The following is a 211,728-nucleotide window of genomic DNA, read 5'->3' as shown; positions in this document are numbered from 1 at the left end:
TGAGCTCTGTAGCAGTTACAGACAAACCATACAATACGTTGAACTTACAAAATAGTTATGCTTCAAATTATACATTTGATCGAAATGGTAACTTACAAACATTAAATCGCTATGTTCCTGAAGATGGAGTATTAAAAGTAATGGACAATTTTAGTTACAAGTACATTACTGAAAATAACACACCTACCAATAAACTAGCGATTGTAAGTGACGTTATAGAAGGGAATCAATACGAAACAAACGCGGATATTGACGATCAAATAGCAACCTTAGCAAGTGTAGGGTATGATTATAATGTTGATCCTAACAATATAGATAATCATAACTATATCTATGATGATATAGGGCAACTTATAGAAGATAAAATAGAAGGACTCAAAATATTTTGGAGAGTGGACGGAAAAGTCAAGGAAGTTCATAAACTGCCATTTCAGGGTAGAGGAATTCCTGATGTTATTGCATTTGAATATGACGGACTAGGTAACCGAATTGGAAAGTCTAAATACAAACTTGGAAATAGTAATGACAAAACCACTACATACTATGCACGTGATGCACAAGGAAATGTATTAGGTGTATACGAAAGTGAATTTTCTAAGAATGCATCTGAGTTCGACTTAACAATGACGTTAAAAGAAAATCATGTATATGGAAGTTCTAGATTAGGTATTGAAAATAGAAACAAAACCATCATAGATGAGAATTTTCAAACGGCTCCTATTTCAATTACGAATGATGGATCGGGAATACCAATCATAATAGGGAGTTTTAATAAAAGTGGTGTTCGTACAACAGCTGACTCATATTTCCATTGGAATCATCCTGCTGTAAATTCTAGTGAATCTAGCGAATTTAGTGGTCTTAAATTACAAACACAATTCAAAATTGTAACTGACGACACTTATAGTTCAATTGCCATACTAAGACAAAGTAACTTAAAAGGTGCGTTTCAACAGTATTATGAACCTGCTTTACAAGTGATTAAAAATGTCACCACAAACAAATATTGTTTGCAGTTTTCTATTCGTGAAGAACGAGAAAGTGAGAAAAATGATGGAACGGGTTATTATACCAAAAAATACTACAGAACTACATATGACTTTAGTGAAGAACAATTAGCTACAGTAGGACTTAAAGTAGATCTTAACTTCTTTGGAGATAATATAAATATAACGGTTAACGGAGTAACCTACAATCCAGATAATCCAACAAACAGGATTACAATATTAAATCCAACTGCTGGCGATATTACAAGTATCAATACTAAAAATGAAGGTTTTATATATAAAAGTCAAAATTTAGAAACACTAGATGTAGCGTATCTAAACTATAGTTTTGATATTTCAGAGAGTGATGTACAAGCAATCAGTTTTCCTATACTGGATACTGATTTGTTAAAGAATAATTTAGATGAAGAAATGAGTTTAATCACTACTGTTCCTTTAACAACTGATGATTATATCATTCCTAATATATTCTATACGGATAGTGATGCGGATGGTGTAGATGACTATTTGGAAGATATCAACGCTGATGGAAACTTAGATAATGATGATTCCGATGGAGATGGAACGCCTGATTATTTAGATACTGATGATGACAATGATAACATTCCTACAATTAGGGAAGTACTAATAGGAGATACCGACAACGATGGCATTCCAAACTATTTGGATGATGACGATGACAATGATGGATGGCTTACTGCTGCAGAAGGACAAGCTGATGATGATAATGATGGAATTCCAAATCACTTAGACAATACACATTATGAAAACGCTGTAAATGGTCCGTTGACGCACCAAGATTATGAAAACTATATTGGTGACAAGGCGTATGAATTATCCAATCATTTAGGAAATGTACTGAGTGTTATATCTGATAAAAAAATCCTCGCTTTTGGAACTCAAATAGTGCAAATACATGATGGTGTTGATAACTCTGAAGAAGATGGAGCTAATGTGAGTTTAGCATTAGTTGACAATGGAAATACGTTACAATGTGCAACGATACATAACAATACAGGTACATTCTTTAAGCAATCATTACAAGCAAATACGGAATACATTATTAGTACTAACATTGAAAAAGAAAACTATGATGCAGATATAAAAGTATCTATTGAAGATCCGCAAGGAAATAGTCTGTACAATGCAACAATCACAGAGTCAGGTTTTTTCTACTTTACATTCATTGCTCCAGAAACAGCAAACTATCACATCCGTTTCTTAAAGCAACATCAAAATGTCGGAGATCAAACAGAGCAAGCATTTTATATTAAAAATTTCTTTATATTTACGCTAGAAGAAACTGAAACAGTAGAAGGTTTCCTCGCAGACGTTCTTTCATATAATGATTACTATCCGTATGGAATGTTACTCCCGAACAGGCACGAATCTGACGAAAGTTACAGATATGGTTTCCAAGGTCAAGAAAAAGACGATGAACTTAAAGGCGAAGGGAATTCTTTGAATTACCGATTTAGAATGCACGACTCGAGAATTGGTAGGTTTTTTGCTACTGATCCCTTAGAACCTAAATATCCACATAATTCTCCATATGCATTTTCTGAAAATATGGTTATTCATGCTATTGAATTAGAAGGTGCAGAAAGTAAAGTCATAATTAAACACCCTAATCAAAAAGATGATATATGGATGACTTCTGACATATATTCAAAACGTTTCAAGAGTACTGAAATGCTTGAAGGTCTATTAAGAGGCATCGAAAGTAAACATAATATTGATGACAATTATCCTCTAACTATAACATCAAAACATATTACTTATGAAACAGTTAAATGGAAGTTAATCACTACTACAACTAGTTATTTACATTATGAAGTTCATTTTGTAGCAAATGATAATAATGAAGGTCCACATGATGTTTATTTTAACTTCGAATTACCTGTTCATAAGTTGAATCATCTAGGTATTATTGAAGTAATAGAGATTATAGTATCAGAATTGGTTTTTGCGAAAATTTTAAGAAAATTTCCAGTAAAAGCTAAAAAAACGAACATAGATGTTGTAGCGAATAAAACCAATGTAAAAGCTAAAAATATGGTTTTTACTGCAGCAGAAAAAGCTGCTCTGAAAACGGCTACTGGATATAGTCGCACGAGAATAGTCGATGGAGTTGGAATAATTGATAGATTTGGTTTTTATAGCAAAACGTCACACACTCAACTTAAGTTAATAATGGAAGGCTTCAAAAGAAATGGAGCTACATCAATTAAAGTTTACACTAATGGAGCAAATGACGCGATGAAGAAGTTATTGAATAGTAGAATAAAGTCAGGTAAGAAACTTTTTGGAAAATTTACTGTCGAAAAGAGAATAGGACCAGGTTATATACTAAAAGGCACACTATAATGAAATTAAATATATTAGAAGCTAAGGTAAAAAGGAATAATTTATTAAAGCATGCTGGAAAATTCTATGTAGATAAAACTTCCGAAATAATAAAAGAATTGAATTCACAAGGAAAAAGTGCTTTACTAGGAATTCAAAATAAAAAAGGAGTTTACACTATCATTGGAAAACAGTATATGTATTATCGGACTTCCTCAGGGAAGATTGGAGAAATATTACTTAAAGAATTTATTGATGAACTGCATGAAAATGGTTGTCGTATAGGGACTGGATATTTAAAATTCAAATTTTTATATAAGAATATTATTCTGAACAACAATGATAAAGTTTGGTTACATAATTCCTATACGATGTTTTCTCTTTGGAATACGATTTTATATATAATAGACAGTCAAGGTAATGGTGCAGGGTAATGGTGTAAATTAGGCTGCAATCTCTACGACTATTTTAAAATAACGTGTCCCATTTATGGAGGGCAGAGCGTTAAGAAAATGTTTCATAAAACATTTTTAGCGAATGAGCCAGCTGGCCCCGCTCCCGCTAGTTTAAACTAGTGGCGTACCGAGTAAACACATAACATAATAACATATAAAAACTTCCAAGCTGTTATAGTTTGGGAGTTTTTTTTATATAAAGTCATATAAGTTAATTTCTTTATATTTACCCTTGAAGAAACTGAAACAGTAGAAGGTTTCCTCGCAGACGTTCTTTCATATAATGATTACTATCCGTATGGGATGTTACTGCCTAAACGACATGCAAGTGACGAGAGTTATAGATACGGCTTCCAAGGACAAGAAAAAGATGATGAATTGAAAGGAGAAGGGAACTCGGTTAACTTCAAATTTAGAATGCACGATCCTAGAGTTGGGAGGTTCTTTGCTATTGATCCGCTTTATGCCGAATATCCATATAACTCTCCTTACGCTTTTTCTGAAAATGCTGTTATAAATGCTGTTGAACTTGAAGGTTTAGAAAAAGATTTAAGCTATTATAATGATCCTAGTCTCAGGTCATGGAGAAATACCAGAACTATTGCTCAACAAAAACAAGATGTGAAGCATATGGAAGAAGGTAAAACAAAAGGGTTAATTACTGGAGTTGTCATGTTAGCTGTTGCCGCAGATGTTGTTTTCACTGGAGGTCAAGTATCAAGAGTTTTAGGCTTTGTGTTTAGTTCTGCTGCCGTTGGAGATGGATATGAAATGATGATGAATACAGAGCAAGCTAGAGAGGCTGAAAGAAATGGAGATTTTCAAAGAGCTGCTAGCTTAAGAAATGAAAATCGGCAATTATCAGCTGCAGTTTTTGGAGAATTGTTTGGCGGTGCAGTTGGATGGAGTGTTGGACAAATTTTTAAAGTAGGAAAAGCAATTAAATTTAGTGGACGAGTTTACAGATATGAGAATGCTGAAAGAGTTGCAACGACATGGAAATCTGGAAAATATAATGTATCTGCAAATCATAGGTATACTGGTCCAGGAGAAGGAGGTGTATATGCAGGAACTAGTAAAAAAACTGCTTATGATGAAATTGCCTATTATGGTGCGCAAGATGGTAGAGTTCCTGTTAGTAAATATATTACACTTAATAATGTATTAGATTTAACAAATAAAAGTGTTAGAAAAGATCTAGGAGTTACTCTAACCCAAATTACTGATGATAGTTATGATGTTACACAAGCTTTAGGTAAATATGCTAAAGATAATGGCTATGATGGTATCCTAGCTCCTTCAGCTAGAAGTGAAGGAAACAATATTATTATTTTAAAAGGAATTGAATAAAAATTAATTATGATTAAAAGAAATGATTTAAATAAACATTGGAATCATTATGTTAATTTATCTAGAGAAGAATGGGGGGATTTTGACTTTAAACTTAAATTAGTTAGTGAGTTAAATGGTGATTTAGAATTAGCACAAGTTATTTATAGTATTTTCGGAGTTCAAAGTTTACTATGGATTAAAAAGAAAGTTCCAGCTTTAGGTCAAAAAACAGCTAAAGAATGTATACAAAATAATGAATTAGATGAATTAAAAAAAGTTTTGTTACGAATGCCTAAATAAGATAAATGGTACACCACGCTCCCGCTAGCTTATAGCTAGTGGCGACAACAGTAAGAAACTTATGTTACTTAATAGTAGCATCAACAATAAGTACATAAAAAGCTATACTAAGAAATTAGTGTAGCTTTTTATGTATCAAATCTGCTATGTAGGTAGCAAAATTGCTCGAAATTCTATTAAAAGTTTTTTATATTTACCGTAGTAGAAAACCAAGAAGTAACTGGCTTTTTACCAGACGTTCTTTCATATAATGATTACTATCCGTATGGAATGCTCCTACCTAAAAGACACGCTTCCGATGAATCTTACCGTTATGGCTTTAACGGTAAAGAGAAGGATGATGACTTAAAAGGAGAAGGAAATAACTATGATTTTGGAAGTAGGATGTATGACTCTAGAGTGGGAAGGTTTTTATCATTAGACCCATATTCGATATCATACCCTCAATATTCTCCATATTCTTTTGCAGCAAATAACCCACTTCATAACATTGATAAAGATGGAGAATTTATTTTACCATTTTTAATGAGGCTATTAGGGCTGGATTCTAAAGATGGAGCAATAAAATCATTAGATAAACTTGGAATTGAGGATAAGAATACAAGAAATACTTTATTATTCATAGCAGGAATAACCAACGGTTCAGATACTGTGGAATTAGTAAAAGGTATAGGGCAAGGCTTGTACGATTATAATGCAATTAACCTTGTTTATAAAGCAGTTAAATCACTAGACAAATATAGAAACGGGGAATTAGGTGATGGAGAATTACTTGAAGCTTTAGTTCCCCACGCTCCCGCTAGCTTATAGCTAGTGGCGACAACAGTAAGAAACTTATGTTACTTAATAGTAGCATCAACAATAAGTACATAAAAAGCTATACTAAGAAATTAGTGTAGCTTTTTATGTATCAAATCTGCTATGTAGGTAGCAAAATTGCTCGAAATTCTATTAAAAGTTTTTTATATTTACCGTAGTAGAAAACCAAGAAGTAACTGGCTTTTTACCAGACGTTCTTTCATATAATGATTACTATCCGTACGGGATGCTGCTACCTAAAAGGCATGCAAGTGATGAAAGTTACCCCCGCTCCCGCTAGTTTAAACTAGTGGCGTACCGAGTAAACACATAACATAATAACATATAAAAACTTCCAAGCTGTTATAGTTTGGGAGTTTTTTTTATATAAAGTCATATAAGTTAATTTCTTTATATTTACGCTAGAAGAAACTGAAACAGTAGAAGGTTTCTTCGCAGACGTTCTTTCATATAGTGATTACTATCCGTATGGAATGCTCCTACCTAAAAGACACGCTTCCGATGAATCTTACCGTTATGGCTTTAATGGAATGGAGAAGGATGATGAACTTAAAGGTGAAGGAAATAGTTATACTACACATTTTAGGCAATACGATCCAAGAATTGCTAGATGGTTAAGCTTAGACCCAAAAGCTTTGAGTTTCCCTCATCAAAGTCCTTATTCCGCTTTTAATAATAATCCTATATTTTTCACAGATCCATTAGGAGATGATCCACCAGAAGATGATGGAACAGCTAGTTCAGGGGATGTTTATCTTGATCCTGATAACCCTACTTTATATTATGTTTACAATTGTGATGCGAACAATTCTGAAAGGGACGGTTGGGTCAAGTATTCAAAAAATCTACCTAATGTAAATATGAATAGGTTAGAAAGAAAAATGTCAACGTTTTTAGATAAATATCCAGGAAAACTAGAACATTTAGGAAATGGTACCATAAGTGGGTTAGTTTTCATTGGTTATAAAGATGGTCAATTACCGCCTAACGTTAAAAGTAAAGGACTATATCGGAGAATAAAAGGATACGGACCAGGAGGAACTCCTATTTTCGGAAAAGTAATTGGTCATTATGTAGAAACTCTTGATTTAAATGACTATAAAGATGTCGGCATTAAAGAATCTATGATTCCTTTATGGGGTAATGGAAAAGCCGCAGTAAATAGTTTTAGAGATGGAGACTATTTAGGTGGTAGTTTTCATCTAGCATTGACAGTCCTAGATGGGTTATCAATAGGAACTATAACAGAACTAAAAGCTAGCGCAAAAAGTATCACTTTAAGTAGAGCCAAATGGTATGGTGGTGAAAGTATTGAAAATGCTGCAAAAAGCATTAATAGTTTTAGAGAATGGCCTATGTTTGGATTAGATAAAGGCTTTCAAGATTTCGTGATGCATGGAAATGTATTTAAAAAATTATCTGCAAAACAAATATCTAATCTTATGGACGAAAAAGCTATAACAGGAAATGTAAGGCTATGGGTATGCGGTGCTGCTAAAGATTTAGACAAGTTAAGCTTATTATCAAAAATGAGAGGAGGAATATCATTCCAAGCTACAAATCACAAAATAACTGTAGAAGCGTTTGAATTCTATTTTGAATCTGAGATGGGTAAGCGTCTTAAAACCACAAGTTTTAATACATATAAATTTTAAAATAATGAGAATTTTATTAAATCTAACTCAAGAAACACCAGTTCTTTACGAGATAACTGATAATTATATTTTAGATAATGTAAAAAGAAAAGTCAATCAAAGGCGAATTGTTAATTATCTAAAAAAATCAGAGTATGTTAGAGTAATTTTAGATCAAGATTGCTGCCCTATTTGTTCTGAATACATAGATAGTCCTAAAACATTAATATCTGATGGAAACTGGGTTTGGAGTGCTGATTTAGTTCATTATGTAAAAAATCATGATATGTTATTGCCACATTTTTTCAATGAGTATTTAACTACAAGAAAAATACCTTTTAAAAAATTAGATATAGAGAAACAGAAAAAGATTTTTATGTTTTTCAAAACAAACTCAAATGATTATGGTTTAGATAAAAAAAAATTAAACTATATGGTATTGTAGGGTAATGGGCTGCAACCTCCACGACTGTTTTAAAATAACGTGTCCCATTTATGGGAAATAACTCCCTTCGCTCCCGCTAGTTTGTAACTAGTGGCGTACCGAGTAAAACACAAACATTAACAAAAGCTATACTAAGAAATTAGTGTAGCTTTTTGTATTTTAGAGTCATGAGCAGAAACTATAAATTCCATAACAAAAGGGTCTTTACGCTATTGCAGAAAGAGTAAAAAATACTCATGAGGTCAAAGCAAGTACAAATTAATCACATGAAAAATATTAATAAATTTAAAATACTGTTATCAACTTACTTAAAAAACATTCATGAAAGCCTTAAATATTTAGAGAAATTTTCAAATGATAATGGTTTCTATCAAGAAAAAAGAGAAGGTTTTTTAGATAGAAAAAAAGAGATTTTTTTTCAGTTTCATGGTACTGGATGCTACATGGAATTTAATAGAGTTAAGATTAATTATAATTTACCTGATATGATCAGAAGAAAAATAACTATTGATCCTTTTTTTATTATTGAATTTTGGAAAAGTAATGATAATGTTATCGATTTTGAAACAGAACAAGAAATTTTAAATGTATTTAATTTTTTAATAAATGAAAAGAAATATAATGTTTGTCAGTTTTACAAAGAACATATTGAAATAGATTTCCCGTACATTTATGATCTTTTTGGTAATGAGTAAAAATAGTAATGATGTAAATTAGGGCATAGCTTTAATTTTATTCATAAGTAATTGAAAGGTGCTAGCACTCCTTTTGTTAGTTCAGCGCACGAGTTACAAACTCGCGCTAGCTCGGGGTTAGATCAGGAGAGTATTTTTTTAAACATAATACATAATGGAATATATAGAAGATACAATCAAAAGATACATTAATTATCTAAATGAAGTCGAAGTATATATAAAAAAAGAAAAGATCCATGGTGAACCAATAAATATTGATATTTTAAAATATAATAAAAATAGTATTTATTTTGATCAGATATCTGATTTGTCAGGTATGGCATACTTATATAAAAATAACTTACTAGGAAGAAAAATGAAAGAGGACTTTAAAGAAAAACTGAAGAGCTTAAATTCAAACCTTAATGAAAATGAATTAGTAATATTATTACTTACAGTTAGTAATTATTCCTAGTTAACGCTAAAGAGTTAAATACAAAACAATAAATATAAAAACTCCCAAACTGTTTCAGTTTGGGAGTTTTTGTGTTTTATAATCTGATAGCATAATGTCCAAAATAACTAAAAAAACAAAAAAAGTAACGCTTATTAACTACCTAGTACGCTTATACATTTTTTAAGGATATTATTTATAATTAGTATTATTTTTAAAAAATAAAATTTAATATATAACCAATGAAGAAAAACATTTTAAAAGCACTTTTAGTGTGTTTTGTAGCAGTATTTGCCAGTTGTAGTAGTGATGATGATAATAATAATGATTCCATTTCAGACTCAATAGTTCGAGTTGAAGTAAACGGTGTTTTGTATGAATCAAGTACAGTAGTAGCCGCTATGGGTAATGGTAATAGGTATTTTGAATTTGATAGTGTAAATGATAATTCTGAAGCTATTCAGTTGCGTTTAGGGGATTTTAATGATACTACAGCAGCTGTATTAGAAACTGGATTTGTTTACACCTATTCAAATGGAGACACAAGTGATACATCGATATTCTATCAAGATCAATCAGCCAATACTATAGTAGGAGGATCAACAACTGGAACACAAATTACGATTACCAATTTAGATTTAGATACTAAAACTATATCCGGGACTTTTTCAGGAGTATTTCCTGATCAAGTAGGTTCTGTAAGTTTGACTAATGGTGTTTTTACCAATATTACTTATACTGAGTAAATTATCCCGCTCTCACTAATTTGTAACTAGTGCTGAGCAGAGTAAAACATAAACACAAAAACTCCCAAACTGAAACAGTTTGGGAGTTTTTGTGTTTTATAATCTGATAGCATAATGTTAAAAATAGATTATAAATAACAAAAAAGCAACGCTTATTAACTATGTAGTACGCTTATACATTTTTAAGAGATATTGCTCATAATTAGTATTATTTTTAAAAATAAAATTTAATATATAACCAATGAAGAAAAACATTTTAAAAGCACTTTTAGTGTGCTTTGTAGTAGTATTTGCCAGTTGTAGTAGTGATGATGACACAATGGTAACAGAAGATGCCTCCTCAATAACCAACAAATGGTATTACGATAGTAATGATTTTACAGCCGATATCTATTTTGATGCTAATGGCACATATCAGCAACGTCAAGAAGCCTTAGGAATGATTTTCGAGTCTACTGGCGATTGGTCTTGGCTAGATGAATCTACAGGAATGATGAAAATAGATAATGTAACAGGGCAAGCACAATTAGCTTCCGAACTATGGTTTCGTTTTACCAACATTACAGAAACTACTTTTACCTTAGAGCAATCAACTAATGGAGAAGACTATTTTTCTGGGATTAACTATCAAGATACCGATCCTAACTGATAAAAAAATTTATTTCTGATTAGTTACAGAAATATTAAAATACCTTCTCATAATAAAACAAGCGAAAAATATAAGAGATATTCTATCTCATAGGAGCTATTAAAGTAAATTCAATATTTGATTCAATGCGCTTGTTATCAATAACTTTCAGAGAAAATATAAAAACATTCTAAAATGAAAAAGCAAGCTATTATAATAGCTTGCTTTTTCATTTATTTGTGACCTCGGCAGGATTCAAACCTGCAACCTCTTGAGCCGTAATCAAGTGCACTATTCAGTTATGCTACGAGGCCTATTGCTTATTGCGGGTGCAAATATATTTCTTTTTGTTACAAATACAAAGATTAAAAAGAAAAATAAATGAGTTTTTTATCTTTTTTATGAAATGGTTTTGATACTACTTTGAATTCAAGGCATTTGTAGTTACAAAATAACGCCAACCTATAATAGCTAATTGTAATTTTGAAGCATTTGATAAATCGAGCCTTCGTTTTGAAAATGAAGGAAGTAGCACTTTATTCAATTTTGCTAGCAACTTGAAAATTTGTTTTTTCATGATAAAATCATCTAATTGAAAGTGAAGATACTAAAAAAATGACTTTTCATAAAAAGAAAAGGCAAGTCGATAAAACTTGCCTTCTGTATATTGAATCTTGTATCGTGAAAACTATTTCTTCGTTTTAATAATAACAACACCGTTTTTTCCTTTATCTCCGTATTTTTCAATTGCCGAATCTCCTTTCAATACAGTGACACTCTCAATTTTATTTGGATCTAATTTCTTCATCTTCTTTTGTTTAACAATCTTTCCATCAATAACAAATAATGGTTTTTTATTACTAGAGTTTCTAAAAACAATTTTTGAATCTTGCTCTTCAATAACCTCTATCTCAGTATCTTTATCATTATGACTTCCAACAAAAATAAACTTATTATCGCCATCTTCTTTTATTTCAATTTCTTCTTCTATAATTTCGTCAGGAGATAACTCTTTTCCATTAACAATAACTACTTTTTTTCCATTTACTTTTTTAATATCTACTGTTTTTACTCCATCTTTATGAATCCAAGTACTTGATGTTCCACCTTTTTTACCTGAATGCTTTGATGTTATAACATACTTGCGTTTAGAATCTTTTCCATCATGATCATGATCATCGTCATTATCATGGTCATCATCATTATCATGATCTTCATGTATTTCGTATGTAAAAGAATTACTATGACTTATATGTTTAGAAGAACTTACGATAAGCGTACCATTCTTTTTCCCTAATTTAATTGTTGGAATTGGCTTGTCTTCATTTGATTCAAATGTAGCGCTAGATTGTGCTCCTGCTTTATCTTTCAATTCAAGATTGATAGCAGTAATTTCATTTTTACTATTAAACTTTTTAACATCATAATTTAAAGTAATATCAAAGCTTTTAAACATTTTTTTAATAGCTTTCAATTCCTTAACAGTCGTATTTTTGTTAATGGTAATTAATACATCGCCATACGTAGCTTTAACAAGTGTACTTTCAATTGTTGGAATTGTTTCCGTTGTAGTTGTGTTTACTTCTTTTGCGATTACTTTTGTATTAAACAGCATAACAAAAGCAATTAATAATGGTAAAATAAGGAGCTGTTTCCACCTGTTTAAATGTGTAGATTGATTTTTTTGTAACATAACGATTCGTTTTTTGATTAATGAATTATAAAAATTATTAGTAAGCGCAGGACAATATGCATTTCCTGATACTTTTAATAATGTAAGTTGATATTCCTTTTTGGAAGGTGTTTGTTTAATGGCTGCACTATCAGCTAAAAACTCTAAATTTTGAGAAATATATTTTTGATGAAGCCATGCAAGCGGATTAAACCACATGAAAATACAGTACAATTTTGAAATAAATACATCGATAGAGTGCAATTGCCTACTGTGTGCTTGTTCATGCGTTAAAATAGCTTCTAACTCCGATTCTGAATACAAAGCTGGATTGTATACAATGTAGTTGAAAAACGAAAATGGAGTAAATGAAGTTGAAGTTTCAATATATACAAACTGTTCATCACGTTTTGTCACAGTTGATGTCCATAATAATTTACATAACGAAGTCAACTCAACTAGAAACTTAGCCAGAAAAAATAAAACACCTGCAACATAAGTATATAATAAAACATCTATCCAGGAAAAAAGTGTAGTAGCTATTTCATTATTAGTTTCTGTATACACAAACATGCCAGTTGTCGCTTCTTCAACAAAAGGAATTTCTATATATCTTGTAATTACCAATAAAGGTAAAACTAAAGATATAACCATTCCTGCTAACAGGAAAAAACGATTTCCGTGAAAAAAAGTATCTTTTCGTAACCACAAAAAATACAAACTAAAAAAGAGTAGGAGCACACCTGAACTCTTAACAAAATACATGAATAATTCGTCCATTACTTTTCTTTTTCAATAAGGTTAATAATCTCTTTTAAATCATCTACACTAATCTTTTCTTCCTTTGCAAAGAAGGAAACGACATTCTTATAAGAATCATTAAAATAATTCTGAATTGCAGATGCCATAAACTTTTCGCGATACGCTTCTTTAGTCACAACAGGATAATATTGATGTGTATTTCCATATGCATTATGTGAAACATATCCTTTTTCTTCTAAGTTCCGAACAATGGTAGATAATGTATTATAATGAGGTTTCTTCGTTGTAATTTCACTCATAATATCCTTTACAAACGCTTTATTAAGCTGCCAGATAATATGCATTACTTCTTCTTCCTTATTTGTTAATTTTTGCATGATTTAATATAGATTAAATAAACTTCGAATTAATTTCAATACAAATATAAACTAAAAAACCAGTTATGCAACTATAAAAATAGTTAAGCAACGAAAATTATAGTTTATTTAACAAAACAAATAGAGCAAATAGTAGTATTGTCATAAAAGTAAACCATAGACATACTGCATGATAGCTTACTATTGATTTGTTAGAAAGATTAAAAATCATTAGATAATTTATAAAACATTCCTAAATTGTAAATTGAAATAAGGAGTTTACTTTTTTATCAAAAGTTTATATTAATTTGTAATTGCTTAAATTTTCTGTGTAAAAATAGACACTGCCTTTATTTAAAAATGATAGTAATCAACTATGAAAAAATTTCAGATACTCTTTTTTTTAGCGCTCTGTTTTAACTATGTCAATGGACAGCATAATGACACTATTGTTATTGGGAAAATAGACAGTATACATTCTGAAATATTAAATGAAACAAGAAAAATATGGATTCATGTTCCAGATGGTGATTATGATGGCATTTTTAAAAGAGAAAAATACCCAGTTCTTTATCTATTAGATGGAAATTCTCATTTTCAATCTGTAGTAGGAATGATAAACCAATTAAGTCCTGCAAAAGGAAATACAATTTGTCCAGAAATGATCATAGTTGGAATCTCAAATACTAATCGAACAAGAGATTTAACGCCTACAAAATCTCCATATTTGAGTAAACATAAAGTTGAAAATTCGGGTGGAGGAGAAGCATTTATTTCATTTATAGAAAAAGAGTTAATTCCTTATATAGATTCAAAATACGCAACAGAATCGTATCGTATGTTTATTGGTCATTCACTTGGAGGCTTAACAGTTATGAATACACTAATACACAAACCCGAAATATTCAATGCGTATGTTGCCATTGATCCTTCAATGTGGTGGAATAATAAAAACCTATTGCGTACAATTAAGAGTACTAAGTTCGATAAAAGATATAGTAATAAATCACTTTTTTTGGCGACTGCAAATACTATGAGCAAAGAAATGGATACTATAAAAGTGAAAAAAGACACAACGTATACAACCAGACATATTAGAGCTAATTTAGAACTACATTCGATACTGAATAAAGATCCCTTGAATAATTTATCCTATAAAAGAAAATACTATAAAAATGATACGCATGGCTCTGTTCCGCTAATTGCGGAGTATGATGCTTTGCGTTATATTTTTGATTTCTATCGAATACATATTACGAAGCAAGAGTTAATGAATCCGGAAAACGATATTTTAGGTAAAGTAAAAAAGTATTACTTAAAACTATCAAAAGAATTCGGAAGAGAAATTAAACCAAAACGATACTACATTGAAGATATCGCTAATCGACTTATGGATATGCAACAATTCAAAAAAGCTGAAGAATTTTTTAAACTCAATGTCACGAATTACCCTAACGATTCCTACGTTTACAGTACACTAGGAGATTTTTATGTAACGTTTGGGAATACAGAAAAGGCGATTGAAAATTTTAAAAAATCAAATGCTATCTACAAAAGTATCTATGCAACAAATCAATTAAATAAATTACAAAAAAAATAAAACGAAGCACAAAAACGTATTCGAAAGTATGATATTCTTTTGATTCGTTTTTCTTCTGTTTCACAATTACTATTTCAGATGTAAAAGGAAATAGTATCTTCGCAAAAAAAATACATTCATGGAAAATATTGGATATGTAGTTTTAGGATTAATACTACTCGTTGCAGGAGGAGAATTTCTAGTGCGCGCTTCAGTAGGATTGTCTTTTAAACTGAACATTTCTAAAATGGTTATTGGACTTACGGTAGTTTCATTTGCAACATCTGCACCTGAATTACTCGTAAGTATCAACGCGGCATTAAATGATTCGCCAGCAATTGCCATCAACAATGTTATTGGTTCTAACATTGCCAACATAGGATTAGTTTTGGGAATTACAGCGATCATTGGACCTATTGCGGTTAATAACACGTTTTACAAACTTACATGGCCAGTATTGGCGGTATTTTCGTTGTTGATTTATTATTTTTTATGGAATGATAATGTATTAACACGATTAGAAGGAATTATTTTATTAGCTGGTTTAGTAACATTTTTGGTTGTATTAATTCGTTCTGCAAGAAAAAATAAAGAAGAAGTAGATGTTGAAGAAGTAGATGATGCAGTAGCAACAGTATCGTATAGTAAAATATTTATTTGGTTAGCAATTGGTGGAGTAGGATTATACTTTGGTTCAGAATTTTTAGTCGATGGCGCCAAAAATATAGCTAGAGAAATGGAAATTAAAGAAAGTGTAATAGCTATTACGATGATTGCTATCGGAACAAGCGTACCAGAATTAGCAGCTTCTGTTATCGCAGCTATCAAAAAGGAAAAGGCAATCTCATTAGGAAACTTAATAGGTTCTAATATATTTAACATCGCTTCAGTATTAGGAATTACATCAATTATTACGAATATTCCTGTAGTAGAAAATTTAATCCTTTCCAGAGATATTTTCTGGATGCTAGGTTTCGCATTTATATTATATCCAATGGCGTTTGTGCCTAAGAAATTTGGAATAGAACGCTATGAAGGTGTATTACTATTTTTAGCATATATCTTATTTATATACCTTGCTTTTTAAAGATAAAAAGAAACAACAAGTCATAAAAAAAGAGCTTACATTTTGTAAGCTCTTTTTTTTATCTATATTAAAATCGAAACTAGCTAATGTTAGCCGATTTTACAGTCTTAATAATTCTTCCAGCAATCTTATAAGGATCACCATTTGAAGCTGGTCTTCTATCTTCTAACCAACCTTTCCATCCTTTCTCAACAGTAATAATTGGAATACGAATAGAAGCTCCTCTATCAGAAACTCCATAACTAAAGTCATTAATAGAAGCTGTTTCATGATCTCCTGTTAAACGTTGATCATTAAACTCACCGTATACAGCAATATGCTCTTTTACAACTGGTCTAAACGCTTCACAAATTTTCTCATACGTTTCTTTAGAACCACAAGTTCTTAATACTGTATTGGAGAAGTTTGCGTGCATTCCTGAACCATTCCAATCACCTTTTACTGGTTTTGGGTGATACTCAATATAGTAACCATACTTTTCAGTTAAACGATCTAATAAATAACGAGCAATCCAAATTTCATCTCCAGCTTTTCTAGCGCCTTGTGCAAATAATTGAAATTCCCATTGTCCAGAAGCAACCTCTTGGTTAATTCCTTCAAAATTCAATCCTGCATCAATACATAAATCTGCATGTTCTTCAACGAAATCTCTACCATGTGTATTTCTTCCACCAACAGAACAATAGTACATTCCTTGAGGTCCAGGATATCCACCAATTGGGAAACCTAATGGCAACTGAGTTTCTTTATCCATAATAAAGTACTCTTGTTCAAAACCAAACCAGAAATCATTATCTTCATCTTCAATAGCTGCTCTTCCATTAGATTCGTGTGGCGTACCATCAGCATTTAAAACTTCAGTCATTACTAAATAACCATCTCTTCTTGCAGGATCTGGATAAATAGCAACTGGCTTTAATAAACAATCAGATGCTCCTCCAGAAGCTTGCTGAGTAGATGAACCATCAAAAGACCAATTGTCAAGTTCCTCTACAGTTCCTTGAAAATTTTCATGTTCTTCAACCTTTGTTTTACTTCGTAAGTTTTGAGTTGGCTTATAACCATCTAACCAAATGTATTCAAGTTTAATTTTACTCATGATAATTGCTATTCATATTAATAATTATGTCTGCAAATATAAATTAATTTTAAATCCACCTATAGAAAATCAAGGTTAAATTTATGTAAATTATCAAATACATATTATTTACCCCTATTTTTTTAGGGGTAAGTAAAATTTTAGTCGAAAAATAAGTCAAAATTGATATATTTGTAAAAAATAAGAGATTATGTCCATACTTAGATTTAATGCATTAAAAGAAACATTAAACAGGAAACCTGTTGAAATTGAGGAAAATGGACGTCGGTCAGAAATTTTTGCTGCAAATGTATTCAATGAACATGCAATGCTACAGCACCTTACAAAAGATGCTTATAAAAGTGTCATGAATGCTATAGAATTTGGAACAAAGATCGATAGAAAGATTGCAGATCATATTTCTACAGGAATGAAAGAATGGGCAATCGGTAAAGGAGCTACACATTATACACATTGGTTTCAACCATTAACAGGCGCAACTGCTGAAAAACACGATGCGTTTTTTGAAACCATAGGAAACGGACGTGCTATGGAAAAATTTGATGGCGGACAATTGGTGCAACAAGAACCAGATGCGTCAAGTTTTCCAAATGGAGGAATCCGAAATACATTTGAAGCAAGAGGTTACACCGCTTGGGATCCAACATCGCCAGCATTTATATATGGAACTACCTTATGTATTCCAACTATTTTTGTAGCCTATACAGGAGAAGCACTAGACAACAAAGCACCATTATTAAGAGCTTTGCAAGCTGTAGACACTGCTGCAACAGCTGTATGTAAATACTTTGATAAGAATGTTAGTAAAGTAAACGCATCTTTAGGATGGGAACAAGAATACTTCTTAATCGATTCTGCGTTAGCTGCTGCAAGACCAGATATAACCTTAACGGGAAGAACCTTATTGGGACATTCTCCTGCTAAAGGACAACAATTAGACGATCATTATTTTGGATCAATTCCTAGTAGAGTAATGAGTTACATGCGTGATTTAGAACAAGAATGTATGTTGTTAGGAATTCCTGTAAAAACGCGTCATAATGAAGTGGCACCAAATCAATTTGAATTAGCACCAATATTTGAAGAAGCAAATTTGGCAGTAGATCACAATTCCTTACTAATGGACGTAATGGAAAAAGTAGCACAACGTCATCAATTTAAAGTATTATTTCATGAAAAACCGTTTGCCGGAATCAACGGTTCTGGAAAGCATAACAATTGGTCGTTAGCTACAAATACAGGCGTTAACTTATTAAGCCCTGGAAAAACACCGATGAAGAATTTGCAGTTCCTAACCTTCTTCGTAAATACAATCAAAGCAGTTCATGACAATGAAGAATTAATCAGAGCAGCCATAGCAAGCGCAAGTAATGATCATCGTTTAGGAGCAAACGAAGCGCCACCAGCAATCATTTCTGTATTTATTGGATCGCAATTATCGGCAGTTTTAGATGAATTGGAAAACGTAACCAAAGGAAAATTATCACCACAAGAAAAAACTGATTTAAAATTAAATATTGTTGGGAAGATTCCAGAAATCTTATTAGACAATACAGATAGAAATAGAACATCACCTTTTGCCTTTACAGGAAACAAGTTTGAATTACGTGCCGTAGGTTCTTGGTCAAATTGCGCTGGACCAATGACGATTTTAAATACAATTATAGCCAAACAATTAAAAGATTTTAAAGTTGAGGTTGATGCGTTAGTTGCAGAAAAAGACTTGAAAAAAGATGAAGCAGTTTTTAATATCTTACGTGAATATATAAAGGACTCAAAAAAGATTCGTTTTGAAGGGAATGGTTATGGAGAAGCTTGGGAAAAAGAAGCGAAAAAACGTGGATTAAGTAATAACAAAACAACACCAGAAGCTTTAAAAGCACAGATTACGAAGAAAGCATTTGACTTGTATGAAGAAATGAACGTGATGAGTACAATAGAAGTAGAAGCACGTCATGAAATTCAATTAGAAGAATACATTTTGCGCATTCAAATAGAAGGTCGTGTGTTAGGAGATATTGCCCGCAATCATGTGATTCCAACTGCAATAAACTATCAAAATACATTAATTGAAAATGTAAGCGGATTAAAAGAAATTTTCGGAAAAGATTTCAAAAAACTAGCAAACGAACAAATTGATCTAATCGAACGTATCTCTGAACACATTGCAGGAATCAATTCAAAAGTGAATGCAATGACAGCCGAACGTAAAAAGGCAAACAAGTTAGAAGGACAAAAAGCAGCGGAAGCGTATTGTAACAAAGTAAAACCATACTTTGACGAAATTCGTTACCATTGTGATAAACTAGAACTATTGGTTGATGACAACATTTGGCCATTAGTAAAATACAGAGAATTATTATTTACTAGATAACAATTACAACTAAAAAAATCCTGCTTTCGAGCGGGATTTTTTATTTCTACTCAATACGAGATACTTGCTGCCAAAAAGAGTAAATAGAAAAATCAATTTCTACATTTTTCTATTTAATACTATTGTATAAAATACTACGATTTATTGGTGAATTTGACTCATAATAACTAGTATTTTTTATCGTATCTTAGGTACAAACAAAATTTCAAATAATACACCACGTATTATTTGCAAAAAACAATAACCAACCATATGAAGAACCAAAAAAAACCATCCGTTTTAGACGATAGAGTTTCAGAAATATACCATTTAGCCCAGCCAGGCTTAATGTATATGCCTGCCAATGGAATTTTCTTAACTATTCAATTGAATAGAGAAGGAAAAAATGCGAACGAAGAAATATTACATGCCATTCGTGAACTAACAGAAGTAGCAGGAAGTATGAAAACTGTATCTCGTATTGTTGCAGGATTTTCAGCAACTATTTGGCGAAAATGGACAGGAAAAACACCTCCAGGAGGACCAAAACGAAATACGGTTCTTAAAGAAACCGATTATTTTAGAGAAACGAAAGGTGATCTGTTTCTATATTTAAAATCTGAAGACTTTAAAAACTGTAAAAAGCTTAAAGAAATAACAATAGAATTGCTAGGAGGTTTTATTAAAGAATTATCTGAAACGCATGGAAAAATGCGTAAAGATCGAAAAATATTAGACCATCATTTTTATGATGGAATTACAAGTCCTTCAGATCCTGCGCAAGTGGTAGGATCAATTATTCGAGATGAAAAAACTCCATATGCAGGAAGTAGTTGGGCATTTACACAACGTTTTAATGTAAAATGGGATTTCTTTTCACGTTTAAATACAGATCAAAAATCGGATGTAATTGGACGTAATTCTGAAGGCGTTATTTTGCCCGACGATGATAAACGAAGCCATATTCAAAGAGCAAGAGTATATAACAATCAACGAGAAAATTTAAAACTAGTTCGCCAGGCACTTCCTTTCGGACATTCAGATTCTGGTGCAGGAAGAGAGCAAGGTATTTACTTTGTTGCGTATGCAAATGAGACTGATTCTATGGAGAAAATTATGCGCAGTATGGCTGGACGTGGTCATGGAGCAGCTCCAGATAATCTTTTAAACAATGTACAAGGTATTGCTGGAGGTTATTTTTATCTACCTAATATTATAGAACTTGGTTTAGATAAAGGTTTAAAGAAAAAAGACTTTCACGTAGATCCACATTGGAATATCAGAAGCAAAAATGATTGGATGTTTTACAATTCCAACGATTACCTCACTGTAATGGGAACAGATCGTTATCCAGATCCGCCATCACAACGTATTTTACATCTCATAGGAAACATTTTTAGCCTCTGGAGAACACATTGGTATCAAGTTCGCAACATTCCTCATGTACCACATTTAAGAAATTTTCTAGAGCCAGGTAAAGAAGATTGGGTCATGGATGCTCCAATTCCAATTCGAAAAGGAATGGCTATCAAAAAAAGTTTAAGTCTTGTAAATACAAATCCACATTATCCGCAAACTGAAAAAATGTATGCATGGCAAGCAGATCAATTTCGAATAGATCCAATGGACATTCTATTCGGAATTATGCCCGAACTATCTCTCGGAAGAGGTAAAGAAGTAATGCCGTATTTACGTGATAATGAAAAACAATATGCGTTTTCTTTAATGTTAGATGAATCTTCTGCAATGGGACACGTAGTACCAAACCATAAGAAAATGCTAGCGATAGGATTGGGACAAATGATTAAAGAAGTAACAACTCATGAAGAAAAAGCAAAAGGAGATAAACTAACATTCTACACCTCTTCTCGTTTAGCTTTGGAAGGTGTTCAAGGATGGTTGAGTAATTATGCAAATATGGCTACACAAATGGCCAAGGAAAAGAAGCATAATCCTGAAGAGCGTAAAAACTTAAAAGAAATTGCTGCAAGGGCTAAAAAATTAATGACCCAAAAACCAGATAGTTTCATTGAAGCTATGCAGCTCATTTTTACAATGCATGCTTGTTTTCATTTAACTGGAAACCCTGTAGCAGTAGGACGATTAGATCAATTATTAATTGGTTTCTATGAGAAAGATAATATTTCAGAAGAAGCCGCTCAAGAAATCATTGAAGCCTTTTGGATTAAACTAGGAGAAAAAGCATTGCACAACCGTCATTATGCTACTGATCATGTGAGTTATGGAACAACAGCTGTTTCTTATATTGGAGGAAACTTTCCACAAGGTGGTGGAATTAACCAATGGGTACAACAAGTTACCGTAGGCGGATATTTGCCAACCAAAGGTAAAAAAGGAGAACCAGGCGCCAATCCAATTACGATGATGGCATTAAAAGCTTCTAGAAGACTTCCGTTAAATGCACCTTGTTTGTCATTAAGGATTTATGAAGGAATGGATAATGAACTTTTAACTGAAGCAAGTAAAGCATTATTAAGTGGTGGCGCACATCCAATTTTATTTCAAGAAGATAGAATGATAAAAGGGTTGAATAAATTTACTGGATTTCCAATTGAAGATGCTAGAGATTTTGCCTGTGATGGTTGTTACGAACCTATGATTGCTGGACAAACCGAATTTTGTTTTAGTAATATTACACCTTTTGATGCATTTGAATGTACGATGAATCAAGGAACAAAGTACAGTATGGCTGGACCAATTTATCTCACAGGTTGGAAAACATCTTGGAGATCTCCACATGCAGCCGATATCAAAACATTTAAAGAATTTAAAAGGATTTTCTTATCACATTTAGAATGGTTTACGGTGCAATTCTTCAACAATACATTAATGAATTATGGTAATCTATGGAAAATTTGCCCAAGTCCTATGCTTTCTACTATGATTGAAGGTTGTGTAGAAGTTGGAAGAGATTTAACCAATGGAGGCGCAAAATACCATACAATAGCGCCAATGTTTGTTGGATTAGCTACAACTATAGATTCGTTATATGCAATAAAGAAAATGGTGTATGATGAAAGTGCCGTTTGTACACTTCCAGAAATGCTTAATTGTTTAAGAAACGATTGGGGCTATGATATGCAAGAACCTTCACAAAGTACACTAGAAGGTCAAACAAGAATAGATGTCACTGCAAAACAATACAAGCAATGGCGAGAAGTTGCATTAAACTTACCAAAATTTGGAAATGGACATCCAGAAGTTGATGAAATAGGAACTTGGTTATCTGGAAAGATGTGCGACAAAGCTATGGATACACTAAACAATCCACCAAGTCCATTGAAAGAAACGTTAGAAACCTTAGAGAAAAATTATTCTACACCAACTAGAAAATGGAAATTACACCTTTGTCCTGGAGTAGGAACATTTGAAGGATATGTAGGAGATGGAGCTGGCAGTGGAGCTTCTGCTGACGGACGAAGAAATGGCCAACCATATCCATCTGATTTTAGTCCAGCACCAGTACCACAAGATTTAGATGCGATTCCTCAACATGAAGATTCAGCACAACCAATTCCAGGTACATATAGAGAAATTTATAAGGCTATGAATAGTTGGGATAGTAAAGAAATTTATCATAAAATATCGAATGCTTCTCCTGTAGATTTAAACGTGAAAGAAGATTTTCCACTAAAAGACATGGTGAAGTTTATTACGGACTATTCAAAAGGAAAAGTAGGTTCAAACTTAATTACCGTAACTGTTGCAGATCCTGATACATACGCAATGGCAGCAAAAGAGCCTGAGCGTTTTGAATTGGTAAGAGTACGAATGGGAGGCTGGACAGAATACTTTGCAGCAATGTTTCCAGAACATCAAAAGCAGCATGAAAGAAGACCTTTCTTTACTCCCAAAAAGAAGTAATTAGTAATTTTTTAAAGTAAACAACATTAATTTGATTGTTGATAGTTTACTGCGAAAAAGGACAATTATATTATGGATTTAATTGCAAGGTTTTCATTATATTTATGTGAAAACCTTGCAATACATACTTGATAAATCATCAAATCTTAAAAAGAATTAAAGTGACTTCCTAGGAACTAGTAAGTGTTATAAATTATGAAAACACATATCAAAAAAACAACTCCATCTGATAAAGATTTTATCAATCTTGTAAAGGAATTGGATGCTTTTCTAACGATTGTAAATGGAGAAAGCGATGACTTCTTTAGGCAATTCAATAGTTTGGACGATTTGCGTTGTGTGATTGTGATGTATTTGGATGAAAAACCAATTGGTTGTGGCGCACTCAAACAATACAATGCTGATACTGTTGAGGTAAAACGCATGTATGTACGTGAGCAATACCAAGGGCAACACTTAGGACTTACTGTTTTAACTGCGTTGGAAACATGGGCAGCCGAACTTGGAAATACACGTTGCATCTTAGAAACTGGAACCATGTTACCTGAAGCGATTCGTTTCTACGAAAAAAATAATTATCAACGCATTCCTAATTACGATCAATATATTGGTGTGGATGAAAGTGTATGTTTTGAGAAACGATTAGAAGATGATTAAAATACTAAAACATAAAATTGACCTAGGATTGTGGCTCGAGAAAGAAAACCTTCTTATTCCGTGGGAAACGCCTAAAGCTGAACTTTATAATATTGGTAATCCAGAAATGTCAAGTGGTATATCATTTCAATGGAAAGATCAAATTGTTTTTGGAATAAAAGAAATCAATGTTAATATCACGTTTGACCAATCTGAAAATGAGGACTCAGTTAAATTTTTCAGATTTAATCAAGTGAATGGAAATGTCAACGATTCTTATAATATGATAAAAGCTCATCTTTTAACAGAATTTGGAGAACCTGCATCTGATGAAAAAGATGTTTATGATTACCCAAATACAATCTGGCAACTTGATAAATTTGAGATTATTTTAGGAATAGCTGAAAGATTTATAGATTACCTTGTATTTGTATTGAGAATAAAAAATGTATTAGAATAATCTAAAAACAACCCCTAATTTCCTTGCTTCCTTACATGTTTCTGATACGCATCAGATAGCTTCTGCGCTCTAGCTTTTAAATCAGCTTGTACTGCTTGTGGTAACATTTTAAGGTCAATCAAACTGATGTCCATCTTAAATAAAGTATTATATGCCAACTTCGGATTCATGATGTAAACACTGTGAAAATAATCCGTTGTTTTTCTAATTAACGCATCACCAGATAAAGTTTTTCGTTCTTCAACGTACAAACTTGTAATATATCTTGAGATACATTCTGTATTTTCTTTACAAGCTAAAACCTTATTCTTCTGAGCTTCGGAAAAAGAAGTCTTAACTGTTGTGTTTGTTGTTGATGTAGAACTAGAATTTGAACTCGAAGTTGAGGTTGAAGAAGTTTGAAATTGTAGCGAACCATTTACCCAATTTCCAGCCTTATAATTATCTTTTGAATAATATTGAACACCTTGTCCATGAGCTTTTCCATTTTGATAAACCCCCATGTAATAATCATACTCTGATATTGTGTAGGTTCCTAATCCGTGATAACTATTATTATAAAATTCGCCAATATAACTTTCACCACTTTTAAAAAACAAATACCCAAAACCGTCTCTTTTACCATTTTTAAATGTTCCCATGTAGGTAGAATTGCTATATTCATAAATCCCGACACCATTACTGCAATTTCCAACAACACACGTAGTAGAGTTGTTGTATTGAAGCTCCTTTTTAGAAATTACTTCTCCGTTGCTGTAATTCAGTTTGTAGGTTTTCTTCGTTTTGTAATCGTTGTAAAAACCGATATTTTTAGACTTGTCATAAAAAATCATCAAGTTATCACCATTATACTCATATACAAATCCTTCACGATCTTGAAATGAGCCTTTATACACTGAAAAAAAGCTGCCTTTCGTTTTTTTATCAGCAGTATGAACAGGTCCATATGGTTTTCCACCTTTAAAAAAGCCACTGGCCGTATTACCGTCTCTGAATTCTTCTTCTCCATAACCATCTTCACAATCACCTGTTATACATTCGCCTGTATAATACTCAGAATATTCATCCAAACTCTTTGCTAATTTTTTAGCGCTATCGGTCATATTACTAGAGGAACCATCTTTATAATTACGATGCAACATTACAGGATATGGAGTATATATTTTTACATTTTTATAATCTTTTAAAACAACTTTTTCAGGTTCGTTCTCACCTTGATAAATAGCATCGATATTATTTGTCGCAAATTCATATACAGCAACTTTTTGAATATAACTCCCATCTTTTCTGAACACATGTACGCCACCTTTTTGTGTTTTAAACCAAAAACCATTTTTTAGATCAATTGAAACTTCTTTTACAGGAAAATCTTTTTCAGCTGGTTTGTCTTCAAAATCTTCAAGGATATACAATTTGTTAGTTGGTTTATGAAAAACCAATAAACTTCTTCCCATAAAAACAGAAGTTGTGTTTTTAGCTTCTTGCTGACTATTTATTTTAAACAAATAACTTTCATTTGCGGTTTTTCTGAACGTTATATTTGGTACAACCAAACGATCATACAATTCACTTCGCAATTTTATAATGTAGTTTTTTGTGACACTATCATCTGGGTCAATACTTCCGGTTACAGTTCCATTACTATATTTTATTTGTCGAATGTAATATGAAAATTGTGAACCGTATAACTTTTTATTACTGGTTGATAATTGATACGCAATAATCCAGTTTCCATACGTATCATACACATATTTAAAGGTTTGCGTGTATGTTTTGTTTACTTCTTTCGCAATCTGGTTTTTATCGTTTAACGTGTAAGCAGCTTGATACGAACCTCTATCTTGATCAATCAAAAAGCCGTTAGAATTATATTTGTAGTTATAAATGTAATTCTTATTGGCACTTTTATTAAATGTTTTTTCTTGAGTAATTAGTTTATTCTGAAGTTCAAAACCTTTCGTTCCATTCTCAAAATTGTATGAAATGGTATTTCCTTTATAAACAAACTTTCGCGTTTTATCATACTTTTTTCCATCATCAAATGTTCCAGTTTCTTTTACTTGTTTAATTTTATTATTTGAATACGTATAAAAGGTTTCATCAGTATATGTACTTGTAGTAGATGTACTTGTTCTTTTGGAAAGATTTCCGCTGGAATCATATGCATATAAAAACTTAAAACCTTGTGGCTTCATAAAGTTTCCGTAATTATAATCAGTCGTACTTTGAACCAGCTTTTTATTCTTAAAAGTGTATTTCCCTAAACTAAAATCACCTTTCATGTATTGAAACTTATGTCCAACAAAAGAAAAGCCAATATCTTTATACGTAGCCTTTGAAACTTCAACAGGAACAATGTTTCCGCTTCCAATCTTTAAATTGAAATCATTTACCAAATCTGTATTTGGAAGTTCTAAGATTTCTTTTTGCGTTCTTACTTCTTGAGCGAAAGAATAAATTGTAAAAAAGCAAAAAAATATGAGGAGATGAGGTTTCATGTTGTTGTTTTTCAGTATGTAACAAATTAATCAAATAATAAAGAATTTACAAATACGACAAATGCCCTATTTTTATTCGATGATAAATTCTTGTGTTTAAGCGAAAAAATTATCTTTGCAGCACAACAACACAACTATGAGTCAAGAAGTATCAAAACGGTATGCAATGCGTGGCGTTTCTGCATCAAAAGAAGATGTACACAATGCCATCAAAAACATTGATAAGGGTCTATTTCCACAAGCATTTTGTAAAATTGTTCCTGATTATTTAACGAACGATGAAGACTATTGCTTAATCATGCATGCAGATGGTGCTGGAACAAAATCTTCGTTAGCATATATGTACTGGAAAGAAACTGGAGATCTTTCTGTTTGGAAAGGTATTGCACAAGATGCATTAATCATGAATATTGACGACTTATTATGTGTTGGCGCAACGGACAACATTATGTTATCTTCTACAATTGGAAGAAATAAAAATGCAATTCCGGGTAAAGTCATTTCAGCAATTATCAACGGAAGTGAAGAGCTCATCAAAGAATTAAACGATTTTGGCGTAACAATTCATTCTACAGGTGGCGAAACTGCTGATGTTGGTGATTTAGTCAGAACAATTATTGTTGATTCTACGGTAACGGCTCGCATGAAGCGAAAAGATGTCATTGATAATGCAAATATAAAAGCAGGAGATGTCATTGTTGGTTTGGCTTCTTTTGGTCAGGCAACCTATGAGAAATCGTATAATGGTGGAATGGGAAGTAATGGATTAACATCTGCACGTCATGATGTTTTTGATAAATACTTAGCGGAGAAATACCCTGAAAGTTTTGACAATGCTGTACCAAGTGATTTGGTATATTCAGGAAAAACAAAATTGACAGATGCTGTTGAAAATTCACCAATTGATGCTGGACAACTAGTATTATCACCAACGCGAACGTACGCACCAATCATCAAAAGTATCTTAGATAAATATACTTCAGAGGAAATTCATGGAATGGTACATTGTAGTGGTGGCGCACAAACCAAAATATTACACTTCGTAGAAAATTTACATATTATAAAAGATAATATGTTTGAAATTCCACCGCTTTTCAAACTTATCCAAGAACAATCAAATACCGATTGGAAAGAAATGTATCAAGTATTCAACTGCGGACATCGTATGGAAATATACGTTTCTCCAGAAGTTGCCGAAGATATCATTGCGATCTCAAAGTCATACAATGTAGACGCACAAATTGTTGGTAAAGTAGAAGCTGCTGATAGTAAAAAGCTGACGATTTCTAGTACGTACGGAACATTTGAGTATAACTAATATATCTGTCATTCCTGCGCAGGCAGGAATCTAATTGTTTAGTCATAACGAGGAGGAAACAACGAAGTACTCCATTCAAAACGTCACTTCGAGTGGCAAATCTATGATTTGCTGTATCGAGAAGTACTTTGAAATTATAAATATGAGTATCTAAGAGCATTTCTCGATACAATTTTCTATCTATTTCGACTGCGCTCAATATGACAAAAAACCACTCGAAATGACATCTTGAAGTTTCCAACAATCCAACAAATCTAAGTCAATAACAACTTCAATTCCGGATTCAAACACTAACAATTTGTGACATTATCAACAGAAGGTTAAAACTGCACTTGAGTAAAATATTTTTTACTCAAGAACGGAAAACGAGAGCTCTTGAGTAGAAAATCTGCGCTCTTGATTAAAAATCATGTGTTCGTAAACCCAGTAATAATATGGGTTTTGAAGGTGTACTTTTTATTCATTACGTCTTTGCGAGGTGAACCGAAGCAATCTGTTTCAAAGAAAGCTCAAACTTCACTCAAAACTGATTATTATATCGTAAACCCTACTTTGTTTAAAGAAATATGAACTTATTCGTAAATACTAAAGTATTTTTCACTACTCTAATTCTATTTTTGAAAAATAATTATCGAAAGCCTCAGTGTCTACGAACGTCATGCCGATGAGTAAGCGACGAAGTACTTATACTTAACCTAGTCGAAGTAACCTACTTCTGGAGAAACGGATAGCTTCATTTCGATTAAACTCAATATAAAACATTTCATCCACCATGATGTAAGTTATTCAAATCAAAAAAATAAACTATTGCTTGTAATTGATAATTTATACCAACTTTTTTAATTCTAATTCGATTATCGTACATTGTTTGTATAAATACTTACAAAATATGTCGGCAATTCTAAAAGCCTTTTTAGTAGATGATGAAAAGAAAAGCTTGCGTAACTTAGAAAACCTCATTCATCAATATTGTCCTAAAATCAATGTTATTGGAAGTACACAATCTTCTGTAGAAGCTGTACATTTGATAAAAGAATCTTCTCCAAATGTTCTTTTTTTAGATATAGAAATGCCAGAGATTAACGGTTTTGAACTTTTAAAATTACTAGGCGATACTTCAAAGTACAGAGTCATATTTGTCACTGCATATGATCAGTTTGCAATAAAAGCGATTAAAGAAAATGCATTGGATTATTTGTTGAAACCAATTTCAATAAAAGAATTGATACAGGTACAAGAAAGGTTATTCAATGTTTTTCAACCGTCTTCAGCCAAAGAGGAGATTGTGAAAAATAAGATAGTAATAAGTATTCATGAAGGGTATGTGGTAGAAGCATTAGAAAACATCTTATATTTTGAATCAGAAAGTAATTATACTACAATTATTAGAAAAGAAGGCAAGGATCTTATTGTTTCAAAAACACTAAAACATTTTGAAAACGAATTGCTAGCACATCAATTTATCAGAATACATAATTCATTTTTGATAAATAGCATACATATTGAAAAAGTGGTAAAACACGAAAGTTATCTCGTTATAAAAGGTGGTAAAAAAATCACAATCTCAAGACGACGAATGACAAGCGTATTAGAGTTGTTAAAACACAATTTTAAATCTTTGTAATACTACTTAATATGACTTGTGTGAAAAAAGTAATCTTCTATTTAAGTATGTTTTTCGCACTAACTCTTTGTGCGCAATCTCAAGAAAATAATTGGGAATATGCACTTCAAAAATACACAACAGCACACGGTTTACCTTCATTAGAAGTCTATCAAGTACATGAAGATATATTTGGTTACTTATGGTTTTGTACTGATCATGGATTGGTTCGGTATGATAGTTATCAATTTAAAGTATTTACACAAAAAGACGGACTTTCAGATAACACTGTATTTCGATTATATGAAGATCGTAAAGGAAACATGTGGATTGTTTGTAAAGACTCAAAAACAATATTTTACGATCGAGAAAAGTTTCACTCTTTTTATCCTAAACACATCCTAAAAGATGTGAAAAAAAATCGCCAATACTTTAATTTAATAAATGACACTTTAGTATTCTCAAGAAAGGAAGATTCTTTTGTGTATAAAGCAGTATTTCCAAATTATATAGAAAAAGTTCAAGTCCAAGAATACAACATCTTTAATACGGAAAAAAAGAGTGTTTCCAAAAATGGACACGATTCAATTAAAAGTAAGCGAACTAAAAACATATGGAGAACAACATCCAGAAAGTACAATGATTCTATACAAATAGATGCAAGTACGACGCTCTTTTTAAGTTTTGCAAACGCACATTTGGTCTTAAGACGTAACAATACAATTATATATAATAAATCGTTAGATAACAGTAAAATAGGCTTTCATATTACTACAGTTTTTAACTTTAAAGATGGAAAAGTTGCTATAGGAACAAATCGTGGAGTTTACATATTCAATGTCCATAAAGGAAAGACAGAAAAACTTTTTTTTGAAAACGAATTCATCACATCTTCAATGATTGATAAAGAAGGGAATTATTGGTTTTCTTCCCGAGATGATGGAGTTTGGATGATGCCTTCTTATGAAGTTCGAACAATAAACCCGAACAAAATTAAAGGCAAGAATAAATTTACCCGAATCAAAATAGTCAATGGAAAACTATATGCAGCTGATGTTTCAGGTCAGATATATCTACTCAATAAAAATTATAGTTTATCTAAACAAATAAATGAAAACCGTTTAAATGAATTAAAATCAAAAGAATCTTTTGACTTTCTAATAGACACATCAGGTAATTTTTATGTAGGCGTAATGCCTTATAAATATGAAATAGCTACAAATTCTTTTAAAGAAAAAAAAGGAAGAGGTTTGCATGTAAAATCAATGCTTCAAATTCATAAGGATACAATTTTATTAGGATTGAAATATGGAGTTAGTTTGTTTAATGTAAACAACTTTGAAACTAAGTATGATGAAAGAAAAGAACACAAAGTAACATGGTGTACAGCATTATTAAAAGATAGCAAAGGAACTATTTGGGTTGGCGCGTCAGAAGGATTATTTCAACTAAAGAATAATGCACTTGTACCTTTTAAACAGCATCAACATAAGTTGCTTAAAAAGCGAATATTAGCATTGAGTGAATATAAAGATAATCACTTGTTGATAGGAACCAAAGGAGAAGGACTTGTTATTGTAAATAAGGAACAAGTTTTTAATATCACTGAAGTAGATGGTTTAATCGGGAATATGGTGCAATGTATTTATGTGGACAAAAATAATGTAATATGGGTTGGAACAAATAAAGGTGTAAGCAAAATAGAACATCTTCTTGGAAAAGATTTTGAAATCACAAGTTTCACAACACACAAAGGATTGCCGTCAAATATGATTAATGATATTAAAACATATGATGGTAAAATATGGTTAGCAACGAGTAAAGGACTTTCATATTTGGACGAAACTAAGTTTCAAAAAAACACAAAACCATTGCGGACATATATTAAGAATATAAACGTAGATGGAAAAATAATTACACATTCAGCAGAACATCTCAATTTAAAATACAATCAAAATAATATTCGATTTAATTTTTTGGCGATCTGTACACGTTGCAATCAAAAAACAATATACAAATACCGACTCATAGGATTCAATGATCGTTGGTTTTCTACTCAAAATCAAAATGTACAATATACTTCACTCTTGCCTGGCGATTATATATTTCAACTAATGGCAGCTAATGAAGATGGTGTTTGGAATACTACTTCTGTAGAAAAGTATTTTACAATTCACCCGCATTTTTCAGACACACTTTGGTTCAAAATAGTATGTACACTAGTAATTTTAGTAATTGCATTTGTAATCTTATACCTGTTAGGTAGGAGGCAAAAACGAAAAATACAATTGCAATTAAAGCTTGCGAAACTCGAAGAACAAGCTTTGAGAGCCTCTATGAATCCTCATTTTGTATTCAATGCGTTAAGTTCCATACAAGACTTTATAAATAGAAATAATGCTTTGGAAGCGAATGAGTATTTGGTGAAATTTTCGAGATTAATCCGTGCTAACTTAGAAGTTACAAAAGCAAACGAAGTATTGTTAAGTGAAGAATTAGAGCGACTAGAACTTTATCTAAATATAGAAAAACTTCGCTTTGAAGAAAAATTAAATTATACAATTGATATAGACAAAAAATTGGCAATCGGGAAAATTAAAATTCCTGTAATGATTTTACAGCCTTTTGTTGAAAATGCGATTATACATGGAATCTTACCAAAAGATAAAGGCGGAAACATTACGATAGAATGTAAAAAAACAACGAACAATCAATTTCAAGTTTCCATTATTGATGATGGAGTTGGTATTAAAAATACTGCACGTAAAATTGTAAAAAAACATACGTCTCTAAGCACTGATTTTACAAAAAACAGATTAGAATTACTCTCCAAAAGCACTGCTAAAAAGTATAGTTTTAAAATTATGAATCGGAATGAAATAAGCCAACAAAATGGCACAATTGTACAATTTACATTACCGATAATCACGGATTAATAACCAAAATAAATATTCAGTTAAAATGATATAGTTTATCAGATAATCATAATTCAATAAAACTTCTGAATTTCTCTTTTTCCGCATACGCTGAAAAATCACGTAACAATAATTTCAATTTCGGATTAATATACTGTTCACAAAAAGGCTTATTTGGATTCGAATAATAATAATTTGTAAAATCATCTTGAGAAGGTTTAAAATTTACAAAAGGTAACACTTGCGTGATGATTTTTTCCTCAAAGCCATGTTGTAGCTCACTAAGAATAGTTACAATAACTTCTTCATGTTTTTCTTCAAAATAATAAACTGCTGAACGATATTTCTTCCGCATAGAATGTTGCACAGTAGATTTGTGTGTACGTAAATGAATCTCTGTGAGAACTTTTAATGGAATCAAACTTGCATCAAAAGTTACAATAACGGCTTCCGAAAATGTATCATTCACATCCGTAGATTGTACCCAACCTTGTGCAACATTATGAACTCCAATTAGCGATTGAAAAACGGCTTCTGTGCACCAATGACAACCACCTCCAAATCCAATGCGAGTAAGTTTTTTCATATATTTATAAAAATTAAATTTGATTTGGTTTAAATTCGTGGTAATACAATAATAAGAAAAAATACAATGTAAAATAGAACTATATTCCAGTTTGAAAATCTATTTAAAAATACGTTCAATCGTTAAAATGAAATGATCTTATGAAAAATGTAATTCATGTTGAAAATATTTAAATGCCTATAAATAAAGGCGTCAGAACTCCTTTTTAAGGCTTGTTTTTCCGTTTCACAAGAATTATTTTGTATTAAGAAGGAATTTGATGTTTATTTACTACATATTATTTTACTGAAAATCTTGAGACAAATCATAATGGTACAATAAATGTTTAGTACAAGTAATAAAGTAGATATTTCATTTTAAATTATCAAAACAAACAACCCTCATAAACTAAAGAAAAATAAATAACAAATGACCAAAAATTACACGTATCGCAAACTCGTTTTATTCTCCTTTTTAGTAATGGTGATGTTCATGTATAACTGTACAACAAACACCATTGATGAAGGTGATATTACCGATTTGCCTCCAATAGAAGAAACGGTTACCTATGATGCTGATGTGTCCCCAATTATTACAAACAACTGTATTGGTTGTCATAGTGGACTTCCTTTCTTAAAATTTGAAGATCGATTGAGTTATGCAACACAATTACTGATCTCAAGAAGATTCAACAACAATTTCTCTTTGGAATTGGCACCATCATATGTACGTCAAAACCTAACGTTAGAATCCTCTCAAAAACATGATCAATTTGCGATGGGCGCAGGTGGACGTTTAAAAGTGAGCAAACGTATGTCGATCAACTTAGATTATGTGTATAATTTCAGCAGAGCAGATGATTCAGCATTCAAAAACCCATTAACAATTGGAGTGGATATTGAAACTGGTGGACACGTATTTCAATTGTTATTCTCAAACGCACAATCAACCAATGAGCCAGGCTTCATAAGTAATGGAGAAGGCGATTGGGGAGATGGAGATATCTTCTTCGGATTCAACATTGTACGTGTATTCTAAAAATATATAAGCAAGAACGTGACCTACTGAAAAAGGCTTTCAAAATAATATTGAAAGCCTTTTTTTAATATTATAAACCGTTAATTTCTAGTAGCACTGAATTCCTGGAGGACAAATAGAATCGGAATTACAACCAATATTAGTTCCTCCACAATAATCAGTTACTCTTGGGCAATTATTTCTAGTAACACAATTCTGTGTTTGTGGTACGCATCCAACATCTGTTGGTCCTCCACAATCAAATTCAGAGAGGCAAGGTTCTGCTGTTCCTGTCCATGACTGGAATCCACCTGTAAATCCACTAGTTCCACCTGTTAAATTTCCTTTTTCTAAAGATGCTACTCTAGACTTGTTTAATGCTAATTGTCTTAAATTTACCTTCTTTTTTTTCATGATTATATAGGTTTTGGTTAAGTTATAAAAATAATGAAATAACAGATCGTAGATATGAGTGAAAACCGTATAAAGAGTACGTTACTTAAAAGGAGTAACAGAAAAAAGGCTTTCAAATAGTTTGAAAGCCTTCTCTTTTTTTAATATTATAAACTGCTTGTTCTTAGTAACAATATACTCCTGGAGGGCATACTGAATGTGAATTACATAAAAGTGTTGCAGGCGGGCAACCATTTGTAGGGCAGTTTCCTGTTTGTGGTGGGCAACCATTAGTTACACATCCATTCGTAGGACAGTTTTGAGTAGCTGGTCCACAGAAAAAGTCTGTAAAGCAAGGCTCAGCAGTTCCTGTCCATGACTGGAATCCACCAGTAACACTTTCAGACTCTAATGAAGCTACTTTAGATTTCTTTAAACTTAATTTCCCTAGGTTTAACTTTTGTTTTTTCATGATTATAGGTTTTAGTTAAGGAATAAAATTAGTCAAAACTGACTTTAAACAAATAGGGCTTCACCATAGTATTGGTAATGTTTGTATAAGCAAACTGCCTCATTTTCATAAAATTGAGGCAGTTAAAAGATAAATGTATGTAGCCTTTAAAAACTACTTTTCTTGCGTATCTTCACAAAGGCAAAGTGTTTCTCTACATTCCCCATTACCGAATGAAGAACAGTCACTTTCGTCAACAGGTCTGTGCAGTCCACCTTTTACGATTTCTTTTAATGATGAAATTCTTCTTTTGTTTAATTTTAATGAGTTGATTCCTCTTTTTTTCATGTGTGAAAGTTTTATTTGGTTAATTAATAGTACTAAAAATACAATTTAATGTAAGATAAATCGAATAATAGCTTAAGAAAACGATTTTATTGCAAGAAGTGTTTTTAGTTGTATCGTATAAAATCTGAAACAATCAATAAAAATTGTAAATTTGCAAACCTGAAAAGAAGAAAGTTACATGTTAGATAAACTACAAATAGTAAAACAACGTTTCGATGAAGTAAATGATTTAATCATTCAGCCTGATATAATTTCGGATCGAAAACGCTATGTTGAACTCAACAAGGAATATAAAGATTTAAAAACACTTGTTGAAAAACGAGACATATATAAAGAATTGCTTGATAATATTTCTGAAGCTGAAGAAATTATTTCTGATGGAAGTGACGCAGAAATGGTAGAAATGGCAAAAATGCAATTAGAAGAAGCAAAAGATGAACTTCCAAAACTGGAAGAGGAAATTAAGCTTCTATTAATTCCAAAAGATCCAGAGGATAGTAAAAATGTCGTTGTAGAATTACGTGCAGGAACTGGTGGAGATGAAGCAAGTATTTTTGCAGGTGATTTACATCGAATGTATACAAAATACTGTGAAGGAAGAGGTTGGAATGTAAGTGTTGTAGATTACAGTGAAGGAACTTCTGGAGGATTTAAAGAAATGATATTTGAAGTTTCGGGTGATGATGTATATGGAACTATGAAGTTTGAAGCTGGAGTGCATCGTGTACAACGTGTGCCACAAACAGAAACACAAGGACGTGTACATACAAGTGCAGCAACTGTAATGGTATTGCCTGAAGCAGAAGAATTTGATGTAGAATTAGATATGAATGATGTTCGTATTGAACGAACAACATCTACAGGTCCTGGAGGACAATCAGTAAATACAACATATTCGGCAATTCGTTTACATCACGGACCATCTGGGTTAGTGGTAAGTTGCCAAGATCAAAAATCGTCACACAAAAACTTAGAAAAAGCATTAAAGGTATTACGTTCGCGTTTATATGATAAAGAGCTAGAGAAAAAACTAGCAGCAGATTCTGCTCGACGTAAAAGTATGGTTTCTTCTGGTGATAGAAGTGCTAAGATTAGAACGTACAATTATCCACAAGGTCGTGTAACGGATCATAGAATTGGATTAACATTGTATGACTTATCAAATATTATCAATGGAGACATTCAAAAAATACTCGACGAATTAATGCTCGTTGAAAATACTGAAAAGTTAAAAGAAGCTAGCGAAATAATGTAAAACATACGAGCCTCAATTTTTGAGGCTTTTTTTTAGATATTTATTCCAAACAAGCAACAATACAATTACCCAAAAAAAATGACAACACAACAACTGATTGCACAAATACACAAAAAGAAATCTTTTCTCTGTATTGGACTCGATGTTGATTTACAAAAGATTCCAACGCATTTACTTGAAACGGAAGATCCAATATTTGAGTTTAATAAAGCAATTATTGATGCTACACATCATTTAGCAGTTGCCTACAAGCCCAATACAGCTTTTTACGAAGCATACGGAATCAAAGGTTGGCAAGCATTGGAAAAAACGATTCAATACCTAAATACGAACCATCCGGAAATATTTACCATTGCCGATGCAAAACGTGGTGATATCGGAAATACATCTACAATGTATGCAAAAGCTTTCTTTGAAGATTTAGCATTCGATTCTGTAACGGTTGCTCCATATATGGGAAAAGACTCTGTAGAACCTTTTTTAGCGTTTGAAGGAAAACATACAATCTTATTAGCATTAACGTCAAATGAAGGTGCGTTTGATTTTCAAACAAAAACTATTGATAACAAAGAAGTCTATAAACATGTACTAGAAACTTCAAAAAATTGGAAAAATAGTAAAAATTTGATGTATGTTGTTGGTGCAACAAAAGCTTCTTTTTTAGGTGAAATAAGAGAAATTATTCCAGAGAGTTTTCTATTAGTTCCAGGAGTTGGTGCGCAAGGTGGAAATTTACAAGATGTTTGTAAATATGGAATGACCAACGATATTGGACTTTTAATTAACTCTTCTCGTGGAATTATATATGCTTCTCAGCAAGAAGATTTTGCTTCGGCTGCAGCCAAAAAAGCCAAAGACTTACAAACACAAATGGCGGAAATTTTAGCGCAATAACTCGTTTTCTACTTTATATGGAATTCACAGATCAAATGAAACGAACATTTACGTTGGTACATACACCAAAACGTATTATTTCGTTAGTTCCTTCACAAACAGAATTATTATATGATTTAGGTTTGGAAGATGCTATTGTCGGAATTACAAAATTCTGTGTGCATCCATATCATTTAAAAAGTACGAAAACAATTGTTGGTGGAACTAAAAATATCAAGCTTGAAAAAATAAAGGAATTACAGCCTGATATTATTCTGTGTAACAAAGAAGAAAACACAAAAGAGATTGTTGAAGAATTAGAAAAGTTATTTCCTATTCATGTGTCTGATGTAAAGAATATTGAGGAATCGTTGGAAATGATTACACAATATGGGAAAATATTTAGATGCAATACGGAAGCTTCTAAAATCAATGATAAAATTCGTTTTCACTTAAAAGACTTTCAAGAATTTGTAAAAGACATTCCTGTGCAAAAAGTAGCATATTTTATCTGGCGAAAGCCTTGGATGGCAGCTGGAAAAGATACATTTATCAACTACTTGTTGAATTTATGCAAATTTGAAAACATCTACGAATCGCACGGAAGATATCCAGAAGTAGAAATTAAGAAGATACGTTTAGAAGGCGATCCAGATGTGGTAATGTTGTCTTCAGAACCGTATCCGTTTAAGTCAGCACACGCGTTTGAATTAGGACGATGTACACATCATGCAAAAACTGTTTTTGTAGATGGAGAATACTTTAGTTGGTATGGTTCGCGACTTGCCAAAGCTTTTGCCTATTTCAAACAACTTCATAAAAGTCTATAAAAAAAGAAAAATCGGGCAATGAGACCCGATTTGATTTCTTTAACTAACCCAAAATTGTTGTACTTAGCTTATTACAACAGTGCAAATATATGTTGAAATCTATGTTTAGTATGTTAAGAAAATATTAGAAATAGATTAAACAATGTTAAGAATTGTGAAAGTTTAATGATTGATATTCAGATGAAAAGTATTTTTGATTTAGGTTTAAGCTAGTGTTTAACAGTTGATTAACGATTTTGAAATTGGTTTTGTAGTATCTTGTTACTCTTAACAAAACCCTAAAAGATGAAAAAGTTACTTCCAATTTGTATTGTTTTATTATCTATAACTGCAATGGCGCAACAAAAACCATGCGCGTGTTGTACTGAAAATCATCAAGCATTTGATTTTTGGGTAGGAACTTGGAATGTAACCAATACAGATGGAACGTCTGCTGGAAAAAATATCATTACAAAAATAGAAGATGAATGTGTATTACGTGAAAACTGGACAAGTGCCAAAGCAAATTATACAGGAACTAGTTATAATTTTTATAACGCTCAAAAGAAACAATGGGAGCAAATTTGGGTTGACAATCAAGGTGGAAATCTACACTTAAAAGGAAATAGAGTAGGCAACCAAATGATTTTACAAAGTGGCGAGGTTACTTCTCCCAAAGGACAAAAATATGTGAATAGAGTCACTTGGACATTAAATGAAGATGGCTCGGTTCGTCAACATTGGGAAACATCTCCAGATAAAAAAACATGGAAAACTGTGTTTGATGGTTTGTACGTGAAGGAGAAATAAAAGCAAAGACATAACTCTTTACATTAAGAGTTATGCCATTTCAATTGTTCAACTATTTTTATTCTTCTAGAGAGTAGTTTTTGTAGCATTTTCAATAAGCAATGGATTAACCATAGTATTATAATTTTTAAATTTTTTCCACAATAAAATAAATACAATTGCAAGTATATTTAATAGTAAAAAGAGTATGCTACCTTCAGGGCCAAATTTTCCGCCAGTAAATATATTCTCAGGAGTTTCTATGCTAATTATTGATGCTTTTGCGACGTATCCACTAATGGGAAAACCAAAAAATGCACCTTGAACCAAGTTCCATGAAAAATGAAATCCGATTGACATTCCTAAACGAGTAGTTATTAAAAATGGCAAACATATCATCATTCCATATAAGCTAAGATTTATAGTAGAAAGAACAGTAGCTCCTTCATTGTCAAAATGACCAATCCCAAACAATGCAGATGTAATAATAAGTACTAAAAAAGCTCTCTTTACAAAATCCTTTTGAATTGTACGAAAAGCTTCATATAGTGCATAAAATAGAAAAGCTCTAAAAAATATTTCTTCCACACTTGTGCCTACGATTAAACCGAATGATTCCGAAAGAAACCCTTCAACAAATGAATACTCAGAAGATTTGGTTGTAAAGTAATCTACAACCTTTAAATTCCCAGTTAGATACATTGCTAAAAAAAACAGTGAGAGTAAAGCTAAAGAGAATATAAAACCTAAGGCGAACTCTTGTAACCAAATTTTATTAATCTTTAGTCCATACTTTTTAAAAGATGATTTATCAATAAATTTTATCTGAATAAATAAACTAAATAACACACAAACAAAATATATAAAACCAGATATATAACCTCTTAAAAGGCTTTGATCTAAAATTTTCTGTAAACCTATTTGTAATGGAATATTTATTGCAAAAATGACAACTATGAAAAGCAAAATTCTCCATATAGGTCGAATATTTTGATTTGAATTAAAAATGATTTTGCGCATACTTGATTAGAATAATTTAACTATTAATATTGATTGTAATTAGATCGCAATTTAAGTTTGTTATTCTTCGAAAAATAGAATGAAATTAGTCAGGAGAAAAAAATTAAAATTTCCGAATGCTTTTTGGATTGAATCCTACATAAATTTTAAAAATTCGAATCATGTGACTATGATCTGAAAAACCACACGCAAAAGCAATTTCTGTAATTGACATTTTAGTGTGGAATAAAAAATATAAGGCTTTTTGAACTTTAATTTTTCTCATATAATCTCCCAAAGTGCCTTTGTAATATTTTTTAAAATACTTAGAAATTGTAACAGGATGTACATTTAGGAGAAGTGCCAATTCATCTAATGATATAAATTCATCCCAACGATCTTCAATAATTTCTCTGAGTTGTTTTAACCAAAAAGGTATAAAAGAAGATGTGTTGTTGTCTGTAAATAAGGACTTTAGTGTAAAGTTGATAGTGTCAGTAGTATAAAGATCATTAATATGTAACTCTCTGTAAATTTTTATAAGATTTAAATAGGTGTCAATACTTTGGGTTTCGGTTGTATTAAAACTATCAAAAGTCAAATCATTTTGAATGAAAAATTCTTTTTTCAACTCAAGATTAAGGTTTTTTGATGGAAATGCAGTAAATCGATTTCGATGCGGTTCATTTTCACGATAAACAATAATTTTTCCAGGAGAAACTTGAGTGTCGTCTTTTTTGCGTGATTCTAAATTTCCTCCTTGTAAAATTAAAGATAAGTGCATATCATCATGAGAATGCCATTCTTCAGAAACTGGTTTGGTATAATTTACTATTGAAATAGAGCAAAAATCTAAATGAAATTTCTCGAAAGTTGTTCCTAAAAAGACAGAATGTTGAAGTTTCATTGTTATTAAAAGATTAGCGTTTTATGCTGTAGTAGTGCATGATTGTTTTCCTTGAAGACGAAGTACTCAAAGAAATGTTACTCTTGAATAAGGAAAAGAATTAGAAATACATCAGTGTAAATTCATATTTATAATCGGTTTATATTTTTGACATTAGCCCAAGTTCCTGTTTCTTTTGATTCTTCGGAAGCTAAACCAATTAAATGTAAATTAGCTACGACATTCGCATTAGCGAAACTTGGAATGTTACTTTCAACCGCGTCTAAAAAAGAAGAAATTGATTCGTGCATGCCTGGCCAATCTGCATAAGGTTGAATTGCAGATAAAGACATAGTTTTCCATTGTTTTGCTGTCTTAGTTCTTGTTTTCAATTCTCCTGTTAAAACATCAATCATAATATCTCCGAAATCTCCAACAACTTCTATATTAATTGTTAAATCTTCTACGCTGTCAATATTTACTTTAAGTTCTCCCCAAATTCCATTATAATCAAAATAACCTGTACTTTGACTTTGTCTACGACCTTCAGTACCATAACCATCCATTATAAGAACGCGTTCTGGCGTTGCATCTAGCAGTACATTTAAAACATGAATATACCAAACAGATAATCGAGCTATATTGTTTACATCTTGGTGTGGATCTGGTCCCCAATTTGATTGTAATCGAATGCTTGCAGTTTGAATATTTCCAATAAGTTGTTTTTTTATCAACTCTGAAGCTTTCATAACTGCTGGAACAAGCGCAAGTTCCAAATCTGCATGTGTAATTTGTGGAGCGGCGAGTAGTTCTTTAATTATTTTTGGAATTAACGCTCTCGTATGTGCAATTGGAGGTTCATAAAATACAGCTTTGCCTGATGCTAATGCGGCTGAAATTGCTTCTGCATGAACGGAATCAGGAACAGCAATCATTACTGCTTCAATCTCTGTTACAGCGAGTAAATCTTTGTATCCTTTATAAACATTAATACTATTTCCAAAATCTTTTTTAATTGCCTTTATAGTAGCTTCGCTTCTGGCGGAAATACCTATGATTTCTACTCTTTCATCTCTTTTTAAGGCAGGGATATATGCATCTTTAACCCAAGAACCATAACCAATAATACCTATTTTAATCTTTGTCATTTTATTTGAATTCTTATTTATAGAAGACAAAAGTAGCAGGCGTAAAAATTAATAAATTGTATATTTTAAACAGATTAGAATAATTTGAAATTGTAATTAATCATCTTGTTTGTATCATTTTCTTGATGAATAAATGATTGATAATTTGAAGGTGTATGATTTAAGAACTTTTTGAACTCACGAATAAAATGTGCTTGATCAAAATACCCAGAATTTATAGCTATTGAAGTTAGGCTATCATCAGTGCCAATTAAGCTACATAATGATTTACGAAACTTTATAAGTCGCTCAAATTTCTTAGGAGAAACTCCAACTATTTTAGTGAAATTACGATTAAGAGTAACGTAATTTGTATGTATTGTTTTGCAGTATTCTTCTATAGAACATATATCATCGTTCCATCTAAATTGATTGTAAAAATCTCTAATCTTCAGAATGTTATCATAAGATGTTTTGGAAAACAAACTAGATAATAACGTATACGTTTTATGTATTAAAACTGCATTCGAATCTGTGTTTGAATATGCAATGATTCCTTCCAAATTTGGTAACTCAAATGATGTATTGAATACTTTTTTTCCTTGAATTTGAAAAAACGGAAACATGCCAAATGCAAAAAACCGAATCCCGATTAATTTAGTGCCAATTGGATATTTTAAAACAGTATTGGTAGAAGAAATTCCTTCGATATGCGGAGTCGTACACCAAACTTGATTTCGCTTATATTTAGAGTTGTTTAAAGGAATAATTAAATTAACATATTGATTCGGAGGTATAATTACTTCTACTTCTTTTTCAATATTTTCTGCAATCCATATTCGTTCAATCAAATCAGAAAACAGTTCAGATTTATGTTCAATTATATCTAGCAATTCTTCTAAATTAATTCATGTTACACTTTCTATAAAAATGTAATTTATGACTTTTTTAGCTTGAGTAGAAATCTAATTAATTAAACTTCCCTAACTGTACTGCTTTTTGCATAGCTTCATATCTTTTTTTCCATGCAGCTCTATCTTTATTTAAATGATCATCAATATGAACAGGATCTTTGGTGTTGAAATTTCCGCCCCAACGCAATTTAGGATCATCAATAATTAATTTTAAAAACTGTGCTACAGGAGCTGGAACATTTGGATATTTAGTAAGCATTTTAGAGTTTGCTAATAAACCATTTCCATACTGTAAATTCATATCAATTCCATGACCTGCTAAATGATTTGAGAACGTTGCTGGTTTTACAATAGCGCCTTGTACGTTTGTTGTGGTTCTAAATGAACTTGTAACATATACAAAAACGTTTGCTTGTGCTGCATACTGATTAATTTTTTCAAGTGCAGGAACAAATTGAACATCTGCTCTACATGGATTTCCTGAAAATCGTGATGCTTCAAATAATACAAGTGGTGATTTCTTATTTGGTAAATTTTTCAATGCAAGATCACTCCATTTGCTACCGTAAAATTTATTAATATCTTTTAAAAACAAATTGATCAATGGTCGTGTCAAAGAATCTCCATCAGACTCAATATTATTGTCTTTTGCATACGAAATTACAGCATTGCGTGTGCTTTTTCCATACAATCCGTCAGCACCAAACTTTAAAAAATTGAGTTCTTTTCCATAACCAATTGTATTAAGAAAAACTTGAACAGCGCTAATACTCATGCGAGTTCCTTTCGAAATATGTTTTTTAGTTCTAAGATCAGACGTATGAATTGCCCATAAAACATACATTTGAGGCAAAAAGTCGTGTCGTTGTATAATTAGCTTTGCTAGCGAATTTGGTACAGATGTTCCATCGCTTGGATGTCCATTTTTATTTGCGAAAGCGGCAACAGCTTTTGTAGTAGCATTTCCGTAATCGCCATCAGCTTGGTAATCATCCCATCTTAGCTCTTTTCGAAAACCTAATTCAAACAGTGTTCGCTGTAAATCTGTGATCAATTCTTTATGAGAAGATCCTTTAAATAATTGTTGACTAATATCACCCTTTTTAAGCGCTGATTCAATAAGATTTGAACATTCCATGGAGTTTACTTTTTTGTGTGTAACAAATTATAAAAAAAATACATGGATACAAAGGGTGAAAACACTTGGTTTAAACTGCATTGTATTTTTGTAATTCAATAGCAATAATTTTGTACTGAAATAAAATGAAGAAATCGACTAGAAAGTTAATTCCAGACGATTTCTCAATACGATGATTTTAGATATTACACCAAATTGGATTCTACGATACTAATCACCGTAAAAGTTTACGATCATAAAAGATATACTGTTTTATGATATTTTTTTATTAGTTAACAACTAATGTAGCAAGAGAAAATAGCTCTTGTTGCTGTTGGATTACAACCAATAGTGCAGTTGTTACTTCCACAATCGTTGGTGTTGCAATTTTCGGTAATATCACATCCATCAACCACTCCAGTAAAGATGCATTGTGGATTTGTAGATTCTCCACCGCCTTTAGCATGCAGCGTGTTTAATTCTGCAACTCTTGACTTTGTAAGGTTCAATTTATTTAACTCTAATTTTTGTTTTTTCATGATTCTATTTTTTAATTATTAAAATACAATTGTAGTAATAAAAAGCCGCTTGGATAACTACTTCCAAGCGGCACTAAACATGATATATAACTACTAAACTATATACCAAACTTTTTAAAGAGTTACAGTGTCGCCGCTAGGATCTGGGCAAGCTATGCACGAGTTTGTATAAACACTTGGGCATGGGATTGAACATGTTTCTGACTCTACACAATTATTTTGCGAAGCTTTATCTTTTCCGCCTCTATTGTCTCCTCCAAAGATGTTTCCAGCTTGTAATGCTGCGATGCTACCTTTGTTTAATTTTAATGTTCCGTGTTGTAATTTGTTTTTTTTCATAATGTATGTTTTGATTAAACTTGAAGTAAAACTATACAAACACGTAACGTCAAAAAAACAGTTACTTTGTCAGTTGATATAATGACAGTTGCTGTTTTATGATTGAATAATCTAGATGAAATGAAATTTAATTTTCATAATATAATTTTGATTTACAATTAGTTATGATTGTTTTTTTTGTAAAGCTTAAAACATCAATGATCAAATTTAAAAAGTAATTTTCACAATGTAAAATGGTGTGTGTGACAATTGATCTATTGTCATTTTTTGAGGTTAAAAACAGTAAAATATGTATTTATTTTTCAAGAGAAGCGTTTAAGTTTTTGATAAAATAGGAAGGATTCAAATTTGTTTTTCGCTGAAAAGCTCTTGAAAATGTTCGTGTATTACTAAAGCCCGATTCTTCTGCAATGGCATCAATGGTGTATTTCCTGAATGTGGCATCGTCTTGCAATCGTTTTATGGTGTAATCAACACGTAAATCATTCATAAATGTGTTGAAACTTTTTCCTTCGTATACATTTACAATTTTTGATAAATATGTATGATTTGTCTTTAAGCGTTTTGCCAAATTTTGCAAAGTTATATTTGATGATAAAAATTCGTTTTTTTCTTTAAAAAGAGCCAAATTATTCAACACACTTGCAACAATATCTTCGGGAATATTGAGTTCACTTTTTGTGCGATCTGAAACATCAATAATAGTATACTGCTTCTTTTCTTCTTGATCTTTTAAAAGTTCTTCAAAACGTTTTTTATAAATATTTCGCTGTATATATTGATATATTAAAAACCCACCAATTATGAGAATAGCTAGAATAGCACTAAGAATACTGTAGAAATATGTTTTTTCATTTTTTAATAATGATGTAATCACTTCTTGTTTGTTAGCTAATAATCTTGGCGTGTTATAATCTTCTGAAATTCGTTTACTTAAATATAGTTCTTTATCATGTATAATACTATCCAAACGTAATAAGCGCTCAATATAGGTAAGCTGTTTTTCAAGATCTTTTTTCTTTTTATAATGATCAATAAGTATTTCGTACGTTGGTCTTGTTTCCGGAAATAGATAATTCACTTTTAAAAAGATAGAATCTACTTTTTTGAAATAATCAATGGCAGTTTCAGTATTTTGTTGTGCTAAATATGTTTTGCCTAGATAGAAATAAGCATATGTTAAGTTAGAATCATTATCCTTTTTTTCAAAATATGGAACAGTTTTCGTTATGTTATCTATAGCTTCTGTATAATTTTGTTGTGCATACAAACTCATACCTTGTTTTAATATAAATACATTATATAAATGTTTGTATTTGGGGCGATTATATGTTTGTTTGATTGCTTCTGTCGCATACTTTTTTACAGAATCGTACTTGCCTAATTGCCGATAAGAAGTAACCATACTTGATATTATTCTTAAACGCCTCCATTGATCTTCAAACCCTAATTTTTCAGAATTTGCTAGGGATTTTTTAAGTGTTTTTAGTGCATTTTCATAATCTCCAATTAAATTATAAGTAATTCCAATATTGTAGTTAATGTTAAAAAGGGCATTATTGTTTTTACTTTCTTTGGCATATTGCTCTGCTTTTACATATAAGTTTAATGCTTCTTTATAAGATTGAGCTTGAAAAAGATCTCCAGCTTTTATAACCAACGCATTTTCCATCAAATAGTGATCTGTACGTTTAGCTGATAGTTGAGTAAGGCTATCAATATATATCATTTTTAAAGAATCAGAATTAAGTAAACCTTTATAATAATAACCATCAATGATTTTTTTTGAATCTTGAAGTTGCTTTGCCTTTTTTAAATAAGCATCTGCATACAAGCTAGCTTCTGCATCAGAATCTGTGTCATAAAACTGCGTTCGTAATTCTTTAAAACTTTTTTGCAACAGCGAATCAATTTGTAGTGTGTTTTGTTCTTGACTCCATAATGAGAAATGAATAAAAAGGAAACATACAATACTGAAATAGTGTTTTAATGACATAAGAATAATCTAGGAATACTAAAATACATTTTCTTTTCTTTTTGTCGAGGAACAGTAAGACATAAATAGTATATAAAGTTGTGACAATAGATCAATTGTCTATATATAATGTAGGTTTACAGTACTAAGTGGCTATAAATAATTGTAGCTTTGAGATACACTAATTCAAATACAAAACATAATATTTATGAAAAGAAAAAGTTTATTCCTCAGCCTAAAAAAGTATACAATTGCATCTGTTCGTGGAAATTATAATATTATCGGAGCAGGTTTAACAACTGGTCCTGAGTGTGGCACTTCAGTTGATCCAGCAATTTGTAGGTCAGCAGATCCAGTTACATGCCAATCACAAGATACTGGTACATGTACAACAAAACATCCATCTTGTGGAAGTTCTACAGACGATCCATTAAGTAATGCACGAAAAGGATGTGCTTCTCACATTGGTGGTGGAGATTAATAGTTCAAAAAAAGTAATACATAACTAAAAAAAGCTAGGCAATTTGCCTAGCTTTTATAATTCTATTCTAATATATCTTTGTTTACAGCATAAACTATAGACTTCATCATTGTAATATATAATTTGGACGAAAGGATATGGTACATCTCTTCAGTAGCTTCATTTTGAAACGACATATCGTTCCAAGAACCCATTCCTCCAAATACAAATGAATGACATGCAGCCATTAACAATTGTTTATTTTGTAAATCGTAATTATTCCAGATAATTAAATCAAAATGATGAAAATTTAATTCTGGTTTGTCACTATTGAGTGTATATATTGCTTGCTGAATTTTTTTTGCCCAATATTCATCAGTTTCTTTGTAAGCAAAATCAATAATTTTTTCAAGACAGATTTTTAATGCTTCTTTAGTTTTTTCAATAGTGTATTGTTGATTTATAATTGGCTGGTTACTAAGGTCTTTTCCATAGGTAACTTGCCAAGGTTTTTTGATTGAATTTTTATCATATTTCCATATGCTAAACCAAAAATCTGAATAATTTTCAAATACTGTTTCAATAAGCCAAGTGCCGCCACCGCCAATAAAACTTGCAGTTTTATGATCGTCTTTCTTTTCACTTTGATAATAAAGACGCAGTTTTTTACACTTTTTTGACTTTAAAAAAACATACCAATCTATAGGGTTTTTAGCAACTATGAACTCTTTTTGATTGCTAAAAAAGTACTTTTTTTTCAGTTCTCTAAAATCAACAAAATTGCAATGCTGAAAAGTTGAGTTTTTAGGATAGTAATTTTGCAATATTTCTTTTTCTAGATACTCATTTCCATAAGATACTATTGATATAAGTTGAGCTAAAGTTCCAGTCATTTTTGCTTTATAAAAATTTAATCTACATATTGATGAATAGAAGTTTTTGAGGTATTCTTTCTCAATCTCAAAAAACAATGCACATAAAAAATAATAACCATTAATATAAATGGAATTACAGTCCTAGCTACTGGTGTTTGATGCCTTCCTAAAGTAGAAAGAAAATATATAAAAGGAATTAAAACGAATAAAGGAGAACTAAGGAACAACCATAACTTATAATTTTTTACGCTACGCCATCCTAACAGAAACAGAAGTTGTCCAGTTAGGATTGATAGTACTGGTATAAAAGTTATGAGATCACTGCGTTGTAAAATTTCTGGAATATTAAATATCATAAAAATTTCAAATAATACCCAAGGTCCACCAATATGCCGACCAATAACTTGTATAAAGAAAAAAGATAGAATGACGCCGAAGAAAATCCAGCGATTTATTTTTAATTCCATTAATGTTATTATTTCAAACTAGCTAATGCTTCAATGGCTTTTTCTGCATCTGCTTCTTCCACATGGAATTCAATACTTCCACCAAGGATTCCTGCATAAGCTGTGTCCATTTTATTGATTTCGTGATAGTTAATTTCAGCTTCGGCTAAAAGTTTTCGTGCACTCATTACTTGAATCTGCGAATCGCTTGAATATATTTTTTGTTTATCCATAGGTTTAATTTTTTATTTAATATGTGCATCAATTTTTTCGATTGTATCTTCATATATGGAAATCAGCTTATATTGCGAACCGAAATAATCTTGCATAATATCCCACATTAAATCATGTACATCTTTATAAGTAGTCTCTGAATCTATGTAAACATAACGTTGATTGAATGTTTTTCGGAGATCTTCAATATTATATTGTAAATTATATGCTTTTGTAATCTGCTTTAGCAAATCGATATCTAAATTGGATAGCATATTACTAAACTTCGTTGCTTGAAACATAGCATCTTCAAATTTTGCTTTTCCAAGTCCTGGCCAGTTAGGAATCCTGTTCAAAAAACGATCGGCTTTAAATGCTTCATCTAAAATTTCAGAATTTTTATCTAAAACTTTACTAATGCTATCAAGCGAATTGAAAAAAGGTTTAATATCTTTTTCTTTTCTTTCTTTAAGATACAACAAATTATCATGTAACTCACTTTTTAATGCAGTTAGAAGACTGTTTCGATCATTATCAAGGATTCTATCATCGTTCCAATTAGAAGCCATCATTCCTATAAATACACCTAAAATGACCATAACGAGTTGTAAAAAATAGTCAATACGTTTTTCCTTATTCATGAAATCCTTTTTAAATTAAAAAACTAGAGATACAAAATACAAGGATTTTATGAGGTTTTGAATGTGATATCTGTAAATTTTTCCATCAACTATCTATGCTGGTAGCAATAACGACCGTTTTTTACGTTTCGTTTACAGCGTTTCCCAGATTTAGTTTTTCCATGACATTGTGAAGAAGATGAAGGTGTTTTAGTGCGTTTTGAAGCTTTGATAGAACTACTATTTTGTTTGGTATGTTGAAAACAATAGCCGTTAGCTAATTTAGTTTTATGTTTACAACGTGTTCCTTTTTGAGTATATCCTTTACAACGAACAGAAGTAGCAGTACCAACTGCTTTGTTATCAGAAGTCAGTTGTTTCTTTAATTGACTTTTTGGCGGTGGATTGCAAATTTTACAAGGTGTAAGTTTTGAATCTCTAATATTTTTCAATCCAACTAACTTACTCGAAACATTTTCCACCATACGACACGAACTCAAATGATATCGCTTTCCTGAAGGTGTTTTGTAAACATCTTGTGAATAACATTGAAATGAAATCACATGAAAAATGAATACAAAAATAAAATATCTCATAGGCGTAGAAATAATTTTAAAATTACTAGAAAATCTTTATAAAGAATTACGGTTTTCCACAAAAAAATAGCGGTAAAAACTTGGTGTAACATTTTTTTAGTAACTTTCAATCTGAATGAAACATTGCAGTAGTATACTATCTTTCTTCTTCCTATTTGTTGTGCACATAACTATGGCGCAACAATCGTATGAATTTGGTTCTCCAAAAACACATAACATCTCAGCAGCCAAATATGGTGGAGAAGAACAAAATTTCAATTTTATACAAGACGATAAAGGTGTATTATTTGTAGCTAATACAATTGGGTTTTTAGAATTCAATGGTGTGAGCTGGCGACATTTTAAACCAGAAAATGATGGTGTTCCACTTTCTTTTGCAAAAGATGAAAATGGCAGAATTTATAGTGGTGGAACAGGATTCATTGGATATTTAGATCAAGATGAAAATGGTCAAACAAAATTCAATCAATTAAACCATTTATTACCGAAAGATTTTATGTTACAATATGTTTGGAATACAATTTCAAAAGATGGAAACATATACTTTCAAAACTTAAAGAACGTCATTGTATATACTGGTGAGAAGATTCATATTATTGATAGCCAATATTATATAAGTAATATGTATCACATAAACAATACCATATTTGTTGATACAGTTCATGGAATCTATACCATAGAAAATAATGCATTAGTACTTATAGAAGGAACTGAGTTTTTTGGAAGTTCAGATGTAAGAGGAATGCTGGGCGTTGATAAGAATGACTTTACTGCATTTACAAATGAACATGGAGTAAGTCATTTTAAAAATGGAGAAATAGAAACTGCGAATACTGAAGTTTCTGATTTCATTAAAAAAAATAAAATATACAGTAGTAAAAAATTAAATGATGGAACCATTGCCTTAAATACAGTAAACAGAGGAACATTACTTATTAATAAAGAATTTGAACCTGTATATAGTATTCAAGAAAGTGGCGGATTGATATACAATCTTGTTCGTGGTGTGTATCAAGATTATAATAATGATCTTTGGTTTGCTACTGATGAAGGAATTTCTAAAGTAAATTATCCAATAGCAAGCACGTTTTATAAACATTATAAGGAAGGTATAGGAACAGTTCAAAAAATAATACGATACAAAGAGAAATTATATATAGCTTCTACAAACGGTACGTATGAATTGATCCCAACGACAAAAGAAAAACTGACTACGGATGCTCCATATGCAACTTATAAAATGGTTGGAAGCACTAACAGAAATAGTTTTGCAATCACAAGTTTTCAGAATAAACTTATTTATGGAGAATTAGGTGCTACCATAAGTTATGATGGAAACACAGGCATAGAGATTAATAAAAATAATGCACGTAAATTTTACGCTTCAAAAGCACATAAGAATACGCTTTTTATGGGATGTATAGGTGGCTGTGAAATACTGCATTATGAAAATGGAAAACTAAGCAAGCAAACAAAAATTAAGGGAATAGATGTCGAAATACGCGGTATTGTTGAAGATTCACTAAACAACCTTTGGCTGACAACAATGACTGAAGGAATATACAAAGTCCAATTAAATGATACGCTTGGCGTAAAAAATATTCAACACTACGATGAAGAAGATGGATTGCCTTCAATGCGTGATAATTTAGCCTATGAAATAGACAATAATGATATCATTTTTACAACACACAAAGGGTTTTATAAATATGATATAACTACGGATAAATTTATACCTAGCGATCGTTTTGGAAAAGCCTATGCAGGAACAGACGAATTTGTGTATGCATTTTACTATGTAAATCCTGAAAAAGCATGGATTCACTCATATCGAAAACGAGAAACTTCATTATATACAGTGAACAAATCAAAACGAGATACACTTTTGTATGACGACTATAAAGAATTTGGACATGTACCTGTATATTATATTTATGATGATGCAGAAACGCCAATAACTTGGCTTGGAGGAACAGATTTGGTACGGCATGATGAATCAATTAATACGAAGAAAGAAAATGTAAAATATCATGCAGTTATTTCAAAAGCAATTGTTGGAACAGATTCCTTATTGATATCAGGTCATCATTTTGATTCAGAAAAAACACTAGAACTAACGCCTGATTACAAAGATATTCGATTTGAAGTTGGTGCTACAGATTATCAAGATTTTACAAAAAATGAATTCCAATACTTTTTGGAAGGATATGATGAAAAATGGAGTGATTGGAATCAAGAGGCATTCAAAATATTTACAAACCTAAGTAGCGGAAATTACACGTTTAAAGTACGTGCGAAAAATGTAAAAAATCAACTTTCTGAAACGACAGTGTTCAACTTTAAAATTTTGCCAAAATGGTATGAACAATTATGGTTCATATTATTGCTATTGCTTGCAGGAATTATAGGAGTTGTATATCTGACTAATTTCTTTTCTAAGCGTAAATTTGTGAAAAAAGTACATGAACTAGAATTGAAACAACAATTTGAATCAGAAAAAAATCAAGCAGTAATTCAAGAACAAGAACGCGGTATCAAAGCAATGATTCAAGCGCAAGAAAATGAACGTGGACGTATTGCAAGAGATTTACATGATGGTGTTGTACAACAAATAGGAAGCGTAATTTTAAAAGCACGAAGCTTTATTGAAAAGACAGGAACGAAAGATCAAAAAGAAGCAGAAACATTCTTAAATGAATTAGAAACATCAAATCAAGACTTGCGAAACATATCACATCAAATGATGCCGAGAGCATTAAGCGACCTTGGAATTATTCCAGCATTAGAAGACATGCTAGAAAATAGTTTAGCATATGCCAACATCAAATATCAATTTGAACACTTCAATATCAATGAACGATTACCCGAAAAAATTGAAGTCTCTATCTACAGAATTACACAAGAATTAATCAACAATATCATAAAACATAGCAATGCCAATAATGTTAATGTGCAACTCTTCAAATCAGATGAAAGTATTATTCTCATTGTAGAAGATGATGGTGTTGGAATGAATACTTCCAAATCAGGAAAAGGTATCGGATTGTTAAACATTTCGAGTCGTGTAGACATGATTCATGGAACGGTAAATTTTGAACCGAGCCCGAATAGTGGTACATTAGTAACGGTAAAAATTCCATTATCAAATGTCAATTAAACTCCTTATTGCAGACGATCATCCGCTAATGGCGCAAGGTATTGCAAACACATTCAATACAACCGAAGCTATTGTTGTAAAAAAGATAGTACATGATGGCGAAGCAGTAATTCATGCGTTAGAGTCAGCTCTTTTTGATGTTGTACTCTTAGATATTGAAATGCCAAAGCGCAACGGAATAGAATGTGCAAAAATCATCGTAAAAAAGTTTCCAGAAGTAAAAATTGCAATGTTATCAATGCATCAAGAAAGTTCAGTTATCAAACATCTTATGGAAATTGGCGTGCAAGGGTACATGCTAAAAACAATTCCGAGCGACGAATTGATATTTGCTATAAAAACAATTCATGCTGGAAAAGAATACTTCAATGCTTCCATAACGAAAGCATTACTAAATCCAGAAACGAAAACTTCATCAATAAAAGTCTTAGAAAAATCGCCTGTAGTAGAAGAATTGACATCTCGTGAAATAGAAGTAATTAAATTAATCTCTAAAGGATTGACTAACATTCAAATTGGCGAAAAAATATTCATTAGCCCACGAACGGTTGATACACATCGTACCAACATCATGAAAAAAATTGGTGTTAATAATGTTGCTGGTTTGGTTCGTTTTGCCTTCCAGAATGACTTGGCGTAATGAACAAATCATTTTTCTTTTGTTTAGCATTGTCATATCGAACGCAGTCGAGATACTCATATGCTAGTAAATACATTTGAAAACTCATAAATTCCTTAATTTAAATCATACAACTCTTCAAAATACGGTAAATCCCGTAGCTGTTTAAGTAAATAACTCTATTTACTACAATCGACCTGTCTACTACTTTTGAATCATCATTTAATATCACCCTTTTCCAAAGTTTAGATAAGAGCATCTATTCGAATATTTCCACAGGGTGATGTAGTTGGAATATCGGATGGATGCTCTTTTTTCAATAAAATAATAACGAACGATTATGAAAAATTTAAAAAAACAATTCAATGTTTTCTGTATTGCATTTCTAGCACTAACAATGATTGCATGTAGCAATGATGATGATTCTGGTAACTCTGATGATCCTGCAAATACTGCAGCAGAATTTTTAACAGCGAAAGTGGATGGTGTAGACTTTAGCGCTATGGAAGTTTCAGTAACAGCAACGACCTCAAACAGTGTATTATCACTTGTTGGTGGCGATAGTACTGGAAATACGTTTCAAATAGCAATACAAAACTATAATGGTGTTGGAACATACGTTACAGGTGATGTTGTAACAAACTCAAATGCTATGTCGTACATAACAATCACTCCAGTTGCTTTATGGACTTCGACTTTTGATACAGGAACTGGAATGTTAGAAGTAACATCTGATGATGGAAGCATCATAGAAGGAACATTTGAATTTCTTGGTTACAAAGATCCGTCAAATCGAATTCTCTTTAGTGACGGTGCTTTTAAAGCAAACATAGAATAATAATTACTGAATTATAAAAAACAACCGAACGATGAAAATTAGAATAGTATTAATAGGATTACTGAGTCAAATGGCTTTTGGGCAATTGGAAACGGTAAAAGACATACATGCTGCAACAGGAGATGATGTGTACTCTAATAGTTTTATGTATAGAGGAAACACTAATGGAGTCATAGCTGCAAGTGATGGAAATACTGGTAGTGAAATCTATATGTTAAATCCAACATTAAACAACATGACATTGATCAAAGATATTGCGCCAGGATGTGATGGAAGTGCTCCAAATCAATTAAGAGTTTTACCGAATGGAAATGTCGTTTTCACAGCAAATGATGGAGTTCATGGTGTCGAAATTTGGGTAACCGATGGAACAGAAGCTGGAACAATGCTTTTAAATGACATTCGCCCAGGAACAAGCAGTAGTAGTCCATTTCAGTTAACACTTCTTGGAAATGCGGTATACTTTACAGCAAATGATGGCGGAACTTTTGGTTCTGAAATATGGAAAACGGATGGTACAGTAGCAGGAACAACTGTTCTAAAAGACATAAATACAAGTGGAAACTCTTTTCCTTCTAACTATACAATAGTAAACAATGAGTTGTATTTCTCTGCAAATGATGGAGTAGTAGGAACCGAATTATGGAAAACTGACGGAACAGAAGCAGGAACAGTTTTAGTAAAAGATATTCGAAGTGGTTCGCAAAGTAGCAGTACACAACGATTTATAGCAAGTGGAAATACACTCTATTTTACAGCTAATGATGGAAATACAGGAACGGAACTATGGAAGTCAGATGGAACAGAATCAGGAACTACAATCGTAAGAAACATTACTCCTGGAAGCGGATTTACAAACTTTAACTCCTTTCTAGATGTAAATGGTACATTATACTTTGGAAGCAAAGGAGATCTGTGGAAATCTGATGGAACTTCAGGCGGAACAGTCTTAATAAAAGATGTAAATAATTCAACTAATTTTGCGAACCTTTCGGCATTATTTCATCATAATGGAACAATTTATTTTAGAGGAAACAATGGTATAAATGGTGATGAACTTTGGACAAGTGACGGAACAACTTCAGGAACAAACCTGTTACTCGATATCAATCCAGGAACTGCACATAGTGAATTAGGTGGTTTTTTTATCATGAATAACACAATCTTCTTTACAGCTGATGATGGTGTACATGGAAATGAATTATGGACAACAGATGGAACGGCAGTCAATACACAATTATTCAATGACTACAATGTAGGTTCTGCGCGTAGTAGATCACAATTTGTCTTTGAATATCAAGGAAGTAACATTCTAATGATTGACAATGGAATCAATGGATATTCTTTCTATAAGTCAGATGGAACTTTAGTAGGAACAGAACTTATTTATGACTTAAATACGATTACAAAAAGTGCAAATCCGCAAATCATAGGTATTCGTAAAGGTGAAATATATCTTGCTGCTGTTGATGGTGCATTTCATGATGAACTCTGGAAAAGTGATGGAACAGAAGCTGGAACGATACGATTAGTCGGATTAGATAATGAATATGGAGATCGATATATAACCAGTGCAGAAGAAGTAAATGGAAATGTAGTTTTTGTAGCAAGAGATTTAGCAGCAAATTCAGAATTGTGGATTACTGATGGAACTCCAACAGGAACTCAACTTCTTCTAGATTTATATCCTGGAACTGCAGCAGGAACATTCGGACCTTTATATCCTTATAATGGAGAAATTTATTTCTCAGGATGGCAACCTGCTACAGGGCAAGAACTCTGGAAAACTGACGGAACAGTTACTGGAACAGTTTTAGTAAAAGACATTCAAGCTGGAGGAGGTTTCTCAGGACCAATTAGTTTTGTAGAATTCGGAGGAAAATTATATTTCAGAGCTGACGATGGTACAAACGGACGCGAACTATGGGTAACCGATGGAACCGAAGCCGGAACACAATTAGTAAAAGACATCCATCCTACAGGTTCATCAAATGCAGCGCCGCAACTAGTTTTTAACAATAAATTATATCTAATAGCAAACACTCCAACAAGCGGATTTGAACTTTGGTCTACTGATGGAACAGACGCAGGAACGACTTTAGTAAAAGATATTAATACTTCAGGAAATGGTTTTCCAAAAGATTTTATAGAATACAACAATGAACTCTATTTTAGAGCTACTGACGGAACTAATGGAACAGAACTCTGGAAAACAGACGGAACGGAAGCAGGAACTGTATTAGTAAAAGACATAAACACAGCAGGAAATGCATTCATAGGATTTGCGCAACAAACAATATACAATGGCGAATTGTACTTTGTAGCTCGCGATAATACGACTGCAGATGAACTCTGGAAAACTGATGGAACTTCCGCAGGAACAGTAGTCGTTTCAAACATAAATCCAACAACAGGTTCAGGAATTACGGAACTTACGGTATTTGATAACAAACTAATTTTCGCAGCTACTGATGGAATCATAGGAAGAGAACTATACATAAGTGATGGAACGACCACAGAACTGTTATTAGACATCTATCCAGGAGAAAAAAGTAGTAGTCCATCAGATTTAATAGTCTACAACAACGAATTATACTTTGTGGCTTTAGACAATATATACGGAAATGAATTACGGAAAATAAACACTACAACACTAAGTGTGGAAACTGTTGAGAATTTTCAGAATACTGAAAAATTAGCAGTATATCCAAATCCTACAACATCGTATTTCTCAATCAATACGAGTTCACAAACGGATATAACAAAAGTAGAAATATATGATCGTACAGGTAAATTTATTCAAGAACTCAAAAAATCTGAAAACGGATATAATGTGCAAAACCTAACATCAGGATTGTACTTTGTAAAAATGTATACTTCCCAAACCTCAAAAACTAAGAAGTTAATCGTTCGGTAAACAAAAGTACTTGTTAGTTAAAAAGCCTCTTTCCTTACTTGGGAAGAGGCTTTTATAATATTAAGTTAATAGGTTACATCATTCTGAACTTGATTCAGAATCACATAATATATGCAAACAAACAATTTAATAACTGCGTTAAGGAATAACCAAACAAAAACACCATCATAAAATTTTAAATTCTATAATGGCGTTTTATATGTTAACTGAAAACTGTCAACCGACAGCTGACAACCGAGATCTAGTCCTGCAATGCAAATACTTTTTGTAACAAAGCAGTTGTTCTTGATCCAACTTTCGTACGAATTTGAGCTTCTTCTACAGCAATCATTTTATAAACACCTTTCAAAGCCTCATTTGTAACGTAATCTGTTAAATCTGGATTCACTTTATTCACAAAAGGAATCTTATTATAATTGTTTATCATTTCAGCCCAAATACGATCCGCACCAACTTTCGCAAACGAATTCTGAATTACAGGTTGAAATTTCCCATACAAAGCTGTATTTGTTTTTCCTTGTAAATATTGAGTTGCAGCATCGTTATTTCCTAATAAAATATTCTTAGCATCCGCAAACGTAATATCTTTTACAGCACTAACGAAAATTGGAGTTGCTTGTTTTACAGCATCTTCAGCAGCTCTGTTTAATAATTTAATTCCATCATCAGCCAAACTTCCCAAACCAACATCACGTAAGGCTTTATCAACTTTTCTTAATTCCTCAGGCATTAAAATTTTCACAAGACTATTTCCGTAAAAACCATCTTTTAAAGTCAATTTTTGTACTTGCTTATCAATTCCGAAATCTAATGCTTGACGCAATCCTGCTGCAATATCAGCATTTCCAAGTGTTCCGCCTTGTGGAAGTTGATTGACAACTTGTTGCAATTCTGCGCAAGAATTCAACATCAATAACCCAACAAAAGCAATAATGATCTTTTTCATGTAAAATGTATTTAAGTTTTTTAGACGATATATTATATAAATGGTTTAATCATTTACAAAAGGTATACCACAAAAATACATGAATTATTAAAACAAGACATTTGTTTCAAGTGAAATTTAATTGAGATGAATGGTAAGGAAAAATAATTATAGTATCTTTTGAATTCAAAAAATAACTATGAAAAAACTCATATTCTATGCATTACTAAGCTTTTCTTTTGGAAGTTTTGCACAAGAATCAATTCCAGATAAAGTCGAAATGTGTAAAATACTATCGGAAATGTTTGAAAATGATCAAATGTATAGAAATGGAAAAATTTTAAAAGATGGAAAGTTTGGAAGTAAAAGCACATATCCAAAAAAAGTAAAAGATTCAGTTTGGAAACTACAATGGAAACTCGATAATGAAAATACAGAACAACTCATAAAATTGACTAAAAAATACGGTTGGCTCAGCGATGAACGAGTTAATTGTCCCAAACTTAACATTTGGGTGATATTTAGACATTCTCAAAAAAAATATTACAAAGAAATTTCAGAAGTAATCGAAAAAGAACACAACGCAAAACGATTAAATGATTTCTACTACAATTTAATGAATGATCACGTAACTGGGAAATATTAAAAAGGTTGTGTATATTTCAATCCATAAATGAACATCCCAAAACACATTCTTCCAACAATTGTAATCTCACAATTTTTCTGTACCTCATTATGGTTTGCAGGAAATGGAATTATGGATGAATTAACTTCCAATTTCGAACTTGGACAAAGTGCTTTAGGTAGTTTAACAGCATCAGTGCAATTTGGCTTCATCATAGGAACATTAATCTTTGCAATTTTATCAATCGCTGATCGGTTTTCGCCATCTAAGGTTTTCTTTGTGTGTGCTATACTTGGTGCTGTATTCAATCTGAGTATTACATGGAAAGGAAACATGTATGAAAGTATTCTTGTCTTTCGTTTTTTTACAGGTTTTTTCCTTGCGGGAATTTACCCTGTAGGAATGAAAATAGCTGCTGATTATTATGATAAAAAACTAGGAAAATCATTAGGCTTTTTGGTTGGAGCTCTTGTACTTGGTACTGCGCTTCCTCATCTATTAAAAGATGTCAAAGGGCAACTTCCGTGGGAACTTGTGTTATATGTCACTTCTTCTATTGCTGCATTAGGAGGTATTTTGATGATCAGCTTAGTACCAGATGGACCTCATAAAAAAACAAGTCCCAAATTAAATTTTTTAGCAATTCCTAGAATCTTTAAAGAACAACATTTCCGTGCCGCAGCTTTTGGATATTTTGGACATATGTGGGAACTATATGCTTTTTGGGCATTTGTTCCGGTGCTATTACATCGCTATTCAGAAATGCACACTGACACATCATTTAATATTCCGTTGCTATCATTCATAATAATTGGAATTGGGAGTTTGGCTTGTATATTAGGAGGTTATTTAGCACAGAAAATCGCAATCAAAAAAGTTGCGTTCAGTTCCTTATTACTATCATGTGTATGCTGTATGATAGCTCCATGTATGTTTTTTGTAACGTCACAAGAAATATTTATTGCCTTTATGCTCTTTTGGGGAATGGTCGTAATAGCGGATTCACCACTTTTTTCCACGTTAGTAGCGCAACATGCACCTTCAGAACTAAAAGGAACAGCTTTAACAATCGTAAACTGTATTGGTTTTGCACTAACAATAATTAGTATTCAACTCATCAATGAATTAAAAGAACTGACAAATTCTCCATTCATATTAATAATGTTGGCTTTAGGACCAATATTCGGGTTAATTGCATTAAGTAAAAAGAAACATAACATAACAAAACCCTAACTGTATTAATCATATCTTATAAAAAATTACACAGATGAAAAAAGTTTGGTTATTACTTCTTCTAATACTCTTCATAAATTGTTCGGAAGATGTATCTAAAAGATCACAGAAAAATACAATTGAAAGCAAACAATACATCACAGTACTAGGAACTGCACAAGATGCAGGGTATCCGCAAATCAATTGTAATAAAGCATGCTGTCAACCATATCATGAAGGGAAAGTAGAAAAAAAACTGATTTCTTGTTTGGGTTTACTAGATCTTGAAGCAAAGAAAAAGTGGCTATTTGATGCCACACCAGACATTACACAACAAATTAAAAACCTTTCCAATCATCTTGAAGCGACAAACGTAATTGATGGCGTTTTTCTCACGCATGCACATATCGGACATTATACTGGACTCATGTATTTTGGTCGTGAAGCCATGGGAGCAAAGAAAGTTCCTGTGTATACAATGCCAAAAATGAAAAATTATTTAGAAACGAATGGACCTTGGAGTCAATTGGTTTCTTTAGAAAATATTAATCTGAAAGAATTGCAGGATAACACTACTGTAGATTTGACAAACGGATTAAAAGTGACACCTTTCTTAGTACCACATCGTGATGAATTCTCAGAAACGGTTGGTTATAAAATTGAGGGAAAAAACAAATCAGCATTGTTTATTCCAGATATCAACAAATGGCATCTTTGGGAGCAAGATATTGTAGCAGAAGTAAAAAAAGTAGATTATGCTTTCTTGGATGCAACATTCTTCAAAAATGGCGAAATTCCAAGACCAATGAGCGAAGTGCCACATCCATTCATAGTAGAAACTGCAAAACTGTTTGAAAATGAAAATCAAGCAACAAAAAACAAAGTTATTTTCATTCACTTCAATCATTCCAATCCAGCATTACAAGATTCAAACAGATTAAAAGGTAGTCTGCAAAATGAAGGTTTCCAATTTGCAAAAGAAGGAATGAAGGTTGGACTGTAAAGTTTTATACGATTTGTTTAAACTAAAAACCTAAGTTAGGTATAAAACTTAAAAGTCGCTTTTTTCTTTTGTTTCTTTTCTTTGTGCGAGCAAAGAAAACGAAATTAGAAATCTAATTTTTAGTGTTTTAAAACTTATCTAATAAGCGTTTACTAAATTTTATTTGAATGAAACTTACGTCGAACTCATGTTAAAAATTGAATGATAATGCGTTCATAATAAATTACAATTGAATCTTTGCTCTATATTCTTTCAACGTAGTGGTCTTGAATCTTATGTCTGACAATTTTCATTTCTTATATATTTCTTAAAAAATGTTCGATTTTTTTGAATATTCCGTAAATTGCACCCCTAAAATAGATACTTCATTACAGATGGAACAAGCGCAACCTTACAAGCCAACATATAAAGTACGAATCGTTACTGCAGCATCATTATTCGATGGACACGATGCAGCAATCAATATCATGCGACGAATCATTCAGTCAACTGGTGTTGAAGTAATCCATTTAGGACACGATAGAAGTGTGGAAGAAGTAGTAAATACTGCAATTCAAGAAGATGCAAATGCAATTGCAATGACTTCGTATCAAGGTGGACACAATGAGTACTTTAAATACATGTATGATTTATTAAAGGAAAGAGGCGCTGGACATATCAAAATATTTGGCGGCGGCGGCGGTGTAATTCTTCCAGAAGAAATCAAAGATTTAATGGACTATGGAATTACACGTATCTACTCACCAGATGATGGTCGTGCAATGGGATTGCAAGGAATGATCAATGATTTAGTAAAACAATCGGACTTTGCTATTGGCGATTCGTTAAATGGAGAAGTAAATATATTACACGAGAAAAACTCAAAAGCAATAGCACGTGTGATCTCTTCAGCAGAAAACTTTCCAGAAGTAGCGAAAGATGCATTAGAGATCATTCACGAAAAAAATAAAAACTCTACAACACCAGTATTAGGAATTACTGGAACTGGTGGTTCAGGGAAATCTAGTTTGGTTGATGAACTAGTTCGTCGTTTCTTAATTGACTTTCCAGAAAAAACAATTGGGTTAATCTCAGTTGATCCATCAAAACGTAAAACTGGTGGAGCATTATTAGGAGATCGTATTCGTATGAACGCGATCAACTCACCAAGAGTATACATGCGTAGTTTGGCAACACGTCAATCAAACTTAGCACTTTCAAAATATGTAAACGAAGCAGTACAAGTATTAAAAGCTGCGGAATATGATATCATCATTCTTGAAACATCAGGAATTGGACAATCGGATACAGAAATTATGGAGCACAGTGATGTGGCTTTATATGTAATGACACCAGAATTTGGAGCAGCAACGCAATTAGAAAAAATTGACATGCTTGATTTTGCTGATTTAGTTGCGATTAACAAATTTGACAAAAGAGGTTCGTTAGATGCTTTGCGCGATGTAAAAAAACAATACATGCGTAACAACAACCTTTGGGACATTCCACAAGATCAATTACCAGTATACGGAACCATTGCTTCTCAGTTCAACGATCCAGGAATGAATACGTTGTACAAAGCAGTGATGGATAAATTGGTAGAAAAAACAGAAGCAGATTTAAAATCGACTTCTAAGATTTCTAGCGAAATGAGTGAGAAGATTTTTGTCATTCCACCATCAAGAACACGATACTTATCTGAAATTGCAGAAAGCAATAGAGGATATGATAAAAAAGCAGACGTACAAGTTGAGGTTGCTCAAAAATTATACGGAATCTATAAAACGATTGGTTCAATAACAAATGTCAAATCGAGTGCAGTTGAGATGAAATTCATGTCAAAAACTGGTTTAGATGAAAACATTATTCTTGAACGATTAGACAACGAAGCTGACATTGATTTAGTAAAACTATTACTAAAAGAGTTTGATCGTGTGAAGCTAAACCTTGATCCTTATAACTGGGAAATCATCAACGGTTGGAACGACAAAGTAAACAAATACAAAAATCCGATCTATACGTTTAAAGTACGTGATCGTGAAATTAAAATAGAAACACACACAGAATCTTTATCACATGTACAAATACCAAAAGTAGCGCTGCCAAAGTATCAAGCTTGGGGCGATATTTTAAAATGGTGTTTGCAAGAAAACGTACCAGGAGAATTTCCATACACATCAGGATTATATCCTTTCAAGCGTACTGGAGAAGATCCAGCGCGAATGTTTGCCGGAGAAGGTGGACCAGAACGTACCAACAAACGTTTTCACTACGTAAGTGCAGGAATGCCAGCAAAACGTTTATCAACAGCGTTTGATAGTGTAACATTATACGGAAACGATCCAGATTTACGACCAGATATTTATGGTAAAATTGGAAATGCAGGAGTTTCTATCTGTTGTTTAGATGATGCCAAAAAACTCTATTCTGGTTTCAACTTAGCAGATGTAATGACTTCGGTAAGTATGACGATTAATGGTCCTGCGCCAATGTTATTAGGTTTCTTCATGAATGCAGCAATTGATCAGCAATGTGAAATCTACATCAAGGAAAATAACTTAGAAGCAGAAGTTGAAGCTAAAATCAAGAAATTATACAAAGGAAAAGAACGTCCACAGTACAATGGCGATTTACCAGAAAGTAACAACGGTTTAGGTTTAATGTTACTTGGAGTTACTGGAGATCAAGTATTGCCAGCAGAGGTTTACGACGATATCAAAGTAAAAACAATTGCACAAGTACGTGGAACGGTTCAAGCAGATATCTTAAAAGAAGATCAAGCACAAAACACGTGTATATTCTCAACAGAATTTGCATTGCGCCTCATGGGAGATGTTCAAGAATACTTCATTGAAAACAATGTGCGTAACTTCTATTCGGTTTCTATCTCTGGATATCATATTGCGGAAGCAGGAGCAAACCCAATTACACAGTTAGCATTAACGTTATCAAACGGATTCACGTATGTAGAATACTATCTAAGTAGAGGAATGGACATCAATAAATTTGGTCCAAACTTATCGTTCTTCTTCTCAAACGGAATTGATCCTGAATATGCAGTCATTGGTCGTGTAGCACGTAAAATCTGGGCGAAAGCCTTAAAACATAAATACGGCGCAAACTCAAGAGCGCAAATGTTGAAATATCACATTCAAACTTCTGGACGTAGTTTACACGCACAAGAAATTGATTTCAATGATATTCGTACAACGTTACAAGCGTTATACGCAATTTATGATAACTGTAACTCGTTACACACAAATGCATACGATGAAGCGATTACAACACCAACGGAAGAATCGGTTCGTAGAGCAATGGCAATTCAGTTAATCATCAACAAAGAATTAGGATTAGCGAAAAACGAAAATCCAATTCAAGGTTCATTCATTATTGAAGAATTGACAGACTTAGTTGAAGAAGCAGTTTTACTAGAATTTGATAGAATCACGGAACGTGGAGGCGTTTTAGGAGCCATGGAAACGATGTACCAACGTTCTAAAATTCAAGAAGAAAGTTTATACTACGAAACGTTAAAACACAATGGACAATTTCCAATCATTGGTGTAAACACATTTTTAAGTAGTAAAGGTTCGCCAACGGTTGTACCAAAAGAGGTAATTCGTGCAACGGAAGAAGAAAAACAATATCAAATTAAGATATTAGAAAACCTTCACAAAGCGCATGATACTGACGAGTTGTTACTCGAATTACAGAAGAAAGCAGTCAATAACGAGAACATATTTGAAGCTTTAATGGATGTGTGTAAAGTATGTTCATTAGGAGAAATAACAGCTTCACTATTTGAAGTTGGTGGACAATATCGAAGAAACATGTAGTTTATCTAACTAGAAAATAAATCATACCAAAAATGTATAAATCGTGTCGGTTTATACATTTTTTTTATGTGCTTATATAAAAGGAAGTACTTTCATGCTTGTAAAACTAAACAAGGGCAAACTACATGAGAGCAAAATTATTTCTCTTAATACTATTCACTACGTTTTATACTTATGCACAAGTACCAGCAAACAACAATTGTGCTGATGCAGAGTTTATTACAGTAATTACAACAGGGACAACACTTGTCAATTTCAACAACGGAATGGCAACACAAAGTTTGCTAAGTAGTTGTGATACGTCTGCAACAACATATCCAGATGTTTGGTTTGAATTTACAATGCCAGTTGCAGGAAATATACGAATATCAGGTGTTAACTTTGCGGATGGATTTTCACTATACAGTACATGTGGCGGCGCAGAACTCAGTTGTCTTTACGATGATGGATTCTTTTATAACCTTCCGATAGGAACATATAAATTAAGAGCTGTAAGTCAGCTCAGTCAAGCTGGAGTTGATAGTTTTTCGATTCAAGCGTTTGAAACGGCAATGAATGACGAATGTGCGACTGCTGAAATTATTACTGATAATATTACCACAGCAAGAACAATCACGTTTAACAATGCACAAGCAACTGAAAGTCTAAAAAGTAGTTGCGATGCAAGCACAACGGTAGACTATTTAGATCTATGGTATGAATTCACAATGCCAGTTACAGGTAACTTACGAATCACTGGTGTTAACTTTGCCGATGGTTTTACACTTTATGACAATTGCGGAACTGTTCCCACAGAGATAGATTGTTTCTATGACGATCATTTTGTCTACAATCTAGCCGCAGGAACATACACATTACGCGTAGTAAGTATAGATAACAATGCTGGAAGTGACAGTTTTATCATTCAAGCATTTGAAACAGGAGCTAATGATGAATGTGCAACTGCTGAAGTCATCACAGAAGACATTACAACAGCAACTACCATTAATTTCAACAATGCACAAGCTACCGAAAGTTTACAAAGTAGTTGTGATGCAAATGCAACGGCAGACTATTTAGATTTATGGTACGAATTCACGATGCCCGTAAACGGAAATTTGCGAATTACAGGTGTAAATTTTGCTGATGGTTTTACACTCTATGACAATTGCGGAACTGTTCCCACAGAAATTGATTGTTTCTACGACGATAATTTCACCTTCGGTTTAACAACAGGAACTTACATACTTCGTGTTACAAGTTTAGATGTCAATGCAGGAAATGATAGTTTTGTAATGCAGGCATTTGAAACTGTGGCTAATGACGAATGTGCTACTGCAGAAGTGATCATGGATGATATTACAGTAGCAACTACGATTAATTTTAACAATGCCAATGCAACCGAAAGTTTACAAAGTAGTTGCGACACAAGTACAACAGAAGATTATTTAGATATTTGGTACCAATTTACCATGCCAGTTACTGGAAACTTACGCATCTCAGGCGTAAATTTCGCTGACGGTTTTACATTATATGATAATTGTGGAACGGTTCCAACGGAAATAGATTGTTTTTATGGAGACAATTTCACTTATAATCTAGCCGCAGGAACCTATACGTTACGTGTTGTAAGTACCGCTTCTTTTGCTGGTGCAGATAGTTTTGTTATTCAAGCGTTTGAAACTGCGATAAATGACGAATGTGCCAACGCCATTGTAATTATGGACGATATTACCACACCAACAACAATCAGCTTTAACAATGCAGGAGCAACAGAAAGTTTACAAAGCAGTTGCGATACAAACACAACTACTGATTATCTCGATTTATGGTATGAATTCACAATGCCAGTTAATGGAAACTTGACAATTACAGGCGTAAATTTTGCTGATGGTTTTACACTATATGATAGTTGTGGAGACGTTCCAACAGCGATTGATTGTTTTTACAGTGGAAAAATAATTACGGGATTAACCATAGGAACCTATACACTTCGTGTGGTAAGCATTCCTGGTTTTGCGAATGCTGATAGTTTTGTGATGACGGCATATGAAACAATTTCAAATGATACGTGTGCTTCCGCAGAAATGATTCAGGTAGCAGCAATTGGCGAATGTAGCACACAAAACGTAACAACTGAGTTGCGTGGCTCTAGCTTGACATCTACAGTAGGAAGTTGCCAGAACAATACACAAAACTGGTTAGACAGTTGGTACTCGTTTGAAGCTACACTAACAGGAAACATATCATTAACCAGTAGCTCATCATTTAACAACTTTGCAGTCTATGACGCTTGTGGCGGAACAGAAGTAGCTTGTTTCACAAACGATGGCTCTATTCCAGTAATATTTGGAAATACTTATTACATACAAGTTTCCAGACTAGAAACGAATCTTGCAATGGCTACATTTTGTTTGGAAGGCGCACCAGTTGTTGCTTCAGGTACAACAGGGATTTGTGAAAATATACCAACAATAGAAATATCAACAGCACAAGGGAACACAAACGAATGGGTTCCAATTTTAGATGCTTCAAACAATATAGTAGCGGCAATTGACGCTAACGGAAACGATTTAGGAACCATTACAACAACTTTATTCATTGACAATGCTGATACACGAGACTTCTCAGGGCAACCGTATTCGCGGAGAGAAGTCTCTATCAGTCCTCAAAATTCACCTTCAAGTAATGTAAATGTGCGTTTATATATGTTAGGAGATGAGGTTGATGATTTAATGTTGGCAGATGCAAATATGTTGTCGATTTACGATTTAGAAATCATGAAAGTGAATGGAAATACTTGTACTTCAGGATATGTTTCAGGTGGTGATTTTATAAATGCGAGTGGCAATTGGTATCAAGATGATTACTACATTCAATTTGCGACAAATTCATTCTCCGTATTCTACCCAACATCAACAAATTTAGACGGAACATTAAGTATTCCATCAAACGAAACTAATACATTAGGAATTACAATTGCACCAACCGTAACTAGTGGAATTGTAAATATCAAAACAAATTCAACTGTAACAAATGTAACTGTCAACATCTTTGATATTACTGGAAGAGTGGTTTATCAAACTACATTTAATCAAATAAATAACGACAATCAAGCAATTGATATAGGAAACTATCAAGCTGGAATTTACTTCATGAAAGTTTCACATAACAATACACAATTCACAAAACGAATTGTTCTAAAATAATGTTATGAATATAGTTTCTATTAAAAAGAATACCTAGAAGTCTACTCAGTATTACATGCTGAACGAATCTTGCTTTCTAACTTCAAACACCTTTATTAAAGAGTTTACAGTATCTACGAATTTATAAATACGGTTATATGCTTGTTGCAAAGACAAATTTTTTGAGATTAATTTACATCATCAAATCAAAATTAAAACAATCTTTAAAACTCATAATCATGAAAAAACAAACATTAAAAAAACTGTCATTAAAGAAAGCTCAAATTTCTAAATTAGAAAATATCAAAGGAGGAATACAAGATGCTGATCACGATGCGTTAAGATGGCCACAAACATGTTTAGGTGACGCTTGTCCTTTTACAATGTTCTTTATTTGCCCATCTGCAGCTGCAGAATAATAAGCATATAAATCATAAAAAGCCGTTGACTTTATAATCAACGGCTTTTTTATATTTTGAGAAATAATTACTTTTTAGAACTTGTTGTTTTCTTCGGAGTAAGTTCCTTAATTATTTTTTCAAAATCAGTAAGACTTGATATAATATTATTGTTTTTAACAGTATCGCTCATAATTTTTAAAGCTTCTTCTGGGTTTGTTTCCAGCATTGCTTTTACGGCAACTGTTGTAGCAGTATTTTGTAATATATATAATTGTTGTTGCTGATTTACCATATTCAACATTGCTAATGAAGCAGCTTGTACCAGCACTTGATTGCCAATTACCTCTAAACTGTCATTGTCCGCATCTTTTAAAAGCGCATTAATAGATTTAATTGCGTCTACGATTTGATTATTTATAGTTGAACTATTTACTGTGCTCATTTTATTTTCGATTTTAAAGATTGGATAGACATTGTAACTGCTGCTTGATACGTAACATTTGCTTGTTGTTGTGCATATACTGAATTCTCGAATGCTAATCCTAAAGAATGTGCGGCACTCTGATATATATTCCCGACTGCCATTGCTGGTGCTTCCGCAACTACTTTGACATTGGCTTGTGTAACAGCATCGGTTATTTGTTGTGATACATTTTTTGGTTTTGCCATGATAATAAGTTGATTATTTATTTGTACTTGATTTACTGCTTTCTTCTACATTGTTTCCTTGCGTGCTGTTGTCTGATAATAAGTATTCAGCACAGCTAGAAGTCACTGCTGCAGTTAAAACATTGACTTGTTGTTGATTATACGTAGCGTTTTCCATCGCCAAAGAGAGTGAATGCGACAAGGACTGAAAAGAACTGGCTTGTGCTAAAGCTGGAGCTGATGCTAATATCGTAATATTAGATTGTGTAACGGAATCTACAATTTCGTTACTAGCATTAGTTTGTGTTGGCATATATTTAATTTTTAAATTATGAATTTAAATATATGTAATAAGTGAGTATTCACGTAATGATTATGAATGTTTCATTGTAAACACTATAAAATTACGTAATACTACCTAACTCTTTAAGAAGAAGACTCTAGATAAATAGGAATGTTTTTACTTCAAACGTTTAAAAATTGAACTCACTTTTTCTGCTCCCCAAACATGTTCGTTAGTAGTGTCAAAACCACGAATCGTACTTTTATAAGCTGGAGTTTTTTTTAATATTTTCAAAATTTAAGTATGTTATACTTTAGAAAATAGAAAATGTTAAAAATAGTAATCCTTTCTATTAATTCTGTAACTTTAAAACATGCGGGTAATTCTATTCATCATTTGTTGTTGTTTTATTTCTGTTGGATTTGGTCAAACTGATCAATTTACCAAAGGAAAGATTCTTGATGGACTTACTGTTGATGAAAAAAAAACAGAAACGTATGCATTATATATTCCAACTTCGTATGATGCGTCCAAAGCCAATGCTATCGTTTTTATTTTTGATCCTAGCGGAAGTGGGAAAAACGGTATTCGTCCTTTTACAGCTGCGGCTGAAAAATTCAATTACGTGTTAGTGTGTTCCAATGTTGCTAAAAACGGTATTCCATATCCTGTAAACTTTGGTGCGGCAAGTCGATTGATGAAAACAATTTTCGCAAAACTTTCTATTGATAATACACAGTTATATACTGCAGGATTCTCAGGCGGGTCACGTTTGGCAAGTGCTATTGCTGCCGTTACTGGAAAGGTACAAGGAGTTATTGCCTGTGGCGCAGGTTTGCCTGTAAATAAAACATTTACGCCAAGTGCAGCATTATTTACATATGTAGCTTTGGTTGGAGATGAAGATATGAATTATCAAGAAATGATAAATACCAAAAATGAATTGGATGAGCATGCAGTTCCAAACGAATTATTGATTTATGAAGATTCACATAGATGGCCGCCAAAAATGCAAATTGTACGTGCGTTTGGTTGGTTAGAGCTACAAGCTTATGAAAAAAAGTTGAGAACTGTTGATACTGAGTTTGTAAAAACATATTATGAATCTCAATATAAAATAGCAGATTCTTTAGCACATCATCAGCACGAATTTAGAGCTGTACGCGAATACAAAAGCCTTCTTCGAAATTTTGCTAACTATTACACTTTGGATAGTATTCAAACTAAGATAACTCATCTTGAAAATACAGATGTTTACAAACAAGAAGTAGTTATTCGTGCAAACAATATTAAAGAAGAAAACACTCGGTATGAAAAATTCTCTACTAAATTTACGCATGAACTTTTGCGTGCTGCATCTGATGATAATTACAGATGGTGGCAAACAGAAATAGGAAAACTTAGTGATGAAATTGCAAAAGAGACAAATACTCGAAAAATAAAAATGCTCAAGCGATTAAAATATACTGTGTATGCAGGTATATATGAATCGTCAATGATGTTTATTGGAAATGAAAAATATAAACATGCATTATATTGTGATCAAGTATTAGTGCATTTTAATCCTGAGCAAGCATACTGGCATTACAGATTGGCAGAAAGTTATGCACGGAATGACAATTTTAATGGTACCATTAAGCAATTAAAAAAAGCAAAAGAACTTGGCTTAAAAGGTTTTCAAAGAGTTGAAAATGCACCTGTATTTGCAAAATTTAAAAACAAACGAAAGTTCAAAAAACTCTTTGAAAGTCAATCACAATAATATCACGAAAAATTTTTCTCAATATATCGTGAAGGCGTATCATTCATAATCATTTTAAACGATTTATTAAATGTAGATTTTGAATTAAAGCCAGCATCCATAGCAATTCCTAGTATCGTTTGTTTTTTATGTTCTCCGTCTTTTACTTTCGCTAAAAACTGTTTGACTCTAAATTCATTGATGTATTCATAGAATGTTTTTCCATATACAGAATTCAATAACCACGAGAGATTGTTTGCAGAAGTGCCTGCTTTTTTGGCTAGTATTTTTAGACTTAAATCCGAATGCATAAAAATTTGCTCTTCATAAATCAACTGTTGAAGTTTATCTGTAATAATATCAATTTCCTTTCGATTCAATCGATCTTTCTTAAATGTTGTTTTTTCAATGGGCAATCGTACAATTTCTGGCTGTACAAAGCTAAAATATCCAACAATGAAAAGAAAAACTGCAATGCTAATCCAAACAAGTCGATAACTAATATAGGAATCCTGGCTATGTATCACGTAGGTTTTGAAAACTCCAAACGTCCAAAAAATAATAATCATTAAAAGACCCAATAAAATAAACTGAATATAACGTGAAATTATATGCTTGTATTTAGATGTTTTTTCTTCTGAATTTTTAATATATTTCACAATCTTGTAAGACAATAAAGAATAGGTAATTAATGAAACAATACCTGTAAGTTCCATAACTAAATACGTAATGAACATTCCTGTTGAATACGTCATTTTAAAATACTCTTCTGTGGTAAAAGCCAATGTCCAACAAAAGAATCCAAACATTAAGAATGAAGGTATGTAATGCAAAAAGGATACTGTATTTTTTTTATGATTTTTAAAAACCAATGCTCTAAAGTACATGTACAGTAATGGACCAAATAAGTAAATGGTAGCATCTGTTAACAAAGATGGACGCCAAATCCAATGAGCTTTAATTTGAAAAAGCGCCATTTTACCAGCAAAAATAAAAGTGGCGAGCCCGATAATAATTGTAAGTATTTTATTGGCATCTCGATTTTTTCGAGAGATAAATTGCAGAGAGAAAATAAGGAATATTCCTTGAACAACTCCAGCGAATAACACTAGGTCTAAGAAAGAAAATGACATCAATTTTTTTACAGATAAAGATACTTAGAATTTAATTTCAAACGTGTTTTTGGGTACATTAACACTAAAAGAGACGTAGAATGAGTGATTTTATCGTGATATATAAATATTTTGTAAGTAATATCTTCATAATTTGAATATGAACAAAAATAATTCATGACTGCTAGTAGTTGTTTATGTCACTAATTATAATGTGCTCCTGCATACAAAAGCGTATTTGTACTTAGAAAGACAGCTTCACAAAATTCATTTTTTACATTCGTTTCATTATAAATTTAAAAACGATATTATTATGAAAAAGAAAAAAATCAAAAGCTTACTATTAAGTAAAAAAACAGTTTCAAAACTAGACAATCATGCTTCCATAAAAGGAGGCGGACACACAGACGGATGTTTTTTTACTGACGATGACAGATGTCAAACACAACAAGCATGTATTTCTAGAGATCCAGGTTGTTTAATACCAACAGGAATAAGTGCATGTTTGGCGTGTTTTGAAATTTATACAGAAGGTTGTGGTCAAAGTTATTTAGGACAATGCCCAACAAATGGGAATGATTGTAATACAAACGTTACTGCTTGTCAATAAATAATTTTATAAATGCTGCATATTAAGTGACTATCATAACTACTTGCGATGCCTATTATAAGTGTTTTTGTATGTTAAAGTTCTGTAAAAACTAAGTTTTTTTTCTTTCTTTTTTTATAATTTAATACTGAAAAAAAAGATAATATTATGAAAAAGCAAAAAATTAAAAGCTTAGTATTAAGCAAAAAAACAGTTTCAACATTAACACCAGTACATTCAATTAAAGGTGGCGGACCAACAGATCACAATTGCGGAGGAACTGCTATTGGTTGTGTAACGCATCATCCTACATGCCTGGAACCTACAGGAATTAGTTTATGCATTCGCTGTATGGAAGAATTTACAGAAGGTTGTAACACAGATATGTGTAGTATATAAGTATATACGATCGCTTAAATACTGATTGACAAAGGAAGAAGGAATATCGATAGATATTCCTTCTTATTTATGCGCAACATAAACATTTTAATGTAATGAAATCTAACAAATAAGAAATGGTTTCTTTCTTATTTTGTATCTTGATATTGAAAAAAAGATAACATCATGAAAAAACAAAAAATCAAAAGTTTAGGATTATGCAAAAAGACAATTTCTTCATTTAACTATGTTGATAGTATAAAAGGTGGAAATAGATCAAATACAAGTTGCTTATGTGGTCCAAGTCAGTGTGAATGTATTATGACAGCAGATCCTGATGGATTGTAGTAATGAGTAATTTAAAATAAACACTTAGCGTCAATTATTTGAATGCTTTTCGGGTGCGCTTTTTAAGTTTTTCAATTCTATCTTTATAATACAATTTCAATTCATCAACAAACGTATATGGATTATCATAAGTCATTAAAACTTTATAAGTTGATTTATCTTTGATTTGGTGTAATTGTTCTCTAGTGGTTTCAATTTCGGATAAAAGATGGGCTTGTGAATCAGCCTGAAGCTGAACGTTTGCATTTCCTGCTAAAGAAGTCAAAGAAGCATCACTAAAAATATGTGCATGATAGGCTTGTAACGCTTTCAAATCACCTTCTTTATAAACTTGAATCAATTTAGTGGTAACTTCTGTAGCTAGTTCTGTTTCTGTTGTATCTAATGAAAATTTATCTGGATGCACATGAAACATTGCTTCTCTATATAAACGCTTTTTCTCTTGCGAATCATCATTTGTAATCGTTTTTGGTGTAGTTTCTTCAACTACTTTTAAACCTGTTGGTGACGTATAGTTCTTTCCGCGTTGTTTTTGTAATTGTCGTTTCTGCTTTTTAGCACGTTTAAGTTCCTTATACAAAATTGTCAACTCTTGCACTTCCACAACCTGATCACCTAAATGTCGATACAAAAGTGTTTCAAATTCAGTAACTTTCTGTGTAACAGTACTCAACTCTTTCTGTAATTGTTCCAATTGAATCTTTAAATCAATGGTATCAAGATTGGTTGTTATGGGAAGTTTTTCTTCAGGCATCGTACAAAAATACAATACAAATTTTAAAATGAATTCAAGGGCTTATACTTATATAAGATTTGACTAATAGTAGTTTACTATAATAGGTTTATTGTAATTCTTTTTTTCGGAAGTATAGTAAGTGTTTTTCGTTAAAAATTTTTGAAGCCTTGGAAAAAATTTAGAAAAACACTTGCGATTTTAGCTTTTTCAGCTAAAAATACCTCTGGAGAAATTCCCTTTCTTTTGTTTCTTTTCTTTGGGAAAGCAAAGAAAACGAAAAATAAAATTTTAAAAGTCAGTTTTTTTGACCTAAAAATTCATTCTTAAAATAGTTATATATAACTCACATTATTTTGAGTACCTTTAAAACATCAATCAATTAAAAACTACATGTACGCACATATAGAATCTACAGTTACGGCAATTGTTTGTTTGGTAACTGCATTTGTGATTCAGCGCATCTATGACAAGGAACGAAAGCAGCAAAACATGAATACCATTAGTGGTATCAAATGGTTTGGTTTGGCAATATTTGCTTGGGGAATTGGTGCGTTTATAACGTTAGTATCTTCAAACTTCTTTGAATTTTCAGTACGATCAAAATGGTTGATTTATTGGAGTGTATTCATCTCATTAATCAATTCGTTATTTATTTTACTATCATTACCATCTATAGAACATCAAAAAGAACGAAACATGATTGTACGTATGGTACAACGATTTTCTGTCAAAGAATTCATCATGTTATTCTGTGGAATTTTTAGTATGATTGCCTTTGTTTTCATTGCAACTTCATTTAACAATCAAGACATTAACAACAGTTTTATTTGGTTGATAGATATTCCAATTTCACTAGTTGTAGCACTTGCTTTACTGTATGAACTGAACAAAGCATTTACGAGTAGAAACATGAAATTCATGTACTTACCATGTTTTTTATTATTTGTATTGATTGTCATTGCGGTTTCTCACAGAATTATTCCGCATGAAATGGTACAAGAATATATAAGTTTGTCAAACTGGAGTTTAATCGGAATTATAACGGCACTTTCGTTCAAATTCATCTTCATATTACTATTTTCAATTCTTTTATACAGTTGGAAATTCCTTTCGGAAAAAGAACAACAACAATCAGAATTCGTTGTACTTGAAACAGAACGTAATGCATTACATACTGAAAATAAAAAGCTGAAAATCGCGAATGAAAGTCATATTGATACCATTCAATCCTTAACAAAAAAACTCAATCGTAAAAAGAAAAAAGTAGCCAAACTGCAAGAAGCTTCTAAAACTGAATTATCAGATCGACAAAAAGAAGTATTGGCAAACTTAGGAATTTGTGGAACAAAAAAATCATACACCGAAATTGCCGAAGCAATGCACATCAGTGTTGATGGTTTTCAGGCACATATATATCAAATTAAGAAAATCCTTAAAATAAGTGGTTCAGCTGGAAAAGAACAACTAATTTCGTACGCTACAGAAAATGACTTGTTGAAGTTTGCTACGATTGAATGTGAGTAAATCAGCAATTATTCTCTTTAAAAAATATACTACAGCAATGTTCGGGTTAGGAAATTTATTATTTGGAAAAAAAGTAAAAGTAAATACACAATTAGGCACATTTAAAGCACGTGTCAAAAAGAATAGTTCAAAAGAAATTGTTTGGACAGGAGATTTTGATTCTAGTACAACAAATAAAGAATTGTTTCTTTTACTATTAGGAAATGGAAAAGGTCCGTATGAAAATCAAATAGAAATGGTTGAATTCATACTAAATAATCCAGACGAAATTAAAAATCAAATTGCTACTATAATAACAAATGATAATGCTTTGCAAACTAAATTTAGAGGTCAAAAAATAGCAGATTTTCATTTAGTTTATGTGGGTGTTTTACGCGAAAATAAAATCAATTATGAACTTTCATTTGAAACAAAAGATAATGAAGGATATATTGGTGCAATTTTTAAAGATCAAAAAATTACTGAAGTAAGCTTTTAAAAAACGTTTGTATTTGTTGCTATAAATAGTGTACTTAAGTACTTGCTTAACCATTCTGAAACCATAGAAACAGTAGTGCGTAACCTTTTCTGAAACACTTATAAATTTCATCTTCGTACCAATCAAATAAACGAACAGATGAAATCAGTACGATTGTTTTACCTAAGTTTTTTACTTCCTTTTTTAGCGAATGCGCAAGACGAATTACCATCGTTGGATGCACGTATTAATGAAAATTTTAAAAATGCTACAAGTTGGTTTACCGATGCCATTTTTGCAGAAATACCAATTACAAGTGAAGTAGGAATTCCGTGGGTTCTAATCGTGCTGATTATTGGTGCAAGTTACTTTACTGGCTACTTTAAATTTATCAACATTCGTGGTTTTTTTACAGCAATTAATGTTGTCAAAGGAAACTATGATGATTTAGAAGAAAATCATAAAATTGAAGTTTCAGAAGCTGTTTCTACAACGGAAAACAACGATCAGCCAGATACAATTAGAGTGGAAGGAAGTGAAGGTGAAGTTTCACACTTTCAAGCGCTTACCGCTGCGTTGTCGGCAACTGTCGGACTTGGAAATATTGCAGGAGTTGCAATTGCATTATCCATTGGTGGACCAGGTGCAACCTTTTGGATGATACTTGTTGGGTTTTTAGGAATGGCATCCAAATTTGTAGAATGTACACTTGGTGTAAAATACCGTGAAGTAGACGAAAATGGCGTAGTATATGGTGGGCCAATGTATTACTTGCGTAAAGGTTTACAAGAAAAAGGCTTGCAACGTTTGGGTAAATTTTTAGCTGTTGTATTCGCAATTATGTGTATTGGCGGATCATTTGGTGGCGGAAACATGTTTCAGGTTAATCAGGCATTTCAATTATTTCAATACGTAACTGGTGGCGAAGAAAGTATCCTATATGGAAGAGGTTGGTTGTTCGGAATCATTATGGCAATTTTTGTTGGAATTGTAATTATTGGCGGCATTAAAAAAATTGCAAAAGTTACCGATAAAGTTGTTCCAATTATGGTAGCAGTGTATGTACTTGCGATTCTTGTCATACTTGGAATCAACTACCAAAGCATTCCAGCTGCTTTTGGCGAAATATTTAATGGAGCATTCAGTTATGAAGGTGTTGCTGGTGGTTTTATTGGCGTTATGATTCAAGGATTCAAGCGTGCAGCTTTTTCTAACGAAGCGGGAATTGGTTCATCTTCTATTGCGCATTCAGCAGTAAAAACGAAATACGCAGCAAGCGAAGGTTTGGTAGCTTTGCTAGAACCATTTATAGATACGGTTGTTGTATGTACCATGACTGCGTTAGTTTTGATCATTACTGGACAAATTACTGCAGGAAATGAAGTTTCCTATGAACAAGGCGCTATATTAACTTCCAATGCATTGGAAAGTGGAATTTCATGGTTTCCATATCTACTTACTGTTGCTGTTATATTATTTGCGTTTTCATCGATGATTTCATGGTCATATTACGGACACCAAGCATGGTCATATTTATTTGGAAGAAGTAAAAAAGCAGAATACATATACAAAACTATTTTCTGCATTTTTGTTGTCATTGGAGCTGCCGCAAGTTTACAAGCCGTTGTAGATTTTGCAGATGCAATGGTTTTTGCAATGTTGGTTCCGAATATGATCGGATTGTTCATTTTAGCTCCAAAAGTAAAAGAAGAATTAAAACGATATAAAAAAGCAATTCAAAATAAAAAAGTGACTACTGAATAGATATTGGTATTTGTGTGTTGATTTACAGTTAAATACGTGATTAAGAGTAATTAATTCGTAATTTTATAAAAAAGGATGCATCTTTTTGAAGCGTTTTGCGTCTACTGGATGAACTTTAAAATAATACGATTATGGAAAATAATAAAAACTGTACATGTAACTGTGTATCTTGTAAAAATGGACAATGCAATCAATGTACTTGCGAAAACTGTACATGTGTAAATTGTAATTGTTAAATAATATGGAAATGCCTAAATAGTTTTCTATTTGGGCATTTTTAAAAAAGTATACATATGACAACAACTGAAGTTTGGGAAACTTATGCAATTGACGTAAAACGTTTGATTATGAGTAAAGTGAAAGATGCTCAAATCACAGACGATTTGGTACAAGAAGTGTTCATAAAAGTACATACAAAACTTGAAACAATTCATGATGAAAGCAAAGTGAAATCGTGGTTGTTAAGTGTAAGTAGAAATACAGTATTAGATTATTTCCGAAAAGTAAACAAAGAAATTCCTTTAGAAAAGGAAGAAACAATTGTTAGTAAAGAAGAATACAAACATTCTGAAAAAGATTGTTTACCAGGGATTATTAAAAATCTTCCAAAAAAATATAGAAATCCACTATTACTTTCAGACATCAAAGGTATAAAGCAAGCGGAAATTGCTACTCAGTTAAACTTACCATTAGCAACTGTAAAATCACAAATACAGCGCGGTCGAAAACTCATTGTACAAGGCTATATGGACTGTTGCGATTATAAATTGAACGACAAAGGATTCCTAACGGGAGAAGTCAAAGACAAAAAGCAATGTAAAGTATGTAATTGATTAGTATTGAGAAGTTAGTATTGAGGAATTTTAAATACTAAACTTTGAATTTTACAGTAAAAAAATAGTTTTAACTCATAACTCACAGCTATTTTTCAATAATCGTATGTGGATAACCATTCAATGTCCAATCGATTACCAATCCGCCAGCAAGGCTTTTTGCAATTTCTTTTCCATATAAATGTTCACACAAGTACAACGCGGCTTCAAAGCTTTTTGCACCACCAGCCGAAGTAATAAACTTTCCATCATGTACAAACAAGGTGTTATCTCTAATATCTAACTTTGGAAACATTTCACGCATCTTAGGAATGTCACTCGGAAATGTTGTAGAAGCTACATTATTTAGCAATCCGGCTTTTGCTAATACAAAAGCACCATCACAATGCGACGTTACAAACTCAGCATTTTTAGCAACTTTTTGTACAAATGCAATCATTTTTTTATCATCTAAATCTGTATCTAAATGATGTTCGGCACTTGGCACAACCAAAATGTCAATCTTAGGTAAACTATCGTTTAAATAATTATAATCTGGAAGAATACGCATGCCTTCAAAAGTTGTTACGGCTTCATCTGTATTGGCAACGGTAAACACATTCATAGCTTTAATATTCTCACGAAAAATAGTATGTTGAAAAATATCAAAAGGCGCTGTCAACTCTGTATTAAAAACACCATCCATAATCAAAAAACCTACATTATAACGATTCGGTTCAAGTGTTGGAAATTGTTTTTCTTTTACATCAGATGAAGTCAAAGAACCTTCAACAACAATCGAAGTATCAGTTTCTGTAGTTTTTGTAGAATTTTGACAACTAACAATAAATAGTGTAAACGTTAAAAGTGTGAGTATTTTTCTCATTGCAATATGATAGCGATTAATATTTTGTAAATTTAGACATTCAAAATTAACCAATTACAATGATAAAATCCTTTTTTAGACTGACCTTATTACTAACACTTTTAGTAACGGCTTGTAAAGATCAAGATACAGCTAAGGCAGAAGCAACTGAAGTTAAAAGCACATATGTAAAAGATAACTATGATAAACAGGAAGTTACAATAGAAATGCGTGACGGAATAAAGTTGCATACAACTATTTATTCTCCAAAAGATAAAAGTCAAAAATATCCAATGCTAATGATGCGTACGCCATATAGTTGTAAACCATATGGGAAAGGTGAATTTAAGACTAAAATTGGTCCAAATGTGCATTTAATGAAAGAAGGAAACATCATTGTATATCAAGATGTTCGTGGACGTTGGATGAGTGAAGGTATATATGATAACATGCGTGCGTACATTCCAAATAAAACAGACAATACACAAATTGATGAATCTTCAGATACATATGATACGATAGATTGGTTGGTGAAAAATGTTGAAAATAACAATGGTAAAGTAGGAACTTGGGGAATTTCGTATCCAGGTTTTTATGCTACATATTCTACAATTGACGCGCATCCGGCATTAAAAGCGGCTTCACCACAAGCATGTATAGGTGATTTCTTCTTTGATGATTTTCATCATAATGGCGCTTTTTTACTAAGTTATTTTAGAGCGGTTTCTTTATTTGGAACAATGAAAGATGTACCAAAAGATTCAGCTTGGTATAAATTGCCAGATTTAGGAACGAAAGATCAATATCAATTCTTTCTAGACGCAGGTCCAGTAAGTAACTTGAATAGTTATTTTGAATATGAAAAATTGGATAATGTAATTACGTCTAAATCAGATCAAGTTGATGATGTATTTTGGAAGGAAATCATAGATCACCCAAACTATGATAGTGTATGGAAACCAAAAGGATTAATTCAAAACTTAAAGCATTCAAAGCCTTCAGTTGCAACTATGATTGTTGGAGGTTTGTTTGATGCAGAAGATTTATACGGACCTTTTGAAACCTATAAAGCTATTGAGGAAAATAACCCAAATGCATACAATACAATGGTTTTTGGACCTTGGGATCATGGAAGATGGGCGAGAAGTGATGTGAAAAACTATGTTGGAAATTACTATTTCGGAGATTCTATTTCGTTAAACTTTCAACGTGATGTAGAAACGAAATTCTTTAATCATTTCTTAAAAGGTGATGGAAGTAAAAACTCTGGTTTGCCTGAAGCATATGTGTTTGATAGTGGTAAGAAAGAATGGAGTAGTTTTGAAAGTTGGCCACCAAAAAATATTGTCAAGCAAGACATGTATTTAAATGCAAGTCAAGAATTATCAACAAACAAAAAAGGTGATTCAAAAGAAGTATTTGTCAGTGATTTAAAACATCCTGTTCCGTACTCGGAAGATATTAAAACCGTTTTTACGCCACGTAAATACATGACAGACGATCAACGTTTTGCGGCACGTCGTCCAGATGTAGTCATTTTTGAAACAGAAGTATTAACCGAAGATTTCACCTTGGCAGGAGATATTATGGCGAAACTAAAAGTTGCCACTACAGGAACTGATGCCGATTGGATTGTGAAAATAATTGATGTACATCCACATGATACTGAAGAACAAGAAGAAGGCATGCAAGATCATTTGGCAATGAGTAACTATCATTTAATGGTACGTAGTGAAGTAATGCGTGGACGATTCCGTAACAGTTTCGAGAATCCAGAACCGTTTGTGCCAAACCAAAAAACGGCGGTAAACATCAAATTACAAGATGTGCATCACACGTTTAAAAAAGGGCATAAATTACAAATTCAAGTGCAAAGCACATGGTTTCCTTTAATTGATTTGAATCCGCAAACATTTGTACCAAACATATACAAAGCCAAAGAAGAAGATTTTAAAAATCAAACACATACGATTTTCAATGATTCTTCAATAGAATTTTCAGTGTTGAAATGATTTAGATATTAGACCGCTTTGCTGTTAGAATTGAGATATTAGATTTTTTTGATTACAACAGGTTATTTATCATTTTACATTTATAATTTCAAATCCGCCACGGCGGATTTTTTCTATCCTGACCAGCTTTAAATAGAATCAATTTATTACCATCTAAATCATTCAAATGTGCTTCGCGCCATTTCCAAGATTTGTCTTCAGGTAGGCTTGTAAATTCAATTCCTTTTGTTTGTAATGTAGCAACAGTTGCATCTAAGTCATCATTTTCAAAATACAAGGTAACATTGTTACTTTCAGACATTTTTTCCACGTGATGGATAGAAAAAGTAGCCTCTCCATCTGGGCATTCAAACCGAACATATCTAGGAAGTGCGTCTACAATGAGACGCAATCCTAGTTTTGTGTAAAATTCTGTTGCTTTGGCAACATCTATAGACGAAATTGTAACTTGATTTAAATTCATAAGCTCAAAAAATTAGTTTTTAAATAAAAGATATTATAATCCTTTTTGCGTTCTTTTATGCAGCCAAATGGCTAAAAACATAGCAACAATACCATAGAAACCAGTAACTAACCAATTGACTTGATAACCATATATACCTACAATCTCTAACCCAATTTTAGGACTAAAAATGTGTGCCACAGAAAAAGCCATTGCATACAATGCCATGTAACTTCCTTCATAACCTTCTTTTGCTCTATCAAGAGCAAATCTGTTCGTGTAAGGAAAACCTAACATTTCACTTAAAGTCATAAGTATAATATTTATAATTAAAATCCCAAACCAGAAGTTTTGATACAATACCAAAAAACTCACTGTAAGTAAAATACAAGATATTATGATATACTTAGTAATGGGAATCCTTTGCTTTTCTAAATAATTAAGAAGAGGCATTTCGAAAACTACAATTATTGCTACATTGAGAAATAAAATAATTCCAATTTTAAATTCGTCAAGATGAAATATTTCATCATAATATAATGGTATAGTCGTGAATAACTGAAAAAATGCCATTCCAAAAAGAAAACAAATAAAAGAGTGAATCCAGAAAGAAAAATCTTTGTATACAGCATTTTTATCTATGTTTTCTTGCTTACTACGTATTTCAGATGGTTTTATTTTTGGGTCTTTTACTAAAAAACTAAATAGAAATATAGCTAAAATACAAGTTAAGCCATCAATCCAAAATAATAACCCATAACCTTTCATTACTATAAGTAGTCCAGCTAAAGTTGGACCAATTCCCATACCAGCATTTATAGCTAATCGAATTAAGCCAACAGATCTTGTTTGATTATCGGGTTTACTATAGGCTTTTATAGCTACAAAAATTGCGGGTCTAAATGTATCCGCGATAGACATAGTCACTAAAATACCTATACAAAATCCCCAAAATGAATGGATATGTTGTAATGAGATAAAGCACAATCCTGTTAAGAAAAGGCTACCAACCATTATTTTGTAAAATCCGAAGATGTCTGTTAATTTTCCTCCTAGCCATGATCCAATCACTGAACCAATACCGAAAAAGGCAAAGATAGATCCGATATCAGTTTCAGAAAGCCCCATGTCCTTTTTAAGATACAATGACAAAAACGGAATGACCATCGTTCCCGCTCTGTTTACTAATGAAATGAGCGCTAGAAACCATATTTCTTTTGATAATCCTTTGAATGAATCAATGTAATTTGAGTACATTTTTTTCATGATTCGTGTTTTTTGGTGGTTGTTTTTTTAATTTGAAATACTCTTAAAAATAAAAAAGTCCGACGGTGAAGTCGGACTTTTTAAATTGTTATATGTGATAGTTATATCAACACAATATATAAGTGCCCGAGCTCCTTATCCAAGAAGATCTTTGTACATACTTATTTACCGTGTTAATTCTCATTTTTGTCGTATTTGAATTCAAAACTACATAAAAAATGTACACAAAAAATAAAAATCTTCAATTATTTGATGACAAATCGTATTTTTGAACTTATTCTATTTTTAAAATTGTCTAATTAAATTGAATTGTAAGTGATGAAAAATATCTGTCTGATTTTGTGTTTTTTAATACTGAATGTAAGCTGTGCACAAGAAAAAAGTGAGTTAACTGGTGAAACTGAATTTCAACGTGAATTGAATGCTGATTATAAAGATGCATCTAAATCACCTTTGACGAAAAAAGATTTGAAAACATTCAAAGCATTAGAGTTTTTCCCTGTAAATAATCAATTCAAAGTAACTGCAAGTTTCAGGCTAACAAAAAGTTCAAAACCTTTTAAAATGGCAACTTCTACAACACGAACACCTATATACAGATGTTATGGTATTGCTACATTTACAATAAATGAGAAAAAATATTCTTTAGAAGTATATCAAAATCAAGACCCAAATAGAGATCCTAAATACAAAGATGATTTATTTCTTCCATTTACAGATGAAACTAACGGATTTGCTAGTTATGGTGGCGGAAGATATATTGATTTAAAAATTCCAACGGGAAATACTATCGAAATTGACTTCAATCGCGCTTATAATCCATACTGTGCGTATAGTGATCGATATTCATGTCCAATTCCACCAAGAGTTAACTTCTTAAAGACAGAAATAAATGCAGGTGTAAAAGCGTATAAAAAGCATTAAATGATATTCCTGCGAAGACAGAGGAATCTAATCAAAAATATTTTACAACATACATTCCTAAAAATACAGCGGCAAAGCCTATCACAAAACTTGCTATTGTATAGAGAGCGAATGTCATAAAATCACCTGATTTTAAAAAGACATGATTTTCATAAGCAAATGTAGAGAAGGTTGTGAAACCACCACAAAAACCTGTAGCAAGTAATAAGGTATGTTGTTGACTAATAGCTTCGTTTTTGGCGGCCATTCCTAAAATGATTCCAATTAATAAGCTTCCTAAAATATTAGCTGCAAACGTACCAAATGGAATTCCAGAAGCAGAACTATTAAAGTATTTACCTAACAGAAAGCGCAAAACACTTCCAAATCCGCCACCAAGGAAAACCAATAAAACTTGTTTCATTTGTTTATTATTAAAAATAAGAAGATTGTCTAAAAGTAAGCATTACGTACAGTTTAGACAATCTTCAAGTATAATTATAAATGTTTTTATTTCACAGGATAATAAATATCGGTTTGTACATCTTCAGGTTTTACACTACCAGGATCATTTACATACAATTCCCAGATAGGACCGTTTTGAGTTAAATTTTTACTAGCCATATATCTATTAATAGCTGTATGTGCTTCATAATCTCCAATTCCATACATACCATATTTTGAAATCATTACAGAATTCCCTGATGGTAAATCAACAGCTGTCATACCTTCTCCAGGAGTAATATTCTTTTTTAACATTACACCAATATAAAATTCTGCTTCTTTGGTTTCTTCGTCCCATTTTGTATATACTGCACCTGGAATAATATCTGCAGGCGTTAGTTTTTGAGACATTGCATATTCAAATGCTTTTGGCAGAAACTCTCCAAACAGTTTTGTCATATTTGCCATTGCAGCATCAGTAGTTGTTTCTTGGTAATATCCAATAAATTTTTGCGCAGGTAAGTCATTTGTATGTATATCACCTAATCGGAATTTTTGTGGAGGATTTTTTTCTAATTCAGCTAATACTTCACGTTCAATACTAACAAGTCCTTTTTCTTCCATATCGCCCAACATTTTATCCATTCCACCACCTAATGCAGCAAAAAACTTAAAAATAAAAGCAGTTTTGTCACTTTTCATTCCCCAACTTACTTTGGTTCCTTCTGCAACTTCTTCAAACGTCCAATACACATCTGTTGGTTCATAATCACCAAATTGCATCTGTTGTTCTATAGATTTATTTTGTGTTAAACTCACAGTTTTCATCTTTCCAGGACCATCTTTACTTGTCCATGAATAATTTGCACCAACTCCAGAAGTTTGCTCATTATACGTGACTACAATTGTAGAATCTTCCTCCATCCATGGTCCCCAAGCTTCCCAATTTCTATAATCATTTATATTATTAAAAACAGTTTCTATAGGAGCCTTAATAACTTTGCTTCTGACTACATCATAATCATTGGGTCTGGTTGCTACATAAATAGCGCCAGCAACGAGTACTACGAGTAGTAGTAAAAGTAAATACTTTAAGATTTTCATATTGTTTGGGTTGTTTAGTTAGTAATGCTAATGTACAAATTTTTAATGTTTTATTGAATTGATTACATTTGTGGCTAAAGAATAGCGATTTTACATAAAATAGTCGCTTTATTTTTATATTTTCCAAAACCAAATAAAGAACAGATGAAATTAAAATCAATTGCAGGAATAGCACTAGCCGCAGGAATGCTATTTTCTTGTGGAGAAAAAGAGGCTGAAGTAAAGGTAGATCCGTATGAAGCTCAATTTATTGAAGTAGCTGAAAACGGAAAAATGGATTTCCAAGTAGAGCAATTTTCTGATATAAAAGTATTGCGATATGAAATTCCTGGATTTGATGAGTTGACGTTGAAAGAAAAAAAGTTAGTGTACTACATGACGCAAGCTGGACTTTCTGGTAGAGATATCATGTGGGATCAAAACTATCGTCATAACTTAACGATAAGAGAAGCATTAGAAAGTATTTATGCTAATTATGAAGGAGATAAAGCATCTGACGATTGGAAAGCTTTTGAAACATACATGAAGCGTGTTTGGTTTTCAAACGGAATTCATCATCACTATTCAAATGATAAGCTAAAGCCAGAATTTTCAAAAGCATATCTTGAAAGTTTATTAGCTGATACAAAAACTGAATTAACAGGAGAAGCTTTGGAAGTAATCTTTAATGATGCTGACAACAAAAAAGTAAACAAAAAAGATGGTGTAGATAATGTATTAGTATCTGCAGTAAACTTTTATGGACCAGACATTACAAGTGCTGATGTAGAAGAGTTTTATAAAACAGCATACAAAGGACCAGAAGGACAGCCAGTTGAAGCGGGATTAAACTCTAAGTTAGTTCGTGAAGATGGAAAACTTGTTGAAAAAGTATGGAAGTCTGGCGGAATGTATGGAGCTGCAATTGATAAAATTATCTATTGGTTAGAAAAAGCACAAGGTGTTGCTGAGAACGAAAAGCAAGGAAAGACGTTAGGTTTATTAATTGAATATTACAAAACAGGAAGTTTAGACACGTGGGATCAATACTGTATTTCTTGGGCAACTTCTACGGAAGGAAATATTGATTGGATCAATGGATTTATTGAAGTATATAATGATCCAAAAGGATACAGAGGTTCATACGAAACAATTGTACAAATTAAAGATTTTGATATGTCTAAAAAAATGGCAGTACTATCTGAAAATGCACAATGGTTTGAAGATAACTCTCCACTAACTGACAGTCACAAAAAGAAAGATGTAGTTGGAGTTTCATACAAAACAGTAAATGTTGCAGGAGAAGCTGGAGATGCTTCACCAAGTACGCCAATTGGTGTAAACTTACCAAACAACAACTGGATTCGTCAAGAGCATGGTTCAAAATCAGTTTCTTTAGGGAATGTCATCAACGCCTATGCACAAGCTGGTGGATCAGGAAGATTAAAAGAATTTGTTCATGATGATGAAGAATATCAATTAGAAGAAAAATACGGAAAATTAGCTGATAAATTACACACTGCTTTACACGAAGTAATCGGTCATGCTTCTGGTCAAATCAATAAAGGAATTGGGCAACCAAAAGAAACGCTGAAAAACTATGCTTCTACAATGGAAGAAGGAAGAGCTGATTTAGTTGGATTGTACTATTTAATGGATCCAAAATTAAAAGAACTTGGATTAGTTGATAATACAGAAGGTGTTGGGAAAGCAGCATATGATGGTTATATCAGAAATGGATTGATGACACAATTAATTCGCTTAAAATTAGGTGATGATGTAGAAGAAGATCACATGGTAAACAGACAATGGGTTTCTGCTTGGGTTTTTGAAAAAGGCGCAAAAGACAACGTAATTGAAAAAGTAACACGTGATGGAAAATCATATTATAACATTAATGATTATGTGAAACTTCGCGAACTATTCGGACAATTATTACGTGAAACACAACGTATCAAGTCTGAAGGAGATTTTGAAGCTGCAAGAGCATTAGTAGAAGGTTATGGAGTAAAAGTTGATCAAGCAATGCATGCGGAAGTATTAAAGCGTAATGAAGCGTTTAAATCGGCTCCTTATAGTGGATTTGCAAATCCTGTATTAACTCCAGAAACAAATGAAGAAGGAGAAATTACAACAATCAAAATTCAGCAACCAGCTGCATTTGATAACCAAATGTTATACTATGCAAAGAATTATAGTTTCTTGACGGACAAGAAATAAAATTTAGAAGTATATTTACACAAAATATAAAAGGGTGCATTCGTGCATCCTTTTTTATACCATAAAAACTCATGATCAAACAAGGAAACATCGTAGATATCTTCAATAAGAAAATCTACAAAGGAGAAGTTCACGTTCAAGATGGAAAAATCACAAATATTGTGGCAAAAGATCATAATGTGGAGACATATATCGTTCCCGGATTTGTAGATGCACATATTCACATTGAAAGTTCGATGTTGGTTCCTTCTGAGTTTGCACGTTTGGCAGTTTTGCATGGAACTGTTGCAACCGTTTCTGATCCGCATGAAATTGCAAATGTATTAGGAAAAGCGGGTGTTGAATTTATGATTGAAAACGGAAAAAAAGTGCCGTTTAAGTTCAACTTTGGAGCGCCTTCATGTGTGCCAGCAACAAGTTTTGAATCTGCTGGAGCAATCATTGATTCGGATGACATTAAAGAGTTATTGGCAAAGCCAGAAATAAAGTATTTGGCGGAAATGATGAACTATCCAGGTGTATTATTTGATGATGCTGAAGTAATGAAAAAAATTGCTTGGGCAAAACACTTTAACAAACCAGTAGATGGACATGCGCCAGGATTACGCGGAGATGATGTTTCAAAATATATTGCTGCCGGAATTTCTACAGATCATGAATGTTTTACCTATGATGAAGCACTAGAAAAGTTGCAAAAAGGTATGAAAGTCATTATCAGAGAAGGAAGTGCTGCCAAAAATTTTGAAGCGTTAATTCCATTATTAGATGAACATTATAAGCAAATGATGTTTTGTTCGGATGACAAACATCCTGATGATTTAATAGTTGGCCATATCAATGAATTGTGCGCACGCGCAGTAGCAAAAGGAGTAGATATATTTAAAGTATTGCAAACGGCTTGTGTGAACCCTGTGAAACATTATAACTTAGATGTTGGACAATTGCAAGTGAATGATGTTGCTGACTTTGTAATGTTGGAAGATTTAAAAGATTTTAAAGTACTAGAAACATATATTGACGGAGTTTGTGTTGCCTCAAACGGAACTTCATATATAGAAAGTGTTCCATTTGAAATTCTGAATAATTTTAATACATCAAAAAAGAATATTGCTGATTTTCAAGTGAAAGCTACAAAAAGTCAAATTCGTGTTATTGAAGCGTTAGATGGAGAATTGGTTACAAACGAATTAATTCTTGATAACTTAATCAAAGATGGAAACCTAGTTTCAAACGTAGCAAAAGATATTTTAAAAATGACTGTTGTGAATCGTTACAATGACGATTCGCCAGCCATGGCATTTATCAAAAATTTCGGATTAAAAGAAGGCGCTATTGCTTCTTCTGTCGGACACGATTCACATAATATTATTGCAGTTGGAGTTTCTGACGAAGCTATTTGCAAAGCAGTAAATCTTTTGGTTGAAAACAAAGGTGGTATTTGTGCCGTTTCAGACACATCATCAACAGTAGTTTCTTTACCTGTAGCAGGAATTATGAGTGCAAAAACAGGTTGGGAAATAGGTGAGGAGTATGCTGAGTTAGATAAGTTAGCAAAGCAAATGGGAAGTACATTACGTGCACCATACATGACCTTGTCGTTTATGGCATTATTAGTAATCCCGTCGTTAAAACTTAGTGATAAAGGATTGTTCAACGGGACTACTTTTGAGTTTACTTCGTTAGAAGTTTAACCAATTTCATAAAAAGTTTTTGACTTTTCCGAGTATTTTTTCCTTTTTCCGAAGTATAGCAATTATTTTTCGTTAAAAACTTTTGAAGCCTTGGAAGAAATTTAGAAAAATAATTTGCGGTTTTAGTTTTCGATAGAAAAACTAAAAATACCTCTGGGGAAATTCCCTTTCTTTTGTTTCTTTTCTTTGGGAATGCAAAGAAAATGAAAAATTGAAAATCAATTATGTTTAATAATGTGTTTGTGTTTTTCTGTCTTAAAATTGATAAATTACTTTGCTTTTACAGCGCCAACACCAAGTGTGAATCGATAACCAACTTGCAATTGGAAAAAGGAATCACTTCCAGAACTGATATCTCTAATACTTTTCATTCGAAGAAAAATGGATTGCGATTTGTCTAATCCAGGATAATAGAAGACTTCAGCTTTGACCGCTTGTGTTTTTAATCGACTTGGATCTACTAATGAGAATTCTGAATAATCACCAATATAACTGTAGAGTTTTACTTCATATCCTAAATTTAAACCGAAATTATTAAATCGTTTTAGTTCAACGAGTAAACCAGCTCCATAGCCCAATGTTTTAAAATTGATTTTGTCTAATGTTGGATCTGCTTGCACATTTGTTACATTATAGCTAAACGGAAGATATATTGATGTCCAAAATGGAGATTCTTTAAACGTTCTGAAATTTAATAGATTAATATCTAGTCCCATTTCTAAGTTTGATCGTTCTAAAAGGCCTAACTTATTTGAGTCAAATTCATATATGTTTGTACTAGTGTTTAAAGTAGATTCAATGAAGTTTTTATCTTCATCAAATCGGGAATAGCGAACATACGGTGACATTTTTTTAATTACATATATAGCAGTTCTTGGAAAGTTAAACGGGCGGATAAAGAAATCTGCTTTTCCTTCTATTTGAAATAATCCATTTGCTTCATCGCCAAATAATCCTAAAAAGTCAGTATACGTACGAATATCTAAAACATGTTGTAAATTGTTATTATTAATAATTTGATAGCTTCTACGTCCAGTGTTATTCAATTCTTGAGTACTTCCAGAAGGAAATTTATATGATACATCATCCGGAACATAATTGCTTCCAACACTTGGATGATAATCTAAAACATCTGTATATTTTACCAACAATTGTTTCATTGCAGCTTCATTATAAATAGCTTGTCCATCTTTGCTTACATAATGTGAAAATTCAAGATAAGCTCTATAGGAAGCTTTGCGTGTATAATCTAAAATACTCACAGGCTTTGTACCTTCAAAATAAAAATGTGTATTTCCATCTTCCGATTTTAAAACTAATCGTGTATCAACAATACCGCCTTCACGCAATTCAACTTGAACAGATTCGAATAATGCGCCGTCAGGAATTTGTTTAATTAATGAATCTTTAATCGGTTTTACTGTGATTGAATCTTTATCCTTATTTTCTATTTTTTTAATTTCAATAGCACGAATTTGTTTTAAAGTCAACGCATAGCTGCTATTGTCAGAATCACTATTGGCATCTTTCAATAAATCTTTGAACTTGTCAATATCTTTACTTGATTTGTGTCTTTCAGAGTAATAAAAATTGATATTTGCTCCATTACCTGGAACTTCAAACGTGCCTAAATTCGTTTTACTGTCAATACTAAAAACATCAGCTAATACTTGCGTTGCAGCACTATTGCTAAACAAACTGTCCACAGGAACAGGATTGTTATTCCCTATAATGATAAAATCATTTGGATTGCGTTCAGGTGTTTCTGGAATGTATAATTTACACTCGCGTGTTTTGTACTTATCTAGCGTAGAATCGGGAACATTTTCATACTCTTTCAAATATGTTCTATACGTTGTAAAATCTGTACATTGCTTATAAATACTATCATTCCACTTTTTTGAAGTCGCTTTTTTTGTATTAACTTCTTCTGTTTTTACTTTAATAATAGAATCATTAATAGTATTGCTTATTTCATCTTTTAATTTGTCGATTTCAAGATCGACAGCATCTTTTTCATCAATTAGTTTATAGATAGCTTTTTGTTTTGCTTCTAGTTTTGGAATAAATAAGCTATCTGGAATTGTTTGTGCAGAAAGTATTGAAACACAGAAAAGGCTTAAAAAAGAAAGTAAAAATGATTTCATAAATAATGTCGGTTGTCGTTAGTTTGTATAAAAATAGTGTTTTTTCTGTAATAGAAACAATACTTATGTATGAGGATTTTTAAGTTAGTTAAGAGGAACATCAATCAAAATAGTAGTTCCTTTTTTCAAAGTGCTATCTATTGTTAATTTTCCATCTAAATGTTTGATACGTTTTTTGATATTTTCTAAACCAATTCCAGCATCTTTCAAATGATCAGTCTCAAACCCTTTTCCGTTATCTTCTACGATAATATTTAAATTTTGAGAATGTTGCGTGAGTTGAATCGTAGCGTTTGAAGCTTCGGCATGTTTAATGATATTTGCAATCAATTCCTGAATCATTCGAAATAATGATAACTCTAATGAATTCTCCAATCTGTCTTCCAATCCAAAAGAAACGACTTCAATGTCAAGTGTATTGGAACTACTAATCTTTGAGGCCATATTGGTCACGGCAACCAACAATCCTTGATTTGCAATGACACCAGCGTTTTTTGCATGCGCAATGGTTCGTATTTTATCATATGCTTCATCGAGTAACGAACTTGTTTTTTTGACAGCATCTTCGTTTTGTGCCGTTTCAATATTGTCAAAATGTAATTTTACGGTTGCCATCAACGCACCCAAATCATCATGCAAATCTTCAGCGATGCGTTTTCGTTCTTTCTCCTGACCTTCAATCATGGCGTCAATACTAGAGAGTTCCTGTTCTTTCAATAACGTTGAAACTTTCTGCTCTTCTAAATCTTTTGCTTGTTCGGCAAGCAATTGTTTCTTACGAGTATTTTTTTGGATGAGGTATGCGGAGATGATGACTAGGGCTAGGATTGCTAGGGAGATTGTAAGGAATGTGTTTGTTGTGGCATTTTTAGTACGTAATTCAGCATTTTCATAACGTTCTTTAGATTCTGCAATTACCTCATTCTGTTCTTTGTTATTTATACTGACTCCTAACTTAATAAGTTTTCTAAGGTAAATCGATTCATTCTTATAATCTTTAAGACTATCATAAACATCTGCCATATTTCTGTAAAAAATGACTTTAGTTTTTGCTACATTTTCTTTTAGAGGAATTGAATCTGCCTTTTTTAAATATTTAATTGCCTCGTCAAAAAGTCCTATATATTGATAAGATCTAGCTTGATTGTTATAATTTGAAGCAATTGTATTAAAAACTTCTGCTTTTTTCAATCTCACAAGAATAGGTATGGCCTTTTTTGTGTAATAAAGCGCAGAATCTTGATCTTTTATGTCTGTTTCTGTAAAGACTGCTCCTAAATTCATATATGAATATGCAATATGTAAACTATCTTTTACATCTGTAGCCTTTTTTAATATTTTATTGTAATAGAAGTAAGCTTCTTTTCCTTTATCTTGATCAAGAAACTTTTCTGCTATTTTATAATCTACGGATCTTAAAGATTCATAATCATTATTTGACTGTCCATATTTGACCAACTCTTCAAGTATTTTATCTGTATTTATACTTAAGTCGTTTTGATGATATAGTATCGCGAGTAATAATATGTTACAATCCATTTCGTCATCAACTTGTCCCAAACGATTGAATTCCTTTTTAGCTTTCAAGGTATATTTATAAGCAATATCATGCCTATCAATTATTGATTGATTATCAGCATAAAAATAATACCACGTAGCTTTATCATAAGAAGAAAGTTTAGTAGTATCAATAGATTTTAATTGCTCCAAAGCAATATCAAAATCCTTATTTTCTAACGAAGTCATTATACCTTCAAAATTAAAATCTTGGGAAAAGCAAAATCCAGTAATAAAAAATATTACTGGAAATATAATTGATTTACTTGTTTGAATAAGCTTGAGAATCATCCTCCCACGACTATTGTTCCTCTTCTAGTTTTGGGAGTATCGCCATCAAATTCACATATATAATTATCTCTACAATCTCTAGAAGAAGAATTAAAAGAGAAAATATATTTAGATCCTTTTTTAAATGGGATTTTATCAATATCATTAAATAATATCGATGATCTACTATACATATCTGTTGTCTTAGTAGATAATTGAATCAATATTTGTTCATCATTTGGGTGCTCTATTCTAGCACACTTATGAACTTTACATATTTTATACATTCTATCTATATTATCTAAATTTTTTAAAGTAAAATCTATTCCTATAATGTTTTCTCCTTGCCATTTAAAATTAGCAATTAAGATTATTTCTTTTTCATCATTATCTTGAAAAATGATAAATGGATGAGTAGTTCCTATTTTTAATATATGAGTTTCTCTTTGCATAATATTATATATAAATTTTAAATTAGTAGTATTTTTTTTATCCTAAATTCATCCGTAAGGCTAGTTACTATTGATTGTGTTTTTTTATAAAATATTTCCTGCTTATGCTTAAATTTGTGATTGAAAATATAATTAATATTGTTAGCTACAGTTAAATCTCGTTCATCAACTTGTCCTAAGATTACTTTTCTATTAAATGTCCTTCCAAAATTTAGCCCTATCACTTTATTATCTTCATTTAATACTGTTGAGCCTGAATCTCCATAGTCTGTATTTCTTGTAATAAGGATTTGTTTTTTATGTATTCTCCAACCTTCATTATCATCATAATCATAAATACGAACAGTTGCATTCGATGATATGACCTTAATGTCTATTTCATTCTGAGACATCCTACCTGATGTAATACCATTATGAGTAACTTTCATTCCGATTTGCGGATCTGAAAGTAGTTTATACTTTGAACTAGAATCCGAACTCACATTTTTATTATTTGGATAATCATTAAGTTTTACTATAGCAGCGTCTCTGTAAAAATCATTTGACATCCAATGTAATAGACCTATCTCTTTACCCATATTATCAAAGACTTTATCTCCTAATTTTGCTTGTGGGTACGAAAAGATATGCTGATTAGTAATTCCAAATAATTTATTTTTAAATCCCCTTAGCTCAAAAAAACCTCCTAGCGTTGCTGCATCTCCACCTCTTGAAACAATTTCATTATTCTTTATGTATTTAACATCACCTTTCTTAATTGAATTAATTACTGCTTTTTCATGCTCAATTAATTCTTTAGATGTAGGTTGGACTACTTTAATATGTGAAGAGATTGAATTAGATATCCTTGGAGGAAAAGAACTCACAGCTGATTCCACTTTATTTCTATTTGAATCGGAAATATCTAATTCTGAATCTTCAAGAAAAGTTTTAAAGTGATTCTTAATGATAGATTCTAAATCTGATGGTACAGGAAAATGTGTCGGTATAATATTATCTTTGAACATACCAAAGTAAATTTCTAAATCAGATAAGCTATCATTATCTAAGCATACAAAATTATCATTTTGACTACTATTATTATGATTACATGCTTGAATATCGTATCCTGCATAACGTACTCCAATTTCTAAAGCATACCCTTTATTGTCATGCTTTTTTACCTCAACAACAGCTATGTACACGACATGCTCACATCTTAATAAAAAGCTCTCATAATGTTCTAAAACTTGACTAGCTACCTTAAATGAATAATAAAAATTTTCCATATACTTGATTAATTACACTACAAACCTCCCAAAATTCTCTCAATCAAACCATACCCAACCATAGGTATTCTGTAAAATCTACCATCCTAAAAAGCATATTTCTGCTCTATAGCATAACCCAATAATTCATTAGCGCCTTTTAAACTGAGCTTTTGAATCATGTTTTTTCGGTGTGTATCAATCGTAGATTTTGCAATAAACAAAGTATCTGCGATTTCTTGAGAAGTTTTTCGTTGGGCAATTAAAGCCAGAATTTCCTTTTCACGACGAGATAAGATGGACTTAGAACTATTCTTAGAAAGTTGCTCAATATTCAGTTTGGCGTCATAATACGTTTTATTATCTGCAAGTGTTCTGATGGCTTCCAAAACGATTTTTAAAGGAGAATTTTTCAAAATATAACCTGTCGCACCAGCTGCTAACATTTGTTGCACAGCTTTGTCTTGGTCGTACATGGTAAATGCCAATACTTTAATATGTGGAAATTCTTTTTTGATGTGCGTAGTTGCGATAATTCCGTCCATTTTTGGCATTCGGATATCACAAATCACAATCTTTGGCTGTTTGAGTCGGACAATCTTTAACAACGATTCACCATCATTAGCATGTCCTACAATACTAATATCTTCTTCGTATTCCAAATACGATATTATTCCATCAATAAGTGCTTGATGATCTTCTGCAATAGCGACTGTAATCATATGTTCGGGTTCTAAAAATTACAAACAAACTATAATGCTCCGAATATAAACTAGAACGATTTGGGAATCCTATTACTGTAAAACTGTAATAAACGTATCTATATTTTGGTAGTGATTAGTTAGTTTTCCTACAATTTACAAAAAAATATGGAATAGAAAAATGAAGTATAACTAGGAAACGATGAATTTCTTAATAATGACTATGGTAATAATGAAGAGAATAAAAACAGCTAAAATGCGTAAACTTCCTTTATAGTAACGTTTGTGAAGTTGTAAATCTTTTCGATATGCATAAATCATAATTGCAGTAAAAACAATTACAAAAAAAGCGGCGAAAATCAACTGACCAGAAGTAAACATAAATTGTGGTATTTTTGACAAAATTACAAATTTCACGCATCTTTTTATGAGTAAAAAAGCAATAGTTTTTGGAGCAACTTCTGGAATAGGAAAAGAACTAGCTAAAATGTTAGTAAAAGATGGATTTCAAGTTGTGATAACTGGTAGAAGGATAGCGCTTCTAGAGGAAATTAAGGTAGAGAATCCAGCACAATATATCATTCAGCAACACGATGTTCAAGAACTAGAAACAACAGAAGTCATTTTTGAAAAGATAGTAAAACAATTAGGAGAAATTGATTTGATTATTCACTCTTCAGGTATTGGTTATGAAAACCCTGAATTGGAATGGGAAAAAGAAGTTGAAACGCTACAAACGAATGTAATTGGCGCTACCAAAATCTATAATCTTGCATTTAAACTATTCAAAAAACAAGGTTTTGGACAGCTAGCATGCATAACTTCTATAGCTTCCTTAAGGGGAAATAGACATGCGCCAGCTTATTTTGCTTCAAAAGCATATCAAGTAAATTACTTAGAGTCTTTATATTTTAAAACGAAAGAAATAAAAGGTGGAAACGTTTACGTCACAGATATTCGTCCAGGTTTTGTAGATACAAAAATGGCCTTAGGTGATGGGATTTTCTGGATGGCTCCGTTAACAAAAGCTTCAAAACAAATTTACAGTGCCATAAAAAAGAAAAAAAGAAAAGTGTATATTTCGAAACGCTGGAATTTAATGGCTTGGATTTTAAAAATAGTACCATCTTGGGCAATTAAGAAAGCAATGTAAAATTTGAAATAAGCATATACAAAATATAAATACAATTAGATGAAAAGAAGAATAGAAGCCGTTACAGAATTTCATACAGCATTTGGTTTAGGAATGAAAAATACGCCAACTGCCGATATAGGAGAAGCAAGAAATATGTTGCGTTTTAACCTAATGAAAGAAGAAAATGAAGAATATCTTGAAGCAGCTCAAAACAATGATTTAGTAGAAGTTGCTGATGCGTTAGGTGATATGTTATACATTTTATGCGGAACGATTATCGAACACGGAATGCAAGAAAAAATTGTAGAGGTTTTTGAAGAAATTCAACGAAGTAACATGAGTAAACTTGGCGCTGATGGAAAACCAATCTATCGTGAAGATGGAAAAGTACTAAAAGGTCCAAATTACTTCAAACCAAATATTGCTGAAATACTAAAAGATAAATAATATATACGTTATGCGAAACTTGATTTAACAGTTCATAAAATAATGCGTGACCTTGAATCAAGTGTAGTTTTTGTTTTTCCGTAGTATAGTAAGTGTTTTTCGTTAAAAATTTTCGAAGCCTTGGAGAAAATTTAGAAAAATAATTACGGTTTTAGTTTTCGAAAGAAAAACTAAAAATACCTCTGGAAAAATTCCCTTTCTTTTGTTTCTTTTCTTTGGGAAAGCAAAGAAAACGAAAATAAAAACTATAAAATTATTACAAGAGTATAAAATTAAAGACAAACAAAAAGGTGACTCAATTGAGTCACCTTTTTAATTTATATCATAAGCTAACAACCAAAAATCAGTAGTTAGCAACTAAATTTATACTTTAAATCTCCAACCATGTGGATCTTCAGAAACATTATACTGAATATCCATTAATTTTTCCTTAAAGAAAGATGCGTACGAATCTTCAAGTTTTGGCAACTCAAATTCATCTCCTGCATGTTCAAACCCTGAAATTGGGTTAATAACAGCCGCAGTTCCTGCACCAAAAATTTCTTTCAATTCCCCATTTCTTGCAGCTTCTTTAATTTCGGCAACCGTAACACGACGAATATCTACGTTAATATTATTATCTTCTGCTAATTGAATCAAACTCTTACGCGTAATTCCATCTAAAATACGATCATTAGTAGGCGCTGTCAATAATGTATCTCCAACTCTAAAGAAAATATTCATTGTTCCAGCCTCTTCTAAATAATCATGTGTGCTTGCATCTGTCCAAATAATTTGTTGGTAGCCTTTTGCATGTGCTAAACTTGTTGGGTAAAACTGTGCTCCGTAATTTCCGGCAGCTTTTGCAAATCCAACACCACCATCAGCAGCTCTACTAAATTTCTCAGCAAACAATACCTTTACTTCGCCAGCATAATATGATTGTGCAGGTGAACAAATAATCATAAACTTATAAGCATTTGCTGGAGAAGCAGAAATTGCAGCTTCTGTAGCAATTACAAATGGTCTTATATATAAAGAATTTCCTTTTCCTTTTTTGATCCAATCTTTTTCTAAATGTAATAACTGTGTCAAACCTTCAAAGAAAAAATCTTTTGGAAACTCAGGAATTGCCATACGATGCGAAGATTTATTAATACGAGAATGATTGTCTTCAGGACGAAACATCCAAATTTCATCTTGGGCATCTTTAAAAGCTTTCATTCCTTCAAAAACAGCTTGTCCATAATGAAAAACACGTGCAGAAGGATCAATAGTCAGTGGCTGATATGGCATAATTTCTGGCGTTTGCCAAACACCATCTTTATAATCACATACAAACATATGATCAGTGAATATTTTCCCAAATTCTAGATTATCAAAATCTACATTTTTGATTTTACTCTCAGAAACTTTGGAAATTTTTATATCAATAGAAAGGTCACTCATCATATAATTCTTAATTTTGTGCAAAGTTACGAATAATTAGCTTTAAAAGAATCTTAGTTTTCAACAAAAATTCGACTATAAAATTAAAGATTCATAATAAAACAGTAATAATTTTAAGAAATATTTAATAAAAATGAAGAAAATTGTATTTTTAGGATTGGTCTTATTAGCATTTGTAGCCTGTAAAGACGCAAAAAATAACGGAAAAACGACAGAAGGAACGAAAGAAGTAAAAAGTCAAGATATGGCATATTCTTCTTTTGGAGATAAAATTGATGCTGAAAACGTATTAACTTCTGCACAAATCAATGACAAGTATAGCAACTTAAAAGTTGGTGATACGCTAAATGTGAAGTTCACATCAAACATTAATTCTGTATGTTCTAAAAAAGGATGTTGGATGCGTTTAGACGTAGGTGAAGAAAAAGAAGTAATGGTGAAATTTAAAGATTACGGATTCTTTATGCCGCTTGACGCGAAAGGTGAAGTAATCGTAAATGGAAAAGCATTTGTTCAAGAAACTTCTGTAGATGAATTAAAACACTATGCAGAAGATGCTGGAAAATCAGCAGACGAAATTGCTGAAATCACAGAACCAAAAAAGACACTTTCATTTCTTGCTGATGGTGTTTTACTGAAAAACTAAGCTTGAAACGAAAAATTATCACCACAAAAGATGGATCAACTACGATTCATCTTGAAGAATGGAATGAACAATACCATTCTACACATGGTGCTATACAAGAAGCCAAGCATGTTTACTTACAAACTGGCTTACATCATTTACAAAACACGTTCAATCCTGATCAAATCTCTATTCTCGAAATAGGATTTGGTACAGGATTGAATGCTTTTATAACCTATTTAGATGCACAGAAAAGAAAGCTAGATATTACTTATCATGGTGTCGAAGCGTATCCTGTCGCTTCCGCAGAAATAACACAGCTCAATTACATATCGGAACTCAATGCTGAAGATGAGAAAGAAGTTTTTGAAAAAATGCATGTGTGCGAATGGGGAAAAGAAACAATGCTTTCTGAAAACTTCAAACTATTGAAACGACAACAATTCTTTGATCAAATAGAAGACAAAGAAAAGTTCAACCTAATCTATTTTGATGCATTTGGTGCACATGTGCAACCTGAACTATGGACAGTTTCAATCTTTCAAAAAATGTATACTGCATTACAAAATAAAAGTGTTTTAGTAACCTATTCCGCTAAAGGAAGTGTACGGAGAGCTATGCAAGAAGTAGGCTTCAAAGTAGAGCGACTTCCGGGTCCACCAGGCAAACGGGAAATGCTTCGTGCTACAAAAATTAACTAATATTTAGGATTCTAAACAGAATGCAACTCTTTAATTGTATTCTTTTTAGCGTATTTTTACAGTGATAAAGAAAAAATCCCATGCAAATACTTATCTGTGGTGCAACAGGATTAATTGGTTCGGCATTAACAGAGCTATGTATTCAGCAAAACCATACAATCCATTACCTAACAACTCGCAAAAGTAAAATTGAACAATCAGATCAAAAAAAAGGATTCTATTGGAATCCCGCTGAAGGCGAAATTGACAAAGCTTGTTTTGAAGGCGTAGATGCAATTATAAACCTTTCTGGTGCTAGTATAGCCAAACGTTGGACACAAGTTTACAAAGAAGAAATTATGAGCAGTCGTGTGAATACGGCGAATATCTTGTTCAAATCATTACGAAACATGGAGAATCATACAATAAAACACTATGTTTCTGCTTCTGGAATAGCAATTTATCCATGTTCACTTACTGAATATTACAAAGAAGATACTAAAAAAGAAGCTACAGACTTTTTAGGAGATGTTGTAAAACAGTGGGAATTACACGCAAATCAATTCAAATCATTAGAAATTCCTGTAACAATTTTGCGTACAGGATTGGTGTTCTCAAAAAATGGCGGCGCTTTAGTAGAAATGGTTAAACCTGTAAAATATGGAGTTGGCGCAGCAATAGGTTCGGGAAAACAATGGCAATCATGGATTCATATTGATGACATTGCAAGCATGTATTTGCATGTAATAACAGAAAATTGTACTGGAGTTTACAATGGAGTTGGCCCAAATCCGACAACAAACAAACTACTCACAAAAGAAATCGCAACGGTCTTAAAAAAACCTTTCTTTTTGCCAAATGTACCAAAGTTTATGATGAAATTGATCTTGGGTGAAATGAGCACATTACTATTTTCAAGTCAACAAGTAAGCGCTGAAAAAATTGAAGCAACTGGGTTTAAATTCAAGTACAGTGAACTCAATCCTGCATTGATGAGTATACTCAAAAAATAAACCGACACGAAGTCGGCTTATATTTCAATATGTCTTAATACTTATAATTACTTTTTTGTAGCCGTAAGATTTACAGACAATTCAACATCATTACTAATAATTCTGTCTTTTGCAATATCAGCAATTGAAGAAGAACCATATTTCATTCCAAAATCTATTCTATTAATTGTAAAAACTTCACTCTTAATCATTGCAGTATCGCCATCAACAGAAACTGTAGCAGGAAACGAAATATTCTTCTTTACACCTTTCAATGTCAAATTCCCTTCAACCATAGTTTTTCCATCTTGTTCTTTGATACCTGTTACTGAAAAAGCGGCGTTTCCATGTGCATCAGCATCAAAAAAGTCTTTGGATAATAAATGTCCTTTCAAATCAGCATTTCCTTTATCATCAGCAGGAATATCTAAAACTTTCAAAGATTTAATATCAATGATGAAGTTTCCACTTTCTAATTTTCCATCTTTTACGGCAAATGTTCCCGATGCAACATCCATCGTTCCATCATGACTTCCGCCAATAGCTTTAGATCCTTTCCATGTAACAACAGCTTTTGAAGCATCAACACTATATTTTACTGCTTCTGCTGTTATTGCTTTCTCTGTTTTAGCTGATTCGGCATCTGTTTCATTTTTCTTTTCTCCTTTACAGGAAACAACAAATAAGGTAATTGCTACTAGAGCAATCATGCTTAAAAAATTATTCTTCATTTACATTGTTTTTTATTAGTTAATAATTGAACAACAAAACTACTAAATGTTTAGAATTTATACAGATTCACTGAATAAAAATATTTTTGGTGACATTTTGACATTTTTCCATAATTGGCAGTACTTTTGCAAACCATTAAGAGAAAATAATAAAAAATTTTTTGGACATATATCATGAGCAAAAAAAAGGATACTAAAGTAGAGAAAGAACAAGAAGTTGTACAACCAGAAGCTACAAAAGCAGAAGAGACAACAGTTGAAGAGACTACAGAAGCAACAGAAATATCTGTTGAAGAACAATTAAAAGAAGATTTAGCAAAAGAAAAAGACAAGTTTTTACGTCTATTCGCTGAATTTGAAAACTATAAAAAAAGAACAAGTAAAGAGCGTGTTGAGCTTTTCAAGACAGCAAGTAAGGATGTTGTTGTTGCCATGTTGCCAGTTTTAGACGATTTTGACAGAGCTTTGGCAGAAATTGCTAAAACAGATGCAGAAGACGTGAAAAAAGGTGTGGAGCTAATCAGCAACAAACTACGTGAAGCACTAAAAGCAAAAGGCTTAGGTGAAGTTGTAGTAAAAGCTGGAGATAAGTTTGATGCTGAAGATCATGAAGCCGTAACACAAATTCCTGCTCCAACGGATGACATGAAAGGTAAAATCATTGATGTTCTTGAAAAAGGATATACTTTGGGCGAAAAAATAATTAGATACCCTAAAGTAGTAGTTGGACAATAATTTTTATAAAAGACCACAAGTTGTTCATCACAACAAAAATCTTTTGAAATAAGTACAGTAAAATGAAACAAGATTATTACGAAATATTAGGCATAAGCAAAGGAGCTTCCGCTGCAGAAATAAAAAAAGCATATCGTAAAAAAGCGATTCAATATCATCCAGATAAAAATCCTGATGATAAAGGAGCTGAAGAAATGTTTAAAAAAGCAGCAGAGGCGTATGAAGTCTTGAGTGATGATAACAAAAAAGCTCGTTATGATCAATATGGACATGCAGCTTTTGAAGGCGGCGGCGGTTTCGGCGGTGGCGGCTTTGGTGGCGGCATGAATATGGATGACATCTTTAGTCAGTTTGGTGATATCTTTGGCGGCTTTGGCGGCGGTGGCGGATTCAGTGGCTTTGGTGGCAGCGGCGGAGGAAGACAACGACGTGTAAAAGGAAGCAATCTAAGAATTCGTGTAAAACTTTCGTTAGAAGAAATTGCAAATGGTGTTGAAAAGAAAGTAAAAGTTCGCAGAAAAGTACAAGCACCAGGCGTAAGCTATAAAACATGTAGTACGTGTAATGGTTCTGGTCAAATGACACGTATTACAAACACAATACTTGGTAGAATGCAAACGTCTACAACATGTACTACGTGTGGTGGAGCTGGACAATCAATTGATAAAAAACCTGCAGATGCAGATGGACATGGATTAAAAGTTTCGGAAGAAACAGTAGTCATCAAAATTCCAGCTGGAGTTGAAGAAGGAATGCAACTAAAAGTTTCAGGAAAAGGAAACGAAGCACCTGGAAATGGAATCGCTGGAGATTTATTAGTTGCCATTGAAGAAAAAGAGCACGAAGCACTAAAACGTGAAGGTGATAATTTACACTACGATTTATACATTAGTTACTCAGAAGCTGCCTTAGGAAGCTCAAAAGAGATCGATACCGTAACTGGGAAAGTTAGAATTAAAGTAGAATCGGGAGTACAGTCAGGAAAAATATTACGCTTGCGCGGAAAAGGAATTCCAAGCATAAATGGATACGGAAAAGGAGACCTCTTAGTTCATATCAACGTGTGGACACCGAAAACATTGACAAAAGAGCAAAGAAGCTTCTTTGAAAAAATGGCGGAAGAGGAGAATTTTGTGCCAAGTCCAGAAAAAAGTGATAAATCATTTTTTGAAAAAGTGAAAGACATGTTTTCGTAATTCTTTTGGTATTACGAAAAAAAAACTATCTTTGATAAGTTGCTGACCGTAACTGGTCGGTAACTTTTTCTTTTTCATAGCAATTTTTTCCCATCCTTGATACCTATTAAGGGTGGGTTTTGTTTTATATTCATATTTCTTGTAACAAAATACACTAGCTCGTTACTTATATAAAAAACCGTTCATGAGTTCAATTCTACAAGCAAAAGAAGTCGTAAAAAAATATGGCGACTATACTGCCTTAAATAAAGTTTCAATTGATGTGCCTAAAGGAAGTATTTTTGGACTGCTAGGTCCAAATGGTGCTGGAAAAACATCACTCATCCGAATCATCAATCAAATTACTGCGCCAGATGCTGGTAAAGTTTTGCTAGATGGAGCTGAATTACAACAATTTCATATTAAAGATATTGGATACATGCCGGAAGAACGCGGTTTGTATAAATCGATGAAAGTTGGTGAACAAGCATTGTATTTAGCACAATTAAAAGGATTGAGTAAATCTGAAGCAAAAATGCGTTTACAGTATTGGTTTGAAAAATTTGAAATTTCAGATTGGTGGAACAAAAAAATACAAGAGCTTTCCAAAGGAATGGCGCAAAAAATACAATTTGTAGTAACGGTTTTACACAAACCTAAGTTATTAATCTTTGATGAGCCATTTAGTGGTTTTGATCCAATCAATGCAAACAGAATCAAAGATGAAATTCTACAATTAAGAGATGAAGGTGCAACCGTAATTTTTTCGACACATCGAATGGAATCTGTAGAAGAAATGTGCGATCATATTGCATTGATTCACAAATCAAATAAAGTATTAGACGGAAAATTGATTGATGTAAAACGTCAATATAAAAGCAATACGTATCAAGTTGGTGTGAATGCAGTAGACAATCAACAACTAAAAAATGTATTAAACGAAAAGTTTGAATTGACAGATGCAACTTTCAAGTCAATCGATGATGATTTAAAAGTAAACATCAAACTTAAAAACGGTGATACTTCTAACGATTTACTTTCGTACCTAACTTCAAAAGGGCAAGTGAATCATTTTGTAGAAGTAATTCCGAGTGTAAATGATATTTTTATTCAAACTGTAGAAAACAATAATTAGGCTATGAATCACTTACCACTAATTATCAAAAGAGAATATTTAACGAAAGTTAGAAACAAGTCGTTTATTGTTATGACGTTTTTGAGTCCATTAATTATGATTGGATTGGGAACGTTAATTTTTTATCTAACACAAGTAAACGGCAATAAAGAACGAACGGTTTCTGTTTTAGATGAAACTGGAAAAATTTCGGAGATATTTACACAAAATGTAGATGAAGATTCTAATATTACGTATAATATTCTAACAGAAGAAACACTAGAAGAAGCAAAAAAACTAGTAGAAGCTAAGGAAGAATATGGTTTGTTACATATTGAAAACAAGGGATCTATTGAAGACATTTCTACGCATATAAAATTTTACTCAGAAGATTCACCTTCGTTAAAATTCATATCGCGTTTAGAGCGAAAACTAAGTAAAAAGCTAACAGATGAAGCCTTTATAACCAATGGTGTAGATGTTTCTTTAGTAAAGAAATCTAAAATGGACGTTGCCATTGTTCAGGAAAGTTTTACAGGAGAACGTACGTCAAAATTTGTTAACTATTCCAAATTAGGTTTTGGTTTGGCAGCAGGATATCTACTCTTCATGTTTATCATTATCTACGGAAATATGATTATGCGTAGTGTAATAGAAGAAAAAACAAATCGAATTATAGAAGTGATTATTTCTTCGGTAAAACCCGTACAATTATTAATGGGGAAAATTATAGGAACTTCCTTAGCTGGCGTTACACAATTTGTAATGTGGTTAATTTTGGGAGGTATAATGATGTTAGTTTTCTCGGCTGTATTTGGTGTAGATTTAGTAGGTGCACAAATGGCACAACAACAGGAAGTATTAGAACAGGTTGACATGAACTTTCAAATGCAAGTTGCCGAAGTATTCCAAAGCTTACCATTAGGAAATTTGGTAGTTGCCTTTTTTGTGTTCTTTATTGGAGGATATTTATTATACAGTTCGTTATATGCCGCAATTGGTGCAGCTGTTGACAATGAAACTGATACGCAACAATTTATGATGCCAATCATAATGCCATTAATATTAGCTGTATATGTTGGAGGTTTCACTGTATTAGAAGATCCACATGGAACCGTTGCAACAGTATTTTCATACATTCCATTTACGTCTCCAGTAGTAATGTTAATGCGAATTCCATTTGGTGTTCCAATTTGGCAACAATTAATTTCAGTTGTTATATTATATATTACCTTTACAGGAACTGTTTGGTTTGCATCTAAAATTTACCGTGTTGGAATATTAATGTACGGTAAGAAGCCTAGTTACAAAGAAATATTCAAGTGGTTGAAATACTAATTTTATGCAAGGATCAGATACATCAATCTTTACGAAAGACTTTTTAGATTTTTTAGATAAACCAATACCTTTTCTAAGTCATGATGATATAGAAGTTACTATTGGATCTGTTCTAACATTAATTTTTGTGCTTTTTATAACGCAATTAATATTGCGATACGCAAGAATTTTAGTTACTAGAAGCTTAGATGAAGAAGGTAAATCGCGTTTCAAAACAATCTTCACCTTTGTAAAATACTTTATATTTTCCATTGTCATCATCATGTCTTTAGATGCAACTGGTGTCAAAATTACAGCGCTTTTAGCAGCTTCAACGGCATTATTTGTTGGTATTGGATTGGGAATGCAAAAACTATTTCAGGATATCATTTCTGGGATATTTATATTGGTAGATAAAACTGTGACTATAAATGATGTTATAGAAATTGATAAAAAAGTAGGGAAAATTACGCAGGTAGGATTACGAACAACAAAAGCAATTACACAAGATGACAAGATTCTTGTGATTCCAAATCATAAGTTTTTAAACGAAATATTATTCAATTGGACGCAAAATGATGTCATGACGAGAGAATCAATTGACATTGGAGTCGCTTATGGTACGGATGTTGATCTAGTAAAAGCATTATTGCTAGGAATTGTAATGCAAGAACCTGCAATTTTAAACGAACCCAAACCAACTGTATTTTTTACAGACTTTGGTGATAGCGCTTTAAAATTTAAATTACACTTTTACATAGGTGATAGTTTTCACTTACCAGAAGTACAAAGTAAATTACGTTATAAAGTATATAAAACATTTAATGAAAACAATATAAGCATTCCATTTCCCCAACGTGACGTGCATGTTTATAATTCAAAAATAGAATAGTATGCCTAAAATATTAGTAATAGAAGATGAATCGGCAATTCGTAGAGTATTGGTTAAAATCTTATCTGAAGAAAATGATACCTATGAAGTATCGCAAGCTGAAGATGGATTGGCTGGTATGGAACTTGTCAAAAAAGAAGATTATGATTTGGTATTATGTGATATAAAAATGCCAAAGATGGATGGAGTAGAAGTATTGGAAGCTGCTAAAAAGATAAAACCTGAAACTCCTTTTGTGATGATTTCTGGTCATGGAGATTTAGATACAGCCGTAAATACAATGCGTTTAGGAGCTTTTGACTATATTTCAAAACCACCAGATTTAAACAGACTATTAAATACAGTACGAAACGCACTTGATAAAAAAGAGTTGGTTGTTGAAAACAAACGACTTAAAAGAAAAGTAAGTAAAAATTATGAAATGATTGGTGAATCAGATGCGATTCAACAAATCAAAGACATGATTGAAAAAGTAGCTGCAACGGATGCACGTGTATTAATTACAGGTCCAAACGGAACAGGAAAAGAATTAGTTTCACATTGGTTACACCAAAAAAGTGAACGTAGTAAAGGCCCGATGATTGAAGTAAACTGTGCGGCAATTCCAAGTGAATTGATCGAAAGTGAACTATTTGGTCACGTAAAAGGTGCGTTTACAAGTGCAAACAAAGACAGAGCAGGAAAATTTGAAGCAGCAAATGGCGGAACAATTTTCTTAGATGAAATTGGAGACATGAGCCTTTCAGCGCAAGCGAAAGTATTACGTGCATTACAAGAAAGTAAAGTGCAACGTGTTGGAAGTGACAAAGACATAAAAGTAAATGTTCGAATTGTTGCAGCAACCAATAAAGACTTAAAAAAAGAAATTGCAGACGGTAAATTTCGTGAAGATTTATATCATAGATTAGCAGTTATCTTAATAAAAGTTCCTGCATTAAATGATAGAAGAGAAGACATTCCTTTACTAATCAATTACTTTACAGGAAAAATAGCAACTGCACAAGGAACAGTTGCAAAGAAATTTTCAGACAAAGCTGTTAAACTATTGCAAGAATACGATTGGACAGGAAACATTAGAGAATTACGAAATGTTATAGAACGACTCATTATTCTTGGAGGACAAGAAGTCACAGAAGAAGATGTGAAATTATTCGCTTCTAAATAAAACAAAAAAAATCAGCTCTTGTAGCTGATTTTTTTTGCGTCAAACTGAACTTGATTCAGTTTCTCATCATGAGTGAGTTAGGTTATGTGATGTCGAGTTAAGCTTGGTATGATGAAAAAATAGTATTTCTCGATATGAAATCTAAAAGCGAAGCGATCTAACATCTAACAGCGAAAGCGGTCTAAAAATCTAAATCCCAAACTTTACACTAATTCCAGTTTGTAGATCAGGATTATTATTTACAGTAAAATCTTGTTGGATATAAATTGAAGTTGAAACTTTTCGTGTAAACGTATACATCAACGTCCAATAATTATTGTTTTTATACAAATGACGCGTTCCATGTCCCCAAGAATTAAAAGCTTCATCATCTCGGATATATATATTATATTCATCTTCGTCTTTTTTATGTAAACTTGTTTGAACATAAAAGCTCAGACCAAATGAATGATAGGTTTTTCCTTTAGATAAAAATGTGTATTCAACATTCGTTTCCAAACTTCCGATAAAATCATTCGTTCCAAAATCGAGATTGTCATTTTGTAAATCAACCGCATTTTTGCGAAATACATTTGTCCCTAAACCAAATAATATAAAATTACGATCATTCAAATCGAATTGTTTTACACCAGCGGCAGACAAACCAACGTCCATAGACATATTATATTTTGAAAGATTTGTTCCTAGATGCGCACCAAAATTCAAGTAAATCTTCTTATCATTTAAAAATTCAGGATAATAATAATAATGTGTTTCAATTCCGGCAGTTAAAAAATCACCATTTCCAGCGCTCAATCTTCTTCCGTTTCTATCTGTATACTGAATACTTGCTTTATCCAAACCAAACACTTTTCGGTCAAACGGATCTTTTCCACCAGCAATATTATCATGAAAAAACTCAATAAATTTATCGTTTGTAAATATTGAAAAAGGAAACTTTCCATTTGTCAATATAAAAGCTCGTAAACCAACAACTAATTCTTGATTTTTTTTGATAGGAATCGTCAAATCAACACGCAAGCCTTTAATAACTCCGTCAGTTTCTATTTCAAATGTATCTGCATCAATCAACTCTTGATTTACAAAAGATTGGCGACTATACCAAGGAATTCCTCGCATTTGCTCTCGAAGCGCTTCATCATTTGGAATGTACGTTTTTACATTCGGTCCCCAAACATTTCCACTTTCCAAATTAACACTCAGTTCATTACGTTTGGAAGCCCTTAATTTAAAATTATGGTTCAAACGAGAAATGAAAATTCCGAATGGATTTGTAGATACAATACTTGGTTTAGAAATTCCATTTTTGGTAAATGCAGGAATTGAATCTTGATCGCTTTGCGCGAATGCAATCGAATTCAAACACAAAAACAATACGAAAACTAATTTTTGATACTTCATAATGCAATACTCATAATTTGAAGCGGCTAAACTACAAAAAAAGTGAGGGACAATCCGTATATTTAGCATTCAAAGAAAAATAGTAACGCATGAAGCATTTCGATACAAACACTTTTAAAGTAACTGATACTATAAAACTGAGTGAAACCAGTACCAAATTTGATCTTGGAGAATCTAAAAAAGAAATCAAAAAAGAACTAGAAGATGTTCGAGAAGATTTAGGAAAACTACAAGATACGTTATATGCACATGGAAAATATAGTGTATTGGTTTGTTTACAAGGAATGGATACAGCAGGAAAAGACAGTTTGATTCGTGAAGTTTTTAAAGATTTCAATACACGTGGAATTGTTGTGCATAGTTTTAAAGTGCCAACGGAATTAGAATTAAAGCACGATTATTTATGGAGACATTACATTGCGTTACCAGCAAGAGGGAAATTTTCTATTTTTAACAGAACACATTATGAAAATGTATTGGTGACTCGTGTGCATCCTTACTACATTATGGGCGAAAATATTCCAGGAGTTGAAAGCGTTGATGATATAAATGATGAATTTTGGGCGAAACGTTTTGAGCAAATCAATAATTTTGAAAAGCACATTGCTGATAATGGAACGATCATCTTCAAGTTTTTTCTGAATATTTCGAAAGATGAACAAAAAAATAGGCTTTTACGTCGTTTAGATCTCAAAGAAAAAAACTGGAAATTCTCTCCTGGCGATTTAAAAGAGCGCAAACTCTGGGACAAATACCAAGAATGTTACGAAGAAGTTTTGAATAAATCTAGCAAACCACATGCACCTTGGTATGCAATTCCTGCAGATGATAAACCAACAGCGCGCTATATTGTTGCAAAAACAATATATGATACGTTAAAAGAATACACAGATATTGACGAACCAGAATTGGATGATGATATCAAGGCAAATCTTGACGAATACAAAAAACAATTAGAATCAGAATAAGTACCAAATACTACCCAAATGAAAAAACTTTCAATATTATTATTCTTAGCAACTGCTATTGGTTTTGCCCAAAGCGCAGATGAAAAGCAACTAAAAAGTGTATACTCAACTTCCTTAGTTAACGGGCAAAGTTATGCTTGGTTAGATCATTTATCCAATAAAATTGGCGGACGACTTTCAGGATCAAGCAATGCAGCAAAAGCAGTTCAGTATACAAAGTCAGAATTAGAAGCATTAGGCTTGGATAAAGTTTGGTTGCAAGAAGTAATGGTTCCGAAATGGGAACGTGGAAAAGCGGAAGAAGGATATATAGTAACAGCTTCTGGAAAAACACAAGTTCCAATATGTGCTTTAGGTGGATCTGTAGCGACTAAAAATGGTGGTGTTGAAGCAGAAATCGTTGAAGTAAAAGGTATAGATGATTTAAAAAAACTTGGAAAAGCTAAGATTAAGGGAAAAATAGTATTCTACAATCGTCCGATGCAAGCAGACTTAATTAGTACGTTTGAAGCCTATGGAGGTTGTGTAGATCAGCGGTATGCTGGTGCAAAAGAAGCTTTAAAGTATGGAGCTGTTGGTGTTGTAGTTCGTTCAATGAATTTACGTATGGACGATTATCCACATACAGGAAGTATGGGATATGAAGATGTTGCAGTAGAAGACAGAATTCCTGCGGCGGCAATTAGTACAAACGGAGCAGAATTACTAAGCAAACAATTGCAAAAAGACGCAAAAACAAAATTTGCGTTTACCATGCATTGTAAACAATACGATGATGTAAAATCGCATAATGTAATTGGTCAAATTACTGGAAGTGAATTTCCAAATGAAATCATTATTGTTGGTGGACATTTAGATTCTTGGGATTTGGGAGATGGTTCACACGATGATGGTGCTGGCGTTGTACAAAGTATGGAAGTACTGCGTTTGATGAAAGAAACAGGATACAAACCAAAACGTACGATACGAGTTGTGTTATTCATGAATGAAGAAAATGGATTACGTGGTGGAAAAAAGTATGCAGAAGTTGCTAAAAATAAAGGTGAAAAACATGTCTTTGCCTTAGAAAGTGATGCTGGTGGATTTACACCAAGAGGATTTTCATTTGATTGCTCACCTGAGAATTTCGCGCAAGTAGAAAGTTGGAAAGCATTATTTAAACCATATTTAATTCATTATTTTGAAAAAGGTGGAAGTGGCGCAGATATTGGCCCGTTAAAAGACAATCAAATTGTATTAGCTGGCTTACGCCCAGATTCACAACGTTATTTTGATCATCATCATGCAGCGAACGATACTTTTGATGCGGTAAACAAGCGTGAATTAGAATTAGGAGCAGCAACCATGACGTCTTTAGTATATTTATTTGACAAATATGGAACAGTAAAAAAGAAGAAAATAAAAGGGTAATACCTGATTAACATATTTAATTACATAAAAATCCTGCTTCTTGAAGCGGGATTTTTTATATTTAGAAAAAGGACAATTTGCGTCAAACTGAACTTGATTCAGTTTCCCACAACAAACTTAAGATAAACAGTGTGAGATTCTGAAATAAATTCAGAATGACGGTTATACAAATTTTAAACAAATTTATAGTTAAGAAAGCACACATTTACATGAACAGATTAGTAATTCTCGGAAACGGATTTGATTTAGCACATGGTTTACCAACGCGTTATGAAGACTTTATGTTGTGGTATTTGAAAGAAGTTTTTAAGGAAAAGTATGATGGATCTGGATTAATGAAAGTAGAGAAGAACATTCATTATAGAGAAAACTGGGATGAAGAGATTGACGCATTTAACAATGTAAAAGAATTATTAGCATACGTACGATCAAGGAATAAAGTCGTTATATTTAGTTATGAAGGTCACTTATTAAAAGAATTATTAAATAGATTTGATCGTAATAACTGGGTTGATATTGAAGCAGCATATTATGGATTGTTGAAAAAAAGTCTCCTAGATCCAAAGTATTTTGACATTAAAGAAATAAACAAAGACTTTGAAACGCTTAAAAATCTTTTAGGGAAATACTTGTTAGAAGAAGTAGAACAGAAATATGAATTTATACCAGGTAAAGGATTTTTAGACATTTTTATAACTAAGAATAAAGATTTTAAAGAAGGTTTTTTTACTAAAGCAACCATATACCCTGAGAAAACAATTTTTTTAAACTTCAACTATACAACTTTAATAGAAGATTATTTAATTGAACGTGAAATAATACACAATTTAGGAGACCCAGAAGTGAATTATATTCATGGAGAGCTGGAAAATTTTGAAAATCCAATCATATTTGGTTTTGGAGATGAAAAGGATACGAGTTACCAAGAGATAGAAGAGTTAAACAACAACGCATATTTTGAACATATAAAATCTTTTCAGTATTTAAAAACGTCTAATTATCAAGATTTGATTCGTTTTTTAGATGGAAGTACAGAAGGTTATGAAATCTATATCATTGGACATTCCTGTGGACTTTCTGACAGAACGTTACTAAATCATGTTTTTGAACACGATAACTGCAAATCAATCAAAATATTCTATTACAATGGCATTAAAGGATATACAAATACGGTTTATGAAATATCGCGTCACTTTGAAAATAAAGCAAGTATGCGAACCAAAATTGTTCCTTTTGATAAGTCAATTCCAACACCAAAAATACAATTGAATATCAAAAGTGATTAATTTCTAATAACAGTCTTAATTATTGTCTTATTATTTCAGTTTGCTTTAGGGGAAATCATACTTATAAATGGTAATTACTTGTCAGTTATGTGGTTATAATTGTAATTAACATAATAATAACAGGAAAAAGCTTCATAATTTATTGCATAATTCATCGTAAAAAAGGTAAAACTTTATCGGGAGACACCAATAGAGCTTATTTTATACGAATAAAATTGTATATTTAGGTAAACCGTATTGCTATGAAAGGACTAATTCAAATAACACGTTTGATGGTATTTGTTCTTATTTTTTTCAACCCTAGAATAAGTGTCTTCGGACACAACCAAAATAACCCTGATAACCATCAAACGGAGTTACAAAAAACTACGTCGGAGAAATTCTCCTATTTCTATGATGTAGAAAATTTAAAATTAACACCTAGTTCTGTGGATAGTATTCCTATCTACAAAGAACTGGCGTATAAGTACGCGCAAAATAACGAAGTAGAAAAAGCGTCTTTTTATGCTAATAAGTATATTAAGATGAGTTACGAACTCAACTTTATTCATACTAGTGAATTTGTCGCGGTAAAAAATACTGCGCCATTTCAAAAACTAGTTAAGAAGTATAGAATAAATTTTACATGGTACAATCTATTCTACTTATTCTCTGCATTAATAGGATTCTTTATTGCCGTTATTATGAATTTTAAACGGAATAAAAATAAAAGCGCGATTATATTTATAAGTATCTTCATATTTGTACGCTCACTTTTTATACTTCACTTATTTCTGTACGATTCAAATTTGAAATATAGATTTCCGCATGCGTTATTTATGTCAACTTTATTAGTATTTGTAGATGGACCATTGCTTTATTTTTATTTTAAAAGTATTACCAAAAAGTATGTGTTTCAAAAACTACATTTATTACACCTTATACCTACAGTTATAATTATAACGATATTACTTCCATTATTAGTACTTCCAGAAGAAGAGAAGTTAAAGATAATGTTATACACAAGCGCCATTAATTATACATCATTTTTACCGCCAATGGTTTTTACAAAGTTTATTTTACTTTATGGATATGGTTATTTTGTATTAAAAATATACAATAGAGACATTCGAAAGAATCCTAAAATTAGTGAACGTGTACAAAAATGGCAACGAAATTTAGTTGTGCTAATATTTCTCTATATAATGAGCTTTACGGTGTATTGTTTGGTTGTAATTCGTATCATTCCTAGAAGTGATTTTTTATATCATTTTCAAATATGTATTATGACTTCGATGGTGTTGTATATTGGTTTTATGGCGTACATTCAACCTAAAGTTATTACGAATAGTTACATAACTAGGATTAAAGATAAATATAGAAATTCAGGATTGACAGCTAGTTTATCGAGAGAACTAAAAGAACAATTGTTGTATTTACTGAATAATCAAAAAATATATAAAAAGAATGACATCAATTTGGAGAAGCTTTCCATCATGTTGAATACAACACGACATAATACGTCTCAAGTGATAAATGAACACTTTCAATTAAATTTCTTTGAATTGATCAATCAATATCGAATCAATGAAGCTTCTGAAATACTAAAACATGATATTCACAATAACTTAAACATTATTGATATAGCGTATGAAGTTGGGTTTAACAACAAGGTAACGTTCAATAAATCGTTTAAAAAGCACTTTGCACAAACACCTTCTCAATTTTTGAAAGCTGCACGTGTGGCGTAGTGCTTATTCTGTAATAATATTATTTAAAACAAATTTTGCAAGCTCTATATTTCCAAAAGTAGAATTTGAATCGAAAATTAGGTTAGTTAAAATTTCAATAGACTGTTCCTTATTTCCTTCATCTTGAATTATTAATGCCATATTAATTAATAGTATTCCTTTTGTTTCCACATCTGGATTAAGTGCTAACCCTTTTTCTATGGCTTTTTTTCTTTCTTCTCCTTCCAAGAGAGATGAATAATCTTTCCATCCTGGAGCAAATGTTGGAAATTTCGAAATTAATAATTTGGTCATTTCTAACTTTTCTTTAGGATCATTAATCCATTCAAGTGAAGAATACATTTTATAAAGCCCTTGTTGAAATTCTCCTTTTTTCTCTTTCTCTAATGTATATAGCGCTACTTTAGAAGTAAAAAAACCTTTGGGAGCTAAGCTATCTGTTAATCGATAATATTTGAGCGCATTATCAAAATCGTTTTTTAATAAATATGTATATGCTAAATCATATGCAGGATAAGCCCAATTTGGAGCTTTTTCTAGTGCTAGGTTTAAAGTTACGATAGCTTTTCCATAATCACCATTTTGACCATGTTTCCTTGCTGTATTGTGTAATAATTTGGCAGATTGAGAAATTTTTTCAATCCCATGTACGGCATAATTATAAGTTCCATTTGATTTAGCCAATTCTTCTTTTGATATTTTATTTCCTAAAGAATCAGTAAATGTAATTTTAGAAGTACTCATTTGAGATGAATTTGATTTTTGACTGTTGTTTTTGCAAGAGCTTACTATTAATAATCCAATTAAAATTCTAGTTACTATTTTCATTATTTTCTTGTTATCTCTTTTACATCTATACTTAGACATATGATATAAGTATTAAAATTATATCAATCTTACTTTATATCAAAATCATCTATAGTATTTCTATCTGTAATACTTCCACAACATTTACAACAAATCAAACATTCACGAGTAAACGAAAGGTAAACATTCTTCGGAGGCGGTAACATCTATAGGGATTCCCTAAAAAAAATGAAATTCATAGTTCTTTTATGGTAGTAAAAAAAGCAGTAGTGAATTCTTTATACAATCTCTAAAACTGTATTCCCGCACATATTAAAAAATTGCATGAGTAGGTATAAATTTCATCAACACTTTTTTAGCATTTAAAACGAGTACAAACTAAAAAAGTTATTTCTATGAAAAAGAAACACATTAAAATGCTATTACTATTGCTGTTTAATATCAGTATAGTATTGGCACAAGAAAAAAATGTTACAGGTAACATTGTAGATGACAAAGGAACACCATTATTAGGAGTTACCATTGTTGTGAAAGGAACACAAACAGGAACACTGTCAGATTTTGATGGAAACTATACCATCAGTTGTAAAAAAGGAGATGTACTAGTGTTTTCGTACGTAGGATTTAAAAATCAAGAAACAACAGTAGCCGATGCGCTGATTATAAATATTACCATGAAAGAGGATGCTACTTTACTAAACGAAGTATTAATTGTTGGATACGGGAAATCAAGTAAAGTAGATAATACCGGAGCTATTACCAAGATAAAGTCAGATGAACTGGACAATGTACCAGTTGCTTCAATACAAGAAGCGTTATCTGGTAAGGCTTCCGGTGTTTTTATTGAAAGTCAAAGTGGAAAAATTGATGGCGCTATCAAAGTCAGAATTCGAGGAACAAACTCTATTGGCGGAAACAATGAACCATTATATGTAGTTGATGGTTTAGTGATTGCTGGCGGAACGAGAGACATTAACTTTAATAATGTTGAATCGTTAGAAGTATTGAAAGATGCTGCAGCGACGGCAATTTATGGTTCAAGAGGTGCAAACGGAGTGGTTTTAATCACCACTAAAAAAGGAAAAGAAGGAAAAACGAGGTTTCAAGTTGACTTTCAAAACGGTTCTAGCGAACCTACAAACCTTAGAGAATATATGAATGCGGCTCAATATAGAGACTTTTTTAGAGTAGCTGCAGTCAATAGGTTTGGAGATGATACTGGAAATGTCTTTGCAGATATAATTTTGGACGATTTATCACAAGGTCAAGATGTAGATACTGATTGGCAAGACTTAGCCTTTCGTAATGCGAAGTTGGTACAATTTAGTGTTGGCGCATCTGGCGGAAGCAAAAAAAGCAAATTCTATACAAATCTATCTTATGATCATCAAGAAGGTATTTTGATTGGAAATGATTTAAAGAAACTCAACGGTATTTTAAATTACGAACACAACGTAAATGATCGTATAAGTTTAGGACTGAGTGCAACGATCAGCAGATTGGAAACCAATAGTGTTGCTGGAGATAATGCGTTTGCAACACCAATTCAGTTGGTTGCACAAGCGCCAATATCACCAATTAGAGATGAAAATGGGGACTTAATTAGCTATGATGGAGTAGGAAGTATAATAAGCGGATATTATAGTGCATTAATAGAAGATGCAAATTCGACAAGAAATACAACTTCAGATAGAATTTTAGCCAACATATATGCTGATTATAAACTTACAGATTGGTTTAATATTAGAGGAGAACTCGGTTTAGATAGAGGATCAAGAAAAGCATTTGTATTTAGAAATTCCAATACACAAGGAAATGGAGTTACAGGAGGATTTGGTTCAACAACGATCACAAAGTTTCAGACATTCTCCCCAAAAGTGTATGCTACCATAGATAAAAAATTCAATGACATTCACGATATCAATCTAGTGATTGGAACAGAAGCACAAAAAACAAGAACAGAAATTGCCGGCGGAACAGCGACGGGGTTTATTTCAGGGTTAGATCAAACGGGGACTGGAGCTGTTCCTACTGGCGTTTTTGGTTCTACAGCAAACAATGGCTTCTATTCGTACTTTGGTAGATTAACCTATAAACTCAATAACAAATATATAATGAGTTTTACAGGACGATATGATGAAAGTACAGCGTTTGATGGCGGTGTATTCTTTCCAGCAGTTTCAGGAGCTTGGAAAATTTCAGAAGAAGAATTTTTAAAAGATTCAAAAGTAATCAGCTTTATGAAATTGAGAACTAGTTATGGAATCAACGGAAACAACTTTAATGGTTTTCCTAGCTTGGCTTTATTCTCACCAGTTGCCTACAATAAATTAGCAGGATTGTCTCCAACGCAATTGGCAAACAATGATTTGTCATGGGAAACAACAGCGACGTTTGATGTTGGATTGGAATTAGGTTTTCTTGACAATAGAATAAATCTTGAATTGAATTACTATGCGAAACAAACAAAAGATTTAATCCAACGAAGACCAATTGATGCAACTTCAGGTTTTACAGGATTCTCTGCAAATGTTGGAAACATAGAAAACAAAGGTTTTGAGCTTACTTTAAATACTGTAAACGTAGATAGTGAAGATTTCAAATGGGAAACCAATATCAATTTTTCAAAAAATAAAAACGAAGTGACGAAGTTGATCAATGGACAACCAATTCTCAGCACCAATGATAGTTATATGAATGCATTAATAGAAGGAGAGCCAATTGGTGTTTTCTTTGGAAGAGAATATGCAGGTGTCGATCCAGCAAATGGAGATGCATTGTATTTCTTAAATGATGGCACAGACGGAACAACAAATAATCCGAATGCAGCAAACTTTACAGTGTTAGGAAGCCCAAATCCAGATTGGATTGCCGGAATCAGTAATCAATTACGCTATAAAAACATAGATCTAAGTTTTCTATTTAATGTAGTACAAGGAAATAAAATTCACAAAGCGGCTGACGGATTTATGGTTGGAGGTGATTTTATCGACAATCAATTAATTAGTGAATTGAATTATTGGACGCCTGATAATCCAAATACAGACATTCCACAACCTAGATTAGTTGGAGGAAACGGTACATCAGCATCAAGTCGATTTTTACAAGATGGTTCATACATACGATTAAAAAATATTTCACTAGGATATAACTTCAATCCAAAACTGTTGGAAAAAATTAAACTAACAGATTTACGAATCTATGTAACTGGACAAAATCTATTAACATTCACAAAATATGATGGATGGGATCCAGAAGTAAGTACAGACTTTTTAGCGAATGGAAATAACATATTTCAAGGTGTAGATTTCTATTCCGCACCGCAAGCAAAAACAGTAACAGTAGGAGTAAAAGTTGGATTTTAAAAAATGATAATATGAAAAATAAATATATACACTATATAATGGTCATCATTGCATATCTCTCATTTTCATGTGAAGACTATGTAGATGCTGAACCTTTAAATACGCTTAGTGCCAGTAGTGCATTAAATAGTAATGAAAAAGTAATTGGAGCGCTCAATGGAGTCTACAATACAATGTCGAGTACAGCTTTACTTGGAGGAGATTTAATCTTTGTCTCAGAATTGTTGGCGGCAGATGGAAAAATAATGTTTGGTGGAACATTCAATGATCCACAGCAAATTATAGACAAACAAATATTAACAACAAATAGTAGAGTCAATAATATATTTAATATAGGATATAGTACAATTAACAGAGCAAATTTAGTATTAGAAGCTATAGATGTTGTAAATGATGCTGATCAAGATAGAGTAGAAGGAGAAGCACTATTTGCGAGAGCGCTAATTCATTTTGAATTGATAAAACTATTTGCAAAACCATATAGTGACGGAAATGCAAGTTCAAATCCAGGAATTATATTAAAAACAGAAGCAAGTCCTTTCAATGGCGGAGATATTGCATCTAATTGTGATTCTCGAAGTACAGTACAACAAGTATATGATATAATCTTAACTGATTTAATTGCTGCGAGTTCATTAGTTCCTTCTAACAATGGAATATACGCAAACAAAGCAACTGTAAATGCTGTGTTGGCACGCGTGTATTTACAAATAGGAAACTATGCAGGCGCAAGAGATGCTGCAAATGAAGCTATAAATGATTCAGGTGCAAGTATGGTTCCTACCTATCGATTTGCTTTTGCACAAGATGCAAATACATCGGAAGATATCTTCTCAATACAAGTTTCAGAAATTGATGGAGCTAACGGGATGAATACTTTTTGGGCACCAAGTGGGCAAGGTGGAAGAGGTGATGTAAGAATAACTGCTGGGTTTGAAAGCTTCTTAACCTCTCAAAATAGAGGATTAAACGCAAATCCGAATGTTGCCATGATTATCGGAAACTACACTACCAAATGGTACAATCAATTTGGAAATGTTCAAATGGTACGTTTGCCAGAGTTATTACTAATCAGAGCAGAAGCAAACTTAGAACTTGCAACTTCCGTTGGAGCACCACCACAACAAGATTTAGATGCAGTTAGAGCTAGAGTTGGATTACCGAGTGTAACAGCTACTACTAACAGTGTATTGACAGAAAGAATCGCAGAATTAGCTTTTGAAGGACAATATTTGCACGATTTCAAAAGAAGACAACTTACAATAGAAGGTTTCTCTTTTGATGCAGACGAATTGGTATTTCCAATTCCACAAAATCAAATCAATGCGTGTCCAGATACGCAACAAAATTCAGGGTATTAAGCTCTAATTACGTATTGGCTGTTCGTTAAAAGATTGGTTAGTTTAATAAAAGGGCATTTTTACAACACATCCTAGGTATGATTAGGATAATGTGAAAATGGATTAACGATCTATCTTGAATAAATTTACGGTTATAGTAGAATTGCTAATGCGTGATTTAGAGTAAAGATAATTATTTAGTTTTTTTAGTTAGGACTTCTCTTTGTAGCTATGCAAAAGAAGTTCGTATAAGGAGTAAGGCTTTCAATCTTTTGAAAGCCTTACTTATATAGTATTTATTTTAAGTATCTTATTAAAAATAGAATCAACCTCTATAATCTATCAGTAAATTGATCTTGATTTATCGATCTAAATATAGATGCTGCTTCTCAATACTAAATACTCAATTCTCAGTACTTGTTATGATTTATTCGAAGTAACTAAATGTCTCTCCATCCTTAATCGTTAACAATGTTTCGTAAATCAAGCGAATAACATTCTCAACATCATTTTTATGTACAGTTTCCACAGTTGTGTGCATATAACGTAGTGGAAGAGAAATCAATGCGGAAGGAACACCACCATTACTATAAGCAAAAGCATCTGTGTCGGTTCCGGTAGAACGACTAGAAGCCATACGCTGAAAAGGAATCTTTCTCTTTTCGGCTGTATCAATAATACGTTCTCTCAACTTATTCTGAACAGCAGGCGCATACGAAATAACAGGTCCATCGCCCATTTTAGTTTCTCCTTGCGTCTTCTTATTAATCATAGGAGTTGTTGTATCGTGGCAAACATCAGTAACAATAGCAACATCTGGTTTAATAGTTTCTGTAATCATTTCTGCTCCGCGTAAACCAATTTCTTCCTGAACCGAATTAGTAACGTACAATCCAAACGGAAGTTTCACTTTATTCTCATGTAACAAACGTGCAACTTCAGCAATCATAAATCCACCAGCTCTATTATCAATAGCTCTACAAACAAACTTATCTTTATTCAACACATGAAACTCATCTGGATATGTAATCACGCAACCAACATGTACACCAAGTGCTTCAACTTCTTTCTTTGTACTACATCCAACATCAATAAAAATATTGTCCATTTTTGGTGGTTCTTCCTTAGCTCTATTTCTTGTATGAATAGCTGGCCAACCAAAAACACCTTTAACAATTCCTTTCTTAGTATGAATATTAACCCATTTCGATGGCGCAATCTGATGATCACTTCCACCATTTCTAATTACATACAACAAACCATTATCTGTAATATAATTTACATACCACGAAATTTCATCTGCATGTCCTTCAATTACAACTTTATATTTTGCTTTCGGATTAATAACGCCAACGGCAGTTCCGTATGAATCTGTGATAAACTCGTCAACATAAGGTTTCAAATAATCCATCCAAATCTTCTGTCCATTCCATTCGTATCCAGTTGGAGCTGCATTATTCAAATATTTTTCTAAAAAAGCCATTGACTTTTTAGTAATAATTTTCTTTTTTGCCATAATTTTGATTTAATTCAAACGAAAATAATAATATTAAAATAGATTTAATAGTTATAATAGAACGAATTGTTATTTTTGGAATAAAATTTGAAAGAATTTTAGTAGAAGCATGAAAAAAATCTACCTCATATTAATAATCCTCATATCATATGTTGGAAATGCGCAAATCATAACGCAAGACACAACTGCTATAAAAAAGTTTCTAATAGAAGGAGATTCAATTCCGCGGTCACATATTGATTTGGCAGAAGTCATTATATTCAATAAGCTAAAATTTACATCAAAAGAAGAACGTATTCGATACCTTATATTAAGGAGGAAAACACTAAAAGTATATCCGTATGCAAAAATGGCTTCCGAACGATTAATTGTATTAAATGAAAGACTCAATACAATAGATTCCAAATCGAAGCGAAGAAGATATACACGAAGAGTGCAAAAATTCATAGAAGAAGAACTCTCTGCCAAACTCAAAAAGTTAACACGAACAGAAGGACAAATACTAATAAAGCTCATTCATCGTCAAACTGGAGATACTGCATTCAACCTAATAAAGCGTTTGCGAAGTGGATGGAAAGCTTTTTGGTACAATACAACTGCAAATCTATTTGATATTTCGCTCAAAAGGGAATTCCTGCCACAAACAAATCATGAAGACTATCTCATAGAAGACATACTTCAACGCGCTTTCTATAAAAAACAATTAGAAGAACAAGCTTCTGCATTGCCATTCTCATATCTTGAACTAACGGATAAATGGTCTTCTAAAGATCAGAAAAAGAAATAGTTGCGTAATTCAATAAAAATTCTTAGCTTTATTTCCCTTTTTTAAATCATGGGGTTTCCATTTTTCTTTTACTATTAGAGTAAACGAAAAAAGGTCACGCTCTCGCGAGTCGCTCTCACTATATATATGTTTGTTTTACCAAGTGTATTTAAATTATAGTCTTAACGTAGTCGAAGTAATGATAAGTAAAAGTGAGGAGCTCCAACAAAAGCTCCATCGTTAACCCGATTAGGTTACTTATGGTTATCTATATAAGATGAAGGAAGCATTTGTGAATTAAATACAAAAGGAATTTTTTAACCAAACACCAAACACCAAACACCAAACACCAAACGTTAAACACCAAACACCAAAGGTTGAACACGAAACGAGTAATTGAAATAAATTTGGAAAATAATTTTGTGATGTAAAATCCTTGTAAATAGGTTGTTGTGTTGGGGTTTAAAATAAAAGGTAAAAAAAGGTAATAAAAAGGTTGTGAGTTTACAAAAGAATACGCAGTTGGATTAGCAATAGCACTAACACCATCCATAGCATTCATTAGACTGGTATGATAGGTGAAGGTTTCATTTGCAGAGTCAGCAGATAAAAGTGAATTGGCTTCTGTTAGATTAAAATCGGAAACACCATCGGTATCATCATCACATTGACGAAGTTCAACAGGTTGTAAGATTATAGGAAGTGGATTGACCACTACATTAAAGGTTGTAGTTTCAAAACAATTAGGATTGTCATTATTTTCAATACGTACGAACACTTGATTTCCACCAGCCATTGCGTTGATGTATGCATCAGCAAGTGCGTTCATATTATCATTGGCATCGTTTAGATTGGGATGATATGAGACCGTAAACTGAGTAGGATCTTGTGTGCCTAACACCTGCGGATCAATTGTAGTAAGATCAAAAGTTGAAAACTCATTAGTGTCATCACCATCAATAGCATCATCACAGAGTTCATAAGTAGCAATAGGATTTGCAGTTGGTTGATCGAACACATCGAAATCAAAAGAAGTAGTAGCAAAACAATCTGTATTGTCATTATTTTCAACACGAATAAAAATTGTTTCCAGCGTATATGCAGCTTGATTGGTATACATTCCAGCGATTGGATTCATGTTTGTATCAGCATCAGCCTGAGTAGGATGATAAGTGACAGAAAACTGAGTGGCACTTTGAGTTCCTAACACCAGTGGAGTGAAATCATTCAAATTCAACGTAGAAAAACCATCATTGTCATTATCACAAATCAATTGATCATCAATGACATTGGCAGTTGGCGTTGTGAATATTGCTACAGTTGCTTGACCTTCTAATGGACATTCTCCATTATTTTGATCAATTGTTACTTCATATAATCCAGCATCAGCAAGTGTAACGTTTGTTAAGTTTAGTTGAAAAGTAGCTTCAGCTAGTGGATTTCCTTCAAATGTCCATGTATAAGTTGCTCCAGAAATATTGTCTGCTGTAAGTGTATAATCTTGTGTTGTACACAAAACTAAATCAGTCATAGAAACTCCATTACGAATAATATCTATAGGTGTAGCAAATAGTGATTGAATGAATGGTGGAAGTCCAATTCTAGAAAGATTGGTATTTGTGCCGGTGATATCTAATAAGACTCCATTTTCATTATAAACAACAGCAGGTCCGGCAGCTTCGGGGTTTTCTATAACACCTAAAAATTGACCTGATCCAGCAACATTTGTAAAATCTAATAAAGCTCTATATATTCTTCCATCAATTCCAACTTGAACTGCTCCGGCAGAGAATGTAGAAGAATTATCTACTGTAAATTGAGAACCTGGAATGTCAGCAGCTAGTAAGTCGTATTGAAGTAATAAACTATTTCCAACTCCAGTGTCACCAAGTCCAACAGTAGCATATAGCTTTGTTGCTTCTGGCGAGAATTCAACTCCATATGGAGAATCTCCATCGTATAATTCTATTTCATTACTAACAACACCAGTACCATTATCAAAATCATATAACATTACCTTTCCTGGTCCATTTCCACCTTCAACATTTGTAAGTCCCAAGTGTGCAGCTGCTAATTTGTCTCCGATAGGAGATGCTTTTAAATATCCTAAAGCATTTCTTCTATATCCAGAAATAGGAATAGCCGTTGGAGTATTACTAACAACAGGAGTTGTTTCAACTCCTACAGCATCAACTTTAAACGCATAAAAATTATTGATAAAATGTGTTATAACCCAAAAAGATTCACAGTCAGAACTTTTTACAGCAGATATTTTTTCAGAACATTTATAGCGTGTTTCTTGAGCATCTGTTGTGTCGTACGTTATTAATGGAACATTTTTTTGAGCACCATCAACAAAACCAATTCCATCAGTCATGTCTACAACAGAATAATTTAATCCATTGTTTGTTCCACCATCATTATGATGCGGCTCATCTACTGTAAATATGTAATAAATGTTTGGATCTTGAGGTTTAGGTACAATAATCGCAGATGAAGTACTCGAACTATCTCCGTTTAAACCAGTACCATTGGTCATTATTAAATGATTTCTATTCCAAACAGTGATTCCATCGGTATAAAACAATAATTGACCGTCAGTATCTGAAATGGAGGCACAACCTTCTAAAGTATTTAAACTTCCGTCTGTTACTGCTGCAACTGCTCCTGTATCAGGATCAAATTGTAGTCCTGCATTTTGACCAAAATACCAGTTTGCGGCTTCACCTTGTGCAAATATTAATGTTGGTACTACTATAAAAACGAATAGTAAAAGTTTTTTCATTTGTAATCTTTGTTTTTTATGCATATAAAATGCTCAATGCCTATGTAATAACTCTTTTTTGACGCTATTATTTTATGATATTGAGGATTAATCTTTTCCGAGTAGTGTCTGTTGAAATAACATTTTTTATATAAAAACACATATAATTTTTTTCAAGGGGAAATTATAAATGCAATTATATAGAGGTATTTCATAGCAATTGTCAATACTCATCAGTTGTCAAAGATACTAATTAAGAGCCAAAAAAAGAGCGAATTTCTTCGCTCTTCATTTAAAATCTATAAGTTTGGTATACTATTTTGTTATAAATCTCTTCGTTTTAACAACCTGTATGATAAAAAGATGTAAATGAAAATCCAAACAGCAGCAATTACAATCTCATACCAATGTACCGCATAGTCAGTTACAATAGCCTTTGTAGGCTCGTGCAAGTTGACAATTCGTACTGCTGGTTGATTGATTAAATTGTACATAGATGTGAAAGGAAAAAACTGTGCAATATTATCCGCTACTTGCTCATTAAAAAACTCATAACGCAATAGTGGATATGCAATCCATTCTACAATATTTACAATGAAAAGAAATGCCAATGCAAATACAGATCGTTTTGTTAATACACTAGCAAACAAGCAGAAACTAAAGAAGGTTAGAATCTTGAAAAAGTATGCTAGTATAAATTCGGTATCATCAAAAATGATATCTATAAATAAATCAGATGAAGGTGTATTAAAAACACCAATCAGTAAAGTGATAAAAAATACCACAGTTGACATTACTAGCGAATACGCCGCAATAAAGTAAAACTTTGATAAGATGAGTTCTTTTTTACTCAAACCGTCAATTAGGTTTTGTTTTAATGTCCGATTGCTGTATTCATTTCCTATCATAAATACAACTACAATGGCGAAGAAAATTTTAAAATAAGCGACAAAAAATGTTGTCACATGCCAAATGTATGGAAACTCAAATATTTTAGTTTCAGATAAATCTAATGTGAAATAACCAAAAAAGTTAATTTTAATTGAGGAAAGGACTAATATGGAAAAAGGTAAAATAAAAGAGATGTAAATTAATACTTTACTCATTTTATTTTGCCAAAGTTTTTGAAATTCTATTTGTAATAAACGTAACATAGTCGTTGATGAATGAAATTAGTTAGATTGATTTTCGGTAAGGATTAAGAATTGTTCTTCCAAGCTTTCTTTTCGTTGTACCAAATGTGATAGTACAATACCTTCTTTAAACATTTGCTTGTTAAAGTCAGCAGCACTCAATGGTGCTGTTAAAAAAGCAGTAATCAAACCGTCTTCTCTTTTAATTTTTCCAAAAGAATTATCATTTTGTAAAAACGATAATAATTGATCTTCTTGGTCCGTCTTTAATTCAAAAAATCCTTGACTTGCAACCATTTCGTCTACACGCCCTGAATATATTTTCTTTCCTTTTCTTAAAATTACTACATGCGAACATACTTTTTCAACTTCATCCAATAGGTGAGAAGCTAATAGTATTGTTGTTCCTTTTGAAGCAATTGTCTTAATAATTTCTCTAATTTGATGAATTCCTTGTGGATCTAATCCATTTGTAGGTTCATCTAAAATTAAAATTTCGGGATCATTCAAAAGTGCAGAAGCAATCGCTAATCGTTGTTTCATTCCTAATGAATAGGTTTTGAATTTGCTGTCTTTTCGTTCCAAAAGACCTACAAGTTCTAGTTTTTCGTCAATTTTTTCGGTGGAAACATTTTTAATCTTACACACCAACTTCAAATTTTCTGAAGCTGACATATATGGATAAAAATTTGGTCGTTCAATAATAGCACCTACTTTTTTCAAAGCGTCATGTACAGCAACGTTTCCGTCAAACCAATGGAAACCTCCAGAAGTTTTATTGACAACATTTAAGACCATTCCTAGCGTTGTGGATTTCCCACTTCCATTAGGTCCTAAAATACCGTATACATTCCCTTTTTCTATGGTAAATGATAAGTCTTGTACTGCTTTTATTAAACCAAAATTTTTACTGAGGTTTTGCAGTGTTAGAATAGTTTTCAATATGAATAGTTTTTTGATTGATTGTATATAGTTGACGACTCAAATTAAGATTTGTTACAAAATATAAAGAAAGCTTTAAAAAATAGAATTTTTTACATGTTTTATGAAACACCAATTTTCTTTAACGCAAGGTTATGCTCAAGTTAAGAATTGTAACATAGGAACAAAAAAAAACCTTTACTAATTAGTAAAGGTTTTTCAATTTATGCTTTTTGTTCTTTGTTAAAATAAACTAAGTAATAATACATTTGCTTTTCTTCATCCCAACCTTTTTCTACAAACTTCTCTGCAGATTCTGGATTGATGAAATCCATCTTAATTTGAATGTTTGTATCTAAGCTAATTGTATTTTTAATACTTTTTCTAGCAGAAGAAACGGCTTTGTTAGCAATTGGAAACTCTGAAACATCTTCAATACTGTATTTCGGACCTTTCTCAACTTTATAATGCTTAAACTCTGGAATCAAATCTGGATTTTCAATCACATCATTTAAAAACTCAGTTTCTTCAAACGTATCATTTTTTGCAAAGTGATTCACAGCTCTGTTCATAAACATTACTTCTTCCTTCTTGTCTTCCGCTGGGAAAACAACATCTTTTGCAAAGTTTTGACAGAACTTTAAATATTTTTTTGTGTAAAAATTCTCGTCAGCAAACGCATCTACACCTAAGAAATGATCTAACCAATATTTAGTATCATACTTATTACTATCAACCGAAAGAATTTTATAACCTTCTTCCTTTTTTACATTAAAAATGATACAACCTTTATCTAACTTATTTAAAGAAACTCCTTGTTGTAACAAAATATCTAAGTTATCTCCATTTTCTTCAAATTGAAGGTAATCGTTCTTAATTTCAGATTTAAAAATTCCGATAGCATCAACTTTTTCATTATCAATTACCGTATTTTCAAAATAACCAACATACACTTCACCACTTTTAATATGTGGATGTTGTGATTGTTCAAACAATAAAGAAACAATCTTTTTTGAATTTTCATGAACAGAAGACGGATCATTAAAAATAGAAGAGGCAATTGCATATAATTGATTGAACTCAATATCTACTTCATTCGTAAATTGAAAATAATTCTCTTCTTTCTCACGAAATGGTTTGAAGAAATATTCTTTAATCAACGGCATTATTTCATCCGTTAATTGATATGGCTCTGCTGAAAGAAACACATTTTCGTTTCTACTCTTGTTTCCTACTTTATGAATAGATAAAGAATCTATTTGTGCACTGTATAAATTGATCATTATAGGGTATTGTATATTATTTTCTGAGAATAACTTTTCTAGAACCAAATTTTATCTGTTCATAGAATATGTTGCTGTTTGGCAAAAGTACTAGAAAAAAAGTTAAAAAAAGACTTGCCTTCATTCGTTTTATTCACAATAAAATAAGAAGCTCGTACACAAATGATTTTAGGAAGATTAAGAAATAAAAAAAGCGAACCGAAGCCCGCTTTAATATTTTTATTCCATTTCAGTACAACCGTGACAAGACCATAATGGACATGTCATTGTTTCGTCTGGTCCACCAGTACATCCCATTTCAGACTGACAACCTACTGCATCAATAATAGAAGGATTAAATGTTATAATAATAGGTCTATTATCACCAAGTCCACTTGTTCCTCCGTAAGCTGATGATTTTTGAAGATTTGAAATTGAACTTTTATTTAATTTCAATGACTTTAAATTTCTTTTTTTCATAATGAAAGGTTTTAGTTAATGATTCAAACCTATATGAATTAAAAGAAAGAAAGAAATTATAATTATCGTGATTCATGAATTTCGAGAACGAGAAATTAAGGTAACTAATTGAAGGTTAGGCTTGTCTATTTGTTGAATTACGCTTATTGAAACTAGTTCCAGTTTTCGTCAAAATTTAAACTATCATAATCATTGATGTCTAAATCTTCATCGTCGTCGTCCAATCCGTACGGATCTTTTTCAGCTTCAAACTGCTTGTCTGGAGCGCTATCTGGAAGAATTCCGTGAGAAAATAATAAATTAGGATATATCTGCCCATTTAGCGGTTCTGCAATCTCAGCAAGCTCAACTAAAAATGTCCACATATTTAAGAAATCGTACACATAAATCAATCGTAGTTGATCTTCTGAAAGTACGCCATCAAGTGTAGTTTCATTCATCAATCGAATAGAATCTTGTCCTTCACTCACGTCAAATTGTGAAATTTCTTCACCTTGATTCCATTCATCATCACTCACATAAAAAGAAGCCATTTCCATTCCATCAAAACCAAAGGCTTGTATGATGGCATTATGAAAATCTTCAAAAGTGGCATCTTCCTGAATTTCAATATCTCTAAAGACATCTTCTGCTGCATCTAATATTACTCTGAATCTATAAATCATGCTGATTAAAAAAATTGGATTGCAAATTTACAAACTTTCTGCGTTGTTTTGCATTTTATTTGCTTCTAAGATAAGATAAAATTGAATTCCGAATAAAATGGTTGCTATTACAATATGTATCGTTTGTGTTCCAAATGGAAAATCAAAATAATACATAGCAATTCCAGAAGCGATTTCTAAGGCTAATAAAATCATGACCCAATTCACTTTTTTGAAGCCCAATTGTAATTTTCTACATCTGTAAAACAAGGCAATATTTACTAAAAGTACAACTATAGAAAAGGTTCTGTGAATATAAAAGTCTAATTGCGGATTGGCTAACCATAATGATTTGCTCGTTTCTCCAAGTGTATGAATTTGCTCGTCTACAAACTGTCGTACTTGTGTTCCAAATACAGTTTGAATCAAAGTTAACAGAAGAGAAACGTATACTAACTTTATAAAAAGTCCGTCTTTTTTGTGTGATCTTATTTTACTTGAAGTTACATAAACAATATATAATAATACTGCTACAATAACTAATGCCATTACCATATGAATGGTAATTTTAAAAGGTGCTAAGTTTGAATCCACAACCGTTTTTCCTAACCAAGCCTGAAAGCCCATTCCTAAAACAGTAAATAAAGATAATAATGTAATGCTTTTTTGTGCTTTCCAATACCAAAACGAACCAATTAAAAGTACCAATGTGGCAAGTCCGGCTAAGGCGCCAAACAATCTGTTAATATATTCTACCCAGGTATGAAATGCATTAAAAGTAGCGTAATCATGTTTAGTATATGGTTCCCAATTATCACTAAGAAAAGTAGTTGTCGTTGTAAAATCGACTTTCGCAACTTGCAATGCTTCTTCAACAATAATGACCATTCCATCTTCATAAAAATGATTGGCTTTCCATTCCAGTTGCGTTTCTTCTGTTGGAGGAATATAATATCCGAAACATTTTGGCCAATCTGGGCAACCCATTCCACTTCCTGTCATACGAACAACGGCGCCAGCAATAATAACAAGATACACAAGTATTAGCGTGACTTTTGCAATGGTGTGAAAATGTTTTTTCATCAATCTGTATAATTAGTTCGGTCAGCCGAAATATACACGTACTTATTTTGAAACATGTATTTCTAAACCTAATTCTTTTCCTTTGGTAAGCATAAATTCGTAAGCGGCATCATGTTCATTTGGAATATCGCCTTCCAAAATTGCTTCTTTAATGGCGTGTTTGATAATTCCGATTTCTCGTGAAGGTTTCAAATTGAATGTTTTCATAATCTCTTCACCAGAAACTGGTGGTTGAAAATTACGCACATGATCACGTTCTTCAACTTCAATAATCTTCTCACGAACAATTTTAAAGTTATTATGATACTTTGTAAACTTTCGTGGATTCTTAGTGGTAATATCTGCTTCACACAAAATCATCAAGTCTTCTACATGTTCGCCAGCATCAAATACCAAACGTCTTACTGCCGAATCTGTAACTCCATCTTGTGATAATACAATTGGTCGTGAACTCATCATCACCATTTTCTGTACAAACTTCATCTTTTCATTCAATGGCATGTGCAAACGTTTGAACAGTTTAAACACCATTTTCCCACCTACAAATTCATGTCCGTGAAATGTCCAACCAATCTTTTTACTAAAACGTTTTGTCGGTGCTTTTCCAATATCGTGTAACAAAGCTGCCCAACGCAACCAAACATCATCTGTGTTTTCGGAAATATTATCGACAACTTCTAACGTATGATAAAAATTATCTTTATGTGTCTGACCTTCTTTTTCGTCAATTCCTTTTAGTGCTAATAACTCTGGTAAAATATGTCCTAAAAGCTTTGTCTTTTCTAACAAAATAAAACCAATTGAAGGAATAGTGCTTGATAGAATTTTATTCAATTCTACAACAATACGTTCTTTAGAAATAATTTCAATACGATCTGCATTTCGTGTAATTGCTTCCAACGAAACAGGATCAATTTTGAAATTTAATTGTGTAGCAAATCTAATGGCACGCATCATACGTAACGGATCGTCTGAATACGTTATATCTGGATCAAGTGGCGTTACAATACGTTTATCTTCTAAATCTTGCAAACCATTAAACGGATCGAGTAAATCACCAAAACTAACTGAATTCAAACTCAAAGCCATTGCATTAATTGAAAAATCACGACGATTTTGATCGTCTTGTAATGTTCCATCTTCTACAGCAGGATTTCTACTTCCACGTTCATAACTCTCTTTTCGAGCACCAACAAATTCTACTTCAATTTCCTTTGTTTTAATCATGGCAGTACCATAATTTTTAAACACTTGTACTTTTGGTTTATTGGGTAGGAGTGAAGCTACTTTTTTAGCGAGTTCAATTCCGCTTCCAACAGCAACTACATCAATATCTTTAGCATCACCGCGTTTCAACAAAAAATCACGTACAAAACCACCAATTACATACGTTTCAAGCTGTAATTCGGTTGCTGCTTTTGAAATTGTTGAAAATATATCGAGTTGTAATGCTTCTTTGTAATTCATTTGATAATATGCTTCGAGTGTAGTTTAGGTGTTTATCAGTTTAAAATCACAAACAACCAGTAACTAAGAACTAACAACTATTCTACGCTCTAATTACTTTAATTTCTCCGTTTGATCGCAATTGAATAATTGTCGATGGTTTAACGGCTTTTTTTTCGTTTTGCAAATTTACAACATAGTCAACACCTTTTAAAATCTCAGGACTTATTTCTTTGTAGCTTTTTGGAGTCGGTTGTCCGCTAATATTTGCTGAAGTAGATACAATTGGGCGTTTAAATTTTCGAATGAGTTTCTGGCAAAATTCATCATCAGGAATTCGGATAGCCAATGTACAATCTGAAGCGATTAAATTTTTGGCAATCCCAACAGGATTATCATAAATAATAGTCGTTGGTTTGTCAGCAGCTTCGAGTAATTGATGAGCAACTTCAGGAACTGTGGAAATATAGCGTTCTAGCATTTGTATATCGCTTACCAAGCAAATCAACGCTTTGCTTTCTTCACGTTGTTTGAGCGCATAGATTTTAGCAACAGCTTCAGCATTTGTAGCATCGCAACCTAATCCCCAAATAGTATCTGTTGGATATAAAATGGTGTTTCCTGATTGTAACTGATCAAAAGTGTTTTGAATTTCGGTTGTCATGATTAAAATCGAATTTCCTGTTGCTGCTTTAATGATTCAGATACATGCGCGCCTCTCCAAATCAATCCTAGCATGAACCATTTTTTTGGCTTGATTAAAAAACTCAAACAGTAATACATTCGAATGAAAAGATATTTTGCGGATGAATAATTTTTCTTGATCACATACATGTGTGAAATCATTCCTTCTTTACTAATTGCTTTGGAAACGCCAGTACTGACACCTTGATAATGTAAAATTTTCGCCTCCGGAACCAATACACTTGAAAAACCTATTTGTCGCATGCGGAAACAAATGTCCATTTCTTCAAAGTAGAGGAAAATATTTGTGTCAAATCCGCCAACTTTTTCAAACACTTCTCTTCTGAAAAACATAAACGCGCCATTTACAAAGTTTACAGAAACAGGTTCGGTATATTCCTTTTTACGTTTAGGAAACTGTTTAGACCAATTTTTTTCTAAAAAACTACGTCCTAATAATAACTTCCTGATGCCTTTATCATGATCAAATGAAATGACATGTTTGTTGTGTTCATCATAATTTTGCGCTGTTGTCACACCAACTTTAGGATGTTTTTCCATGTACGAATGTAAAATAGATAAACAGTCGTTTTGCAACATTGCATCATTGTTAAGAAATAAAATATATTTTCCGTTTGTGAATTGTGCACCAAACATATTTCCTCCACCAAAACCTGTATTAATTACGCTTCTATGCAGTGAAATATGCCTGTGTTTAGGGAAGTTTTTTTGTAAGTGTTCAACATCTTCTGGCTTTGAATTATTATCGACAACTACAATTTCATAAGACAATGATTTGTCTGTAAATTGAATAACGGAATCCACACATTCTAGTGTGTATTTTGCAGTGTTGTAGTTGATGATAACAATAGAAATATCCTTCATATGCATAGTTGTTGTGCAAAATTACACAATTTTATGTTGAATTTTATATTTTTGCGCAAACACAAACCACATTATGGGACTTCGTTCAAAATTAAAAAAATACCTTTTACACAAAAGATTGCCAATGGAAACGTATGTTCCGGCAAAAAAGACAACGCCAGAAAAAATGGTCAAGATGGTCACAGCTTGGGAAGGATTGGAGTTAATCATTGAAGATATTTTAGATCGTTTTGATATTGGACGCGATTCATGTATTGAGTTTGGAGTTGAATTTGGCTATTCTTCAGTCGTATTTTCAAATTATTTTAAAGAAGTAAAAGGAATTGATATTTTTATCGGTGACGAACATACAGATCATAAAGGTGATCATTATGATAAAACAAAAGCTTCGTTGGCAGAATTCAAAAATATTGAATTGATCAAGTCAGATTATCGCGATTGGATTAAAGAAGATACAAAGCAATATAATTTTTCACATGTAGATATTGTGCACAATTACAAAGAAACTTACGAATGTGGATTGTGGGCTGCACAACACAGTCAATGTACTGTTTTTCATGATACTGAAAGTTTTCCAGAAGTGCGTAGAGCAGTAATTGATATTGCGAAAGCAACTGGAAAAAAAGTATACAATTATCCGCATTGTAACGGATTGGGAATTATTGTTTAATTCTTGAATTCACCTAAAAAAATACTCATCATTGCACCTTATGCGTTTGGTTACACAGCGCATATTCACAAGGCTTTACAACAATATGCACATATTGATGCAGAGATTTTATATTTAGATCAGCCAGCATTTTCATATAAAAATACACTTCATAAAGCACAGAATTTCTTTTCAAAATTGATTTTGGGAAAAAATTTAAAAAAGACGTTTGTTACAGATAGAATCAAAGCTTCAATAACAGAATTAGGCAAGCAAGATGAAATTTTTATCATTCGTCCAGATGTCTTAAATGATGATTTATTACACTTCATTAAAAGTTATACAAAGAAGTTTATTGCATATTATTATGATAGTACACGACGTTTTACACGAAAAGTAGATATCATTCCACTATTTGATAAAATCTACAGTTATGATCGTTTGGATGTTTCAACATATAATTTAGAATTACTCACTAATTATATTTTTGAAGAAAGTAATCATACAGATTTTGAATACCAGTTTTTCAATATTTCTACAAATGATTATCGTTTTCCGTTGCTTGAAAATTTAGCAAATTATTTGAAGCAACACGATTGGACGTACAACATTCAAGTGTATAATGGTAGCGAAATGCCTGCCGAACATGTGGAAATTATCACAACACAGAAATCAATTACAGATGTTTCTGAACTGATACAGAGGGCAAAAATCATAGTTGAAATTCAACGCACCGAACAAGTCGGTTTGTCATTTCGAATCTTTGAAGCGTTAGGACATCGCAAAAAGCTCATTACAACCAACAAAGATATTGTTAACTATGACTTCTACCATCCGCAAAATATTTTAGTGGTAGATGAAAATAATATTCAAATCCCAGCTGATTTTGTGACTTCTCCATATTTAGAAATAGATGAAGACATTTTGTCTAAGTATAAAATTGAAAATTGGGTGAAACCTATTTTTGAGCTTTAATATATTTATAAAGTAAATTTTATTATTGAAGTGTATATGTTACAATAGCTCCACCTTGGTATTCTTCAATAGTACCATCTTGTTTTAAAATTCGATTGCTAGCTTCAAAAAAGTTAAATCCGAATAAAAGATCATTTGGAAACGTAAACATAATGGTGGTTTCGTCATCAGAAAGTGTTCCTGTAAACTGTAATTCATTATTGTATAAAAATTTAATAGTGTTTCCTATTTGCATATATGTATTTGGTGTGCCATCAGCATGTGAACAATTTAGTGTTTGTGAAAGATTCCCGCTACCATCATCATTTACGTATATTGAGACGGCATCAAAAGTTGGGTTAGAAACTAAAAAATCTTCATCAAAATTTAAAGACAGATCAAAACAAAGTTTTTCTTCCATTAAATCAGTTGAATATTGACCATCACCATTAACATCTACAGCTGTTTCTATTATAAAACTACTTCTAAAATAAGTGTTGCCTAGAATTGATGGTGGATTATCGGCTACACAATCTTGTTCTGAAGAGGTTTCATCCACAGTTTCATTTTCAATAGTACAAGCGGTTAAGAATCCTGCTAAAACTGTAAACATTAGTATCTTTTTCATAGCAATTTTGGTTTACAGTCGTGTGTATATAATCGTAGCGTTTCCTTCATAATCAGAAACAGTTCCGTCTGACATTAAGATATCATTTCCGCCACCGGCAAGGAAAAACCCATATAATTGATCATACGATAATGTAACGGTTAGTGTGTTTTCATTATCAGAAAGTACTCCTGAGTATCTTATTTCTCCACCAAAGCAAAAATCAATAATATTTTCAGTTTGAATGTATGTTGGAAATAAACCATCGGCATGCGAACAATAGATTCTTTGTTCATTATTTTCATCTATCTGTAAGGAAACAAAACTCGATTCAATATTCCAAACTTTAGAATCGGTACGAAAACGTAACGCATCAGCTCCACAAAGTCCTTCATTTGCCAAATCGGTTGAATATACGCCATCTCCATTTCCATCAACAGCAGTTTCTAGTACAAAACCTGTTCGGACAAACTCACTTCCCATAATAGTAGACGGATTTCCAGAAATAGGAATACAATCAATATCTTCTGATTGTTCCACCGTAGAATTTAATTCAATAGGTTCATTTTCCACAGTACAAGCAGTTAGGAGTCCTGCTAAAATTGTAAACATAATAATCTTTTTCATAGCAACTTTGTTTTAGTCAATTTACATTAAGTAGATGTGAATTTTCTAAAAAGGTTGCGTTATAAAGTGTGAAAAAAATATAACATTATACAAGTAGAAATTTATTGCTTCATAATTCTTTTAACGACTAAACGATCGTTTATCTTGAGTTTAAGAAAGTAGATGCCACTTGTTAAATTGCTGATATTCAATTCAATATCGATTGCGTTAGAATAGGTTGATTCCAACACTTTTTTACCTAAAGGATTTGATATTTCTATGCTTAATTTTTGTGTAGGATTATTAAAATTAATAGTAATATAATCTACAGTTGGGTTAGGGTATATTTTAAAAATATCATTGTTATAATTTAGATCATCTATACTTAATAGAGGCTGACAAAAATCAGCTGTTTCAGAAGTGTCAAAATAGTTCTCTACAAAATTGGGTAATGCTAGGCTACAATCTCTTCCGTTAAGGTCAAAACCGTCTAGTACAAAATTGCAATTTTGACCTAATTGATCAGGATTATTGATGACAGCTAAAAAAGGCATGTTCCAACGTGCGATATAAATTTTATTATCTGGTCCTATTTGTAAACCTCCAAAAGGGCTTGTAACGGCTCCTGATCCAGAGAAAATTTGAGTGTAAATAATGAGTTCAGACTGTAAAATATCTGGACTTGTCATATCGTATTGGTAAAGTCTGTTAAATGCACCGCCAGGTTGTATATTATAAATGGTTCCTATATATAATTTTGAGCTATTAGGAGAGAAAGAAATACCGTAACGACTTTCATTGGTACTTGCATTTCTCGTTAATGAAGAATGAAATGTTAATTGTCCAGTTACATTATCAAATGTATACAATCGAGGATCGCCTCCAGTACCATTGGTTTGTCTATTGCTATACGCTAACCAATTTCCATCAGGAGAAAATTTCATTATTTCACAACAAATAGCTAATACATCATGATTCACTGGCGTAATTATAGGAGGAGATATTCCAGTATTAGTGATTAAATATAAATAAAAAGAGTTTGTAGCTACATTCATCGTGAGTAGCCAAATACCAGTTTTGTCAGCCGTATAAGTAGCTGCCTTTCGTTCAGAGGCATTATCGTGAAGTATTGTGTTTTTACTAGAAAATTTGATGTCACCCAAGCCATTATTTAAATCAGTGTCAAATTCAGAATATCGTAAAGTTCCACCTTCATTATCTCCATAAATAATAAAATAATTTGTTTCTGTTTGAGGAATTATTATAATCTGACTTGTGGAAACATGTCCTAAAAGACCGCTTCCGTTTGGAGTAATAGTATGATTTGCGTCCCACACATTAATTCCGTCTGTATAAAATATCAATTGTCCGTTGCAGTCAGAAATAGCAGTATTAGATTCAGATCCAATCATGGCGCTATCAGTAAGTAACGTTGCAGTTCCGCTTGAAAAATCAATTCCAGCATTATCACCAAAATACCAAGTGTCAGCTCTCTTTTGACTGTAGATTGTTTGTGAAAAATAAAGTGTAAGAATTAAAAGTAACATTTTTTTCATGGTAACAAATTTTGGTTTTATGTATTATAGATGCTAATTATGTAAAAAGGTTGTCTATGGATAAAAAATAAAAAAGGAACATTTATTTATAATAAACTGCGATACACTTCTTCGTACTGTTTTGCAGTTGCGTTCCAGTCGAAACTTGTGGCGCGTTTTATGTAGGCTTGTTCGTAAGTTTCTTTGTTTGTTTCAAACGTGTGCATACCTTTCTCAAAGACTTCAGACATATATTTCGGGTCGTAATTCTTCCAAAAGAAAGCATGTTCACCACCAATTTCTGGTAAGGATGTATTGTGTGATAAAAAGACAGGTTTTCCAAATCGCATAGCTTCAATTGGCGGAATTCCAAAACCTTCACGCAACGATGGAAATACAAAAGCAGTACAATGTTGTAAGTAATATTGTTTGTCTAAATCGTCAATTTTTCCTGTGATAATAACACGATCTTGTAAGTTGTATTTCTGAATCGTTTCAGCCAATTTTCCGTTGGCGTATTCTGTATTATTATTTCCCGAAAGGATTAAATTAAAATCGGGGAGAAGCGCTAACATTTCCACTAAAGTGTGAAAGTTTTTACGAGGCGTAAATTCACCAATAGAAAATAAAAAAGGTCTTTCAGAAATCTGTTTTGGAAGATGATTTTCAGGAAGTGTTACTTCACGAATTGGGTTTCCATTATAAATTACATATTCAGGAACATTTGGAACGTCAAAATGTTGATGAGTTGATTCTTTTGCGAAGTTTGAAATATACGTAATTGCGTTACTGCGTTCTAGTTTTTCACGAAAACGAACATTGCGTTCATGATTCATATCGCTTGATTCTTCTTCAATGAAATTTACATCATGAACCGTTAATAAATAAGGAATATCATGAAATGGTTCAATCTTTATATTTTGATTCAAAGAATGCCATAAATCGTACTTTTTACGAATGCGAAGTAATGGATAACGACGAAATGATTTGTATTTTTTATAGTCGAAATAATCACCAAATTCGCTTTGTAATTTGCTGAGGTTTTTCGCGTGAAGCGTCATCTTAAAATCGTCAATACTAGCTTGATGCAATCCTTTTATCAAATGATAATTGAACTGACCAAACCCAAAATGTAGGTTTTTGATATTATGCGATTCTAAAAAAACGTTTTTCATAACTACTTATTCAATTTTTCGATACATCGTCCACAATTGCAAATAACGCTTAAATACTGAAAATGCATGGACATAACACAAAATAAATCCTTCTTTTCCATCTAAAAAACCGAGTCGTAAAAAGTATTGATGTAAAAAACGGTAGAATGGTCTAAAGATAAAATGATACGCATTTGGACGTACATTTTTTTTATACAAAGCTTCTGCTTGTAAACGACTGTAGTGGCTTAGTTTTTGGTTGTAATTATCAAAGCTCTTATACGTTTGATGCGCTACAGCATTTTTTAATTGGCCAATTTTTTCAGTAGTTTCAATCGTTTCATGAACAGGTTTCCCATTGTAACGACAATACTGTTTGTGAAACAATCGCACAGAAATATCAGTTTGAAAACCACTATATTTCATACGTTTTCCCATAAAATGAAAATCACGTTTTACATGATACGCTTTTTCAGGATTTGCAGCATTTACAGTTGCAACAATTTCGTCAGCTAATACTCTTGGAACTTGTTCGTCCAAGTCAAAAAATAGAATCCAATCATGTTTCGCTTGATCAATGGCAAAGTTTTTCTGTGATGAAAAATCATCAAACTTGCGTTGAATTAAAGTGATATTGTGCTTTTTGGCGAGTTCAACTGTTTTATCAGTGCTATACGAGTCTACAATGATAATTTCGTCCGCAAACGAAAGCTGTTGGATATATTCTTCAATATGATCTTCTTCATTATAGGTAATTGCTAACGCACTGATTTTCGTGTTCATAAAGAGATGAAGCTACTTTTTTCTTTGAAAAATTATATAGTAACTACAAAAGTAATGATTTTAGGATGAATACATAATTTAAAAAAGAAGTCAATCTTACTTTGTTTAGAACTATAAATTGAATGTTCAGAACATTTCTATCTGTAATTAGAACATTAAAATTAGATTTCAAGTGTAATTTATTAATTTCAATGAAATCTTTTTCTTATAGAAAAAGAAGAAAAAAAATATTAACCTCAAATTAAACCAAATTATTATGTGCACACGAGTACTTTACACTACCAAGAAAAATCAAAGCTATGTAGGTCGAAATATGGATTGGGCAGACAATCCTTTTCCACAATTATGGGCAATGCCGAAAAATGTGAAAAGAAAGGCAATGGCAAAAACTCCAACAGGAGAAGAGTTCACTTGGACATCAAAATATAGCAGTATTATTGTGGCTAATTTTGACTGTGCAACTTCAGATGGGTTGAATTCTAAAGGGTTAACAGTAAATATTCTTTGGTTAGCACCATCTGAATATCCAAAAAAGTCAGATAAAGACGGATACTTTCCAATGTCTATGAGTATTTGGGCGCAATATATTTTGGATAGTTGCGCAACTGTTAAAGATGCAGTAATTGCGATGAACAACATTTATATTCAAACAGCAAATATACCAGGAGGCGTAAAGGCAGATGTAGAAGCGAAGTGTCATTTATCTGTAGGAGATAAAAAAGGGAATTCTGCCGTTTTTGAATATATAGATGAGCATTTACATGTATTTACGAATGTTGATATAGATACGGAAGCTTACAATCATTATGTGAAAAAATATAGCAAAGATCAAATGCGAGTAATGACAAATGATCCGATGTTTGATACACAAATAGAATCGTTGACGTATTGGGATGAATTGAATAAGAAGTATGAAAATAATGGAAACCCAGCATTATTACCAGGTTCTAATTGGTCTTTGAGTCGATTTGTTAGAGCTACTTATTTTACAAAACAATTACCTGAAAAAATAGATACACCTTTAGCATTGGCAAGATTGTCAACTGTTATAAATAATGCGGCACAACCAATTATAAAAAACGAAAATTTAGATACGCCCGATTTAAGTAGAACTCAGTATAGTTCTTTAGCCGATCAAAAGAGTTTGCAATATTTTTATCGTTCAGGATATGGTCCGTTTTTAATATGGATCAATTTAAAAGAAATCGATTTTTCTACATTAGAAAAAAAACAAGCTTTTATCATCACGTTAAATGAAGATGGCGTATTTACGAAAGGTAAAGATTATAGAAGTGGAAATGTAACTAAGTACTTGGAAGCTAAAAAAATGTTTAAGTTCTTAAAAGCGAAATAGCCATTCGTATTTTATTTGTTGCAAGTTGAATAAGTTTAGTAGCTTTGTCTGTAATTAATATATACACATGCCAAGTTTACCAATTTTAATGTATCATGGAGTTTCTAAAAAGGCTTCTGATAGTAAAGGATTAACGATTTCAACTGAAAATTTAGAAGAACAATTCCGATACCTAAAAGATAACGGATATGTGAGTTTGCATTTTTCAGAATTACAAGCATTACGAACTGATGAAAACTATCCTAAAAAAACAGTGATCATTACGTTTGATGATGTATATGTAAATCAACTCGAATTGGCATATCCGTTGTTGCAGAAATATGGTTTAAAAGCGAGTTTCTTTGTGCCTTTTCAATATGTTAATGGTGTTGATGAATGGAATACAGGAAATGAAAAAATTATGTCTGTAGCACAATTGAAAAGTATGGACGAAGCTACCATTGAACTTGGATTACATTCGTTTGCTCATAAAAAATATACTGAATTGTCTGTTGAAGAAATTGAGGAGGATTTTGAGAAATGTAAAAACTTTATCATTTCCAATCGATTGAATGTGAGTAATGTATTGGCGTATCCATATGGGAAATATCCGCGAAAAAACCCTGAACAAGATGTGTTTTTCAATCAATTAGTGCAAAATCATGTTGCGTTTGGTTTGCGCATAGGAAATAGAGTAAACAGATTTCCGTTTAAAGATAATTATCAAGTGCAACGTATTGATATCAAAGGTGAAGATTCATTATCAAAGTTCAAATTTAAACTGCGTTATGGGAAGTCGTTTTTCTTCTAATAAAAAACAAATGAAGAGATATTACATTATTCTTATTGCAATCTGTACTTTAAGTTGTAAAAATGATATGGAAAGTGAAAAAGCTAGATTTTTGACAGAGAATATTCCAGATGAAACTCCTATTACATTTAAAGAAAACCTTACACCTAAAGATAAACTTATCCACAAGGGAATATTTAGTGCTGATTTTTTGCAGTATTATTACACGACATCGACTAAAGATTTCAAGCAATTTGATGTTTATGTAATAGACAAAACAGAAGGGAATTGGTCCAAGCCTCAGAAAGCTTTTTTTAATAGTACGTATGATGAGCATGGAATGAGTTTTTCTCCAGACGGAAATACACTATATTTTAGTTCAACTCGGCCAGTAAATATTGAAAATATTCCTGAAACGTGGCATATATGGAAATCAGAAAAGATAAATGGAAAATGGAGTGAGGCTACATATGTTGATATTCCAAACCTAAGAGATAAGTTAGTTTCTCATCCTGTACTAACCAATTCTGGAACTTTATATTTTCATTCTAGTAATTTAGATTACAGTGAAATGGATATTTATCATTCCAATAGCATTAATGAAATCTATGGAAACGCTGTAAAAACGTCAATTTCAACGGACATGAATTTCAGAAAATGTACGCCATATGTTTCTCCAAAAGAAGATTATTTAATATTTGCAGCAGTAGGAAATCAGCTTGATCTCATGATTAGTTTTAATGATGGTTCAGGAAAATGGACTAAAACAAGAAAGTTAAATGCTAACATCAATACATTGGGGCAAGGAAATCCTTTTATTACTTCAGATGGTAAATTTCTGTTCTATACTGTTGGCGATTATCAAAACAAGAATTGGAAGATACAATGGGTAAATATCGAATCTGAAATTTTAGCAAAATAAATATAAAAACTATAATAAATAGGCAAAAGAGTTCCTAGGGAAGAACTCTTTTGATAGTAAATAAAAAGGGGTAGTGTGTTTTTTCAAATACACTATATTAAAATTACAAGTAATTTGTTTTCGAATTGAAAATTTTAGATAAATGAAAGGAAATTCGTAGACGAATAGTAATAAAAAAATATTTAGTTTAGCTTATCGAATTCCTCTTTGAAGTAATATTAATTTTACGTATCTTGAAAAGACGCCATATGCGTTAATTCCAGCGACAGCCAAACCAGGCACACCATCCATAAAGCCACGTTTTACAATATATTCATGGAAAAAACGATACATTGGTTTAAAAGCTAAATGAAAATATGTTGCTTTTTTACCTTTTTCCAACATACGTTCGGCTTGAAACCATGCGTAACTATCTTTTTTACTAATGTAATGTAGTAAGCCTTTATACGTATAATGCAACACTTTGTTTTTTAACTTTCCAACGGTTCCATCAACGATGAGTTTTTCATGTACATTTCCTTCAAAATGACACTTTTCACGTACAACCAATCGAGTTACATCGTTATTATGAAAATATAAAAAACGATTCATGTAAAAGTGTGGAAAATTCAATTTATATGCTGTATGTTTTCCAGAATTCATAGCTGTACTAATTTCTTTTTGAAGCTGATATGTAATGCGTTCATCACCATCTAAAAACAAAACCCAATCGCAAGTTGCAAATTGTAATGCATGATTTTTTTGATTAGAAAAATTATCAAACTTTCGGGAAAGTACTTTACAACCATGTGCTTCAGCAATCGCGACAGTTTCATCTGTGCTGAGTGAATCAATCACAATAATTTCATCTGCAAATTGTACCGAATACAAAGCATCTTTTAGATACAAAGCTTCATTATACGTAGGAATTATGACTGATAGTGTTGGCATGATAAATTTAAAGCACAAAAGTACATATAATTTTTTCATTCAAAACTTTATGGAGAGCCAATGAAAAAAATATATGTACTAATGAAATGATTCCTGATGCAAAGCTAAATTTTGTATTCTTTTTTTGTTTCAAAATATAGCTCTTGCAGAAGAAACTTACTAAAAAACTTTATCTTTGCAGTCTGTATGACAACAATAGACACTTCCATAATTATAAGTACGTACAACTCTCCTGAATGGTTGGCGAAAGTATTACACGGGTATAACAACCAAACATATCGTTTGTTTGAAATTGTAATTGCTGATGATGGTTCTAAGCAAGAAACCATTGATTTAATTGAAGAAATCAGTAAAGAAGTCTTTTATCCAATTGTGCATGTTTGGCATGAGGATAATGGCTTTCAGAAGTCACAGATCTTAAATAAGGCCATTGTAAAATGTAGTTCTCCATATATTATTATGTCTGATGGAGATTGTATTCCGCGTGCTGATTTTGTTGAACATCATGTAAAACAACGTGAAGAAGGTTTTTTCCTTTCGGGAGGATACTTTATGTTGCCAATGAATATTTCGGAACTCATTACGAAAGAAGATATATACGAAGGCAATTGTTTTGATGTTGCATGGTTGAAGAAACACGGTTTAAAAGCTTCGTTTAAGAACAATAAACTGACTTCTGCAGGTTTGAAATCACGCTTCTTAAACGCAGTTACGCCAACAAATGCAAGTTGGAACGGACACAGCTCTTCTGGCTGGAAAAAAGATATTATTGCCATCAACGGATTTGACGAACGCATGCAATATGGTGGACAAGACCGTGAATTGGGTGAGCGCTTATTTAATTTTGGATTAAAGAGTAAACAAATAAGATACAGTGCGGTTTGTGTACATTTAGATCATCCAAGAGGTTACAAAAATCAGGAATCTATCAATAAAAACTTAGCTATCAGAAAAACAACCAAAGACGAAAACAAAAAGTGGACGGATTTTGGAATAGTTAAAAAGTAGTATTGAGTAGTTAGAATTGAGATATCAATTAGATAAAAGAACCAAGAATATAGAACATAGACAATTTTTAGAAACTTCAAAATTATAATTTCTAACGTCAAACTAAACAATAAGTTGAACTTTATTCAACTTCTCATTCAATCTTTGTGAGATTCTAAATCAAGTTTGGAATGACAAAGAAATAGCTTTCACGTTTCTAGTTTACCTCAAAACCATCTTAATTCTAGTAGCGAAGCGGTCTAACATCTAACATCTATTTTTTATACGCTCCAATTTTCCAATAGGTTTTTTCTTCGTCAGTTTTTACAATCGTAAAACCGAGTTGTTGTAGTTTTTCAAAATATTCCCAGCAACCAATACCTTCACGGTAAATAGAGACAATTAAAATTCCATCAGTATTCAAATGATTCAACATTCGATCTAACACATGTTGTTTTTCAGAATTGTGTACATAATAAAATGCTTCATTAAAAATAATGACATCAAATTTCTGTTTTGGTGTATACGTATGAATATCAGCAGTTACAAATTCAGCTTTTGGAAACTTTTTTGCTTTTGCTTTTTGAATCGAGACATCGGAAAAATCCATTCCTAAGAAATGACTAAACAAGTCAGCACTCATATATTCGTTTAACACACCTTCTCCGGATCCTAAATCTAAAATACTAGGATTCTTTTTTGCATGCGTTGTAATATGACTGATGATTGTTTTATATCGATCAGCTTCAATAGGCTTACGTAAGTTATCCCAACGACCCTTTTTATATTGTTTATTCCAACGTTGCTTTCTGCGCCAGTTATGAAATTTATCTATAATATTCATGCTATTTTTTTATGTGTAAAGCTAAAAATTGTTCCAACTTTGGAATGATCATTTCTGGCGTTAATTTTTTATATAAATCGTGTGGGTTTTCCTCAATTTTTTTGCGTTCTTCAAATGTAAACGTTTCAAATAAATCGGGTTTTTCCTCTAGTAAATGTATAGACTCGTGTTGCTTTCCATCTTCAAAACTCGCCCAATGGTCTTTATTTACATACGGTGAAAATATGGTAAATGTTGGTTTATTGAGTGCTTTTGCAATATGTACAATTCCACCTTCATTAGCAACCATCACATCACATGCATGCATCAGTCGTACAAAACCACGAATGCTATCTTCATAAATATCTAAAATGATACTTTCTTTATTAGAACACATTTCATAAATTTTATCAGCTTCTGCTTTTTGATTTGGAGCATAATTAAATAAAATATGAACGTTATAATTTGTAGTTATATAATCAACAATCTGTGCAATATATTCATACGGCATCGATTTCTGAGGCGTACTTCCTAAAATCCCCAACATCAAAACTGGATGTTCATATTTGTTGAGTTTAGGATATACTTTTTCACTTTTTTGTAACGTAATTTTTGGCTCGTAATCAGGATTCTTCAACGGGAAAACAGATGTGATTAAATTAATTCTATCTTCAATTGCTTTTCCACAAATCTGCGTTTTTTCATCTAATAAATTAATTGGATGCGAGTAGAAGGCAAGTGGTAATTTTTTATGTTTTCGTTTATTTCCAATACGATATTCTGCTTTTGAAAAATAACAGATCAAACGACTTTGTAATTTTGAATATGGATCAAAAATAATATCATACTTTTCCTTTCGAACTTTTCGAATCATTTTGATCAGATTTGGAATTTTTTTCAATTCCTTTTCATTAATTGGAATAATCGTATCAATATTCGGATTGTGCTCAATAACGCCTGTAGTAAAGTCATACGCCATAAAATCAACGCGACTTTCTGGATATAATTTCTTAATATTATTAGCAATTACAGAACTAATCAAGACATCTCCAATTCGTTTATTCTGTATAATTAATATTTTTTTCATGTAGTGTTCGTATGAATCTGAGCTATAAGTGCAAAGTATTATTTTTTCGGGGTTTATTAAAATTTCACTTCATCTATTTGATTTTTTAGGAGCTAAAATCAAAAAAATATTTTATTTATACTCATTTTATCTATTTGATATTTTTATTTCGTCTCAAGACAAATAAAATAAAAATATGCTACTTAGATTAATCGCTTTGCTTTCGTATTAAAAATTAATTTTAAGTCTAAAAACTAAAAAATTATTTTATTTCTACTCATTTCACATATCTTTGAAAAATAATAGCCAATTATGCAAATTGTACACATTCACCCTAATTATGAAGCTAAAAGAGATGCGTTACTCGCTTTTATCAATGCTTTTGATACGAATGGTGAATATGTAACGAAAGGAGAACGAAACGTGATTAAATCGTTTGATTTAGGCAACGAGAAGGTCAATGTAAAATCGTTTCGCGTACCAAAATCGTTTAATGGATTTATATATAAATTTATAAGACCTTCAAAGGCAAAACGTTCGTATGAATATGCAGAACGTTTGGCGGTAAATGCTATCAGAACGCCTGCTCCAATTGCATATATTGAAAATCATTCAGCACTCGGATTAAGAGAAAGTTATTACATCAGTAAGCATATTGAATACGACTTTGATTTCCGTGCGCTAATTCACGATCCATTATTTGAAGATCGAAGAATCATTTTAGAACAGTTTGCAGAATTTTGCTTTCAATTGCATGAAAACAATGTTAACTTTTTAGATCATTCTCCTGGAAATACCTTGGTTGTAAAGCGTGATCATCAATATGATTTTTATTTGATTGATTTAAATCGAATGCGCTTTGAGCCGATGAATTTAGAACAACGTATGGAAAACCTAAAACGTTTATGGTTGTCCAAACAAATGATTCATATCATTAGTAAACGATATGCAGAATTAGCAAACAAAGAACTCCACGAAGTCCAAGATGTATTGCTCAAACACAGTACAGCTTTTAAGCGAAAAATTAATCGTAAAAAATATTTGAAGAAAAAGTATCTGAATAAAAAATAGTTTTTTTTGGATCGCTTCGCTTGGTTCTTAAAACCTCAATTTGTCTGTTCGAGTGATTTTCAAAGAAAACTGTATCGAGAACTACTTTAAAATAAAAAAGCGAACTAAAATTTCAGTTCGCTTATTGTCATTCCTACGAAGGCAGGAATCTATTTCAATTCTCTTTAACAGGTCTAAACTGCTACATCATGTTCGCGTAAAGCATCATTTAACGATGTTTTCTTATTGGTACTTTCTTTACGTTTTCCAATAATCAAAGCACATGGAACTTGATATTCACCAGCTGGGAATTTTTTCGTGTAACTTCCAGGAATCACAACTGATCGTGCAGGAACTCTTCCTTTCATTTCAATTGGTTCATCACCAGTAATATCTATAATCTTCGTAGAAGCAGTTAATACAACATTTGCACCCAAAACAGCTTCCGTTTCTACTCTAACACCTTCTACTACAATACATCTTGATCCTATAAAAGCATTATCTTCAATAATCACAGGAGCAGCTTGTAGTGGCTCTAAAACACCGCCAATTCCAACACCACCAGATAAATGTACATTTTTACCAATTTGCGCACAACTTCCAACAGTTGCCCACGTATCTACCATAGTTCCTTCTTCAACATGTGCGCCAATATTTATATAACTTGGCATCATAATTACACCTTTTGAAATGTATGCTCCATGACGTGCAATTGCATGTGGAACAACACGAATTCCTTTTTCCTTATAACCGCGCTTCAATGGAATTTTGTCATGAAATTCAAAAATACCAGCTTCTAATGTTTCCATTTTCTGAATTGGAAAATATAAAACTACTGCTTTCTTTACCCATTCATTTACTTGCCAACCGTCAGTAGTTGGTTCAGCAACGCGCAATTCACCAACATCAAGTAAGTCAATTACTTTTCGAATGACAGCTTGTGTAGCTGAGTCCTTTAACAATTCTCGGTTTTCCCAAGCATTCTCAATCGTTTCTTTTATTGCAATCATGTTTTATATATTTTTTGGTGTGCCCTCCAATGTCGGTCAGGCTATTCACTATATCTCCCGAGCAAATCGGGAGGATGTCGTTGCTATCCTTCACACAAATGCTAAGTAAAATTAGGAGTACAAATATAAAATCTTCTAATGAATTATTCATGAAAATTTACACATCTAACAGAATTATTTAAATTAAACAGAAAACTATATTTTTTCAAATATCTAACGATTATAAGTTATTGAGAATAATGTTAGTTGATTGTTTTTTAGTTAGTTGTGGTGTTTCTGCGATATACAAGAACGATCGTTAGATTTATAAATGCGGTGAATCTTAAGTTGTATGTTATCAGTGCTTTATCTAATATTGATCAGCGTTTAACACTAAAACTATATATCATGAAAAAAAGAAATCTTAAAAATTTAAACTTAAACAAAAAATCTATTTCTAATTTAAGTAAAAACGAAATAAAAGGAGGAACTATTTTTCCTAGTGGATTATGTTGGACTATTATTTCATGTCCATCTCTTACATGTACGCAAGGTGCTGTATGCGATCTTATAAAAGAAAAACTTTAAAATTATTACATCAAAAAAAGTGAACGTTTCTGCGTTCACTTTTTTTATGAACTATCTATGTCTAGGATATTTTCTTCCGTTCAAAAATTTACCAATAAATGTATTTCTAACTGCATAATGATAGGTGACAAAGCAAATAATTGTAGTTCCTGAAACAACCAACAGAAATTTTGGAATTGCTCCAATTGGTAATTTCCAAACAACGGTTGGAAGTATAGCTGTTAATGGTAAATGAATTAAATACACCCAGTAAGAGGCATCCGAAATGTAACGCATGCGTTTAGAATGACGACTTCCATAACGAATAAAAAGTCCTGTAATTCCAAAAATAAGCAGCCAAACGATTAAAGAACTGAATGCAATTAATAAAGAAGAGTTACTAGTTGGTGCTAAATCAAAATTTACATATTGAATAATAATACCTTGTATAATCACTAATATAAATCCTAAAATGGTGCAAAACCAGTCATAATGCATCAGTTTTTGTAAATGTTGTTTCGATGTATATAATATCCAACCTGATATATAAAAGAATACAAAATAGACAAAGGTATTTGTATCAGGAATTAAAGATGTTGAAGAGGCAACCATTGGCGTTTTTAAAATTGAAAGAATAACAAACGTAATTCCTGCAAAGAATAAAACTCGAATCAGTGTTCTTTGGAAAATCCAACGAAATGTTTCTTTTATTCTCAATGTTAGTTTAGGTGCTTTTTTTAATAACAAAGCGGTCAATACCGAAAAACCTGTGGCATAAATTAAATAGTATAAAAACCATAAATGTGAAGTGCTTTTTGGAATATAAAAGTAACCTTCAGAAAATGGTTGTATTGCATCCGTAAAAGCATTTGGTAAATTATTTAATGTAGTACTTGCATATCCAAAGGAAAATGAAAGAATAGGACCAAGAATAAACAGGAATACAATAAAAGGAAATACAATTCTTGAGACTCTATTTTTTACCATTTGCAATGGTTTCCGTTCGTAAAATAACATCGCGCCAAAAAAACCTGCAATTAAAAAGAAAATAGGCATTCGGAAGGAATGAATTAAAAGCACTAAAAAATCAGTAGTAATATGTGTAGATTCAGGATCTTTTAAATTCCAAGCATCACCATGATTTGTTACGTTATACGTTAATGCTGAATGCAATACTAAGCCAAGCATCATCATAATGGCGCGTAAAGAATCTAAGGAATGTATGCGTTCGGTTTTTTTCAAGAAGTTGCGACTAAATGTAAGTTATCGCCAAGTTCTTATTTTTTCTTTAGAATGAATAATGTTTTGATGAAATTAATTTATTAGAGTTTATAAGTTCAAAAATCTAAAAGGTCTAATGATCTAAATTCCCATCATTACAGTAATATTATCTCAATTTTTATACACATTAAAATATAAACCTTATTTTTGCCAAAATTTTGTATGGCTCGCATTCTAGCAATTGATTATGGAAAGAAACGAACTGGTATTGCCGTTACTGATGAGATGCAACTCATTGCCTCTGGTTTAACAACAGTTCGTACTCACGATTTAATGCCGTTTTTGAAAGAGTATGTAGCTAAAGAAAATGTAGAATTGTTCTTGGTAGGAGAACCGAAACAAATGAATTATGAAGCTTCCGAAAGTGAAGTGCTGATTATAGAATTTATCCGGTTATTAACTAAAGCAATTCCAACAATTCCAATAAAACGTGTAGACGAACGTTTTACCTCAAAAATGGCGTTTCAAACCATGATTGATAGTGGATTAAAGAAAAAACAACGTCAAAATAAAAGTTTAATAGATGAAATAAGTGCAACAATTATATTGCAATCTTATCTATACAAATAATACGAATATGATATTACCAATTGTCGCTTTTGGCGATCCAGTTTTACGAAAAGTAGCTACAGATATTACACCAGAATATCCAAACTTAGATACGTTACTTGAAAACATGTTTGAAACAATGTACAATGCGTATGGTGTTGGTTTGGCAGCTCCACAAATAGGATTGCCAATTCGTTTGTTTATGGTTGATGCTACTGGATTTGCTGAAGATGAAGAACTTGATGAAGAGCAAAGAAAACAACTTGCAAACATGAAAAAAGTGTTTATCAACGCAAAAATTGTTGAGCGCGATGGTGAACCATGGGTTTTTAATGAAGGTTGTTTGAGTATTCCAGATATTCGTGAAGATGTGTTTCGTCCGGAAAGCATTAAAATTGAATACATGGATGAAAATTTTGAAAAACATGTAGAAGAATATGACGGTTTAGCTGCAAGAGTTATTCAACATGAGTACGATCATATTGAAGGAATTTTATTTACAGATAAACTATCTGCGCTAAAACGCCGTTTATTAAAAGGAAGATTGGCAAACATTTCACGCGGACGTATCAAGGTAGATTACAAAATGCGTTTTCCTGATGCCAAAAAAATACGATAATTCAATAAACTAAAATAACGTTAAAATAAGTGATGCAATACGTACAATCTGTATATTTGTCATCCTAAAGTTAGAAAAAATACAGTATGAGTTTAGAAAAAATATTAGCTATCTCTGGGAAACCAGGACTTTATGAATTAAAAACGCAAACCCGTAACGGTTTTGTTGCAGAATCATTATCTGACGGAAAGAAAATCTCTGTTAGCTTACGTCACAATGTAAGTTTATTGTCTGAAATTGCAATTTACACAAACACAGAAGAGGTTCCTTTAGCGGAAGTGTTAGAAAAAGTAAAAGCAAAAGAGAATGGTGCTGCTACTAAGATAAATCATAAAGAATCAAAAGCCGTATTAGTAGATTACTTCGAAGAAGTATTACCTGAATACGATCAAGATAGAGTATATCCAAGTGATATTAAAAAGGTAATTCAATGGTATAATTTATTGCATTCTAAAGGAATGACTGATTTTACAGCCGAAGCTTCTAACGAAGAAGAATAGTATATAAAAACAACAAGTTTAGTCATAAAAAAATCCAGCAAATTGCTGGATTTTTTGTTTTCTATACAATAAAAGAAGTATAAAACTTATTTTTTCTTAATTATTGAGTTTGCTGCTTTTTCAATTGCACTTACATACTTTTCATCAGCGCCATCTTCAACCATTCCAATAAACATAATACATGTTGTAGCATCTAATTCAACACAGTAAATAGTATTGTTTAAAGTTGTTCCTTCAGCTTCGCTAGTTCCTTTCATATAAAGAACATTCACACCATTTATTTTCTTTTCACCTTTTTCGGTTACTTTAAACTTGTCTGAATTATCCTCATTCATTTTCTTTTTTGAATTAGCATATGTTTCAGCAACCATCATTGCCATAATTACTGCTTTTGGACTTTCAGATACATATGTATTTGCTGTAACACCTAGGAAAAGTTCAGTGTCAACATCCATTTCCACTTTTTTGGACATCAACTCCATAGTTCTCGCTTGCTTCTCTTCGTCTGTTTCTTGCGCTTGCACTGTAAACCCTACGAACAGAATGCAAAGTGCGATCAAAAATTTTTTCATTGTTATTTATGTTTAAGTTTCAAAAATACGGAATAGTATAGTATTATAAAAATTCCGTTGTTATCTATTTCTTTTAGAGTTAGGCATAAAGCGTGCCATATTTCGGCAACGATCAATTAGATATATTTTAAGAATTCAAGAAGTCTAACTATCTAGTAATCTTCTATGATAATTAATTTGTCCAGTATGATAACTCAAATGCCATAATAAGTGCAGTAGCATTAATTCATAAGAAGGAATTTCTCCGTTTTTTTCAATCGGATATTTTTCTTGTAACTTTTCTTCGGGAAAGTTTTGTAAAGCAGTAATCACAATTTCTTTTACACTAGCAACTTCTGCGAGTAAAGTTGCTTTTGGAACATCTTTTGTTGCAAATTCTGCTTCTCGTTGACGAACATAATTGGTGTTTCCCATATGTTTTCCAATAAAATGATTCAGGTTTCCAATTAAGTGTAAACACAAATTTCCGCTGCAATTCGAAATGTTCTCTGCGATTTTCCATAGCGAAGATTCATCTTTATATTGTTCAACCTCAGAAGTCAATCGGTCAATTTCTCTTATAAATAATTTTGTGATAGAAGCTTTCATAAAGTAGTTTTTTGATACAATAAAAATACAAATATTGTTTTCGTTCCGCAATGAAAAATAGGGAAGATTGTGGCTAAAATTAGTAGCTTTGTAAATCTTAGATAAAACATCGTATGAACTCCAGAAAAGCACAATTAGAAGCCTTTGATCGTTTACTAACCATAATGGACGAGTTGCGCGAGCAATGTCCGTGGGACAGAAAGCAAACATTGCAAAGTTTACGTCATTTAACCATTGAAGAAACCTATGAATTAGGTGATGCAATTTTAGAGAATGATTTAAATGAAGTTAAAAACGAATTAGGTGATTTGCTACTTCACATTGTATTTTATTCCAAAATTGGTAGTGAAACGAAGGATTTTGATATGGCAGATGTAGCAAATGGAATTTGTGAAAAACTCATCAATCGTCATCCGCATATTTATGGTGATGTTGAGGTGAAAGATGAAGAAGATGTAAAACGAAATTGGGAGAATCTGAAATTAAAAGAAGGAAAGAAATCTGTGTTAGAAGGTGTTCCAAAGAGTTTGCCTGCGTTGGTAAAAGCCAATCGTATTCAAGATAAAGTAGCTGGTGTTGGTTTTGATTGGGAAGAACCACAACAAGTTTGGGAGAAGTTACAAGAAGAATTAGAAGAGTTTCAAGAAGAAGTAGCCAAAGATGATAAAGAAGCAATGGAAGCTGAATTTGGCGATGTATTATTCTCTATGATCAATTATGCACGTTTCCTTAAAATAGATCCTGAGAATGCTTTAGAACGTACCAATAAGAAGTTTATCAAACGTTTTCAATACTTAGAACAAAAAGTTGCTTTACAAAATAAACAACTTGTTGATATGACACTTGCCGAAATGGACGTTTTTTGGGAAGAAGCGAAGAAGCTGTAAATTAGGTGTTAGGTGTTTGTTTCTAGTTTTGAAATCGTCACTTCGAGTGATTCGCTAAAGCGAATTGTATCGAGAAGTACTTTATAAATGTAAAAAACACTTTGATATTTGTGAGATGTTGAATTAAATTTTGTTTGACAAAGATCTTGTCATTCCTGCTAAGTCTATTTTAATTCTAGTAAAATAAAAAAGCCATTTAGTTTCCTAAACAGCTTTCGTATATTTATAATTGACATTTAAAATTTCTCAATACTAAAATCTCAATACTATTCTATAATTACAACGATCTCAATTGATCTAATTTTGCTTTCCAAGTACCTAATGCTCTTTTGTGCTTTTCAATATCTTGATGCACTTTTTTCAACATTGGACTGTTTGATGATGAATTTGAGAAGAATTGTAAGTTGTTTTCCAACTGACGAATCTCTCCAGAAATATCATCAATTTTTCTGCGAATAAAAATTCGTTCTGAATTGATTTTATGCGCGTCTAAATTTTCTAAACGATTGCTATACTTTATCAACTCAGATTCTTGCTTGTCAATATTCAATTTCTTGAATAATCCGTCAATGACTTTGTTGAATTTGTTATCAATATTTTTCTTGTTGTATGGAACTCTACCAATTGTTTTCCATTCAGCAATTTTTTCCTTTATCGTTTCAATATCTTGCTTTGTATCGTCTGACAATTCAAACGCTTCCATAGCTGTTAAGAAAGTTTGCTTTTTCTCTAAAGCTTCTAATTCACCTTCGTTCGCTTTGTTTTTCTGCGCGTGTAATTTGTCAAAATAATGATTACAAGCATTTTTGAATTGTTTCCAAACCTTATCAGAAATTTTCTTTGGTACATGACCAATTTTTTTCCAATCAGCTTGTACTTTCTTCATTTGCGGCGTTGTTGCTGTCCAATCGTCACTATCTTTTAATGACTCAGCCAATTCAATTAACGCTAACTTTTTTGCTAAATTTTCTTGTTGTTCTTTCTTTAGGGATTTGTAAAATGCATTTTTATTTGCATTAAACTCACGTACAGCTTGCTTGAATTTTGCCCAAGTAGCTTCATTCACTTTTAATGGCACTTTTCCAGCATTGAAAAATACTTCACGCAATTTTTCAATCTCTTTAATTTTGTTTTGCCATTGGTTATGAACACTATATGTTCCACCAGAAATTTCTTTTATTTTTTCAATAATCTCTTCTTTTACGACCAAATTTTGTTCGTAAATTTTATCTATATTTTTGAAATATTCTTGACGTCTATCGTGAATAACTTTTGTAGCTGCACTAAACTTATTCCAGATTTCTTCACGCAATTCTTTAGCAACAGGACCAATATCTTCTTTCCAAATTCGGTGTAGGTTTTGCAATTCTCTAAACGAATGAATTACATCATCTTCTTGAGCTAACTCTTCTGCACGTGCTACAATTTTTTGCTTTTCAGCATAATTGTGTTTAAAATCTAAATCACGTAAATCTCTATTTAAATGTAAAAAGTCGTAAAAACGTTCTACATGATGATGATACGTGCGCCAAACATTATTGTATTGCGTTTTCGGAATAGAACCAGCAGTACGCCATTCTTCCTGAATTTGCTTAAAATGCTTGTACGTTGTGTTGATGTTTTCTTCAACATTCAACAAGCCTTTGAGTTCTTCAATTAAAGACAAACGCTTTTCTAAATTTGCGTTCAAATCTTTCTCTAAACTCTTATAGTAGTCTGAGCGTTTTGTACGATATGCATTATACGCTACATTATATTTTCCTTTGATTGGAAGCGAAAAATGGAAGTCAATAATATTTCCACCTTCTGCTAAAAATTCTTCTTTACGTTGTTCTAAAACTTCGTTGAACTTTAGATTGAATTCTGTTTTAATTCCTTCAACATGTTCTTTTATCGCTTGAACTTTTTCATTCTGAACCAATTTTTCTAACTCAATAACTAGGTCTTCCATTGTCATTGAATGATAATCTAACACAGGAATTTCATGGCGAACATTGGCACTTTCATCTTCTGCGTCTTCTGCTACATTTTCATGCACTTCATTGACAGCTTCCTGATGTGCTTCCATCGTTTGCTCTGCTTCTTCCACAACTTCTTCTGTCTCAGTTTCCGCTACAACTTCCGTTTTAGCTTCAGCTTCGATTTCAACTTCTTTTTCAGTCTCCGTCTCAACTTCTTCTGTAACTTCAGTTTCGGTTTTCGCTTCAACTTCTTTCTCAGTTTCAACTTCCGTTTCTGCTTCAACTACGGTTGTATCTTCAACATTGTTTTCTACTTCATTTTCAACTTTAGCCTCAGTATCAGGCGTGACAGTAGTTTCTTCTGTGTTTTCTGGAGTTGGTTGTGATTCTAAATTTCCTTCTGCGTTTTGCAGGTTATCATCTTTTTCTTCTAACATCATAAAAATGTTTGGGTTCGTTCTTTTTCAAGCTTTAAAGTCCGAATATACTAACAACAAACAAAACGACAAAGTTTTACAGATGAGAAACTTCAATAAATTCTCTAAAAATGAATGGTTTTGCTAAGAATTCCATATTTTCCAAGCTTTTTCAGCTTGAAATTCCAACATTTTATAACCATTTGCAATTTGTGCACCTTGCAAACGTCCGAGCTTTAAAAAGGTAGTTTCGGATGGATTGTAAATTAAATCGAACAATAAAAAGTCTTTAGAAACATATTTATATGGAATATCAGGACATTCTTCAATTTTAGGAAAAGTACCTAATGGTGTAGAATTAACTATTATTGGATGCGATTTCATTATTTTTTCGCTTAAATCTTGATAAGAAATTGATTGTTCATTTTTGGGCTTTCTTGAAACGAATTTATACTCAATATTCAATTCTTCAAATACAAATGCAATTGCTTTAGATGCGCCGCCAGTTCCAAGAATTAATGCCTTTGTGTGATTCTTTTTTAAATAAGGTTTAATCGATTTTTTAAACCCATAACAATCTGTATTGTATCCTTTTAAGCTTCCATCTTTTTTGATTTTAATCGTATTTACAGCGCCAATTTTTTTTGCTTTTTTGTGTAAATCATCAAGGAAAGGAATCACATCTTCTTTGTATGGAATGGTTACGTTCATTCCTTTTAAATTCGGATATTGTTTGATGATTTTCGGGAAATCTTTAATCGTCGGAATATCAAAATTTGTATAATAATGATCCGTGAGCTTTAAAGCTTTGAATTTGTCTTTAAAATAACCTCTAGAAAACGAATACGCAATATGTTTTCCGAGCAATCCGAAAAGAGCATTATATTTTTCTTGTTCGTTTTCCATACCAATCTAGTCCTAATACTATTGAAATTCCAATCAGAATATAAAATATAGCAATCCAAGTTTCACTACTTGCAAAATCTGGAATCATACGTTTGTAATTCTGAATGATTTGTTTATTGTTTGAATCGAGTAAAAATATACCAGCTGCATCTGTTTTGTAAATGGTTTCTTTCCAGGGCCAAACGACGCCAAGTGAACCCGAAATAAATCCGATAATGATAGCTGTAGTAATATTTTTGTAATGTTTTAAAACGTAGTTTAATACGTGTGAAAGTGTCACCAACCCGACTGTTGAACCAGCAGTGAATACACCAAGAATTTTTAAATCACGAACGCGTTCAGGATTGCTGGCAAATGCAAAATCGCCGCGAAGCATATCTGCAAATGTATCATATAGCGCATTTACAGAATCAACTAAAAGTAATACGTAATTTCCGAGAAGTATCAAGATGAACGAACCTGAAAGTCCAGGTAATGTCATGCCCGATACACTAATAATTCCGCAAATAAAAACAAATCCTAAGTGATCGTTTTCTTTAGCAGGATTCATTAAGCTAATGGCAATTCCGACAGTAATTCCAATCAATAGACTCAAAATAGTTTTTCGATTCCAGTGATTAAAATCTTTCCCAATGTAATATATCGAACCAAGAATCATCCCAAAAAAAGCAGACCAAACATAGAGTTCGTAATGCTGAATAAAGTAATCGAGAATTTTGGAGACACTAAAATAGCTTACTAACATTCCTAGGATTAATAACCCTAAAAATTTTCCATTGATGTATTGATAGAAACTCTTAAAACGTCCGTTGAATAAAAGCTTGAACGCTTTTCCGTTGATGCGTTGTAATGAATAGATGAATTCTTCGTAAAAACCTGCTACAAATGCTACAATTCCGCCAGAAACACCAGGCACTTTGTTTGCTGCGCCCATTGCTAAACCTTTGATAACAAGGAAGATTTTATCTTTGAGCGTTCGAGTGCTTTGCATGTGTTTTAACGGATCATTTAATTAGACTGTTTTTTATTGGCGAATTTCTCCATCATAAAAATAGTCAGAAATCCGACAACCATCAACACAATTGCAAAAAGAAGTTGTGGATCTAAACTGTTTGTCGTTTCAAATGTAGTTGGAAGTATGCTTTTTCCATACACGTTTACCGTTTCTCCATGCGAATCTACACGTGTTCCCGTGATAATTTTCCATGGCCAAATTTTATTGAGTGAACCTAAAATAAAACCTGATAAAACAGCTAACGTTAAGTTATTATAATTGCTAAATAACCATTTTAATATTTTAGAAAATGATAATAATCCAACAATAGCTCCAACGGCAAATATGGCAATCGTTTTGAAATCTTTGTTATTAATAGCGCCCAAAACAGGTTCGTATGCGCCTAAAAGTACTAGGATAAAAGCACCAGAAATTCCAGGGAGAATCATGGCACAAATTGCTAATGCACCAGCAATGAATATAAACCAAGAAGAACTTACACTTTGTTCGCCAGTTGGTAAGGTTGTAATGTAGTAGGCTATAATCGCGCCAAGCACAAAACCAAGAATCGTTTTCCAATTCCACTTTTTTATTTGTTTTCCAATGAATAAAATACTTGCAACAACCAAACCAAAGAAAAATGCCCATAGTAATACAGGTTCATTATTTAATAATGATTTGATGACTTTTGCTAAGGATAATATACTGATTCCAATTCCTATGAGTAATGCAAATAGAAAGTTTCCATTGAGTTGTGTCCAAGCGGCTTTGAAACCATCTTTTCTCAACGTTTTTAGTAAACCTAAATTTACATTGTTGATGGATGTAATGAGTTCTTCGTAAATTCCAGAGATAAAGGCAATTGTTCCGCCAGAAACGCCAGGAACTACATCCGCTGCGCCCATTGCGAGTCCTTTTAATGTGATTAATACGTAATCGAATAGACTTCTATTCATGTGTTGCTTGTATTATAAGTTTTTATTGAACTCAATTAGATTTTTAACATCTAAGTGAATTCATTTCATTCAAAACCGTAGAAATCAATACTATTTGTTCCTAGGAAGAATGTACACGCAAAAGTATGGAATTTTATGTGGACGATTTTTTAAATTGTGAAATAATATTTTTCACGGAAACTCTCATAAATACACTTGGAAAAAGTTGTTGAAACATTAGGTGTTTTTTGAAATTGTTTCGCAATGCATTTTTTAGATGAAATGTTCCTTTATTTTGCTCGCCAAGTGTGAAATAAATTCCTGCCAATCTGTATTCTATTTTTGCATTATCAGGAAAGAATTCTAGCGCTTGTAAAAGTACATGCGTTGCATTTTTATATTCACCCAAAAGCTTTAGAATATCTGCCCAAGCTACCCAAGTACTTAGTTCATAATTACCAAGTTCTACCGTTTTTTGATACGCAATATCTGCTTCTTCATAGAGTTGTAATGCTCTGTGAATTTCGGCACTACGTTTCCAATACGAAACATTTTCTGTATCAATATTGATGGCTTTGTTGATGTAGTATAATGCTTTCTGATAGTTTTCCTCTTTCACATAATAATCTGTGATGGCAGTCCAACCTTTATCTAATAACGGATCTTCATGAACCGTTTTGTAGAAGAATTTTACGGCTAAATCTTTTTTGCCTAGTTTTTCATAACATTTACCAATACGCAAGTATGCAAACGAAGTTGGATCGTCTAATTCGAGCGTTATTTTGTAGTTATGAATCGCTTCTTTGTGTTCGCCAAGCTTTTCTAGTACTTTTCCTTTTTCAAGATATGCACCAATAAAACGATCATCAGCTATAATTGCAAAATCAAAAGCCGCTAATGCTTCGGGAAACATTTTTTTGATGAAATATTGTTTCCCCAATTGATGCCAAGCTACTTCTGAGTATGGATTTTTGTCTATATAACTATTCAAGTAACTGATAGCGCCATCGATGTCTTCTAGAAACTCAAAACAATAGATGGTGTTGTATAAAGAAGAGTAGTCGTCAATATCAATTTCAATACACTTCATAAAGTGCTTTTTCGCTTCTTTAAAATCATCAATGAATAGATATTCCATTCCAATTAGCGAATTTACGTCTGCCAAATCAGTACTATAGTCTAACGACATTTTTAGTAATTCAATGGCTTTGTAATGTTGATCTCTTTTGGAAAGAATATTTGCTTTTTGAATGTATACTTCTGCGTTTGATGTTTCTAATATATATAATGCATCAAGCAATTTTTCGGCTTGATCTAGTTTATTTTCAAACACCATCAGTTCGATTTCCATGAGTTTTAAACTTACGGAACTCGGATGTTGTTCAAGTCCTATTTTGATGGCTTTTTTTGCCAAACCTACTTTTCCAGAATCAAGATAATGATGAATGATATCTTCAAATTCAGCAGAATCAAAAAATAAAACATTATTCGTTTTTAACATCGATTCAAATCTTGACAAAGCAAAGTTTTGATCTTCATTAGAGCTAAATAGCATAGGCAATACGCGTTTTTAGTTTTCTATTACATTAAATGTAGTTGAACATTTTGTTATTTTTAAATGAAATCATTTTTGTTTTCAACAAAATAATCAACAATAATTTTAATTGTCAATTTGACAACTGTTTGGTTTTTAGGTGGTTATTTTTTGCAGCGGGTTGCGAGGTCAGTATTTATAACGAATATGAGTGTTATTTAGTCTTGAATACTGTTTAAAACTTTCATAATTATGGCACAACCTTGTTTTATTTCTCCTTCAGATATTGTTAAAGGTGGCGTAATTCTAACAGCTTTTGGTTCAAAAAGTAGCCAAAATAAAATGAGTCCTTCTTCTTGACAATCCAAAATAATTTGGTTTGCTATGTCTGAATTTTTCACAATTAGCGAAAGCATTAATCCTTTTCCTCTAATTTCTTCAATGTATTTGTGTTGTAATAGTTGTCTAAATAATTTTTCTTTTTCTAAAGTTTGCACCATTACATCACTTTCTGTGATTTCTTGTAATGTTGCTAAACTTGCTGCAGCAATTACTGGATGACCACCAAAGGTTGTAATGTGTCCAAGTTTTGGTTGATCTTGTAATGAATCCATCATTTCGGTAGAAGCTGTAAACGCACCAACTGGCATTCCGCCGCCCATTCCTTTTCCCATGACTACAATATCGGGTACAACATCATAGTTTTGAAATCCAAATAGTTTTCCCGTACGCCCAAATCCTGGTTGAATTTCATCTAGTATGAATAAGGCACCAACTTCTTCACAACGTTGTTTTACTTTTTTTAAATAATCATTCTTAGGAACAATAAATCCTGCACCACCTTGAATTGTTTCTAGAACGACACCAGCCGTTTTTGTAGTGATTTTTTCTAAATCAACTTCGTTATTAAATTCTATAAAATTCACATCTGGTAATAAAGGTCTGAATGCTTGTTTGCGTTCTTCAAATCCCATGATGCTCATAGCACCTTGTGTATTTCCATGATATGCATGTGTTGCTGCAATCAACTCAGAACGACCTGTAAAACGTTTGGCAAGTTTCATAGCGCCTTCAATAGCTTCCGTTCCTGAATTCGTTAAGTATGTTTTTTCTAACGGATTTGGCAATTGAGAAGCTAATAACTTTGTGAATTCTACGGCAGTTTTTTGAACATATTCACCATACACCATCACATGCAAGTATTTGTCAAGTTGATTTTTAATCGCATTGATAACTCTTGGATGTTTGTGCCCTAAACTACATGCTGAAACACCTGCTACAAAGTCTAAATAGGCTTTGTTATTGGTGTCGTAAATATAGCTTCCTTCCGCATGTGAAACTTCCATTGCTAATGGATGCGGTGTTGTTTGTGCTTGGTATGTGAAAAAATCTTCTTTCATGTAAAATCTCCTTCAAAAATCTGTTGGCAAAGATACGAAGTTAATTGTTGAGAATGTTATGTTTTACTTGATGGATTTCTGTGGTTGCAGTTGAATAATTCAATGATTCAAAAAACATTAAGAAAACTTATTAGCAGCTTCAATCAGTAATTTTTCGACTTCTTGTAGCTTTAAAGAAATTATTGCTGCTCCAATAGCAATAGGAGATTGAAAACGACCATAGTTATACTTCAAACTTTGCTTAGTGAGTATATTTTTACTTTTGTCAATATATGTAGTTGGGTTTTTCACATGAACAACTAAGAAATTATTAGAAGCTACTTTGACCTGTTGAAAACCAGTAATGTCTTTCCATGAAATAAAACCAATACTAGTTGCTGTGGAATTGTCTATGATTCCTTTAGAGTTGATAGTAAGTGCAGGTTTAGGTTTTATCATTCTTAAAATTCCAATAACAAAAGTTGATCCAAAAAATAAGATTGCAACAATACCTATTGTATTAATAAATGTAGCATTAAAACGATCACTGTGAGGAATAATCTCAAAGCATAAGCAAAAACCTAATGCTATAAACACTAGACTTCCTAAGGAGAGAAGTATTATTTTTTTCTTGCTTTGCGGAATTATAATTTCATCATTCATATTTCAAGTGCTTTATGTTTTAGACTCAATGAATCGGAATATGTTACAGTTTGGTTCTTAGATTAAAAAAAGTAAATACTCAAAAATTGATAAGTATTACTATTCTCTGAGATTAAGAGGTTCACTTCTTTTTTCATTTTTTACAATGGTGTAATATATATTTAGAATAAATACAAGAATAGAAAGAACTTCTAGAGTAAGTATAACACTATAATTAACTTCAATAAAAAATCTTATAAGAGGAATTGTAAAAAAGAATATGACATGTATTCTGGAGTAAAAAAGATTTGTTTTTGTTTTAGTAAAAAAGAAAATCGATGCATATACAATAGGATATATGTAGTATTTCAGCATGAAAAAATTGTCAATAGATTTTATAACTGGTTCAAAAATCCTACTATTTGCAGGATCTAAATTTAAGACCTCAAACATAATTATACCTAGGAAAGATGTAAACAGTATAGAAAATAGAAAAACAACAAACAGTTTGTTTTGAACTGTATCATTGAAGCTTGTTAGTATCTTTTTTGTATTCACCATATTCTAAATGACTTTATTAATTTAGACACAAGAAATTAAGATATGTTACAAGTTTGAAGTTTAAATTTAAGAATTAAAAGATTGAATAGCTATAAGTTAGGTGTTATAAATACATTCCTATGTTCAACTTACTGTTCTTTTAATTTAGTTTTAGCTTTAGGTTGGACAGCAAGTTTCTTCTTTTCGTAGATTTTTTTCTTTTTTGGAGTCACAGCTTTTGCTTTTACAACTGGCTTTTTCTTTTCCTCATCAGGATCTTTTTCTTCTTCCAGCGGATCCATTGCATTATTGATTCCACGAATTACTGGCAATACAATATTGTTATCATCTTCATCAAAAATATCATCTTTGGAATACATGCGTTCATCACCACGCCAAATAAAACCTCGAAGTTTACGTGCGTTTTTTGGTAAATCTTTATCAGGATAAATTACACCATCAGGTCGTGTGAAAAAGGTAATGTCTTCAATTTGACTTTCATTCAATGTTAAGTTGATTGCACTACAAATTGTTTTGTTAATTCCAATAAATTCATTTTCATCATTATACATAAAGTACACAACTTCGGTATTTTTAACAACATCTACTTCGCGCAAGTTGTTCTCTTCAAATTTGCCATACAGATTTTTCCCTTTTACCTGATTGTAACCTTCGCCGAGTGTATCTTTACTCACAATAAAAGCATTATTAATTACTTTTAAAGAATCGAGTTTTTCTGTTTTTACATTCGAAATCAAGAAAATAGTATCACCTGTCATTTGACTATCGCCGTTCCACATAATAGGTTTACGGATCATTTTTGTAATACCTGATTTGTTATCTGCAAACAAAGAATCACACTTTCCGCTCATATCCGTTTTGAAAAACTTCACATTTCTATACGCACGAATTACTCTACTTTCTGGCGGACCAGTAACTAACAAACGATCACCGTGAATGTACATAGAATCAGCTTCTACTAAACTAATGGCGACAGCTCGCTTAGTGATATACGCAGAATCTTTAGCTTTGTATACTTCGCCATAATGACCTTTGAGCACCATATTATTAATCGTGTCCGTAATTTTTATATTATTGGTGGCAGAAGCAAATTCTGAGCTTTTTTCAAAGTATAAACTATCACCATTTATAATACGATTGTCATAATCAATTCTAGATTCTTTTACAAAATATCCTTTTTCAGTAACCGTATTGTAAAATCCTCGTTTACAAAATATAGTATATTCTTCACCTTTAATAGTAGAAGGTCCATACATATATGCGTGTTTGGAATCTGTATAATAATCTAGTTGTGTTGAATTTACCGTGTATTCAGGATTCGTAATCACGACATCTTTTAAAAATTGATACTTCTTTTTTGGCATAAAATAGCGACCTTCAATACTTGTAAGTGTTGTGGCACTATCTTTTACAACGCCTTTTGTTGTAAAATAAGCTTCTTGCAGATTGCGATCAAAATATAACGTATCAGTTGTTAAGGTCATATCTGTATTTTGCAAACGTACATTTCGTTTGGAAACTGCTAATTTTGTATCTCCATCATATTCAATGTATTCACTAGTCATTTCAACAGAATCACCTTGTTGAATAAAAACATTTCCATATGCTTTTACCCAATTTCTATCTTGAAATAGTACAGCTCTATCACACCACAAATCCATTCCTTCATGTTCAAATCGGACTTGACCTGTTGTTGTTTTAGAGAATATTTTGGCTCCTGGATATTTATTTTCATCTACCTTCAAATCACCACCATATACAATTTTGATGACTGTTTCTCCACCTTTAGAAGCCGGATTTTGCCCAAATGCAATTTGTGCTAAGAACAATAGGATGAATAATTTTTTCATAAAAATGCTACGCTAATAATTATAATCTGAATACTTTTTAAATGTATAATGATTAAAAATTCGCTCAAAAATAATCTTTTTTGCTAGTAATGCTTAAAAATTATGAATTTTTAACTCCTAACATATTAGAACTTACAATTATGTAATAAAAACTATAGAGAGCGAAATTATAATAGTAGTCTTAAACTCACAATTTAATGTTAAAATTTTAGTTTGCTACTCAATAACTATAACATTATATGTTATTTTTAAACGAATTAAATAATTAAAACCACAATCATGAAAAAACAAATTATTCTCTTTGGGCTCCTATTTTTGGTGAGTCTGGGCAGTTCATTTAAAGCAACTGCACAATCAAAACAAAGTGTACAAAGCGACCTAATAAGTACTACCATTGATGGAACAAAGATTCCTACGGATCCTAATGTGAAAATGGGGAAACTTTCTAATGGACTTACATATTACATTAGAAATAATGGTAAACCTGAAAATAAAGTAGAATTGCGTTTAGTTGTAAATGCAGGTTCTATCTTGGAAGATGAAGACCAACTTGGATTGGCACATTTTATGGAGCATATGAATTTCAATGGAACAAAAAACTTCAAAAAGAACGAACTTGTTGATTATCTGCAAAGCATCGGAGTAAAATTTGGAGCACACTTAAATGCTTATACAAGTTTTGATGAAACGGTATATATCTTACCAATACCAAGTGATGATCCTGAAAAACTTGAAAAAGGATTTCAAATTATTGAAGACTGGGCACATAATGCATTGTTGACAGATGAAGAAATTGATAATGAAAGAGGTGTTGTACTAGAAGAATATCGTTTAGGAAAAGGTGCAAACGAACGTATGTTACAAAAATATTTACCAAAAATAATGTACGGTTCTAAATATGCAAAGCGCTTACCGATTGGAACAAAAGAAGTTATAGAAAATTTTAAATATGAAAGCCTTAGACGATTTTATAAAGATTGGTATCGTCCAGATTTAATGGCAGTTATTGCTGTTGGAGATGTAGATGTTGCTGTGTTAGAAGAAAAAATAAAATCACACTTTGGAAAAATTCCTGCAGCAGTAAATCCAAAGCCAAGAGTTACGCATGATGTGAAAAATCATGATGAAACGTTTGTTGCTATTGAAACAGATAAAGAAGCATCATTTACGCAAATACAAGTATTATTTAAAGATTTAGGCGTACCAAAGAAAGTGGTAACAACAGATGATTACAGAAAACGAATTGTAAAAGGTTTATTCTCTCAGATGATCAATAATCGTTTAAGTGAATTGGCAGAATCTGAAAAACCACCGTTTGTTTTTGGATCTAGTTATCATGGAGGCACTTGGGCACGAACAAAAGATGCCTATCAATCTACTGCAATGTCAGCAGCTGATGGACAATTGACAGCATTGTCAACGTTATTGGAAGAAAACGAACGTGCACGTAAATACGGATTTGGTAAAGGAGAATTTGAAAGAGCTAAGAAGAATATCATGGCACGACTTGAAAAAGCGTTCAAGGATAGAAATAAGCTAGAGTCAAACAGAATTGTTGGACAATATGTAAGTAACTTTTTATCAGGAAATCCTATACCAGGAATAGAATGGTCATATAATTTCTACAAAGAACAATTGCCTACTATTAAATTAGAAGAAATTAATAAAGTGATCAATACATATCTACGAGATACTAATAGAGTAATTGTATTAACTGGTCCAGAAAAAGAGGATACACCAAAAATTACAGAAGCAGAAGTGCTAGCAGTTCTCAATGGAGTTTCGTCGAAAGACATTAAACCATATGAAGACAAAGAAGTAGGGAGTTCTTTAATTTCAGAATTGCCACCAGCAGGAACTATTACAAATAAAACTTCAAATGATGAAATTGGTGTGACAACCTTAACACTAAGCAACGGAGCTAAAGTTGTATACAAAAAGACAGATTTTAAAAACGATGAGGTGCTATTCTCAGCATTTAGTTTTGGAGGAAGTTCATTATATACTGATGAAGAATTTAAGGCAATTGGTTCTGCAAATCGAGGATTGGCTGAAGCTGGTGTAAATGGTTTCTCAAAAATTGATATACGAAAAATGATGTCTGGAAAAATTGCGCGTGTTTCACCATATATTGGATCGTACCGAGAAGGATTTAACGGAAGTGCTACACCAAAAGACTTGGAAGAATTATTCCAAATGACACATTTATATTTTACCAAATTAAATAAAGATGAAAAAGCATATAATTCCTATATCACAAAACAAAAAGGATTTTTAGCTAATATTATGAAAAGCCCTCAATTTTATTTCCAGTTTCAAATGGGGAAATTTATGAATGGAAAAAATCCAAGATACCAAGGATTTCCAACTCCTGAAATGATGGATGCTAGTGATTATAACTTAGCATATGAAAAATACCAAGAACGATTTGCAGATGCTGGTGATTTCAACTTTTATTTTGTTGGAAATGTTGATGAGAAAAAACTAGCTGCATATGCTACCAAATATTTAGCAAGTTTACCAGGTAAAAACTCAAATGAAGCGCCTAAATTATCATCATTCCGACCAATAACAGGAAAACATACAAAAATTATAGAAAAAGGAGAAGATCCTAAAAGTGCTGTACAAATCATTTTCAATGGAGAAACTGAGTACAATGCTAAAGAAGCAAGATCATTACAACTTTTAGGAGAAATACTAAGTATCAAACTTATTGAAAAACTGCGTGAGCAAGAAGGTGGCGTTTATGGAGCAGGAGCAAACGGAAGCATGCGTTCGTATCCTTATGGTTGGTATAATTTTAGAATATCATTTCCATGTGGACCTGAAAACGTAGACAAATTAAAAGATGCTGCTTTGGCAGAATTACAAACAATTATAGATGACGGTCCAACAGAAAAAGATGTCAGCAAAGTAAAAGAATCGAATCTGTTAGAAAACAAAGAGGAAATTAAAAAGAATCGCTTCTGGTTACGTTACTTATCAAATTCTGATTATATGGATAGAGACGTAAATAGAATGTTGAATTTTGAAGCATCTGTAAATGGAATTACAGCAAAAGACATTCAAAATGTTGCAAAAAAATATTTAAATAGTGGCTATATTTTAGGGATTCATAATCCTGAAAAATAAAAGCATATAACGTATCAAAACCGCTTAGAAATATCTAAGCGGTTTTTTTGTGCCTAGTTTTAACGAAACATTATCATGTTTGTTAATAATTTTCATTTCATTAACTCAATAATAATTGTATTTTTATCGCTTAAAATCCTCAAACAAAACATGGGCAAAATAATTGCTATCGCAAATCAAAAAGGTGGAGTAGGAAAAACGACGACATCTGTAAACTTAGCAGCTTCTTTAGGCGTTCTTGAAAAGAAAGTTTTATTAATAGATGCTGATCCACAAGCTAATGCAACTTCTGGATTAGGAATTGATGTTGAAGCTGTTGAAAAAGGAACCTACCAAGTGTTAGAACATACGGCAAATGCGGCAGACGTTATTGTGGAAACAAGCTCGCCAAATTTAAGTATGATTCCTGCACATATTGACTTGGTAGCGATTGAAATAGAGCTGGTAGACAAGGATCAACGTGAATATATGTTGAAAAAAGCGCTAAAACCAATTAAAAATCAATATGATTATATTTTAATTGATTGTGCGCCATCATTAGGGTTATTAACCTTAAATGCATTAACAGCGGCAGACTCTGTAATGATTCCGATACAATGTGAGTATTTTGCATTAGAAGGGTTAGGAAAGTTATTAAACACAATAAAAAGTGTTCAAAAAATACACAATGCTGCTTTAGATATTGAAGGATTGTTATTAACAATGTACGATTCACGCTTACGTTTATCAAACCAAGTAGTAGAAGAAGTACAGAAACATTTCAACGATATGGTGTTTTCAACAATCATTCAACGAAATGTACGATTGAGTGAAGCTCCAAGTTATGGAGAAAGTATCATTAACTATGATGCTGGAAGTAAAGGTGCAAGCAATTATTTAAGTTTAGCACACGAAGTGATCAAAAAAAATAGTGGTAAATAAGATTGATTTATGGCGAAGGCAACAAAAAAACAAGCACTAGGTAGAGGATTGTCCGCATTACTAAAAGATCCTAAAAACGATATAACATCAGTTTCGGATAAAAATGCAGACAAAGTAGTAGGGAATATTGTAGAACTAGCAATTGATACAATTGAAGTAAATCCGTTTCAACCACGAACAAATTTCAATGAAGAAACGCTTCGTGAATTGGCTTCTTCCATTAGAGAATTAGGCGTAATTCAGCCAATAACAGTTCGTAAACTAGGTTTTGAAAACTATCAATTAGTTTCTGGAGAACGTCGTTTTAGAGCATCCAAATTAATTGGATTAGAAACGATTCCTGCGTATGTGCGTATTGCAAACGATCAAGAATCGTTAGAAATGGCATTGGTGGAAAACATTCAACGTTCTGACTTAGATCCTATTGAAATAGCTTTATCATACCAACGATTAATTGACGAAATTAGCTTAACGCAAGAACAAATGAGTCAACGTGTTGGAAAAAAACGTTCCACGATTGCTAACTACTTACGTTTATTAAAACTTGATCCAATTGTACAAACTGGAATGCGCGATGGCTTTCTGAGTATGGGACATGGACGTACGTTGGTAAATGTAGAAAACACAAACGATCAATTAGAAATCTATGAAATGATTCTTACCAAATCACTATCTGTTCGTGAAACAGAAGAGTTGGTGAAGAATTATAAAAAAGATAAAACAATTGAAACACCAAAAAAGGAGGCAGAAGCTGTTCCTAAATTTGTGAAAAAAGGAATTCGTGATTTCTCAGAATATTTTGGTCACAATGTTGATGTAAAAGTTGGAACGAATGGAAAAGGGAAAATTACCATTCCATTTCATTCAGAACAAGACTTTGCACGAATTAAAAAATTACTAAAGAGTGGGAAATAAAATCATCATACTACTTTGTAGCTTGTGTTTTATAACAAACGCATGGTCGCAAACTGAAGAAGGAAAAGACGGAAAAGTGGAGAAGCAAAAGGCTGAATCGCTGTTGGTGGTACAAGACACTATAAATATTGCAAAAAAAGAAATCAATCCGTTATCGCCTTCAAAAGCGGCATTCTATTCTGCAATATTGCCTGGATTAGGACAAGCATACAATAAAAAATACTGGAAAATTCCAATTGTATATGCAGCAATGGGAACAGGAATTTATTTCTATATCACTAACAACAAGCAATATAATCGTTATAGAACTGCTTATAAACAACGTTTGGCAGGAGTAAAAGACGAATTTAGCTTAGTTGTTCCAGATGCAAATGCACTAATTGATGCACAAGAATTTTATCAACGGAACAGAGATTTATCGTTATTATTAACGGTTGTTGCTTATGTGTTAAATATTGTTGACGCTAATGTTGATGCGCATTTATTACAATTTAATGTGAGCGATGATTTGTCATTTCGTCCGCATATAGATCAAAATGAAATTGATTTCAATCGAAATTTAGGACTAACGCTAAACTTTAAGTTTTAACTTCTTCACAAAGTAGCTTCAAAAAATATAGTATATGAACATTGCATTGCTCGGTTACGGTAGAATGGGGAAGGAGATTGAAAAAGTAGCGCTTCAACGTGGACATACAATCATTTATAAAATCTCGAAAGATATTGAAAGCTATGACTTTTCAAAAGTAGATGTAGCTATAGATTTTAGTATTCCATCAGCAGCATTTCAAAACATTTCGCATTGTATCAAGCATCAAACACCTGTTATTTCAGGAACAACCGGTTGGTTAGATCGTTATGACGAAATTGTTTCTTTGTGTAAAGCGGAAAAAGGAGCATTTATTTATGCTTCTAACTTTAGTTTAGGCGTCAATATTTTCTTTGAGATGAATGCGTATTTGGCAAAAATGATGTCGCAGTTAGAAGATTATAGCGTTGGAATCGAAGAAATTCATCACACCAAAAAACTAGATGCACCAAGTGGAACAGCAATTACACTTGCTGAAGGAATTATTGAAAATACAACTTACAGTGATTGGAAATTAGACGCGGCTGAAAGAGCTACTGAAATTCCAATTGTAGCAAAGCGTATTCCTGAAGTTCCTGGAACACACGAAATTACCTATACTTCTTCTATTGATACGATTTCTATTCAGCATGAAGCACACAATCGTCAAGGATTTGCTTTGGGCGCTGTAGTTGCAGCAGAATGGATTCAAAATAAAGAAGGCGTTTTCACCATGAAAGACGTGTTAAACATATAATAAATATAAAAAATAGTAACTTTCGCAATATATATTTGTGAATAACCAACAGGATTCAGTACTTATGCAGTATTGAATTATAAAAAATACAACAAATGACACCATTACAGTTATTGACCATTTTCTTTGCCGTTCAGGTAATTCATTTTCTTGGAACGTGGAAACTATACGTAAAAGCAGGACGAAAAGCTTGGGAAGCTGCAGTTCCTGTATACAATGCATATGTTTTAATGAAAATTATCAATAGACCAAAAGAATGGTATTGGATTATATTATTATTTATTCCAATCATTCAATTGATTGTATTTCCTGTACTTTGGGTAGAAACGATTCGTAGTTTTGGACGTACAGAACGTTTTGAAACTGTTGCTGTTGTTTTAACCTTAGGTTTATACATATACTATGTAAACTATATGTTAGATGTAGAATATGTACACGACAGAAGTTTGAAGCCAAGAACGACAACTGGAGAATGGATTGCTTCCATATTGTTTGCAGTTGTTGCAGCAACATTGGTACATACTTATGTAATGCAGCCATTTGTAATTCCTTCATCATCTTTAGAAAAAACATTATTAGTTGGTGATTTCTTATTTGTAAGCAAAATACATTACGGAGCAAGAACGCCAATGACAGCTGTTGCTGCACCAATGGTACACGATGCAATTCCATTAACAGGTTTAAAATCGTATTTAACAGAACCACAATTACCATACTACAGATTTCCAGGATTTGAAACTATTGAGCGAAATGATATTGTGGTATTTAACTGGCCAGCAGATACATTAACCATAATTGATAATCCGAATAGTAAAGTTATTTACAAACCTTTAGACAAGCGTTCTAACTATGTAAAACGTTGTGTAGGTTTACCAGGAGATAAGCTAGAAATACGTGATGGATTTGTATTCACTAATGGAATTCAAAATGATTTACCAGGCAGGTCAAAGTTACAATTTAGCTACATTGTGAAAACAAAAGGAAGTCGTTTCAATGATCAATATTTGCATGATGCATATGATATTACAGATGGCTATTCTTATATTGATAAACAAGGAACAGCTATTTTTCCTGCAGTAACAGAAGCATCGGCAGAAAAACTAAAAAATCATCCTAATGTGCTTTCTGTAGATAAGTATACAATACCTAAAGGAACAAAGGATAACAGTGTTTTTCCACACGCTGAAAATTACAAGTGGAATAATTTTAACTTTGGACCAATGACCATTCCTGCCAAAGGAGCTACAGTTAAGTTAACCAAAGCAAATTTACCATTATACAAACGTGTAATTTCTGAATATGAAGGTCAAAACTTAACCGTAAAAGGTGATCAAATTTTGATTGATGGTGAAGCGATAACTTCATACACATTCAATCAAGATTACTATTGGATGATGGGAGACAATCGTGGAAATTCACAAGATTCTAGAAGTTGGGGATTTGTACCATTTGATCACGTTTTAGGAAAACCAGTATTTGTATGGATGAGCTGGGATACAAAAGCTTCAGGATTTAATAAAATACGTTGGAACAGACTATTTACAACAGTAAGTGGAGAAGGAAGCCCAATTTCATACTTTAGATATTTCTTAATATTGTTAGCAGGTTGGTTTGTGTTTAATCATTTCAGAAAGAAAAAGAAAGCAGCTAAGTAGTAGTTTATTAATGTAGTAATGGATTAATTTGAAAATGTGTCAATTCCTTAATTGTTGATTTGTTTGATATGTAATTCTAAAAAGATAGCTTTCATAACTCATAACTCATAACTCATAACTCATAACTCATAAAGGACTGAAAACTCTAATCCATCCAACATATTTTCCAAGTATTGCGCAGTATGTACAATTTGCGAAAGCGGAACATATTGTGTTTGAAATGGAAGATAATTTTCAAAAGCAAACCTATCGTAATCGTACGTATGTATATGGAGCTAATGGAAAACTAATGTTCAATGTTCCTGTGCGACATGATAAAGCTGTAAAGCATCAAAAATATAAAGAAATCAAAATTGCGAACGAAACACCTTGGCAACGTTTGCATTGGAAATCCTTAGAATCTGCTTACAGAACTTCACCTTATTTTGAATACTATGAAGATGAATTGCGTCCATTATTTGAAAAACGATATGCCTTTTTAATGGACTTGAATTTAGATACAATCCATTTGATTAATGAGTGTTTGCAGTTAGATATAGAAACATCTAAAACGACAACATATCAACCAATTGTTGCAGATATACATGATTGTAGAAAACTTGCAGTTGTAAAAAAAGAACCGGATTATGGTTTTGAAAACTATACGCAGGTATTTGACGACAAACATGGTTTCATTCCAAATCTTAGCATTTTAGACTTACTTTTCAATGAAGGTACAAATGCACTTACGTATTTAGAAAAACAAACTATTTCATAATGTTACTCAGAACTTGTGTTCACTACGGATTACACTTTATCTTTCCGTTACTCATTGCTTTTTTTGTGTATCGCAAACAATGGAAAACGACATATTTCATATTTGTTTTAGTCATGTTTATTGATCTCGATCATCTATTAGCAACACCAATTTTTGATCCAAATCGTTGTAGTATCAACTTTCATCCATTACACAGTTACTATGCAATTGTTGTCTACGCAGGGTTTTTATTGTTTAAAAAAACACGCGTTTTAGGAATTGGTTTATTACTTCATATACTTGCTGATACTGTAGATTGCTGGATGATGTAGGGCAAAAATAGATCGCTTCGCTGTTAGATTTTAGATCGCTAACGCTATTAGAATTTAGACTTTTGTTAGGTATTAGATACGCGTCATTCTGAACTTGATTCAGAATCTCATTAAAAGAGTAATGAATATAAAAAATAGTGTATAAGCAATATAGGAGCTACACAATTTTTATGGTATTCTGACTGATCTAAAAATAAAAATATCGATCAAACCTTTTAAAGTTTAATCGATATTATTTTTACACAAATTTAAATTTGTTTACAATTAATGACCTCCACAACAAGTATTGCCCATAGTGCAACATTTTGATTTACAATAGCGGAAGCTAGTAACTAGTTCGTTTGTGTAATAAGCTCCTCCTTGAACTGTTTTGTTCTGAAACTTTGAAATTGATTTTTTGTTTAGCGCTAATAATGTAGCTTTCTTTTTCATAATGTTGATTATTAAATGTTTACCAAACAAAAGAAAGAAACAATAACTAACGGCAAGTAAACCCCGATAAATATTTACTTGAGAGAAAACTTATATTGTAACAAGAAAATCAGTTTTGCTATATGCTTATAAGTGATTTTATATAACTTTCTGGTTATGATATTTATTTTCAATTATTAGGAGAAACCGAACTGGATTCGGTTTGACGAAAACATGACTTTGTAAATATTTTTATTCCTTAAAACATACCACATAATCTTAGTTCTGTTATACAAGCTTCATACGTAACCGTACAATCTTGATATAGGTCAGATGAACAGCATTTAGTTTTGCAAAATTGTTTGCTCGTATAATGGTCATAAAAAGCGTCACCACCGGTAATATTAGTATCTCTGAAGTTTGAAATTGACTTTTTGTTAAGCATTAATGATGTAATTTTCTTTTTCATAGCATTGAAATTTTAAATTATTAATAAATCAAATGAATGAAATAGAAATCAAGAGAAAGTGAAATCCGATAAAGCTTTACTTAAATGATGATTGTGATTTTTGACATGTTTTATATCAGAAAATATTTAAAAACATTATTTTTATTGTGGGTGAATTAAAAAACAGGAATTTATAAATATAAAATGAAAATCAAAATGATAATATATAGTTTAATAGCGGTAGTTGCAATAATTATAATAATGATTTTTATGAATAGAGCTAAGTCAGTTGAGCCTGAAACTACTACTATTAAAACAACTAAAAACGATCAACCACAAGATACTACAGTGAAAAAAAATCCTTATATGGATTTACGAAATATTGCATTTTCAGTAACTTCAGAAGAACTTGGCTTGCAAATTCCAAATGATTCCGATAAAGTATATGCGATTATAGCAGATTTAGATATGAGTGATGCAACGGTAACAGTAGTGTCATATGCAACAGGAGATACAAGTATTTACTTAAGTACTGGTGGTGGATTTATTGGAGCTGGGCAACATGAAAATGTTCAAAAAGTGGTAAAAAATTTTATTGAAAAAGCAGAAGTGTTTTCTTCAAAAGGTAAGCAATATGAAACTACTGAATTACCTAAAGCAGGAATTGCAAACTTCTACTTCTTATCAAATAATGGAAATACTAAAATAGTAGAGATACTGTCGAATCTAGAAAGTGGAAAATCAGAATATTCAGAATTATTTCGAGAACTAAACCTTGTGATGACAGCTATTCGTTTGCAAAGTGGAGAATGATTGCCATTAAAAGACGAATATCTTAAGAACAGAGAGCTAATCAATAGAAAAAGAAAAGGATCTCAACTGCACTCAAACTAACAATTAATCAATAGAAATCACACTTTTAATAGCGTAATGATCGGAATAGTGTTCTGAGAAAGTTTGAAATTTATTTACCTTAAATGTTTCATCAATCAAAATAAAATCGATTCGCATCGGGAAGTACGAGAAGTCTAATGTTTTTCCAAATCCTTTTCCTGAATTAACGAATGCATCTTGCATATCGCCTTTAATGGTTTTATACACATTTGAGAATTGTGTATTGTTAAAATCGCCTAGGATGATTTTTTTGTAAGTACAGTTTTTTCGATTCAGCTCAAATAATTCTGCTTGCGATTGCTGCATTTTAAATGTATTTGCCATACGTTTTAGCAATCGTTCTGAATTTTCTTGTGAAAACTCTTCTTCTTTTGGGTTAATTCGCAACGATTCTAAATGTAAATTATACACACGAATTGTATCGCTTTGTTGTACAATATCTATATAGATTGCATTGTTTGGTGTATTTGGAAACTTCAGTGAGCCTTTGTGGATAATTGGAAATTTAGAAAAAATTGCTTGTCCCGTTTTTTTATTCTTTCCTTTTAACGCAACATATTTATACGGATAGAAATTAAAATCAGCTTCTTGTTTTGTGTGAAATTCTTGAAACGCAATTATATCTGGTGATTCTGTTTGAATCAAATCTACAATTTTATCATCGACATGCTTTTGTTTTATCCATTCATAAATATTAAACAATCGCACATTATAACTCATTACTGAAATTGAGTGTTGGGAAGGTTCCGTAGTTTTTCCTGAAAATTTATATAACGATGTTACATGTGAATAGCCTAAAATTAAAACCAATAGTGATAATAGGAATTGCTTTCGGACATTTAAAACCCAATAAATCAAAAAGATGAAATTGATAATGATAAAAACAGGAACTAATAAACTTAATACTGAAAGAATCGGGAAGCTTTTTGGAACTACATATGGTAATATATATGATAAAAGTAAAAGTGCAGCAAATACCGAATTGAAGAAGAAGACAACTCTACCAAAAAAACCTAATTTTTTCTTCTTTTCAGCCATATATTAATTTTCCTTTCCTGCTTTAAATAAAAAGTCCTTTTCTTCCTTTGTCAAGCTTTCGTAGCCAGACTTACTTATTTTATCTAAAATGCCATCAATTTTGTGTTGTTTTTCTGTTGGTGATGGCGAACTAGTTTTAGTAGAACGCTTTTTTGTTTTGTTTTTGTATACAGTTTTTAGTGGAGATTTCTTTTTTGGTTTAAAATAACTCACTAAAGTATCCATCATTTTTTCAAATCCGCTACCAATATCACTTCCTTTTTGAAGTCGTTTTGCGTATACATAGCCTAACAATGCGCCACCTAAGTGTGATATAAATCCACCAGCATTTGCGCCATCATTCATGGGTATTCTGATTAAATCTAAAATCACAAAAAAGGCTCCAAATTTCCACAACTCTATCTTAAAGTTAAAAATTGCAACAATCATATTGGCACGAACCGTAGTTACAAAAATTAAAATAGCCATAATTGCAGCTGAAGCACCAACTAATGGAGGTGTTCGTTCAATGAAAGCTGGAAATAAATTATAACTCAATAGGAAAAAACATCCACCAACAATAGCACCTAAAAAGTATACATTTAAAAAACGTTTTTCTGAATATATTGAGAGAAATAATCGTCCTATATAATACAATCCAATCATATTAAAAGCCAAATGAATTAAATCTCCATGCAAAAAAGAATATGTAATAATTGACCAAGGTTGTAAAAAGAAATCTCCAAATGCTTTTGGAAGATAAAGCCAGCGTGTAATTATATTATTCTGAAATAAATACTCAACTAAATAGAGTACAATAAATATTGCGGAGTTAATAGCGATTAATTTGCCAATAAACCCAAGACGTGCATATCTATATTTTATGTCATCAAGTAAATTCATATTATCTGTCCCAACGATTTTTATTAAACTGTGTTTTATTCCAATACCACATAAGTAAAAAGCCAAATAATGCGCCACCTAAATGCGCAAAGTGTGCAATGTTTCCACCACCAAATAACCCTGCGCCACCAGAAATTCCTGAAATTAAATCATATGCTAACAATCCTGGAATAAAATACTTTGCTTTTATCGGAATTGGTATAAACATCATCATTAATTCCATATTCGGATACAACATACCAAACGCTACTAAAACACCATATAATGCTCCTGAAGCTCCAAGTGCAGGAACAAGGAAAGATTCTGTCATTGTTGTAAATTGGCCATCTGTAAGTACATTTTTCCAACCTGAATTATACATACCTTCTTTAAGGGTATTTAAAATTTCAGCTTGACTGTATCCAGCTTCAACAAGAATATCCATATTGCTGTACACTCCATAATAATTAACGAGTGTGTGTATTAAGCCAGCGCCAACGCCTGTAATCATGTAAAAGCTTAGGAATTTAATTTTTCCCCATCGCATTTCTAGTGACGAACCAAACATCCATAAGCCAATCATATTAAATAAAATATGCATAGGACTCATAACTGAGTGCATAAACATACTAGTAATTGGTTGCCAAAATCTGAATGAATCATTCTCAGGAAAATGTAATGCAAATAGACTTACAAGGTCTATTCCTCTGTCTGCCAATATTAAAGTAGCTACCCAAAGAATGACATTAATGATGATTAAATGTTTAACCGTTTCCGTAATCCGCATCATAACTTATATGAATTTTTTATCTAAATCATCCACGCTTAGTGTGATGAAGATGGTTTTTTGAAAAGGTGAAATCATCGGTTCTTTACAGGCAAAAAGATTATTTACTAAGGCTTCTTGTTCTGCTACTTCTAATTTTTTTCCGGTGCGAATTGCCATGCTTTTAGCTAGTGATTTTACTAAAACATCTGTCTGGCTGAATCCAGTATCAGGGATTTCTCCTTGAAAATCGTTAAGCATTTGCTCAATAATAATCTGTAATTCACTTTCCGATATGTTTGATGGAATTCCCGAAAGTTCAATGGTATCATCCGTAATGTTGCTAAACATGAATCCAATGTTTTCTAAACTTTCTTTGACTTCTCGCAATAGTGCAATTTCACTTGTGGAAAACGAAAATGTAACTGGAAACAACAATTGTTGACTTACCGCTTCACTTACCGTTATATTTTTTAATAATTGTTCGTACAACACACGTTGATGCGCTCTATGTTGATCTATAATTACAATTCCTGATTTTATAGAACTTACTAAGTATTTTCTGTGTAATTGATAGGTTAATGTTTCTCTTGGTTCATCGTTTGCAAATAATGAACTTGTCACTTCTTCTGATTCAAACTCGATGCTTTCGCCAGAAAAACGAGTAGTATTGTTTGCGTTTGATTCGAGTCCGACATATAAACTTTCCCAACCTTCAGTTGATTCTTTCTTAAAGTTTGAATAGCGTGGAGCAGTGGCTGTATTTCCAGAAATCTTCTTTTCATCCGCAAATGGATTAAAGCTTGAATCTACTTGAATTTTAGGAACAGCTGCTTGTTTATTTTTGTAATCGTAAGGTGTGTCTAAATTCGCATCTCGATCAAAATCGAGTACAGGCGCAATATTAAACTGCCCTAAACTATGTTTTACAGTTGCGCGAAGCATTGCATATAGCGAATGTTCATCATCAAATTTTATCTCTGTTTTTGTCGGATGAATGTTGATATCAATCGTTTCAGGATTTACTTCTAAATAGATAAAATAGCTTGGTTGCATCTTTTCTTTCAGTAAACCTTCAAACGCTGCATTAATTGCATGATGTAAGTATGGACTTTTTATGAATCGATTATTCACGAAGAAAAACTGCTCGTTTCTGCTCTTCTTTGCAAATTCGGGCTTACCCACAAAACCACTAATTTTAACAATATCTGTATCTTCTTCAACAGGAACTAACTTTTCATTTGTTTTTCCTCCTAAAATATTAACAATACGTTGTCGTATATTACTTTTAGGAAGATTAAATAGTTCATTTCCATTGTGATATAATACAAATCCAATATCAGAATGCGCTAAGGCAACACGTTGAAATTCATCAATAATATGACGTAATTCTACCGTGTCAGATTTTAAAAAGTTACGGCGTGCAGGAATATTATAAAAAAGATTTTTCACTGCAATTGAAGTTCCTGTAGGTGTGGTTACAACTTCTTGTGTGACTACAGTACTACCTTCAATTTTAATGCGCGTTCCAAGTTCGGCTTCCTCTTTTTTTGTTTGTAATTCTACATGTGCAATTGCCGCAATAGAAGCTAAGGCTTCACCACGGAAACCTTTCGTATTTAAATTAAATAAATCTTCTGCTGCTTGAATTTTAGACGTAGCATGGCGTTCAAAGGAAAGTCGCGCATCTGTTTCGCTCATTCCAAAGCCATTATCAATAACGTGTATAAGTGTTTTTCCAGCTTCCTTAACAATCAGTTTGATTTCGGTAGCTTTTGCATCTATTGCATTTTCAAGTAACTCTTTCACCACTGATGCAGGTCGCTGCACAACTTCTCCTGCTGCAATTTGGTTTGCAACATGATCGGGTAAAAGCCTTATTATGTCTGCCATGTATTATTTTCCTCTAGTAAATATTGATAGGTCAAAGTCAATAACATACAAGAAAATTAAAAGAAGTACTCCAATTATGATTAGTAAACGAACTGATACTTCACGATTTCCTCTATGTCTATTGGCTTTTCGTGCTTCTTTCCAGTGTCCTCCAAAGTCATTTGCATTGAGACCTTCTCTGTTCTTTACAAATCTTGACTCTATTTCATAAACGTTTCCAGTCTCTTTACCTTCATAGTAACGAGGTGTATAATTGAATCGTTTGTTCTTTCTTAATTTAAAAACATTTCCTTTTATAAACATAGGCGTAGAATTATATCAAAGTTACCTAAAAACTGAACAAAAACCATTCCTAAACTTATAAAAATTGTTAAAATGGTATTGATTTAAAATTTAAAAAGCTTCCGTTTGGAAGCTTTTTGTGTGATTATCTGTGTATTGTTTGCGTTCTATCGGGACCGACAGAAACAATTTTGATTGGAATTTCTAGTTCTTTTTCTAAGAAATCAATGTAATCATTCAATTCTTTAGGAAATTGATCAGGACTTGACATTTGTGTCAAATCTTCTTTCCAACCTTTAAAATCTGTATATATCGGTTCAATGTTTTCCGGCTCAATATTGTACGGAAGATGTGAAATAGTTTCTCCTTTGTATTTGTATGCTGTACATACTTTTAAGGTTTTAAAACCAGAAAGTACATCACCTTTCATCATCATTAACTGTGTTACACCATTTACTTGTGCCGTATATTTTAGCGCAACTAAATCGAGCCATCCACAACGTCTAGGTCTTCCAGTTACGGCACCAAACTCATGTCCAATTCGTGCCATGTCTGATCCAACTTCGTCAAATAATTCTGTTGGAAAAGGTCCAGAACCTACACGTGTTGTATATGCTTTAAAGATTCCGAAAACTTCTTTTATTTTGTTAGGTGCTACACCTAAGCCTGTACATGCACCAGCCGCAGTTGTAGTAGAAGAAGTTACAAACGGATACGTTCCGAAATCAATATCTAATAACGAACCTTGTGCGCCTTCTGCTAAAATTGTTTTTCCGCTTTTTTGAGCTTGGTGTAAATATTCTTCACTATCAATAAATTGTAATGATTTTAAAACTTCTACTGCTTCAAAGAATTCAGTTTCCATTTCTTTTAAATCGTACTGAACATCTACATTGTAAAACTTAATCATCGCTTCATGCTTGTTAGTCAATGCACGATATTTTTCTTTCCAATTGTTTAATTCTAAGTCTCCAACACGAATTCCGTTTCTTCCAGTTTTGTCCATATACGTTGGTCCGATACCTTTTAAGGTAGAACCAATTTTCGCTTTTCCTTTAGAAGCTTCAGAAGCTGCATCTAATAAACGATGCGTTGGAAGAATTAAGTGTGCTTTTCTTGAAATGATGAGTTTGGTTTTAATGTCAATATTAAATTGTGCCAAACCATCTAATTCTTTTTTGAAAACTACAGGATCGATTACGACACCATTTCCGATGACATTGGTTGCTGTTTCGTGAAAAATTCCAGAAGGAATTGTACGCAAAACGTGTTTAATTCCATCAAATTCGAGTGTATGTCCTGCGTTTGGACCACCTTGAAAACGAGCAATAATATCGTAGTTGGCGGTCAATACGTCAACAATTTTTCCTTTGCCTTCGTCTCCCCATTGAAGTCCGAGTAGTAAATCTACTGCCATTGTAATAATTGAGTTAGTGTGTTGTTGTTAGTTGTTTTTCTTAGTTGCGTAGAAATACAGTGAATGATTGTGAATATCAATGTCAAAGATTTCTTCTATTGTTTTTTTGATAATTTGAATTCGTGGATCACAGAATTCCATCACTTCTCCTGAATCCGTTAGGATAATGTGATCGTGTTGTTTATCAAAATATGATTTTTCGTAGTGTGCTTGGTTTTGACCAAACTGGTGTTTACGAACTAAGTTACTGTCTAGTAGAAGTTCTATTGTATTATAAAGTGTAGCTCTACTCACTCTATAATTTTTATTTTTCATTTTAATGTATAACGACTCTATATCGAAGTGTTCTTCGCTTTCGTATATTTCTTGTAGTATGGCAAAGCGCTCTGGAGTTTTTCGATGTCCGTTATCTTCTAAAAACTTTGTAAAAACGTTTTTTACAATATCTTGATTATTTTCCTCCATTTGTTGTTGCATCTTGGCTGAAGATTAAAAAGCAAAGTTACACTTATTTTTCAAATTTTAGGACACAAAAATGTATTGGAATTTAAAACAAATTCAAAAGTTCAATGATTTTAATAGGTGAGAATTGAATATCTTTTGTTTTTTTACAATTAATAGCGTACTTTTAATAAGTATAATTCTGATTTTCAGAAATATATATTCTCCTATAAATATATAAAACAGTATTGTTTTAAGCGTCTATTTGGACGTGATTTTGAACGTGATTAACTCAAAGTTTTATATATCATGAAAAAAAAAGAATTCAATACTAAACTTAGCCTAGGAAAGAAAGTTATTTCCAATTTACAACAAAACCGTCTTCACGGAGGTATTGATGCAGCTTCTGATCCAATTATAATTACAACTATAAAATGGACAGATGAACGTATTTGCACTGGTGGATATACAAAAGATGTATGTCCAGTTGATACGACAAGAGTGACAACAATTCCACCAACTTGTATGGATGCTTGCCACACTGAAGCTTGTACAAACTAAAAAACTTTAAAAACTAAATACTCATGAAGAAAAAGGATTTCAATTCAAAATTAAACTTAAATAAACATATTATCTCTAGTTTACAAAAGGGAAGTATTCAAGGAGGAACAGATACTATTGCGCATGCAACTACGTATATAATTGTTAATACAATAAAAATTACAATAGAGCACTTCACAAAACCACGCGTGTGTCCACAAGCAACAGAAGATGGTTGTCCGTTATCACATGATTGTACAACAAATCCACCAAGTTGTGTTCGTACCGCTTGTATTTGTTAAATCTTGATAAAATCAAATCATTATGAAGAAAAAAGAATTTATTGGGAAGTTATTATTAGGAAAAAGAGTGATTTCCAATTTGCATAGAAAAAGTGTTCAAGGTGGAAATAACAATCCAACAACAATTAAAGACATTAAAACAAAACAAGATGCATGCACCATTATACCTACATGCTATTGCTCATTAACATGTCCTGATTTGTGTGAGCAACAAATAAATTAAGTTACTACTAGTTATTGTAACTCGAAAGCTGTCTAGATATTCTTTTTAAGAATATCGTCTGACAGCTTTCTTTATATAATAATATTTTTTTGAATTTAAGCGCGTGCTACTTTTTCGATTCCGTTGATTTTTTTAAGATTCGTAATCAAGCGTTTTAGAATTGAATTATTTTTTACAATTACCGTAATGCGTCCTGTAAATATACCGTCATTAGTTTCAAAACTAATATTTCGAATGTTTACGTGCATGTTGTTAGAAATGATTTTTGTGACTTCATTTACCAATCCCATATTGTCAATTCCTGTAAACTCAAGCAATGCGGTAAATTCTTCCTGAGAAGAATCAATCCATTTTGCTAACATTATTCTATAAGCATAGTTTGCCTGTAAACTCACAGCATTTGGGCAATCTTTCTTATGCACTTTAATTCCTTCATTTACCGTTACAAAACCAAAAACAGGATCGCCAGGAATAGGATTACAACAGTTAGCTATTTTATAATTTAGCTTTTCTTCTTCCTTCCCAAATACAATTAAATCATATCGATTGGAAACTTCTGGTTGATTGATTTCTTCCGTTGGAATGCTTGGAGAGCGTCGTATTTTATTCTTAAAGAACTTAAATATACTATTGCTACGTTGCGAAGCGAATTCTTTTAACTTTTGGTTGTCAATCGTACCAATTCCGATACGATAAAATAAGTCTAAACTTGTTTTTAGTTTAAAATGACTTACCAATTCGTTAATTGACTTTTCGTCAAGTGCAATTTTTAATTGCTTTAGTTTACGACGTAAAATTTCTTTTCCGTCTTCGGCAATGCTTTTCTTTTCTTCTCGTAATGATGATTTTATTTTAGATCGTGCACGCGAAGTCGTTGCATAATCTAACCAGTTTGCGTTCGGCTTTGATTTGTCAGATGTAATAACTTCAACCTGATCACCACTTTTCAACTCGTGACTTAGTGGAACTAGTTTTCCATTTACTTTTGCGCCACGCGTATGATACCCAACTTGCGTGTGAATACTAAAAGCAAAATCGAGAGGAGTTGCGCCTTTTGGCAAGGATCGTAAATCTCCTGTAGGTGTAAATACGAATATTTCTTTTGCGTACAAGTTCAATTTGAATTGTTCCACAAAATCAACCGCATTCACTTCTTGATTTTCGAGAGCTTCTTGTAATTTATTTAACCAAGGTTCTAAACCTTGTTCTTTTTGTTCTCCTTGTTTGTATTTAAAATGTGCTGCATAACCTTTTTCTGCAATTTCATGCATTCGATGCGAACGAATTTGCACTTCAACCCAACGACCTTTTGGCCCCATTACGGTAATGTGTAAGGCTTCATAACCTGTTGATTTTGGTGAAGAAATCCAATCACGTAAACGTACAGGATTTGGTCTAAAGTGATCCGTTACAATTGAATAAATCTTCCAGGCAAGAAATTTTTCATTTGATTCATCAGCAGATTCATAAATAATTCTGATCGCAAATTTATCATATACTTCATCAAAGGCAACACCTTGTTTTACCATTTTTCTGCGAATGGAAAAAATGGATTTAAAGCGTCCTTTTATTTCATAATCAAGTTCTTCTTTGTCTAACGAGTTTTTAATGATAGCAGCAAAGTTGTCAATATATTCTTGTTGTTCTTCTTTACTTTCTTCAATTTTATTTTGAATATCATTAAAAACTTCAGGTTCGGTATATTTTAATCCTAAATCTTCTAATTCAGTTTTTATATTATATAAACCAATACGATGCGCTAATGGTGCGTATATGTATAAAGTTTCAGAAGCAATTTTGACTTGTTTGTGTGCAGGCATTGAAGCCATTGTTTGCATATTGTGCAAACGATCTGCAATTTTGATAATAATTACACGAACATCATCATTGATTGTCAATAGCATTTTACGGAAGTTTTCCGCTTGCATTGATACATCCTTATCTTTCTTTAAATGTGAAATTTTGGTCAAACCATCTACAATTTTTGCAACGGTAATTCCAAACATACGTTCAATGTCTTCTAGTGTGTAATCGGTATCTTCTACAACATCATGGAGTAGGGCAGCAACAATGGAAGTAGCGTCTAGCCCAATTTCAGAAGCGACAATTTTTGCAACAGCAATTGGATGAAAGATGTACGCTTCGCCACTTTTTCTTCGTTGTTCCTTATGCGCATCAACAGCAACATCAAATGCTTTTCTAATGATTTTTTTGTCTTCACTAGAAAGGATCTGATAACTAATACGCAACAATTTCTTGTATTGTTGGGCAATGGCTGCATTTTCTTTTTCGATATCAATTTCTGTCATATAATTTAAAATTAAGCTAAACAAACGGAAGAAACAAGTATGAAGAATGAATTTAAAGAATAAAATGACACTTTGGATTGTAATGTATTCCCGTAGCGATCTTATGTGATTGTTTTATAAAGAAGATTAGTGTATTGACTATCTTATAGTTCATAATCTTTAAATTATAAAATCATGAAAAGTATTTTAAACATTTCGGAAATTCAAATTTTAGGTAAAAAAGAACAACGTGCTATTACAGGTGGCGGATTTGGACCATGTTCACAAACGTCAGATTGTGGACCTGCAAATTGTTGGGTATGTGTACAACCAATTGGAAGGTGTTTATTTTTATTTAGCTGTCCAAGATAGGATTAGTTAAAATTCCTTTGTCGTTTTGCTTCAAAGATTAAAATAGCAGCAGCTACAGAAACATTCATAGAATCAATTTTTCCCTGCATAGGAATAATAATGTTTTGAGTAGAATTTTGTAACCATTCGTCACGCAAACCTGTGGCTTCTGTTCCTACAACAATGGCTGTTGCTTTTTTGAAGTCTTGTATATGATAATTTTCAGAAGCAGTTAATGCTGCACAGTAAATTGAAATTTCTTTTTCATGTAGAAATGAAATGATTTCGGAAGTACTTCCCATCGCAACTTGTGTCGTAAATACGCAACCTACACTTGATCGTACGATATTCGGATTGTATAAGTCTGTTTTTGGATTTGCAATAAAAACAGCATCTACGTTAGCGGCATCAGCAGTTCGGAGTAATGCGCCAATATTTCCAGGTTTTTCGGGAGCTTCCGCAACTAAAATTAATGGTGTTTTGTTATGAAACGAGATAGAATCTAACGAATGTACTTTGGTTTGCATAATGGCTAGCACACCTTCTGTACTTCCTCGATACGCTATCTTTTGATAAACTTCTTTTGAAATTTCAATGCATTCGGGTGAATTGTTAGCATTTTTCAATAATTCCTCAATGCGCTCATGTGAGCATATTTCAGGATAAAAAAACAGTGTGTCTATTGTGTAATTTCCATCTAGCGCAAGTGATAATTCACGAAAACCTTCTAGAATACATTTTCCTTCTTTTTTACGACTTCTTGATTTTTCTTGAAGTTGTAATATGAATTTAATAGTAGAATTTTGCGTGCTAGAAATCTGTTTGTACATGCTGCAAATATAGGAAAGCTATTTTAGAAATTTTAGCTATTTAGTTGTGCACATTTTTATAGTTTTAAAATTAAATAGCTCAAGTTGACGCAACCTTTTTGTGTATTTTGCATCTAAAAGTTAACTTGTTGATATTTAGCAAGCTGACAACTATGAAAAAACTATTACTTTTAATTTAGCGATTGACGTACGTGATTTTGCTTCAGGTTTCTACTTGTTTAGAATGCAATCAGAAAACTAAGCTGTGTTAACAAAACGCCTTATTGTAAAATAAATTTTTAATCTACATAAAGAAAAATCCAATAATAGCTTTATAGTTAGTATTGGATTTTATGTTGTACTATTTTTCAACACACTTTTTAAGTTAGAAAAGCATATGAATATAGAGTTAGAAGTTGAAAACTGCGCTATAATCCCCTGAATAATCAATAGTTTCAAGTAAGATTTTTTTTAATAATATATATTTAAAGTATTTTTGATAAAATTTAAACCGATACCACATGAATAAAATTACTTTCTTTTTAATTTTACTTTTTACCAATATTATGTTAGCACAAGTTGCTAATCAACCTAGCGATTTTGAACTTTGTGATGACAATAACTTCACGCCAGGCAGTTCTATTGAACCAAATGATATTAATGATGGATTGGAATGTTTTGACTTAAGTCAGAAAAATGCCGAAGTGTTAGGAAGTCAAAACCCAGCAGATTTTAACATTACGTATCATGCAACACAGGCAGATGCTGATGCAGGTGTGAATCCATTACCAACAACATATTGTAATGTTAATAGTGTTGAAATTATTTTTGTTCGATTGGAATCTGTAACAGCAACTACTTTTGATACAACAAATTTTACATTATTTGTAACACCAAGTCCAGTTGTACCAGATTCGGCAGCTATAGATATTTTTCTGTGTGACGAATCTTCAAGTATTGACGGATTTACAACATTTAATTTAACAGCAAACGAAACTTATATTTACGGTTCGCAGTCACCAACGGATTATACATTGAGTTATTTTGAGTCAGAAGCAGATGCAGTCGCAGATATCAATGCAATTACGAATTTAACTTCGTATACAAACCTTACAATTGATCAAGCTATCTTTATTCGTATGACAAGTAATGTTACTGGTTGTTTTACAATTGGTTTCTTTCATCTTTTTGTAGAAGCACCACCAATTTTGATACAAGTAACACCTTTAGAGCTTTGTGATCAAAATTTTGATGAAATAGAAGTTTTTGATTTGACACAAAGAGCAGATGAAATTACAAATAATGATACTTCAATTACACTTGAATATTTTTCTTCACAGTCAGATTTGAATAGTGGAAACCCTATTGTAAATCCAACTGCATATTCAAATACTATAAATCCACAAACTATTTTTGTACAAGGAACTTCAGGAGATTTTAACTGTACTTCTTCCGTTACGTTGACGTTACGAGTTGTGCCATCGCCTTCTCCAAACATGAATCCGACACCGATTACTTTTTGTGACTCTGGTAACACTGGAAATGTTACGTTAGATTTAACAACGCGAGAAGCTGAAATTTTAGATGGAGAACCAAATGTTATTACGAGTTATTACCAAACTCTTTCTGATGCAACAACAGCAACGAATGCAATTGTTGATCCTACAAATTTTTCTATCAACGTTTCAAGTACTGAAAATGTTTACGTTCGTGTAGAAAGTAATATACAAGGTTGTGCTACAATAGTAACACTTCCTATCCAAGATGCAACACCAATTTTCATAAATACAAGTTATGATTATGTTACTTGTGGTACTGGAAACAATGGCTCAGTAGCTATTAATTGGGATGTAGTGACTACTACATTAACTTTATTAAATGCTGCACAACCTATTGATGAATACACAATAACATATCATGCAACAGTAGCAGATGCACAAAATAATACAAGCGCATTACCAAACGGATATCAAAATACAAACAATCCGCAAACGGTATATATTCGTGCAGAACATACTGCTACAGGATGTATAAATGCTGCCAACACACCTTCATTAAATATACTTGTTGATGATCAATTAAATGTTGCGGGCCCAGCACCATATGAATTATGTAATGCAGATGGAAGCGGGTATCAATCATTTCAACTCTCTTCTAAAGATGCAGAAATAGCAAATGGACAAAATTTAACAATTACCTATCACGAAACAGCTGGAGATGCTGAGAATAATGTAAATCCTATTATAGGAAACTACGTCAATATAAATCCATACTCACAAACAGTATATGCACGTGCTGAAAGTTTAGTAACTGGTTGTTTTGCTGTAGTTGCATTAGATTTAATTGTTTTTGATACATGCTTGCCAACTGCAAATTTTAATGCTAGTTATGTTTGTGATGATGATACAGACGGATTGATTTGTTTTGATCTTACTTCAAGATTATCTGGCGCAATCGGAGCAACAGATCCTGCTGATGTAACAGCAAGTTATCACTTATCATCTAACGATGTATACACAAATAGTAATGCAATTATAGATCCAACAAATTTCTGTACCACAGAAGTTGCACAAAATATTTACATTCGAGTACAAAATACTGTTACAGGCGATTTATATGAACGTGTGTTTATACTTGGTGGAGTTATCATATATGCTACAACACCAACTCCTTATGTTGTTTGTGATGATGATGCAGACGGATTTGCACAATTTACGCCTGCGTCTAAAATTCAAGAAATAATAAGTGGAAATACAGGATATAGAGTAGACTTTTATAGAACTTTAGCAGACGCGCAAGCAGAAACAAATATATTAACAGATATTGTAACCAATACAACTCAGTTTACAGAAACAATTTATGCTCGTGTAGAACCTACTTCTGCTTTATATACTTCTGCTAATTGTAGTAAAATTGTTCCGATAGAACTCATTGCTTCTACAACAGTTTGCGCAACGACAAGTGATGATACGTATGAAGTTTCTACCATACCACATACTATTTATGATATTAATGCCGTACCGACTTCAAATTTAGATGATTATTTTACGGATGTAATAACCATGCCTTTTGATTTTGACTTTTTTAATGAAACATATAACGAGTTTACAATCGGAACTAATGGACTTGTTACATTTAATACATTCAACGCAAATACAAATTGTAGATGGCAACTACAGGCTGGTCAGGAAGTTCCTTCATCTGAATTATATTTAAATTCAATTTTTGGACCGTACCATGATTTAGACAATACAGGAACTGGAGTTTTAGGTTATGGTGTTATTGGAGAAGCACCTTTCCGAAAAATGGTTGTCTTTTTTGATAATATGAACCAATTTGGAGGACAATGTGATGATCCAACAACAATACAAATTGTATTATACGAAACGTTTAATATTATTGATGTTCAAATAAAAGAAAAACTTGCATGTATAACCTGGAATAACGGTTTGGCAGTATTAGGAATTCAAAACCAAGATGCTTCTGTTGGGTATGCACCTGCTGGCAGAAATATGGGAGTTTGGGATGCAATTAATGAAGGACATCGATTTATGCCAATTGCAGCATATGAAAATATTTTTTCAGTATTGTGTGATACAAATTTAGACGGAATCATGGAGTTTAACCTTCAAGATATCAATAATGATCTTTTAGGTGGAGATGCAGGAACAGTATCGTATTATCTTTCTGAAGATGATTTACTCAATGACCTTAATGTATTACCAACATTATATACGAATACGAGCAATGGTCAGAAAATTTATGCACGAATTATTAATTCAAATACGAATGAAATTACAATCAAAACAGTAACACTTGCTGGAATTTCATGTGCAGAAGATTACGACTTAGATGGAGTGTCAACCATGGATGAAGATGTAAATCAAGATGGGAATCTAGGAAATGATGATACTGATGGTGACGGAATTCCTGATTTTGTTGATGAAGATGACGATGGAGATTACGTTTTAACGAATTTGGAATTGATTAACACTGCAACTGGTTTGCCTGAGAATAGTTTCTTGGATACAGATAATGATATGATTCCGAATCATAGAGATGATGATGATGATGGAGACGGAACACTAACAATTGATGAAGATTACAACGGAAACAACAATCCAGAAGATGATGATACGAACAATAACAACATTCCTGATTACTTAGATAACTTGATCTTCTTAGGTTTGGATGAATTTACAATCACAGATGTACGTGTGTATCCGAATCCTGCAAAGGACAAACTTACTATTGAAGCAGGAGCAGATGTTCGTGTTAAAAAGATAGAAATATATAGCATAGATGGTCGATTGATACATACACAAAATCAAACGACATCAACAAATAACTTAACGGTTGATGTAAGCGACTTTGCTTCAGGTTTCTATCTGTTAAGATTGAAATCGGAAAACAATGCTGTGTTAACAAAACGCTTTATTGTAGAATAAGTTTTAATACTACTTATAAAAGCCCAATACTATTGATATCATTAGTATTGGGCTTTTTTGTATTTCAATTATCAAACTTGAATTAAAAACCTGTAAATACTAGTTGCTTTTTCATGAACCATCAACAATTTTCTAGTAAGATTTTTTTCACTAATACATATTTGCAGTATTTTTGATACAATTTAAAACCAATTACCAATGAAAAAAATTACACTTCTTTTACTTTTGTTTTTAACCAATAGTATACTAGCGCAAGTTGCAAATCAACCAAGTGATTTAATAGTTTGTGACGATGATAATGATGGTATTTTTTGTTTTGATCTTTCATTTCAAAACTCTCAAATTTTGGGAAGCCAAAATCCTGTGGACTATACTATAACGTATCATGTTACACTAGCTGATGCTGATAGTGGTACAAATCCATTGCCATTTATTTATTGTAATGTAAGTCCAGTAGAAACTATTTTTGTGCGTTTGGAAGATAACGCAAGCGGTGGAGTAATGTTTGATACTACTAGTTTTGACTTGATTGTAAATCCTATACCACAATTAACTTCATCATCATTTAATTATGTTTTTTGTGAGTATGATAATGATAGTGTTGGACAATTTAATTGGGATGAGGTAACAGCGACGTTAAACCTTTTGCAAGCACCACAAAACATAAATGACTTTACGGTAACCTACCATGCTACAGTTGCTGATGCTATGAATAATACTGCTGCATTAGTAAATGGATATGAAAATACAACAGATCCACAAACGGTATTTATACGTGTTACCGACAATAATACAGGTTGCTATAATGGAAACAATATTGCTTCATTACAATTGAGTGTGGAAAATAGACCGCAAGCATTGACACCATCAGTGTACGAATTATGTGCAAACAGTCCATCAAGTCAAAGTACTGCTACTTTCGATTTAACAAGTTTAGATGCTACGATTATTGGTGGTCAAGTAAATGTTAGTGTATTTTACTATGAAACAGCAAACGATGCAATGACAGGTACAAATGGAATTGCATCATCAAGTTCATATAACAATATTGCAAACCCGCAAACAGTATATGCAACAACACAAAGTGTAATTACGGGTTGCTTTTCTGACCCTGTAACTGTTGCTTTACGAGTAAATCCATTACCAGTTGTAACTTTGCCAGAAGATACAATACGATGTATTGATGGAACAGGAATGTTACTAAATCCTTTTGAGATAGGAACTGACTTAGGTCCTGGAATTAGTTATTCTTGGACTACTCCTCAAGGAATGTCATCAACCCCAACCGTAACTGTTTTTGTTGCAGGAACATATTCTGTTTACGTAACTGATAATAATAGTAGTACTTCTTGTGGTTATTCAGATAGTATTACTATTGATTCAGAATTACAACCTTGTCCATTATCTGTAGAAGAGGTAAATACGGTGAATATTACAGTATACCCAAATCCTGTGAAAGATGAATTAATGCTTCAAGCTGAGGCTAATACACAAATAGAACGTTTAGAAATCTATTCTTTACATGGGAAACGAATCCTTCAACAAAATGTAGGTATAGGAAACGAAGAAACTACAATTGATGTTCGTAATTTCACATCAGGATTCTATATTCTAAAAATTCAAACGAAAGAAAAAGGAACACTTACAAAACGATTTATAGTAGAATAAATTTAGAATCTATTCATAAAAATAAAGTCCAATAATAGCTTCACGGTTGTTATTGGATTTTTTTATGTAGATAAATTGTAATTATTGAGAATTCATTTCGACTTAGGAAGAAATCTAAAACCAAGATCAATAATGAAAAAAATTACGTTTATACTTTTAGCAACGTTTTTACTAGTAGCGTGTAACAACACTGCAAAAAAAGAAGAAACGGCTAAAGAAGCTGTAAAAGAGGTAGTTGCTGCTGCAAAAGAATATCCAGAAGATTTACAAAAAGTGTTTGATGCACATGGTGGAATTGACAAATGGAATGCAGCACAAACATTGGTTTATGAAATGGTAAAACCAGACAATACTGAAAAACACATTACAGATTTACCGTCACGAAAAACACGTTTAGAAGGAAAAGGCTTTACAATTGGATATGATGGAAAAGATGTTTGGTTAGCCCAAAAAGACTCAACTGCTTTTAGAAGCAATGCACGTTTTTATCATAATTTGTATTTCTACTTTTATGCAATGCCTTTTGTATTAGGTGATGATGGAATTACATATAGCAAAGCCGAAAGTCTAACCTATGAAGGTGTTTCGTATCCAGGATATAAAATTTCATACGGAAATGAAGTAGGAGATTCACCAGAAGATAATTACTTTATATACTACAATCCTGAAACGTACCAAATGGAATGGTTAGGATACACAGTAACATATTTTAATGGACAGCCAAGTACAAAAATAAGCTACATTCGTTATGAAGATTGGCAAAAAGTAAATGGTGTTGTATTGCCAAAAAAATTGACATGGTTTATGAGTAAAGATAACAAAGTGATAGAGCCGCGTAATGCAGTAGAATTCACAAATGTACTTCTTACTAATAAAACAATGGAAAACTCAATGTATGAACGTCCAGAAGAAGCTGTAATTGTTCCAAAAGGATAAGAATAACATGACTTTGATATAATAAAACTAATTAGTTTATCGTAATTCGTTTTTTTCCGAAGTGTAGTAAGTGTTTTTCGTTAAGAATTTTTGAAACCTTGGAGAAAATTTAGAATAACAATTGCGGTTTTAGCTTTTTTAGCTAAAAATACCTCTGGAAAAATTCCCTTTCTTTTGTTTCTTTTCTTTGGGAAGGCAAAGAAAATGAAAAATAAAACATTGAAAAATTAGTCTTTTAGTATAGTGGTATGTAATGTCAAATAGTTATGTAGAATCACGTAAGTGTAAAAAACATAATATTAAAAAACCTCTTTACAACGAGTGTAAAGAGGTTTTTTTATGGGTAAAATTATTTTGTGTTAATTTCCAGTTGCTTTATATGCATCATTGATGTGCAATTGATTTGCATCAAATCCTTTAAACATGATAGTATTTAAACTATTACGCAATTGAAATCGTTTTGGACTAATATTATCCAGAAACGAATTTTCATTTACAAAGTTTCGAACTGTAAACACAGAACTATGTTCATCTATATGTGCTCTTCTCAATTCTTGATCGATATACGATCCAATGTTCGACAAATCGGGTAACGACTCTAATACTGATGTATATTCACCTGCGATATCATTTGACAACTTTGAAAACGTTGGCAATTCAAAGTTTTCAATCTGTTGATCCAATTCAGGAGTTTCTTCCTTAATTTCTTGTGCAGAAAGTTGCAAAGTGATACCTAATAATAACACAAGAAGGAATCGTTTTATCGTTTTCATAACATTTTTTTTTAAGTTATATGCATCAAATTTTATTCCAAAGTTACTACTTCCCGTCGAACTTTTTCATGTAACGTTTCCATAATTTAGTTTGATGCGTCTCTAAACTCAACATACGTCCTTGAATGAAAGCATATGTTAAAATATTTGTACGCATATCTAAGGCATCACCTTCACTAATAAACAGCGTTGCATCTTTACCAACTTCTAAGGTTCCAAGTTGAGCATCAATACCTAAAATTTTAGCAGTATTTGACGTGATTAATTGCAATGCTTTTTCTTTATCCAAACCATGTGCAGCCACAGTTCCTGCTAAGAAAGGTAAGTTACGTGTATTCATGCGTTCCATCTGACCACTATTTTCAAGTCCAACTAAAACACCAGCATCAGTTAATATTTTTGCTTTCTTATACGACAAATCATAATCTTCATCGTCCATTTCTGGAACAGAATGCGTTCTGTGTAATAAAACAGCAACATTGTTTTGACGTAATGTTGTCGCAACTTTATGTGAATGATAACCACCAACAATTACTAATTTTAAACTATTCTTTTTAGCAAAAGCGATAGCATCCAAAATTCCTTTTTCTGTATCAACATGGACAAAAAGTGTTTGTGAACCGTCTACCAATCCAGACATTGCTTCAAAAGGTAAATGTTTTGGACTCTTTGAACCACTTAAATAACTTTTAGCATCATTAAATACAGCTTGAATTTCCTGTATGTCTTTCGTGTAATTTTTATTTGGACGTAAACCTCTTGGTTCACCAAGCCACCAACGACCACGTGAAAAATTATTTGGCCAATTCATATGAATTCCATCATCAACTTTTACAGCTGCATCTTCCCAATTCCAAGCATCTAACTGTACAATAGAGGAAGTCCCTGAAACGCGTCCGCCTCTTGGCGTAATTTGCGCTGTCAAAATTCCATTTGGTCTACAACTTTCTACAACCTTCGATTCTGTATTATACGCAATCAAACTACGAACATGCGGATTAATGGTTCCTGTTTCACTCTGATCACGTGTTGCGCGTACAGCGTCAACTTCTACCAAACCAAGTGTAGAATTTGGCGCAATAAATCCAGGATATACATGTTTTCCTTTTGCGTCAATTACGTTGCCTGAAGTTTGTGTGTTTCCAGCTGCTCCAATACGAGTTATCTTTCCGTTTTCAAATACAACAACTGCATTTTCAATTACTTGTCCATTTCCAATATGTGCCGTTGCGCCAACAATAGAAATTATTTCTGTCTGCTTTGACGCAGGTGTTTGTTGTGCAAAACTTAAACCGCTGAACAAAACAGTTAAGCATAATGTATATATATAAATATGTTTTTTCATGTCTGTTTAGTTTAAAAGTTTACGGTATCACAATGATGATGTACTTTATCTTTTTTCTTTGCGGGTTGCGTTTTCATTCCTTTACCTTTTTCTAGTAACATCATGTTCATCAACTCGTTGCGTTCTTCTTTAAGTTGTCTGCGTAATTGTTGATCACGAGCTAAATCAAAGTAAATAGTTCCTTCAATCATTGTTTTTTCTGCTTTCGCATACACTGACATTGGATGATGATTCCATAATACCAAATCAGCTTGTTTTCCAGTTTTAATACTTCCTACTTTATCATCAATATGTAATAATTTAGCAGGATTTAAGGTTACAAACTTCCAAGCATCTTCTTCTGAAACGCCACCATATTTAACAGCTTTTGCTGCTTCTTGATTCAATCTACGTGACATTTCACCATCATCAGAATTAAACGCTACCACAACTCCTTGACTGTGCATAATTGCACCATTATACGGGATAGCATCATTTACTTCAAATTTATATGCCCACCAATCAGAGAATGTTGATCCACCAGCACCATGTGCTTTCATTTTATCAGCAACTTTATATCCTTCTAGAATGTGTGTAAATGTGTTAATTCTGAAGCCATACTTATCAGCAACTTTCATCAACATATTAATTTCACTTTGAACATATGAATGACACGAAACAAAACGCTTACTGTTTAAGATTTCGAGAATTGTTTCCATTTCAATGTCATGACGATAATTTCCGCTTTTTTTCTTTGCTTCATATTCTTTCGCTCTCTGGAAATAATCTGTAAATACTTGCTCAACTCCCATACGTGTTTGTGGAAAACGTGTCGTTTCTGTATCTCCCCAATTACTTTGTTTTACGTTTTCACCTAAAGCAAATTTGATAAATCCATCCGTATTTTTGAATAGCATATCGTCAGCGGTGCGTCCCCATTTTAAGCGTAAAATAGCAGATCGTCCGCCAATTGGGTTTGCAGATCCATGTAATAACTGAATCGCGGTAACGCCACCAGCTAAATTTCTATAAATATCAACATCTTCAGGGTTTACAACATCTGCCATTTGTACTTCTGCTGTAGAATTGTGTCCAGCTTCGTTAATTGCAAATGCGCCAATATGTGAATGTTCATCAATAATTCCTGATGTTAAGTGTTTTCCTGTTGCATCTACAACTTTCGCGTTTCCAGCGTTGAGGTTTTTTCCAATACGTGAAATTTTACCATCTTTTACTAAAACATCTGTATTTTTTAGAATACCATCTTTTTCGTTTGTCCAAACGGTAGCATTCTTAAATAGAATGGTTTCTTGTTGTGGTAATGTTCTTGAACCAAAAGCACCATTCGGATATGAAATTGGTAACATTTTAGGCGCATCCATCTTTTTACCATTTCCTTTGCTATCTTTTGCTTTAGAAATTTCTTTTTGTGTTGCGTTGAATGAAGTTTCAGAACCATTTGCCAAAACTGCTTTTCCTGAAAAATACGTTACATTATTTACCAGTGAAGCCAAACGAATAAATTCTGTTTTGGTTGTATCAGGTGTTGTAAATTGTAATTGTAACCAATTGTCTTTGAAGGAAATTTTAGAACCTAACTTTAAAGATTCTTTCATCACTTCTGCTTTCAATTTTTTCGGTGAGCCCGAAATAGTAACGTCATATGTGTTTCCAGCTACATTGAAAGCATATTTTCCACGAAGATCTTTTTGCGATTTATCTTGAAAAACAGTTGGATTTCCTTGAACCCAGTTTTCATAAATAATTGTTTTCTTTTCAAAAATATCTCCAGATGTAATTAAAAAGTTAGCTTGTTTGCCATTTTGAAGTGTTCCAACTTTATCATCTTGCTGTAATAGTTTAGCAGGAATAGTTGTCAAAGCTTCCAATGCTTTTGTTTTATCTAAACCATACGAAATGGCTTTTAATAAATTAGCTTTGAATTCCGCAGGCGATTTTACATCGTGCATCGTAAAACTAAAGTTAATACCTTTATCTGCCAATGCTTTTGGGTTAGATGGTGCTTGATTCCAATGTTTCATAGCTTCCAATTCTACAACACTTGCTGCGTACGGATCAGAAACATCATATGCCTTTGGAAAGTTAATTGGAATAATGAATGAAGCATTTGTAGCTTTCATTGCGTCGATATTTTCATATTCAGTTCCATCTCCAACCATCACATATTGAATTCCGAATTCATCACCAATAGCATCAGTTTTGATTGTATTGTGCTTATTTCCTGAATGGAAAATTTGAATTAGGTTTTTATTTGCGATTAAAGCCTCTAGTGCTAAATCTTGGCGTTTTGCACTTCCTTTTCCATACCAGTCTGCATCGTGATACATTTGACGAATCAACGCCATACTTCCCATTAAAGAAGTTGGATATGATTGTCTTGAAGCATTACTTTTTCGGTATGATAAGTATTGTGCAGAACGATTATCGAGAATTCGAGTACTATTATCTGCTTTAGCATTTAATGCTACTAACATTCCGTTTCCACGAACAATTCCGTCTTGCAAATGTGTATTTACAGTTCCGAAACCAGCTTTTAGTAAACTAGTTGCTTTTTTAGCATCAAAAGCGAAATTTGTCAATGGATCTGTATCAGGACGAATATGATCGTTCCAATAATAACCTTTACGTCCAGCGTCATATTGTGGTCCAGAACCTCTATTAAAGTTTCTTTTAGGTTTTTTTAATCCAAAATCTGAAAACGGATCAATAAAAGATGGATAAATACTTTTTCCTGCTATAGCTACTACAGTAGCATTTTTTGGAATGGAGATGTTTGCTCCAGATTGTACTACTTTACCATCTTGGATTAAAAGTGTTCCATTTTCAATCACTTGTGTAGGAGTGATATAAATTTTGGCGTTTGTGAATGCTGTTATGGTATGTTGTTCTGTTTTTACGCCGTCATTCTTGGGAAAATAATCCTGTGCGAATGTGGGAAGGCTAAACAAAATAAATAACAGCAGCAAATACGATTTTCTCATTGCTTGGTGTGTTAAAATTAGGTTGATAAGTTTTAATTTTAAAGATACGGTATGATTGTACTATGTGTAGTGCTTTTAAGCTTTTTTAACGTTTATTTATGAATTAAAATAGCTGTGTTTAGAATCCATTTTTGAACCAAGTTTCGATTTGAGGTAATTTCTGCAAAGACATAAATATCACTTTGAAAACAAGAAGAAAATTCGGCTTTCTCTATCATAACCTTGTCATCATAATAACTTGAGTGTAGAAAGTAAAGTTCGTTGTTTTTGATGAAAACATAGCCTACATGATTACTTAGCCCAACAAAATAGATTCCGTCTTTGTAAACTTTAGTAAGTTTTTCTTTGAGTTGATTGAACGAAATATTTCGATAGATTTTTAATTCAGATCGTGGTTGTAAACTGATGGCTTCGTTCATGCCGCCTTCTTGTGCCATTTTGTAACGATTGAGCTTAAAGTTAAGATGTTTTAATGTTGTAGAAACAAAATAGCCGCAAGCAATTTCTCCATCATTTGGGATGTTTGTGTGTCCGTTAAAATCCCAAGGAGTTCCATACCAATGTGGTACAATTTCATTGATTAGTTTATCAAAAAGATAGTTTGAAGCAGAATCAATTGCTTTCTTTTTATTTAGTTGAAATTGCCTAGCAAAATATGAACGATCATTTTTTATTGTTTGTTTTATAGTATTGTAATTTCCTTTTGGTTTAAAATTGATTCCTAAAGCAGAAGAATCGATGACATTCATATTTACAATCTCTATCTGTTGTTTTTTTTCTACATGTTCGTTTTTTAGGACTGTATTTTTTGTAGTCGTTTGCTTAAAAGTTTCTGTACAAGAAACTCCAATGCATAGCAGTGTTAAGAAAAAAAACTTCTTCATCGTACTAAAACTAACGCTTTTCTTTTTGTTTTCGTGTGTAACTTTAAGAAATCACTAATTCGGTTTAAATTTAAGATTAAGGAATTTACAATTTAGGTTTGTAAATGTAACAAGGGATTAATTTTAAGATAATCCAATTACTTCATACTACAAATAGTTTTGTCACAATAACAATCAACACAAAATTATAATGAAGAAAATAGTACTTTCCCTATGCTTTATCTGTTTTACAACTTTGTTGTTTGCACAAGATAAAGGAATCCTTAAAGGGCGAATTTTAGATGATAATAATTTGCCATTGCCTGGAGCTACAGTTTTAATTGAAAACTTAAAAACAGGAACAACTTCCAATTTTGATGGCAATTTTACAATGGTGAACTTACCAGTAGGAACATATGACTTAACTGTAAGTTATATAGGATTTGAAACGCAAAATATTTCAGTAGAAATTGCTTCAGGAATAACTGCAGAAGTTAAAGTTTTAATGGTCGTAAAAACAAATAGTTTAAATCAGGTTTTAATATTTGGGAGCCTTGCTAGAGGGCAAGCAAAAGCTTTGAATCAGCAAAAGACAAATGATAATATAACTAATGTAGTATCTGCGGATCAGGTTGGTAAATTTCCAGACGCGAATACTGGAGATGCATTAAAACGTATTCCTGGTATTGCAGTCCAAAATGACCAAGGAGAGGCAAGAGATATTATTATTCGTGGTTTAGCACCACAATTGAACTCGGTAACTTTAAATGGAGATAGAATTCCATCTGCGGAAGGTGACAATCGTAGAATTCAGTTGGATTTAATTCCTTCAGATATGATTCAGACGATTCAAGTAAACAAAGCAGTAACTCCCGATATGGAAGCTGATGCAATAGGAGGTTCCGTAAACTTAGTAACACGTTCAGCACCATCAAAACTAAGAGTTTCTTTAACAGGAGCATTTGGTAGAAATCCTGTTCGTGAAAGTTCTTTGTATAACTTTTCAGCTGTAGCTGCACAACGATTCTTTAATGATAAATTAGGAGCTGTTGTAAGTGCTTCATACAATTCTAACGATTATGGTTCAGACAATGTAGAATTTGAATGGGATTCACCAACATTCATAAAAGAACATGACATTAGACGTTATGATGTAAAACGTATTCGTCGTAGTGTTGCATTAAATTTAGATTGGAAATTAGATCCAAACAATGTTATTGAATTCAAATCAATCTTAAACCATAGAGACGATTTAGAAAACAGATACAGATTACGTTATAAATTTGATGATAACGATACAGATGACACAAGTGATGACGAATATAAAATAACGCGTCAAACAAAAGGAGGAATTGATAATGATACAAATGAAAAAAGACGATTAGAACGTCAAAAAATGTATAGAGTCGGACTAAATGGTTCGCATATTTTATTCAAAAAAGTACAATTTGATTGGAATGTTGGAATCTCAAAAGCGAGCGAAGAACGCCCAAATGAACGCTATGTTACGTACGAATCTAAGCAAGATGCGTCTACAATCACACAGCAATTTGTAAATACAAGAACACCATTTTTTAATTCTACTAACAGAATGGATAATGATGCTTCTTTATTTGAATTGGATGAAATTTCGGAAGAAAGAAGATTTACAGAAGAAGAACAGCTTAGTTCTCGATTAGATATCACAATCCCTATCAATACAATAGGTACATATCAAAACTCAATCAAAGTTGGATATAAGTATCAAGATAAAGATAAGTTAAGAGACAATACATTTTCAGAATATGACACAGGTGATTTTGCAGCGTTTGAGTTTTTAAACAACGCAGAAACTGCAGATCAAACAATTGATGGTTATTTAGCAGGAGATCAATACCAATCAGGAACGTTTGCTTCCAATGCATTTTTAGGAAACTTATCATTAGTAAATGGAGAATTAGTATTAGATGAGTTTGTTCCAGAAAATTATAAAGCTAACGAAAAAATTAGTGGAGCATATGCTATGCTAAAACAGCAATTAGGAGATAAATTATCGTTCATTGCAGGTGTACGTATGGAGCATACAAAAATTGATTATACAGGTTTTCAAATTGATGTAGAATCTGCATCATCTTTAGCAGATGTTACCGCAACAAATGCTTCAAAAAAATACACCAACGTAATGCCAAACATTCAATTGCGTTATGAAGCGACTAAAAACACTATTTTGCGTTTTGCTTATACAAATACCTTAGCCAGACCAAACTATTATGATATTGTTCCTTACAGAAATATTAATAGTGATGATGTTGAGGCGGAATTTGGTAATCCAGAATTGGAAGCTGCTGAATCGTTAAACTTTGATGTAATGGCAGAGCATTATTTTGATAATGTAGGAATTATTTCAGGAGGTTTTTTCTATAAAGATATTGATAACTTTATCTATGCATTGACAACTGAGCAAGCTTTAACGGTAAATGGATCTACTGAAATTTATGATGTAACACAGCCTTTTAATGGAGGATCTGCCAAAGTATACGGATTTGAAATTGCCTTTCAACGTAAACTGAACTTCTTGCCAAGTTTCTTGAAAAACTTAACATTTTACGGAAACTATACATTTACAAATTCTAAAACTGATGGAGTTGTAGGTCGTGAAGATGGTTTAGAATTAGCTGGTGCTGTACCAAATACATTAAACGGATCATTAGCTTATGAAACTAAAAAACTTTCTGTGCGACTTTCGTTAAACTATGCTGATGATTATATTGATGAATATGGAGATGATATGTTTGAAGATAGATACTATGACTCACAATTATTCTTAGACTTCAATGCCTCGTATGCTATTACGAAAAATTTAAGAATTTTTGGAGAAATGAAAAACATTACCAATCAAGAATTGCGTTATTATCAAGGAGTAAAAGAACGTACGATGCAATCTGAGTTCTATGATATTAATTGGAATTTTGGATTGAAATATAATTTTTAAATGAAATATATGAATAAGATAATAGGAATTTTTTTGGTATTATTAGCTTTTTCAGCGTGTAAAAAGATAGAAGAAAAGAAAGTTGAAAAAGCAGTAACTCAAAAAGAATCACAAGTAAAAGAAAATACCATAAAGCCAGTATATGCAGTAATGGAAACTGTTCAGGTTTCTTCAACTGATGATGCTGCTGATGATTCGTGTATCTGGATTCACCCAACCAATGTGATGGATTCTAAAATCATTGGAACAAACAAGCAACATGGATTAGTTGTATACAATTTATCTGGAGAGGAAGTATTTCAATATCCTGTTGGACGTGTGAATAACGTAGATATTCGAGAAGGTTTTGTGTTAAATAATGATACAATAGCCATTGTGACAGCATCAAACAGAACATCAAACACAATTACAATTCACAAAGTAAATATTACTGACGGTTCCTTAGAAGATGTAGCTGCAAAACCTTTGAAAAGTAATTTGCCAGAAATTTATGGATTAGGAATGTACAAAAGTCCTAAAACAAATAAAATATATGTTATTGTTAATGGCAAAGAAGGAAATGTAGAGCAATGGGAGCTTTTTGAAAAAGAAGGAAAAGTTGCTGGTAAAATTGTTAGAACTTTTGCGGTTGGAAGTCAAACAGAAGGAGTTGTCGCAGATGATTTTCATGGAAATCTGTATATAGGTGAAGAGGAAAAGGCATTATGGAAATATGATGCAGAGCCTGATGGATCAACTGAGCGAAAAGCAATTGCTACTACTACTGATACAAATATGAAAGCAGACTTTGAAGGAGTAACTTTATATGACAAAGGAAAAGGAGAAGGTTATATCATTTTATCTTCTCAAGGAAATAATAGTTATGCGGTTTTTGATAGAATCACTAATGTATATATAGGAAGTTTTAGTATTGCAGATGGAAAAGAAATTGATGGAACGTATGATACAGACGGAATTGACGTAACTAGCGTAGCTTTTGGAACTGCCTATCCTAAAGGTTTCTTTGTAGCTCAAGATGGTGCTAATACACAAGGAAAAGATTCATTAAATCAAAACTTTAAACTCGTTGATTGGAAAACAATTGAAAAAACTTTAGAGCTAGATAAAAAATAAAGTTAGTAAATGAATTTATATTTGGTATCTAACGTAGATATACTATAAAATTCATTTAGTTGTGTGTTGAAAATGTCATTATTACTCAATAATGGCATTTTTTTTATCATAATTTACAAGCAACGAAACCACATAACTATAACTCAAAATTCCATCAGATTGATTGTTCGCTTTTAAGAACTGATCAAATGTAAATTTGAACATTGGTTTTAAAGGATTTTTATGAGCTGTCCAAAATGCACGAACTTCATCGTAATTTTTCTGAATTCCAGGATTTAAAGTTGCTTTTAAACGTTCGTATTCCTCTGGATTTCTATTATACACTTCACGTAAACAATGCCATGCCATGAAATTATAAGCACCATATTTGAAATAAATATCATCATTATGTAAAGCCGCCATACAACCTATAAAATTCGCTTCATTTTCTGCAGAAAACCCAATTTGATGCGCTTCTTCATGACTTGCGGTTACTGGGAATTTGTACACAGGAATTTTACCATTGATCTGCGCTTCGTTTGTAAACGGATTTAAATAACCACTAAAGCCCATAGTTGTTAGAAAACCACTGTAAATTGACTTTTTTAAACTACGATGTGTAAACGTGAATTGCGGTTGCTTTTCACTAAAATTATGATAACCATTTAATGTCTTTTTGAAGATTTCACTTGCTTTATATGGAATCTCAACTTTTATAGTATCATTTCGTGTAATTTGATATTGAACTGCATTTGCTTTCGCGATGACTCTTTCAGTGAAATTTACCAATTCTTCTGTAGTATATTTACGATCTAATTCAAGTGATTTATATAACGGTAATCGGTAATAATTCATTCCCCAAAGTAGATGAAATGTAAAATATGCTAATGTAATTACGATATAAGTATCGAGCAATACACGTTTATATTCTGTTCGAAACAAACGAAAGTTTTTATATATGTAGCGAATGATTAAAATTACTGCAATTGTATAGAAAATATCACCCATAGAGAATGGAATCCAACCAAAAATAACTCTAAAAATCTTTGAAATTATAGGGTAAAAACCATTACTATAATACGTCTCTACAAACTCAGGATATCTTGCAAGTATCTTAATCACAATAAATTGTATGGGGAAAGACACTGCAATCAATAGTTTTGTTCTCTTTGTCATAAGCAATACATTTGAACACCATTAAAGAAATGATACGTAGCTAATGTAAAAAAACTATATCATTATTTCTAAAATGCTGTGATATTTTTGTCAATACGCAAATTGTTCTACAATGTATTTCTTAAAAAAACAAGCAATTTTAAAGGCAAACATTTACCTTTGCAAAACAATTAATTCAATCCATAATAAAAAAATAGCATGAGTCAAGAAGTAAGAACTTTAGCCCCTAACGGACTTTGGAATAAATTCGCAGATTTGAACGCAGTACCACGACCTTCTAAAAAGGAAGAACGCGTGATTGCTTTCATGAAAAAATTCGGAGAAGATTTAGGTTTAGAAACTGTTATCGATGAAGTTGGAAATGTAATCATAAAAAAGTCTGCTACTGCTGGAATGGAAGATAGAAAAGCCATTGTAATGCAATCGCATTTAGATATGGTACACCAAAAAAATTCGGATACAGACTTCGATTTTGATACACAAGGAATTCAAATGATTATTGAAGGTGATTGGGTAAAAGCTAAAGGAACTACACTTGGAGCTGATAATGGACTTGGAGTTGCTACAATTATGGCAATTTTAGAAAGTGAAACAATTGCACATCCTGCTTTGGAAGCTTTATTTACGATAGATGAAGAAACCGGAATGACGGGAGCAATGGGATTGAAAGGTGGTTTGCTTGAAGGTGAAATTCTTTTAAATCTTGATACGGAAGAAGATGACGAAATTGGAATTGGTTGCGCAGGAGGAATTGACGTTACTGCAACACGTTCATATGTAGTTGAAGAAACACCAGAAGGAGTTGTTGGTTACCAAATTACTGTAAATGGATTGCAAGGTGGACACAGTGGAATGGACATTCATAAAGGATTTGGAAATGCTAATGTATTGATGAATCGTTTGTTATTTGATGGATTTGAAAACTACGGATTGCGTGTTGCTGAAATAAATGGAGGAAGTTTGCGAAATGCAATTCCAAGAGAAAGTGTAGCAACGGTTGTGATTGATAAAGTACATCAAGAAGCATTTGAATTTGAAATGAAATTGCAAATTGATACAATTAAAAAAGAATTTGCTACGATTGAAGCTGATTTAGAAGTATCAGTTGTATTAACAGAAACGCCAAATGGAGTTGTTGAACTTGGCGTGCAAGAAGGAATCACACGTTCATTATATGCTGCACATAATGGTGTTTTTCGTATGAGTCCAGATATTGAAGATTTAGTAGAGACATCAAATAACATTGCACGAGTTATTGTAAAAGATGGTGAAATCAAAGTTGGATGCCTAACACGTTCTTCTGTAGAAAGTGGAAAAATGGACTTGGCGACAAAATTGAGAGCTTCTTTTGAGCTTTCAGGTTGCGAAGTGGAATTTTCAGGTTCATATCCAGGTTGGGAACCAAATATGAATGCTTCTATTTTACCAGTTATGGTTGATTTATATAAGAAACTAAATAACGCAGAACCAAACGTTGCAGCTTGTCACGCAGGATTGGAATGTGGAATTTTAGGAACAAACTATCCAGCAATGGAAATGATTAGTTTTGGACCAACAATTCGTGGAGCACATTCACCTGATGAAAGAGCAAGTATTTCTTCAACACAAAAATATTGGGAATATGTATTGGAAGTTTTAAAGAACATTCCAAAGAAATAATTTTAAGTTTACTTAAAAACAGAAAAGCTCCTCAATTAATTGAGGAGCTTTTTTTCTAATATATTTTCTATAACCAAGTGCCACATGGTCTACAACGAGAATTATCAGTGTCTGGTCTTGGATCTTGTGGAACAGGATTACAGCCTTGTTGACTAATACAACCATTTTGCATTGTCATCATGTTGTGTGTAGTTGGTGCACCACCATTTACGAATGTAGCTTCTAAAGAAGAAACTGTTTGCTTTTTTAATCCTAAAGTTTTCATTTGTTTTTTCATGATATGTGTTTTTTGTTTCGTTGCAAATATCATTCAAGCATGAAAACCTCGAAATAGGAAAATAGATAGAATAGTTACCGTGTTTTACCTATAGAAAAAGCCCCTAAAAAAAGGGGCTTTTATTATTTTTAACATGCTAATGTAAACGGTAAGGTAGTTGTTTGCGTATGCGAACAACAACTTGATGGCATTGTTGGGCATGTATCAGTCGGACAAAATAGTGTACGACAGTTTGCCTGTTGTGTTATAAATTGAATTGTAGTTGTGGTCACAATAATAATTCCACCATTTAATTGCTTTCCATCTAAAGAAGAAATTTTTTGTTTCTTTAACTTTAATAATGCTCTCTTTTTTTTCATGATATTAGTTTTTGGTTATGTTAGCTAATATCATAAGGAATATTATTTTGTAAAAGAGTTGAAAAACGTATTTAGTAGCGTGTTTCTCCTGAAATAAAATATGGTACTACAATACTAAAAATATAAAAGTTCCTGCTAGGAGGAACTTTTATTGTTATAATATTATGATGTGTTATTCAAAATTTCACAAGTTTTTTAATTTGTTTTTTTATAAGAGACATTATAGGAATAGTCTTCTTGAGTATTTTAAAAAACAGATTAAATTCATGCTTTTTGATTAACAATGACCCCAACTTATACATCCACCTAGAAGTGTTCTAGCTGTGCAGTCTGAAGCTGCTGAAAATGGAGTTGGCTTTCCTGGTTCTGGATTATTTGGATGGCATTCATTACGAACATCATTTGTCATATCGGTTGTCGCTCCTCCTAATGTGTTGAAAGTTTCGAATTTAGAAATGGTTTGTTTCTTTAGGCTGAAACTTTTTAATTGCTTTTTCATTTTTTTGTGAATTAGATTAATATTTAATTTAAGTTAACGGCTCAAAATTAAATTTATATCTGTAACACATTTCTGTCACTTTCTGAAACAGTCATATCAATTGCTGAATTTATTCCAAAAGAAAAGCTCTTCCGATTAAGAAGAGCTTTTATTAATTATGTAGTGTTTGATTTTTTATTTTTCACCTACAACAACAATTTCAAATACGATATCTGATTTTGGAGGAATTCCACGTCCACCTCTTTCTCCATATGCTAAGTGATATGGTAAGAATAGTGTTGCTTTATCTCCTACGCTCAATTGTTGTAATCCTTCTTTAAAACCTGCAATCATTCTCGCATCAGGACCAATTTCTGTAGTCATAGGTACATAACGACCAGCAGCTTTTTGCTGTGGATTAACAGCGTCTAAAGCTTCAGCAGTTTCTAAATTATTTGTTTGTAATAAATTTCCATCAGCAAAATATACAGCATAATATACATCTACATTAGAAGTTACTTTTAATTTATTTCCGTTTCCTTTTTCAGTTACAAGATATTTTAAACCAGAAGGAAGTTCAGTAGCTTTAGCTTTTTGCTCATTAAACTTAGCCAATGTTTTTGCTGTAATTTCATTTCTCTTCTTTTCAGCAGCTTCTTTTGCTAATATTGCTTCTTTTGTTTTATCATCAAAAACTTTTGGAGCATTGAAAGCACGTGCATCTGAACCTTGACGAATAATATGAACCTTGTTCATCATTATAGTATCTACAGGCTTATTCATAGCTTGTGGTGTTTTTGTTACTGGAGTTTTAGCAATAAGATCCACTGTAATCATTTTTACAGAATCAATTGCTTTCTGTAGTTCTTTCTCATCAGAAATTTTAGCTTTCAATGCTTTTTCATCTGCTGGATTGATCACAACTTTTCCGAAAACAGTATATCTTCCATTTAATGAAGGATATGGTACGTGTGTAATGTAAAATTGACTTCCGTTAGTATTCTTTCCAGAGTTTGCCATTGCTAAAGTTCCTGCTTGATTGTGATTTAAGTCAGATTCTTCTTCATCAAACTTATATCCAGCGTCTCCAGTTCCAGTTCCTAATGGGTCACCAGACTGAATCATAAAGTTTTCCATAACTCTATGAAAAATAACTCCGTCATAAAAAGGTTTTCCTTTTTTATCATCAGCTAATAAAGGATGTGTTCCTTCTGCTAAACCTACAAAGTTTGCCGCAGTAACTGGTGTTTTTTTATAATCTAACTCTAAAAGTATATTTCCTTTAGTAGTTTCTATTTCTGCATAGAGTCCATCTGCCAAGTCTGGATATTTACTCGTGTTACACGATGTAAATCCTAATGCTATGATCGCAATAAAAATTGTGATTTTGTTCATGATAAAATTCATTTTAATTTTCTGTTTCTAGGTTTTTGTTA

At 32.3% G+C, this 211,728-nt stretch carries 191 protein-coding genes and 1 tRNA gene (1 of these 192 only partly in view); 98 read left to right on the top strand and 94 right to left on the bottom strand.

Going from position 1 to position 211,728, the window contains the following annotated elements; genetic code table 11:
• The 11 genes from ACUUYC_RS25270 to ACUUYC_RS25220 all read left to right on the top strand — a co-directional run.
• A partial coding sequence (locus tag ACUUYC_RS25270) for an RHS repeat-associated core domain-containing protein (RefSeq protein ID WP_474270557.1) occupies nt 1-3,374 on the top strand: 3,374 nt, incomplete at its 5' end.
• A complete protein-coding gene (locus tag ACUUYC_RS25265; RefSeq protein ID WP_474270555.1) occupies nt 3,374-3,787 on the top strand; it encodes a hypothetical protein in 414 nt (137 codons plus the stop codon). The genes ACUUYC_RS25270 and ACUUYC_RS25265, both read left to right, overlap by 1 nt.
• A gap of 243 nt (nt 3,788-4,030) precedes the next feature.
• Nucleotides 4,031-5,158 carry an RES domain-containing protein gene (locus ACUUYC_RS25260; RefSeq protein ID WP_474270593.1) on the top strand — a complete coding sequence of 376 codons (1,128 nt, stop codon included), beginning with the start codon at nt 4,031-4,033 and terminating at the stop codon, nt 5,156-5,158.
• A 9-nt stretch (nt 5,159-5,167) separates the two neighbouring features.
• A complete protein-coding gene (locus ACUUYC_RS25255) occupies nt 5,168-5,440 on the top strand; it encodes a hypothetical protein (protein WP_474270554.1) in 273 nt (90 codons plus the stop codon).
• A gap of 189 nt (nt 5,441-5,629) precedes the next feature.
• Nucleotides 5,630-6,250, top strand: a complete 621-nt coding sequence (locus ACUUYC_RS25250; RefSeq protein ID WP_474270591.1) for an RHS repeat domain-containing protein — start codon at nt 5,630-5,632, stop codon at nt 6,248-6,250.
• A 401-nt stretch (nt 6,251-6,651) separates the two neighbouring features.
• Nucleotides 6,652-7,914, top strand: a complete 1,263-nt coding sequence (locus ACUUYC_RS25245; protein WP_474270588.1) for an RHS repeat domain-containing protein — start codon at nt 6,652-6,654, stop codon at nt 7,912-7,914.
• Between the two features lie 4 nt (nt 7,915-7,918).
• Entirely contained in the window at nt 7,919-8,338 is a 420-nt protein-coding gene (locus ACUUYC_RS25240; protein WP_474270552.1) for a hypothetical protein, read from the top strand.
• Nucleotides 8,339-8,604: 266 nt separating this feature from the next.
• Nucleotides 8,605-9,033 (top strand): DUF6896 domain-containing protein, encoded by a 429-nt coding sequence (locus ACUUYC_RS25235; protein WP_474270549.1) that lies wholly within the window; start codon nt 8,605-8,607, stop codon nt 9,031-9,033.
• A gap of 154 nt (nt 9,034-9,187) precedes the next feature.
• Complete coding sequence (locus ACUUYC_RS25230) at nt 9,188-9,487, top strand: hypothetical protein (protein ID WP_474270546.1); 300 nt, start codon at nt 9,188-9,190, stop codon at nt 9,485-9,487.
• Nucleotides 9,488-9,708: 221 nt separating this feature from the next.
• A complete protein-coding gene (locus ACUUYC_RS25225) occupies nt 9,709-10,212 on the top strand; it encodes a hypothetical protein (RefSeq protein WP_474270544.1) in 504 nt (167 codons plus the stop codon).
• A 241-nt stretch (nt 10,213-10,453) separates the two neighbouring features.
• The gene (locus tag ACUUYC_RS25220; RefSeq protein WP_474270542.1) at nt 10,454-10,861 is read left to right on the top strand and encodes a hypothetical protein; all 408 of its coding nucleotides are present in this window, start codon (nt 10,454-10,456) and stop codon (nt 10,859-10,861) included.
• A 219-nt stretch (nt 10,862-11,080) separates the two neighbouring features.
• Here the strand turns inward: ACUUYC_RS25220 and ACUUYC_RS25215 are convergent.
• The 4 genes from ACUUYC_RS25215 to ACUUYC_RS25200 all read right to left on the bottom strand — a co-directional run bounded on the left by ACUUYC_RS25215 (nt 11,081) and on the right by ACUUYC_RS25200 (nt 13,651).
• Nucleotides 11,081-11,154 (bottom strand) — tRNA-Arg (locus tag ACUUYC_RS25215).
• Nucleotides 11,155-11,258: 104 nt separating this feature from the next.
• Complete coding sequence (locus ACUUYC_RS25210; protein WP_474270539.1) at nt 11,259-11,417, bottom strand: SsrA-binding protein; 159 nt, start codon at nt 11,415-11,417, stop codon at nt 11,259-11,261.
• Nucleotides 11,418-11,528: 111 nt separating this feature from the next.
• Nucleotides 11,529-13,292, bottom strand: coding sequence for a M56 family metallopeptidase (locus tag ACUUYC_RS25205; RefSeq protein WP_474270537.1), 1,764 nt, complete (start codon nt 13,290-13,292; stop codon nt 11,529-11,531).
• The gene (locus tag ACUUYC_RS25200; RefSeq protein ID WP_474270536.1) at nt 13,292-13,651 is read right to left on the bottom strand and encodes a BlaI/MecI/CopY family transcriptional regulator; all 360 of its coding nucleotides are present in this window, start codon (nt 13,649-13,651) and stop codon (nt 13,292-13,294) included. Before ACUUYC_RS25200 ends, ACUUYC_RS25205 begins: the two co-directional genes overlap by 1 nt.
• 355 nt (nt 13,652-14,006) lie before the next feature.
• Here ACUUYC_RS25200 and ACUUYC_RS25195 point away from each other — a divergent pair, with 355 nt between their 5' ends.
• The gene (locus tag ACUUYC_RS25195; RefSeq protein WP_474270534.1) at nt 14,007-15,230 is read left to right on the top strand and encodes an alpha/beta hydrolase; all 1,224 of its coding nucleotides are present in this window, start codon (nt 14,007-14,009) and stop codon (nt 15,228-15,230) included.
• Nucleotides 15,231-15,348: 118 nt separating this feature from the next.
• Nucleotides 15,349-16,296 (top strand): calcium/sodium antiporter, encoded by a 948-nt coding sequence (locus ACUUYC_RS25190; protein WP_474270532.1) that lies wholly within the window; start codon nt 15,349-15,351, stop codon nt 16,294-16,296.
• 79 nt (nt 16,297-16,375) lie between these two features.
• Here the strand turns inward: ACUUYC_RS25190 and ACUUYC_RS25185 are convergent, their stop codons facing one another.
• Nucleotides 16,376-17,395 carry a glutamine synthetase beta-grasp domain-containing protein gene (locus ACUUYC_RS25185; RefSeq protein ID WP_474270530.1) on the bottom strand — a complete coding sequence of 340 codons (1,020 nt, stop codon included), beginning with the start codon at nt 17,393-17,395 and terminating at the stop codon, nt 16,376-16,378.
• Nucleotides 17,396-17,585: 190 nt separating this feature from the next.
• Between ACUUYC_RS25185 and ACUUYC_RS25180 the strand changes: the two genes are divergently transcribed.
• The 4 genes from ACUUYC_RS25180 to ACUUYC_RS25165 all read left to right on the top strand — a co-directional run bounded on the left by ACUUYC_RS25180 (nt 17,586) and on the right by ACUUYC_RS25165 (nt 24,729).
• Nucleotides 17,586-19,769: a glutamine synthetase III family protein gene (locus ACUUYC_RS25180; protein WP_474270528.1), complete on the top strand. Its 2,184-nt coding sequence runs from the start codon at nt 17,586-17,588 to the stop codon at nt 19,767-19,769.
• Nucleotides 19,770-20,021: 252 nt separating this feature from the next.
• Nucleotides 20,022-23,633, top strand: a complete 3,612-nt coding sequence (locus tag ACUUYC_RS25175) for a Dyp-type peroxidase (protein ID WP_474270525.1) — start codon at nt 20,022-20,024, stop codon at nt 23,631-23,633.
• A gap of 195 nt (nt 23,634-23,828) precedes the next feature.
• Entirely contained in the window at nt 23,829-24,290 is a 462-nt protein-coding gene (locus ACUUYC_RS25170) for a GNAT family N-acetyltransferase (RefSeq protein WP_474270524.1), read from the top strand.
• Nucleotides 24,283-24,729, top strand: coding sequence for a hypothetical protein (locus tag ACUUYC_RS25165; protein ID WP_474270523.1), 447 nt, complete (start codon nt 24,283-24,285; stop codon nt 24,727-24,729). The genes ACUUYC_RS25170 and ACUUYC_RS25165 overlap by 8 nt, the downstream gene beginning before the upstream one ends.
• 14 nt (nt 24,730-24,743) lie before the next feature.
• Here ACUUYC_RS25165 and ACUUYC_RS25160 read toward each other — a convergent pair whose 3' ends face one another.
• The gene (locus ACUUYC_RS25160) at nt 24,744-27,227 is read right to left on the bottom strand and encodes an MORN repeat-containing protein (RefSeq protein ID WP_474270521.1); all 2,484 of its coding nucleotides are present in this window, start codon (nt 27,225-27,227) and stop codon (nt 24,744-24,746) included.
• A gap of 136 nt (nt 27,228-27,363) precedes the next feature.
• On the opposite strand from ACUUYC_RS25160, the gene ACUUYC_RS25155 reads away from it, so the two are divergent.
• The 3 genes from ACUUYC_RS25155 (at nt 27,364) to ACUUYC_RS25145 (ending at nt 33,084) form a co-directional block, all read left to right on the top strand.
• Entirely contained in the window at nt 27,364-28,545 is a 1,182-nt protein-coding gene (locus ACUUYC_RS25155; protein WP_474270520.1) for an AIR synthase related protein, read from the top strand.
• 889 nt (nt 28,546-29,434) lie between these two features.
• Nucleotides 29,435-30,169 carry a LytR/AlgR family response regulator transcription factor gene (locus ACUUYC_RS25150; RefSeq protein ID WP_474270519.1) on the top strand — a complete coding sequence of 245 codons (735 nt, stop codon included), beginning with the start codon at nt 29,435-29,437 and terminating at the stop codon, nt 30,167-30,169.
• 20 nt (nt 30,170-30,189) lie between these two features.
• Nucleotides 30,190-33,084, top strand: a complete 2,895-nt coding sequence (locus tag ACUUYC_RS25145) for a ligand-binding sensor domain-containing protein (RefSeq protein ID WP_474270517.1) — start codon at nt 30,190-30,192, stop codon at nt 33,082-33,084.
• 46 nt (nt 33,085-33,130) lie between these two features.
• On the opposite strand, the gene ACUUYC_RS25140 is transcribed toward ACUUYC_RS25145, so the two are convergent.
• Nucleotides 33,131-33,649 carry a peptide-methionine (S)-S-oxide reductase gene (locus tag ACUUYC_RS25140; protein WP_474270515.1) on the bottom strand — a complete coding sequence of 173 codons (519 nt, stop codon included), beginning with the start codon at nt 33,647-33,649 and terminating at the stop codon, nt 33,131-33,133.
• Between the two features lie 408 nt (nt 33,650-34,057).
• On the opposite strand from ACUUYC_RS25140, the gene ACUUYC_RS25135 reads away from it, so the two are divergent.
• Complete coding sequence (locus ACUUYC_RS25135; protein WP_474270513.1) at nt 34,058-34,666, top strand: DUF5777 family beta-barrel protein; 609 nt, start codon at nt 34,058-34,060, stop codon at nt 34,664-34,666.
• 87 nt (nt 34,667-34,753) lie between these two features.
• Here the strand turns inward: ACUUYC_RS25135 and ACUUYC_RS25130 are convergent, their stop codons facing one another.
• The 3 genes from ACUUYC_RS25130 to ACUUYC_RS25120 all read right to left on the bottom strand — a co-directional run bounded on the left by ACUUYC_RS25130 (nt 34,754) and on the right by ACUUYC_RS25120 (nt 35,837).
• A complete protein-coding gene (locus ACUUYC_RS25130) occupies nt 34,754-35,059 on the bottom strand; it encodes a hypothetical protein (protein ID WP_474270511.1) in 306 nt (101 codons plus the stop codon).
• Nucleotides 35,060-35,222: 163 nt separating this feature from the next.
• On the bottom strand, nt 35,223-35,510 hold the full coding sequence (locus tag ACUUYC_RS25125) for a hypothetical protein (RefSeq protein ID WP_474270509.1): 288 nt from the start codon (nt 35,508-35,510) through the stop codon (nt 35,223-35,225).
• Nucleotides 35,511-35,663: 153 nt separating this feature from the next.
• Nucleotides 35,664-35,837 carry a hypothetical protein gene (locus ACUUYC_RS25120; protein ID WP_474270507.1) on the bottom strand — a complete coding sequence of 58 codons (174 nt, stop codon included), beginning with the start codon at nt 35,835-35,837 and terminating at the stop codon, nt 35,664-35,666.
• 178 nt (nt 35,838-36,015) lie between these two features.
• On the opposite strand from ACUUYC_RS25120, the gene prfA reads away from it, so the two are divergent.
• The 4 genes from prfA to ACUUYC_RS25100 all read left to right on the top strand — a co-directional run bounded on the left by prfA (nt 36,016) and on the right by ACUUYC_RS25100 (nt 39,584).
• Nucleotides 36,016-37,092, top strand: coding sequence for a peptide chain release factor 1 (gene prfA, locus ACUUYC_RS25115; protein ID WP_474270504.1), 1,077 nt, complete (start codon nt 36,016-36,018; stop codon nt 37,090-37,092).
• Between the two features lie 78 nt (nt 37,093-37,170).
• Nucleotides 37,171-37,986, top strand: coding sequence for an orotidine-5'-phosphate decarboxylase (gene pyrF, locus ACUUYC_RS25110; protein WP_474270503.1), 816 nt, complete (start codon nt 37,171-37,173; stop codon nt 37,984-37,986).
• A gap of 17 nt (nt 37,987-38,003) precedes the next feature.
• Nucleotides 38,004-38,795, top strand: a complete 792-nt coding sequence (locus ACUUYC_RS25105; protein ID WP_474270501.1) for an ABC transporter substrate-binding protein — start codon at nt 38,004-38,006, stop codon at nt 38,793-38,795.
• 285 nt (nt 38,796-39,080) lie between these two features.
• The gene (locus ACUUYC_RS25100; RefSeq protein WP_474270498.1) at nt 39,081-39,584 is read left to right on the top strand and encodes a hypothetical protein; all 504 of its coding nucleotides are present in this window, start codon (nt 39,081-39,083) and stop codon (nt 39,582-39,584) included.
• A gap of 66 nt (nt 39,585-39,650) precedes the next feature.
• On the opposite strand, the gene ACUUYC_RS25095 is transcribed toward ACUUYC_RS25100, so the two are convergent.
• The 8 genes from ACUUYC_RS25095 to ACUUYC_RS25060 form a co-directional block, all read right to left on the bottom strand.
• The gene (locus ACUUYC_RS25095; protein ID WP_474270496.1) at nt 39,651-40,583 is read right to left on the bottom strand and encodes a lysostaphin resistance A-like protein; all 933 of its coding nucleotides are present in this window, start codon (nt 40,581-40,583) and stop codon (nt 39,651-39,653) included.
• Nucleotides 40,584-40,686: 103 nt separating this feature from the next.
• Nucleotides 40,687-41,469, bottom strand: coding sequence for a helix-turn-helix transcriptional regulator (locus ACUUYC_RS25090; protein ID WP_474270494.1), 783 nt, complete (start codon nt 41,467-41,469; stop codon nt 40,687-40,689).
• 128 nt (nt 41,470-41,597) lie between these two features.
• Nucleotides 41,598-42,596 (bottom strand): Gfo/Idh/MocA family protein, encoded by a 999-nt coding sequence (locus ACUUYC_RS25085; protein ID WP_474270492.1) that lies wholly within the window; start codon nt 42,594-42,596, stop codon nt 41,598-41,600.
• 74 nt (nt 42,597-42,670) lie between these two features.
• Nucleotides 42,671-43,468, bottom strand: a complete 798-nt coding sequence (locus ACUUYC_RS25080; RefSeq protein ID WP_474270490.1) for a helix-turn-helix domain-containing protein — start codon at nt 43,466-43,468, stop codon at nt 42,671-42,673.
• A gap of 76 nt (nt 43,469-43,544) precedes the next feature.
• The gene (locus ACUUYC_RS25075) at nt 43,545-44,627 is read right to left on the bottom strand and encodes a peptidoglycan-binding domain-containing protein (protein WP_474270488.1); all 1,083 of its coding nucleotides are present in this window, start codon (nt 44,625-44,627) and stop codon (nt 43,545-43,547) included.
• Between the two features lie 272 nt (nt 44,628-44,899).
• Nucleotides 44,900-45,145, bottom strand: coding sequence for a hypothetical protein (locus tag ACUUYC_RS25070; protein ID WP_474270486.1), 246 nt, complete (start codon nt 45,143-45,145; stop codon nt 44,900-44,902).
• A 114-nt stretch (nt 45,146-45,259) separates the two neighbouring features.
• Nucleotides 45,260-45,484: a hypothetical protein gene (locus ACUUYC_RS25065; RefSeq protein ID WP_474270485.1), complete on the bottom strand. Its 225-nt coding sequence runs from the start codon at nt 45,482-45,484 to the stop codon at nt 45,260-45,262.
• Nucleotides 45,485-45,779: 295 nt separating this feature from the next.
• Nucleotides 45,780-47,480: a tetratricopeptide repeat protein gene (locus ACUUYC_RS25060; RefSeq protein WP_474270483.1), complete on the bottom strand. Its 1,701-nt coding sequence runs from the start codon at nt 47,478-47,480 to the stop codon at nt 45,780-45,782.
• Nucleotides 47,481-47,667: 187 nt separating this feature from the next.
• Here ACUUYC_RS25060 and ACUUYC_RS25055 point away from each other — a divergent pair, with 187 nt between their 5' ends.
• A complete protein-coding gene (locus ACUUYC_RS25055) occupies nt 47,668-47,940 on the top strand; it encodes a hypothetical protein (RefSeq protein ID WP_474270481.1) in 273 nt (90 codons plus the stop codon).
• A gap of 62 nt (nt 47,941-48,002) precedes the next feature.
• Here ACUUYC_RS25055 and ACUUYC_RS25050 read toward each other — a convergent pair whose 3' ends face one another.
• The 5 genes from ACUUYC_RS25050 to ACUUYC_RS25030 form a co-directional block, all read right to left on the bottom strand.
• A complete protein-coding gene (locus ACUUYC_RS25050; RefSeq protein WP_474270479.1) occupies nt 48,003-48,812 on the bottom strand; it encodes a hypothetical protein in 810 nt (269 codons plus the stop codon).
• Nucleotides 48,813-48,829: 17 nt separating this feature from the next.
• Nucleotides 48,830-49,261: a hypothetical protein gene (locus tag ACUUYC_RS25045; RefSeq protein WP_474270477.1), complete on the bottom strand. Its 432-nt coding sequence runs from the start codon at nt 49,259-49,261 to the stop codon at nt 48,830-48,832.
• An 8-nt stretch (nt 49,262-49,269) separates the two neighbouring features.
• Nucleotides 49,270-49,473 carry a putative signal transducing protein gene (locus ACUUYC_RS25040; RefSeq protein ID WP_474270476.1) on the bottom strand — a complete coding sequence of 68 codons (204 nt, stop codon included), beginning with the start codon at nt 49,471-49,473 and terminating at the stop codon, nt 49,270-49,272.
• A gap of 12 nt (nt 49,474-49,485) precedes the next feature.
• On the bottom strand, nt 49,486-50,094 hold the full coding sequence (locus tag ACUUYC_RS25035; RefSeq protein ID WP_474270475.1) for a hypothetical protein: 609 nt from the start codon (nt 50,092-50,094) through the stop codon (nt 49,486-49,488).
• Between the two features lie 89 nt (nt 50,095-50,183).
• Complete coding sequence (locus tag ACUUYC_RS25030; RefSeq protein ID WP_474270474.1) at nt 50,184-50,669, bottom strand: DUF5763 domain-containing protein; 486 nt, start codon at nt 50,667-50,669, stop codon at nt 50,184-50,186.
• Between the two features lie 115 nt (nt 50,670-50,784).
• Between ACUUYC_RS25030 and ACUUYC_RS25025 the strand changes: the two genes are divergently transcribed.
• From ACUUYC_RS25025 to ACUUYC_RS25010, 4 genes are all read left to right on the top strand, one after another.
• Nucleotides 50,785-53,826 (top strand): sensor histidine kinase, encoded by a 3,042-nt coding sequence (locus ACUUYC_RS25025; protein WP_474270472.1) that lies wholly within the window; start codon nt 50,785-50,787, stop codon nt 53,824-53,826.
• Nucleotides 53,816-54,466 carry a response regulator gene (locus tag ACUUYC_RS25020; protein WP_474270471.1) on the top strand — a complete coding sequence of 217 codons (651 nt, stop codon included), beginning with the start codon at nt 53,816-53,818 and terminating at the stop codon, nt 54,464-54,466. Before ACUUYC_RS25025 ends, ACUUYC_RS25020 begins: the two co-directional genes overlap by 11 nt.
• Before the next feature lie 319 nt (nt 54,467-54,785).
• A complete protein-coding gene (locus ACUUYC_RS25015; protein WP_474270470.1) occupies nt 54,786-55,283 on the top strand; it encodes a DUF6252 domain-containing protein in 498 nt (165 codons plus the stop codon).
• A gap of 31 nt (nt 55,284-55,314) precedes the next feature.
• Nucleotides 55,315-58,200, top strand: a complete 2,886-nt coding sequence (locus tag ACUUYC_RS25010) for an ELWxxDGT repeat protein (RefSeq protein WP_474270469.1) — start codon at nt 55,315-55,317, stop codon at nt 58,198-58,200.
• A 241-nt stretch (nt 58,201-58,441) separates the two neighbouring features.
• Here the strand turns inward: ACUUYC_RS25010 and ACUUYC_RS25005 are convergent, their stop codons facing one another.
• On the bottom strand, nt 58,442-59,146 hold the full coding sequence (locus ACUUYC_RS25005; protein WP_474270467.1) for a DUF4197 domain-containing protein: 705 nt from the start codon (nt 59,144-59,146) through the stop codon (nt 58,442-58,444).
• Between the two features lie 178 nt (nt 59,147-59,324).
• Between ACUUYC_RS25005 and ACUUYC_RS25000 the strand changes: the two genes are divergently transcribed.
• The 6 genes from ACUUYC_RS25000 (at nt 59,325) to ACUUYC_RS24975 (ending at nt 69,366) form a co-directional block, all read left to right on the top strand.
• Complete coding sequence (locus ACUUYC_RS25000; protein WP_474270465.1) at nt 59,325-59,771, top strand: hypothetical protein; 447 nt, start codon at nt 59,325-59,327, stop codon at nt 59,769-59,771.
• Between the two features lie 27 nt (nt 59,772-59,798).
• Nucleotides 59,799-60,983, top strand: a complete 1,185-nt coding sequence (locus ACUUYC_RS24995; protein WP_474270463.1) for an MFS transporter — start codon at nt 59,799-59,801, stop codon at nt 60,981-60,983.
• Between the two features lie 34 nt (nt 60,984-61,017).
• Entirely contained in the window at nt 61,018-61,965 is a 948-nt protein-coding gene (locus ACUUYC_RS24990) for an MBL fold metallo-hydrolase (protein WP_474270461.1), read from the top strand.
• A 374-nt stretch (nt 61,966-62,339) separates the two neighbouring features.
• Nucleotides 62,340-65,780: a methylmalonyl-CoA mutase family protein gene (locus tag ACUUYC_RS24985; protein WP_474270586.1), complete on the top strand. Its 3,441-nt coding sequence runs from the start codon at nt 62,340-62,342 to the stop codon at nt 65,778-65,780.
• A 125-nt stretch (nt 65,781-65,905) separates the two neighbouring features.
• Nucleotides 65,906-68,968 (top strand): T9SS type A sorting domain-containing protein, encoded by a 3,063-nt coding sequence (locus ACUUYC_RS24980; protein ID WP_474270458.1) that lies wholly within the window; start codon nt 65,906-65,908, stop codon nt 68,966-68,968.
• A gap of 218 nt (nt 68,969-69,186) precedes the next feature.
• Nucleotides 69,187-69,366, top strand: a complete 180-nt coding sequence (locus ACUUYC_RS24975) for a hypothetical protein (protein WP_474270456.1) — start codon at nt 69,187-69,189, stop codon at nt 69,364-69,366.
• 67 nt (nt 69,367-69,433) lie between these two features.
• Here the strand turns inward: ACUUYC_RS24975 and ACUUYC_RS24970 are convergent, their stop codons facing one another.
• From ACUUYC_RS24970 to ACUUYC_RS24960, 3 genes are read right to left on the bottom strand one after another with little or no spacing between them, the layout of a single operon-like run.
• Nucleotides 69,434-69,790 carry a hypothetical protein gene (locus ACUUYC_RS24970; RefSeq protein ID WP_474270455.1) on the bottom strand — a complete coding sequence of 119 codons (357 nt, stop codon included), beginning with the start codon at nt 69,788-69,790 and terminating at the stop codon, nt 69,434-69,436.
• Nucleotides 69,787-70,017 carry a RebB family R body protein gene (locus ACUUYC_RS24965; protein ID WP_474270453.1) on the bottom strand — a complete coding sequence of 77 codons (231 nt, stop codon included), beginning with the start codon at nt 70,015-70,017 and terminating at the stop codon, nt 69,787-69,789. Before ACUUYC_RS24965 ends, ACUUYC_RS24970 begins: the two co-directional genes overlap by 4 nt.
• Nucleotides 70,018-70,030: 13 nt before the next feature.
• Complete coding sequence (locus ACUUYC_RS24960) at nt 70,031-70,309, bottom strand: RebB family R body protein (RefSeq protein WP_474270452.1); 279 nt, start codon at nt 70,307-70,309, stop codon at nt 70,031-70,033.
• Nucleotides 70,310-70,652: 343 nt separating this feature from the next.
• On the opposite strand from ACUUYC_RS24960, the gene ACUUYC_RS24955 reads away from it, so the two are divergent.
• Nucleotides 70,653-72,041: an alpha/beta hydrolase gene (locus ACUUYC_RS24955; protein ID WP_474270450.1), complete on the top strand. Its 1,389-nt coding sequence runs from the start codon at nt 70,653-70,655 to the stop codon at nt 72,039-72,041.
• A 2-nt stretch (nt 72,042-72,043) separates the two neighbouring features.
• On the opposite strand, the gene ACUUYC_RS24950 is transcribed toward ACUUYC_RS24955, so the two are convergent.
• Nucleotides 72,044-73,153, bottom strand: coding sequence for a helix-turn-helix domain-containing protein (locus ACUUYC_RS24950; protein ID WP_474270448.1), 1,110 nt, complete (start codon nt 73,151-73,153; stop codon nt 72,044-72,046).
• 292 nt (nt 73,154-73,445) lie between these two features.
• Between ACUUYC_RS24950 and ACUUYC_RS24945 the strand changes: the two genes are divergently transcribed.
• The 3 genes from ACUUYC_RS24945 to ACUUYC_RS24935 all read left to right on the top strand — a co-directional run bounded on the left by ACUUYC_RS24945 (nt 73,446) and on the right by ACUUYC_RS24935 (nt 74,447).
• Nucleotides 73,446-73,742: a hypothetical protein gene (locus tag ACUUYC_RS24945; protein WP_474270446.1), complete on the top strand. Its 297-nt coding sequence runs from the start codon at nt 73,446-73,448 to the stop codon at nt 73,740-73,742.
• Between the two features lie 147 nt (nt 73,743-73,889).
• On the top strand, nt 73,890-74,120 hold the full coding sequence (locus tag ACUUYC_RS24940) for a hypothetical protein (RefSeq protein WP_474270444.1): 231 nt from the start codon (nt 73,890-73,892) through the stop codon (nt 74,118-74,120).
• A gap of 165 nt (nt 74,121-74,285) precedes the next feature.
• A complete protein-coding gene (locus tag ACUUYC_RS24935) occupies nt 74,286-74,447 on the top strand; it encodes a hypothetical protein (protein WP_474270441.1) in 162 nt (53 codons plus the stop codon).
• Between the two features lie 34 nt (nt 74,448-74,481).
• On the opposite strand, the gene ACUUYC_RS24930 is transcribed toward ACUUYC_RS24935, so the two are convergent.
• Nucleotides 74,482-75,201 (bottom strand): hypothetical protein, encoded by a 720-nt coding sequence (locus tag ACUUYC_RS24930; protein WP_474270440.1) that lies wholly within the window; start codon nt 75,199-75,201, stop codon nt 74,482-74,484.
• 141 nt (nt 75,202-75,342) lie between these two features.
• On the opposite strand from ACUUYC_RS24930, the gene ACUUYC_RS24925 reads away from it, so the two are divergent.
• The 5 genes from ACUUYC_RS24925 (at nt 75,343) to ACUUYC_RS24905 (ending at nt 79,761) form a co-directional block, all read left to right on the top strand.
• Nucleotides 75,343-75,510: a hypothetical protein gene (locus ACUUYC_RS24925; protein WP_474270438.1), complete on the top strand. Its 168-nt coding sequence runs from the start codon at nt 75,343-75,345 to the stop codon at nt 75,508-75,510.
• 63 nt (nt 75,511-75,573) lie between these two features.
• The gene (locus ACUUYC_RS24920; protein ID WP_474270436.1) at nt 75,574-76,707 is read left to right on the top strand and encodes a helix-turn-helix domain-containing protein; all 1,134 of its coding nucleotides are present in this window, start codon (nt 75,574-75,576) and stop codon (nt 76,705-76,707) included.
• A gap of 37 nt (nt 76,708-76,744) precedes the next feature.
• The gene (locus ACUUYC_RS24915; protein ID WP_474270434.1) at nt 76,745-77,185 is read left to right on the top strand and encodes a hypothetical protein; all 441 of its coding nucleotides are present in this window, start codon (nt 76,745-76,747) and stop codon (nt 77,183-77,185) included.
• Nucleotides 77,186-77,323: 138 nt separating this feature from the next.
• Nucleotides 77,324-78,928 (top strand): alanine/glycine:cation symporter family protein, encoded by a 1,605-nt coding sequence (locus ACUUYC_RS24910; protein WP_474270432.1) that lies wholly within the window; start codon nt 77,324-77,326, stop codon nt 78,926-78,928.
• Nucleotides 78,929-79,221: 293 nt separating this feature from the next.
• Entirely contained in the window at nt 79,222-79,761 is a 540-nt protein-coding gene (locus ACUUYC_RS24905; RefSeq protein WP_474270431.1) for a sigma-70 family RNA polymerase sigma factor, read from the top strand.
• An 88-nt stretch (nt 79,762-79,849) separates the two neighbouring features.
• Here the strand turns inward: ACUUYC_RS24905 and ACUUYC_RS24900 are convergent, their stop codons facing one another.
• Nucleotides 79,850-80,626 carry a DJ-1/PfpI family protein gene (locus ACUUYC_RS24900; protein ID WP_474270429.1) on the bottom strand — a complete coding sequence of 259 codons (777 nt, stop codon included), beginning with the start codon at nt 80,624-80,626 and terminating at the stop codon, nt 79,850-79,852.
• Nucleotides 80,627-80,685: 59 nt separating this feature from the next.
• Here ACUUYC_RS24900 and ACUUYC_RS24895 point away from each other — a divergent pair, with 59 nt between their 5' ends.
• Nucleotides 80,686-82,617: a CocE/NonD family hydrolase gene (locus ACUUYC_RS24895; protein WP_474270427.1), complete on the top strand. Its 1,932-nt coding sequence runs from the start codon at nt 80,686-80,688 to the stop codon at nt 82,615-82,617.
• 88 nt (nt 82,618-82,705) lie between these two features.
• On the opposite strand, the gene ACUUYC_RS24890 is transcribed toward ACUUYC_RS24895, so the two are convergent.
• Nucleotides 82,706-83,080, bottom strand: a complete 375-nt coding sequence (locus ACUUYC_RS24890; RefSeq protein WP_474270425.1) for a VOC family protein — start codon at nt 83,078-83,080, stop codon at nt 82,706-82,708.
• A gap of 33 nt (nt 83,081-83,113) precedes the next feature.
• A complete protein-coding gene (locus tag ACUUYC_RS24885) occupies nt 83,114-84,325 on the bottom strand; it encodes an MDR family MFS transporter (RefSeq protein ID WP_474270423.1) in 1,212 nt (403 codons plus the stop codon).
• Between the two features lie 318 nt (nt 84,326-84,643).
• Here ACUUYC_RS24885 and ACUUYC_RS24880 point away from each other — a divergent pair, with 318 nt between their 5' ends.
• On the top strand, nt 84,644-85,249 hold the full coding sequence (locus ACUUYC_RS24880) for a DUF1684 domain-containing protein (protein ID WP_474270421.1): 606 nt from the start codon (nt 84,644-84,646) through the stop codon (nt 85,247-85,249).
• A gap of 31 nt (nt 85,250-85,280) precedes the next feature.
• Here the strand turns inward: ACUUYC_RS24880 and crcB are convergent, their stop codons facing one another.
• On the bottom strand, nt 85,281-85,652 hold the full coding sequence (gene crcB, locus ACUUYC_RS24875) for a fluoride efflux transporter CrcB (protein ID WP_474270420.1): 372 nt from the start codon (nt 85,650-85,652) through the stop codon (nt 85,281-85,283).
• 86 nt (nt 85,653-85,738) lie between these two features.
• Nucleotides 85,739-86,776: an SRPBCC family protein gene (locus ACUUYC_RS24870; RefSeq protein WP_474270418.1), complete on the bottom strand. Its 1,038-nt coding sequence runs from the start codon at nt 86,774-86,776 to the stop codon at nt 85,739-85,741.
• Between the two features lie 144 nt (nt 86,777-86,920).
• Here ACUUYC_RS24870 and ACUUYC_RS24865 point away from each other — a divergent pair, with 144 nt between their 5' ends.
• Together ACUUYC_RS24865 and ade are read left to right on the top strand one after the other, a co-directional pair.
• Nucleotides 86,921-88,975, top strand: a complete 2,055-nt coding sequence (locus ACUUYC_RS24865; RefSeq protein WP_474270416.1) for a dipeptidyl-peptidase 3 family protein — start codon at nt 86,921-86,923, stop codon at nt 88,973-88,975.
• Between the two features lie 71 nt (nt 88,976-89,046).
• Nucleotides 89,047-90,666 (top strand): adenine deaminase, encoded by a 1,620-nt coding sequence (gene ade / locus ACUUYC_RS24860; protein WP_474270415.1) that lies wholly within the window; start codon nt 89,047-89,049, stop codon nt 90,664-90,666.
• Between the two features lie 269 nt (nt 90,667-90,935).
• Here ade and ACUUYC_RS24855 read toward each other — a convergent pair whose 3' ends face one another.
• The 6 genes from ACUUYC_RS24855 to ACUUYC_RS24830 form a co-directional block, all read right to left on the bottom strand.
• Nucleotides 90,936-92,813: a hypothetical protein gene (locus tag ACUUYC_RS24855; RefSeq protein WP_474270412.1), complete on the bottom strand. Its 1,878-nt coding sequence runs from the start codon at nt 92,811-92,813 to the stop codon at nt 90,936-90,938.
• Between the two features lie 84 nt (nt 92,814-92,897).
• The gene (locus ACUUYC_RS24850) at nt 92,898-94,661 is read right to left on the bottom strand and encodes a tetratricopeptide repeat-containing sensor histidine kinase (RefSeq protein WP_474270411.1); all 1,764 of its coding nucleotides are present in this window, start codon (nt 94,659-94,661) and stop codon (nt 92,898-92,900) included.
• The gene (locus ACUUYC_RS24845; RefSeq protein ID WP_474270409.1) at nt 94,658-95,092 is read right to left on the bottom strand and encodes a hypothetical protein; all 435 of its coding nucleotides are present in this window, start codon (nt 95,090-95,092) and stop codon (nt 94,658-94,660) included. Before ACUUYC_RS24845 ends, ACUUYC_RS24850 begins: the two co-directional genes overlap by 4 nt.
• Nucleotides 95,093-95,109: 17 nt before the next feature.
• Nucleotides 95,110-96,360 (bottom strand): trypsin-like serine protease, encoded by a 1,251-nt coding sequence (locus ACUUYC_RS24840; protein WP_474270407.1) that lies wholly within the window; start codon nt 96,358-96,360, stop codon nt 95,110-95,112.
• An 86-nt stretch (nt 96,361-96,446) separates the two neighbouring features.
• Nucleotides 96,447-97,061 (bottom strand): response regulator, encoded by a 615-nt coding sequence (locus tag ACUUYC_RS24835; RefSeq protein WP_474270405.1) that lies wholly within the window; start codon nt 97,059-97,061, stop codon nt 96,447-96,449.
• A gap of 171 nt (nt 97,062-97,232) precedes the next feature.
• Nucleotides 97,233-97,421, bottom strand: coding sequence for a hypothetical protein (locus ACUUYC_RS24830; RefSeq protein WP_474270584.1), 189 nt, complete (start codon nt 97,419-97,421; stop codon nt 97,233-97,235).
• A gap of 46 nt (nt 97,422-97,467) precedes the next feature.
• On the opposite strand from ACUUYC_RS24830, the gene ACUUYC_RS24825 reads away from it, so the two are divergent.
• A complete protein-coding gene (locus ACUUYC_RS24825; RefSeq protein WP_474270404.1) occupies nt 97,468-98,193 on the top strand; it encodes an SDR family NAD(P)-dependent oxidoreductase in 726 nt (241 codons plus the stop codon).
• 39 nt (nt 98,194-98,232) lie between these two features.
• Nucleotides 98,233-98,622, top strand: coding sequence for a pyrophosphohydrolase domain-containing protein (locus ACUUYC_RS24820; protein ID WP_474270402.1), 390 nt, complete (start codon nt 98,233-98,235; stop codon nt 98,620-98,622).
• Nucleotides 98,623-98,985: 363 nt separating this feature from the next.
• On the opposite strand, the gene ACUUYC_RS24815 is transcribed toward ACUUYC_RS24820, so the two are convergent.
• The gene (locus ACUUYC_RS24815) at nt 98,986-100,050 is read right to left on the bottom strand and encodes a branched-chain amino acid aminotransferase (protein WP_474270581.1); all 1,065 of its coding nucleotides are present in this window, start codon (nt 100,048-100,050) and stop codon (nt 98,986-98,988) included.
• Nucleotides 100,051-100,183: 133 nt separating this feature from the next.
• Between ACUUYC_RS24815 and ACUUYC_RS24810 the strand changes: the two genes are divergently transcribed.
• The 3 genes from ACUUYC_RS24810 (at nt 100,184) to ACUUYC_RS24800 (ending at nt 102,368) form a co-directional block, all read left to right on the top strand.
• Entirely contained in the window at nt 100,184-100,696 is a 513-nt protein-coding gene (locus tag ACUUYC_RS24810) for a DUF4920 domain-containing protein (RefSeq protein WP_474270400.1), read from the top strand.
• A 2-nt stretch (nt 100,697-100,698) separates the two neighbouring features.
• The gene (mnmC2, locus tag ACUUYC_RS24805) at nt 100,699-101,376 is read left to right on the top strand and encodes a tRNA (5-methylaminomethyl-2-thiouridine)(34)-methyltransferase MnmC2 (RefSeq protein WP_474270399.1); all 678 of its coding nucleotides are present in this window, start codon (nt 100,699-100,701) and stop codon (nt 101,374-101,376) included.
• An 80-nt stretch (nt 101,377-101,456) separates the two neighbouring features.
• On the top strand, nt 101,457-102,368 hold the full coding sequence (locus tag ACUUYC_RS24800) for a TIGR01777 family oxidoreductase (RefSeq protein ID WP_474270397.1): 912 nt from the start codon (nt 101,457-101,459) through the stop codon (nt 102,366-102,368).
• A 47-nt stretch (nt 102,369-102,415) separates the two neighbouring features.
• Here ACUUYC_RS24800 and ACUUYC_RS24795 read toward each other — a convergent pair whose 3' ends face one another.
• Nucleotides 102,416-103,078 carry a YceI family protein gene (locus ACUUYC_RS24795; protein ID WP_474270396.1) on the bottom strand — a complete coding sequence of 221 codons (663 nt, stop codon included), beginning with the start codon at nt 103,076-103,078 and terminating at the stop codon, nt 102,416-102,418.
• Nucleotides 103,079-103,252: 174 nt separating this feature from the next.
• On the opposite strand from ACUUYC_RS24795, the gene ACUUYC_RS24790 reads away from it, so the two are divergent.
• The 6 genes from ACUUYC_RS24790 to ACUUYC_RS24765 all read left to right on the top strand — a co-directional run bounded on the left by ACUUYC_RS24790 (nt 103,253) and on the right by ACUUYC_RS24765 (nt 109,476).
• On the top strand, nt 103,253-103,813 hold the full coding sequence (locus ACUUYC_RS24790; protein ID WP_474270395.1) for a nucleotide exchange factor GrpE: 561 nt from the start codon (nt 103,253-103,255) through the stop codon (nt 103,811-103,813).
• 62 nt (nt 103,814-103,875) lie between these two features.
• Entirely contained in the window at nt 103,876-105,009 is a 1,134-nt protein-coding gene (dnaJ, locus tag ACUUYC_RS24785; RefSeq protein ID WP_474270394.1) for a molecular chaperone DnaJ, read from the top strand.
• Nucleotides 105,010-105,193: 184 nt separating this feature from the next.
• Nucleotides 105,194-106,123 (top strand): ABC transporter ATP-binding protein, encoded by a 930-nt coding sequence (locus ACUUYC_RS24780; protein WP_474270392.1) that lies wholly within the window; start codon nt 105,194-105,196, stop codon nt 106,121-106,123.
• Between the two features lie 3 nt (nt 106,124-106,126).
• Nucleotides 106,127-107,440, top strand: a complete 1,314-nt coding sequence (locus tag ACUUYC_RS24775; protein WP_474270391.1) for an ABC transporter permease — start codon at nt 106,127-106,129, stop codon at nt 107,438-107,440.
• A gap of 4 nt (nt 107,441-107,444) precedes the next feature.
• Entirely contained in the window at nt 107,445-108,311 is an 867-nt protein-coding gene (locus ACUUYC_RS24770) for a mechanosensitive ion channel family protein (protein WP_474270390.1), read from the top strand.
• A 1-nt stretch (nt 108,312) separates the two neighbouring features.
• Nucleotides 108,313-109,476, top strand: coding sequence for a sigma-54-dependent transcriptional regulator (locus ACUUYC_RS24765; protein WP_474270389.1), 1,164 nt, complete (start codon nt 108,313-108,315; stop codon nt 109,474-109,476).
• Nucleotides 109,477-109,665: 189 nt separating this feature from the next.
• On the opposite strand, the gene ACUUYC_RS24760 is transcribed toward ACUUYC_RS24765, so the two are convergent.
• Nucleotides 109,666-110,877, bottom strand: coding sequence for a hypothetical protein (locus ACUUYC_RS24760; RefSeq protein WP_474270387.1), 1,212 nt, complete (start codon nt 110,875-110,877; stop codon nt 109,666-109,668).
• 89 nt (nt 110,878-110,966) lie between these two features.
• Here ACUUYC_RS24760 and ACUUYC_RS24755 point away from each other — a divergent pair, with 89 nt between their 5' ends.
• The 4 genes from ACUUYC_RS24755 to ACUUYC_RS24740 all read left to right on the top strand — a co-directional run bounded on the left by ACUUYC_RS24755 (nt 110,967) and on the right by ACUUYC_RS24740 (nt 116,271).
• Complete coding sequence (locus tag ACUUYC_RS24755) at nt 110,967-111,845, top strand: PPK2 family polyphosphate kinase (protein WP_474270386.1); 879 nt, start codon at nt 110,967-110,969, stop codon at nt 111,843-111,845.
• Nucleotides 111,846-111,863: 18 nt separating this feature from the next.
• The gene (locus tag ACUUYC_RS24750; protein WP_474270384.1) at nt 111,864-113,255 is read left to right on the top strand and encodes a M20/M25/M40 family metallo-hydrolase; all 1,392 of its coding nucleotides are present in this window, start codon (nt 111,864-111,866) and stop codon (nt 113,253-113,255) included.
• A gap of 209 nt (nt 113,256-113,464) precedes the next feature.
• A complete protein-coding gene (locus ACUUYC_RS24745) occupies nt 113,465-114,541 on the top strand; it encodes an AbiH family protein (protein ID WP_474270383.1) in 1,077 nt (358 codons plus the stop codon).
• 242 nt (nt 114,542-114,783) lie between these two features.
• On the top strand, nt 114,784-116,271 hold the full coding sequence (locus ACUUYC_RS24740; RefSeq protein ID WP_474270382.1) for a helix-turn-helix domain-containing protein: 1,488 nt from the start codon (nt 114,784-114,786) through the stop codon (nt 116,269-116,271).
• Nucleotides 116,272-116,274: 3 nt separating this feature from the next.
• Here ACUUYC_RS24740 and ACUUYC_RS24735 read toward each other — a convergent pair whose 3' ends face one another.
• Nucleotides 116,275-117,099 (bottom strand): tetratricopeptide repeat protein, encoded by an 825-nt coding sequence (locus tag ACUUYC_RS24735; RefSeq protein WP_474270381.1) that lies wholly within the window; start codon nt 117,097-117,099, stop codon nt 116,275-116,277.
• Nucleotides 117,100-117,473: 374 nt separating this feature from the next.
• Between ACUUYC_RS24735 and ACUUYC_RS24730 the strand changes: the two genes are divergently transcribed.
• On the top strand, nt 117,474-120,443 hold the full coding sequence (locus ACUUYC_RS24730) for a SusC/RagA family TonB-linked outer membrane protein (protein WP_474270380.1): 2,970 nt from the start codon (nt 117,474-117,476) through the stop codon (nt 120,441-120,443).
• Between the two features lie 11 nt (nt 120,444-120,454).
• The gene (locus tag ACUUYC_RS24725) at nt 120,455-121,804 is read left to right on the top strand and encodes a RagB/SusD family nutrient uptake outer membrane protein (protein ID WP_474270378.1); all 1,350 of its coding nucleotides are present in this window, start codon (nt 120,455-120,457) and stop codon (nt 121,802-121,804) included.
• A 406-nt stretch (nt 121,805-122,210) separates the two neighbouring features.
• Here ACUUYC_RS24725 and ACUUYC_RS24720 read toward each other — a convergent pair whose 3' ends face one another.
• Nucleotides 122,211-123,299, bottom strand: coding sequence for a M42 family metallopeptidase (locus ACUUYC_RS24720; RefSeq protein WP_474270376.1), 1,089 nt, complete (start codon nt 123,297-123,299; stop codon nt 122,211-122,213).
• A gap of 109 nt (nt 123,300-123,408) precedes the next feature.
• Here ACUUYC_RS24720 and ACUUYC_RS24715 point away from each other — a divergent pair, with 109 nt between their 5' ends.
• Nucleotides 123,409-124,086 carry a DUF4294 domain-containing protein gene (locus ACUUYC_RS24715; RefSeq protein WP_474270375.1) on the top strand — a complete coding sequence of 226 codons (678 nt, stop codon included), beginning with the start codon at nt 123,409-123,411 and terminating at the stop codon, nt 124,084-124,086.
• A 247-nt stretch (nt 124,087-124,333) separates the two neighbouring features.
• Here the strand turns inward: ACUUYC_RS24715 and ACUUYC_RS24710 are convergent, their stop codons facing one another.
• The 10 genes from ACUUYC_RS24710 to ACUUYC_RS24665 form a co-directional block, all read right to left on the bottom strand.
• Complete coding sequence (locus ACUUYC_RS24710) at nt 124,334-126,850, bottom strand: hypothetical protein (RefSeq protein WP_474270374.1); 2,517 nt, start codon at nt 126,848-126,850, stop codon at nt 124,334-124,336.
• A 302-nt stretch (nt 126,851-127,152) separates the two neighbouring features.
• Nucleotides 127,153-127,983: an ABC transporter permease gene (locus ACUUYC_RS24705; RefSeq protein ID WP_474270372.1), complete on the bottom strand. Its 831-nt coding sequence runs from the start codon at nt 127,981-127,983 to the stop codon at nt 127,153-127,155.
• A gap of 18 nt (nt 127,984-128,001) precedes the next feature.
• Complete coding sequence (locus ACUUYC_RS24700) at nt 128,002-128,904, bottom strand: ABC transporter ATP-binding protein (RefSeq protein ID WP_474270370.1); 903 nt, start codon at nt 128,902-128,904, stop codon at nt 128,002-128,004.
• A gap of 203 nt (nt 128,905-129,107) precedes the next feature.
• Nucleotides 129,108-130,166, bottom strand: coding sequence for a nucleoid-associated protein (locus ACUUYC_RS24695; RefSeq protein WP_474270368.1), 1,059 nt, complete (start codon nt 130,164-130,166; stop codon nt 129,108-129,110).
• 219 nt (nt 130,167-130,385) lie between these two features.
• A complete protein-coding gene (locus ACUUYC_RS24690) occupies nt 130,386-130,625 on the bottom strand; it encodes a hypothetical protein (RefSeq protein WP_474270367.1) in 240 nt (79 codons plus the stop codon).
• Between the two features lie 152 nt (nt 130,626-130,777).
• A complete protein-coding gene (locus ACUUYC_RS24685; RefSeq protein WP_474270365.1) occupies nt 130,778-131,290 on the bottom strand; it encodes an IS1096 element passenger TnpR family protein in 513 nt (170 codons plus the stop codon).
• A 27-nt stretch (nt 131,291-131,317) separates the two neighbouring features.
• Nucleotides 131,318-132,352, bottom strand: a complete 1,035-nt coding sequence (locus ACUUYC_RS24680; RefSeq protein ID WP_474270363.1) for a COX15/CtaA family protein — start codon at nt 132,350-132,352, stop codon at nt 131,318-131,320.
• A 42-nt stretch (nt 132,353-132,394) separates the two neighbouring features.
• On the bottom strand, nt 132,395-133,819 hold the full coding sequence (locus ACUUYC_RS24675; RefSeq protein WP_474270360.1) for a CCA tRNA nucleotidyltransferase: 1,425 nt from the start codon (nt 133,817-133,819) through the stop codon (nt 132,395-132,397).
• A gap of 82 nt (nt 133,820-133,901) precedes the next feature.
• Nucleotides 133,902-134,462 (bottom strand): L-threonylcarbamoyladenylate synthase, encoded by a 561-nt coding sequence (locus tag ACUUYC_RS24670; protein WP_474270359.1) that lies wholly within the window; start codon nt 134,460-134,462, stop codon nt 133,902-133,904.
• Nucleotides 134,463-134,464: 2 nt separating this feature from the next.
• The gene (locus ACUUYC_RS24665) at nt 134,465-135,367 is read right to left on the bottom strand and encodes a glycosyltransferase family 2 protein (RefSeq protein WP_474270358.1); all 903 of its coding nucleotides are present in this window, start codon (nt 135,365-135,367) and stop codon (nt 134,465-134,467) included.
• Nucleotides 135,368-135,440: 73 nt separating this feature from the next.
• Between ACUUYC_RS24665 and ACUUYC_RS24660 the strand changes: the two genes are divergently transcribed.
• Nucleotides 135,441-136,037, top strand: a complete 597-nt coding sequence (locus tag ACUUYC_RS24660; RefSeq protein WP_474270357.1) for a class I SAM-dependent methyltransferase — start codon at nt 135,441-135,443, stop codon at nt 136,035-136,037.
• A 3-nt stretch (nt 136,038-136,040) separates the two neighbouring features.
• The gene (locus ACUUYC_RS24655; protein ID WP_474270355.1) at nt 136,041-136,991 is read left to right on the top strand and encodes a WaaS/CpsH family glycosyltransferase; all 951 of its coding nucleotides are present in this window, start codon (nt 136,041-136,043) and stop codon (nt 136,989-136,991) included.
• A 22-nt stretch (nt 136,992-137,013) separates the two neighbouring features.
• Here ACUUYC_RS24655 and ACUUYC_RS24650 read toward each other — a convergent pair whose 3' ends face one another.
• The 5 genes from ACUUYC_RS24650 to ACUUYC_RS24630 form a co-directional block, all read right to left on the bottom strand.
• The gene (locus tag ACUUYC_RS24650) at nt 137,014-137,598 is read right to left on the bottom strand and encodes a hypothetical protein (RefSeq protein ID WP_474270354.1); all 585 of its coding nucleotides are present in this window, start codon (nt 137,596-137,598) and stop codon (nt 137,014-137,016) included.
• Nucleotides 137,599-137,610: 12 nt separating this feature from the next.
• The gene (locus ACUUYC_RS24645; protein ID WP_474270353.1) at nt 137,611-138,204 is read right to left on the bottom strand and encodes a hypothetical protein; all 594 of its coding nucleotides are present in this window, start codon (nt 138,202-138,204) and stop codon (nt 137,611-137,613) included.
• A gap of 101 nt (nt 138,205-138,305) precedes the next feature.
• Nucleotides 138,306-139,739, bottom strand: a complete 1,434-nt coding sequence (locus ACUUYC_RS24640) for a T9SS type A sorting domain-containing protein (RefSeq protein ID WP_474270352.1) — start codon at nt 139,737-139,739, stop codon at nt 138,306-138,308.
• Nucleotides 139,740-139,825: 86 nt separating this feature from the next.
• Nucleotides 139,826-140,893 (bottom strand): glycosyltransferase family 4 protein, encoded by a 1,068-nt coding sequence (locus tag ACUUYC_RS24635; protein WP_474270351.1) that lies wholly within the window; start codon nt 140,891-140,893, stop codon nt 139,826-139,828.
• A 6-nt stretch (nt 140,894-140,899) separates the two neighbouring features.
• A complete protein-coding gene (locus ACUUYC_RS24630; RefSeq protein WP_474270349.1) occupies nt 140,900-141,655 on the bottom strand; it encodes a glycosyltransferase family 2 protein in 756 nt (251 codons plus the stop codon).
• A 256-nt stretch (nt 141,656-141,911) separates the two neighbouring features.
• Here ACUUYC_RS24630 and ACUUYC_RS24625 point away from each other — a divergent pair, with 256 nt between their 5' ends.
• The 3 genes from ACUUYC_RS24625 (at nt 141,912) to ACUUYC_RS24615 (ending at nt 144,700) form a co-directional block, all read left to right on the top strand.
• Complete coding sequence (locus ACUUYC_RS24625) at nt 141,912-143,009, top strand: linear amide C-N hydrolase (protein WP_474270348.1); 1,098 nt, start codon at nt 141,912-141,914, stop codon at nt 143,007-143,009.
• A 67-nt stretch (nt 143,010-143,076) separates the two neighbouring features.
• A complete protein-coding gene (locus ACUUYC_RS24620) occupies nt 143,077-143,799 on the top strand; it encodes a polysaccharide deacetylase family protein (protein WP_474270346.1) in 723 nt (240 codons plus the stop codon).
• 10 nt (nt 143,800-143,809) lie between these two features.
• On the top strand, nt 143,810-144,700 hold the full coding sequence (locus ACUUYC_RS24615; RefSeq protein WP_474270345.1) for a TolB-like translocation protein: 891 nt from the start codon (nt 143,810-143,812) through the stop codon (nt 144,698-144,700).
• Nucleotides 144,701-144,892: 192 nt separating this feature from the next.
• Here the strand turns inward: ACUUYC_RS24615 and ACUUYC_RS24610 are convergent, their stop codons facing one another.
• On the bottom strand, nt 144,893-145,630 hold the full coding sequence (locus ACUUYC_RS24610; RefSeq protein ID WP_474270344.1) for a glycosyltransferase family 2 protein: 738 nt from the start codon (nt 145,628-145,630) through the stop codon (nt 144,893-144,895).
• Between the two features lie 186 nt (nt 145,631-145,816).
• Between ACUUYC_RS24610 and ACUUYC_RS24605 the strand changes: the two genes are divergently transcribed.
• Nucleotides 145,817-146,638: a glycosyltransferase family 2 protein gene (locus tag ACUUYC_RS24605; RefSeq protein WP_474270342.1), complete on the top strand. Its 822-nt coding sequence runs from the start codon at nt 145,817-145,819 to the stop codon at nt 146,636-146,638.
• A 253-nt stretch (nt 146,639-146,891) separates the two neighbouring features.
• On the opposite strand, the gene ACUUYC_RS24600 is transcribed toward ACUUYC_RS24605, so the two are convergent.
• Nucleotides 146,892-147,461 (bottom strand): class I SAM-dependent methyltransferase, encoded by a 570-nt coding sequence (locus tag ACUUYC_RS24600; RefSeq protein WP_474270340.1) that lies wholly within the window; start codon nt 147,459-147,461, stop codon nt 146,892-146,894.
• Between the two features lies 1 nt (nt 147,462).
• Nucleotides 147,463-148,527, bottom strand: coding sequence for a glycosyltransferase family 9 protein (locus ACUUYC_RS24595; protein WP_474270338.1), 1,065 nt, complete (start codon nt 148,525-148,527; stop codon nt 147,463-147,465).
• Between the two features lie 291 nt (nt 148,528-148,818).
• On the opposite strand from ACUUYC_RS24595, the gene ACUUYC_RS24590 reads away from it, so the two are divergent.
• Nucleotides 148,819-149,577, top strand: coding sequence for a lipopolysaccharide kinase InaA family protein (locus ACUUYC_RS24590; protein ID WP_474270337.1), 759 nt, complete (start codon nt 148,819-148,821; stop codon nt 149,575-149,577).
• Nucleotides 149,578-149,750: 173 nt separating this feature from the next.
• On the opposite strand, the gene ACUUYC_RS24585 is transcribed toward ACUUYC_RS24590, so the two are convergent.
• Nucleotides 149,751-150,566, bottom strand: a complete 816-nt coding sequence (locus ACUUYC_RS24585) for a 2,3,4,5-tetrahydropyridine-2,6-dicarboxylate N-succinyltransferase (RefSeq protein ID WP_474270335.1) — start codon at nt 150,564-150,566, stop codon at nt 149,751-149,753.
• 387 nt (nt 150,567-150,953) lie between these two features.
• Between ACUUYC_RS24585 and ACUUYC_RS24580 the strand changes: the two genes are divergently transcribed.
• Nucleotides 150,954-151,133, top strand: coding sequence for a hypothetical protein (locus tag ACUUYC_RS24580; protein WP_474270333.1), 180 nt, complete (start codon nt 150,954-150,956; stop codon nt 151,131-151,133).
• A 51-nt stretch (nt 151,134-151,184) separates the two neighbouring features.
• Here the strand turns inward: ACUUYC_RS24580 and ACUUYC_RS24575 are convergent, their stop codons facing one another.
• A complete protein-coding gene (locus tag ACUUYC_RS24575; RefSeq protein ID WP_474270331.1) occupies nt 151,185-152,354 on the bottom strand; it encodes an acyltransferase family protein in 1,170 nt (389 codons plus the stop codon).
• Between the two features lie 201 nt (nt 152,355-152,555).
• Between ACUUYC_RS24575 and ruvX the strand changes: the two genes are divergently transcribed.
• The 3 genes from ruvX (at nt 152,556) to ACUUYC_RS24560 (ending at nt 154,061) form a co-directional block, all read left to right on the top strand.
• Nucleotides 152,556-152,963: a Holliday junction resolvase RuvX gene (ruvX, locus tag ACUUYC_RS24570; protein ID WP_474270329.1), complete on the top strand. Its 408-nt coding sequence runs from the start codon at nt 152,556-152,558 to the stop codon at nt 152,961-152,963.
• A 7-nt stretch (nt 152,964-152,970) separates the two neighbouring features.
• Nucleotides 152,971-153,561 (top strand): peptide deformylase, encoded by a 591-nt coding sequence (gene def / locus ACUUYC_RS24565; RefSeq protein ID WP_474270328.1) that lies wholly within the window; start codon nt 152,971-152,973, stop codon nt 153,559-153,561.
• An 86-nt stretch (nt 153,562-153,647) separates the two neighbouring features.
• Nucleotides 153,648-154,061: a DUF5606 family protein gene (locus ACUUYC_RS24560; protein ID WP_474270326.1), complete on the top strand. Its 414-nt coding sequence runs from the start codon at nt 153,648-153,650 to the stop codon at nt 154,059-154,061.
• An 86-nt stretch (nt 154,062-154,147) separates the two neighbouring features.
• On the opposite strand, the gene ACUUYC_RS24555 is transcribed toward ACUUYC_RS24560, so the two are convergent.
• Both ACUUYC_RS24555 and ACUUYC_RS24550 read right to left on the bottom strand, forming a co-directional pair.
• On the bottom strand, nt 154,148-154,633 hold the full coding sequence (locus tag ACUUYC_RS24555) for a hypothetical protein (RefSeq protein WP_474270324.1): 486 nt from the start codon (nt 154,631-154,633) through the stop codon (nt 154,148-154,150).
• Nucleotides 154,634-154,777: 144 nt separating this feature from the next.
• On the bottom strand, nt 154,778-155,221 hold the full coding sequence (locus ACUUYC_RS24550; protein WP_474270322.1) for a DUF1572 family protein: 444 nt from the start codon (nt 155,219-155,221) through the stop codon (nt 154,778-154,780).
• 113 nt (nt 155,222-155,334) lie between these two features.
• Here ACUUYC_RS24550 and mazG point away from each other — a divergent pair, with 113 nt between their 5' ends.
• The gene (gene mazG / locus ACUUYC_RS24545) at nt 155,335-156,108 is read left to right on the top strand and encodes a nucleoside triphosphate pyrophosphohydrolase (RefSeq protein WP_474270321.1); all 774 of its coding nucleotides are present in this window, start codon (nt 155,335-155,337) and stop codon (nt 156,106-156,108) included.
• A gap of 277 nt (nt 156,109-156,385) precedes the next feature.
• Here mazG and ACUUYC_RS24540 read toward each other — a convergent pair whose 3' ends face one another.
• The 8 genes from ACUUYC_RS24540 to ACUUYC_RS24505 form a co-directional block, all read right to left on the bottom strand.
• Nucleotides 156,386-158,506, bottom strand: coding sequence for a DUF349 domain-containing protein (locus tag ACUUYC_RS24540; RefSeq protein WP_474270579.1), 2,121 nt, complete (start codon nt 158,504-158,506; stop codon nt 156,386-156,388).
• A gap of 123 nt (nt 158,507-158,629) precedes the next feature.
• Nucleotides 158,630-159,391 carry a shikimate dehydrogenase family protein gene (locus ACUUYC_RS24535; RefSeq protein WP_474270318.1) on the bottom strand — a complete coding sequence of 254 codons (762 nt, stop codon included), beginning with the start codon at nt 159,389-159,391 and terminating at the stop codon, nt 158,630-158,632.
• Nucleotides 159,366-160,382: a DUF368 domain-containing protein gene (locus ACUUYC_RS24530; RefSeq protein WP_474270316.1), complete on the bottom strand. Its 1,017-nt coding sequence runs from the start codon at nt 160,380-160,382 to the stop codon at nt 159,366-159,368. Before ACUUYC_RS24530 ends, ACUUYC_RS24535 begins: the two co-directional genes overlap by 26 nt.
• A gap of 17 nt (nt 160,383-160,399) precedes the next feature.
• Nucleotides 160,400-161,341 carry a polyprenyl-phosphate transporter gene (locus ACUUYC_RS24525; RefSeq protein WP_474270315.1) on the bottom strand — a complete coding sequence of 314 codons (942 nt, stop codon included), beginning with the start codon at nt 161,339-161,341 and terminating at the stop codon, nt 160,400-160,402.
• Between the two features lie 133 nt (nt 161,342-161,474).
• The gene (locus ACUUYC_RS24520) at nt 161,475-162,875 is read right to left on the bottom strand and encodes a tetratricopeptide repeat protein (protein ID WP_474270313.1); all 1,401 of its coding nucleotides are present in this window, start codon (nt 162,873-162,875) and stop codon (nt 161,475-161,477) included.
• A 197-nt stretch (nt 162,876-163,072) separates the two neighbouring features.
• The gene (locus tag ACUUYC_RS24515; RefSeq protein ID WP_474270311.1) at nt 163,073-164,254 is read right to left on the bottom strand and encodes an aspartate aminotransferase family protein; all 1,182 of its coding nucleotides are present in this window, start codon (nt 164,252-164,254) and stop codon (nt 163,073-163,075) included.
• A gap of 117 nt (nt 164,255-164,371) precedes the next feature.
• Nucleotides 164,372-164,896, bottom strand: coding sequence for an STM3941 family protein (locus ACUUYC_RS24510; protein WP_474270308.1), 525 nt, complete (start codon nt 164,894-164,896; stop codon nt 164,372-164,374).
• 668 nt (nt 164,897-165,564) lie between these two features.
• Nucleotides 165,565-167,286: an OstA-like protein gene (locus tag ACUUYC_RS24505; RefSeq protein ID WP_474270306.1), complete on the bottom strand. Its 1,722-nt coding sequence runs from the start codon at nt 167,284-167,286 to the stop codon at nt 165,565-165,567.
• 279 nt (nt 167,287-167,565) lie between these two features.
• Here ACUUYC_RS24505 and ACUUYC_RS24500 point away from each other — a divergent pair, with 279 nt between their 5' ends.
• The 9 genes from ACUUYC_RS24500 (at nt 167,566) to ACUUYC_RS24460 (ending at nt 177,974) form a co-directional block, all read left to right on the top strand.
• On the top strand, nt 167,566-170,418 hold the full coding sequence (locus ACUUYC_RS24500; RefSeq protein ID WP_474270305.1) for a M16 family metallopeptidase: 2,853 nt from the start codon (nt 167,566-167,568) through the stop codon (nt 170,416-170,418).
• A gap of 150 nt (nt 170,419-170,568) precedes the next feature.
• Complete coding sequence (locus ACUUYC_RS24495; protein WP_474270303.1) at nt 170,569-171,339, top strand: ParA family protein; 771 nt, start codon at nt 170,569-170,571, stop codon at nt 171,337-171,339.
• Nucleotides 171,340-171,348: 9 nt separating this feature from the next.
• On the top strand, nt 171,349-172,254 hold the full coding sequence (locus ACUUYC_RS24490; RefSeq protein WP_474270301.1) for a ParB/RepB/Spo0J family partition protein: 906 nt from the start codon (nt 171,349-171,351) through the stop codon (nt 172,252-172,254).
• Entirely contained in the window at nt 172,244-172,843 is a 600-nt protein-coding gene (locus ACUUYC_RS24485; protein ID WP_474270300.1) for a DUF5683 domain-containing protein, read from the top strand. The genes ACUUYC_RS24490 and ACUUYC_RS24485 overlap by 11 nt, the downstream gene beginning before the upstream one ends.
• A gap of 34 nt (nt 172,844-172,877) precedes the next feature.
• Nucleotides 172,878-173,579 carry a 4-hydroxy-tetrahydrodipicolinate reductase gene (gene dapB, locus ACUUYC_RS24480; protein ID WP_474270299.1) on the top strand — a complete coding sequence of 234 codons (702 nt, stop codon included), beginning with the start codon at nt 172,878-172,880 and terminating at the stop codon, nt 173,577-173,579.
• 95 nt (nt 173,580-173,674) lie between these two features.
• Entirely contained in the window at nt 173,675-175,234 is a 1,560-nt protein-coding gene (gene lepB / locus ACUUYC_RS24475; protein ID WP_474270298.1) for a signal peptidase I, read from the top strand.
• 136 nt (nt 175,235-175,370) lie between these two features.
• Nucleotides 175,371-175,991, top strand: coding sequence for a WbqC family protein (locus ACUUYC_RS24470; RefSeq protein ID WP_474270576.1), 621 nt, complete (start codon nt 175,371-175,373; stop codon nt 175,989-175,991).
• Nucleotides 175,991-176,302 (top strand): DUF6122 family protein, encoded by a 312-nt coding sequence (locus tag ACUUYC_RS24465; RefSeq protein WP_474270297.1) that lies wholly within the window; start codon nt 175,991-175,993, stop codon nt 176,300-176,302. The genes ACUUYC_RS24470 and ACUUYC_RS24465 overlap by 1 nt, the downstream gene beginning before the upstream one ends.
• A gap of 1,129 nt (nt 176,303-177,431) precedes the next feature.
• Nucleotides 177,432-177,974 carry a hypothetical protein gene (locus tag ACUUYC_RS24460; RefSeq protein WP_474270296.1) on the top strand — a complete coding sequence of 181 codons (543 nt, stop codon included), beginning with the start codon at nt 177,432-177,434 and terminating at the stop codon, nt 177,972-177,974.
• An 84-nt stretch (nt 177,975-178,058) separates the two neighbouring features.
• Here the strand turns inward: ACUUYC_RS24460 and ACUUYC_RS24455 are convergent, their stop codons facing one another.
• The 7 genes from ACUUYC_RS24455 to ACUUYC_RS24425 all read right to left on the bottom strand — a co-directional run bounded on the left by ACUUYC_RS24455 (nt 178,059) and on the right by ACUUYC_RS24425 (nt 184,777).
• The gene (locus ACUUYC_RS24455; RefSeq protein WP_474270294.1) at nt 178,059-179,093 is read right to left on the bottom strand and encodes an endonuclease/exonuclease/phosphatase family protein; all 1,035 of its coding nucleotides are present in this window, start codon (nt 179,091-179,093) and stop codon (nt 178,059-178,061) included.
• 3 nt (nt 179,094-179,096) lie between these two features.
• Entirely contained in the window at nt 179,097-179,975 is an 879-nt protein-coding gene (locus tag ACUUYC_RS24450) for a rhomboid family intramembrane serine protease (protein ID WP_474270293.1), read from the bottom strand.
• Nucleotide 179,976: 1 nt separating this feature from the next.
• A complete protein-coding gene (locus ACUUYC_RS24445; protein ID WP_474270291.1) occupies nt 179,977-180,744 on the bottom strand; it encodes a rhomboid family intramembrane serine protease in 768 nt (255 codons plus the stop codon).
• Between the two features lie 3 nt (nt 180,745-180,747).
• Nucleotides 180,748-182,613, bottom strand: a complete 1,866-nt coding sequence (mutL, locus tag ACUUYC_RS24440; RefSeq protein ID WP_474270289.1) for a DNA mismatch repair endonuclease MutL — start codon at nt 182,611-182,613, stop codon at nt 180,748-180,750.
• A gap of 3 nt (nt 182,614-182,616) precedes the next feature.
• Nucleotides 182,617-182,916 (bottom strand): hypothetical protein, encoded by a 300-nt coding sequence (locus ACUUYC_RS24435; protein WP_474270288.1) that lies wholly within the window; start codon nt 182,914-182,916, stop codon nt 182,617-182,619.
• 124 nt (nt 182,917-183,040) lie between these two features.
• Entirely contained in the window at nt 183,041-184,312 is a 1,272-nt protein-coding gene (locus ACUUYC_RS24430; RefSeq protein WP_474270286.1) for an adenylosuccinate synthase, read from the bottom strand.
• 27 nt (nt 184,313-184,339) lie between these two features.
• The gene (locus tag ACUUYC_RS24425) at nt 184,340-184,777 is read right to left on the bottom strand and encodes a Fur family transcriptional regulator (RefSeq protein ID WP_474270573.1); all 438 of its coding nucleotides are present in this window, start codon (nt 184,775-184,777) and stop codon (nt 184,340-184,342) included.
• A gap of 285 nt (nt 184,778-185,062) precedes the next feature.
• On the opposite strand from ACUUYC_RS24425, the gene ACUUYC_RS24420 reads away from it, so the two are divergent.
• The 3 genes from ACUUYC_RS24420 to ACUUYC_RS24410 are packed head-to-tail and all read left to right on the top strand — an operon-like array spanning nt 185,063 to nt 185,818.
• Nucleotides 185,063-185,314, top strand: a complete 252-nt coding sequence (locus tag ACUUYC_RS24420; RefSeq protein WP_474270285.1) for a class I lanthipeptide — start codon at nt 185,063-185,065, stop codon at nt 185,312-185,314.
• 23 nt (nt 185,315-185,337) lie between these two features.
• Nucleotides 185,338-185,595 (top strand): class I lanthipeptide, encoded by a 258-nt coding sequence (locus ACUUYC_RS24415; RefSeq protein ID WP_474270284.1) that lies wholly within the window; start codon nt 185,338-185,340, stop codon nt 185,593-185,595.
• Nucleotides 185,596-185,617: 22 nt separating this feature from the next.
• Nucleotides 185,618-185,818 (top strand): hypothetical protein, encoded by a 201-nt coding sequence (locus ACUUYC_RS24410; protein ID WP_474270283.1) that lies wholly within the window; start codon nt 185,618-185,620, stop codon nt 185,816-185,818.
• A gap of 95 nt (nt 185,819-185,913) precedes the next feature.
• On the opposite strand, the gene ACUUYC_RS24405 is transcribed toward ACUUYC_RS24410, so the two are convergent.
• Nucleotides 185,914-188,127, bottom strand: coding sequence for a RelA/SpoT family protein (locus tag ACUUYC_RS24405; RefSeq protein ID WP_474270282.1), 2,214 nt, complete (start codon nt 188,125-188,127; stop codon nt 185,914-185,916).
• 174 nt (nt 188,128-188,301) lie between these two features.
• On the opposite strand from ACUUYC_RS24405, the gene ACUUYC_RS24400 reads away from it, so the two are divergent.
• The gene (locus tag ACUUYC_RS24400) at nt 188,302-188,478 is read left to right on the top strand and encodes a hypothetical protein (protein ID WP_474270280.1); all 177 of its coding nucleotides are present in this window, start codon (nt 188,302-188,304) and stop codon (nt 188,476-188,478) included.
• A 2-nt stretch (nt 188,479-188,480) separates the two neighbouring features.
• Here the strand turns inward: ACUUYC_RS24400 and ACUUYC_RS24395 are convergent, their stop codons facing one another.
• On the bottom strand, nt 188,481-189,287 hold the full coding sequence (locus tag ACUUYC_RS24395) for a TrmH family RNA methyltransferase (RefSeq protein WP_474270278.1): 807 nt from the start codon (nt 189,285-189,287) through the stop codon (nt 188,481-188,483).
• A 500-nt stretch (nt 189,288-189,787) separates the two neighbouring features.
• On the opposite strand from ACUUYC_RS24395, the gene ACUUYC_RS24390 reads away from it, so the two are divergent.
• The 3 genes from ACUUYC_RS24390 to ACUUYC_RS24380 all read left to right on the top strand — a co-directional run bounded on the left by ACUUYC_RS24390 (nt 189,788) and on the right by ACUUYC_RS24380 (nt 196,318).
• Nucleotides 189,788-193,714 (top strand): T9SS type A sorting domain-containing protein, encoded by a 3,927-nt coding sequence (locus ACUUYC_RS24390; RefSeq protein ID WP_474270275.1) that lies wholly within the window; start codon nt 189,788-189,790, stop codon nt 193,712-193,714.
• Nucleotides 193,715-193,912: 198 nt separating this feature from the next.
• Nucleotides 193,913-195,382 carry a T9SS type A sorting domain-containing protein gene (locus tag ACUUYC_RS24385; RefSeq protein WP_474270273.1) on the top strand — a complete coding sequence of 490 codons (1,470 nt, stop codon included), beginning with the start codon at nt 193,913-193,915 and terminating at the stop codon, nt 195,380-195,382.
• A 132-nt stretch (nt 195,383-195,514) separates the two neighbouring features.
• On the top strand, nt 195,515-196,318 hold the full coding sequence (locus ACUUYC_RS24380) for a DUF6503 family protein (protein WP_474270272.1): 804 nt from the start codon (nt 195,515-195,517) through the stop codon (nt 196,316-196,318).
• Nucleotides 196,319-196,677: 359 nt separating this feature from the next.
• On the opposite strand, the gene ACUUYC_RS24375 is transcribed toward ACUUYC_RS24380, so the two are convergent.
• The 4 genes from ACUUYC_RS24375 to ACUUYC_RS24360 form a co-directional block, all read right to left on the bottom strand.
• Entirely contained in the window at nt 196,678-197,091 is a 414-nt protein-coding gene (locus ACUUYC_RS24375; protein WP_474270270.1) for a hypothetical protein, read from the bottom strand.
• 46 nt (nt 197,092-197,137) lie between these two features.
• Nucleotides 197,138-198,436: an amidohydrolase family protein gene (locus ACUUYC_RS24370; RefSeq protein ID WP_474270267.1), complete on the bottom strand. Its 1,299-nt coding sequence runs from the start codon at nt 198,434-198,436 to the stop codon at nt 197,138-197,140.
• 11 nt (nt 198,437-198,447) lie between these two features.
• Nucleotides 198,448-201,417, bottom strand: a complete 2,970-nt coding sequence (locus ACUUYC_RS24365; protein WP_474270265.1) for an amidohydrolase family protein — start codon at nt 201,415-201,417, stop codon at nt 198,448-198,450.
• Between the two features lie 92 nt (nt 201,418-201,509).
• On the bottom strand, nt 201,510-202,301 hold the full coding sequence (locus tag ACUUYC_RS24360) for a hypothetical protein (protein WP_474270262.1): 792 nt from the start codon (nt 202,299-202,301) through the stop codon (nt 201,510-201,512).
• Nucleotides 202,302-202,491: 190 nt separating this feature from the next.
• Here ACUUYC_RS24360 and ACUUYC_RS24355 point away from each other — a divergent pair, with 190 nt between their 5' ends.
• The gene (locus ACUUYC_RS24355; protein WP_474270260.1) at nt 202,492-205,251 is read left to right on the top strand and encodes a TonB-dependent receptor; all 2,760 of its coding nucleotides are present in this window, start codon (nt 202,492-202,494) and stop codon (nt 205,249-205,251) included.
• A 9-nt stretch (nt 205,252-205,260) separates the two neighbouring features.
• Nucleotides 205,261-206,364: a phytase gene (locus tag ACUUYC_RS24350; protein ID WP_474270258.1), complete on the top strand. Its 1,104-nt coding sequence runs from the start codon at nt 205,261-205,263 to the stop codon at nt 206,362-206,364.
• 81 nt (nt 206,365-206,445) lie between these two features.
• On the opposite strand, the gene ACUUYC_RS24345 is transcribed toward ACUUYC_RS24350, so the two are convergent.
• Nucleotides 206,446-207,519, bottom strand: coding sequence for a DUF3810 domain-containing protein (locus ACUUYC_RS24345; RefSeq protein WP_474270256.1), 1,074 nt, complete (start codon nt 207,517-207,519; stop codon nt 206,446-206,448).
• 198 nt (nt 207,520-207,717) lie between these two features.
• On the opposite strand from ACUUYC_RS24345, the gene ACUUYC_RS24340 reads away from it, so the two are divergent.
• Nucleotides 207,718-209,178, top strand: a complete 1,461-nt coding sequence (locus ACUUYC_RS24340; RefSeq protein ID WP_474270255.1) for an aminoacyl-histidine dipeptidase — start codon at nt 207,718-207,720, stop codon at nt 209,176-209,178.
• A 67-nt stretch (nt 209,179-209,245) separates the two neighbouring features.
• On the opposite strand, the gene ACUUYC_RS24335 is transcribed toward ACUUYC_RS24340, so the two are convergent.
• From ACUUYC_RS24335 to gldI, 5 genes are all read right to left on the bottom strand, one after another.
• A complete protein-coding gene (locus tag ACUUYC_RS24335; protein WP_474270253.1) occupies nt 209,246-209,455 on the bottom strand; it encodes a hypothetical protein in 210 nt (69 codons plus the stop codon).
• A 128-nt stretch (nt 209,456-209,583) separates the two neighbouring features.
• Nucleotides 209,584-209,814: a hypothetical protein gene (locus ACUUYC_RS24330; RefSeq protein ID WP_474270251.1), complete on the bottom strand. Its 231-nt coding sequence runs from the start codon at nt 209,812-209,814 to the stop codon at nt 209,584-209,586.
• Nucleotides 209,815-210,091: 277 nt separating this feature from the next.
• Nucleotides 210,092-210,313 carry a hypothetical protein gene (locus tag ACUUYC_RS24325; protein WP_474270249.1) on the bottom strand — a complete coding sequence of 74 codons (222 nt, stop codon included), beginning with the start codon at nt 210,311-210,313 and terminating at the stop codon, nt 210,092-210,094.
• Nucleotides 210,314-210,487: 174 nt separating this feature from the next.
• Nucleotides 210,488-211,687, bottom strand: a complete 1,200-nt coding sequence (locus ACUUYC_RS24320) for a peptidylprolyl isomerase (RefSeq protein ID WP_474270248.1) — start codon at nt 211,685-211,687, stop codon at nt 210,488-210,490.
• Between the two features lie 13 nt (nt 211,688-211,700).
• Nucleotides 211,701-211,728, bottom strand: the 3' portion of a protein-coding gene (gene gldI, locus ACUUYC_RS24315) for a gliding motility-associated peptidyl-prolyl isomerase GldI (RefSeq protein ID WP_474270245.1). The gene runs 536 nt beyond the window's last position; 28 of the gene's 564 nt are visible here — the last part of the coding sequence; the start codon falls outside the window, past its right edge; the stop codon is at nt 211,701-211,703.

This window comes from Kordia sp. E (assembly GCF_056033805.1).
The sequence above is the reverse complement of the archived record's forward strand: the minus strand, read 5'-3'. Positions and strand labels throughout refer to the sequence as shown.

Bases quoted from the DNA above. Each gene is read 5' to 3' on its own strand.
- ACUUYC_RS25125 (WP_474270509.1), bottom strand. From the start codon at position 35,510: ATGAAAAAACAAAAGTTAAACCTAGGGAAATTAAGTTTAAAGAAATCT.
- ACUUYC_RS24885 (WP_474270423.1), bottom strand. From the start codon at position 84,325: ATGAAAAAAATGTACTCAAATTACATTGATTCATTCAAAGGATTATCA.
- ACUUYC_RS24550 (WP_474270322.1), bottom strand. From the start codon at position 155,221: ATGAAAGCTTCTATCACAAAATTATTTATAAGAGAAATTGACCGATTG.
- ACUUYC_RS24445 (WP_474270291.1), bottom strand. From the start codon at position 180,744: ATGATGCGGATTACGGAAACGGTTAAACATTTAATCATCATTAATGTC.
- ACUUYC_RS24665 (WP_474270358.1), bottom strand. From the start codon at position 135,367: ATGAAGGATATTTCTATTGTTATCATCAACTACAACACTGCAAAATAC.
- ACUUYC_RS24865 (WP_474270416.1), top strand. From the start codon at position 86,921: ATGAAATTAAAATCAATTGCAGGAATAGCACTAGCCGCAGGAATGCTA.
- ACUUYC_RS25095 (WP_474270496.1), bottom strand. From the start codon at position 40,583: ATGCGCAAAATCATTTTTAATTCAAATCAAAATATTCGACCTATATGG.
- ACUUYC_RS24640 (WP_474270352.1), bottom strand. From the start codon at position 139,739: ATGAAAAAAATGTTACTTTTAATTCTTACACTTTATTTTTCACAAACA.
- ACUUYC_RS25025 (WP_474270472.1), top strand. From the start codon at position 50,785: ATGAAACATTGCAGTAGTATACTATCTTTCTTCTTCCTATTTGTTGTG.
- ACUUYC_RS24830 (WP_474270584.1), bottom strand. From the start codon at position 97,421: ATGTTTACTTCTGGTCAGTTGATTTTCGCCGCTTTTTTTGTAATTGTT.
- ACUUYC_RS24415 (WP_474270284.1), top strand. From the start codon at position 185,338: ATGAAGAAAAAGGATTTCAATTCAAAATTAAACTTAAATAAACATATT.
- ACUUYC_RS24675 (WP_474270360.1), bottom strand. From the start codon at position 133,819: ATGAATTACAAAGAAGCATTACAACTCGATATATTTTCAACAATTTCA.
- ACUUYC_RS24600 (WP_474270340.1), bottom strand. From the start codon at position 147,461: ATGAATATTATAGATAAATTTCATAACTGGCGCAGAAAGCAACGTTGG.
- ACUUYC_RS24580 (WP_474270333.1), top strand. From the start codon at position 150,954: ATGAAAAAAAGAAATCTTAAAAATTTAAACTTAAACAAAAAATCTATT.
- ACUUYC_RS25205 (WP_474270537.1), bottom strand. From the start codon at position 13,292: ATGGACGAATTATTCATGTATTTTGTTAAGAGTTCAGGTGTGCTCCTA.
- ACUUYC_RS24710 (WP_474270374.1), bottom strand. From the start codon at position 126,850: ATGAAAAAACTTTTACTATTCGTTTTTATAGTAGTACCAACATTAATA.
- ACUUYC_RS24760 (WP_474270387.1), bottom strand. From the start codon at position 110,877: ATGAAGTATCAAAAATTAGTTTTCGTATTGTTTTTGTGTTTGAATTCG.
- ACUUYC_RS25170 (WP_474270524.1), top strand. From the start codon at position 23,829: ATGAAAACACATATCAAAAAAACAACTCCATCTGATAAAGATTTTATC.
- ACUUYC_RS24930 (WP_474270440.1), bottom strand. From the start codon at position 75,201: ATGCCTGAAGAAAAACTTCCCATAACAACCAATCTTGATACCATTGAT.
- ACUUYC_RS25140 (WP_474270515.1), bottom strand. From the start codon at position 33,649: ATGAAAAAACTTACTCGCATTGGATTTGGAGGTGGTTGTCATTGGTGC.
- ade (WP_474270415.1), top strand. From the start codon at position 89,047: ATGATCAAACAAGGAAACATCGTAGATATCTTCAATAAGAAAATCTAC.
- ACUUYC_RS24895 (WP_474270427.1), top strand. From the start codon at position 80,686: ATGATAAAATCCTTTTTTAGACTGACCTTATTACTAACACTTTTAGTA.
- ACUUYC_RS25135 (WP_474270513.1), top strand. From the start codon at position 34,058: ATGACCAAAAATTACACGTATCGCAAACTCGTTTTATTCTCCTTTTTA.
- ACUUYC_RS24595 (WP_474270338.1), bottom strand. From the start codon at position 148,527: ATGAAAAAAATATTAATTATACAGAATAAACGAATTGGAGATGTCTTG.
- ACUUYC_RS24900 (WP_474270429.1), bottom strand. From the start codon at position 80,626: ATGAGAAAAATACTCACACTTTTAACGTTTACACTATTTATTGTTAGT.
- crcB (WP_474270420.1), bottom strand. From the start codon at position 85,652: ATGAAACAAGTTTTATTGGTTTTCCTTGGTGGCGGATTTGGAAGTGTT.
- ACUUYC_RS25160 (WP_474270521.1), bottom strand. From the start codon at position 27,227: ATGAAACCTCATCTCCTCATATTTTTTTGCTTTTTTACAATTTATTCT.
- ACUUYC_RS24355 (WP_474270260.1), top strand. From the start codon at position 202,492: ATGAAGAAAATAGTACTTTCCCTATGCTTTATCTGTTTTACAACTTTG.
- ACUUYC_RS24740 (WP_474270382.1), top strand. From the start codon at position 114,784: ATGAAAGGACTAATTCAAATAACACGTTTGATGGTATTTGTTCTTATT.
- ACUUYC_RS24720 (WP_474270376.1), bottom strand. From the start codon at position 123,299: ATGGCAAAAAAGAAAATTATTACTAAAAAGTCAATGGCTTTTTTAGAA.
- ACUUYC_RS25000 (WP_474270465.1), top strand. From the start codon at position 59,325: ATGAAAAAACTCATATTCTATGCATTACTAAGCTTTTCTTTTGGAAGT.
- ACUUYC_RS24765 (WP_474270389.1), top strand. From the start codon at position 108,313: ATGCCTAAAATATTAGTAATAGAAGATGAATCGGCAATTCGTAGAGTA.
- ACUUYC_RS24845 (WP_474270409.1), bottom strand. From the start codon at position 95,092: ATGCAAAGAGAAACTCATATATTAAAAATAGGAACTACTCATCCATTT.
- ACUUYC_RS24320 (WP_474270248.1), bottom strand. From the start codon at position 211,687: ATGAACAAAATCACAATTTTTATTGCGATCATAGCATTAGGATTTACA.
- ACUUYC_RS24950 (WP_474270448.1), bottom strand. From the start codon at position 73,153: ATGTCATTTTCTTTCTTAGACCTAGTGTTATTCGCTGGAGTTGTTCAA.
- ACUUYC_RS25130 (WP_474270511.1), bottom strand. From the start codon at position 35,059: ATGAAAAAAAAGAAGGTAAATTTAAGACAATTAGCATTAAACAAGTCT.
- ACUUYC_RS24870 (WP_474270418.1), bottom strand. From the start codon at position 86,776: ATGAAAATCTTAAAGTATTTACTTTTACTACTACTCGTAGTACTCGTT.
- ACUUYC_RS24755 (WP_474270386.1), top strand. From the start codon at position 110,967: ATGAAGCATTTCGATACAAACACTTTTAAAGTAACTGATACTATAAAA.
- ACUUYC_RS24680 (WP_474270363.1), bottom strand. From the start codon at position 132,352: ATGAAAAAACATTTTCACACCATTGCAAAAGTCACGCTAATACTTGTG.
- ACUUYC_RS24560 (WP_474270326.1), top strand. From the start codon at position 153,648: ATGAGTTTAGAAAAAATATTAGCTATCTCTGGGAAACCAGGACTTTAT.
- ACUUYC_RS24590 (WP_474270337.1), top strand. From the start codon at position 148,819: ATGCAAATTGTACACATTCACCCTAATTATGAAGCTAAAAGAGATGCG.
- ACUUYC_RS24690 (WP_474270367.1), bottom strand. From the start codon at position 130,625: ATGAAAAAAAGAAATTTAAAGTCATTGAAATTAAATAAAAGTTCAATT.
- ACUUYC_RS24915 (WP_474270434.1), top strand. From the start codon at position 76,745: ATGTTCGGGTTAGGAAATTTATTATTTGGAAAAAAAGTAAAAGTAAAT.
- ACUUYC_RS25100 (WP_474270498.1), top strand. From the start codon at position 39,081: ATGAAAAAGTTACTTCCAATTTGTATTGTTTTATTATCTATAACTGCA.
- ACUUYC_RS24450 (WP_474270293.1), bottom strand. From the start codon at position 179,975: ATGAATTTACTTGATGACATAAAATATAGATATGCACGTCTTGGGTTT.
- def (WP_474270328.1), top strand. From the start codon at position 152,971: ATGATATTACCAATTGTCGCTTTTGGCGATCCAGTTTTACGAAAAGTA.
- ACUUYC_RS24960 (WP_474270452.1), bottom strand. From the start codon at position 70,309: ATGCCAACACAAACTAATGCTAGTAACGAAATTGTAGATTCCGTTACA.
- ACUUYC_RS25150 (WP_474270519.1), top strand. From the start codon at position 29,435: ATGTCGGCAATTCTAAAAGCCTTTTTAGTAGATGATGAAAAGAAAAGC.
- ACUUYC_RS24585 (WP_474270335.1), bottom strand. From the start codon at position 150,566: ATGATTGCAATAAAAGAAACGATTGAGAATGCTTGGGAAAACCGAGAA.
- ACUUYC_RS25090 (WP_474270494.1), bottom strand. From the start codon at position 41,469: ATGAAACTTCAACATTCTGTCTTTTTAGGAACAACTTTCGAGAAATTT.
- ACUUYC_RS24465 (WP_474270297.1), top strand. From the start codon at position 175,991: ATGTTACTCAGAACTTGTGTTCACTACGGATTACACTTTATCTTTCCG.
- dnaJ (WP_474270394.1), top strand. From the start codon at position 103,876: ATGAAACAAGATTATTACGAAATATTAGGCATAAGCAAAGGAGCTTCC.
- ACUUYC_RS24890 (WP_474270425.1), bottom strand. From the start codon at position 83,080: ATGAATTTAAATCAAGTTACAATTTCGTCTATAGATGTTGCCAAAGCA.
- ACUUYC_RS24395 (WP_474270278.1), bottom strand. From the start codon at position 189,287: ATGTACAAACAGATTTCTAGCACGCAAAATTCTACTATTAAATTCATA.
- ACUUYC_RS25235 (WP_474270549.1), top strand. From the start codon at position 8,605: ATGAAAAATATTAATAAATTTAAAATACTGTTATCAACTTACTTAAAA.
- ACUUYC_RS25075 (WP_474270488.1), bottom strand. From the start codon at position 44,627: ATGGAATGTTCAAATCTTATTGAATCAGCGCTTAAAAAGGGTGATATT.
- ACUUYC_RS24370 (WP_474270267.1), bottom strand. From the start codon at position 198,436: ATGAAAAAACATATTTATATATATACATTATGCTTAACTGTTTTGTTC.
- ACUUYC_RS24650 (WP_474270354.1), bottom strand. From the start codon at position 137,598: ATGAAAAAGATACTAATGTTTACAGTTTTAGCAGGATTCTTAACCGCT.
- ACUUYC_RS25200 (WP_474270536.1), bottom strand. From the start codon at position 13,651: ATGCAAAAATTAACAAATAAGGAAGAAGAAGTAATGCATATTATCTGG.
- ACUUYC_RS25255 (WP_474270554.1), top strand. From the start codon at position 5,168: ATGATTAAAAGAAATGATTTAAATAAACATTGGAATCATTATGTTAAT.
- ACUUYC_RS24540 (WP_474270579.1), bottom strand. From the start codon at position 158,506: ATGTTAGAAGAAAAAGATGATAACCTGCAAAACGCAGAAGGAAATTTA.
- ACUUYC_RS25230 (WP_474270546.1), top strand. From the start codon at position 9,188: ATGGAATATATAGAAGATACAATCAAAAGATACATTAATTATCTAAAT.
- ACUUYC_RS24775 (WP_474270391.1), top strand. From the start codon at position 106,127: ATGAATCACTTACCACTAATTATCAAAAGAGAATATTTAACGAAAGTT.
- ACUUYC_RS24685 (WP_474270365.1), bottom strand. From the start codon at position 131,290: ATGATTTATAGATTCAGAGTAATATTAGATGCAGCAGAAGATGTCTTT.
- ACUUYC_RS24745 (WP_474270383.1), top strand. From the start codon at position 113,465: ATGAACAGATTAGTAATTCTCGGAAACGGATTTGATTTAGCACATGGT.
- ACUUYC_RS24645 (WP_474270353.1), bottom strand. From the start codon at position 138,204: ATGAAAAAGATTATTATGTTTACAATTTTAGCAGGACTCCTAACTGCT.
- mutL (WP_474270289.1), bottom strand. From the start codon at position 182,613: ATGGCAGACATAATAAGGCTTTTACCCGATCATGTTGCAAACCAAATT.
- ACUUYC_RS25005 (WP_474270467.1), bottom strand. From the start codon at position 59,146: ATGAAAAAGATCATTATTGCTTTTGTTGGGTTATTGATGTTGAATTCT.
- ACUUYC_RS25155 (WP_474270520.1), top strand. From the start codon at position 27,364: ATGAGTCAAGAAGTATCAAAACGGTATGCAATGCGTGGCGTTTCTGCA.
- ACUUYC_RS24980 (WP_474270458.1), top strand. From the start codon at position 65,906: ATGAGAGCAAAATTATTTCTCTTAATACTATTCACTACGTTTTATACT.
- ACUUYC_RS24490 (WP_474270301.1), top strand. From the start codon at position 171,349: ATGGCGAAGGCAACAAAAAAACAAGCACTAGGTAGAGGATTGTCCGCA.
- ACUUYC_RS24800 (WP_474270397.1), top strand. From the start codon at position 101,457: ATGCAAATACTTATCTGTGGTGCAACAGGATTAATTGGTTCGGCATTA.
- ACUUYC_RS24375 (WP_474270270.1), bottom strand. From the start codon at position 197,091: ATGAAAACGATAAAACGATTCCTTCTTGTGTTATTATTAGGTATCACT.
- ACUUYC_RS25190 (WP_474270532.1), top strand. From the start codon at position 15,349: ATGGAAAATATTGGATATGTAGTTTTAGGATTAATACTACTCGTTGCA.
- ACUUYC_RS25175 (WP_474270525.1), top strand. From the start codon at position 20,022: ATGAAGAACCAAAAAAAACCATCCGTTTTAGACGATAGAGTTTCAGAA.
- ACUUYC_RS24835 (WP_474270405.1), bottom strand. From the start codon at position 97,061: ATGATTACAGTCGCTATTGCAGAAGATCATCAAGCACTTATTGATGGA.
- ACUUYC_RS24905 (WP_474270431.1), top strand. From the start codon at position 79,222: ATGACAACAACTGAAGTTTGGGAAACTTATGCAATTGACGTAAAACGT.
- ACUUYC_RS25040 (WP_474270476.1), bottom strand. From the start codon at position 49,473: ATGGATAAACAAAAAATATATTCAAGCGATTCGCAGATTCAAGTAATG.
- ACUUYC_RS24345 (WP_474270256.1), bottom strand. From the start codon at position 207,519: ATGACAAAGAGAACAAAACTATTGATTGCAGTGTCTTTCCCCATACAA.
- ACUUYC_RS24770 (WP_474270390.1), top strand. From the start codon at position 107,445: ATGCAAGGATCAGATACATCAATCTTTACGAAAGACTTTTTAGATTTT.
- ACUUYC_RS24630 (WP_474270349.1), bottom strand. From the start codon at position 141,655: ATGAACACGAAAATCAGTGCGTTAGCAATTACCTATAATGAAGAAGAT.
- ACUUYC_RS24430 (WP_474270286.1), bottom strand. From the start codon at position 184,312: ATGGCAGTAGATTTACTACTCGGACTTCAATGGGGAGACGAAGGCAAA.
- ACUUYC_RS24620 (WP_474270346.1), top strand. From the start codon at position 143,077: ATGCCAAGTTTACCAATTTTAATGTATCATGGAGTTTCTAAAAAGGCT.
- ACUUYC_RS24820 (WP_474270402.1), top strand. From the start codon at position 98,233: ATGAAAAGAAGAATAGAAGCCGTTACAGAATTTCATACAGCATTTGGT.
- ruvX (WP_474270329.1), top strand. From the start codon at position 152,556: ATGGCTCGCATTCTAGCAATTGATTATGGAAAGAAACGAACTGGTATT.
- ACUUYC_RS24360 (WP_474270262.1), bottom strand. From the start codon at position 202,301: ATGAAGAAGTTTTTTTTCTTAACACTGCTATGCATTGGAGTTTCTTGT.
- ACUUYC_RS24970 (WP_474270455.1), bottom strand. From the start codon at position 69,790: ATGAGCACAGTAAATAGTTCAACTATAAATAATCAAATCGTAGACGCA.
- ACUUYC_RS24935 (WP_474270441.1), top strand. From the start codon at position 74,286: ATGAAAAAACAAAAAATCAAAAGTTTAGGATTATGCAAAAAGACAATT.
- ACUUYC_RS24455 (WP_474270294.1), bottom strand. From the start codon at position 179,093: ATGGCTGAAAAGAAGAAAAAATTAGGTTTTTTTGGTAGAGTTGTCTTC.
- ACUUYC_RS24955 (WP_474270450.1), top strand. From the start codon at position 70,653: ATGCGGGTAATTCTATTCATCATTTGTTGTTGTTTTATTTCTGTTGGA.
- ACUUYC_RS25065 (WP_474270485.1), bottom strand. From the start codon at position 45,484: ATGAAAAAAAACAAATTACAACACGGAACATTAAAATTAAACAAAGGT.
- ACUUYC_RS24510 (WP_474270308.1), bottom strand. From the start codon at position 164,896: ATGAATGATGAAATTATAATTCCGCAAAGCAAGAAAAAAATAATACTT.
- ACUUYC_RS25010 (WP_474270469.1), top strand. From the start codon at position 55,315: ATGAAAATTAGAATAGTATTAATAGGATTACTGAGTCAAATGGCTTTT.
- ACUUYC_RS24880 (WP_474270421.1), top strand. From the start codon at position 84,644: ATGAAAAATATCTGTCTGATTTTGTGTTTTTTAATACTGAATGTAAGC.
- dapB (WP_474270299.1), top strand. From the start codon at position 172,878: ATGAACATTGCATTGCTCGGTTACGGTAGAATGGGGAAGGAGATTGAA.
- mazG (WP_474270321.1), top strand. From the start codon at position 155,335: ATGAACTCCAGAAAAGCACAATTAGAAGCCTTTGATCGTTTACTAACC.
- ACUUYC_RS24965 (WP_474270453.1), bottom strand. From the start codon at position 70,017: ATGGCAAAACCAAAAAATGTATCACAACAAATAACCGATGCTGTTACA.
- ACUUYC_RS25060 (WP_474270483.1), bottom strand. From the start codon at position 47,480: ATGTCATTAAAACACTATTTCAGTATTGTATGTTTCCTTTTTATTCAT.
- ACUUYC_RS24520 (WP_474270313.1), bottom strand. From the start codon at position 162,875: ATGCTATTTAGCTCTAATGAAGATCAAAACTTTGCTTTGTCAAGATTT.
- ACUUYC_RS25180 (WP_474270528.1), top strand. From the start codon at position 17,586: ATGTCCATACTTAGATTTAATGCATTAAAAGAAACATTAAACAGGAAA.
- ACUUYC_RS24670 (WP_474270359.1), bottom strand. From the start codon at position 134,462: ATGACAACCGAAATTCAAAACACTTTTGATCAGTTACAATCAGGAAAC.
- ACUUYC_RS25265 (WP_474270555.1), top strand. From the start codon at position 3,374: ATGAAATTAAATATATTAGAAGCTAAGGTAAAAAGGAATAATTTATTA.
- ACUUYC_RS24750 (WP_474270384.1), top strand. From the start codon at position 111,864: ATGAAAAAACTTTCAATATTATTATTCTTAGCAACTGCTATTGGTTTT.
- ACUUYC_RS25225 (WP_474270544.1), top strand. From the start codon at position 9,709: ATGAAGAAAAACATTTTAAAAGCACTTTTAGTGTGTTTTGTAGCAGTA.
- ACUUYC_RS24500 (WP_474270305.1), top strand. From the start codon at position 167,566: ATGAAAAAACAAATTATTCTCTTTGGGCTCCTATTTTTGGTGAGTCTG.
- ACUUYC_RS24635 (WP_474270351.1), bottom strand. From the start codon at position 140,893: ATGAAAAACGTTTTTTTAGAATCGCATAATATCAAAAACCTACATTTT.
- ACUUYC_RS24815 (WP_474270581.1), bottom strand. From the start codon at position 100,050: ATGAGTGACCTTTCTATTGATATAAAAATTTCCAAAGTTTCTGAGAGT.
- ACUUYC_RS24335 (WP_474270253.1), bottom strand. From the start codon at position 209,455: ATGAAAAAACAAATGAAAACTTTAGGATTAAAAAAGCAAACAGTTTCT.
- ACUUYC_RS24505 (WP_474270306.1), bottom strand. From the start codon at position 167,286: ATGAAAAAATTATTCATCCTATTGTTCTTAGCACAAATTGCATTTGGG.
- ACUUYC_RS25185 (WP_474270530.1), bottom strand. From the start codon at position 17,395: ATGAGTAAAATTAAACTTGAATACATTTGGTTAGATGGTTATAAGCCA.
- ACUUYC_RS25055 (WP_474270481.1), top strand. From the start codon at position 47,668: ATGAAAAGAAAAAGTTTATTCCTCAGCCTAAAAAAGTATACAATTGCA.
- ACUUYC_RS24610 (WP_474270344.1), bottom strand. From the start codon at position 145,630: ATGCCAACACTATCAGTCATAATTCCTACGTATAATGAAGCTTTGTAT.
- ACUUYC_RS24660 (WP_474270357.1), top strand. From the start codon at position 135,441: ATGGGACTTCGTTCAAAATTAAAAAAATACCTTTTACACAAAAGATTG.
- ACUUYC_RS24790 (WP_474270395.1), top strand. From the start codon at position 103,253: ATGAGCAAAAAAAAGGATACTAAAGTAGAGAAAGAACAAGAAGTTGTA.
- ACUUYC_RS25070 (WP_474270486.1), bottom strand. From the start codon at position 45,145: ATGAAAAAACAAAAATTAGAGTTAAATAAATTGAACCTTACAAAGTCA.
- ACUUYC_RS25195 (WP_474270534.1), top strand. From the start codon at position 14,007: ATGAAAAAATTTCAGATACTCTTTTTTTTAGCGCTCTGTTTTAACTAT.
- ACUUYC_RS25165 (WP_474270523.1), top strand. From the start codon at position 24,283: ATGATTAAAATACTAAAACATAAAATTGACCTAGGATTGTGGCTCGAG.
- ACUUYC_RS24365 (WP_474270265.1), bottom strand. From the start codon at position 201,417: ATGAGAAAATCGTATTTGCTGCTGTTATTTATTTTGTTTAGCCTTCCC.
- ACUUYC_RS24325 (WP_474270249.1), bottom strand. From the start codon at position 210,313: ATGAAAAAGCAATTAAAAAGTTTCAGCCTAAAGAAACAAACCATTTCT.
- ACUUYC_RS24525 (WP_474270315.1), bottom strand. From the start codon at position 161,341: ATGAATAGAAGTCTATTCGATTACGTATTAATCACATTAAAAGGACTC.
- ACUUYC_RS24405 (WP_474270282.1), bottom strand. From the start codon at position 188,127: ATGACAGAAATTGATATCGAAAAAGAAAATGCAGCCATTGCCCAACAA.
- ACUUYC_RS24940 (WP_474270444.1), top strand. From the start codon at position 73,890: ATGAAAAAGCAAAAAATTAAAAGCTTAGTATTAAGCAAAAAAACAGTT.
- ACUUYC_RS24945 (WP_474270446.1), top strand. From the start codon at position 73,446: ATGAAAAAGAAAAAAATCAAAAGCTTACTATTAAGTAAAAAAACAGTT.
- ACUUYC_RS24725 (WP_474270378.1), top strand. From the start codon at position 120,455: ATGAAAAATAAATATATACACTATATAATGGTCATCATTGCATATCTC.
- ACUUYC_RS24435 (WP_474270288.1), bottom strand. From the start codon at position 182,916: ATGTTTATAAAAGGAAATGTTTTTAAATTAAGAAAGAACAAACGATTC.
- ACUUYC_RS25035 (WP_474270475.1), bottom strand. From the start codon at position 50,094: ATGAATAAGGAAAAACGTATTGACTATTTTTTACAACTCGTTATGGTC.
- ACUUYC_RS24380 (WP_474270272.1), top strand. From the start codon at position 195,515: ATGAAAAAAATTACGTTTATACTTTTAGCAACGTTTTTACTAGTAGCG.
- ACUUYC_RS24385 (WP_474270273.1), top strand. From the start codon at position 193,913: ATGAAAAAAATTACACTTCTTTTACTTTTGTTTTTAACCAATAGTATA.
- ACUUYC_RS24840 (WP_474270407.1), bottom strand. From the start codon at position 96,360: ATGGAAAATTTTTATTATTCATTTAAGGTAGCTAGTCAAGTTTTAGAA.
- prfA (WP_474270504.1), top strand. From the start codon at position 36,016: ATGTTAGATAAACTACAAATAGTAAAACAACGTTTCGATGAAGTAAAT.
- ACUUYC_RS24695 (WP_474270368.1), bottom strand. From the start codon at position 130,166: ATGATCAATTTATACAGTGCACAAATAGATTCTTTATCTATTCATAAA.
- ACUUYC_RS24400 (WP_474270280.1), top strand. From the start codon at position 188,302: ATGAAAAGTATTTTAAACATTTCGGAAATTCAAATTTTAGGTAAAAAA.
- ACUUYC_RS24425 (WP_474270573.1), bottom strand. From the start codon at position 184,777: ATGGAGGAAAATAATCAAGATATTGTAAAAAACGTTTTTACAAAGTTT.
- ACUUYC_RS25120 (WP_474270507.1), bottom strand. From the start codon at position 35,837: ATGAAAAAAAGAGGAATCAACTCATTAAAATTAAACAAAAGAAGAATT.
- ACUUYC_RS24780 (WP_474270392.1), top strand. From the start codon at position 105,194: ATGAGTTCAATTCTACAAGCAAAAGAAGTCGTAAAAAAATATGGCGAC.
- ACUUYC_RS24555 (WP_474270324.1), bottom strand. From the start codon at position 154,633: ATGAAAAAATTTTTGATCGCACTTTGCATTCTGTTCGTAGGGTTTACA.
- ACUUYC_RS24705 (WP_474270372.1), bottom strand. From the start codon at position 127,983: ATGTTACGTTTATTACAAATAGAATTTCAAAAACTTTGGCAAAATAAA.
- ACUUYC_RS25050 (WP_474270479.1), bottom strand. From the start codon at position 48,812: ATGACTGGAACTTTAGCTCAACTTATATCAATAGTATCTTATGGAAAT.
- ACUUYC_RS24615 (WP_474270345.1), top strand. From the start codon at position 143,810: ATGAAGAGATATTACATTATTCTTATTGCAATCTGTACTTTAAGTTGT.
- ACUUYC_RS24460 (WP_474270296.1), top strand. From the start codon at position 177,432: ATGAATAGAGCTAAGTCAGTTGAGCCTGAAACTACTACTATTAAAACA.
- ACUUYC_RS24625 (WP_474270348.1), top strand. From the start codon at position 141,912: ATGTGCACACGAGTACTTTACACTACCAAGAAAAATCAAAGCTATGTA.
- ACUUYC_RS24350 (WP_474270258.1), top strand. From the start codon at position 205,261: ATGAATAAGATAATAGGAATTTTTTTGGTATTATTAGCTTTTTCAGCG.
- ACUUYC_RS24340 (WP_474270255.1), top strand. From the start codon at position 207,718: ATGAGTCAAGAAGTAAGAACTTTAGCCCCTAACGGACTTTGGAATAAA.
- ACUUYC_RS24855 (WP_474270412.1), bottom strand. From the start codon at position 92,813: ATGAAATCATTTTTACTTTCTTTTTTAAGCCTTTTCTGTGTTTCAATA.
- ACUUYC_RS24390 (WP_474270275.1), top strand. From the start codon at position 189,788: ATGAATAAAATTACTTTCTTTTTAATTTTACTTTTTACCAATATTATG.
- ACUUYC_RS24825 (WP_474270404.1), top strand. From the start codon at position 97,468: ATGAGTAAAAAAGCAATAGTTTTTGGAGCAACTTCTGGAATAGGAAAA.
- ACUUYC_RS25030 (WP_474270474.1), bottom strand. From the start codon at position 50,669: ATGAGATATTTTATTTTTGTATTCATTTTTCATGTGATTTCATTTCAA.
- ACUUYC_RS24985 (WP_474270586.1), top strand. From the start codon at position 62,340: ATGGAACAAGCGCAACCTTACAAGCCAACATATAAAGTACGAATCGTT.
- ACUUYC_RS24715 (WP_474270375.1), top strand. From the start codon at position 123,409: ATGAAAAAAATCTACCTCATATTAATAATCCTCATATCATATGTTGGA.
- ACUUYC_RS24795 (WP_474270396.1), bottom strand. From the start codon at position 103,078: ATGAAGAATAATTTTTTAAGCATGATTGCTCTAGTAGCAATTACCTTA.
- ACUUYC_RS25045 (WP_474270477.1), bottom strand. From the start codon at position 49,261: ATGGAATTAAAAATAAATCGCTGGATTTTCTTCGGCGTCATTCTATCT.
- ACUUYC_RS24975 (WP_474270456.1), top strand. From the start codon at position 69,187: ATGAAAAAACAAACATTAAAAAAACTGTCATTAAAGAAAGCTCAAATT.
- ACUUYC_RS24605 (WP_474270342.1), top strand. From the start codon at position 145,817: ATGACAACAATAGACACTTCCATAATTATAAGTACGTACAACTCTCCT.
- ACUUYC_RS24850 (WP_474270411.1), bottom strand. From the start codon at position 94,661: ATGATTCTCAAGCTTATTCAAACAAGTAAATCAATTATATTTCCAGTA.
- ACUUYC_RS25210 (WP_474270539.1), bottom strand. From the start codon at position 11,417: ATGAAAAAACAAATTTTCAAGTTGCTAGCAAAATTGAATAAAGTGCTA.
- lepB (WP_474270298.1), top strand. From the start codon at position 173,675: ATGACACCATTACAGTTATTGACCATTTTCTTTGCCGTTCAGGTAATT.
- ACUUYC_RS24535 (WP_474270318.1), bottom strand. From the start codon at position 159,391: ATGGAAAACGAACAAGAAAAATATAATGCTCTTTTCGGATTGCTCGGA.
- ACUUYC_RS24420 (WP_474270285.1), top strand. From the start codon at position 185,063: ATGAAAAAAAAAGAATTCAATACTAAACTTAGCCTAGGAAAGAAAGTT.
- ACUUYC_RS24920 (WP_474270436.1), top strand. From the start codon at position 75,574: ATGTACGCACATATAGAATCTACAGTTACGGCAATTGTTTGTTTGGTA.
- ACUUYC_RS24330 (WP_474270251.1), bottom strand. From the start codon at position 209,814: ATGAAAAAAAAGAGAGCATTATTAAAGTTAAAGAAACAAAAAATTTCT.
- ACUUYC_RS24735 (WP_474270381.1), bottom strand. From the start codon at position 117,099: ATGAAAATAGTAACTAGAATTTTAATTGGATTATTAATAGTAAGCTCT.
- ACUUYC_RS24810 (WP_474270400.1), top strand. From the start codon at position 100,184: ATGAAGAAAATTGTATTTTTAGGATTGGTCTTATTAGCATTTGTAGCC.
- ACUUYC_RS24515 (WP_474270311.1), bottom strand. From the start codon at position 164,254: ATGAAAGAAGATTTTTTCACATACCAAGCACAAACAACACCGCATCCA.
- ACUUYC_RS24530 (WP_474270316.1), bottom strand. From the start codon at position 160,382: ATGCAAAGCACTCGAACGCTCAAAGATAAAATCTTCCTTGTTATCAAA.
- ACUUYC_RS25020 (WP_474270471.1), top strand. From the start codon at position 53,816: ATGTCAATTAAACTCCTTATTGCAGACGATCATCCGCTAATGGCGCAA.
- ACUUYC_RS25085 (WP_474270492.1), bottom strand. From the start codon at position 42,596: ATGACAAAGATTAAAATAGGTATTATTGGTTATGGTTCTTGGGTTAAA.
- ACUUYC_RS24495 (WP_474270303.1), top strand. From the start codon at position 170,569: ATGGGCAAAATAATTGCTATCGCAAATCAAAAAGGTGGAGTAGGAAAA.
- ACUUYC_RS24995 (WP_474270463.1), top strand. From the start codon at position 59,799: ATGAACATCCCAAAACACATTCTTCCAACAATTGTAATCTCACAATTT.
- ACUUYC_RS25220 (WP_474270542.1), top strand. From the start codon at position 10,454: ATGAAGAAAAACATTTTAAAAGCACTTTTAGTGTGCTTTGTAGTAGTA.
- pyrF (WP_474270503.1), top strand. From the start codon at position 37,171: ATGACAACACAACAACTGATTGCACAAATACACAAAAAGAAATCTTTT.
- ACUUYC_RS25015 (WP_474270470.1), top strand. From the start codon at position 54,786: ATGAAAAATTTAAAAAAACAATTCAATGTTTTCTGTATTGCATTTCTA.
- ACUUYC_RS24410 (WP_474270283.1), top strand. From the start codon at position 185,618: ATGAAGAAAAAAGAATTTATTGGGAAGTTATTATTAGGAAAAAGAGTG.
- ACUUYC_RS24910 (WP_474270432.1), top strand. From the start codon at position 77,324: ATGAAATCAGTACGATTGTTTTACCTAAGTTTTTTACTTCCTTTTTTA.
- ACUUYC_RS24990 (WP_474270461.1), top strand. From the start codon at position 61,018: ATGAAAAAAGTTTGGTTATTACTTCTTCTAATACTCTTCATAAATTGT.
- ACUUYC_RS25105 (WP_474270501.1), top strand. From the start codon at position 38,004: ATGGAATTCACAGATCAAATGAAACGAACATTTACGTTGGTACATACA.
- ACUUYC_RS24730 (WP_474270380.1), top strand. From the start codon at position 117,474: ATGAAAAAGAAACACATTAAAATGCTATTACTATTGCTGTTTAATATC.
- ACUUYC_RS25240 (WP_474270552.1), top strand. From the start codon at position 7,919: ATGAGAATTTTATTAAATCTAACTCAAGAAACACCAGTTCTTTACGAG.